A 229503-nucleotide genomic window follows, 5' to 3' on the forward strand; every position below is an offset into this window, starting at 1 on the left:
CAGGCGCCCGCCCCCTCTCAGTTACCGCCCCCGCACCCACCCCCGCAGGACGAGCCGCCCCCGCAGGAGGAGTGGCCGCCGCACGACGAGTGGCCGCCGCCGCAGGAGGAGTGGCCTCCGTGGTGGCCGCCCGAGGAGCCGGAGTCGTTGCCGGCCACCCACCAGCTCGTTCCGCCGTCGGACGAGGAGGACGAGGAGCGGTACGACGAGCGCGATCCCACCCTCCCGCGTCCCTTGCCGAGCGAGACCCTCCCCCGACCGCGCCGGGCACGGGCCCGCGCCCGCGCCGCGGCCGTCACGACGATCACCAGCGCCACCAACAGGACGATGCCGAACACCATGGCGTCATCCCCCTTTCGTTCCCCCGAAGCGGCCCCCCGTGGGCGCCTCGCCACCGCACCGTACGGCGCGGTGACCGGGGGATGCCCGGCCCGCCGTACGGTCAAAGCAGAATTGAGCAACTTCTGAGGGTTTCCCCGGGGCGGACGCGGCAGCGAGACCCCTCCCGACGACTCGCGCCGCATCGGCCTCGGTTAGAGGGAATTCCCCCCACCCTCAGAACACCGGCGCACTCCCCGCCCTATTTACCGCCCGGCAGCACGACGGACATCCGCCATATCACCGAATTAGGCGCCGTGAATTTCCACGCCGTTTCACGCAAATGGGCGTGCGGAATCCGGGCGGTGAAGACCCCGCTGCCGTCACCGCATTCGGACGCCGCGAGCGTCTTGCCGGCGGAGACGATGCCGAACCTGGCCGGTCCCGCGCACGTCCACATCACGGTGACGGACGACGCGCCGCCCGCCGACGCGGGAAGCGTGACGCCCCCGGCGCCGCGCCCGGACCCCGTGTACAGCACCTTCGTTCCGACGGGGAGCGCCGACTGGACCGGATCCGGCAGCCGGGCCGGACCGGTCGGCGTGGACGCCGGGGAGGGAGCGGCGGCGGTCCCCTTCGCGGTACCCCCGCCACCGGAACAGGCCGACACGAGCACGAGCGCCGAGAGACAGGCAACCCGCAGAAGAGACTTCATCAGATAGTCCCCGGCTCACGAGTGGGCGATGTAGGGCGAGAGCGCCGGAAGCCTGGCGGTCCCGTGGTTCGAGACGATCCACTTGCAGCCGCCGTTGTAGGAGCCGCGCTCCCAGTTGAACGAGTAGCCCTTCGAACCGAGGGCGAGCCAGCCGTCCTTCTGGTTCGACGGAACCTTCCAGGTGCCGCCGAGCGTCACCGTGGTGGTCTTTGCGTACGAGATCGAGCCGCTGATGGTCTCCTCGGCGGCGGCGACGAGGACCGACGCGCTCAGCTTGACCGCGTAGCTCACCGTGCCGGTCCAGGTGTGCCCCTTGGCCACCGAGACGGAGAGCGTGACACCGGACGCCCCGTAGACGGTCTTGCTCTTGTCTCCGACGAACGTGCTCTTCACCTTGGAGAAGGAGAAGCCCGGGTCCGGCAGACAGCCGTCCGTGTGCACAGGGCTGGAGTCGACATCGACGTCGTCCGGCGCCTGGGGAATAGGGTTCCCGTCCTGGTCGGCGTCGACCACCGGTACGTCGTCCGCGAAAGCGGTGCCCGCCCCTCCCGCACCCACGGTGAGAAAAGCGGTCAGTACGGCGGCCGTGCACGCACGGGATAACGCGGCATTCACAGTTGTTTCCCTCCCTGTTCACCCCCGGCGGGGGTGGCATGGCCATAACAATCACGGAATACCGGAGTGACCGTCAAGGAAGTCTGGGAAACTTGAGCCAGACCTGAGCTCCCGGGTCAAGGGAATACAAAAGCTTGATCCTTGAACTTATGGCGCCGATTTCCGGGCGGAACAGACCCCCGTCCGAGGCGGCCGCCGGACACCTCGGTTGAGGAAGCCCCCGGCCGGGGCGCAGGATGGCCCGCATGACCTCCAGCGCACGTCCGTACCTCAACCGCCGGCTCGCCGAGTTCGGGACGACGATCTTCGCCGAGATGTCGGCGCTCGCCGTGTCCACCGGCTCGATCAACCTCGGGCAGGGCTTCCCCGACACCGACGGCCCCGAGGAGATCAGGGAGGCGGCGGTACGGGCGCTGCGGGACGGGCGCGGGAACCAGTACCCGCCGGGCCCGGGCGTCCCCGAGCTGCGGAACGCCATCACCGCGCACCAGCAGCGCCGCTACGGCCTCGCGTACGACCCCGACACCGAGGTGCTGGTCACGGCCGGCGCCACGGAGGCCATCGCCGCGACCCTGCTGGCGCTCCTCGAACCGGGCGACGAGGTCGTGGCCCTGGAGCCGTACTACGACTCGTACGCCGCGAGCATCGCGATGGCCGGCGGACGGCGCGTGCCCGTCACGCTGCGCCCCGACGCGGGCCGCTTCACCCTCGACCTCGACGAGCTGCGCGCCGCCGTCACCGACCGCACCCGCCTGCTGCTGATCAACACCCCGCACAACCCCACCGGCACCGTCCTCACCCGCGCCGAACTCGCCGCGATCGCCGAACTGGCCGTCGAGCGGGACCTGTTGGTCGTCACCGACGAGGTCTACGAGCACCTGGTCTTCGACGACGCCGAGCACATCCCGCTGGCCACCTTCCCCGGGATGCGCGAGCGCACGGTGACCATCGGCTCGGCCGGCAAGACGTTCTCCTTCACCGGCTGGAAGGTCGGCTGGGTGACCGCCGCGCCCGAGCTGGTGAGCGCGGTCCGCTCGGCGAAGCAGTACCTCACCTTCGTCTCGGCGGGCCCCTTCCAGTACGCCGTCGCCGAGGCCCTCGCGTTCCCCGAGTCGTACTACGCCGGCTTCCGCCGCGCCATGGCCACCCGCCGCGACCTCCTCACCACCGGCCTCACCGAAGCCGGCTTCGACGTCTACCGCCCCGCCGGCACCTACTTCGTCACCGCCGACATCCGCCCCCTCGGCGAAAAGGACGGCTTCGCCTTCTGCCGCACCCTCCCCGAACGCGCGGGCGTCGTCGCCATCCCCAACGCCGTCTTCTACGACGACCGCGAAGCCGGCGCCCCCTTCGTCCGCTTCGCGTTCTGCAAGAAGGAAGAGGTACTCACCGAGGCCACCAGCCGCCTTCGACGTCTGGCGCCCTGACCTCACGCCTTGCCGGCGCCCGCCGGCCCGCCATCGCTCACGGTGGTGTGCCGGAATCGCAGCCGCCCACTGCCACGCCGTCCCCTCACTCAGGGGACGGCTGCGGCAGTCGACGTCCACCGCGTGTCCCGTGATCCGTCATATTCGGTTTCTCGCTGCGGTGTCAGACCCTGCTGCCAGACTGAGCAGGTGAGCCTGAACGAGAAGGAGACGCGCCTCCAGCTGATCGACCCGCTTCTTGCGGCCGCAGGGTGGGCGGACGAGCTGGTCGACGAGGAGTACATGTACCGCCCGGGCAAGCTGCGGCTGCTCGGTGATCAGACTGTTCGCGATAGTCCGCAGTTCGTCGACTACGTTCTGCGCACCGAGCCGCGCGGCTGCATCCTCGCTGTCGTCGAGGCCAAGGACGAATCTCACGCCGAAGGCGCCGGCCTTCAGCAGGCCTTGGCCTACGCCGTCGATCTGGCGGCGCCCTTCGCCTACTCGACGAACGGGCACGGCATCGTGGAGCAGGACTTGCGCACGGGACAGGTGCGACAGCTCCGCGCTTTCCCGACCCCTGACGAACTCCGCCTACGCTTCGAGTCCGGCGCGACCTGGCGCACCACGACGGTCACGGGGCGCGGCGGCGACCAGGTGCCGAATCCGCTCCTGCAGCCGGCCTTCGCACTTCCCGGCGCACCGGCCATGCGCTACTACCAAGAGCATGCGGTCTCGGCCGCGATCGAGCAGGTTCTCATGGGCCGCCGCCACGCGCTGCTCTCGCTGGCCACCGGCACCGGCAAGACATTCATCGCCTTCAACTTCGCCTACAAGCTGCTGGCCTCCGGATACGCCCGGCGCATCCTGTTCATCGCCGACCGGGTCAGTCTGCGGGATCAGGCGTACAACGAGTTCGGCGGGCTGGGGGAGCGCCGCGGAGTGGTATCCGGCCCCGACGTCCCGTTGGCCCGTGACGTCCACTTCGCCATCTACCAGACGCTCTACGCGGACGCCCCCGGCGGTGGGAAGGTCTTTGAGCGCTACCCCAAGGACTATTTCGACGTCGTCATCGTCGACGAGTGCCACCGCAGCGGCTACGGGGACTGGGGGGCGATCTTGGAGTACTTCTCGGACGCCTTCCATCTGGGCATGACCGCTACGCCGAAGCAGGACGACTCCATCGACACCTATGCCTTCTTCGCCGGCGAGAACCTGGATGAGGGCGGAATCCCACGTCCCGTCTTCGAGTACTCCCTCGGTCGCGGCATCGACGACGGCTACCTCGCGACCTACAAGGTGCTCAGGGTCAAGACCACCGTCGACGAAAGTCTGGTAATCCAGGACGAGGTCGAGCGCGGTGCCGAGCTCATCGTCCCCGAGGGCACCACGCCCCGGGACACCTATGAGATGCGCGAGTTCGAGCGGGCCATTGTGGTCCCCGACCGCACCCGTCTGCTGTGCCGGCACCTGGCCGGCGTGCTGCGGACGAACGGTGCCCTCGACAAGACCATCATCTTCTGCGTCACCATGGAACACGCGGAGCTGGTGCGCCGCGAGATGCAGGACCTGCTCGGATCAGAGACCGGAAGGAATCTCTACGCCGCCCGGATCGTCAGCGAGGAACGCGATGCCGGAGCCATCCTGGAGCAGTTCCAGCTGGCCTCCAGCAGGGAACCGATTGTCGTCACCACCGTTGACCTGCTCTCGACCGGCGTCAACGCGCCCTCGGTACGCAACATCGTCTTCATGCGGCCGATCAGCTCGGTCACGTTGTTCAAGCAGATCATCGGGCGCGGAAGCCGAGTCGACCCGATCACCGGCAAGACGTACTTCCGGATCATCGACTACACCAACGCCACCCGCCTCTTCGACGCCTGGGATCTGCCCACGGCGCCCCCCGTCGCCGGCCCGGTGGAAGGTGACCAGGTCGTGGCCGGGGTCGTCACGGACGACGAGACAGGTGAACTGATCGCCGATGCCTCGATCTCCGTTCGCCTCACCGGGCGCCTGCTCGCCGAGGCCCGGACCGACGACAACGGTGCGTTCCGTATCGAGGATTTGCCGGGAACAGTCGTCGACGTCTTCGTGACCAGCAGGGGCTACACACGCCGGCACCTGCGCGTCGACGCGACAGAGGCGGAAGCCGGCGAGCTGGAAGTCGCCCTCCGCAAGCCGTCCCAGGTCGATCACCGGCTCAGGATCTCCGGCGTCGACGTGGCGATCGCCGAAGAGGTCGAGCTGGACCTCGGCAACGGCAACGTCATTCACAGCAACGAGTACCTCGAACGAGCCAAAGCCTCAATCCTCGAGCGGGTCGGCTCGCTCGGGGAGCTTCGGGACACCTGGGTCGACAAGAACAAGCGTGCCGAACTCGGCGAATACCTCGGCATGCGGCAGGTCACCTCCGAGCTGCTGTCACTGGTGCTGGGACGCGCCGATGTCGACGGCTTCGACCTTCTGGCCCGCGTCGGATTCGACTTCGAACCGGTGAATCTGTCCGCCCGCGCAACCGCGGCCGAGCCGGTGCTGGCTGCCGAGTTCCCCGAGCTTCCCGACGGTTTTCTCTCGGCCGTGCTGGACAAATTCCGTTTGGGGGGCGTGGCGGAAATCTCCAGTAGCGAGCTCTTCCAACTGCCTCCGTTCGTGACCCGCTGGGGTGGCGTACTCGGGGTGACGTCACTCCTCGGCGGACCAGAGAAGGTTGCCTCCTTCCTCGGGGCCATCCCCCGCGCCCTCTTCAAGCCCGAAAGCAACGCATGAGCACCTCCGAACTCCAGGCCAAGATCAAGGCAGCATCCGACAAGATGCGAGCCGACGACAACACCAAAAACGCCCTGAAGTACCTGGAGCAGCTCACCTGGCTACTCTTCCTGAAGGTCTTCGACTCGATTGAAGAGAATCACGAGATGGTCGCCAAGATCGACGGCACCGTCTACAAGCCGCTCATCAAGGACGAGTACCGCTGGGGCACCTGGGCCAGAAACTCGAAGCTCACCGGCGACCGGCTCATCGACTTCGTCACCAACGATCTGCTGCCCTACCTCCGTAAATTGTCCGGCAGCGCCCGGGCCGAGCGCTTCGCCGCGATCTTCGCCGAAGTCCGAACGGTCATGAAGTCGGGCTACTCGCTCAGGGAAGTCATCTCCATCGTCGATTCGATCGACTTCCACGCTCTGGAAAACCATCACTCCATGAGCGTCATCTACGAATGGCTCCTGGCGCAGACGGCCGACGCCGGCTGGTCCGGTGAGTTCTACACACCGCGGCCGGTCGTCGAGACCATGGTGCGCTGCATCGACCCGAAGCTCGGCGAGAAGATCTACGACCCCTGCTGCGGCTCGGCAGGCTTCCTGGTCGCGAGCGCCGAGCATATTGAGCCGTCGACCAAGACCACGGAGCAGCGTGAACAGTTCAACTCGGGGACGATCTACGGTCAGGAATCCGGCGAGATCGCCGCACTCGTCGGCACCATGAACCTGATCCTGCACCGCGTCGAGGATCCACAGATCATCCGGCGGAACACTCTGGAACAGGACATCCGCAATGTCAACCCGAGTGACCAATTCCATGTCATTCTAACGAATCCGCCGTTCGGTGGCACCGAGAACCCCCAGGTGCAACAGAACTTCCCGAGCAAGTCCGCCGCCACCGAGTTGCTCTTCCTGCAGCATTGCATGGCCAAACTGCGCGATGGCGGACGGGCCGCGATCGTCCTCCCCGACGGCATTCTCTACCGCACCGAGACCGCGTTTTCAACCGTGCGCCGCCGTCTGGTCAACGAGTTCAATGTGACGGCCATTGTGCGCCTGCCCACAGGCGTCTTCCCCACCGCCGCAGACATTCGCACCAATCTCATCTTTTTCAGCAAGAACGAGCGCACCGAGACCATTCGGTACTACCAGGTTCCGTCTCCACCGGGAAAGCGCTCCTACAGCAAGACCAATCCACTGACTCGAGACATTCTCAAGGGCGTCGAGCAATGGCTGATCAAGGGCGAGCCGGACGAATACTCCTGGGAGGTCGCTTACGACACGCTCGTCGAGAGCGGCTTCGACCTGGACGTCCCCTGGCCAAACGCGGCGCAGGTCACGGGTGCGGAGACGGCAGGCGAGCAGCTGGAAGAGCTGCAGGCGCGGCTCGGCATCCTGAGCGAGCTGACCGAAGCACTCGTCAAGACACACGCCGAGCTGCACAACTATCCGCTCAAGGAGGCCATCCCGATCGGGAACTTCGTCGTCGAGGCCGGCGCACGAGCAGGCGGTAGGACACCCGACCGCTTCGTGGGTGTGAGCAATACCGGCGGCCTGGCACCTTTCAAGGGCAAGACCGCCAGCGACACCAGTCGCTACCGCGAGCTCCGGCCTGGCGATTTCGTCTACAACCCCATGCGTGCCAACGTCGGCTCGATCGCGCTCTGCCGCCGGGAGGAGGAGGCCGGCTGGGTCAGCCCTGACTATGCGGTCTTCCGGCTCACGGAGGACGCACCGTTCGATGCCGAATACCTGCTCATGTATCTCAAGAGCGAGCAAGGACGGGCGGAAATCGAGCGGAAGAGCCGCGGAGCGGTGCGTCGCCGTCTCTACATCGACGGTCTTCAGCAGATCGCGGTGCCGCTGCCGGGTGACCACGAGGCATGGTCCGCACTCATCGGGTCCTTCGCCTCGATCCGCCGGCACCTGCGCGAGTTGCCCGTGACGTCCGTCGGGGCGTTGGCTGCTTTCGAGGCGGCCGTGTTCAGCCCCCGTGAGCAGCCGGGGAGGCAGCCGGGCGAGACCGGTCCTTCCGCGGGCTGAAGCCGGCGCGGCCGCACGGCTGAGGCCCCGCCCTCAATGCCTCTGGGGGGAACGGTAGGACGGTGGCGCCTGGCCTCCTGGATGGTGCCGTCCGGAGGCCCGGCAGACCACGCCACGCTCCGGACGGCACCCACCGCGCCCGGTTCACCAGCGGCGGTTCGCCAGGACCGGTACGGCCGACCGGGCCCGGGTCACCTCCCCCAGGTCGAGGTCCACGACCGTAAAGGTGGGGGCGGGGCCGAGCCGGGTCAGTACCTCGCCCAGTGGGGAGACGGCCAGGCTGCCGCCGATGCCGGTGGGGGCCGGGGACGGCTCGGCCTCCGGCGGGGCGGCCTGGCCTACGGCCACGACGAAGCCCGTGGAGTCCAGCGCGCGGGCGCGCGCCAGCAGTTCCCACTGCTCCCGCTTGCCGGGCCCGGCGCCCCAGGAGGCGGGGACGACGGTCACCTGGGCGCCCCGCGCGGCCAGCTCGGTGAACAGGCCGGGGAAGCGGATGTCGTAGCAGGTCGCCACGCCGATCCGGACCCCGGCCACCTCCACGGTCAGCGGCCGGTCGCCGGGGGCGACCGTGTCGGACTCGCGGTGCCCGAAGGCGTCGTAGAGGTGGATCTTGTCGTAGTGGGCCAGGCGGCCGTCCTCGGCGGCCACCAGCACCGTGTTGTACACCCGGCCGCCGGGGGCGGGCCGGAACATGCCGGCCACCACGGTCAGGCCCGCCCCGGCCGCGAGCGCGCGCACCCGGCTCGCCCAGGGCCCGTCCAGCGGCTCGGCGACCGGGGCGAGCGGCACGCCGAAGCGGCACATCGTGGCCTCCGGAAGCACCAGGAGCCGGGCCGAAACCTCCGCGGCGCGGCCCACCTCCTTCTCCACCAGCGCCAGATTGGCCTCCGGGTCCGCCGTGCCGCCGAGCTGGCCGAGCGCGACGCGCAGCCGGGCGGCGCTCACGGCAGGGTCCGCAGGACGGCGGACAGCCGCTCCAGACCGGCCGTCAGGTGCTCGTGCCGGGCCGCCGAGTAGGCGAGCCGCAGATGGTCGGCGTACCGGCCCTGCTGCAGCGGGTCGTAGAACGTGCCGACCGAGTAGACGACCCCGGCCTCCCGCGCCCGCTCGGCGAGCAGTTCGGCCGCCGGGACACCGCCCCTGACCCGGGCCCAGACGAAGAATCCGCCCGCCGGTTCGTCGAACTCCAGCTGATCACCGGCCTCGCGCAGGGTGCGCACGGTGAGTTGGGCCCGCTCCCGGTAGCCCTCCCGGGCCCGCGCGAGGAGGCCGTCGAACCAGTCGCCGCGGGCCAGCAGGGAGCGGGCGATGGCCTGCGAGAGGGTCGAGCTCTGGAAGTCCAGCCGCCGGCGCAGGTTGATGACGTGCGGGGCCAGCCACTCGGGGGCGATCAGCCAGCCGAGCCGCAGTCCGGGACCGAGCGTCTTGGCGAACGTGTGGGCGACGACGACCCGGTCGCTGTCGAGCGGGAAGTCGGGCTCGTGGCTCCCGTCGTGCGCGAAGTGCCGGTAGGGGTTGTCCGCGAGGACGAAGAAGCCGTACCGCTCGGCGAGTTCGACCAGCCGCAGCCGCCGCTCGTACGGCAGCAGCCCGCCGGCGGGGTTGTGGAAGTCCGGCACGGTGTAAAGGGCCTTGGGGCGCAGCCCGGCCCGCAGCCTCTCCTCCAGGACGTCGACGTCGATGCCATACGGGCCGACGGGCACCGGATGGATGTCGGCACCGGTGTTCTCGACGATGCGGATGGTGTCGGGGAAGACCGGGTCGTCGACCACGACGACGTCGCCGGGTTCGGCCACGGACTGCAGCGCGAGGGCGGTGCCGTGCAGGCCGCCGTTGGTAATGAGCACCCGCGCCGGGTCCACACCCTCGCGGGCGGCGATCAGCTCCCGCAGCGCGGGGTCGCCCGCGTTGGGGCCGTAGCCGAGCGCCGGGCCGCCGGTGTCGGACCCCGCCAGCAGGCTCTGGGTGACCTCCCGTATCTCGGCCAGCGGAAGGGCCTCGACGGCGGGGGCGCCGCTGACCAGGTTGACGAAGTCGGGGCCGGGACGGCGGGAGGGGACGGCGTAGGGCGAGGAGACGGAGAGCGCGGCGACGCGGGAGGAGATCAGGGTCTGGGGGGCGGGGGCGGTCGAAGCCGTGGTCATGCGGACGTCCTTGTCGTGAGAGCGGGTGTCGTCGGGGTCACCGGAACACGGCCGGCGTGCGTGAGGGGCAGCCGTGGGGCGGGGGCCAGTCCGAGGCCGGGCCCTGCGAGCGGCGGGGCGCGGTGGCGGACCCGGTCCACGGCGTACGGGGGCTCGGTGATGTCCGGGGCGAACCATTCGTCCTGGCGGCCCGATTCGACCGCGACCAGGTCGTCGGACCAGGCCGCGAGGAGCCGTCCGGCGGCCCACAGCGGGCCCACCTCGGCGACCTGCACGCCGAGCTGGCACCGCAGCCCGCGCGCACGGGCGTGCGCCAGCAGCCGCAGGGACGGCAGCAGGCCGCCGCACTTGGAGACGCGTACGTTGACGTACGTCGCGGCCGCGTGCTCCCGGGCGGCGTCGAGGTCGGCCGGGGTGACGGCGGACTCGTCCAGCATCACGGGGCAGCCGGTGTCGCGCTGGACGGCGCCCAGGGTGGCCCAGTCGCGGGGGCGGGTGGGCTCCTCCAGCCAGGCCGTCCGGTCCGCCAGGAGGGCGGCGGCGCGCAGGGCGTCCGCCGGGCTCCAGCAGCCGTTCGCGTCCACCGACACGGTGGTACGGCGCGGGTCCACGAACGCCCGTACCTCATCGACGAGTTCGCGGGTCGGCCACGGGTCGGGCAACGCCTTCACCTTGACGTGGGTCAGGTGGGCAAGGGCCTCGGACGGGAGGGCGCCGAGCAGCTCGCCCGGGGTTCGGCTGGAGTCGAGGACCAGCGCAGAGGTGCGCACGCGCGGTGCGTCGCGCAGTACGCCGGGGGTGGCGGCGACGGCCAGCGCCTCGGCCATGTCCCGGCCGTGGGCCCGGCACAGCGCGTCGAGCAGGGCCGTCTCCAGGGCTGCCGCGGCCGCCGGCGCGGGCGCTTCCGAACCGCCGAGGAGGGCGGGCAGGCCGAGGGAGGCCAGGGCCCGTACGCCGTCCGCGAAGGAGCCGTCGAACACCTCGGCCCAGTCGGGGAGCCGGGCGGTCAGCAGCGCGTGCGTCACGCTCTCGAGGGTCTCGCCGGTGACGTACGCCCGGGGCGCTCCCTCGCCCCAGCCGGTGACGCCTCCGACCGTGCAGCGGACCAGCACCGACTGCGACCAGCGGCGGGCGTGGGCGGCGTGGGCGAAGGAGCGAGCCATGGGGACACGGGTGGTGTACACGTCCAGGGCGACGCGCGCGGTCATGAGCCGGCTCCGGGCGCCGTGGCCGTCGCCGCCAGCCACTCCCAGTAGGCGTGACGGGCCGCCGAGAACTCCACGTAGTGCCCGGAGCCCGGCAGGGCGAACTCCGTGGCGTGCGGGGTAAGACCCGACAGGACCTGCCAGGAGATGTCGAGGTCGATGATCGCGTCGTGTTCAGGGCGCACGAAGTGCACGGAGGCAGCCGGCCGTTCCCCCCAGGTGCCGCCCCGCATGTAGACGTCCTCCAGCCGGACCATCACCGACCGGGTGGAGGCGGTCACCTGGCGGATCATGAGGATGTCGTTGGCCATGAAGTCCAGGTAGGTCCGCACGTCCGTGTAGTCCGGATCGGCCAGCGACAGGGGCACGGTGACCAGGCCGCCGCCATCGCGCAGCGTCGCGAGCCCCGCCCCGGCGCCGTGCCGGGCCCGCTGCTGGCCGAGTGCCGGGGCGCAGAACACCAGCCGGGCGTCGAGCGGCACCTGTCCCCGGGTGACCAGGGCGGCCAGGACGCTGCCGCCGAAACTCTGGCCGACGACGGTCAGCGGAACGCCGGGGGTGAGCCGGCGGGCCGCCGCGAGGGTCTGGGCGAGGTCGTCGAGTATCCGCTCGGCGGAGGGCAGATGGCCGCGCGGGCCGCCGCTGGTACCGCTGCCGCGCCGGTCGGCGGCGTGCACGGCGACACCCCGGGCGGCCAGTTCGGGGCCGGTCTCGAAGAGCCAGCCGGCGTGGCTCTGGATGCCGTGGACGTAGAACACCGCAGCGCGGGCGGGCTGTTCGGGCGCCCAGCTGTGCAGGCTCAGGACGGTGCCGTCGGACGCGGTGAGCCGCGCGGTCGTACGGCTCGGGGCGGCGGCTGTCGTCATCGGACGGCACCTCCCCCGGCGAGCAGGGCCGGTTCGGTGCTCGCCCGCAGCAGGTCCCTCTCCCGCAGGGTGTCCAGCAGTCTCGTGTCCCGCTGCAGCCAGTGGTGCTTCACCTGGTTCGACGACGTGCCCTGCGCGCGCAGCCGCTCCTCGGTCCGGGCGAAGGCGCCCCACTCGGCGGCGGTGGCCTCGATCCGGCCGAGCCGCCGGGAGGCCCGCTTCTCGTCGTACTCGATGTTGATCCGGCGCAGGGCGGTGTCGACGTCCCGCGCGAACGCGTCCAGAGCGGGTCCGTCGAGCGCGTCCGCGCCCTCCACCACGACGTGGTAGCGCGGCGGGGCACCCCACACCGGCACACAGGTGAACAGCGGTCGGCCGCCCAGGTGCTGGGGGAGCGAATCGACCACAGCCTGGTGCACCTGCGCCTCGGTGAGCTTCTCCCCGGTGAAGGAGGCACGGAACCCGGCCCGGCCGGTGAACTCCAGGCGGGGGGTGGCACCGTAGTGGCCGACGACCCGGTAGACGTCACCGACGTCGTACCGCAGCAGCCCGTTGGCCTGGCTCATCACCAAGCGGTACTCACGGCCGCTGTCCAGCTCGTCGTAGGCGAGGGTCGGGGTGTCCGGGGCGAGCGAGGCGCCGCCGGCCGACTCGGCCGGGACGAACTCGTACAGCCCCTGGTCGACGGCGAGCGGGCCGGCGGAGGGGTGGCCGTCGACGGGCAGGGTGACGATGCCCTCGGTGCCGGTCGTACTGAAGGGCAGCCGGGCCACCCCGGGCAGGACCTCCTCCAGCCAGTCCCGGTAGAGGGCGGCGGAGGCGGAGTTCCAGGAGACGGCGAGCGACAGGTTCGGCCACAGCCCGGTGAGGGTCATGCCGCCGTCGCCCGCCTCCAGTACGGCCGCGAGCCGGCCCGCGGTCTCCCGGTCCGGGGAGAGCGCGGGGTGCAGCCTGCCGTTCAGGGTGCCGTCGCGGACGTCCGCCACGAGCCGTTCGCCCGAGGCGGCCAGCGTCTGCGCCAGGCTGATGAGCTTGGACGGGTTGAGGGCGACCACGGCGCGTACGTCACCGCCCGCGAGCAGGCGCAGCTTGCGGTACAGCGCGGCGTCCCAGTCCTCGGCCCGGTCGCCGAGGAACCACGGCTCGTCGTACCAGGGCGGCAGCCAGTCATGGGAGCTGACGGCGGCGGGGCGGCTGGAGATGCTGTAGGCGGGGCGGTCGTCGCCCGGGACGGAACGCCCCGGCACGCGCTCCCAGGAAAGGTCGAGGATCTGCGGGATGTGGGCGGCGGACGCGCCGAGGCCGGCCCGCGCGTCGGCCTCGGCGAGCGCCTCGAAGTACAGCCCCCACTGCGCGTAGAGCGCCGGGCCCCGGTAGCGGTCGCGCCAGTGCCGGGTGGTGGGGATGTACTTGGGGGTGCCGCTGGAGCCGGATGTCTTCAGGTACGCGTAGGGGTGGCTGCGGGTGAGGACCCCCAGGCGGCCCTCGCGGGCGCGGCGGACGTACGGCTCCACGTCCTCGTACCGCTGGATCGGCACCGCGCGCCGCCAGTCCTCTGCGGTGCGGACGCGGGACAGGGAGTGCGCGCGGCCGAACTCCGTATCGGCGCACTGGCCGAGAATGTCCTCGAATACCGCACGGACCGCACCCGCCGGATTCTCATAGATTTTCCGCTGCTTTTGCAGAGAAAATCGGGTGCGTATACCGAACGCGTGGCAGGCGCAGGGAGAGGGGGCCGCCGCCTGGGGCGACGGGATGTCGACGGGGTGGGCCGCGGGTGTGACAAGGGGTGCCATGTCTGTCCTCCGACGGGGACTCGGGTGCGGGCTCAGAGTCGAACTCTCGGAATGACGCGCAGGTCAACCGCCCTGTGCCGCGACGGTGCGGCACATCGGGGCCGGGGGCGCACGGATGTGCGCCAGGGCCGGGCGGGATCAGCGGGAAACGCGACAGGGGGAACCGGGACAGCGGATGGAACAATCCGCTGATTCAATCCCCGGCCGACCGCTGTACTGTCGCATGGAAATGATTATTCGCAGGACCGGAACGCCCTGTCAAGAAATTCCGGAATGAAATCGACGGCCATTGTTGCGTGCCGATGAAATGCCTTCGGATTCCGGTTCCGTGTGCCTTGAAACGAGACGGCGGTCACCCAGGACACCGGCCAGGGCGAGTGCCGTGACGGCCGCTCCGGTGGTCAGCAGGAGGCGGGGGCCGGTGTGCATCAGGGTGCCGGCGAGGGCTGTGCCCGCCGAGGAGACGGCCATCTTCAGGGCGCCCATGGAGACGTACACCTGGGCGCGGGCGGCGGGCGGGGCGTAGACGGAGCGCACCGCGAGCGTCGCCGTGAACAGCAGGGCGCTGACCGCCCCGGCGGCGGCGAAGGCCACCACGGCCAGGGCGTAGTCCGGCGCCAGGGCGCAGCAGCCCACGACGGCGGCGCTCACCGCGAGCAGCACGGTCACCGTCCGCTCCGGCTCGCCGCGCGGCGGTGCCATGCCGACCAGTACCGAGCCCGCGAGATAGCCGAAGCCGTACACGGCGGCGAGGGCGGCACCCGCGTCGGCGCTGCCGCTGAGCTGCCGGCCGAGGGTGGTCGCGATGACCGTGATGCCCCCGGAGACCAGCGCGGTGAGCGCCATCGCCACCATCACCCGGCGCAGCCGGCCGACGGTGGCGATGACCCGGAACGTCTGCGCCACCCGCAGCGGCCCGGCCTGGGGGCGGGCGGGCGGGCCGGTGCCGGGCAGGGTCAGCACGGTGAGCGCGGCCAGGGCCGCCGCCGCGCCCAGACAGAGCACTCCGGCGCGTGGCCCGAGCGCCGCGCCGAGGGCGCCGACGGCCGCCGGGCCGAGCGTGTTGCCGATGCCGTACGTCGCCGAGTCCCAGCCCTCGGCCCGCCGCTGGGCGGTGTCGGTCAGGCCGTCCAGGGCGGCGAGCCTGCTGCTCAGACCGCCGGTGACCAGCGGCCCGCACAGCCCGGCGACGACGACGAGCGCCGCGACCGCCGCGACGGGGAGCCGCCCGAGCAGCAGCGCGACCGCGAGCAGGGCGGCGCCGAACACCGCGAAGGACAGGGCCAGTACCCGGCGCCCGTCGCGGGCCCGGTCGAGCACTCCGGCCAGCCAGGGCCCGGCGACGTAGGGGACGGTGAGCAGCGCGGCCAGCAGGCCGCCGAGGGCGGCACCGCCGGGGCCGCCCGTCCGCGTCGTCAGCGTGAACAGCCCGACGGCCGCACCGCCGCTCGCGGTGCGGACCAGGGAGGCGGTCAGCAGATAGCGGACCAGGACGCCGAGGGGGCGGGCGGCGGCGGGCATGTCAGCGGCCGTCACGGGCCGGTGCCGCGTCGGCCGGCTGTCCGGCCACGGCCGTGAGCGGGAAGCCGAGCCGCTTCTCGATGTCCCGCCGTACGGCCGCGCACTCCGCGTCGGCCGCTCCGGCGTCCGCCCCCACCACTCTGATCATCCCGAAGACGTCGAAGTTCCCCTTCATCTCCCGCAGCCGCGCGCCGGGTTCGGCCCGGCTCCAGCCGGAGTGCAGCCGCGGCCGGAACTCCTCGAACCAGTCCGCCGGCAGCTCCTCGGGGACGACCGTGTCCCGGGCGGCGGCCAGGAAGGTGTGGCTGGCGGCGCGCCGCCACGGCAGCGGTCCCTCGGGCACGGGCGCGCCGAGGAACAGGTCGACCAGGATCTCGAAGATGTTGCGGCCGGTGGCCATGCGCACCGAGTCCGGCAACGACCCGCCGGATATCCGGGGGTTGGCCTCCACCAGCCGGAACCCCCGTTCCGTACGCATGACTTCGACATGGAAGACGCCCAGGTCGAGACCGAGCGCCCGGCACACCTCGACGGCGTACGCGCCGAGTTGGGCCTCCTCGCCGGCCGGCAGGGCGGGCGGGACCGTGCAGCCCAGCTCCAGGACCGGGTTGTCGCGGCCCGTCTTGCGGCCCACCGCTACCAGCGGGGTGAACCGCTCGCCGTCGGCGGCGACTTCGACCGAGTACAGCTCTCCGACCGCCAACTCCTCGACGATGTACCGCTCGTCGAGTTCACCGGCGAGACCCGGCTCCATGGACCGCAGCTCCTCGGCCGCGTCCTCGAAGTGGGCGCGTGTCCCGTCCGCGTCGCCGACGATGCTGGTGACGGCCTTGCCGACGCCGGACACCGGCTTGATCACCACCGGATACCCGAGGGCACCGGCCGCCTCCAGCGCCTCCGGCAGCGAGGACACCACCGCGAACCCCAGACTCGGCACGCCGGTGTCCCGCAGGATCTCCCGGCAGCGGCCCTTGTCGCGGGCGGCGGCGACCGCCGCGTACGGGGTGCCGCGCGCCCCGAGCCGTTCGGCGAGCCGGGCGGCGGGCAGGACGCACAGCGAGAGCGTCGACAGGACGGCGTCCACGTCACCGGGCCGCACCCCGTGCCCGTCCAGCAGTCTCAGCAGTTCCCCCACGTCCTGGAGATCGGCGGAGTGGATCGTCCGGTCGGCCAGCTCCTGCGCGCGGGCCCGCTCGGCGGGCGGGGTGATGAAGTCGTACAACGGCGAGCGCAGCAAGGACACTTCGTGCCCCAGCCGCTTGGCGTAGGCGATGGACTGCACGCCCAGCGCGGTGGTCTCGACGCATACGAGGTGAGCCATCTCAGCCTCCTCCTGCACGCCGGCACACGGGCGCGGCGTGGACATGTGGGCGGGTGGGGGGGTGGGCGGGTGGGCGCGTGAACGGGCGGACGCCGGGCGCGGGCGGACATCGTGCGCCATTCCCGGCCCGGGTCAGAACGCGCCGCGCGACAACCAGCGTTCAGGGCGCACCCGAATGAGCACCGAGCGCGCCGTGGCCCCAGGGCTCGCGGCCACGAAGGCGTCGCCGGCCTCCGGCCCCAGGTACCGGTGGGCCAGCGCCCGGCGTTCCGCCTCGGTGGCGGGCGCGCGGAACTCGACGACGGGCCCCTCGACGGTGACGTACGTCCGCGGTGGCTCGGTGTCCTGCACGCACAGGGACAACCGCCGCCGCCGTTCGATCAGTCGGGCCTTGCGGCTGTCGGCCGCGGTGATCAGGGTGAGGTCGCCGCCGGGCGCGTAGCCGAACCACATGGGCAGGGACAGCGGCGCCCGTCCGTCCTCGTCCGCGACGCTGACCACGGCCACCCGCGCCCCGGCGAGGAACGCCTCGCGCTCGGCCGGACCCATGGGGCGGAGCCGTACGTCACTGCTGGTCGTCCCGTGCTCGCTCATGGTGTCCAAGCCTGCGAGGAGGGGCCCCGCCGGGTCCAATAGAGGTTTTCTCGCGGCCGATCGGATCTGTTTATCGGCCCCTGGCCGCGCGCGTCCCGGTGGGCCGGCGCATGTGCCCGTACGGATGTGTGTACAGGCCATGAAGTCCGTCCGGTTCGCCGGACCTTCGCCCCGGCCCGCCTCCTACGATGACGGCATGGAGCTGCGGCGTCTGAGGTACTTCGTGGTGCTGGCCCGGCACCGGCACTTCGGCCGGGCCGCGGCGGAGCTGAACATCGCCCAGCCCGGACTGAGCCAGCAGATCAAGGTGCTGGAGCAGGAGCTGAAGGTGCCGCTGCTGGACCGTACCCCGCGGGGCGTCCTGCTCACGGCGGCCGGGCGGGAACTGCTGGCGGGCGCGGAGGCCCTGCTGTCGGCGTCCGGCGAACTCACCGACCGGGTCAGGGCGGTGGCCGACGGCACGCACGGCCGGCTGCGCCTCGCCTACTCGCGCTCGGGCGCCGACGACCACGTCACGGACCTGATCCGCCGCTTCCGCAAGGACCACGAGGGCGTCCGGGTGTCCGCGACCACCGGCATGTCGTCGTGGTGTCTGCGGCTGCTCCAGGACGGCGAGCTGGACGCGGCGTTCGTGCGCGGGACCGTCCGCCGGACCGGCATCACGGCGCACGTGGTCGCACACGAGGAGGCGGCGGTGATCCTGCCCGCCGGTCACCCGCTGGCCGCCCGGACCGGGCTCACCCGCCGCGATCTGCGCGGGCTGCCGGTCGTCCTGTGGCCACGGGACGCGGGTCCCGCGCTCCACGACGAGCTGGTGGCCGACGTATGGCCCGGTGACGCGCCCCGGCTGGTCGCCGAGGAGCCCGACTTCGAGCAGGTGGTCGCCGCGGTCCGCGCGGGCACCGGCATCTCGGTGATGGATCTCGGCAGGGCCCGCAAGCTGTGCCCGCCCGAGGTGACGATCCGCCGCTTCACCGACGCCCCGCCCCGCTTCGCGGTCTCCTTCGCCCACCGCGCCAGGGACACGAGTCCGGTGCTCGCGCGGTTCGCGGCGTACGTGACAGAGCCGGAGTGAGACCGGGCCGGGCGGGCCGGCGCGGTGCGGATACGGCGAAGGGGCCCGGGGCGGCAGAAAACCACCCCGGGCCCCTCGAAGCCCGCGTGCCGAAGCCCGCGTGCGGACCGGCGAGGACTAGTCCTCGTCCTCGCCCGGCTTCTCGCCGTCGATCTCGTCGACCTCCTGCTCCAGGCCGAGCTGCTCCACGATCCACTTGTCGAACTCGATCGCGGCGCGCACCCAGCTCACCGTGGAGGAGACGAAGTGGTTGAGGTCGACACCGGTGCCGACCAGCATCTGGGCCTCGCCGATGAGACGGACGGTGCCGTCCTCGTGGGTGTGGGTGTACACCTTCGGCCACAGGGTGCGGCGGTTCCACTCGTCGACGGTCTCGAGCAGCTGCGGCTTCTCGTCGATCTTGTGGGGACGGTCGTAGAAGGTCCGTACCGAGAAGACCGCCTGCTCGTCCTCACCGCGGAACATGAAGTACGTGCGGAACTGCTCCCACGGAGCCGCGAGGTCGCCCTCCTCGTCCACGACGTACTTCAGCTCCATCTGCTCAAGGAGCTGCTTCACAAGGTCCTGATCCGGGACGACGGGGCCCACAGGTCCCTCGGGCTGCGGTTCGGGCTGGCCCCCGAAATTCGGAATCGAGGACGGGTCGATGCTCACCGTGTTTTTCCCTTCGTACGGATACCGCCATCCTCCCCCAGAGGGGGAGGTCCGTGGCAAGCCCCGCCGCGCCCTGTAAGCCCTCGGCGGACACGGAGTCACCGTACAGACGGCACCCGTACGCCATGATTCCGTCATGCGCACATCAAGAGCGTGGCGCGGGGTCCTGTGGGCCCTGTGGACCGCCTGTCTGCTGTTCGTCCTCTGGGCCGCCTGGACGGCGTGGGACCTCTTCCGCACCGCCGAGTCGTGGTGAGCGGCCGGAACCCGGCCGCGATCGCCCTGGTGCCCGCGACGCGCACCGCACGGTCCTGGCCTGGCGGTACACCGCGTACGACGCCCGGTTCCGGGTGTCGCGCGCGGAGCTGCGGAACTGGCTGAAGGCCACGTGCCCCGATGCCCCGGAGCCGTCCACGCAGCCGGCCAAGTGCGGCGCGGGCCGCAGCCGGTACGACGGTGGCCCGCCCCCTGCCGTGAGGGGGCGGGCCACCGGGGCCGTACAGGTCCGTACGGGGTCGTACGGCTCCGTCAGAGCGTCTTCGCCGTCTCCGGCCCCACGATCAGCTCGTCGCCGAAGCGGTCCACGCGGACCGTGTCGCCGTCCTTGATCTCGCCGGAGAGGATCTCCTTGGCGAGGCGGTCGCCGATGGCGGTCTGGACGAGGCGGCGCAGCGGGCGGGCGCCGTACGCCGGGTCGTTGCCCTCCTCCGCGAGCCAGGCCAGGGCGTCGGGGGTGACGTCCAGGGTGAGGCGCCGCTCGGCGAGCCGCTTGGCGAGCCGGTCGATCTGGAGGCGGGCGATCCGGGCGAGCTCCTGCTCGTCCAGCGCGGAGAACACCACCAGGTCGTCGAGCCGGTTCAGGAACTCCGGCTTGAAGGAGGCCCGGACCACGTCGAGGACGCGCTGCCGCTTGTCCGCGTCGTCCAGCGCCGGGTCGACCAGGTACTGGCTGCCCAGGTTGGAGGTCAGCACCAGGATGGTGTTGCGGAAGTCGACCGTGCGGCCCTGGCCGTCGGTGAGGCGGCCGTCGTCCAGCACCTGGAGCAGGATGTCGAAGACCTCGGGGTGCGCCTTCTCCACCTCGTCCAGCAGCACCACGGTGTACGGGCGGCGCCGGACGGCCTCGGTGAGCTGGCCGCCCTCCTCGTACCCCACGTACCCGGGAGGCGCGCCGACCAGGCGGGCCACGCTGTGCTTCTCGCTGTACTCCGACATGTCGATGCGGACCATGGCCCGCTCGTCGTCGAAGAGGAAGTCCGCGAGCGCCTTGGCGAGTTCGGTCTTGCCGACACCCGTCGGGCCGAGGAACAGGAAGGAGCCGGTGGGACGGTCCGGGTCCGCGATGCCCGCACGCGAGCGGCGTACGGCGTCGGACACGGCCTGCACCGCCTCGCGCTGGCCGATGAGCCGCTTGCCCAGCTCGTCCTCCATGCGCAGCAGCTTCTGCGTCTCGCCCTCCATGAGGCGGCCCGCCGGGATGCCGGTCCAGGCGGCGACGACGTCCGCGATGTCGTCGGAGCCGACCTCCTCCTTGACCATGGTGTCCTTCGCGGCCTCCTCCTCGGCCTCCGAGGCGGCCTCCAGCTCCTTCTCCAGCTGCGGGATCTGGCCGTAGAGCAGCTTGGCGGCGGTGTCGAAGTCGCCGTCGCGCTGGGCGCGTTCGGCCTGGCCGCGCAGGTCGTCCAGGCGCTCCTTCAGCTCACCGACCCGGTTGAGGGACTGCTTCTCCTTCTCCCAGCGGGCGTTGAGGTGGCGCAGCTCCTCCTCCTTGTCGGCGAGGTCGCGGCGCAGCCGCTCCAGACGCTCGCGGGAGGCGGGGTCGGTCTCCTTGCCGATCGCCAGCTCCTCCATCTTCAACCGGTCGACGGAACGCTGGAGTTCGTCGATCTCGACGGGCGAGGAGTCGATCTCCATGCGCAGCCGGGACGCGGCCTCGTCGACGAGGTCGATCGCCTTGTCGGGCAGGAAGCGGGAGGTGATGTACCGGTCGGAGAGGGTCGCGGCGGCCACCAGCGCGCTGTCCGCGATCTGCACCTTGTGGTGCGCCTCGTAACGGCCCTTGAGGCCGCGCAGGATCGCGATGGTGTCCTCGACGGTGGGCTCCGCGACCAGCACCTGCTGGAAGCGGCGCTCCAGGGCGGGGTCCTTCTCGATCCGCTCGCGGTACTCGTCCAGCGTGGTCGCGCCGACCATGCGCAGCTCGCCGCGGGCCAGCATCGGCTTGAGCATGTTGCCCGCGTCCATGGCGGAGTCGCCGCCCGCGCCCGCGCCGACGACCGTGTGCAGCTCGTCGATGAAGGTGATGATCTGACCGTCGGAGTCCTTGATCTCCGAGAGCACGGCCTTGAGCCGCTCCTCGAACTCGCCGCGGTACTTGGCGCCGGCGACCATCGCGCCGAGGTCGAGCGAGACCAGGCGCTTGTTCTTCAGGGACTCGGGGACGTCGCCCTTGACGATGCGCTGGGCGAGGCCCTCCACCACGGCGGTCTTGCCGACGCCCGGCTCGCCGATGAGGACGGGGTTGTTCTTCGTACGACGGCTCAGCACCTGCACAACCCGGCGGATCTCGTGGTCCCGGCCGATGACCGGGTCCAGGCGACCCTCGCGGGCGGCGGCGGTGAAGTCGGTGCCGAACTTCTCCAGGGCCTTGTACTGGCCCTCGGGGTCGGCAGTGGTCACGCGGCGTCCTCCCCTGGCCTTCTGGAAGGCCTCTTGCAGCTTCTTCGCGGTGGCGCCCTGCTTCTGGAGCACCTCCGCGGCGGCGCCGCCCTTGGCGGCGATGGCGATCAGCAGATGTTCGGTGGACAGGAACTCGTCACCGAGCTCCTTCGCGCGCTCGTCCGCGTCCGCGAGGACCGCGAGGAGGTCCCGGCTGGGCTGCGGCGGGGCGACGGTGGAGCCGGTCACGCTGGGCAGGGCGGCGACGACGCGCTCGGCACCCGTGCGGACGGCGGCCTGGTCGGCTTCGACGGCCGCGAGCAGGTCGGTGATGTTCGCGCTGTCCTGCCGCCGGCCTTGCCCCGCGAGCAGCGCGAGGAGCAGATGAGCGGGCGTCAGATCCGGATTCCCCTCGGTCACGGCCCGCTGGCTGGCCGCGTTGATCGCGTCCCGGCTCCTGTTGGTCAGCTCGGCGTCCACGTTCGTGTTCTCCTCCTCGGCACGTCCACCACTGATGACTTCATCAGTGTACACAAACTTGAGCGTGGTGCACTCAATTAAGCGGAGGTTGTTTGAGGTTGGCTAGGTTTCGGCCATGAGCCCCGTGAACGCGGACGAGCCGTACCTCGCCTTCTGGCGCGAGCGGCACCTGTGCACCCTGACGACCCTCCGCCCCGACGGCAGCCCCCACGTGGTCCCGGTGGGCGTCACCTACGACCCCACCACCCGCCTGGCCCGCGTCATCACCGACGCCGCCACCGCCAAGGCCGCCCACATCCGCGCCGCCGGCACTCCCGGCGCCCGCGTCGCCGTCTGCCAGGTCGACGGCCGCCGCTGGGCCACCCTGGAAGGCCGCGCCCACGTGGTGACGGACCCGGCCCGCGTAGCCGACGCCGTCCACCGCTACGCCGAACGCTACGGCCGCGTCCCCCGCGAAAACCCGACACGAGTGGTCCTGGAAATCGAGGTGGACCGAACCCTGGGCCACGCCTGACAGCCCCCTCCGGGGGTTCGCGGGCCGAGACAGGTGCCGGAGTTCCACACGGCCCACGGCCGACGCGGCCCCGGCGGGCAAGACGGCCGACGGCACCGGGAGCGACGGGCGGCGGAGGCCACCCGGCCCGGGAGCGGCGGGCGGCAGAACCCGGCCCGTACCCAGGCAGCAGATCCCGCGCCCCGACACCCCGTCGAAACCCGGGAATGAACAGTTTCGGCCAGTTGAGGGTCGGGTCCCATACGGCGGGATATGTGGAGAAACTGCAGCGGCGTCACCGTGTTCAGGTCACGGTGACGCCGCTGCGGGGGGAAGCGCCTGAGCGATCTTTTACGACGGGGGAATCGCGTCAGGCACTGCGGGGGGTGGCCGAGATGGTTCTCAGGTCGGCGACCTCCGGGGAGGTCAGCCGGTGGTCGCGCTGGTCCAGGTTGACGAAGATCATGCCGTAGCGGACGGCACACCGCACCGGCTGCGGCGCCCCGCGCGGTTTGCGCAGGCACCGGTAGGCGCGGACGTCCTCGTCCTCGTCGCGGGTGACGACGACCGGTTCGCCGAACACCGTCACCATCAACGAGTCACCGCTGTGGGGGAGGGCGGTGACCAGGTCGATGAAGTGCCAGCCGGACCGGTAGGCCGTGGCCATCTCGCGCCGGAAGGAACGGTCGTCGGGCGGAGTCGTCATGTCAGGACCAGGCGCTGTCGCTCAGCTGACGCATCCGGCCGGCGTCGCCCGTACTCGCCGCGTCCGGCGCGGCAACGGTTGCGGCACTGTCCGCCCGTCCGTCACTCTTCCCCGCGGAGAGGCCACTCAGAGTCCCGAAGGCCACAACGGCGGAGAAGACGGCGACAAACACCGAGCGAAGCATTCTCTTACGCATAGTCGGCTTCGTCCTCACTTGAAGGTCCCCTCACTCCCCCGTCGGATAAGACGATGGCTCATTCAGGCACGTCATCGCCACACAATCAGTGCATCATGTTCCTGCATGTTCAGGACCCTGGGGGGTGGAGATTTGACACTAAATCCGGCAGATGCGACACATCCCCATGCGCTCACTGAACTGTGCGAGGAGGGAAGGCGGCTGTACGCCACCGCGCTCCGCACCGGCCGCATCGCGCGCGCGGACGCCGAGAAGGCGCCCTGCCTCATGGAATTCGCCCTGCTCCACCCGGACCTGGACGACCCCGGCCTGCTCCGCCCGGTCGCCCCGTCCGTGGCCCTGGCCCAGCGGCTCAACCCCATCGAGCGGGAGATCTCCGAGCGCAGACGCACCTCGATAGAGCTGGCGGACGCGTTCGAGCCCTTCATGGCGCTCACCGCGCAGGACGCGGCCCCCACCCACTCCATCACCGTCCTGGAGGGCCTGGACCGCATCAACGCGGCCCTCGACCTGGCCACCGAGCAGTGCCGGACCGAGATGCTGACCGTCCAGCCGAGCGCCCGGCACCCCGAACGCCGGCTCATCGAGGCCCTGGAGCGCGACCGCACCCTGATCGAACGTGGTGTGCGCATCCGCACCCTGTATCAGCACACGGCCCGCTACAGCCCCGAACGCCTCGCGTACGTCGACCGATTCGCAGCCGGGAAGGTCGAGTACCGCACGATCGACGAACTGGTGGAGCGGCTCGTCATCTGCGACGAGACGGTCGCCTTCATCCCGATACGCGACGACCGCCAGGTCGCCCTCGAGGTCCGCCACCCCGGCCTGGTCCTCTACCTCATCAAGGTCTTCGAGTTCATGTGGAACCGCGCGGTCCCGCTGACCGCCGGCACGCCCTACGAGACCGCCCCCGACGGCATCACCGAGATCCAGCACTCCATCGCCAAGCTGCTGGTGGAGGGCCATGTCGACGAGGCCATCGCGCGCCGCCTCGGCATGAACGTCCGCACCTGCCGCGCCCACATCGCCAAGCTCGCCCAGGCGCTCGGCAGCGGCAGCCGGGCCCAACTCGGCTTCCTGATCGCCCAGTCGGGCATCCTGAAGCAGGAGGGCCAGGGGGACTGACCCGCCCCGCACCCCCCGTACGGCCGCCGAACGCCCGCGCCCCCGCCTCACACCTCGCGGTCCAGCCCCGCGGCCGCGGCGGTGCGCGGAGGCCCCTCCAGGCCCGCCTGGGCGATCCGCACCCCCAGCTGCGTACGGCTCGTCGCGCCCAGCGTCTCCGAGAGGCGGGCGATGTGCGCGCGGCAGGTGCGCACGCTGATGCCGAGCCGCTCGGCGATCACCGCGTCCTGATGGCCCTCGGCGAGCAGCGCGGCGATCGAGCGCTCGCGGTGGGAGATGCCCTCGATGCCGGTGTCGGGCAGCGGCGCGGTCAGCGGGATCGCGAGCCGCCACAGCCGCTCGAAGACGGTCACCAGATACGCCACGAGCGCCGGGTGCCGCAGCTCCAGCGCCATCGTGCGGTCGGTGTTGGCCGGAATGAAGGCCACCGTGCGGTCGAAGAGGATGAGCCGGTCGATCACCTCGTCCAGGCTGCGCGCCTCGACCGCGTCGCCCATCAGCTCCAGGTAGGTCATGAGCCCCTGCCCGTGCCGGGCGACGTGCGTGTAGAGGTCCCGCATCCTGACGCCCCGGCCGCGCAGCTCCAGCGCCCGGTGCAGCCCCTCGGTCAGCTCGGCCTCGCGCCGGATGCCGCCCGGCTGCACGGTGAGCACCTCCGTGGTGCACGCCTCGGTCGCCGCGTCCATCGCGGCCTGGATGCGGGAGAGTCCGTCCAGGACCCGTATCGCGGTGCCCTCGGCGGGCGCGGTGCCTGCGGCCGGTTCACCGGCGAGCCCGGCGTACCGGTCGAAGGCGGTGACCGCCGAGCCCACCCGGCGCCGGCTCTCGGTGACGTCGTCGTACAGCTCGCGCAGCAGCCGGGACATGACCTCCTGCGGGGAGGTGGGGACCAGCCAGTCCATGTCGTCGGGGTCGGGGTGCAGCAGGGCCAGGTCCAGCAGACAGGGGACCGGTCCGGCCTCCGCGCGCGGCACCCGGCCCCGGCGCAGGGCGAGGGAGTACACGCGGTCCGCCGGCGCGCACAGCCGGTCGGCGCCGTGGGGATGCTCCTCCGTCGCGTGCCCGGCCATCGACCATTCCACCCCCGGTTGCTGCCACTTCCGCAGCGCAACTATGCGCGGCCCCGTGCGGGTCCGCAACACGGCTCTCCGCGTGCCCCGGGCGGCGGAGTACGGGTATGACCCGGAATCGCCCGGGCCCTGGGACACCGGGCCCGCGAAGCCGGCGGGGGCGTCAACCGGCTTGCGCGGCACGGGAGTCGAGGAGCCCGGACGGCCAGCCTCAGTGGAGGCCGGCGGCGGCGCAGGCGGCCTTGTAGGCGGCGGTGCAGATCTCGTCGACCGAGTAGATGCCGTCGGCGACGACGGTGCCCTTGATCTTGCTCTTGGTCAGCGCGCTCACCTGCACGAGCTGCGCCGGGATGTCCTTGTTGGTGGGGCTGTCCACGTGGTCCTGGGTCAGGGCGTCGAACTGGATGTCCTTGCCCTGGACCTTGGAGACGGCCATCTGCGCGGCGGCCTCGGCCTCGTCCGGGTAGGACTTGTAGACGCTCATGTACTGCTCGCCGGTCAGCACGCGCTGCACGGCGTCGAGTTCGGCGTCCTGGCCGGTGATGGGGGGCATCTTGGTGACGCCGGCGGCCTTGAGCGCCTTGATGACACCGCCCGCCATGCCGTCGTTGGCGGCGTAGACGGCGGCGATGTTGGCCTTGCCGACCTTGTTGATGACCTCGGTCATGTGGGCCTGGGCGACCTCCGGGTTCCACTCCTTGGTGTCGGAGGTGTCCGCGATCGTCACCTTGCCGTTCAGCTCGGAGAGCGCGCCCTCCTTGAACTGCTTGGCGTTGGGGTCGGTGAGTGAGCCGTTCACCATGACGATCTTGTCGGAGAGGCTGGCGGTCGGGCCCAGCGCCTCAAGGAGCGTACGGCCCTGCACCTCGCCGACCTGCTCGTTGTCGAAGGAGATGTACGCGTCGATCGGGCCCTCGGCCAGGCGGTCGTAGGCGATGACCGGGATGCCCGCCGCCTTGGCCTTCTTCACCTGCGGGGCGATGGCGTGCGCGTCCACCGCGTCGAGCAGGATGATGTTGACCTTGTCGTCGATCATCCGCTGCATCTGGTCGGCCTGCTTGGCGGCGTTCGCGTCGGCGTTCTGGTACTCGACCTTGCCCTTCCGCTTGGTCAGTTCGGCCACCTTCTTCTGGATGATGGGGTAGTCGAACTTGTCGTAGCGGGTGTTCGCCTTCTCCGGCAGCAGCAGTCCGACGGTGACGTTGTCACCCATCGTCGGGCTGGCGCTCGCGCCGTCCCCCGCCGCGTTCAGCACGCCGCAGCCGGCGAGCGAGAGGGACATCGTGGATACGGCCACGGATATGGCGATACGACGCATGCGAGGGCTCACTTCAGGTGCGTTCAAGAGGAGGGGGCCACGGAGGTGATGCTTCCGCCCCGGGTGTCTGAAAAGACAACTTGGATGCGCTACCCGCCGTCAAGCAATACAACTTAACGAGATGGCAACATCACTCTGCGTCGATCACGTGAAGAGATCGCGAACCCGGATGCCACTCCCTGTAAACCCTGGTCACCGGCTCTTCACCGAATCGGGACCCACGGCCGCACACTCTCCATCAGTTCCGCACGCCTGAACGAACGAAATCGGCCAGATGCAGTGCTATGCCGCTTAACAGCCTCAACTTACCGCCCTCTGTGGTCAGTTGACGCACCGGGTACGCCGAAGGGGCCGGGGGGACGAATCCCACCCGGCCCCTTCGGGCACGGCTGCCGGCCGGCCTCGGTCGGCGGGCCTCAGTCGGTGGACTGCTGGCGCTTGGGCCGCCAGACCACCAACGCGCTGCTCTGCTGCACCTCCTGGTACGGCACCAGGTCGCGCCGGTAGGAGGCGTGGACGGCGGCCTCGCGCTGGCGCATCGCGGCCGCCGCGCCGTCCAGGGCCGACTCCAGCTCCGCGACGCGGGACTGGAGCGCGGCGACCTGGTTCTCCAGTTCGATGATGCGCTTGATGCCGGCCAGGTTGATGCCCTCGTCCTGCGACAACTGCTGCACCTGGCGGAGCAGTTCGATGTCACGGGCCGAGTAGCGCCGGCCGCGGCCCGCCGTGCGGTCCGGGGAGACCAGGCCGAGGCGGTCGTACTGGCGCAGGGTCTGCGGGTGGAGACCGGAGAGCTGCGCCGCCACCGAGATGACGTAGACCGGGGTGTCCTCGGTCAGTTCATAGGGGTTGCGGCGACGCCCGGGTGTGTCCATGGGGGCTCAGTCTCCCTTCGCGGCCTCGAACAGCTCCGCCCGCGGGTCCTCGTCCGCGGTCGCCTCGCGATACGCCTCCAGCGCGTCACGAGCCTTCCCCGAGAGATCCTTGGGGACACTCACCTCGACGGTGATCAGCAGATCGCCGTGGGTGCCGTCCTTGCGCGCCGCGCCCTTGCCCCGCGCCCGCATGGTGCGGCCGTTGGGCGTGCCCGGCGGCAGCTTCAGCGTGACGGCGGGACCGCCCAGCGTCGGCACCCGCACCTCGCCGCCGAGCGCCGCCTCCGCGAACGTCACCGGGACGGTGACCGTGAGGTTGTCGCCCTTGCGGCCGAAGACCTTGTGGTCGCCCACGTGCACGGTGACGTACAGGTCGCCGGCCGGACCGCCGCGCTCGCCGGGAGCGCCCTTGCCGCGCAGCCGGATGCGCTGCCCGTCGGTGACGCCGGCCGGGATGCGGACCTGCATGGTGCGCGAGGAACGGGCGCGCCCGCTGCCGTGGCACTCCAGGCAGGGGTGCTCCGCGATCAGGCCGCGGCCCTTGCAGTCGGGGCACGGGTCGGTGAGCGAGAAGCCGCCGCCGGAGCCCCGCGCGACCTGTCCGGTGCCGACGCAGGTCGGGCACACGCGCGGTGTGCCGTTCTTGTCGCCGGTGCCGGAGCACGCCTTGCAGGGCGCCTGCGAGGTCATCCGCAGCGGGACCGTCGCCCCCTCGATGGCCTCGGTGAAGCTGAGGGTCACCTCGGTGTCGACGTCCTGGCCCCGGCGCGGCTGCGTACGGGTCGTACCCGTCGAGCCGCCCCGGTTGAACAGGCCGCCGAAGACATCGCCGATGCCGCCGCCGAAGCCGCCCTGGCCCGCGCCGCCGCCCTGGGCGCCGCCCCCGAAGAGGTCGCCGAGGTCGAAGTTGAACTGGCCGCCGGCCCCACCCGGACCCGGGCGGAAGCCGCCGCCCCCGAACAGGGCGCGGGCCTCGTCGTACTCCTTGCGCTTCTTGGGGTCGCCGAGGACGTCGTTCGCCTCGGAGATCTCCTTGAAGCGCTCCTCGGCCTTGGCGTTGCCCTTGTTGGCGTCCGGGTGGAACTCGCGGGCGAGCTTCCGGTACGCCTTCTTGATCTCCGCCTCGGTGGCGTCCTTGGGGACGCCGAGGACCTTGTAGAAGTCCTTCTCGATGAAGTCCTTGGTGCTCATCCCCGACGTCCCTCCTTCCTGTCCTTCGTGATTACGTCAGCCCTCCTCCGGGCCACCGTTCTCCTTGTCGTCCGCCGCGCTCTCCTCGGCGTCCTCCGCCTTGACGGTCTGCGCGCCGGGCTGCGGTTCGGCCACGGCCACCCGCGCGGGGCGGATGGTGCGCTCGCCGATGCGATACCCGGGCTGGAGGATCGCCACGCAGGTCGTCTCGGTGACGTCCGGCGCGTAGGAGTGCATCAGGGCCTCGTGCACGGTCGGGTCGAAGGGCTCGCCCTCCTTGCCGAACTGCATCAGGCCCATCTTGGCCGCCACGGTCTCCAGCGACTCGGCCACCGACTTGAAGCCGCCGACCAGTTCGCCGTGTTCCCGCGCGCGGCCGATGTCGTCCAGCACGGGCAGGAGCTCGGTCAGGAGGCTCGCGACCGCGATCTCCTTGACCGCGACCCGGTCGCGCTCGACACGGCGGCGGTAGTTCTGGAACTCGGCCTGGAGGCGCTGGAGATCGGCCGTGCGCTCACCGAGCGCCGTGCGCGTCTGGTCCAGCTGGGCCACGAGGGCCGCGTCCGCACTAGCGTCCCCGGCCGGGGCCGCCCCCTCGGAGGAGGCGGCCTTCGGCTCGGCGTCGTCGGGGGTGGCGCCGGAGGGGACGTCGGGCTTCTCCTCGAAGCCCGGGGTCTCCTCCGTCACGCGGCACCGTCCTTGCGCTCGTCGTCGACGATCTCGGCGTCCACGACGTCGTCGTCGGCCTTGGCGTCACCGGCACCGGCGGAGGCACCGCCGGCGGCCTGGGCGCCCTGGGCGTCGGCGTACATGGCCTGGCCGAGCTTCTGCGAGACGGCGGCGACCTTCTCGGTGGCCGTACGGATCTCGGCGCTGTCCTCGCCCTTGAGCTTCTCCTTCAGCTCGGCGATGGCACCCTCGACCTCGGTCTTGATCTCGCCCGGGACCTTGTCCTCGTTGTCCTTGAGGAACTTCTCGGTCTGGTAGACGAGCTGCTCGCCCTGGTTGCGGGTCTCGGCGGCCTCGCGGCGGCGGTGGTCCTCCTCCGCGTACTGCTCGGCCTCCTGGCGCATGCGGTCGACCTCGTCGCGCGGCAGCGAGGAGCCGCCGGTGACGGTCATCTTCTGCTCCTTGCCCGTGCCCAGGTCCTTCGCGGTCACGTGCATGATGCCGTTGGCGTCGATGTCGAAGGCGACCTCGATCTGCGGGACGCCGCGGGGCGCCGGGGGCAGACCGGTCAGCTCGAACATGCCGAGCTTCTTGTTGTACGCCGCGATCTCGCGCTCGCCCTGGTAGACCTGGATCTGCACGGACGGCTGGTTGTCCTCGGCCGTCGTGAAGATCTCGGACCGCTTGGTCGGGATCGTGGTGTTGCGCTCGATGAGCTTGGTCATGATGCCGCCCTTGGTCTCGATACCGAGGGACAGCGGGGTGACGTCGAGGAGCAGGACGTCCTTGACCTCGCCCTTGAGGACACCGGCCTGGAGCGCGGCGCCGATGGCGACGACCTCGTCCGGGTTCACGCCCTTGTTGGCGTCCTTGCCGCCGGTCAGCTCCTTGACGAGCTCGGCGACGGCGGGCATACGGGTGGAGCCACCGACGAGGACGACGTGGTCGATCTCGTTGATGGAGACGCCGGCGTCCTTCATGACGTTGAAGAACGGGGTCTTGCAGCGCTCCAGGAGGTCCGCGGTCAGCTGCTGGAACTGGGCGCGGGTGAGCTTCTCGTCCAGGTGCAGCGGGCCCTCGGCGGACGCCGTGATGTAGGGCAGGTTGATCGAGGTCTCGGAGGACGAGGACAGCTCGATCTTGGCCTTCTCGGCGGCCTCGCGGAGGCGCTGGAGGGCCATCTTGTCCTTGGCGAGGTCCACGCCGTGACCGGACTTGAACTGCTGGACCAGGTAGTCGACGACGCGCTGGTCCCAGTCGTCACCACCGAGGTGGTTGTCACCGTTGGTGGCCTTCACCTCGACGACGCCGTCGCCGATCTCCAGGAGGGACACGTCGAAGGTGCCGCCACCGAGGTCGAAGACGAGGATGGTCTGGTCGTCCTTGTCGAGGCCGTACGCCAGGGCGGCGGCGGTCGGCTCGTTGACGATGCGCAGGACGTTCAGACCCGCGATCTCGCCGGCCTCCTTCGTCGCCTGACGCTCGGAGTCGTTGAAGTACGCGGGGACGGTGATGACCGCGTCGGTGACCTTCTCGCCCAGGTAGGCCTCGGCGTCCCGCTTCAGCTTCTGCAGGATGAAGGCGGAGATCTGCTGGGGGTTGAAGTCCTTCCCGTCCAGCTGGATCTTCCAGTCGGTGCCCATGTGGCGCTTCACCGAGCGGATGGTCCGGTCCACGTTCGTGACCGCCTGGCGCTTGGCGACCTCGCCGACGAGCACCTCACCGTTCTTCGCGAAGGCGACGACGGACGGCGTGGTCCGGGCACCCTCGGCGTTGGTGATGACGGTGGGCTCGCCGCCCTCCAGAACGCTGACGACGGAGTTAGTCGTGCCCAGGTCGATGCCGACCGCACGTGCCATGGTTGATTCCTCCAGCTGACTTGAGTGGAACGGACTCAAGCATGTCACTCCGACTCCCCCGAGTCAACAGACATGAGCGACCCAGACTCAACTCTTATCCCGCCCCTACACGCAACACCCTCCGGGCCAGGGCAAGTCGGGCCGATCTTCCCAGCTGAGGGGGCACTGCGGGGGCCTGTTGGCGAGCGTGTTCCCCGGGGGATGCGGACACGGGGGCGAACACGGGCTGCGGGCCGGCGGGAGCGACGCCGGGGTACGGGGGCTCGGCGGGGGCCGCGTTGGGCGGGGCGCGGGGGCTGGCGCCTTATGCGGGACCGCTGCGACTCCGCGAGGTCGAGGGCAGCTCCTCCACAGCGCCGGGCCTCGTGACTCAGGGACTGCGGCGATGCCGTCGGACTCCTGCCGAGGGCGTACCCCTATGCAGGGTGGGGTGCCTCCGATCGGGCCGAGTTCGGGTCGGGCTATGGCTGAAGGGGTGGGGCGTGAGCCGGCGAAGGGTCGCGGGGCGAACCCGGAGCCGGAACGCACCCCGGCCGAAGGCCCCGTGGGAGAGAGCCCTGGGGCGGAGCTCGTCGGGTGGCCCCGTGCGCCGGGCAGCGGTCCGGTGCGGGTCCTGTCTCCGGGTCGCGCGTGCCCCCGGGGCGTCACTCGGCTGTACCAGTGGCCGGGGAACGGTGGCGGTGGTGCCGCGTGCAGGGTGTGAGCGACCCGGGGGACAGGGGCCCGCTGGGGGAAACGCCCCCTTGGCGGCGCCGCCCCGTCGAGAGCCCCGTACCGCACCCCCGTACCGCACCCCCGCCCCCCGGAGCCCAAGTGGGAGAATTCCACCCCCTCCCCCCGAACCCCCCGGGCCGGGAAAGGCTAGCCTCAGCGATCCACGTCACCCCGCGCGCGGCTGCGTGGCGGCGGAAGATGGGGGTAGTCTCAGACGGACTGCATAAGTTACCGCTTAGTAATTTCGAGGCCGCCTCAGGAGCCCCTCATGCAACTCGCCGCGATCATCGTGTCGCTGGTCCTGACCGTGATCGGCGTCGCGCTGCTGGCCCGCGCCATCGGTCAGTTCGTCCGGTACTTCAAGCTGGGCCAGCCCGTGCCCGCCGGTACCCGGACCGACAACCCGTACCAGCGCAGCGTGACCCTGGTGCGGGAGTTCCTCGGCCACACCCGGATGAACCGGTGGGGCATCGTCGGTATCGCCCACTGGTTCGTGGCCGTCGGCTTCCTGACGCTGCCGCCCACGCTCGCCCAGGCCTTCGGCCAGCTCTTCAAGGCCGACTGGACGCTGCCGCTGATCGGCGACTTCCTGCCGTTCGAGCTGTACATCGAGTTCATCGGCGTGATGACGACCCTGGGCATCCTGGTGCTCATGGCCATCCGGCTGCTGAGCCTGCCGAGCCGCCCCGGCCGCAAGTCCCGCTTCGCGGGCTCCAAGTCCGGCCAGGCGTACTTCGTCGAGTACGTCATCCTCACCATCGGCCTCGCGATCTACACCCTGCGCGGCCTCGAAGGCGCCCTGCACCACGTCGACCACTACGAGGCGGCGTACTTCGCGTCGTACCCCCTGGTCCTCGCCTTCAAGACGCTGAGCGTGACCACCCTGCAGAACCTGGTCTACCTGGTCGCCACGATCAAGATCGGGACCTCGTTCGTCTGGATGATCGTCGTCTCGCTCAACACCAACATGGGCGTCGCCTGGCACCGCTTCCTCGCGTTCCCGAACATCTGGTTCAAGCGCGAGGCCGCCGGCGGCACCGCCCTCGGCGCGCTCCAGCCGATGACCTCCGGCGGCGAGCCGATCGACTTCACCGACCCCGGTGACGACGACGTCTTCGGCGTCTCCCAGGTCGAGCAGTTCTCCTGGAAGGGCCTGCTGGACTTCTCCACCTGCACCGAGTGCGGCCGCTGCCAGTCGCAGTGCCCCGCGTGGAACACCGGCAAGCCGCTCTCCCCCAAGCTGCTCATCATGTCGCTGCGCGACCACGCGCACGCCAAGGCGCCGTACCTGCTCGCGGGCGGCGGCAAGACCATGGAGGGCGACGAGAAGGCGAGCGAGGAGCAGCTCAAGGACGTTCCCGCCGCCGCCCTCGCCGAGGCCGAGCGCCCGCTCATCGGCACCGCCGAGGAGAACGGCGTCATCGACCCCGACGTCCTGTGGTCCTGCACCACCTGCGGCGCCTGCGTCGAGCAGTGCCCCGTCGACATCGAGCACGTCGACCACATCGTCGACATGCGCCGCTACCAGGTGATGATCGAGTCCGCGTTCCCGTCCGAGGCGGGCACGATGCTCAAGAACCTGGAGAAGAAGGGCAACCCCTGGGGCCTGGCGAAGAAGCAGCGCCTGGAGTGGACCAAGGAGGTGGACTTCGAGGTCCCGGTCGTCGGCAAGGACATCGAGGACCTGTCCGAGGTCGAGTACCTGTACTGGGTCGGCTGCGCCGGCGCCCTGGAGGACCGCGCCAAGAAGACCACCAAGGCCTTCGCGGAGCTGCTCCACATCGCGGGCGTCAAGTTCGCCATCATGGGCGGCGACGAGAAGTGCACCGGTGACTCCGCCCGGCGTCTCGGCAACGAGCCGCTGTTCCAGGAGCTGGGCATGGAGAACGTCATGTCCCTCAACGCCGCCTTCGGCGAGGAGATGGACGACGACGGCAAGGTGCTCCCCGAGTCGGCGAAGCCCAAGTCCGCCAAGAAGATCGTCGCCACCTGCCCGCACTGCCTCAACACGCTCGGCAACGAGTACCCGCAGCTCGGCGGCGACTACGAGGTCATCCACCACACCCAGCTGCTCCAGCACCTGGTGGACGAGGGCAAGCTGATCCCGGTCACCCCGGTCGAGGGCATCATCACGTACCACGACCCCTGCTACCTGGGCCGGCACAACAAGATCTACACGCCCCCGCGCGAGATCATCGGCAAGGTTCCGGGCCTCAGGAACGAGGAGATGCACCGTCACAAGGAGCGCGGCTTCTGCTGCGGCGCCGGCGGTGCGCGGATGTGGATGGAGGAGCGGATCGGCAAGCGCATCAACAACGAGCGCGTCGACGAGGCCCTCTCCCTCAACCCGGACATCGTCTCCACCGCCTGCCCGTTCTGCCTGGTCATGCTGACCGACTCCGTCAACGGCAAGAAGAACGAGGGCAAGGCCAAGGAGTCCATCAAGGTCGTGGACGTCGCCCAGCTGCTGCTGGAGTCCGTCAAGACCCCGGTGGACCCGGCCGAGGACGACGAGCCCGCCAACGAGCCGGAGCCCGAGCCGGTGAAGTAGCCCCGGCACGACGACACGGCGCCCCCGGCCCGCAGATGGCCGGGGGCGCCGTCGTCGTACCGGCGGTGAGGAGGACTACGCCTCCTTCGGCGCCGCCTGCTGCACCACCTCGAAGGACCACAGGGTCGAGCCGGACGCGGCGGGCCGGTGCTGCCCACCGCCCTCACCACCCTGGCCGCCGCCCTCGCCACCCTGGCCGCCACCGGCGGCGCCGCCCCCGCCGGCCCCCTGGTGGGCCGCCTTCATCGGACCCTCCATCCACGCCTGGAAGGCCGCGTCGTCGCGCCAGCGGGTGTAGACGAGGTACTGGTCGGTCCCCTCGACCGGCCGCAGCAGCTCGAACCACTCGAACCCGTCCGAGCTCTCCACCGTGTGGGCCCGCGAGGCGAACCGCTTCTCCAGCACCTCCCGCTGCTCGGCGGGAACGGTCAGCACATTGATCTTGACTACGCTCATGCCCCCATCCTGCCCCGGCCGCCCCGGCCATGCGCCCCCGACACCTGCGGCCACCGCGCCCGCGCCGACGGGCGGTCCGACGGGCGGTCCGTTCACCTTCATCGCGGCTTCACCGCGGCGGCCGGCGCTCACACCGAACTCACGTACAACCTTTACCTTTCACGGCGGGTCTCTTGATCACCGGCGGGCCGCCCAGCGGGCCGTCCGGCTGAACCTCGTCCGGCCGGGCGCGCAGCAGTGCGGGTCCGGTCCACTCCCGCTCGGAGCCCCGCCTTGCGCAAGCGCGTCCTCCTCCTGGCCGCCACCCTGACCACCGGCCTGCTCACCGCCCTGCCCGCCACCACGGCCGCCGCCGCGCCGTCCCGGCTGTCCGGCGACTTCAACGGTGACGGGTACCTCGACGTCGCGCTGTCCGCCTCCGGCCACAACGTGGGCAACGCCCAGGTGGCCGGTGCCGTCGTCGTGCTCTACGGCTCCTCCTCGGGTCTCTCCGCCGCCAAGCGCACCCTGATCACCCAGAACTCCGCCGGCGTCCCCGGCACCGCCGAGACGGGCGACCTCTTCGGCGCGAGCCTGGCCGCGGGCGACCTGGACGGCGACGGGTACTCCGACCTCGTCGTGGGCGCCGGGGGCGAGAGCATCGGCGACCGGGACGGGGTGGGCAGCGCGACCATCCTGTGGGGCGGCAAGTCCGGCCTGTCCGGCGGTGCCTCGGTGCCGCAGCCGGCGGATCTGACCGAGTGGGGCGGCTTCGGCCGGGGTATCGCGATCGCCGACTTCGACGGGGACGGCAGACTCGACCTGACCCTCACCGGCCAGACCCACACCCGCCTGTACCGGGGCCCGTTCACCCGCTCGGGAACCCCGGCGGCCCACACCCGCGTCGGCGAACTGGGCACCACCGACGCGACCTTCGCGGGCGACCTCGATCACGACGGCGCGGCCGAGCGCTTCTACCCCTTCCTCGTCGACGGCGACGAGGGCGGCGACGTCGTCTACTTCACCTGGAACGGCACCAGGCAGGCCATGAAGCGCCTGCCGAAGGCGGACGGCACGACCGGCTCGGTGGCCGACATCGACGGCGACGGCTACGGCGACGTGGTCCTCGGCGACGCCTCCGACCCCACCTCGGCCAAGAAGTCCGGCCACAAGGGCGGCCAGATCACCGTCTGGTACGGCGGCCCGAACGGCCCCGACCCGGCGCAGACCCCGACCGTGATCCACCAGGACACCGCCGGCGTGCCCGGCACGGGCGAGACCGACGACCTGTTCGGCTCCTCGGTCGGCACGGGCGACATCAACGGCGACGGCTACGCGGACGTCGCCGTGGGCGCGCCCGGCGAGGACCTGGGCGCGTTCCGGGACGCCGGGTCGGTGACCGTGCTGTTCGGCTCCGCCTCGGGCCTGACCACCAAGGGCGCCAAGTCCTGGACCCAGGACACCAAGGGCGTGCCCGGCGGCTCGGAGACCGGGGACGGCTTCGGCCAGTCGGTCCGTCTCGTCGACATCGACAAGGACCACAAGGCCGACCTGGTGACCGGCGCGGGCCGGGAGAACGGCTACGGCGCCGTCACGGTCCTGCGCGGCGGCGCCGCCGGTCTGACCGCCACCTCCGCCAAGTTCATCGGCGCCCGTGACGTCTCCGTGGCGGGCAACGGGAACTTCGCCTGGGCGATCGCCCAGTGAGCCGCACCCCGCTCCGCTCTCCCCAAGGACACCCCATGCGCGGACGCGCCCTCACCCTCGCGCTCACCGGGCTTCTCGCCCCGCTCGCGCCGACCGCGCCCGCCCACGCGGCCCCGGCGGCCGCCGCCCCGTACGACTTCAACGGCGACGGCCGCGCGGACCTCGCGGTCGGCGCCCCCGACGCCACCGTGAACGGCCGCTCCAAGGCCGGCGCCGTCTCGGTCGTCTACGGCGGCTCCGCCGGGCTGAAGACGGCCACCCGCACCCTGATCACCCAGAACACCGCGGGCATACCCGGCACCACCGAGGCCGGCGACGCCTTCGGCAGCGCGGTGGCGAGCGCCGACCTGGACCAGGACGGCTACGCCGATCTGCTGGTCGGCGCGCCCGGCGAGGACGTGAACGGCGACACCAACGACGGCATGGCCGTCGTCGTGTGGGGCGGCAAGAGCGGACTCTCCGGGGGCCGCGAGGTCCTCAAGCACTGGCCCAGGGACGTGGACCGCTACGGGCAGGCGCTGGCCGTGGCCGACCTCGACCATGACGGCGACCTCGACGTGGCGATCGGCTCCACCGGCTCCGTCTCCCTGACCTTCGTCAACGGCCCGGTCACCCGGTCCGGCGCCTGGCAGAGCCTCGGCGACTCCGGCTCGACGCTCGGCAGCGGCTACTCCCTGGCCTACGGCGCCACCTCCCTGACCTCGGTGAACGCCACCGCCGCCCGGCCCACCGGCCTGGTGACGCACGGCAGGCAGCCGGGAACGGGCCGCGCGATCACCGACCTGGTCCCCGACACGGCCGTCGGCAACTACTCGGACTGGCTCCAGCACCTGCCCGCCGGCACCGTCTCGGCGACCGGCGACATCGACCGGGACGGGTACGCCGACGTCGTCGTCGGCAGCCCCGCCGAGCCGTCCGCCGACCCGGCCGGGGCCAAGGGCGGCAAGGTCACCGTCGTCTACGGCGGCCCGGACGGCAAGAGCACCACGCGCCTGCCGCTGGTGCTCGGCCAGGACACCCCGGGCGTGCCGGGCGCGGCCGAGACGGGCGACGAGTTCGGCGCCGGCGTCTCCCTGGGCGACGTCGACGGGGACGGGTTCCCGGACCTGGCCGTCGGCGCCCCCGGCGAGGACGCGGGGGCCGGCGCGGTCACCGTGCTGTACGGCAGCGCCTCGGGGCTGACCACCAGGAAGGCGGCGTCGTTCGGCCAGAACACCGCCGGTGTGCCGGGCACGTCGGAGAAGGGCGACCGTTTCGGCGCCCGTGTCGTACTCGCCGACCACTCCGGCGACCACCGTGCCGAGCTGACGGTCGCGGCGCCCGGTGAGAACGCGGGCGACGGCGCGGTCTGGTCGCTGCGCGGCTCGGCGTCCGGCACGGTCACCTCGGGCGCGCTCTCCTTCGGGCCCGCGGTCACCGGCGTCGCCACCGCGGGCGCCCCGCACCTCGGCGCGGCTCTCGGCGGCTGAGCCACGGCTGACCCACGGCTGACCCCGGCGGGCGGGCCCTTAAGGGGTTCCCAGGCGGGCGGGCCCTTAAGGGGTTCCCAGGCGGGCGGCCCCTTAAGGGGTTCCCGCTGGGCCCTTAAGGGGTCCCTGACGGTCCCTTAGGGGATGTCACAGGATGGCCGCAATGCCGGGCCCAGCCCCCTGGGCCCGGTCCGCGACCGCCCCGGACCAGGTACGTTCGACGGGTGGCTGGATTCAGGATCGGACGCGGGGACCACGACAATCGCTCCCCGCAGGGACAGCAGGCGCCGCAGGGCCCGTCGTACGGCGGCGGACCCGCCCCGCGCCACGGACAGCAGGGACCGGGCTACCCGCAGGGCGGCCCGGCGTACCCGCAGCAGCAGGCGTACCCCCGCCCGGGACAGCCGGGCCCCGGCGGCCCCTCGTACGGCTACCCGGGACCGCCCGCCGACGGCCCGGAGTACTTCGGCGACGGCGGCCACCACCCGGGGCACCACCCCGGCCACCCCGGCCGACCCGCGCCGCACGACCCGTACGCGGCCGACAACCCGGGCCACACGCAGGCGTTCTCGGTCGACGACGCCGCCGGTTACACCCAGGGCGACACCTACCACGCCGGTGCCGCCGAGCCCGCCGGGCCGATCGGGCCGCCGCTGCACTGGAAGGAGCTGCTGAAGGGGATCGTCCTGTCCCCGAACCAGACCTTCCTGCGCATGCGCGACTACACGATGTGGGGCCCCGCCCTCATCGTCACCTTCCTCTACGGCCTGCTCGCGGTCTTCGGCTTCGACACCGCCCGCGCGGACGCCATCGGCGCGACGCTGACCAACGCCATCCCGATCGTGCTCGTCACCGCCGTCGCGATGGTGCTCAGCATCTTCGTCCTGAGCGTGGTCACCCACACGCTCGCCCGTCAGCTCGGCGGCAACGGCAACTGGCAGCCGACCGTCGGCCTGTCGATGCTGATCATGTCGCTCACGGACGCGCCCCGGCTGGTCTTCGCGATGTTCGCGGGCGGCGACGCGGGCTTCGTCCAGGCGATCGGCTGGGCGACCTGGCTCGGCGCGGGCGCCCTGCTGACGCTGATGGTGTCCCGCTCGCACGACCTGCCCTGGCCGAAGGCGCTGGGCGCGTCCGCGATCCAGCTCATCGCGCTGCTGTCGATCGTGAAGCTCGGCACGTTCTAGTTCGACACGCGGACACGCGCTCGAAAACACCCGTACGGCATACACCCGTACGGCATATGTAGATCATATATGTCCGCTTATCTCCCGATACGTTGAGAACGCCGCACCGGCCGAGGAGCCGGTGCGTGCCTCTTCTTCGAGACGAATCAGGGAGTGAGTGTGAAAGCTCGCTTTGGCGTGAGCCGCGCAAAGGCGCTCACGATCGCCGCACTGTCCGCCCTCGCCGCCACGGCCCTCCAGGTACCGGCCACGGCCGCCGGCGGTACCGGGGGCGGAAGCAGCGCGGACCACTGGGGTGTCATCACCCGCAACACCATCGGCTCGCCGGTGGCCGCACTGCGGGAGGGCCCCTACGGGTCGTTCGGCGTCACCGGCGCCGCCGCCCGTCCGCCCTTCGGCACCGGCAGCCTCGGCATCGAGGTGGCGGACAACTCCACCTCGCTGACCCCGCCCAGCGAGAAGGTGGACTTCGGCAACGAGGTCGACTTCTACGGCAAGCCGGTGCTCGGCCTCACCCAGGTCGGCTTCCGCGTCTTCCAGACCGGCGAGAACGTGTCGTACGGCGGCCCGCGGAACCTGCCGAACATCAAGTTCGAGATCAACCCGAACGTCGCCGCCCACCCCGGTGACACCTACTCCACGCTGGTGTGGGTGCCGGGCCCGGTCACCACGACCGACCGCTGGAGCGGCTACCTCGACGCCACCACCACCGGCACCTGGTACCTGACCGGCGGCGAGACCGCCTGCACGCAGGCCGCGCCCTGCACGTTCGCGCAGGTCAAGGCCTCGCTGAACGACGGCGGCGCCGCACCGCTCATCTACACGGCGGCCGTCGGCAAGGGCCGCGACTACCTGTGGACCGGCGCGGTGGACGGTCTGCGCATCAACAACAACGTCTACGACTTCGAGGCGAACGGCGTGAAGGTGCGCCGCGCCTGACCGAGCCGTACGCGGGCGACGCGGTCCTCGGACGGCCGACGGTATCCGGCCGGGATCAGAGGGCGTCCTTGGACGGCGTCACCGGCTCACCCTGCCTGCGCACGGGGGGCAGCACGCTCCACGGGAAGTTGATCCACGCGTCCGTGCGCTTCCACACGTACTCGCACTTCACCAGCGAGTGCGACTTCTCGTACACGACGGCGGTGCGCACCTCGGCGACCGTCTCCAGGCAGAAGTCCCGCACCAGCTTGAGCGTCTTGCCGGTGTCGGCGACGTCGTCGGTGATCAGGACCTTCTTGTCGGAGAAGTCGATGACGTTGGGGACGGGCGCCAGCATGACCGGCATCTCCAGCGTGGTGCCGACGCCGGTGTAGAACTCCACGTTGACCAGATGGATGTTCTTGCACTCCAGGGCGTAGGCGAGACCGCCGGCCACGAAGACGCCGCCACGGGCGATGCTCAGCACGATGTCCGGCTCGTAGCCGTCGTCCGCGATGGTCTGCGCCAGCTCGCGGACGGCCTCGCCGAAGCGCTCGTAGGTCAGGTTCTCCCGTATGTCGCTCATCGCGTCCCTCAGACCTGGGTCCGGTGGAAGTTCAGGTAGGAGCGCGAGGCGGTCGGGCCGCGCTGGCCCTGGTACCGGGAGCCGTAGCGCTCGCTGCCGTAGGGGTGCTCGGCGGGGGAGCTGAGCCGGAACATGCAAAGCTGGCCGATCTTCATACCGGGCCAGAGCTTGATCGGCAGGGTGGCGAGGTTGGACAGCTCCAGGGTCACGTGTCCGCTGAAGCCGGGGTCGATGAACCCGGCGGTGGAGTGCGTGACCAGGCCGAGCCGGCCGAGCGAGCTCTTGCCCTCCAGGCGGGAGGCGAGGTCGTCGGGCAGCGTGATGACCTCGTACGTGCTGGCCAGCACGAACTCACCGGGGTGCAGGATGAAGGGCTCGTCGCCCTCGGGCTCCACCAGCCGGGTGAGGTCGGCCTGCTCGACGGAGGGGTCGATGTGGGGGTACCGGTGGTTCTCGAACACCCGGAAGTAGCGGTCCAGCCGCACGTCGATGCTGGACGGCTGCACCATGGATTCGTCGTAGGGATCGATCCGCACCCGCCCGGCGTCGATCTCGGCCCGGATGTCCTTGTCTGAGAGAAGCACGTCCCGAGGATACGCAAGGGGCGCGGAGGGCGGACAATCGCGGCGAGCGGCGTGTACGGGCGGCTACGCGACGCGGTCACCCTCCGGGGGCCGGGGGATGACCGCGCGAGTACCTCTGTGTCTTCCGTCTACCGCTTCTCGAGCGTGACCGGTACGACGCTGCGGAGCCGGGCGCACCGCGGGCACCGCACGAGCCGGCCGGGGCCGAGCCGCTCTGCCTGCTGCATCGGGAACGAAGTGGTGCTGAAGACGTGGCCGTCCACGCAGCGGACGACGGTGCGTTCCATCAAGTCCCTCAAGTCCCTTCCCCAGGAGCCTCGTCGGGCCATGAACCCCGACGACAAAAGCCACATTACGGGATACCCGGAAAGCCCCTCCAGACGGCGCTCCGCCCCACCGTACGCCCGACGCACACCCGACACGAAGAGGGCTCTCCACCTGGGGTGGGGCATGGGGTACAGTGAGCGAGCGTTCGGACATCGACAGCGATTTAGTCTCTATGTCCGTATTACGCGGGTGTAGTTTAATGGTAGAACATCAGCTTCCCAAGCTGAGAGCGCGAGTTCGATTCTCGTCACCCGCTCCACTGTGAACCCCCAGGTCGTCGGCCTGGGGGTTGTTTGTTGGCCCACAGGACGTCGCCGCGGTGGCCCGCGTGAGGGGCCGCTGCGGGTGGCTCTGGCGGTTTCGGCGGGGGCGTTGCTGGAGCTGGGGTTTTCCGGGGGGCTGGTGGAGCGGGACGGGGCGCTTGTCCTCGCCGGGGCGTCGGCGCCGGCGGATCCGGCGGCCGCGGCCGTGGCCGAGCACGTGCGGAGTCACCCCGGGGGGACGCCTCGGGAGTGGCTGCTGGCCGTGCGCGAGCAGGCGCTCGGCATGGCGTACGAGGGGCTGATGGGGAAGGGGCTGGTGCGGGAGCGGAGGCGGCGGGTCTTCGGCGTCTTCGGATCCGTGACGTACCCGGTCACGGGGGTGGCGGAACTCGCGGCGCTGCGCGAGCGGTTGGCGGCCGTCCGGGTCCAAGGGCACGGCTCGGACGAGCGTGCGGCGGCGCTGGTCACCCTGCTGGACCACGCGGGACTCCAGGCCGGCCTGCCGCAGGCCTCCGAGGCGGAGGCAACCGGGACGGAGGCACCCGGGGACCGTCCCGTCGCGACCACCGAGGGGCAGCGCATGGCCGCCGCGCTCGGGGACGAGATCCGCACCACGGTCGCCGCGCTCACCGTGGCCATCGGCGCGGCCGCGCTGTAGGCGACGCCAGGACAGCCGCGCCTCGCCGCGAGAACCCGCCGGGCAGTGGCCGGGCCGGCCTTCGGGGGCCGGACGGGCGGGGGTTCAGCGCATAGGGTGGACCCCGTATGCCCGTCGTCCCGAGAGGTCTGTGATGACCGAGCTCCCCCCGGACCCCGCCGTCACGCAGTTCGGCCCGCAGGGGCTGCGGCGGATCAGTGTGCCCGCGTCGTACGGGAGCGTGCCGGGGTCGGCGCGGGCCCATCTCGCGCAGGTGGGTGTGCCGTTGCACGTCGGGCCGTATTTCGTCGCGGCGGACGACACCGACGGGCCCACGCTGGGGATGTACACCGGTCACCGCGGCGTGGCGCTGCAGGGGGACTGGGCGGAGTGGGTGCGGATCGGTACGGACCGGCTGGCGCAGCTGTGTGTGCGGGGCGACGGGTCCGTGGTGGCGGTGTTTCTCGGGCGCGGTGAGCCGGCGCTGTTCGCCGGTTCGGACGTCGCCGCGTTCACCCACTGCGCCGCCGCCCTGGACCGCGCGCTGCCGGTGATCGCCGCCGCGGACGGACTCCAGTCGGCCGCCGAGGCGTTCGCCGCGCTGGTGCGGGAGATCCGGCGCATCGACCCGGAGGCCGTCGCCGGCCGGGAGAACTGGTGGTCCCGGGTGCTGGACGACATCCGCCACACGCTCAACTTCCCCTTCTCGTCGGCCTTCGAGTACGTCGACGGGGACGGGGCGAAGCAGATCGTCACCGCCCAGGCCGGGCCCGGACTGCCGCATCCCGAGGAACAGTTGTGGCGACAGCTCTCCGCCGCCGGTGTGGAGCCGGGGCAGGTGCGGCGCGTGTACTGCGAACTCCAGCCGTGCATGATGCCGGGCCACTACTGCGCCGCCTGGCTCCAAGCCGTGCTGCCGGAGGCCGAGTTCACGCACAGCTTCGACTACGGCGAGACCGCGGAGTCCCGGGAGGAAGGGCTCAAGGAACTCATCGCCTACGCCGCGCGGCAGAGTTCATGACCGCCGGTCCCGCCCCGCACTGGTCCCGGCCCGCGTCCGGGCGCGAGCCCGCCGCGGCCGCCCTGCTCTCCTGGCTCGGCGACCCCCTGGCCCCGGGGCTCGCCGTGGTCACCGGTGGCGCGGGGAGCGGCAAGTCGCGGCTTCTGGCCTGGCTGATCGGCCACGGCACCCGGCCCGGCACCGCCGGCGAACGCCGCGTCCACGGCTTCGTACCGCCGGCCGGGCAGAGCGCCACCACGGCCGCCTGGATGCTCGGGCAGCAGCTGTCGGTCGCCGCCCGTTCGCCGGGCGAGCTGCTGGCAGCGCTGGCCGCCGACCGGCGCCGTACCGTCATCGCGTTACCCGGACTGCACGCGGCCGAACACCCCGGCTCCCTTGTCGAACTCGCGCTGGATCTCGCGGAGTTGGATCACGTCCGGGTACTGGTCGAGGTCCGCTCCGGTACGGAGTGGGAGCGGGCCCTCACCGCCGGGCCCTGCGCGCGCATGGACCTGGACGAGCCCCGGTGGACCGACGAGGCGCGGCGCGCGGCCTGGGACGCGGACCACCCTGACGCGGGCGCCGGACAAGACCCCGACCCCGAGGAGCCGTTCGACCTGGACGACCCCGCCTCGGTCTGCGCCGCCGACCCCTGGAGCGTGACCACCGCGTACGAACGCTCCGGGGAGAATCATGGCGGACTGCGCCCCGCCTGGCTGCGGGCCGGCGCCTCCCTGACCCGCGACCAGCCGCCCGCCGAACGTGCCCTGGTACTGCTCGCCGCCCTCGGCGACGACGCCGATCCCCGGCTGCCCGCCGCTCTCAACTCCCTTGCCGAGGAAGCCTCCTGGACCGTCGTCTGGCATCGGGTGCGGGGCGACGTCAGCCCGCCGTGGCCCGGTCCGGCCCGCGCGCTGGCGGCCGGGACCGGTCCCCTGGCCGGGCAGCTCGTCGTCGCCGACCATCAGGGCACCGTGCGTGTCCTGGACGCGGAGAGCGCTCGTTCCACCGGCCGTCTCCCGCACTCCGCGGCCGGCGCCCGCGCCATCGCCGTACACGACGACGGCACCGTCACCGTCCTGGACGAGCACGGCCTGCCGCACACCCAGCACGCCGCCGAGTCCGCGAAGCCCAAGGGGCTCGCCGCCCTCCTCGACGACGGGCCCTCCACGCGGGAGCAACTCCTCGACGCGGTACGGGAGTACACGCGAAGCCTGCCGGAGACCGTCACCGCGCTGACCGGCGCCGGGGACCGGGTCGTCCTCGGTGACGCGGCCGGTACGGCGCACGTGGTGGCGGCCGGCGCCGAGCCGCGCACCGCCGCGCTGCACCGGGGGCGCGTCACCGCGGTCGCCGGGACCATGCTGCCCGTCTCGGCGGAGGGTGACACCGTCCTGCTGCTGTACACGGGCGGCGCCGACGGCACCGTACGGGCCTGGGCCCCGCACGCCGGGCCGATGCCGGAGCCGGTGGCCCAACGCGACTGCGCCGTCAGCGCGTTGGCCGTGGCGACCGGTGCCTCCGGGCCCGTCCTCGCGATCGCCTGGGCCGATGGGCTCGTCGAACAACAGGCGCTGGAGGACGAGCGGTTGCGCGTCTTCCACCCCGGCGGGCAGGCCCACGCCCTCGCCTTCACGGCGGACGGGGACCTCGTGGTGGGGACGGACGAGGCGCTCGTACGGCTGCGGGGGCGGTGACAGCCGCAACCGTTCCGCAGTCGGCGCGCCCTCGCCCCAACTCCCCTTCCTTGTCCGATAGATGGGACTCTTGTCACAGAACCGCGACGTCACCCGGTTTCCACTTGTGTACCTGCCAATCCGCGCCGTTAGCTGGGTAGTCGGAGACGCAAGTGCCGACGGGAGACGGAGCGCGCGGCCATGGGACTTGTTCTGCCGAGCATCATCGACGAGGCGCTCGACCTCATCGGGGTCAACTGGCCCAACGTCGACGAGGACGACTACTTCGAAATGGCGACGTCCATGCGGGACTTCGCCGACAAGTTCGAGGACCAGGGCGGCGCCGCGCACAAGGCGGTGACCCGCATCCTCGACTCCTCCGAGGGCTGGGCCGTGGATTCCATGCGGAAGCACTGGTCCCATGTGAAGGCCGGCCATCTGGACAAACTCCCCGAGGTGGCACGGCTGTTCGCGGACGCCTGTGACGGCGTCGGGCAGATCATCCGCGGCATGAAGGTCAAGGCGGGTGTCGAACTCGGCGTACTCGCCGGCACCATCGTCGCCGAACTCGCCGCCGCACCCGTGACGTTGGGCATCTCCGCCGCGGTCGCCGCCGGTGAGATCACCCTGATGCGCACCATCGTGAAGCGGCTCGTGGACGAGGCGGTCGATCAGCTGGTCGACATGCTCATCTCCAAGGTCACCGAGCCCGTCACCGCCAAACTCCGTGAACTCGTCTCCGACATGGTGCTCGACCTCGCCGAGGGCGCCTTCAAACCGGGTGCCGAGCCGGGCGGCGGCGGCCCGAAACCGGGCGGCGGCATGAAGCTGGCCTCCGCGGGCGACAGCGGCGACGAGGGCGGCGGCTCCGGCGGCGCGGGCAAGAAGACGGTCATCGACCACGCCGAGTTCGAGGACGGTGCCGGGAAGGTCTCCAGCCACGGCAGCGACCTGGGCAGCGAGTCCGGGATCCATCTCGGCAGGTCGAAGAGCACCTTCGGCAAGACCAAGGGCAAGGACGTCTTCACCCACGCCTTCGACGGCATCCTCGAAGAGGCCATCGACGGCATGGAGAAGGCCGCCAAGAAGGTCACCGACCATGTCACCCACACCTTCCCGGACCGGGTGAAGGGCGCCTCCCGGCACCAGAAGCGCAAGGACCACGACATCGGCGACGAGGCCGACAAGGTCGAGGTCAAGAAGGCCAAGCAGGACCACGGCACGCCCATGTACCTGCTCAGCGACGACGGTTCGATACGGCAGCTGCACCACGACGGGACCACCAGCCCCGTCCACCCCAAGGACACCTCCGGTGTGCACGACGTACTCGGCGACAAGGCCTGGTACCCGTGGAACAACGCGGGCGAGAAGCAGCGCAAGGACAAGCCGGGCAACGGCTCGACGGTCGACTCCAAGAAGGTCGCGCCCGGCTCCACCGAGCTGGCCCGCGCCACCCAGCTCGGCCGCTACGCCAACCGCTCCGAACGCCCCGGCTCCTACATCCCCGGCGGCAACTACGCCTCGGCCCTGTACGACGGCGACGGCAAGCGCTTCATCCTGGTCGGCGCCAGCGGCAAGGCGCACTCCGAACGCTCCATCGGGCATCCGCTGATCAAGAGAGGTCACGAGGGCAACGTCTCCCAGCTCTACACGGAGAGAGAGCCCTGCCAGAAGAATCCCAAGTGCGACAAGTACCTCGCGCGGGAGTTCCCCAGCCACCTTGAGGTCACCCACAGCGCGAAGTACGACCAGTCGGAGAAGGCGTCGGACGGCACGGACCTGAGCAAGTACAAGAAGGACCGGGAGCACCGCGCCTACGTCCAGTGGCTGAGCGACCAGTGGAAACAGCACGGTGTCGACGGCGGGCGCACTGATACGGTGATGGGCCTCTCGCCCTCGGACAACAAGTTCGTTCCGTAGGCGGGGAGTCGGCCAAGAGACCCACGGCGTCCGTGGCGCCGCCGAGTTCGGAGTTCCGGAAGTGCTTTTCGACGTCACCCACAGCGAGCTCGTCGGCATCTTCGGCGAGGACCGGATCGCGACCGTACCCGCCACCGCCTTCGCGCCCGCCGTCGCGGACACCGAGGGCGCCCGGTTCCTGGAGAGCGTCGGTGTCCCCACGGGGACGCTCGTGCTCCGTCAGCCCGAGGAGGCCGGCGGCCGGCTGCCGCTCGTCCGGGACGCCGTCCCCATCGAGGACTTCGAGGACGCACCGGAGGGCGCGGGCGGCTGGCCCGTCATCGGCTGGCTGCTCAACGCGCACCTCGCCCTGGACCCCGGGTCCGGCCGGGTGTACGCCTTCGACGCCGACGAGCAGACCGCGCAGGACCTCCACACGGACGTCTCCTCCCTCGCCGAGGTCACCCTCCGACTCCAGCGCCTGCTGGACGAGTTCACCTTCGACGGCGACGACGAGGAAGCCGGCTTCGAGCGCCTGGAGGGCGACGTCGACCGCATCCGCGAGGACACGAGCGCCGTCGACCCGCTCCCCTTCCGGGACGACGAGACCGTCTGGTCGGTGGTGGCCGACGAGATCGCGATGGGCCAGCGCTTCACGGCCGAGAGCCCGGGAGGACGGTCGCTCTACGGGTGAGCCGGCGCACCCTCGGACCGTCCCGGCTCAGACCTTTTCCGCACGCACGCGTGGATACCCGGCGGTGAGCAGCCCGATGTCTTCCACGTCGGAGGTCAGGATCGTCACCTGACCGGGATGCCGCAGAGCGGTCGCGCACACCATGGCGTCGATGGCGTACTCGTGGCCGTGCAGCCCCGCCGCGCGCAGCAGAGCGGCCGCGGACTGCGCGACGGCCTGGGTCACCGGGTCGACACTCAGGCGGGACAGCGTCCACTTCACTGCGGATGCGTTGATCTTCGGGTGGATCACCTCGACCAGCACCGCTGCCGAGGTGATCACCGGCAGGTCCGCGTCGCGAGCCGCCGTCAGCCACTCGTGGATCTCCCGATCACGCTGTACGGCTTTCGCCAAGCCCTCGCTGTCCAGGATCAGGGCACCGCTCACGCGGCCGCCCCGGCATTCGAGGCATCGCCGGTCAGCCGGGCTCGCTTGGCCGCCACGGCCTCGGTGTCGGCCGGGCCGTGCACCTCGTCGAAGTCCGCGATCAGCTCGTTCAGGCTGTCCCGCTCGATCTGCCGCTGGGCGGCCTTCTCCAGGTACGCCGAGACGCCCCGTTTGCCGACCCGCTCACGGATCGCCTGCAGCGTACCGGCGGTCAGTGTGACGGAGATGCCGCTGGCGGGGCCGTCACCGGGCGGGAAGTCGACATCGTCATCAGCCATGCCCCGAGTATGGCATTGAAAATGGCATAGCGACGGGGACGTCAGTTCTCCGCGTCCCGGTACCAGTGGGTGCCGCCCACCAGGTACTCGTAGACCGGGCGGCCCCGGCTGCCGCTGGTGCGGAACGGGGTGCCGTGGTCGCTGATGCGCAGGGTGCCCTGGCGGCCGCCGCTGTTCCACTGGAGGTCCACGTACCAGCGCACGTCGTGCGTGGCGGCGCGGGCGGTGAGGTACAGGACCTCGGGGTCGGACCGGCTGACCTTGTAGGGGAAGCCGCGCTGGCCGGCCTTCGGGGCGAGGACGGGGTGGACGGCGTCGAGGTCCGTGCCGAACGACCTCGTCTCCACACCGCCGCCGCAGCCTGACGAGCCGAGATAGGCGTTCCAGGCGGGCGGGGTGCCCGCGTCGACCACGACCACGTGCATGGACTCGATGACGACCGTGTCGTCACCGATGCCCTGGACGGTCAGCGCCACCCGCTGCTCGTCGGCGGCGACGGCACCGTGCGCCCGCACCCAGCCCGGCACGTCCTGCCCCATCACCGGGGGCGCGACCTGGCCGGGCGGCCGGTTGATCAGGTACTTCGCCTCGCACTGCGGGTCGTCCCAGGCGTAGGCGCGGGTGCTCACGGTGAGGGGGACGGCGGTCTGGCCCTCGGGCTGGGCGTGGTCCGGGGCCGTGGTGGGGGTCGGCGGCTTCGCGGCGGACGGGGTGGAGGTGGGGGACGGGGAGCCGCTCGGTCGCGGGGAGGGCGATGCCGGGGGGTGGGGCGTGGGGGTACGTGGTGCGGGGGCGGTCGGGCGGGCGTTCGCCGTCGGGGGCGTTTCCCCGTCGTCCGGGTCGAGTACGAGCGCGGTGGAGACGGCGAGGACTGCGGCTACGGCGGCCGCGATCGGGAGCCATCGTTTGCGCGGGCGGCTGGGGGAGGCGGGTGCCTCCGGCGAGCTGGGTGCGGGTGTGGATACGGGTGTGGGTGCCGGTGCAGGTGCGGGTTCCGGCTCGGATTGGTCCGTCTGGGGCGTCGGGTCTGCGCCGGGCGTGGCCGTTCCCGCGCTGTCCACCGGGTTCACCGGGGCCACCTGGTCCACCTGGTCCACCGGGCCCGCCGACTCCGCCGAAGGCCTCCGCCCCCGTTCCCGGGCCGCGTCCGCCAGGACCCAGCGCCGGTGCAGCTCGACCAGTTCCGCCGGCGTCGCCCCGCACAGGCGGGCGAAGCGCGAGAGGACGGCGTAGTCGGCCGGGACCCCCTCCCCCTTGCAGTACCGGTGCAGCGTCGAGGTGCTCAAGTGCGCGCGTTTCGCCAGGGCTTCGTAACTCAGCCCGGACCGCTGCTTCAACTCGCGCAACAGCGCGGCGAAATCGGCGATCTCGTCAGCGGCCCCCACCGGTCCCCCATTCCGTACGGCATCCCAGGGAGGTCACGTTTCCCCAGGTCAGAGCCGGTGCGAGCATCCCAGCGTCCCGAAACTCCCGATGGAATGGCGGGCGGGACGGCGGGTGGCACAGGCTGAGGTCATCCAAGCACGGAGTCCCGCCGGACACGGTGACGGCTCCCGCTCGGCACCGCTTCACGGGCCGCGCCGCAGGCGTGTTCGGCCCGCACACCATCTGTACGGAGAGAGCAGCAACTCATGCGTATCGCCACTCGTTTCACCGCCCGTGTCGCCTCCTCCGCGGTCGTCGCCGCCGCGCTCGCCCTCGTCGGCGTCCAGGCCGCCGGGGCGACCGCCTCCGCCGCCGCCAAGGCGTCCCCGGTCACCTGCACCACGGCGAACACCGCGCTGACCGTCACCGAGGTGTCCCGCCCCATCAACCACCTGCTGCTCAAGGCCACCAACACCGGCACCACCACCTGCTACGCCCACTACGCGCCCTTCCTGCGCGCCGGCGCCGACGCGCAGGCTCCGCTGGCCTGGGTCGAGGAGAGCAAGCCGCAGGCCGTGGTGACGCTCAAGCCCGGCCAGTCCGCGTACGCCGGCATCCTGACGTACTCCCCCGACGGCGAGGGCGGCGGCACCGCCAAGACCCTGGGCGTCCACTTCACCGACAAGAAGGCCGCCGCGACCGGCAAGGAGAAGACCCTGAACCTCCCGAAGACCGGCGTCTTCTTCAACAGCGCCGCCGCCGTGACCTACTGGCAGGCCAACGCGGCGGACGCCCTCACCTGGTAGCCGCCGCCGGCCGCACCGCGGGTTCCGGCCCCCGGTGCGGCCGTCACCGTTTGACGCGGCCGCGGGTGGCAAGCAACGCGAGGGCGAGCAGGGCGGGTTCGGCTATACGGGACAGCATCTCGGCGTAGGTTCCGGCGGTGGTCAGGTCCTGGCTCGACGAGCGGAACACCACCGAGTCGACGACCACGCGCAGGGACGTGTCGAGCCGCTGAGCTGTCAGGCGTTCGCTCAACGGGCCGTCAGGGGCGACGAGTTCGGTCGTACCGTTCGTCAGCGTGATGCTCCGGCCCGTCAGCCTGCCGGTACTCACGGTCTCCGCGGCCTTCACCGGCACGCCCCACAGCATCATGACGAGCACGGTCGCGGCCATCGCACCCGGCAGCCAGGCCAGCACACGGGAGGCGCGCAGGCCGTAGCCGGACAGCGCCCAGTAGACGGTGAGCAACACGCTTTCCGCGCGCGGGCGTTGGGAGTCGTGGCGGCGCATCTCCATCTCGCCGTAGTAGAAGTCGCCCGCGTCGGGCTCGTTCTTGCCGTCCTCGAACGCCTTGCGGAGCTGCCGGTACACGGCGGCCAGCCCCGCCGGGCCCACGATCTCCGTGCCGTCCGGCGCCGCTGTCCAGGCGCCCCAGTCACCGGCGGCCCGCCAGTGGTGTTCCTCGGCGAGGGTGCGGCGCGGGGTCCATCGCACGGGCAGGAGTCCGCGCCGCCGCACACCTGCGGGCGGCAGGGCGAGTATGTACGCGCCTTCCAGGCGCAGTTGGTCGAGATGCACCGCGCTGGACAGCAGGCACGGGGTCATGTCGACGTCCTTGAGCACCAGATGGGCCACGTCCACGCCCTGGAGGGAGGCCATGCGCACACCGGCGCCCTCACCCCGCATGCCGCCCTCCCCGAGGGCCTCTTCCCCGCCCCCGGCCCTGGAACGGCCGGTGAACGGGGCGGCCCGGACGGCGATGATCAGCGGGTGGGCGAGTACCGCGTCCGTGAGGTGCACGGTGGCGTACCGCAGGCGCAGGGTCGCCTTCGCCGCCCACTCCGTCCCTACGCACCACAGCTTTCTCGTCGCCGCCTCGATGACGACCGGGGCGGCGAAATACACCGACGACAGGTCCAGGGCCTCTTCGCACACCAGAGGACCCAGCCGAGAGGCGCTCTCGAACCTCGTCCCGTCGAACCAGGCGCAGCCGGTGAAATGGGCGCCTCGCAGGTCGACATTCCCCGCGAACCGAACGCCGTTGAAGGCGGCATGGTCCTGGAACCGGGCGAACTGGAACCTGACGTGCCCGGACATGCGCGCGCCGTCGAAGTCGGCATAGCCGGTGAAGCGTGCCTCACCGAACCAGGCCCCTCCGTCGAAGAACGCGTCGCGGAACCGGACTTCACCGAAACTCGCCCGCTCGAACCAGGCGTTTCGCTGGAACTCCGTCGCCACGAACCGGGCGCTCCCAAGAAACGTCGCCTGCTCGAACCCGGCCTCTCCCTCGAAACGTACACGGCTGAAATCGGCGTCGCCGACGAACGACGCCTCCTCGAACAGGGCGTTACCCAAGGTGACTTGGCGGGTTTCCAGGGCACGGACCGCGCCGAGGAGGTCCTCGGTGAGGGAGGTCCCCCGGTGATCCAGATCGCTTCCGGGGCCCAGCCGTTCGAGGTAGGCGGCGAGAGCTGATGCGTCACATGAGAAGAGGACGGCCGGACACGGGCGGGAGTTGCGCACCCCGGCCCGGGCTTGCGCGGCTAACCCCTCGCTTCCCCAGAGTCTGCGGCATCCCCCGGCCGGGGCTGTCCCGTCAGGCTGCGCGTCGTCGGCGCGCGTTCTCTGCCCTTGGAGAAGCTGTGTCCTCTCTCGTTCTGATCGCCGCCGGTGTGTTCCCCCTGGTGAGCGTCACCTGTCTCACCGTCGTCGGGATCGTCGCGCTGCGACGGGCCAGGACGGCCGATGTGCCCGGCGTGCTGCGCGAACTCGCAGGGCTGGCGGCCGCGATGCTGCGTAGTCGGCGGTAGCACGGCAAAGGCCGGGCCCGGGCTCGCCCGTGACGGGGCGGACCCGGGCCCGGCCGCTTGCGCTACTTGGTGAACGTGAAGTACTTCCACGCCCCGTGCGTCGTCGAGTTGACGTTGTCGCCGGACGTGCCGTTGACGTAGGACGAGCGGGTGCGGGCGAGGATGCCGGATTCGCCGGGGGCTTCGAGGCGGACGGCGGACTTGCCGTTGGCCGCGAGGGCGAAGTACTCGGAGTCGGACTGGTACCAGGTGCCCTGGTAGTAGACCTCCAGCTCGAAATGCTGGCTGCGGCCCTGGTAGTAGTTCATGGTCGTGGTGACGACCGGGTCGGTGCTCTTGTGGAAGTAGTAGTAGGTGTGGGAGCCGATGCGGCCGGTCTTGTAGTGGTGCGAGACGGCGGTGGAGAGCTTGGCCTTGGCGTACGCGACGGACTTGACGGTCTTGCCGGCGTAGCGGGCGTCGCCGCCGAAGACCGCGGTGACCGTGGTGTCGCGGGTCATGTCGACCGTCGCGGAGAGGTTGCCCTTGGAGTCGACCTTGGCCGTCTTGAGGAGCTTCTTGGGCTTGTCGGAGCCGAAGGGGTCGGCGTAGAGGGAGACGGCACGGTTCGTGTACGTCGTGCCGAGGTGGGCGGTGAAGGTGACGTCCTTGCCGTACGAGTACAGCTTGCCGTCGTTGTTCAGGCTCAGTGCGGGCGCCTTGCGGGAGACGGTGACCGCGTCGGAGCCGGAGGCCGGGGCGTGGGCGGGGTCGCCCGCGTAGGCGACCTTGTAGGTGACCTTTCCGCCCGCGGGCGGGGTGTCGGTGAAGGAGAAGGTGCCGTTCGCCTTGGTCTTCACGGCGGGCAGCGCCTTGCCGTTCGGCGACTCGGCGTCCGTACGGGTCACCGTCAGCGCGGTGCCCGCGGCCGGCAGCGTCTTCGAGGTCAGCCTGCCGGTGACGGTGAGCTTCTTCGCGCGGTCCGCCTTCGCCGGGGCCGACACCGTCAGGGCGGGCAGCTCCCTGACCGGGTCCGTCAGGGCGCGCAGGGTGAGGATGCCGTAGTCGTTCTGGGAGACGGCGAAGAGCCGGCCGGAGTCCGGCGCCCACGCGAGCGCGCCGTCCACGAGGGTGTCGGCGCCGCTGCTGTCGCCGGTGTTGGGGAAGTCGTACTCCCGTACCGGCGCCGGGTCGCCGGGGTGGTGGATGTGGACGTCGGGGCCGTACCAGGAGAAGCTGCCCGCGGCGACCGTGCCGTCGGGAGCGACCCGTACCGCGTTCGGGTACGCGTCGTCCGGGTAGCCCGTCTCCCGGGTGAGGTCGGTGGTGGAGTAGGCGCCGATGGAGTAGCCGTTGCCGGAGCCCCAGGAGGTGAGGACCTGGCGGCCGTCCGGCGTCAGGTCCAGCTGCTTCACGCCCGAGTCCATCTGCCCCTTGGCCCGGAGCGTGGCGCCGTCGGCGGTGACGTCGTACACGGCGAGGTCGCTGCCGTTGCCCGCGACCAGGACGCCCGGGGCGGACGGGTCGGCGGCGAGGTACGTGCCGTAGCCGCCGGTGAAGCCGGCGTCGCCCTGCTCGTCGAGGTGGACGACGGGTTCGGCGCCGGAGACGTCCAGCGACCCGATGCCGGCGTTCTCGCCGAACCAGATGCGGCCGTCCACGATCTCCAGGTCGCTCGGGGCGGTGCCGAGCGGCCAGCTCGCGGTCTGGGCGTACGTGCCGGTGTCCACCGCGATGATCCGGTCGCTGTTCTTCACCGCCGCGTACACCTGGCCGGAGTCGGCGGACAGCGCGAGGCCGGTCACACCGGACAGGCCGGTCAGCGTCGAGACCACGGTGCCGGAGTAGTCGGTGACGACGAGCTTTCCGCCGGCCGGGTCGGAGAGGTACACACGGTGGTGCACGCCGTCGACGACCATGTCGCCGACCGACGCCACCTGAAGGACCTTGGCGGAATCCGCCGCCGCGGTACCGGCCGCGCCCGCCATCAGGGCCGCGGAACCGAGAACGACCGCGAGCGACGTCGCGATCGAGATGCTGCGCCTGCGCACAGTTGTGAACCCCCACGGGAATGTCCGGTGCTCCCCGGACGAAGACGAAACACCGCCCGTCCCCCCTCGCACCGGGTGACGGGTGCGTGGACGGCGATGTGGGGTGCAGCGTATGGCATGGCTGTGACAAGGGGGAACGAATATCGGCGGCCCCCGGGGGAGGGCGTCGTTATAGTGGGCGCGCGTACGCGTCGGCACGAGGCCGGCGCCGGCCCGAGGAGGTGAGTCCCATCAACGCGGTAATGGTCGGGATTCCCTGCTGGAGGGCTCGTCGTGGACGACACGTTGCAGGCTGCCGCTCGTACGGCTGCTGATTCTTCTTCTCTTTCCTTTCGCTCCGCCTCTTCTCTCGCTTCCGTCGCCTCCCGGCTGCGTGCCGCCGGGTGTGTGTTCGCCGAGGAGGAGGCGGGGATGATCCTCGACGCGGCGGCTCGGGCCTCGGGGCCGGATGGGTCCGGTGGGGCTGGTGGGGCCTCCGGTGTGCTCGTCGAGGGCATGGTCGAGCGGCGCCGCGCCGGGGAACCGCTGGAACACGTCGTCGGCTGGGCCGCGTTCGGCGGGCTGCGGATCGCGGTGGGGCCGGGGGTGTTCGTGCCCCGGCGGCGTACCGAGTTCCTGCTGGAGCAGGCGCTGCGAGTGGGACGGGACGCGGCCGTGGTCGTGGACCTGTGCTGCGGGGCGGGGCCGCTGGCCACCGCGCTGGCCGTACGGCTGCCGCGTGCCGAGCTGCACGCCGCCGACATCGACCCCGCGCAGACGGCGTACGCGCGCCGCAATCTGGCGCTGTTCGCGGACCGTGCGTCCGTCCACGAGGGCGACCTCTACGACGCGCTGCCGGACGCGCTGCGCGGGCGCGTCGACCTGCTCGTCGCCAACGCGCCGTACGTCCCCCGCGACGCCCTCGCCACCCTGCCGGGCGAGGCCCGGGACCACGAGCCGGTCCGCAGCCTGGACGGCGGGGCCGACGGGCTCGCCGTCCAGCGGCGGGTCGCCGCCGGGGCCCCGGACTGGCTGGCGCCCGGCGGTCACCTGCTCGTGGAGACCAGCGAACGGCAGGCCCCGCTCACCCGCGAGGTGTTCGCCGCCGTGGGGCTGGACGCGCGGGTGGTGGAGTGCGAGGAGCGGGAGGCGTGTGTCGTGGTGGCCCGGCGGGCGGGGCGGGCGGGGTGGTCCGCTGGATGACGGCCCCGGGGAGTGGCGCGTGGGGGTGGGCCGGTGGCCGGAGCGGGCCGGGTCGTCCGCCGGGTACGGGTCGGGGAGCGGCGCGTGGGGGTGGGGACCGGCAGCCGACTCGGGCCCCGTCGCCCGCTGGGTGCGGGCCCAGGGAACGGCTCGGGCCGAGTCGCCCGCTGAGTGAGGGCCGGGGAACGGCGCGTGGGGGGGGTGGGCCGGTGGCCGGAGCGGGCCAGGTCGTCCGCCGGGTGACGGCCCCGGGGAGCGGCGCGTGGGGGTGGGCCGGTGGCCGGAGCGGGCCCGGTCGCCCGCCGGGTGCGGGCCCGGAGAGCGGCTCGGGCCGAGTCGCCCGCTGAGTGCGGGCCCAGAGAGGGGATCGGGCCGGGTCGTCCGCCGGCTGACGGCCCGGGGAGCGGCGCGTGGGGGTGGGCCGGTGGCTCGTGTGGAGGGGGGCCGGTGGGGCGGGATCGCGGGCCGTCCGCAGGGGGGCGGGCTGCCGGGGAGCGGGAGGGGTTGTCCACAGAGTGGGCGGGCTGTTGATGGGTGGGGGTGGCTGCTGTACTAATGGGCGCCATGAATCACGAGCCGTTGGTGCGACGCCTGGTCATCGACCTGTGCCGACGCCCGGCCGCGTGTTGTCGCTGAACCCGCCCCGCCGGCGCGGACGTTCCTGATTCCCGCGCGGTCGGCGCCGTGTTCTCTCCCCCGTCCTTGAACGGGTCCTGCCTTCCTCGTGCTTGAGGGGGCCGTGCCCGTGACGGTCGCGTCCGTTCAGCCCCTTTGATCTCCAGCGCCGGTGTCCGGTGCCGTGTGGAGGTTTCCTGTGTCCACGACACCTTCCCTGTCCGAAGCCGTACCCGCCGCGGCACCCGTCGGCGGGCGGGCGCGTTCCGTGTGGCCTCGGGTGCGGCGGCTCGCGCTGCCGGTCGGGTCGCTGCTGCTCTTCCTCGTCCTGTGGCAGGCGGTGGCGGCGGCCGGGACCTGGAGCGAGACGCTGGTGCCGCCGCCGGCGAAGGTGTGGAAGGCGTTCGTCGACGTGTCGACCACGCACGACGGCACGCGCGGCTACAACGGCACCACGCTGATCGAGCACCTGGGCATCAGCCTGCGGCGCATCGCTCTCGGCGCCGGGCTCGGCATCGTCGCCGGGGTCGTCCTCGGGCTGCTGATGGGGACGGTCGGCCCGCTGCGCGCGCTGTTCGAGCCCTGGATCACCTTCCTGCGCACGCTGCCGCCGCTGGCGTACTTCTCGCTGCTCATCATCTGGCTGGGCATCGACGAGGAGCCGAAGATCACGCTGCTCGCGGTGGCCGCGTTCCCGCCGGTGGCGGTGTCCACCACGGCGGCCGTCGCGGCCGTACCGCGCGCGCTCGTGGAGGCGGCCCGCGCGCTCGGGGCCTCGCGGTGGGACGTGGTGAAGGACGTGATCGTGCCGTCCGCGCTGCCGGAGACCTTCACCGGCGTCCGGCTGGCCGTCGGGGTGGCCTACTCCTCGCTGGTCGCAGCCGAGCTGGTCAACGGGCTGCCCGGCATCGGCGGCATGGTCAAGGACGCCGCCAACTACAACAACACCCCCGTCGTGCTCGTCGGCATCATCACCATCGGGGTGTCCGGGCTGGTCATCGACACCCTGCTGCTGCGCCTCGAACGCGCCGTCGTGCCCTGGCGCGGGCGGGACTGAGGTCCCTTGGACGGGACTGACATCCCCTTCCCTCCTCCTTCGATCCGCTGCTGTCCCCTCGTCAGAAACGGTCGCCCCATGTCCTCTTCCCTCGCCCGCCCCTCCCGCCGGCTGCTCCTCGCCGGTGCGCTCGGCACCGCCGCCCTCGCCGTCACCGGGTGCTCCTCGGCCAGTGACGCGTCCTCGGGCAGGAACAAGCGGCTGCGCATCGGCTACTTCGCCTTCCCCAGCGGCGATCTGCTGGTCAAGCACAGAAAGCTGCTGGAGAAGGCGCTGCCCGGCTACTCGGTCAGCTGGGTCAAGTTCGACTCGGGCGCGAGCGTCAACCAGGCGTTCCTCGGCAAGTCCCTGGACATCGCGGCGCTCGGCTCCAGCCCTTTCGCGCGCGGGATAGCGGGGAGTTCACCGATCCCGTACAAGGTCGCGTTCGTGCTCGACGTGGCCGGGGAGAACGAGGCGCTGGTCGCGCGCAGGAAGCTCGGCATCAAGGACGTGGCCGGGCTGAAGGGGCACACCGTGGCGACGCCGTTCGCCTCCACCTCGCACTACAGCGTGCTCGCGGCGCTGGACAAGGCCGGGCTCAAGGCGTCCGACGTGAAGCTGGTCGACCTCCAGCCGCAGGCGATCCTGGCCGCCTGGCAGCGCGGGGACATCGACGCCGCGTACGTCTGGCTGCCGACGCTGGACGAGCTGCGCAAGACCGGCACCCAGCTCACCAGCAGCAAGGAGATCGGCGCCGGGGGCAAGCCGACGCTCGACCTCGCCGTGGTGTCGGACGACCTGATCGCCCGGGACCCGAAGGTGGTCGACGCCTGGCGCAGGGCCGAGGCCGAGGCCCTGCGCCTGCTCAAGTCGGACCCGGACGGCGCGGTCAGGGATGTCGCCGCCGAGCTGGGCATCAGCACCGCCGACGCCAAGGCGCAGCTCTCGCAGGGCGTGTTCCTCACCCCGGAGCAGGTCGCGTCCGACGACTGGCTCGGCACCGAGGGCCACCCCGGCAAGCTGCTCGACTACGTCCTCGACACGGGCCGCTTCCTGGCCGGCCAGAAGCAGATCGACGCGGCCCCCACCGAGCGGGCCGTCCGCTCCGCCTTCTATCTGAAGGGACTGCCCGATGGCCTCAAGTGAGCTGTCCGAGAAGGCCGGGGAGTCCGGGGAGTCCGGCAACGGCGTGCGGACGGAGGACGTACCGACGGAGGTCGCGGAAGCCGTACGGCTCGACCACGTCAGCCATCGCTACGGCCAGGGGCGCGACGCCTTCACCGCCGTCGGGCCCGTCGATCTCACCGTGCCCGCCGGGGAGTTCCTGGTCCTGGTCGGCGCCTCCGGCTGCGGCAAGAGCACGCTGCTGCGGCTGATCGCCGGGTTCGAGCGGCCCACCGACGGCTCGGTACGGGTCGCGGGCGCCGAGCCCCGGCCCGGGCACGCGGCGGGCGTGGTCTTCCAGACGCCCCGGCTGTTCCCGTGGCGCACGGTCGGCGGGAACGTCGATCTGGCCCTGCGTTACGCGGGCGTCCAGCGCGCGGCGTGGCCCGAGCGGCGCGCGGAGCTGCTGGAGCGGGTCGGGCTCGACGGCACCGAGCGGCGGCGGGTGTGGGAGATCTCCGGCGGCCAGCGCCAGCGCGTGGCCATCGCCCGCGCGCTCGCGGCCGAGCACCCGCTGTTCCTCCTGGACGAGCCGTTCGCCGCGCTGGACGCGCTGACCCGGGAGCGGCTCCAGGAGGACGTGCGCGAGGTGACCGCCCGCACCGGGCGGACCACCGTGTTCGTGACCCACTCCGCCGACGAGGCGGTGTTCCTCGGCTCCCGCATCGTCGTGCTGTCCAAGAGCCCCGGGACCGTCGCCCTGGACCTCACGGTGCCGCTGCCGCGCGCGGGGGTGGACGCCGACGCGCTGCGCGAGTCACGGGAGTTCGCCGAGCTGCGCGCGCGGGTCTCGCACGCCGTGAAGTCCGCCGCCGCCTGACCCCGCCTCCCCCGACCGGAACCGGAAACCCCTCTGGAATCCCAGGAAGGAAGCCCCCGTTGAGCATCACCAGCGACCGTTCCCCCGCCACCGCCGTCCAGCTCCCGCTGACCAAGCTCGGACCGAGCTTCGGCGCCGAGATCGACGGCATCGACCTGGCCCGTCTCACCGACGAGGAGGTGACCGCCGTCCGCGCGGCCCTCGTCGAGCACAAGGTGCTCTTCGTCAGCGGCCAGAACCTCGACGACGCCCAGCAGATCGAGTTCGGCCGGCGCCTCGGCGAGGTCACCGCCGGGCACCCGGTGCACGACTCCGGTGACGTGGCGCCGGAGGTGTACGCCCTGGACAGCCAGGACAACGGCTTCTCCGACGTCTGGCACACCGACGTCACCTTCGTACGGCGCCCGCCCGCGATCTCCATCCTGCGCGCGGTCGTCCTGCCGCCGCACGGCGGCGACACCACCTGGGCGGACAGCCAGCTCGCCTACGAGTCGCTGTCGCCGGGCCTGCGCGCCCACCTCGACACGCTCACCGCCGTGCACGACGGCAACCGCGCCTTCGGCTACTACCTGGCCCAGCGGCGGCAGGGCCAGGGCAACCTCTGGGACGGCGAGGTCGTCACCGAACTCGTGCCCGTGGAGCACCCGGTGGTGCGGGTGCACCCCGAGAGCGGGCGCAAGGGCCTGTTCGTGAACCCGGGCTTCACCTCGCACATCGCGGGGGTCTCCGAGTACGAGAGCCGGGGTCTGCTCGACATCCTCTACGCCCACCTGACCAAGCCCGAGCACATCGTGCGGCACCGCTGGCGGCCGGGCGATGTGGCCCTGTGGGACAACCGCAGCACGGCGCACTACGCCAACCGCGATTACGGCGACCAGCACCGGGTGATGCACCGGATCACGCTGGCCGGGGATGTCCCGTTCGGTGTTTCACGTGAAACCTTGTCCGTTTCACGTGAAACATCCCCGCTCGGCTGACAGTCGCTTCGAAGGGCACGATGGGGTCGGCGGAACCGCTGCGGTTCCGCCGACGTCGTCCGTAGAGCCGTAGGCCCACCGGGCCTTCGCGCCACCGAGCCCGCCGAAGGGAAGCGCCGTCCATGCCGACGCTCACCGTGCTGACGCCCGTCCACGACGGCGGGCACGCCTATCTGCGCGAGCTGCACGACTGTCTGACCGGGCAGCGGCTGCCGGAGGGCTGGCGGCTGGAGTGGGTGCTCCAGGAGGACGGCCGAACCGGCAACCCCCTGGCCTCCGTGCCGGACGCGCCCTGGATCTCCCAGGGCACCGGTCGCCAGGGGGGCGCCGCCCGCGCCCGCACCCTGGGCCTGGCCCGCGCCACCGGCACCCTGCTGCGCTGCGTCGACGCCGACGACCTGCTTCCCGACGCCGACGCCCTCGCCCGGGACATCGAGGTCCTGACCGCCCACCCGGCGTACGGCTGGACCGTCGCCCCCTGTCTGGACCTGCTGCCCGACGGCAGTCTGGTGCCGGGGCCGTACGACCCCGCGCCCGGACCGCTGCCGGCCCGTGCGCTCCTCGACGGTGCCAACCGGGGCGAGATGCCGGTGGTGGGCACCACGCTGACCGTCCGTACCGCGCTGGTCCGACTCCTCGGCGGCTGGCCCGCGCTGCCCGCCTTCGAGGACGGCGCCCTGGTGCTGAGCTGCGAGGCCGTCAGCCCCGGCTGGATGCAGTCCGCCCCCGGCACCCTCTACCGCAAGCACCCCGACCAGCACACCGCCACCGCCGGCTTCCGGGACGAGGAGGAGGCCCGGCTGCGCGTGGAGATCGCCGTCGAACGGGCGGAGGCGCTGCACGCCTCCGGGTGGCGGTGGACGGAGTGAGCCGCGTCCTTACGGAGTGGTGACGTGCGGACGTCACGACGGGAACCGGGCGGCGCGCGGACCTAGCGTGGCCGTATGCGTGTACTGGTCACCGGCGGTGCCGGGTTCATCGGGTCCCATGTCGTGGAGGCGCTGCGGGCGCGCGGGCATGAACCGGTCGTGTACGACGTGCGGGACGACCCCGGCGCCGACGTCCGTGACGCGGACGCGGTGTCCCGGGCGCTGACCGGCGTGGACGCCGTCTGCCACCAGGCGGCCCGGGTCGGCCTGGGCGACGGGGTGTCCGACGCGGCCGAGTACGTCTCCCGCAACGACCTCGGCACCGCCGTCCTGCTCGCCGCGATGGCCCGCGCCGGGGTGGGCCGGCTGGTGCTCGCCGGGTCGATGGTGGTGTACGGCGAGGGCCGGTACGCCTGCCCGGTCCACGGTGACGTACGGCCGGGCCCGCGCGCGGAGGCCGATCTTGCGGCGGGCCGCTTCGAGCCTCCATGCCCGCGCTGCGGTGAGGCGCTGCTGCCCGGACTCGTCGGTGAGGACGCCCCGGCCGATCCGCGCAATGTGTACGCCGCGACCAAGCTGGCCCAGGAGCACCTGGCCGCCGCGTGGGCCCGCTCCACGGGCGGTACGGCCTTCTCGCTGCGCTACCACAACGTCTACGGCCCCCGGATGCCCCGTGACACCCCGTACGCCGGGGTCGCCGCGTTCTTCCGCTCGGCGCTGGAGCGCGGTCAGGCGCCGCGTGTCTTCGAGGACGGGGGCCAGCGGCGCGACTTCGTGCACGTGCGGGACGTGGCCGCCGCCAACGTGACCGCGCTGGAGGCGCCGGAGCGGCCGGGCACGCTGAGCGCGTACAACACCGGCAGCGGGGAGCCGCGTACGGTCGGCGAGCTGGCGCGGGCGCTGGCCGCCGCGTACGGCGGGCCCGAGCCGGTGGTCACCGGCGAGTACCGGCTCGGGGACGTACGGCATGTCACCGCCGACTCCTCACGGCTGCGGGCCGAGCTGGGCTGGAAGCCGGAGGTCGGCTTCGCGGAGGGGATGGCGGAGTTCGCGCACGCGCGCTGACGCCTCCGCGGAGTTCGCGCCCGCGCGCTGCCCCCGTAACGCCCGCTGACCCCGTGGCGCTCGCCGGCCTCAGTGCGCCGGGGCCGGCAGTGTCACCTCGAAGCGGCAGCCGCCGGGGATGTTCCGGACGCTCGCCCGGCCCTGGTGGGCCTCCACGATGCCCCGGACGATGGCGAGCCCGAGTCCCGCGCCCGCCGGAGGCGTCCGCGCGTCCGTGCCGCGCCAGCCGGTGTCGAAGACGCGCGGCAGGTCCGCCTCGGGGATGCCGCCGCAGCCGTCGGTCACCGTCAGCACCACACCCTCGGGCGCCCGCCGGGCGGCGACGGCCACCGTGCCGTCGGCGGGGGTGCGGCGGATGGCGTTGACGAGCAGGTTGGCCAGGACGCGGCTCATCTCCTTGCCGTCCACCTCGACCGGCACCGGCTGCACCCCGTCGCCCACCAGCCGCACCCCGTGCTCGCGGGCGAGCGGGCCGACGCCGTCGAGGGCGTCGCCGACCAGGTCGTACAGCGAGACCCGGGCCGGGTTGAGGGGGAGCGTCCCGGCGTGGATGCGGGACAGCTCGAAGAGGTCGCCGACCATGTCGTTGAGGCGTTCCACCTCGGTGCGGATCTGGCGGAGGTAGCGGGCGGGGTCGGCGGCGACGCCGTCCTCCAGGGCCTCCGACATGGCGCGCAGTCCGGCGAGCGGGGTGCGCAGGTCGTGCGAGATCCAGGCGACCAGCTCGCGCCGGGACGCCTCCAGGGCGCGTTCGCGTTCGCGGGAGGCGGCGAGCCGGGCGCTGGTGGCGGCCAGTTCGCGGCTCAGCTCGTCGAGTTCGGCGGTGGCCGGGGCGGCGGGCGCGGCGAAGGCGCCGTCGTCCCCGAAGTTGCGCGCCGCGTCGGTCAGTTCCCGGCTGCGCGCGACCACCCGGCGGCCGAGCAGCAGCGCGGTGAGCAGGGAGACGACGGCGGCCATCGCGACGACGGTGGTGACCACCCTGAGGTCGTGCGGGGACAGGAACATCGCCCAGGCCACCGCCATGGTGCCCGCCAGCATCGCGAACACCCCGACGCCCGCCACCACGGCGAGGGAGGCGGTCAGCGAGCGGCGCCGGACCAGCCGCAGCACACCCGCCCCCGCCACGCCGGTGGCCGCGGCGGCGAGGAAGGCGTAGAGGGCGATGAGGAGCATGTCGCGCATGTCAGCCCTCCTCGCGGACGGCGGGCCCGCCGGACCCGTCGGCCCCGGCACTGCCCGCCGGTCCGCCGCCCGCCGGTCCGCCCGAACCGCCCTCCGGCTCGGAGGACTCGTTCTCCGGCCCGGAGGACCCGGCCGGCTCGAACCGGTACCCCACCCCCCACACCGTCCGGATGAGCCGCGGATTCGCCGGATCGTCCTCCACCTTGCCCCGCAGCCGCCGTACATGGACGGTGACGGTCGACAGGTCGCCGAAGTCCCAGCCCCACACCTCGCGCATCAGCTCCTCGCGGCCGAAGGCGCGCCCGGGGTGGCGCAGGAAGAAGGCGAGGAGGTCGAATTCGCGCAGGGTGAGCGCGAGTTCCGTGCCGTTCTTGGTGGCGCGGCGGGCGGCCGGATCGACGGCGAGCCCGGCCGAGGCGAGCGCGGCGGGTGCGGGCACGGCGGCGGGCGCGGGCCGGGTGCGGCGCAGGACCGACTCCACCCGGAGCACCAGTTCGCGGGGGCTGAACGGCTTGGTGACGTAGTCGTCCGCGCCGACCTCCAGGCCGAGGACGCGGTCGTCCTCGTCGCCGCGCGCGGTGAGCATGATGACCGGCACCGGACCGCGCTCGCGCAGCCGGGCGCACACCTCCAGGCCGTCCATGCCGGGCAGCATCAGGTCGAGGACCACGAGGTCGGGCCAGTGGGCGTCGGCGCGGGCGAGGGCGGCGGGGCCGTCGTCGGCGCGGTCCACCAGGTGTCCGGCGCGGACCAGATAGCCGGTGACGATCTCCGCGACGGTCGGATCGTCGTCGACGACCAGGATCCGGCCGGTGGCCTCGGACGGCCGGGCGGAGGCGGGTCCGGGGCGGGGGGCGGGGTGCGGCTGCTGCATGTTCTCCAGCCTCGCACCGCGCCGCCGGGCGGGGCGTGGTGCGGCCCCGACGTCCGCGTTTCGTAAGGAGGCGAAGTCCGCTTCGCCCCGGTTCGGGTTCGTAGGGTGAAGGCCGTGACCAACTCCCCCTCCCGTCCCGGTGTGGACGTCGTGCTGCCCTGCCTCGACGAGGCCGGGGCGCTGCCCTGGGTGCTGGAGCGCGTCCCGGCCGGCTGGCGCGCGCTCGTCGTGGACAACGGCTCCACCGACGGCTCCGCCGAGATCGCCCGCTCCCTCGGCGCGACGGTCGTCCGCGAGGAGCGGCGCGGTTTCGGCGCCGCCTGCCACGCGGGGCTGCTCGCGGCCACCGCCGACGTGGTCTGCTTCTGCGACTGCGACGCCTCCCTGGATCCCGCTCTGCTGGTGCCCTTCGTCGAGGAGGTCCGGGCCGGAAAAACCGACCTGGTGCTCGGCAGGCGGCGCCCGCAGGGGCGGGGCGCGTGGCCCGCGCACGCCCGCGCCGGGAACCTCGCGCTCTCGCTGCTGCTGCGCCGCCGCACCGGGCTCGCCCTGCGCGACCTCGGCCCGGTGCGCGCGGCCCGCCGCGAGGCGCTGCTCGGGCTCGGCCTCACCGACCGGCGCAGCGGCTACCCGCTGCAGATGGTGGTGCGCGCGGCCGACGCGGGCTGGCGGGTCACCGAGCACGACGTGCCGTATCTGCCGCGCACCGGCGCCTCCAAGGTGACGGGCACCTGGCGCGGCACCTGGCAGGCGGTACGGGACATGAGCCGCGTGCTGCGGGAGACCCCGGCGGCGGAAACGACGGCGGCGGGGAGGCAGCGGTGACCACCCTGCTCGTCATCGCCAAGGAGCCCCGCCCCGGCCGGGTCAAGACGCGGCTCACCCCGCCGTTCTCGCCCGCGCAGGCCGCCGCGCTCGCCGAGGCCGCGCTCGCGGACACGCTGCGCGCGGTGGCGGCCGCGCCCGCCGTACGGCGGCTGCTGGTGCTGGACGGCAGGCCCGGGCCGTGGCTGCCGGACGGGTTCGAGGTGGTGCCGCAGTGCGCGGGCGGCCTCGACGAGCGGCTCGCGGACGCCTTCGCCCGCTGTACGGGACCGGCGCTGCTGATCGGCATGGACACCCCGCAGGTCACCCCGGCGCTGCTGACGGCGGACTTCGCGGGCTGCGACGCGCTGTTCGGGCCGGCCGAGGACGGCGGCTTCTGGGCCCTCGGGCTCGCCCGCCCCGACCCCGCGCTGCTGCGGGGCGTGCCCATGTCGGTGCCCGAGACCGGGGCCGCGCAGCGCGAGCGGCTGGCCGACGCCGGGCTGCGGGTACGGGACCTGCCCCGGCTGCGGGACGTGGACACCGTCGCCGACGCCCGCGCGGTCGCCGCCCTCGTCCCGCACGGCGCCTTCGCGGCACGGCTCGCGGACTGTACGGAAGCGGGTGCGTCATGAGTGCCACGACGGCCCCGCCCGCCTGGTCCGCCTCCGACCCGTACACCACCGCGCTGCGCACCGGCCGGGGCCCGCTGTTCCTGCGCCGCGACGACGGCTGGCTGCTGCCGCTGGAGGTCGAGCGCTGGTGCGCGGACGCCGACGCGGTCGACCGGGCCGTACTGGACCGCTGCGAGGGCCCGGTGCTCGACATCGGCTGCGGCCCCGGCCGGCTGGTCGCGGAGCTGGCGGCGCGAGGGGAGCGCGTACTCGGCGTCGACGTGAGCGCGGCCGCCGTCGCCCGCACCCACCGGCTCGGCGGCGAGGCACTGCGCCGCTCGGTGTTCGACCCGCTGCCCGGCGAGGGCGGCTGGGGCACGGTCCTGCTGATGGACGGCAACGTGGGCATCGGCGGTGACGTGCCCGCCCTGCTGCACCGGGCCCGTGAACTACTGCGTCCCGGCGGTCTGCTGATCGCGGAGACCGGCCCGCCCGAGGTCGACGAGCGCGCCCTCGTACAGGTGGTGGACCTGGCCCACGGCCGGGGTCCGGCGGGCGAGCCGTTCCCGTGGGCGCGGATCGGCGCCCCGGCGCTGCTGCGGCTCGCGCGGGACGCCGGGTGGCGGGCGCGGGCTCAGTGGGCGGCGGGCGAACGGTGCTTCGTGGCCCTGCGCAGCCGCAGGACGCACACCAGCGCCGAGCCGCCGAAGAGGGCGGCGGTGATCAGCAGCCAGCGGGTGAGGAAACCGTCCGGGTCGAGTCCGGTGGCCGAGCGGTAGCGGTCGGCGGACAGCCCGAGGATCAGCGGGGCCCACACCAGCAGCAGCAAGCCGGACAGCAGGGCGGGGACGCGTACGTACAGCATGAACGAACGCCGCCTCGCCGCGCCGAGCCCCGCCACCAGCGCCCGGTCCAGTGCCGAGTACAGCGGCACCAGCACCAGGTCGTGCAGCAGGGCCGCGCCGACGATCCACAGGACGACGCCGAGCCGGTCACCGGCGAGCAGCCGGACGCCCGCGTAGGCGGCGAGCGCGAACGAGCAGAGAAGCAGCAGCAGTTGCAGCGGGCTGCCGAGAGGAAAACGGAACCGGGACATCAACCGGGGCATCACAGGTCTCCGAAGGTCAGCCGGGCCACCCACTTGGTGTTGTGCACGCCGGGCAGCGCGGGCACGATGATCCGCGCCGGATAGCCGTGGTCGAGGGACAGCGGCTCGCCGTTGACGGACAGGGCGAGCAGGGAGCGCGGGTCGGACACCTGGTTGGCGCGCAGCGCCGCACGGCGGAAGGCGCCGTGCCGCTGAAGGGACTCCACGAGCACGTCCACCGCCCCCGTGTCGTACCCGGCGAGCGCCGCGAGGTCCCGCAGCCGGACCCCGCGCCACCACTGGTCGGCGGTGGACCAGCCCTCCACGCAGGCGATGGGCAGCGAGGAGCTGTGCTGCGGCAGCCGGAGCAGTTCGGCGCGGCTGAGCCGTACGGTCCCGGCCGGGCCGGTGACGACGAGGCGCCAGGCGTCCGCGCTCGTCTCGGCCTCGGTGATCCCGGCGTAGGCGGCCGTCTTGTTGATCTGGAAGCCGTTGGGGCCGCCGCCCGGATCGGCCCCGCCGTGCGGCGCGAGCAGCGCGGTACGGCGCAGGGGCCCGCCCAGGCTCTGTCCGACGGTGGTCAGGAACAGCAGCAGCGAGCCCGCGCCGACCAGCCGCAGCGCGCCCCGGCGCGAGACGGTGGGTTCGGCGGGGCGCGCGGAGGCGAGACCCGCCTCGTCAGGCGCAGACCCCTCACCGCCGGCCGGACCCCAAGCCGCCCCCTCCGCACCGGCACCCGTCGACCGCCCCCGCATCGACCGCACCGCCCGCACCGCCGCCGGTACCTTCAGCGCCGCGTGGACGACGAAGGCCGACATGAACACCCAGGCGCCGTAGAAGTGCAGCGGATAGAAGGAGCCCGGAAAGACGTACTCCAGCTGGATGTTGAGCACGCCGGTGGTGAACTCGAAGAGCCCGCCGCCGACCAGGAGCAGCAGCGAGATCCGCTCCAGGGCGTGCGCGAGGGAGCGGGCCGGGGGCAGCGCGAACAGCTTCGGCACGACCGACCACAGCTTGGCGAGCAGCACCGGGACCAGCGTGACGCCGAGCGTGACGTGGACGCCCTGGGTGAGCCGGTAGAGCCAGGACGGCCCGGCGGGCCAGTCGAACAGGTAGAAGCCGAGCAGCCCCTTGTCCGGTGTCGTGTCGTTCACCGGCGACAGGTCCGGGTTGTAGGCCGCGTACGACACCAGGCCCGTCACGAACAGGACGGTGATGCCGCCGAGCAGCACCAGGCCGAGCACGGCGGTGAAGCGGGTGCCGCGCAGCGGGCTGCGCCAGAAGGCGGGGGAGGAGGGGAGCCGGGGGCGGTCGCTCATGATCCGACCGTAGGCCGGGGAACCCACCGGAACGGGTGCGCGACCCATGACGAAACGCTGACGTCGGGCCCGTACGGCGGCCCCGGCGCGCGCGGGCGGCCTAGCGTGCCGGTGTGATCGACCGCTCCCCGCACCCCGACTCCGCGCGCCCCTCGTCCCCCGTGGCCCGCCGCGATCTCCTCGCCGCCGGTGCCGCCGTCCTCCTCGTGACGGCCGCCGTGCTGATCGGCCGCCACCTCCAGGACACCCGGCACACCCTGTTCGTGCACTGGCCGCCGCTGCTCGCCGAGTGGGACCCGCACGTGGGCCCCGGCACCCCGGCCGCGCTGCTGCTCGCGGCGGGCGCGGTGGCGTACGGCCCCGCGCTCGCGGCCCGGCTGTCCTGGCGCGCGCTGCCGTGGGCGGCGTGGGCGGTGTCGGCCGCGTGGATCTTCGCGCTCGCGCTGGTCGACGGCTGGCACACCGGGATCGCGTCGCGGCTCACCGCCCGCAACGAGTACCTGCGGGTGATCGGCCGCTTCCACGACATCCCGGCGGCCCTGCGCGACTTCGACCAGCACATCGTCAGCGGGGTGCCCGGCAACTGGCCCGCCCATGTCGCCGGGCATCCTCCGGCGGCGACGGTCACGTTCGTGCTCCTGGACCGGATCGGGCTCGGCGGCGGGGGCTGGGCGGGGACCTGGTGCGTGGTGCTCGGCGCCTCCGCGAGCGCGGCCGTGCTGGTGGCGCTGCGGGCCCTGGTGGACGAGCCGGCGGCGCGCCGGGCGGCGCCGTTCCTGGTGTTCGCGCCGGCCGCGGTCTGGCTGGGCGCCTCGGCGGACGCCTATTTCGCGGCGGCCGCCGCCTGGGGCCTGGCCTGCCTCGCCCTCGCGGTCACCCGGCGCTCACCGTGGTGGGCGGCCGCCTCAGGGCTGCTGCTGGGCCTGACCGTCTATCTGTCCTACGGCCTGACGCTGATCGCGTTCGTCGCGCTGGCGGTGCTGTGGCTCGGCCGCGCGGGGGTACGGGCCCGGCCGCTGCTGCTCGTCGCGCTGGTGGCCGGACTGGCCGTGATTCCGCTGGTGTTCACGCTGCTCGGCTTCAACTGGTGGACGGCGTACCACCTGTTGGTGATCCGCTACTACCAGGGCGTCGGCGGCACGCGCCCGTACGGCTACTGGATCTGGGCCAACCTCGCCTGTACGGCGGTCATCACCGGGCCCGCCACGGCGGCGGGGCTCGGCCGGGCGGGCTCGGCCCTGGTGCGCCGTAGCGACCCGGCGGCCGTCCGGCTCGCGCTCCTGGCCGCCGCCGCCCTGCTGGCGGTGCTCGTCGCGGACGTCTCCGGGATGAGCAAGGCGGAGACCGAGCGCATCTGGCTGCCGTTCGCGATGTGGCTGCTCCCGGTGTGCGCGTACCTGCCCGGGCCCCGGGTGTGGCTCGGGGCCCAGGCGGTCACGGCGCTGCTGGTCAACCATCTGCTGCTGACCGGCTGGTGAGTCAGCGGCCGAGGCGGCCCTTCAGCATGCCGAGGGCGGCGTTGACCTCTTCGACGCGGAAGAGGCGGGCGAAGACGGCGAAGAGGACGAGGAGGACCACGCCTCCGGCGGTCAGGGCGATGGCCGAGGAGAGGACGGCGTTCGCGGTGATGCCGGAGAGCCAGCGCACCAGCAGACCGGCCGCCGCCGTGGCGGGCACGCAGGCGGCGATCAGGCGGAGGTAGGTGCGGGTGACGCGGCGGCCGTCGAGTTCGCCGCCGAGCCGCTTGCGCAGCCGGGTCCAGGCGACGCGGACGCCGGTCGCGTAGGCGAGACCGTAGGACAGGGCCATGCCCGCCACCGCCCAGCGGGCCGGGAGCAGCAGGTAGGAGGCGACGGACCCGGCGGCGTTGACGGCCGCGACGATCACCGTGTTGTAGAAGGGCGTGCGGGTGTCCTCGAAGGCGTAGAAGCCGCGGAGCACGACGTACTGCACGGAGTAGGGGACGAGTCCGAGCGCGAACGCCATCAGCACGAAGCCGATGTTGCGGGCGCCCTCCTCACCGGCACCGGCGTACAGCAGCTGGATCAGCGGGACGCCGAGGGCCAGGAAGGCGAAGGCGCACGGCACGATGAAGACGGCCGAGGAGCGCAGGCCCTGGGAGAGGTCGTCGCGGACGCCCGCGAAGTCCTCCTCGTGGGCGGCGCGGGAGATGCGCGGCAGGATCGCCGTCATGATCGAGACGGTGATGATGGCCTGCGGCATCTGCCAGAGCAGCAGCGCGTAGTTGTAGGCGGTGATGCCGGTACCGGGGTGGCCCGTCTTCTCGGCCGCCGCGCCGGCGGCCGTGGCGAGCCGGGTGACGACGACCATGCCGGCCTGGTTGACCAGCACGAACAGGAACGTCCACTTGGCGAGCCCGAGCGCCTTGCCGAGGCCCTGGCCGCGCCAGTCGAAGCGCAGCCGGATGCGGAAGCCGGAGTCACGCAGGTACGGCATCATCGCCAGCGACTGCACGGCGAGACCCAGCAGGGTGCCGATGCCCAGCAGCCGTACGCCCTCGGGGCTGATCGAGGCGGCCGAGATGCCGGAGTGCCCGGCCGAGCCGAAGACCCAGACGAACGAGCCGAACGCCACGATGATCAGGATGTTGTTGAGGACCGGCGTCCACATCATGGCGCCGAACCGGCCGCGCGCGTTGAGGATCTGGCCCATCACCACGTGCAGGCCCATGAAGAACATGGTGGGCAGGCACCAGCGCGCGAAGGTGACCGCCACCTCCAGCTGGTCCGGGTGGGACGCCATGGACGGCGACATCAGCCGGATCAGCCAGGGCGCGGCGACCACGCAGACGGCGGTGACGGTGCCGAGGAGCGTGATGACCAGGGTCATCAGCCGGTTGGCGTAGGCCACGCCGCCGTCGTCGTCCTCCTTCATGGACCGCACGAGCTGCGGGATGAAGACGGAGTTGAGCGCGCCGCCGCCGACCAGGACGTAGATCATCGTCGGCAGGGTGTTGGCGACCTGGTAGGAGTCGTTGAGGGTGCCGACGCCGAGGGCCGCGCCCATCACGAGGGTGCGCAGGAAGCCGGTGAGCCGGGAGACCAGGGTGCCGGCCGCCATGACGGCGCTGGACTTGAGGAGCCCGGCCGCCTTGCCGCCGGACTTCCTGGCCGGGGCGGCCGCCGCCGGGGGCGCCTCGGCGGCCGGGGGCGCGGTGTCCACCAGGCGGATCTGGAGGGTGGCCGGGTCCGGCCCGCCTCCCGGCACCCCGCGTCCCGCCGCGCCGACTTCGCTCTCGCTCCTGGAACCCACGCTGATCCTCTCCCGGCGGCACGCCGAGCCACACGACGACGACCACGCTGCCGACGGCTCCGCGCCACGTCCGGCCAGGTCTGATGAACGCCGGAACCAGGGGCACGAAGGCGCGGTTGACGGCGGAGGGAAGAGTACCGGTCGTACGGCGCGGGGCCTCGCCCACCGGCGGGTGGACGAGGCCCCGGGTGCGCGTACGGCGGCTGCCGGACGCCGGAATGGACCGTTACGCGACGATGCCGGAGCCCGCGGCCTTGCGACGGCGGACGACGAAGACGGCGCCCGCGCCCAGGGCGACGGCGGCGCCACCGCTCAGCGCGATGGCCGGCAGGACCGAGCTGGCGCCGGTCTCGGCGAGGCGGCCCTGCGGGCTGATCTGGGTGTTGCCGGACGGCTTGGCCGGGAGCGGCTTGCGGCCGCCCTGCGGCTTGGCGTCACCCGGCTTGCCGGGGGCCGTGCCCGCCTTGAGGATGTCGAACTCGTAGTAGCTGTCGTCGCTGGAGTAGACGCAGTCGCCCTTGTCGTCGGCGTACATGCCGATGCTGATGGCGAAGCCGAAACCTTCCGGGGCCTTGGCGTCGACGGCCAGGCGCAGGTCGATGGAGAAGGACTCCTTGGCCTGGACGTCGGTGTAACCGAGGTAGCCCGCGCCCTCGTCGTTCTCGTCCAGGGAGATGTCGGTCCACGTGCCGGTGGCCGGGTCCTTGTACTCGAGGGTGAGGTGGTTGGCGTCGGAGAAGTCGTCCTCGCTGACGCTCGCGGCGAACACACCGAGGTCGACGCGCTTGTAGGTGTGGGCGCCGGTGTTGCGGACGTTCAGCTTGAAGTTGTGGTAGCCGCTGCCCGCCACGACCTTCGACGGCAGGCCGGAGAGGGTGGTGTGCAGGTCGTCGTCGAACTTCGGCTCGGCCGAGCCGTCGCACTCGGTCGGGAACGTGGACTCCGAGGCGGACGGCGAGGCCGACACGCTCGCCGACGGCGCGGCGGACCCGGAGGCCGGGGCGGAGGCGGAGGCGGTGGGCGCGGCGCTCGTGGACTGCGACGCGTCCGCGGCCGGGGTGGTGTCCTCGGCGGCGGGGGTCGTGTCCTCGGCGGCCGGGGTGGTGTCCTCGGCGGCCGGAGTCGTGTCCTCGGCGGCGGGCGTGGTGTCCTCGGCCGCCGGCGCCGACTCGGAGGCGGAGACCGCCTGCGTGCCGTCGGAGGCGTACGCGAGCGGGGCGGCCAGCAGGACGACGGGGGCTATGGCAGCCGTGGCTGCGGCCAGAGCCAGGGAACGGCGAAGCTTCATGCGAACCTCGGATGCGTAAGTGATCGGTGTGTTCGCAGAATTGACCGGCCAACCGGGTAAACAGTTGCCCAAAAACTTACGGTATTTTTAAGTGATCTGAGTCACAGGGAACTCCCGGGTTCACGTCCGCCCCTTGCGCGGCCCCGGTACCGCCGGGCGCGCGGACAAAGGCGCCGGCGACTCGATCTCGGCCAGCAAGGTGCGCAGCGCGGACCGGACTTGAGGCATGTCGGGGGCGGCGTCGAGCGGGGCCGGGTACGGGTCGAGACCGGCGAGCGCGCGGCGCGCCCGGTGCCAGGCCCGGGCGGTACGGCCCTGGTGGTGGTCGGCGTAGGCGCGGGCGTAGCGGGCCAGCGCGGTGGCCCAGGCGTCCTCGCGGACCCCGGGCTGGGTGAGGGCGCGGCGGGCGTTGCGCCGGGCGGACGCCGGGGTCAGCGGGGCCTGGAGCACGGCCAGGGCGGCGAGGCTGACGGCCGGGGCGGGGCCGCCGGGGGCGTACGGCGGGACGGTGTCGGCCGCCTGGCGGAAGCAGTCGGCGGCGGCGCGCGTGTCACCGCGCTCCCAGGCCAGCACCCCCTCGACATGGCTGACGCGCCCGATCAGCGCGTCGTCACCGGCCAGCACGGCGGCGGGCCAGACCTGGCCGAGCAGTTCGCGGGCGGTGGCCGCGTCCCCGGGGGCGCTCAGCCAGGCGGCCAGCCAGCGGGCGCGGGCCGCGAGGTGGTCGTCGGCGCGGTGGCGGGGCAGCAGCCGGGCCAGATGACGGCGGCCCTCCTCGGCGTGGTCGTGCACCGCCCACCAGAACCACAGGTCCACCACCCCGGCCAGCGCCGCCGCCACCTGCCCGGCGGGCGGGTCCGGCAGCGCGAGCGCGTGGTCGACCAGCGCGGACAGATCGGCCTCGTTGTCCCGCACCAGCCGCGCCGCCTGCCGCTGCTCGCCCGCGCTCCACAGGTTCCCGGCGATCTCCGCGAGCCGCCGGTGGTGCAGCACGTGCCGGGTGACGGCGACCCTGAACTCCCCGGCCGCGCGCAGCCGTTCGGCGCCGAAGTCACGGGCGGCCCGGGTCATCAGATAGCGCGGCGGGCGTACGCCACCGGGCTCGCCCAGGGTCCGCAGCACCCCGGCCGCGGTCAGCCGGGCCAGGCACGCGGCGACCTGGTGCGGGGCGACGCCGGCGCCGGAGCACAGATACGCGGCGGACGGTTCGGTGAACGCCCCGGCGAAGACCGCCGCCCGGCTCCACACCGCCCGCTCGGCCCGGTCGCACAGCAGATAGGCCGCCCCGACCGCCGAGCGCAGCGAACGGTGCCTGCGCAGCGCGGACGAGGGCGCGGACAGCCAGCACTGGTCCCGCTCCAGGCGCTCCGCCAGCTCCCGTACGTCCATGCCCTGCCCGAGCTGCTCGGCGGCCAGCTCCACGGCCAGCGGCAGGCCCTCCACCAGCCGGCAGATCCGGGCCACGACGCCGTACTCCTCCACCGCCCGGGGCCACGCCCGCGCGCGGAACAACTCCACGGCGTCCGCCTCCTGGAGCGGGGCGAGCCGTACGACCCGTTCGTCCCCGAGTCCGAGGGCCTGGCGGGAGGTCACCAGGACGCGTACGGAGGGGAGTTCCATCAGCAGCCGCTGGACCAGGCCCGCGCATTCGGTGCGCACCGCGTCGGCGTCGTCGAGCAGGAGCAGCGCGGGGCGGCCGTGCGCACCGGGGCCGGCCTCCAGCGCGGCCGGAGACCCGCCGCCCAGCGCCTCGGCCACCCGCTCGGCCAGCGCGCCCGGTGCCGTACGGCTGCCGCCGGGGCAGCGGACCCTGACCACCGGGCCCCAGGCCCCGCAGGCCGCCACCGCCGAGGCCAGGGCGCTCTTGCCCGCGCCGACGGGCCCGGTCACCGTCACCAGCCGTCCCCGGGCCAGGCCCTCCCGCAGCGCGGCCGTCTCCGCCGCGCGGCCGATGAGCACCCCCGGTTCCGGACGGCCCGTCGTGGCCGCCCGGCCGGTGCCCGAGGCGTAAGCCCTCACGTCGTCAGTACTCCAAAACATCGCCCGGCACGACAACCCGGTCATACGCACGGGGAAATCGTTCCTGCGGAACCGCTACGGGAACTCCAACGCCCGCCGGAACTCCGGGTGGCGCACCCGCGCCGGGGATCACACGGCACGGCGAACGCCCGTACGCGCGTACGGGCCAGAACCCCCGGCCGGCCGCGAGCACCTCAGCGCCGTATCCGCACCCCGGCCCGCCCCCGGACCCGTAGCCGCACCGACAGCCGGCCGCCCCGGAGCCGTACCGTCACCCGCACACGGAGCCGGGCCCGGGCCATCGCCCGGGCCCGGCCGCCGCCGCGCATCAGGTCTCCTCGCGCGGTCCGGCTACTCCTCGCCCTCGTCCACCCGGGTCGGGCGGCTGCGGCCCGGCTCGGGGAGTTCGCCCAGCTCGTGGCGCAGGTAGAGCACGTCGCCGACGAACAGGTCGTAGAGGAAGATGCCCACCAGGCCGCCGATCAGCGGGCCGACGATCGGCACCCACCAGTAGCCGCTGAACTGGCCCGCCACCGAGCCGGGGAAGGCCAGGCTGTCCCAGCCCGCCGCCCAGGTGAACAGGCGCGGCCCGAAGTCACGGGCGGGGTTGATCGCGTACCCGGCGTTCGCGCCGAACGACATGCCGATCGCGGCGACCGCGAAGCCCACGATCAGCGGGGCGAGGTTCGCCTTCACGGCCTGGTTGCGCAGGTCGAGGATGGCGACGACGAACATGACCAGGAAGGCCGCGCCGACGATCTGGTCGATGAGCGGGCCCCAGATGCCGCCGTGGAAGTAGGGCGCCGGGAAGGTGGCGAAGATGGAGAAGGAGGCCAGCGTGTGCCCGTTGGTCTTGGGGCCCGAGACCGCGGCGTCGAAGGTGTCGATCGCGTTGTGGTAGACGAGATAGACCAGCGCCGCACCCGCGAAGGCGCCCACGACCTGGGCGAACCAGTAGGGCAGCACCTTGATCCAGGGGAAGCCCCGGCGCACGGCCACCGCGAGGGTGACGGCCGGGTTGAGGTGGGCGCCGCTGACGCCGCCGGCGACGTAGACACCGAAGGTCACCGCGAGGGCCCAGCCCCAGGCGACCAGCAGCCAGTCGCCGGCCGCCAGGAAGATGGTCGTGGTGGTGGCGGCCCGGCCGGAGCCGGGAAGCGCGGCGACCGCCATGGCGACCACACCGCAGCCGAACGCGATGAGGACGAAGGTCCCGAGGAACTCCGCCATCATCTCGCCCGCCAGACCGCCCCGGTGCCTGAGCCGGGACGGCTTGATGAGCGGGGGGATTTCGACAGCCATTGAGGCCCCCTCTGAGAGAGCGAATGCGGCAAACAGCCTCATACTGGCCGACAACCACGCACTCCGCAGAGCGGGTTACTGCCTTCGGGTTACTCCGCGGCCGACGGCTCGGCCGGCGACTCGGTCGGGGCCTCGGCCGGGGGCTCGGCCGGCGTGAGTGACGCGATGCGCTCCAGCTGCGCGGCCGTGACCGCGCGCACCATGAGGAAGCCGGTGACCGCCGCGCCCGCCATCGCCGCCTCGCTGAAGAGCACAGGCCCGATCTCGGTGTAGGCGCGCTCGATCATCTCGTCGGCGCCGTCGCGGAAGAACAGTCCGGTGCCGGAGAGCAGTCCGACCAGCCACAGCACCCACCACACCGTGACCACGGCGGGCAGCTTCCGCCCCGGCACCGACTTGCGGTACGCGTCGGCGATCAGGCCGCGCGGAATCCACAGGTTGGCGACGGGCAGCACCCAGCCCAGGTAGACCCAGAGCCCGGTGTACTTCGGCGACTCGCGCGACAGGGCGACCGAGTTGTCCCGCACCCGCCACAGCCAGGCGATGAAGAAAACCGCGCAGACCAACGTCGCGGCACCGAGGAGCGAGGTGACGACGTGGTACGAGTCCTCCAGCCCGTTCAGCGGCCGGTGCGCGCCCTCCCCCCGGTCCGGCGGGCCGGAGGCGGGTTCGCCCGCCGTCCACAGCCGTATCTCCCACACCGCGCGCAGTACATGGCCGAGCCCCGCGAGCAGCAGGGCCCAGCCGGTCAGCCGGGCCGCCTTCTCGACGGGGCGCAGTCCGTGCACCTGGCGTGCGGGGGCGGCCGGAATCGTCTTCTGTTCGTTCACCACGCGATTCTGACCGGCTGGACACCCCCGCACCAGGGGCTTTACGACGGGATCAGGCCGGGCGGCGTTCCGGCGTGCGGTGCTGCGGGTGGTACGTCGCCAGCGCCCAGATCACGAAGAAGTCGATACCGATCATGATCAGCGACCAGATCGGGGAGTACGGCAGGAACAGGAACTGGGCGATCATGCTCAGCGAGGCCAGCAGGATGCCGACCACCCGCGCCCACTCCAGGCCCTTGAGGATGCCCACACCGGTGATGACCGCGATGACGCCGATCACCAGCAGGATCCAGCCCCAGCCGGTGAGGTTGATCTTGTAGACGTAGGCGTCTATCCGGGCGTACACGTCGTCCGCCGCGATCGCGGAGATGCCCTGGAGGATCGCGAGGATGCCGTTCATCAGCATCAGCACGCCCCCGAAGATCGCACCGCCCTCGGCGAGACCTCCATGGGCCGGAGGTGCCGGTTGCGTCTGCTGCTGCTGGGTCATGGCCGTACCTCCGCCGTCGTCGCCCCGAGTGGGTCGTTGCTACGACGATCACGCGGGCCCGGCCCGGGGACCACGGGGGCTACGCCGTACGGGTGAACGACGCGGGGCGTGAGCCGCCCCGGGAAGGGGGCTCACGCCCTGTTCAGCGCGTACGTCCGGACCTCACGCCATCCAGAAGAACACCGCCGTCATCCGCTTCTCCTCCAGCGTCCGTCCGACGTAACCGGTCGCGCTGTGCACGAGGTTGGCGTGGTAGAGGAGGAGGCGGTTGTAGCGGTGGGGGACGTCCACGTCCTCCTCGAAGGCGTCCGGGGCGACGAAACGGGTGCCGAGGGCGTCGACGAGGTTGTTGTGCGGGGCCTGGACGACGTTGCCGCCGAGCCGGCCGCCGGGCAGGGACTGGCGGTAGAAGCTGGTGCCGCAGGACTTCGGCACGTGCGGGTTGAGGTAGAGCACCGCCGCGTACCGGCACAGCGCGCGCGAGTCGGCGTGCGGGCGGGGTTCGCTCTCGCCCTCGCCGACCACCTGGACGCAGTTGTGGTTGAGGGTGCCGCCGCCGGGCGCCCGCTGCACCCACAGCTCCTTCGCGCCGGTCGCCTTCTTCACCAGCCGCTCGATACGGGCGAGTTCATCCGGTTCGAGGCCGGGCATCGCGCGCAGTCCGGGCCAGGTCTCGGAGGTGTACGGATACCCCCTGGCCCAGTCGTCCTTGGCCAGACACCGTTCCCGTACCGCGTCCGGGTCGGGCAGCGCGTCGTCGATGACCCAGTAGTCGCGTCCCCGGGTGGGCTTGCGGTAGGGCAGCACGGGCAGGGCCGCCGGGCGTCCGGCGGGGGGCTGTGGGGGCATGGGGCGAATCTAGGGTCGGGTTCCTTCCCGCTTCTCCCGGCGAACGGTCAACTTCTGTCGAGTAGAGTCAACCTTTCGTCAATTCGGCAGGAGGAAAAGCCGAGTTGGGGCCGGGTGGAAATTGTTACCCGAACCGTCGAGACGAACAGCATTCCCATCCGTACTGCTGTGCGTCCCAACCGCCTGTCGGCGGAACCACGACCGGGCAGGAGGCACGGTGCGCATTTCGCGGAACGCGACGGGAACGATCTTCGTGGGCGGTGCGATGACGCTCACACTCGCGGCGCTCGCCTACCCCGGCATGCTCGGCCTGAACACCGTCACGGCGTCCCAGACCCGGATCGTCGCCAACACCCAGTGGGGCCCCCTCACCGAACAGGACCGCGACTTCGTGGTCCGGGTGCGCGCGGCCGGCCTGTGGGAGTACCCGCTCGGCCAGATCGGGCTGCAGAAGGGCACCACGGCGGGCGTCAAGGAAGCCAGCAAGCACCTGATCGACGGCCACGCCGCGCTCGACGCCTCCTGCCGCAAGATCGCGCCCATGCTGAACATCACGCTGCCCAACGTGGCGAGCCCCCAGCAGGAGGGCTTCGTGACCCAGCTGAAGGGCGAGAGCGGCAAGCAGTTCGACACCGACTTCGCCAACATCCTGCGGATGACGCACGGTTCGATCTTCAACACCATCGCGAAGATCCGGTCCACCACCAAGAACTCGCTGGTGCGGGCGCTGGCCAACCAGGCCAACGACACGGTGCTCGACCACATCACGGTGATGGAGAAGACGGGCCTGGTCGACTTCGACCAGACCATCTTCCAGCAGACCACCCCGCCCAAGCTGCCCACGGACGACCTCACGCCGCCCGCGCCGCCGCCGGGCCAGCCGGAGGTGGTCCTGACCCCGCCGCCGAACCCCACCTCCTCCACGCTGAACGTCGACGGCATCAACGGCCCCAACGACACGCGCAGCGACACCTCTTCGACCGTCCCCGGCGCGACCGCCCAGCCCTCGCCCACACCGACGATCGGCTAGGCCAGCCACACGGTGGTGTCCGGCGGAAGGCTGCCGGACACCGCCAACGGCTCGCTGGAGAGCAGGAGTTCACCCGACGGCAGCGCTACGGGCGCGCCGTTGAGGTTGGTCACACAGCGCCAGCCCGGGCTACGCCTGAAGTCCAGTACGCCCGGGGCCTGTCCGGGCGCCCAGGCCAGCCCCTCGCCCTCCAGCAGCTTGCGGCGCAGCTTCAGCGCGGCGCGGTACAGCTCCAGGGTCGAACCCTCCACACCGGACTGCGCCTCGACGGCGTACGCCGCGAAGGACGGGGGCTGCGGCAGCCAGCCCGCGCCGGGTCCGAAGCCGTACGAGGGTCCGGTCGTCGTCCAGGGCAGCGGCACCCGGCAGCCGTCCCGGCCCTTGCGGGTGTGGCCCGACTGCTGCCACACCGGGTCCTGGAGCACCTCGGCGGGCAGGTCGGCGACCTCGGGAAGGCCCAGCTCCTCGCCCTGGTAGAGGTACGCCGAGCCGGGCAGCGCCAGCATCAGCAGGGTCGCGGCGCGGGCCCGGCGCAGCGCGGCGACCGGGTCGAGCGGGGGTTCGGTGCCGCCGGAGAGCAGCCAGGCGTCGAGGTCGGTGCCGGGCGGGAGCGACAGGCGTGAGGCGTGGCGGACCACGTCGTGGTTGGAGAGCACCCAGGTGGCCGAGGCGCCCGCCGAGCGGGCCGTGGCGAGCGAGCGGGTGATGACAGCGCGCAGCTCCTCCGCGCCCCAACCGGTCTCCAGATACTCGAAGTTGAACGCCTGGCCGAGTTCGTCCGGGCGGGCGTACAGCGCACGGCGCCCGTCCGGCACCCAGGCCTCCGCGACGGCGGTGCGGGGCGGGTCGTAGGAGTCGAGAACGCGGCGCCAGTCGCGGAAGATGTCGTGCACCTCGTCTCGGTCCCAGTAGGGGTGGGTGCCGGGTGCCAGCAGGGGCAGGGAGTCCTCGCCGGTGGCGCCGATCCCGCCCACGTCCCGGAGCGGCTCGGCGAGGTCCTTGGCCAGGCCGTGGGCCACGTCGACCCGGAAGCCGTCCACACCCCGGTCGGACCAGAAGCGCAGCGTGGTGAGGAAGTCGGCGCGTACCTCCGGGTGGCGCCAGTCGAGGTCGGGCTGTTCACGGGCGAAGAGGTGCAGATACCACTCGCCGTCCGGCACGCGCTCCCAGGCGCTGCCGCCGAAGACCGACTGCCAGTCGGTGGGCGGGAGTTCACCGCGTACGCCCCGGCCGGTCCGGAAGACGTAACGGGCGCGGGCCGGGGAACCGGGGCCCGCCGCCAGCGCCTCCCGGAACCAAGTGTGCTGGTGCGAGGTGTGGTTGGGGACGATGTCCACGATCACCTTGAGGCCGAGGCGGTGGGCCTCCGCGACCAGCGCGTCGAAGTCCTCCAGCGTGCCCAGGCGCGGGTCCACGTCCCGGTGGTCGGCGATGTCGTAGCCGCCGTCGGCCAGTTCGGAGGGGTAGAACGGGCTGAGCCACACCGCGTCCACGCCGAGCGCGGCCAGGTGGTCCAGGTGCGCGGTGACGCCCCGCAGGTCACCGAGCCCGTCGCCGTCGGCGTCCGCGAAGCTGCGGGGGTAGACCTGGTGGATGACGGCCTGGCGCCACCAGTCGGGGTTCCGGGGGGAGAGGTCGGCGGACGGGTGGGGCATGCGGGCTCCGTTCGGGGGCGGGGGTGAGGGGGGCGGGGGGCCTGTTGGGGCAGGGGGCCGGTGGGGTGGGCGGGTGCCGGCGGATCGGCGGATCGGGCTGAGGCGGGGGTGTCATCGGGGGCGGAATCGGGTGAATACCGGGGACCGGCCAGGCTCCGACAGGAATCTGTCCACATCGCCCCGAAACGGAAACCGGGCGGGACCGGAAATCCGAACACCCGGCGCGTTAGCGCAGGTTGACAGCTTTCGCAAGGACGATCACGATGTCTGCACACTGTGGCGCACGGGACCGACGAGTCCGTGGAGGCCGCGGTCCTCTCCTGTGATCTCTCCGCGCCTCGCGCGAGCCTTCCCCGAACCGATGGGATACCCATGTCCATAGCCCGACGTGTCACCGCGCGCCGCCTGCTGGGGACGGGCGCCGCCTCGCTCGCCCTGTGCGCCGCCTCCGTAGCCGCCGCCTCCGGGGCCTGGGCCCACGGCGCGCCCGGCGGCGACGGCTGGAAGTCCGGCGGCCACTTCACCCCGGGCACCGGCGCCGGCACCGAGACCGGCGCCGACGCCTGCGAGTTCTCGCTGGACGGCACCCGCTTCTTCGCCTCCGTCAAGGTGGACGACCAGAACCTGAAGCCCACCGAGGACGGCAAGGTCCACATCAAGGTCCGCGCCGCCGGTTCCGCCGCGACCTGCACCGCCTCGCTGGCCTCCTACCTCGCCCACGGCTCCACCTGGGCCACCTCCGGGCAGCAGGCGCTGGTCGGCTTCGACACCGTGAGCGTCAAGCGGGGCGAGACCGACTCGCTCGACATCGCGGTGCCGGACGCGGGCTGCTTCGCGCAGATCGACCTGTACCGGGGCGCGGTCAAGTTCGACGGCGACCTCGACGCGAACGACGGCCTGGTCCACGGCGACCTGCCCAAGGGCCCGGACCACGCCGTCATCAAGGACAAGCTGATCGCGGCCTGGAACGGCGGCACCAAGGAGTGCTCGATCGAGGCGCAGCCGACCCCGGCCGCCCCGACGACGCCCGCCGACACCGACGCCTCCCCCTCGGCCACCGCCCCGGAGTCGGACTCCGCCTCCGGCTCGGCGTCCGAGCCGGCCCCGGCCTCGGCGTCCGCCTCCGCGTCGGCCGCCCCGAGCACCAAGGCGGACTCCGGCGCGCCGGCCTCGCCCTCGGCGAGCGTCAAGGACACCGCCGCGGCCGCGTCCCCCTCCGCGAACGGCGGCTCCGGCGACCTCGCCGAGACCGGCGGCGGCAACGGCTCGGGCCTGATCGCGGGTGCCGCGGCGGCACTGGTCGCCGCGGGCGCCGCGGCCGTGGTCATCTCCCGCCGCAAGCGGGCGGCCCAGCACTGAGTCCCGCCGGCGGCGGCTGCGCACCGCGCGGCAGCACGGCCCAGCGGTACTGACCTCACGGGGGCGCCCCAACGCCCCCCACCGCGAGGCGAACACGCCGGACACCCTCCCGGACAACGGGGTCAGGCCCAACGCCCGGTCCCGGCGCCCGCCTCACCCCTCCGCCCCCAGCGGCACACCCGCTGGGGGCGGAGCCACGCTCCCCTGCGGGCGGAGGGGGTACGGCCGCTCCAGCGGGACCGAACGACTACGGGCGCCCCAGCGAAAGCCCGACGACCACGCCCGGCACGGGCCCGACACCCACGACTGCTTTCCCTGGGCCCAGCAACCATGCCCACCGCACCAGCCACCGGACAACTACGCCCGCTCCAGCGAGAGTCGGGCTGCTACGGCGACTCCTCGTGAGCCCGACGAGCACACCCACCCCGGCGCGGGCCCGGTCGCTACGGCCGCCGCGCCGCCGGCCGTCCGGCTACAACTGCCCCTCCGCCACGGCCACTCCGCCCCGGCCGTACGGCTACCCCCGCTCCACCGTGGACAGGTACAGATCCACGTACCGCTTGACGTCCACGTCCAACCCCACGTCCACCAAGGGACGTTCCCGCTCACCGTCGTGCAGTTCGGACTCTCCTGGGCGGCCGCGCAGGTCGACGACCGTCTGGCCGCGGGACGGGCCGGGGGCGAGGGCGATCTCCACCGGGACGCGGCGGGTGGTGAGGCCCTCGGGGTCGGCGACCGCCAGGACCGCGCCCGCGTCGCCGAGGCCGCCCGCCGCCGCGTCCCGGGGTGCGGTTCCCCGGGCCGGGGGCCGGTGGGCGAGGAGGTCGCCGGCCAGCCGGGTGCCCGGTTCGGCGCTCGCGCGCAGCCTGCGTACGTCCGCGCCGGGGACGACGACCCGGGTGAACACGTCGAGCCCGTACATCGTGATCGGCACCCCGGCGGTGAGCAGTACGGCAGCCGCCTCCGGGTCGTGCCAGACGTTGAACTCGGCCACGGCGGTGGCGTTTCCGGGGCCGACCGCGCCGCCCATGAACACGATCCGCTCGATGTTCCGGGTCACCTCGGGGTGGGTGCGCAGCAGCAGGGCGATGTTCGTCAGGGGCGCGGTCGGGATCAGGGTCACCGGGCGCGGCGAGGCGAGGATCTCGCGCCGCAGCAGCGTGACGGCGTCCATGGGGACGGGCGCGCGGGCCGGTGCGGGCAGCCCGAGGTCGCCCATGCCGTCGGTGCCGTGCCAGTGCGCGACCCGGGCGGGCTCGAGGAGCGGGCGTTCGGCCCCGCGCGCCACGGGGACGTCGGCCGCGCCCGCCCGTTCCAACACGGTCAGCGTGTTGCGGACCACGCCGTCCACGCCGGTGTTCCCGGCCACGCACGTCACCGCCCGCAGATCGAGCCCCGGATGCCGGACGGCGAACAGCAGCGCCAGCGCGTCGTCCACCCCGGTGTCGCAGTCGATGATCACGGGAACGGCGGGCCGCTCGGCCACGTCGGGCTCCTCTCGGTCGCGGGTACCGAACCTACCCGCGCCGGCCGCACCGGCACCCCGCGCTCACCCGGACGGACCGGAGCGCTGGTGGGAGGGGGCGCGGGGTGATGCCGTGAGGGGGAACCAGCCCTTCCGGTACGAGCAGGAGGCACCCGATGACCGCCACCGCACGCGCCCGTGGCGCCCTCCTGGACCGGAAGCGTCTGATACGGGCGCTGATACGCGCCCTGAGCACCTTCGGCGCCCGCGCGATACGTGCCTCCCGGCCGGGCCGGGCGGAGGCCACACAGGTCCTCCGCACACGCCGTACCGGCACGACACATGCCGACGCCACACGTGGCCGTACCGCACGTACCGACGCCACACATGACCGCACCACATGTGCTCACGCCACACATGGCCGCACCACATGTGCCGAGGCCACACGCAACCGCACCACACATGCCAACGCCACATGTACCGAGGCCACACACAGCCGCACCACACATGCCAACGCCACACGTGCCAACGCCACACATGCCCACGCCACACATGCCCTCCGCACCGCCCTCCTCACCACCACCCTCCTCACCCTCACCAGCTGCGCCACCCTCGGCCTCGAACACCCCCCGACCGCCCACCAGCCGCTGCCGACCATCGAGAAGCCGCCCGCCTCCTCCAAGGCCGCGCCCGGCACCGACAAGGCGGTGCTCACCGAAGCGCAGGCGCAGTCCGCGCTCCTCACCGAGACCGATCTCGGCGCCCCCTGGACCGCGACGCACGGCGCGGCCACCTGGCGGGACGGGCTGCTGAAGGCCACCACCGACGCGGGCCAGTGCCAGCCGCTCCTCGACGACCTCTACGCCGACACGCTCCTCGGCGCCCCCGCCCGCGCGGCCGTCGGCCTGGACGACCCCGACACCGGGGCCCAGCTGCGCTACCAGATCGCCGACCGCCGCCCCGCCGACGTGGACGCCGCGCTGACCCGGCTGGGCACGATGCCCGTCGACTGTGCCCGTTTCACCGCCAAGACGCAGACCGGGCTCGTCGAGGACGTACGGGTGAACGCCGCCTCGCTGCCCGAGGTCGGGGACAAGCGCCAGGGCCTGCGCGTCACCGTCGCCACCACGACCGAGGACGACCAGGACGTGCTGCTCACGCTGGACGTCGCCGCCGTACGGGTCGGCCAGGACGCGTTCGCGCTGACCAACGGCGGCCTGGGCGACGTACCGAACGACGCGACCCAGGCCGCCGTCCAGATCGGCGCCCTGCGCCTGGCGGACGTACGCAAGCAGGCACGCGTCCAGGTGTGACCGCGCTCGGAGCCGGGCCGGACGCGGAAGCGCTCAGAGCTGGGCCGGCCCCAGCGTCGTACTCCCCGGTGCCGTGCGGTGACCGAGCCCCGTCCGGTACGCGTCCAGCGCCGCTTCCGTACGGCCGCTCCGGCGCAGCAGGTCGCCGAGCAGCCGGCACAAGTCGGCCAAGTCTCCCGCCGCCCCGGCCCGCTCCAGGAGGCTGAGCGCGCGGACGTAGTGCTCCTCGGCGGCCTCGGTGTCGTGGGCGTCCTCCGCGATGATGCCGAGCAGCCGGTGCGCGGCGGCGGCGTGGACCGCGCCGCGCTCGGAGGAGAAGTCGCCGAGCACCCCGGCCAGCAGCTCGGCGGCGTCGCCCGAACTGCCGCGCCGGTGCAGCACGTCGGCCAGTTCGACGGCGACCTGGCTGCGGTAGAGGGCGGCGCGGGTCTCCCCGAGCATCAGCAGTGCCTGCCGCAACTCCTCTTCCGCACCCGCGAGTTGTCCGGCCTGGGCGCGTACGTAGCCGCGCATCCAGTGGCAGTGGGCGAGTTCGGTGCGCAGGCCGAGGCGGTCGTACAGCCCGGCGGCCGTCGCGAGGGAGGCGTCCGCCTCGGCGTGCCGTCCCTGGGCGAGCAGGGTGCGGGCGACCGAGCGGTGGGTGCGGGCGACCAGCGCGGGGTCGCTCACACGCGGGGCGAGCGCGAGCGCGGACTCGGCGGCGCGGGCGGCGCGGTGGTGGGCGCCCATGTCCATGTACGGCCCGATGGCGGTGGCGTGCAGCAGCACCAGGGCGTCGGGGTCCTGCGGTTCGGCGCGGGCCAGTTCGGCGAGGCCGGTCTCCAGGAGGTGTACGGCGTAGCGGAGTTCGCCGGAGAGATAGTGCGCCACGGCGCGGCCGCGCAGGACGGGGGCGCGGAGAGGGGCGGGTTCGTCCGCGAGCAGGTCCCCGGCGCGCTCGAAGTGCTCCAGGGCGTCGGCCAGTTCGCCCGTCTCCAGGGCGCTCTCGCCGAGGCCGAGCAGGGCGGCGGCGCGTTCGGCGGTGAGGCCGTGTTCGCCGGCCTCGGCGAGGAGGGTGGCGTAGCGGGCCCCGGCCTCCTCGGCGGCACCGTCGTCCAGGGCGCGGCGGGCATCCGTCAGGCGTCGCCTCAACTCCTCCGCGACGGCGGCCGGATTCTTCCGTTCGCGCATCGGGCGTCCTCCCCAACTCCCTTGGGCCCCCTTGTCGTTGGGGGCGCGCAGCCCTAGGTTAATCGGCGGCTCACGTGTATCCGACTCGTCACCCGCCGTAGCGAGGTCACCCGTGCCCGGACGTACATCGGCCGCCCCTGGACGTACCGGCGCACGCCCCCGCCCCCGGCTGCGCCGGACCGCGGACGACGCCTCCCTCACCCGGGGTGTCGTGGCGGCCGTGGTGGCGGTCGCGGCGCTGGTCGTGGCGGCGAACGCGGGTCCCGCGCACACCCCGGACACCCCCTCCGCACCCCCGGCCCGCTCCGCCCAGCGGTGACCCGGCACGGTTCACGCCGCGACCCGACGCCGTACGCGCGATGACCCAACGCCCGTACGCGCAAGGGGTTTTCAAGCGCCGAAAGAGGAACTCCGAGTAAAACTGTGGCCAAGACCAACCGCGCCTTTCCCAACAAACAGGCCCAATACACCGGTTGTACGGGAGTGGAATATCTCACCGGCGACGGTTGACAGCGAACCGCGCGGCTAGGGTGAGCGCTCCCGGACCGGTGCCGCCCAGCGCGCACCGCTTGACCGGCGATGGGCGATTCTTTCGGTGGCCCCGGGGTCCGGGCCAGGGGTGGGAGGTCACGGGATGACGGCGAACAGCCTGCGTGCGGAGGAGTTCGCGACAGGACCCGCGGACCCGGCGAGTACGGATGCCAGCGGCGGGGTCCGGCGCAAACGCGGGCGCCGCATACTGAAGTGGTCCGCGGCCACCCTCGCACTGCTGGTCATCGGCACCGCGGGCGCGGGCTACGTCTACTACGAGCACCTCAACGGCAACATCAAGAAGGCCCGGCTCAACCTCGGCGACGCCCCCGTGCCGAAGGCCACCCCGAACGCCGAGGGCCAGACCCCGCTGAACATCCTGCTGATCGGCTCCGACAGCCGGAACACGGCCAAGGACCTCAAGCTCGGCGGCTCCAAGGGCGACGTGGGCCGCCCGCCGCTGGCGGACGTGCAGATGCTGCTCCACGTGTCGGCCGACCGCAGCGACATGTCGGTGATCAGCCTGCCCCGCGACACCATGATCCCGATCCCCAAGTGCACCGATCCTGAGACCGACAAGGTGTACCCGGCGCTCTCCCTCTCCATGGCGAACGAGTCGCTCGGCCGGGGCGGCCCCGGCTGCACCGTCGCCACCTGGCAGCAGCTCACCGGCCTGCACATCGACCACTTCATGATGGTCGACTTCTCCGGCGTGGTCGCCATGGCGGACGCCATCGGCGGCGTCCCGGTCTGCGTCAAGGACAACGTCTGGTCGCACACCGCCGAGGGCCACGGCTCCGGCCTGAAGCTGGCGAAGGGCACCCACCCGGTCAAGGGCAAGCAGGCCCTGCAGTGGCTGCGCACCCGCTACGGCTTCGAGGACGGCACCGACATCGGCCGCACCCACGCCCAGCACATGTACATGAACTCGATGGTCCGCCAGCTGCGCGCCAACGCCCGGCTCGGCAACCCCGCCGAGATGCGCAAGCTCGCGGAGGCCGCGACCGACGCGCTCACCGTGGACGACGGGCTGGGCACGGTCAAGAAGCTGTACGACCTGTCGATGGAGCTCCAGAAGGTGCCCACCAAGGGCATCACCATGACCACGCTGCCGACCGTGCAGTGGGCGCAGGACCACAACCGGCTCGTGCCCGCCCCCGGCGACGCCGAACAGCTCATCTCCATGGTCCGCGACGACGACGCGCTGACCGGTCTCGCCGGCAAGAAGCCCCAGCCCGACCCGACCTCCACCGACCCCGCCGCCCCGGCCGCCGCCATCGCCGTACGGGTCCGCAACGGCACCGGCACCGCCCTGGAGGCCCCGGCGCCCCAGCGCGCCACGGCCATCACCCAGCTGCTCCAGGGCAAGGGGTTCACCGGCGCCGCGACCGACGCCACCCCCGCCTCCGAGCCCGACACCGAGGTCCTCTACCCGGGCCCCGACCAGGAGGGCGACGCCCAGGCGGTGGCCGACGCCCTGCGGATCCCGCTGAAGCGGGCCCGGCAGTCGTCCGAGGTCCAGGGTGTGACGCTCGTCGTCGGCGAGGACTGGCGCACCGGGGACACCTTCCCCAAGACCAAGCCGAAGAAGGTCCCGGAGAGCGCCGCCGTGCTGAACGGCGAGAAGGCCGACGCGTGCATGGCGATCCAGCCGGGCTTCACCTGGTGACGTCGTCTGGCTGACGCTCCGCCAGTTTGCGCATCTCCCGCTGTACGTGACCCAGGGCGCCGTCCCTTCGCCCGGGCACTCTCCCCCTCAACTCGGCCAGCGCGGGCCCCAGTTCACGGGCCCGTGCCGGGTCGTCGATCCGGCCCCACTGGTGGTGGGCGCGGTCGGCGGCGGACTCGACGGCGGGGGCGTCCGGCGCCTGGCCGGCGGCGAGCCGCACCCCGGCCACGTCCAGCCAGGCCCGGCAGCTGCGCGCCGGGTCGCCCGCGAACATCGCGAGGTCGGCCCGTACCTCCGCCCAGTGCAGCGCGTCCTCGGAGGCCGGGCCGCGCGCGTGGGCCGCGGCCTGCTGGTGACGGGCGGCCAGCGCGTCCGCCTCCGCGTGCCGGCCCGCCCGCACGGCCGCGGTCAGCTCGGCGTGCGGGTCCCCTCCGGGTCCGGCCGGCACGGGACACGCACCCCTTGCGGCACCTGCCCGCACAGCCGGCCCGGAGTACGCACCCCCCTCGGACCCCTCGGGACGGGACGGCACGGTCGGCCCGTCGGCGGTCAGGCCGACGGGCAGGTCGCCCGCCGGGCGGGGCGGGGCGGTGAGCACCAGGTTCGTGGGCAGCTCGTCCGCGATCCGGTCGAGCGCCGCCCGGTGCAGCTCCGCGAGCGGCGGCCGGTGCCCGCTGCGCAGCAGGGTGGCGACGGCCTTCATGTACGTGGGCTGCGCGATTCCTCTCCGGGCGCCCGCCGGCGCGATCCGGCCGTACACCTCGGTCGTACGCCCCGAGTCCAGCGGCCGGCCGAGCAACCGGTCCCAGGTCTCGGCGTCCGCGTGCAGATCGGCGACGATCGTGGTGGCCCCGGCCGGGCGCAGCCGCAGCTCCTCCCCGATCCAGTGCCAGGGCAGCGCGGTGTAGCGGACGGTGGGCGCCGTGGTGCGGGCCAGCGCGAGATGGGGCAGGTGCTGGCGGCGGTCGAGGTGCAGCTGCCCGGTGACGTACACGGTCAGTGGTCCGGGCGCGGCCGCGGCGGCGCGCAGCCTCGTCAGTACGGCCTGCGGGTCCAGCGGGTCGGCCAGCTCCACCACGTTCGCGGTCTCGGTACCGGACAGCACGTTCGGCGCGACGGCCGCCAGTATCGGCAGCACCCCGGCCGCGTCCACCCTCCGCCCCCGCCCCAGCGGCGCGGCCGCGATCAGCAGCACGGTACCGGCCATCACGCCTCCCCAGTTCGGAACACCCTGCCAGCCAGCACGGTAACCGGTGGGGCAGAGGGGCACGCCGGGGACGCCTAAGGTCGTCCCTCCGGGGGTGGGGGTTCCCGTACGGGGTGGAGGGGGAGGCGGGGGTTCCCCTGCGGGGTGGAGGGGGACGTGGGGTGCTCCCCTGCGGGGCGGAGGAGGACTCGGGGGGTTCCCCTACGGGGCGGAGCGGGACGCGGGGGTTCCCCTACGGGACGGAGGAGGACGCGGAGTGCTCCCCTACGGGACGGAGAGAGACGCAGGGGGTTCCCCTACGGGACGGAGAGGGACGCGGGGATTCCCGTACGGGGCGGAGGAGAACGCAGGATGCTCCCCTACGGGACGGAGAGAGACGGGTGTTTCCCCTACGGGACGGAGGAGGACGCGGGATGCTCCCCTACGGGGCGGAGGGAGACGCGGGGTGCTCCCCTAAGGGGCGGGCAGCGTCCCCGGTGCGGCGGGGCCGCCCTTCCGCGACCCCGGCGGGAGACGTACGCGGAACCGCGACCGCCCCCGACGCGGGACGCCCGGAGGGCACGACGGCACGGATGCGCGTCCCCCGCCCGGACTACCGGGACGCCTCCCGCAGCCGCCGTACCGCGAACACGGTGGTGTCGTCGCCGAGCCGCCCCCGGGTATGCCGCAGCACCCCGTCCCGCACGGTCCGCACCAACTGATCCGGCGCGGCCCGCCCCGGCTCACTGGCGACGGCCCGCTCCAGCTCACGCACGAGGGCGTAGAACTCACCACGCCGGTCACGCGCCTCGGTGACACCGTCGGTGACGACGAGAAGGGTCTCGTCGTAGCGGAGGCGGCTGCGGGAGGAGGGCGACGGTCCGGGGTCGCCAGCCCGTTCCCCACCCAGCCTCCCAGCCGACCCGCCGCCCGGATCTCCAACCGGACCACCCGCCGCACCGCCTACCGGACCACCTCCCGCACCTCCGGCCGAGCCGCCGGCGACATCGGGGCCCGGGGCGCAGGGTGGGGCATCGGCCGGGCCACCTACCGCGCCCCCAGCCGCACCGCCAGGCAGATCACCCACCGAACCACCGCCGGCATCGGAACCCGGGACGCGAGGCGGGGCGCCAGCCAGGCCACCAGGCAGGTCGGCTCCCATGCCATCGGCCGAGCCACCGGCCAGGTCACCCGCCGAGCCACCCGCCAGGTCCCCCACCGCCCCACCCGCCAGGTCCAAGTTGCCGAATCCGATCGGGAGGCGTTCCGTGCCCGGGAGGGGGCGGACTCCGTGGGGGCCGACGGCCAGGGGGGCCTCGTGGCCGAAGTTGATCACTTCGACCGTGTCGCCGTCGGGGTCCGGGAAGCCGAGGAGGACGGCCGTGGCGAACCGCTCGCCGTCGTAGCGGCCGAGCGCGGCGGTGTGGCCGCGGTGGCGGTACATACGGGTCTCCAGCCGGTCGGCGACGGTCGCGAGGTCGGGCTCGTGGTACGCCGCCTCGCGGAACGTGCCGAGCAGCGCCGCCGCCGTCTCCACCGCGCCGAGCCCCTTGCCCTGCACGTCGCCGACAAGGACGCGGGTGCCGTGCGGACCCGGCTGAATGTCGTAGAAGTCGCCGCCCACCCGCGCGTCGGTGTCGGCGGCGAGGTACACCCCCGCGTGCTCGAGCCCGGCCCACCCCGGCGGCAGCGGCCGCAGCACCGTACGGCGCGTCGTCTCCGCGATGTCCCGCATGTGCCCCTCGCGCCGCTCCCGGCGGGCCCGCGCCTCGGCGGCGACGACGGCCAGCGCGCCGCCGAGCGCGACCAGCACGAAGTCGGCGTTCCCGGCCCGGTACTGGTCCGGGTACACCGTGTCGACGGCGACGTACGTGACCAGCGACAGCAGGGCGAACACCACGGTCGTCCCCACCCCGCACAGCGCGGCGGCGATGCTGGGCACCAGGACGATCCAGGAGACCACCCGGAACCGTTCCCCGGTCAGCAGATCCACCGCCGCGATGGCCATGAGCAGCAGCAACGGCACCAGCCACGACACGTCGCACCCGCCGGGCCGGAGCCACTCCCGCTGCCGCTTCCGGCGGTCGATCCGGTCCACGAGGCCCTCTCCGTCACGAACCCGTCTGCGTCAGGGCGGCCGGGCACTCCGTGGCCGTCGGCCCGTGTACCTGAGCCCGTGTACTTCAGCCCGTGCCCTTCAGCGAAACACGCACGCACGCCACGCGCATCCGGGCACCGGGCCGCCCGACTTGCCGGGCCGCCGCCCCCGGTGTGATCTGGAGGATGGGGCGACACCAGGTGACGTCACGCGATGTCAGGCGCGATGTCAGACGAGAGGAGCGCTCTCATGGCTCACGCGGCACCCGCATCCGGCGCGCGGACCGGCGGCACCCGTACCTCCGGCAAGGGCGGCCGGTTCCGCACCGGTCCGACGCCCGACGTGTTCGACGCCCGCGCCCACCGGATGCTCAGAGTCGTCGTACCCGTCCTGCTCGCGCTGATCTACGGCTACTGGGCGGCCGCCAACCGCCGCTCCGGCGGCCCCATCACCGGCTGGAACCTGCTCTTCGGGTTCCTCACGGCGCTCGTCTTCGCGGTGGTGCTCATCGCGCTGCTGAGCGTGGCACCCCGGCTGCCCCGCGAGCTGCACGCGGCCGCCTGGACGGTGTTCATCGGCTGCTCGTTCGGCTTCCTCTACGCCCAGACCGGCGACTCGATCTACCGCTCGGTGGGGAACTCGATCGCGGTCGCGGTGGTGACGTTCATCGTGTTCTTCTACCGCTTCTACACCCGCGAGGACGCCGCCGGACACCGCGTCCACTGACCCCGCGCCGCTGAACCCCGGGCGAGGGCGGCCCGTACGGATTCCCCCGTACGGGCCGCCCCCGCTCGCGCCCCGCCCCCGCCACCCCTTGCCTGGAAGGGTGTCCCCTCGTTTCCGGAGCGTCGTGTCGGCCGCGCTGATCGCGCTGGCCTGCCTCCTCGTGCCGTTCGGCGCGACGGGGGCCTGGGCGGCGTACACGCTCACCGACACGGGCCGCTACGTCACCACCATGGCCCCGCTCGCCGCCGACCCGTACGTGCGCGAGGCCATCGCGGACGCGGTCGGGGACGGCATCCTGCGCGAGGCGGACGAGCGCATGGACATGAGCCCGGTACGCGGCTCGGTACGGCCCTTCGTCCGCGACGCGGTCCGCTCCTTCACCCGCACCCGCGCCTTCCGGCTGGCCTGGGACACCGGCAACCGGATCACCCACGACGCGGTGCTGCGCGCGCTGCGCGACGAGGACCCGGCCGTGGGGGCGCCCGGCGCCGCCGTCACCGTCGATCTCGCCCCCGTCACCGCCCGGGTCAAGCAGCAGCTCACCCTCGACCACGTCCCGCTCGCCGCCCGCATCCCGGTCCAGCACACCGTCGTCCCCGTGCTCCCGGCGGGCGACCTGACCAGGTTCCGCAAGGGGTACCACATGCTGGAAGTCGCCGGTTTCTGGCTGCCGGTGGCGGCGGCCGTGCTCGCCACGGCCGGGATCGCCCTCGCCGTCCACCGCCGCCGCGCCATCGTCGCGACCTCCCTCGGCACCGCCCTCGGCGGCGCCGTCCTCGCCCTCGCCCTCACCGTCGGCCGCGCCCTCACCCTGGCCGACCTCCCGCCCGACGTCCCCCACCCGGTCGCCGCCGCCGTCTACGACACCCTCACCGCCACCCTCCGCACGGTCTCCTGGCTCCTGCTGACCCTCGGCGTGACGGTGGCCCTGACCACCTGGCTGACCCGCCGCCGGGCGCGCCCGGAGGAACCCCGCAAGCCCGAGGAGAAGCGCAAGAACCGGCCACCCAGCTCCCCGGACCAGGTCCAGGAGGACGGCCGCGCGCAAGTCTGAACAGGCCCCGTACACGCGCTGTAGCGTGGCCGCATGCGGTACTTGACGGAGTCGTTCCTTCTCGGGGCCCTGCGACGGGGCCGGGGGGTCGAGCAGTTCCTCGGGCCGTGCGGCCCGGTGGAGCGGCCCGGCGTGCGCCATGTCGAGGTGCGTCCGAAGAAGGCGTCCTACGACGTCGTCCTCCACACCGTCGAGGACGCCGGGCACGAGGGCTTCATGGAACTGGTCGAGTTTCCCCCGCTCGACCCCGACGACGAGGCCAACGAGTTCGGCCGCCTCCTGGGCACGACCGAGGACCCCTCGGCCGCCCTGGCCCTCGCCGAACAGCACACCGGGGCCGAACGGGACCGCTGGGTCAACGCGAGCCTGGCCGACGCCGAGTACGGCGACTTCGTATGCGCCGGACGCCCGTGGGACGCGCGCCCGGACGGGCGGCCGTGGCCGGCCGCGCCGGACGCGTAGGGGTGGTGCGGGGCCGACCGGTCCCCGGGGCTTGTCCGTGCCCGGGTCCAGCGTGCGCCCCATGAGGCACTGGATGAACGGACCCCTCGGCTGGATACACGGCCGCCCGGTGGGCGAGGAGGAGACCAACGTCGTCTTCTTCCGCGGCATCTCCCTGGACACGCTCACCCGCGGCCTGCTGGACCAGCACCACCGGCCCCGCGCGTACGCCAAGGGCGACGACTGGTGCGTCCTGACGCACGACATGCCCGCCTGGGACTGCGCCGACACCGACGACCACGACGGCGCCCACTACACCGCCCTCTGCCCGCCCGGCGCCGAACTCGCGGTCTTCATCACCGAACCGTGCGGCGTGAAGGCCCACGGCCCGACCTTCGAGTACTACCGCGACACCCGCCTCCACACCGCCCTCAGCTTCGAGTCCCCCGCCGACGGAGTGGGCCACGCCCCGGACTTCCTCCTCCCAGCCCTCACCGAAGCCGGCCTGACCGGCCCCCTCTCGGAGGCCGACCGGCACGACCACGAGGAACGGACAGTGGAGGCGATCACCCGTTTCCTGGGGCTTCCCGAGCTGGAAGTGCCGTAGCGGGCCCCGCATCCGCGAGCTCCGCCAACACCCCCAGTGCCCGGGCGAGTTCCCCCTCCGGCACCGAGCCCAGACCGAGCCGTACCGCGTCCGGGGTGAGCGTCGGGGACGCGGCGAAGGCGGTGCCCGGGGTGATCGCGACGCCCCGGGCGCGGGCCGCTGCCGTGAAGGTGTCCGCGCGCCAGGGGGTGGGGAGGGGCCACCAGGTGAAGTACGAGGTCGGGGCGGTGAGGAGGGGGAAGCCGGACAGGGCTTTGGTGGTGAGGAGTTGGCGGTGGCGGGCGTCGGCGCGTTTGGCTGCCGTAAGGCGGTCCACCGTGCCGTCGGTGATCCATCGGACCGCCGCCTCCAGGGCGAGCGAACTCGCGCTCCAGCCGCCGGACCGTACCGCCCGTGCCAACTCCGCGGCCCGCGCGGGCGGTACGGCGGAGAACCCCACGGTGAGGCCCGGGGCGACCCGCTTGGACAGGCTGTCGACGACGTGGCCGAGGGCGGGGAGGAGGGCCGAGAACGGTGGCTCGTCGTCCTCGTGGAGGAAGGACCACACGCGGTCCTCCACTACCGGTATCTCCAAGTCCCTTAGCGTCTCCGCCAGTTCAGACCTCCGCTCCGCGTCCAGCGTTCGCGACGTCGGGTTGTGCAGCGTCGGCTGGAGGTAGAGCGCCGACAGGGGAGCCGAGCGGTGGGCGGCCGCGAGGGGTGCGGGGAGGGGGCCGCGTTCGTCCGTGGCCAGGGGGACGAGCGTGGCACCCAGGCGCGCGGCCACCTCTCTCACCAGCGGATATGTCAGCGGCTCGACGCCGATCCGGCCGCCGGGGCGGACCAGGGAGGCGAGGGTCGCGGCGAGGGCCTGGCGGGCGTTGCCGGTGAAGACGATTCCGTCGGGGTCCGGGGAGCCCGACAGTGCGGCGAAGACCTCCCGCGCCGCTTCCGTCCCCGCGGCGGGCGCGGGCAGCCGCAGCGCCTCGGACAGGGCCTCGGGGCGCAGGAGTTCGGTGAGGACGGGGGCCAGCAGCTCCGACTGGCCTTCCACGAAGGGGTAGTTCAGCTCCAGGTTCACCGTCGCGGGAGCGCACGACGTCTCCGTCAGCGCGTGCCCCGGCTGTGCGTCCGGCGCCGTGGCGCGGACGAAGGTGCCCCGGCCGACCTCGCCCACCACCAGTCCCCGGCGGGCGAGTTCGCCGTACACCCGCTCCGCCGTGGACGCGGCGATGCCGTGCCGCCGGGCGAACGCCCGTTGCGGGGGCAGCCGTTGGCCGGTCCGCAGGCGGCCGCGCGCGATGTCGGCGGCGATCCGGTCGGCGATGCGCCGGTAGTCGTCCGCGCTTCCCCTCGTACCGTCCACAACTCACCCTCTCCGGCCAGGCGTTCACATTGCACCGAGGGCAAAGATTTCATTGCACCGAGCCGGACGCGACTCCTAGGGTCGGCCCCATGCCCCCCTTCCTCGCATACGACGACAAAGGCCCGGAAAACGGCCGCCTCCCCCTGCTCCTCGTCCACGGCCACCCCTTCGACCGCACGATGTGGGCCCCGCAGCTCGCGGAGTTCTCCGCCGGGCGCCGGGTGATCGCCCCCGACCTGCGCGGCTACGGCGCCTCCCCGGTGACCCCCGGCACGGTCACCCTCTCCCGCCACGCCCGTGACATCGAGAGCCTGCTCGACCATCTCGGCGTGAGCACCTTCGTGCTCGCCGGGCTCTCGATGGGCGGCCAGATCGCGATGGAGTGCGCGGGGCGGTTCGGTGCCCGCGTGCAGGGGCTCGTCCTCGCGGACACCTTCCCCGAGCCGGAGACCCCGGACGGCGTACGGGCCCGGCACGCCATGGCCGCCCGGCTGCTCGCGGAGGGGATGCCCGGGTACGCCGACGAGGTGCTGGAGCGGATGGTCGCGCCGTACGCCGAGCCGGAGGTCAAGGCGCACGTGCGCCGCATGATGACCGGCACCGACCCCGAGGGCGCCGCCGCCTCCCTGCGCGGCCGCGCCGCCCGCCCCGACTACCGGCCCCTGCTCGCCGGCCTCACCACGCCCACCCTGGTGATCACCGGCGCCGACGACACGTACACACCGGTCGCGGACGCGGAGGCGACGCACGCCACCCTGGCGGACGCCCGGCTGCACGTCGTCCCCGGCGCGGCCCATCTGCCGAACCTGGAGCGGCCGGAGGAGTTCAACCGGGTGCTCGGCGCGTTCCTGGCGGAAGTGGGCGCGCAGGCAGCGGAAGCGGACGCGTAGCCGGAGGACCGGGGCCTCATCGGGCGAAGCGACCATAATGGGCGCATGTCCCGAGAGTTCCCGATCGGCCTCACCCCTCCCGACTGGCTGGTACGGAACCTCCGCGCACAGCCCGCACCGGTCAACTGGGCCGCCGTCGCCCGGGCCTCCGTCGCGCTGGCGCTGCCCCTGGCTATCGGGTTCGCGCTCGGCTACCCCGCGTACGGCGCGCTCGCCTCCATGGGCGCGCTCAACGGCGTCATCGGCGACACCGCCGACGCCTACCGGATGCGCGTCATCACCATCGCCGTACCCCAGCTCACCGGCGCCGTCGGCGTCATCCTCGGCACGCTCGCCTTCGGGCAGGGCTGGGTGGCGGTCGGCGTCGTCACCGGTGTCGCGCTGGTCTCCGGAATGATCTCGACCATCGGCACGGTGGCCTCCGTGTCGGGGCTGCTGCTCCTGCTCAACTGCGTCGTCGGCGCGGGCCTGCCGCTGCCCCGCCCCTGGTGGCTGGCGCCGGTGCTGATGACCGGCGGCGGACTGCTGGTCCTGGCGCTCGCCCTGCTCGCCTGGCCGCTGCGCGCCGGAGTGCCCGAACGCGGCGCCGTCGCCCTCGCCTACCGCAAGGTCGCCGACCTGCTGGCCGCCTGCGGCGGACCCCCCGAGCGGTACGTCGCCGCCCGCTTCGACGTCACCCGCGCGCTGAACCAGGCGTACGACGTCCTCGTCGGCCACCGCGCCCTGCACCACGCACGCAGCCCGGAACTCACCCGGCTCATCGCCCAGTTGAACGCCGTCACCCCGGTCATCGAGGCGGCGCCCGCCGTCGACCTCACCGGCAAACGGCTGCCGCCGGAGATCCCGGAGACGCTGCGCCGCCTGGCCGGCGACGTGGCGGCGGGCCGCACCGGCGCGCTGACACTGCCCGCCCTGCCGCCGCCGACCACGGAGACCGCCCGCGCCGTCGACCACGCGCTGCGGCACACCGCCGAGGTGGTCGCCGCCCCGCACGTGGACCCGCTCGGGGTGGACGACCACGCCGTACCGCTGCGCGCCCGCACCGCGCGGGCCACGCGCAACGTCGTCCTGTCCGCCAACTCCTGGCGCTACGGCCTGCGTCTGGCCCTGTGCATCGGCATCGCGCAGGCGCTGGTGTCCCTGGTGCCCGTACCGCGCTCGTACTGGGTCGCCCTGACCATCACCTTCGTCCTCAAGCCCGACTTCGGCTCGGTGTTCTCCCGCGCGCTGCTGCGGGCGCTCGGCACGGTGGTGGGGCTGGTGCTCGCGGCGGCGGTGCTGGCCGAGGTGCCGCTCGGCTGGTGGGACGTCCCGGTGATGATGGTGCTGGCCCCGCTGGTCCCGGCCCTCACCCCGCGCGGCTACGGCTACCAAACCGCCGCCATCACCCCCGTGATCCTGCTCCTCTCCGACATCCTCAACCACCAGGGCGTCCATCTGCTCCTGCCCCGGCTCCTGGACTCCCTGATGGGCTGCGGAATCGCGCTCGTCGCCGGGTATCTGCTGTGGCCGGAGAGCTGGCACAGCCGGGTGGGCGACCGGCTGGCGGACGCGGTGGCCGACACGGCGGCGTACGTCGAGGCGGCGTTCGGCGCGGGTACGGCGCCCGCCGCCCGCACCCGGATGCGGCGCCGGCTGTACCGCGACATGTCCACCATCCGGACCGAGTTCCAGCGCGCCCTGACCGAACCGCCGCCCACGGGACGCCGTGCGGCGGCCTGGTGGCCGCTGGTGGTGGCGGTGGAACGCATCGTCGACGCGACGACGGCGGCCCGGGTCCGCGTCCGCCACGGCGCGGCTCCGCCCGCCCCCGCCGAGGTCCAGCACGTGGCCCGCCAACTCCGTGAACTGGCCGAATCCGTACGGCGGACCGACACCCTCACCGCCGTCCGCACCGACCTCACCGGCCCCTCCGACAGCGTCCTGGAGCCGCTGCGCCAAGAGGTCGCCGCCGCCCGCGCGATCGCGACACCCCACTGACGACACCCCGGGTGCGGCCGGAACCCATGCCTCGGGGCCGCTAACCTTACGTGTCCGTCCTGGCCAGCGATCGGCATCAACTCACGCGAAGGGTTGCGCATATGGGCATTCTCACTCTCCTGAGGAACGCGTTCGGCCGCCGCAAGGAGCGCCCCACCGACCCGGAGAATGCGCCCACCGTCCCGGAACCCCGCGAACACGAGCTGGTCTCGGCGGCGTTCGACGACGTAACAGTCCCGAGGCAGGTGCCTCCGGCGGCTGAACGGGAGTCGACGGGGGCGCCGGTTGCGGCTGCGGCTGAGCCGGGCGAGGTTGAGGCCACGGAGACGTCGGCTACGGCCGGGCCGGGTGAGGTTGAGACCGCCAAGGCGACGGTTTCCGCTGAGCGGGACGAGGTTGAGACCGCTGAGACGACGGCTGCCGCTGATACGACGGTGACGGCTGAGCCGGAGGCCGCCGAGGCGTCGGTGGTTGCGGAGGAGTCGAACGACCGCGAGGCCACGGAGACGACGGCCGCAGCTGAGCCGGGCGGGGCGGAGGCTGCCGAGGCGTCGGCTACGGCCGAGCTGGGCAAGCCGGAGGCCGCCGAGGCGTCGGTGGCTGCGGCGGAGCCGAGCGCCCCCGAGGCCACGGATACGACGGCCGCGCCTGAGCAGGACGAGACGGAGACCGCCGAAGCGGCGATTACGGCCGAGCCGAGCGAGACCGAGGCCGCCGAGACGTCGATCGCTGCGGCGGAGTCGAACGCCCCCGAGGCCACGGATACGACGGCCGCGCCTGAGCAGGACGAGACGGAGACCGCCGAAGCGGCGATTACGGCCGAGCCGAGCGAGATCGAGGCCGCCGAGGCGTCGGTGGCTGCGGCGGAGCCGAACGCCCCCGAGGCCACGGAGACGACGCCGGCGCCTGAGCGGGACGAGGCGGCGGTGGTCGCGGCGGAGTCGAGCGAGGCCGAGGTCGCTGAGCAGCGGGCCGAGACCGAGGGAACGGCTCCGGCCGAGGAGAGCGAGCCGGAGACCACCGAGGCTGCCGCCGAGGTCGCGGAGGCGGCCGCTCCGGCCGAGCCCGAGGTGCCCGAGCAGCGGACGGAGCCGGAGGCCGCCGAGGTCGCTGAGCCGCAGACGGAGACCGAGGCGGCGACACCGGAGACCACCGAGCAGCAGGCCGAGCCCGAGATCTCCGAGGCCACGGCCCAGGTTCCCGCGCAGCGCACGGAGATCGAGGCGAGCGAACTCGACATCACGGCGGTGTCCGAGACCGCCGAGCCGCCGGCCGACACGGAAGCCCAGCCGGCCGAACCGACGCCCGAGCCCACGAACCCGGTGACGCCGGCGGCGGAAACCACCCGGGCCCCCGAGCCGGAGACGCAGCCGAGGCCCACCCCGGAGGCGCAGTCGGAGCCGGCCCCTGCCGAGGCGACAACTACCCCCGAAGCCACCACCGCTGAGCCGAAGCCCGCCCAGGACACGCAGCCGGAGCAAGCTCCCGAGGCGCAGCCCGAGCCCACCCCGAAGCCGCAGCCCGCCCCCGCCGAAGCGACCGCTGCCCCCGAAGCCCCCACCACTGAGCCCGCCCAGGACGCGCAGCCCGAGCAAGCTCCCGAGGCGCAGCCGGAACCGGCCCCGGAGCCGCAGGCCGCCCCCGCCGAGGCCACCACGGCATCCGAAGCCCCCACCGCTGAGCCGGAGCAAGCTCCCGAGGCGCAGTCGGAGCCCACCCCGGAGACGCAGCCCGCCCCCGCCGCTGAGCCCGAGCCCGCCCAGGACACGCAGCCCGAGCCCGCCGAAGAGCCGCACCCCACCCCGGCCGAGGCCACCACGACCCCCGAAGCCCCTACCCCCGCCGAGGCCACCCCGGCACCCGAGGCCAACACCGAACCCGCGGCCACCCCCGCCCCGGAAGCCACCCCCTCCGCACCCGAGGCCGCCGACGGCGAGAACGCCCCCCAGGGGCCACCCGCACCCGACGACGAAAGCCGCACGGGTGGTGCGGGTGGGAACGAGACCGCCGCCGAGGGCGAAGCCGAGGCGGAACCGGCCCCGCACCCCACCTCCGCCGACGACACCCCCGCCGCCACCGCCCTCGCAAAAGCCGACCTCGCCAACACCCCCGCGAAGACGTACCTCGTCCTGGACCGCTCCGCGAGCATGCGCCCGTACTACAAGGACGGCTCGGCCCAGGCCCTGGCCGACCAGACCCTCGCCCTCGCAGCGGAGCTGGACAAGACAGGCCCCACCGTCCACGTCGTCTTCTTCTCCACGGAAGTGGACGGCACCACGGACCTCACCCCCGACACCACCGACACCGTCGACGACATGCACGCCACCCTCGGCCGCATGGGCCGTACCAGCTACCACGCCGCCGTGGAAGCCGTACTCGCCCACTACGACCAGCACCACACCCCCGCCGACAAGGCCCTGGTGATCTTCCAGACGGACGGCGCCCCGGACGCGAAGACCCCCGCCACCCAGGCCCTGACGAACGCCGCGAAGACCCACCCGAACGTCTTCTTCTCCTTCGTCGCCTTCGGTGAGCACGACAACAAGGCCTTCGACTACCTCCGCAAGCTGAAGACCCCGAACACGTCCTTCTTCCACGCGGGCCCCACCCCCCGCGAGCTGACGGACGCCGAGCTGTACGAGGGCGTACTCGCAGGCTGGCGCCCGTAGGAAACCCGTAGGAAACCCGTAGGGAACCCCGTAGGGGACCCCCACAGCCCGGAGACCCCCGTATGCCGCCCGCGTCCACCCCGTAAAACGGGAGGCGGGCGGCATACACACGTCGGCTACGATTTCAAGGTTCGTACCCGTAGCGACCTGGGAGCAGCCCCCGATGGCTCGACACCTCATCACCAGCGCCCTTCCGTACATCAACGGGATCAAGCACCTGGGCAACATGGTGGGGTCCATGCTCCCGGCGGACGTGTACTCCCGGTACCTCCGCCAGCGCGACCACGAGGTCCTGTACATCTGCGCGACCGACGAGCACGGCACGCCGGCCGAGCTGGCCGCGAAGGAGCTGGGCCTGCCGGTGGACGCGTTCTGCGCGCAGGCGCACGACGCGCAGAAGGCGGTCTACGACGGCTTCGCGCTGGCCTTCGACTACTTCGGCCGCAGCTCCTCCGCCGAGAACCGGGACATCACCCAGCACTTCGCGCGGAAGCTGAACGAGAACGGGTTCATCGAGGAGCGGGCGATCCGCCAGGTGTACTCGCCGGCCGACGGCCGCTTCCTGCCGGACCGCTACGTGGAGGGCACCTGCCCGCACTGCGGCTACGACAAGGCCCGCGGCGACCAGTGCGAGAACTGCACCCGCGTGCTGGACCCGACGGACCTGATCAACCCGCGCTCGGCGATCTCCGGCTCCACGGAGCTGGAGGTCCGCGAGACCAAGCACCTGTTCCTCCTTCAGTCCAAGCTCCAGCACGAGGTCGAGGAGTGGGTGGCCCGGCACGAGCAGGACTGGCCGCAGCTGGCGTCCTCCATCGCCCGCAAGTGGCTGACCGAGGGCCTGCACGACCGCGCGATCACCCGTGACCTGGACTGGGGCGTGCCGGTCCCGGCGGACACGTGGCCGGAGCTGGCGGCCGAGGGCAAGGTCTTCTACGTCTGGTTCGACGCCCCGATCGAGTACATCGGCGCGACGAAGGAGTGGGCGGACCAGGACCCGGAGAACCGGGACTGGAAGTCGTGGTGGTACGAGGCCGACGACACCGTCCGCTACACGCAGTTCATGGCGAAGGACAACGTCCCGTTCCACACGGTGATGTTCCCGGCGACCGAGCTGGGCGTGCGCGAGCCGTGGAAGAAGGTCGACTACGTCAAGGCGTTCAACTGGCTGACGTACTACGGCGGCAAGTTCTCCACCTCGCAGAAGCGGGGCGTCTTCACCGACCAGGCCCTGGACATCCTGCCCGCGGACTACTGGCGCTACTTCCTGATCGCCAACGCCCCCGAGTCGGACGACTCGTCCTTCACGTGGGAGCACTTCACCGCGACGGTGAACAAGGACCTGGCGGACACGCTGGGCAACTTCGTCAACCGCGTGCTGTCCTTCTCCCGCAAGCGCTTCGGCGACGAGGTCCCGGCGGGCGGCGAGCCCGGCGAGGCGGAGGCGCGCCTGGGCGAGGAGATCGCCGGGCTGCTCGCGGAGTACGAGACCCAGATGGAGGCGCTCCAGTTCCGCAAGGCGGCCGCCGCCCTGCGCGCCCTGTGGTCGGCCGGCAACTCCTACCTGGAGGAGAAGGCCCCCTGGCTGGAGATCAAGACCGACAAGGACGGCGCGGCCCTCACCCTGCGCACCGCGATGAACCTGATCCACCTCTACGCGGTGGTCTCGGAACCCTTCATCCCGGCGACCTCGGCGGCAATGCGCGCGGCCTTCGCCCTCCCGGACGACACGGCGACCTGGATCACCCAGGAAGAGGCCAAGTCCCTCACCACGGTCCCGGCGGGCACCCCCTTCACCGTCCCCCCGGTCCTCTTCGCCAAGCTGACGGACGAGGACCTGGAGACGTACAAGGAGCGCTTCGGCGGCACGGAGGCGTAACACCACTCGGGCGCACACGGGTCCGCAGAGGTCACACGACCCCTGCGGACCCGTGCCCGTTTCCCCTCCACCCTCCCCGCGCCGCTGTCCGGCAGCCTGCGTCCGTGGAAGAACTCATAGGCACCCAGAAGCCGACGCACAGAATCCCTGACCCGGCCCAGGCGATCGCCACACTGGAAGGCGTTGTCCCCGGGCTGGTGGCCCTCCGGCGGGAGGAGCCGGCCGTTTTCGGCTGGGAGGCGGCCGAGGTAGCCGTCGGTACGCGGCTGCCGTCCGACTTCAAGGCGCTCGCCGAGTGGTACCCGGCGTTCGAGCTGGACGACTTCCTGGGTGTCTTCGTTCCCCGGCCCGGAGAGTGGCTCGACCTCGCTCCCACGGTCACCCGTGCGGAAGAGCTGATCACCACGGCCCCCGAGGACGCGCCCAGGGGATGAAATCCCGGACCCGAGCCGAGCCCCGGAGGGTGAGGGCGGGCTCGGTCTGGGAAGGTTCAGGCTGTCCGAGCAGCGCAGGAACCGTCCCCTTGGTCAGGCTGTGAATCTTCCCGAGCCGCACCGTCGTCTCCTCGCCGATGTCGTCACCGCGGGGGCCCCGTACGGGCTCGTGCTGGCCGGAGGGTATGCCCTGCAGGCGTACGGGGTCGTGCGGCGGGGGCACGGGAATCTGGACTTCGCGACGGAGAGCGGGACGGGGATGGAAGAGATCGCCCGGGGGCTCGCGGGGGCGCTGGAGGTGCGGGGGCGCGGTGCGCGGGTGCGGGATGTCGGTTCGTTCACCGCGCAGCTCACCGTCACCGATCCGCCGAGCGGGGACGACGTGGAGCTGGCGCTGCACAAGGAGGCGCTGTGGGAGCCGCCCGAGCTGACGGAGTACGGGCCCGCGCTGTCGCTGGAGGACGCCGTCGGGACCAAGATCCGGGCGCTGTACGACCGGGGCGCCGCCGTCGATCTCGTGGACGCCCGGGCCGCCGCCGAGCGGTTCTCGTTGCCGGAGCTGGAGGAGCTGGGGCGGCGGCACGCGTACGACGCGTTCGACCTGCCCACGCTGCAGGCGCGGCTGACGGGGACCGACTTCTATCCGGACGGTGACTTCACACGGTACGGGCTCGGCCGGCAGGACGTGTCCGGCCTGCGGGCCTGGGCCCAGCACTGGTCCGACGACATCGGTGAACGGCTCCTGGAGGACGGCGCCGATCCGGATCAGGAGAGCGAGTAGCAAACGGAAACGGCCCGGCTCCCTGAGGAGCCGGGCCGTCCCGCACGCACCGCCGACTACTTCGGCTGCGGCTTCCTGATGTTCAGGTGCAGCTCGCGCAGCCGGGACTCGTCCAGCTCGGTCGGCGCGCCCATCATGAGGTCCTGGGCGTTGCCGTTGAGCGGGAAGGCGATCGTCTCGCGGATGTTGGGCTCGTCCGCGAGGAGCATGACGATGCGGTCGACGCCGGGGGCGATGCCGCCGTGCGGCGGGGCGCCGAAGCGGAACGCGCGAAGCATGCCGGCGAACTTGTCCTCGACGGTGTCACGGTCGTAGCCCGCGATCTCGAAGGCCTTGAGCATGATCTCCGGCTCGTGGTTCCGGATCGCGCCGGAGGACAGCTCGACGCCGTTGCAGACGATGTCGTACTGCCAGCCCAGGATGGACAGCGGGTCCTGGTTCTCCAGGGCCTCCAGACCGCCCTGCGGCATCGAGAACGGGTTGTGGGAGAAGTCGATCTTCCCCGTCTCCTCGTCCTTCTCGTACATCGGGAAGTCGACGATCCAGCAGAAGCGGAAGACGCCGTCCTCGAACTGGCCCGCGCGCTTGGCCGCCTCGACCCGCACCGCGCCCATGATCTTGGAGACCTCGTCGAACTCGCCCGCGCCGAAGAACACCGCGTGGCCGGGGGCCAGCGACAGACGCTTGGTCAGCTCGGCGACGTTCTCCTCGGTGAGGAACTTCGCGATGGGACCGGTCAGCGAACCGTCCTCGCCGACGCGGACCCAGGCCAGGCCCTGCGCGCCCTGCGAGACGGCGAACTCGCCGAGCCCGTCGAAGAACTTGCGGCTCTGGCCCGCGACGTCCGGCACCGCGAGGGCGCGCACGTGCTTGCCCGCGAACGCCTTGAACGCCGAGCCCTCGAAGACGTCGGTGATGTCGACGAGCTCCAGCTTGGCGCGCAGGTCCGGCTTGTCGGAGCCGTACTTGAGCATCGCCTCGCGGAACGGGATGCGCGGGAACGGCGAGGTGACGTGACGCCCGCCGCCGAACTCCTCGAACAGCTCGGTCATGAGCTTCTCGATCGGCTGGAAGATGTCCTCCTGCTCGACGAAGCTCATCTCGACGTCGAGCTGGTAGAACTCGCCCGGCGAGCGGTCGGCGCGCGCGTCCTCGTCGCGGAAGCAGGGCGCGATCTGGAAGTACCGGTCGAAGCCGGAGATCATCAGCAGCTGCTTGAACTGCTGCGGCGCCTGCGGCAGGGCGTAGAAGCGGCCCGCGTGGACGCGCGAGGGCACGACGTAGTCGCGGGCGCCCTCGGGGGAGGTGGCGGACAGGATCGGCGTCGCCATCTCGTTGAAGCCCATCGCGGACATCTTCTGGCGCATGGCGGAGATGACCGCCGTACGCAGCATGATGTTGCGGTGCATCCGCTCCCGGCGCAGGTCCAGGAAGCGGTACTCCAGGCGCCGCTCCTCGTTCACGCCGTCCTCGGCGTTGATCGTGAAGGGCAGCGGGGCGGCAGCGCCCAGCAGCTCGACCTCCGCGACCTCGACCTCGATCTCGCCGGTGGGCAGCTCGGGGTTCACGTTCTCGGTTCCACGTGAAACAACGCGGCCGTCGATGCGGACCGTGGACTCCTTGGAGATGGAGTCCAGGGCCTCGTACGCGGGGGTACCGGGGCGGGCGACCAGCTGCGTGATGCCGTAGTGGTCACGCAGATCGATGAAGAGGATGCCGCCCAGGTCGCGACGATTGTGCAGCCAGCCACTGAGCCGGACGTCGGTGCCGACGTCAGAGGCGCGGAGCTGGCCGCAGGTGTGGGACCTGTACCGATGCATCGTCGTTCATCGTCCTTCGCTCTTCGGGGTACCGAGATTGCTCTCTCTCGGCTGTGTACGGGCACGGGGCCCGGACCCGTCAAGGGTACCGGGCAGGCCAAGATCGGCTCCCCACCATTACCGTTCGCCGATCCACGGTGGCAGCCCAGGGTCACCTCTTCTTAAAGTGGGGCAATGCGCACAGGCGAGCCGCTTCCGTCCACGGGGGACATCCTCGCCGCCCTCGCGACCGGGCTGTGGCACTGGGACACGGCGACGGAACTGGTCACCGTGGACGCGGAGGCGGCACGGCTGCTCGGGCTCCCCGCGCGCCCCACCACCCTCACCGAGGCCCAGGCCCGCGCCCGGCTGCACCCCGCCGACTGGAACGAGATCACCGGGGTGGTGCCCCTCGCGGTGGCCGAGGGCACGCTGGCCGAGGTGCGCATCCGGATCATCGACGGGCAGGGGCACGTCCTGCGGGTCGTACGCAGCCGCTCCAAGCCGTCGTACGACCGCGAGCGGCGCGCGTACGAGCTGATCGGCACGCTCCAGGAGGTCACCGAGCCCGCGCCGGGCACGTCCTCGGCGCGCAGCGCGGTCACCGGGGACTGGCGGCGCTCGCGCGAGGCGTTCCTGCTGGACGCGGGGCGGGCGCTGGCGGAGGCGCGCTCCACGGAGGAGGTGCTGCGGGTCGCGGCCGGCCTGTCGATGCCGGGGTTCTCACCGGACGGCCTCGCGGTGTTCGGGGTGGAGGGCGAGCGGCTGACGATCATCGGCCACCACGGCTACGCGCCCGGCGACGACGGCCCCTTCACCCATATGCCGCTGAGCACGAACTATCCCGCCGCCGAGGTCGTCCGCACCGGCCGCGCCGTCTATCTCTCCTCGCCCGGCGACTACCGCGACCGCTACCCGGCCGCCTGGCCGCTGGCCGAGCGCTTCGGGCGCCGCTCGTGGGCGTTCCTGCCGCTGACGGCGGGCGGCCACACGATGGGCGCCTGGATGGCGGCGTTCAGCCATCCGGTGGCGTTCACCCCGGACGAGCGGGCCGTGCTGACGACGGTGGCCCGCATGCTCGCGCAGGCGCTGTCCCGGGCGAGCGCCGCCGAGACCCAGCGGGAGCTGACCGAGGGCCTGCAGCGCTCCATGCTGCCCTCGCTGATCGCCGGGATACCCGGCATGAACGTGGCCGCCCGCTACATACCGACCGGCGGCGGCCTCCAGGTCGGCGGCGACTGGTACGACATGATCCCGCTGCCCGGCGGCGCCACCGGGAGCGGCACCGGCGCCGGCCGGTTCGCGCTGGTCATCGGGGACGTGCAGGGGCACGACGTACGGGCGGCGGGGCTGATGGGCCAGCTGCGCATCGCCCTGCGCGCGTACGCCGCCGAGGGGCACCGCCCGGACGCCGTGCTCTCGCGCGCCTCCCGCTTCCTGCACGGCATCACGCACGACGAGGACCTGGCCCAGCTGCGCTTCGCGACCTGTCTGTACGCGGAGGCCGACCCGGCGACGGGCCGGCTGGAGGTCGCCCGCGCCGGGCATCCGGACCCGGTGATCCGGATGGCGGACGGCACGGTGATGACCCGGCCGACGGCGGGCGGGCCGCCGCTGGGCGTCGATCCGGACGCCGACTATCCGACGACCCGGTTCAGCCTGGAGCCGGGCGAGACGATGATGCTGTGCACCGACGGGCTGATCGAGACCGGCGGCCACGACATGGAGAGCGGCTGGCGGCGCGTGCGGGCCATCCTGGAGGAGCACGGCGTCCCGGACACCGACCGCGAGCGCGGTCTCGAGGAGCTGGCGGACGCACTGGTGCAGGGCGTGCACGGGCCGTCCTCCCACCACACGACGGGCCCGCTGACCGACCGCCGCGAGGACGACATCGCGGTCCTGCTGCTGTACCGGGGCGGGGAGCCGGAGCGCGAGGAGGCGGCCCGCACCCGGGTGCGCAGCACGCTGCTCTCGGTCGCGCAGGACGAGCCCGAGCGGATCGCGGAGGCCCGGCAGTATCTGCGCGAGCTGCTGCACGACTGGGCCTCGCCGGACCAGGTGGACTCGGCGGTCCTGCTGCTCTCCGAGCTGGTCACCAACGTCCTGGTGCACACCGACGCCGACGCGCTGCTGCTCGCCGAGGTCTTCGGGCCGAGCGGGGCGCGGCGGCTGCGGGTGCAGGTCACCGACACCGGCGACGATCTGCCGCACAAGCGCCGCCCGGGCGAGCTGGCCTCCTCGGGCCGCGGCCTGATGCTGATCGAGCTGCTGGCCGACGCCTGGGGGGTCGAGCCGCAGGGCAAGGGCAAGAGCATCTGGTTCGAGCTGTACGAGAAGGACGGGGAGGGCGGGGCGGACGGGGCGGACGGGGAGGGCGGGGACGAGGTGGCCGTGGAGTGGGGCCTGACGGACACGCCCTAGGACGGGTCGCCGTACCGGGTCCGCAGCTCGCCCACGACGCCGAAGAACGCCGCCGTGAGGGGTACGGCCAGGAGCATGCCGAGGATGCCGGCGACCGAGGCTCCGGCGGTGATCGTCAGCATCACCACGGCCGGGTGCATCTGGACGGTACGGCTCTGGATGGCCGGCTGGAGGACGTGCCCCTCCAGGACCTGCACGGCGAGGACGACGCCGAGTGCCCACAGGGCGATGACGAAGCCCCGGTCCGCGAGCGCGACCAGGACGGCGACGGCGCCGGAGAGGAAGGCGCCGAGGTAGGGGATGTACGCGCTGACGAAGACGAGCGCGCCGAGCCCCACCGCGCCGGGCACGCGCAGGATCAGCAGGCCGATGGTGATGCAGACGGCGTCGATGAGCGCGATGAGCGTCGTGCCGCGCATGAACCCCTCGACCGCCTCGAAGGCCCGGCGGGCCATGGCCTCCAGCAGGTCGGCGGTGTCGCCGGGGGCGAGGGAGCGCAGGGCTTTGAGGGCGCGGTCGGAGTCGCGCAGGAAGAAGAAGACGAGGAGCAGCGCGAGGACGGCGATGGCGATGGACTCGCCGACGATGCTGACCCCGCTGATGACGTTGGACACCGCCGTCCCGCCGAACTTCTCCAGGAGCTTGCGGGAGTTGGCGGCGAGGTCGTCCAGTCCGGTCCCGGCGGCCCCGAAGTGCCGGGCGACCGCCTTGGCGGCGTCCCGCAGCGAGGCGAGGATCTGGTCGCCGGTGTCCACGAGGGCGGCGACGACGATGTAGACGGCGCCCCCGACCACGGCGACGACCGCCACACAGGTGAGAGCCGCTGCGAGGCCGGCATTCAGCTTGGCCCGGATCATCCAGCGGTACAGGGGCCCGAGCAGCGCGGTGCCCAGCAGGGCGAGCAGGACGGGTACGACCGCCGTCCGCAGCTCACCGCACAGCCGGATCCCCACCCAGCCGACCCCGGCGACGAGCAGCAGCACGGCACACCAGGCCGCGAAGCGGCGGACGGGGTCGGGCAGCAGGTGCACTCCCCCAGCGGATCACGACGCCCGGCACCGGGCCCGCCGTACGCTGCCGCACGGGTGAGGAGGACCGCGCGAAGGCGTGGGCGCCTTCGCGCGGCCGTGACGACGCTCAGCCGTGGTTCAGCCGTGGTTCAGCCAGAACACGCCACCGGACGCGGTCAGCAGAACCAGCGCGAACACGCCTCCCACGCCCGGAGAGCGCCGCTTCACGGCACTCCACGCCCCCATCGCGACCGCCGGGAGCCAGCCGCAGAAATAGAGGGTCCAGCCGATCCGGTCACCGGAGGCGGACCGGAAGACGTAGAAGGAGAGGAAGGCGAGGCAGACGAAGACCGCGGGGGAGCCCCACAGGTTGTCCGCGATCACCTGGTCCCGCGGCTTCTTCGGCGGCTCGGCCGTGCCGGACGTGACCGGCGGTTCTGGCTGGGACATCGTGCGCACTCCTTGTCGTCCACTCTCCTCCCGGCTCTCCGCGGGGCCGGCCCCGCGGCGGCCGGCGTCAGGAGATGATCTGGTGGGCCAGCCAGTTGACCAGCTCGGTGATGACGTAGTCCGGGGACCCCTTGATGGCCCACTTGACCGGGTTGAAGTTGGACAGCCCGTTGACCCACTTCGAGAAGGCCGCGCTGCCCTTCTTGGCCGACTTGACCGCGGACTTGAACAGGGCGGGGCTCTTCTTCAGCAGCGTCTTGAGGGCGCTGAGCTTGCCCAGCGCGACCCGCTCGCCCTCGGCCCGGGCCTCGGCCTCGCTGCCGAGCTCGACGTCCGGGTAGTACTCGACGCTGTTGCCGTCCCCGTCGTCCAGGACGACCGGGGCCGGGACCTCCGCCACCGCGGCGACCGGGGCCACGCGCGAGGTGGCGGCCGAGGCGAGGGGCGTACCGAGGCCCATCACGACGGCTACCGCAGCGGTCGAGGCAACAATGCGTAATCTCTTGTCCATGAACGCCTCCACGGGGCCCGTGGCCCCGTCACGTGTCTACAGTGGGAGGCCCCGCAGCCACAGTCGGCGGTCTCGTTCCGGTACCAGCGGGACGAGGCCGCTTCGCCGTGCGGCGCGGAGCCATCGACGAGTCTGGCGCCTCGACGCGCCGCCGGCATCCTCCAACTGACCCCCGTCACACAGCCCCTGACCGAAAGGGCATGCCCGGCACCGGCGTACGCACACCCGCGTGCCGACCGTGTGGCGAGAAGTGATCACCCCCGGGCCCCGCCGCACGCCCAGGCCCTAGTCTTCGCTTGACCGCTTAACAGCCGCAGACAGCGACAACTGGGGGAACAGTGACGCGTGTTGCGATCGTGATGGACGACCTGTTACCGCGTACCCGATTGCAGACACAGTTGCGGCGCGCGGGCGGCTTCGACGTGACGGTGGTTCCGCGCGTCCGGCCGGCCCCGCCGCTTCTCGCGCACATCGAGGCCGACGTCCTCGTCGTCGACCTCCGGCCCGCCCACGGCCCGGCACCCGTGTCCGAGCCCCCCGTCCCCACGCTTCTCCCCGCCCTTCCCGTCTGCGCGTACGTCCAGCGGAACGCGGACGTACGGCTCCTCGGGCGCGGTGTCTCGCGGTTCCTGTACTGCGACACGCCGCCCGCCGAGCTCGTGACGACGCTGCGGGACCTCGCGGGGAGACGGGAGAGTCCGGCCCGGCTCCCCCTGTCGCCACGGGAACGGGAGGTGCTGGAGCTGGTGGGGCGGGGGCTGACGAACACGGAGATAGCCCAGGCGCTCCATCTGAGCCCCACGACGGTGAAGAGCCACATCAGCACCATCCTCCGCAAGCTGGGGGTGTCCAACCGCATCCAGGCGGCCACCCTGTTCGCGGTGCGGGCGGCCGCGTGACACGCCGCCGCCCGGCAGACTCCGTTGTCTGCCGGGCGGCGGGGTCTCACGAGCGGGAGGGGCGGCTCAGGCCTCCGGGCCCGCCTCCGTCATGCCGTGGACCGCGGGGACCGTGCCGAGGCGGCCCTTCTGGAAGTCCTCGAAGGCCTGCATGAGCTGTTCCTTGGTGTTCATGACGAACGGGCCGTAGTGGGCCATGGGCTCGCGGATGGGCTGTCCGCCGAGGAGGACGACCTCCAGGTCGGGGGTGTGGGCGTCCTGCTTCTCGTCGGCGCGGACGGTCAGCGAGGAGCCGGTGCCGAAGACGGCGGTCTGGCCGGTGTGGACCGGACGGCGCTCGGCGCCGACCGAGCCGCGGCCGGCGAGCACGTACGCCAGACCGTTGAAGTCCTCGCGCCAGGGCAGCGTGATCTCGGCACCCGGCGCCAGGGTCGCGTGCACCATGACGATCGGGGTGTGCGTGATCCCGGGGCCCTCGTGGCCGTCCAGCTCACCGGCGATGACCCGCAGCAGCGCGCCCCCGTCCGGGGAGGTGAGCAGCTGCACGCTCCCCGCGCGGATGTCCTGGTAGCGCGGGGCCATCATCTTGTCCTTGGCCGGCAGGTTCACCCACAGCTGGAGCCCGTGGAAGAGACCGCCCGAGACGACCAGGTGCTCCGGCGGAGCCTCGATGTGCAGCAGACCGGAGCCCGCCGTCATCCACTGGGTGTCGCCGTTGGTGATGGTGCCGCCACCGCCGTTGGAGTCCTGGTGGTCGAAGACGCCGTCGATGATGTACGTCACGGTCTCGAAGCCGCGGTGCGGGTGCCAGGGGGTGCCCTTGGGCTCGCCCGGCGCGTACTCCACCTCACCCATCTGGTCCATCATGATGAACGGGTCGAGGTGGCGGTAGTTGATGCCGGCGAACGCCCGGCGCACCGGGAAGCCCTCGCCTTCGAAACCGCTCGGAGCGGTCGTGACGGCCAGCACGGGACGCGCCACGGCGTCGGCGGGAGCGGTCACACGGGGCAGCGTCAACGGGTTCTCGACGGTCACTGCGGGCATGGTCGGTACCTCCTTGTGGGACCATTTTAGTTGAGCGTTGAACTTTCTGCCACTCACAACAGAGAGGGCCCGGAGGAAATTCCCTCCGGGCCCCACGTGGGCTGAGTCACCCGTCAGCCGCCATACATACGGCGCATCGCGAACTCGACCATCTGCTCGACGGCCTTCGCGTCGAACACCATCCGGTGCTCACCCTCCATGTCGACCACGAAGCCGTAGCCGGTCGGGAGGAGGTCGATCACCTCGGCGCCGGTGATCACGAAGTACTTGGACTCCTTGCCCGCGTACCGCCGCAGCTCCTTGAGCGAGGTGAACATCGGGATCACCGGCTGCTGGGTGTTGTGCAGGGCGAGGAAGCCCGGGGTGTCGCCGCGCGGGCAGTACACCTTGGACGTGGCGAACACCTGCTGGAAGTCCTCGGCGGACATCGAGCCCGTGGTGAACGCGCGCACCGCGTCCGCGAGGGAGGGCGGGGACGGCTCGGGGTAGAGCGGCGGCTGCTGGCCGTACCCGCCGACACCGCCGGGCATCTGCTGCTGCGGTGGGACGTACTGCTGCTGAGCGCCCACGTTCTGGTCGTAGCCGTACATGCGCGCCACCCTACCGAGCCGACTCGCCCGTATGGCCTACGGAGCCGGAACCTCACGCGTCAGACGCGAAGTCCAGGGGCACCAGTGGAGCCCCGGCAGGAAGGCGCCGCCCGCCTCGTCGAGGTGGTCCTCGACGTAGGGGAGGGTGGCGTCGCAGACCTCGATGGCATAGTCGAAGAAGCTGACCGTCTCGGGGTTGTAGTGGAAATTCCACTTCGGGTTGTACGAGGCAGGGCGCTTGACGATGCGCCCGTAGAGGTGGGGGCGCTCGGTCGTCTCGCCGCTGAGCAACTGCCGCGCGTGCGCGATCGCGTCCGGGTTGTCGATCCGGACGACCGCCGTCTGCCGGCCCGCGTCCGTGAACTCGAAGTACGCCGGGTCCGCCGCCTGCGAGGGATGAGCCAGTCCGACGGTCAGCATCGCCGCCGCCGCGAGGCCGCCGAACCTGGTCAGAAAACGTCGCACGTACGCCTCCGGGCACAGAGAGAGAAGAGATCGCCACGGAACGTATCCGCAAGATCACTTGGAGCGCTCGCTCCGGGGCGGCGGATTCACCCGGCCGGACGGGCGCACGGTGGGGCACGGCGAAGAGCACAGGGGGGCGGGGTTGCTTCTTATTACCGACGGGTAGCATCATCGGAGCTACTAGTTGGTACGTGAACCAGATGCGAGGAGTCAGTGCCTCGCCGAGACCTGACGGAGTCACCATGGGGCACTACAAGTCCAATCTCCGCGACATCGAGTTCAACCTCTTCGAAGTCCTCGGCCGCGACAAGCTCTACGGCACCGGCCCCTTCGAGGAGATGGACACCGACACCGCCAAGTCCGTCCTGGCGGAGCTGACCCGGCTCGCGGAGAACGAGCTGGCGGAGTCCTTCGCCGACGCCGACCGCAACCCCCCGGTCTTCGACCCCGAGACGAACACCGCGCCGGTCCCCGCGACGTTCAAGAAGAGCTACAAGGCCTTCATGGACTCCGAGTACTGGCGGCTCGGCCTGCCCGAGGAGATCGGCGGCACCAACACCCCGCCGTCCCTGATCTGGGCGTACGCGGAGCTGGTGCTCGGCGCCAACCCGGCCATCTGGATGTACTCCTCCGGCCCGGCGTTCGCGCGCATCCTCTTCGAGGAGGGCACCGAGGAGCAGAAGAAGTGGGCCTCGATCGCGGTCGAGAAGACCTGGGGCTCCACCATGGTGCTCACCGAGCCGGACGCCGGTTCGGACGTGGGCGCGGGCCGCACCAAGGCCGTGCAGCAGGAGGACGGCTCCTGGCACATCGAGGGCGTCAAGCGCTTCATCACGTCCGGTGAGCACGACATGGAGGAGAACATCCTCCACTACGTCCTCGCGCGTCCCGAGGGCGCCGGTCCCGGCACCAAGGGCCTCTCCCTCTTCCTCGTCCCGAAGTTCCTCTTCGACGGCGAGTCCGGCGAGCTGGGCGAGCGCAACGGCGTCTACGCGACCAACGTCGAGCACAAGATGGGCCTCAAGGCCTCCAACACCTGCGAGATGACCTTCGGCGACCGCCACCCCGCCAAGGGCTGGCTGATCGGCGACAAGCACGACGGCATCCGCCAGATGTTCCGCATCATCGAGTTCGCCCGCATGATGGTCGGCACGAAGGCGATCTCCACGCTGTCGACGGGCTACCTCAACGCCCTGGAGTACGCCAAGGAGCGCGTCCAGGGTCCGGACCTGGCGAACTTCATGGACAAGACCGCGCCCAAGGTCACCATCACGCACCACCCCGACGTGCGCCGCTCGCTGATCACGCAGAAGGCGTACGCGGAGGGCATGCGCGCCCTCGTCCTCTACACGGCCTCGATCCAGGACGCGATCGCGGTCAAGGAGGCCGGCGGCGAGGACGCCTCCGCCGAGCACGCGCTGAACGACCTGCTCCTGCCGATCGTCAAGGGCTACGGCTCCGAGAAGGGCTACGAGCAGCTCGCCCAGTCGCTCCAGACCTTCGGCGGCTCCGGGTTCCTCCAGGAGTACCCGATCGAGCAGTACATCCGCGACGCCAAGATCGACACCCTCTACGAGGGCACCACGGCGATCCAGGGCCAGGACTTCTTCTTCCGGAAGATCGTCCGCAACCAGGGCGCCGCGCTGAACTCCGTCGCCGAGGACATCAAGAAGTTCCTGGCGCTCGGCACCGGCGGCGAGGAGCTGGCGGGCGCCCGCGAGCACCTGGCCAAGGCGGCCGTGGAGCTGGAGGCCATCGTCGGTCTGATGCTGACCGACCTCGCGGCCACCGAGCAGGACGTCAAGAACATCTACAAGGTGGGCCTCAACACCACCCGCCTGCTGCTCGCCTCCGGTGACGTGATCGTCGGCTACCTGCTGCTCAAGGGCGCCGCCATCGCCGCCGAGAAGCTGGAGACCGCGTCCGCGAAAGACAAGCCCTTCTACACCGGCAAGATCGCGGCGGCGAAGTTCTTCGCGGCCAACGTCCTGCCCGGCGTGACCCTGGCCCGCAAGGTCGCCGGCACCGTCGACCTGGACCTGATGGAGCTGGACGAGGCCGCCTTCTAGGGTCTCGCACTCCGGCACCGCCAACTGCCGCGGGCCCGCTCCCCTCTGGCCGGGAGCGGGCCCGCGCACGTCGTTAAGGTAAACGCCATGAGCGCACCGTCCCGCTTCGACCGCGGCCACACCGACGACCTGATGACCTTCCTCGCGGCGAGCCCCACGCCGTACCACGCCGTGGCGAACGCCGCCGCGCGACTGGAGAAGGCGGGCTTCCGGCAGGTCGCCGAGACCGACGCCTGGGACACCCCGGCGGGCACCGGCACCGGCGGCCGGTACGTGCTGCGCGGCGGTGCGATCATCGCCTGGTACGTCCCCGAGGGCGCCGAGCCGCACACGCCGTTCCGGATCATCGGCGCGCACACCGATTCGCCGAACCTGCGGATCAAGCCGCGGCCGGACAGCGGCGCGCACGGCTGGCGGCAGGCCGCGGTGGAGGTCTACGGCGGCCCGCTGATGAACTCCTGGCTCGACCGCGACCTCGGCATCGCCGGGCGCCTCACCCTGCGCGACGGCTCCACGGTCCTGGTCGACGTGGACCGGCCGCTGCTGCGCGTGCCGCAGCTCGCCATCCACCTGGACCGCACGGTGAGCACCGACGGCCTCAAGCTCGACAAGCAGCGCCATCTCCAGCCCGTGTGGGGGCTCGGGGAGGACGTGCGCGAGGGCGACCTGATCGCCTTCCTGGAGGAGGAGGCCGGGCTCGACGCCGGCTCGGTGGCCGGCTGGGACCTGATGACGTACCCCGTCGAGCCGCCCGCCTACCTCGGCCGCGACCGCGAGCTGCTCGCCGGGCCGCGCATGGACAACCTGCTGTCCGTGCACGCCGGTACGGCCGCCCTGATCGCCGCCGCGACCTCCGGCGCCCCGCTCCCGCACATCCCGGTGCTCGCCGCCTTCGACCACGAGGAGACCGGCTCGCAGTCCGACACCGGCGCCGACGGCCCGCTGCTCGGCACCGTCCTGGAGCGTTCCGTGTTCGCCCGGGGCGGCACCTTCGAGGACCGCGCCCGTGCCTTCGCCGGGACCGTGTGCCTGTCCTCCGACACCGGCCACGCGGTCCACCCCAACTACGCGGAGCGGCACGACCCGACGCACCACCCGCGCGTCAACGGCGGCCCCCTCCTCAAGGTGAACGTCAACAACCGCTACGCCACGGACGGTTCGGGCCAGGCGGTGTTCGCCGCCGCGTGCGAGCGCGCCGGAGTGCCGTACCAGACCTTCGTCTCGCACAACTCGATGCCCTGCGGCACCACCATCGGACCGATCACCGCGGCCCGGCACGGCATCACCACGGTCGACATCGGGGTGGCCATCCTGTCCATGCACAGCGTGCGCGAACTGTGCGGCGCCGACGACCCGTTCCTCCTCGCCAACGCCCTCGCGGCCTTCCTGGAGGGGTAGTCGGGGTAATGCCGGGTACCCGAGCGGGACCGGAGATTCCGGAACCGTGAAGGGGAGGCGAGTCCTCATGGGCCTCGGAGGCTGCATCATCCTGATCGCCGTCGGCGCGATCCTCACGTTCGCCACCGACTGGCACATGAGCGGGGTCAACCTCGACCTGGTCGGCGTCATCTTCATGGCCGTCGGCCTGATCGGTCTGGCCACGTTCAGCGGGATCGCCCGCCGCCGGCGCGTGGTGATGCCCCCGGCGACCCCGGTCGTCGAGGAGGAACCGCACCACCACCACGCGCACCGCGACGGGTACAGCGACGGCTACGGCGTCTGAGCGGGACGGGACTTGAGGAGTCCCGGCCCCGACTCGGCGCGTGCTAGCGCTCGTCCATCCCGGCGAGCACCAACGGCAGCCGGTCCGCGCCCGCTTCGGTGAGGCGGACCGGAACACCCCAGTCCTGCTGGTGCACATGGCAGGCCGGGTACTCGTTGGCCGGGTCGTCGTCGCAGGACGCGGCCATCGCCGAGACGTGCAGCACGCCCTCGGTGACGGCCGGGTTCAGCTCCAGCTCGCGGCTCAGGTCCGTGTCCGCGCCCTCGCCCTTGAGCAGCAGCTCGGGCGGGGTGGAGGAGACCAGGAGCCGGGTCGAGGGGCCGTAGCGCAGGTCCAGCTTCTGGCCCGCCGGGGCCTGGAAGATCACATCCAGGAGGAGCCGGCCCGGGGCCACCTCGGTCGCGGCGCGCCGGGTGCGGTGGGCGACCGCCTCCACCCGGACCGCCTCCTCGGGCAGCCGCAGCCGGGTCAGCCGGTGCCGGGCGGACTCCACGACCACGATGTCCTCGCCGACCAGCACGGCGTCGCTCGGCTCGCGCAGATCGGTCGCCAGCGTGGTCACCTCGCCGGTCGCGGGGTCGTAGCGGCGCAGGGCGTGGTTGTAGGTGTCGGCGACGGCGACCGAGCCGTCCGGCAGCACGGTGACGCCCAACGGGTGCTGGAACAGGGCCTGTTCGGCGTCGCCGTCCCGGTGTCCGAAGTCGAAGAGGCCGGTGCCGACGGCCGTGTGGACATGGCCTTCGAGGTCCACCCAGCGCAGCGCGGAGGTCTCGGCGTCCGCGAGCCACAGCCGGTCCCCGGTCGCGGCGAGCCCGGAGGGCTGGGCGAACCAGGCCTCGGTGCCGGGGCCGTCGACCAGGCCCTCGTTGGTGGTGCCGGCCGCGACCTCGACGGTGCCCGCCTGCGGGTCGTACGTCCACAGCTGGTGGACGCCCGCCATCGCGATCCACACCTTGCCGCCGAAGACGGCGACGTCCCACGGGGAGGACAGCGCGGTCTCGCGGGCCGGGCCGGAGGTGGGGTTGCCCTGCATCCACTGCTTGCCGGTGCCCGCCAGGGTGGTCACCTCGCCGGTGGCGAGGTCCAGGCGGCGCAGGGCGTGGTTCACGGTGTCGGCGACGACCACCGCGCCGTCGTCGAGGAGCGCGAGGCCCTGCGGCTCGTTGAAGGCCGCCTGGTCTGCGGGGCCGTCCGCCAGGCCCCGGTCGCCGGAGCCGACGCGGCGCACGACGGACTCGCCGTCCGGCTCCAGCTCGACCAGCTGGTGCCGGGTGGTGTCGCTGACCAGGAAGTTCCCGGACGGCAGCAGCAGCGCCTTGCCGGGGAAGCGCAGCACGGTCGGCTCGGGCTCGGGCGCCACGTACGGGCCGTCGCCCCGGCGCAGGGTGCCCTTGGCCTCGTGCTCGGCCTCCAGCTCCTCCACCAGCTTCTCGATCGCGTGCGCGTGCCCCTCGCCGGCGTGCTGCGCGACGACGTACCCCTCGGGGTCGATCACCACGAGCGTCGGCCAGGCGCGCACCGCGTACTGCTTCCAGGTGGCCAGCTCCGGGTCGTCCAGGACCGGGTGCTCCACGCCGTACCGCTCCACCGCGTCCACCACGGCCTGGTGCTCGGCCTCGTGCACGAACTTCGGCGAGTGCACACCGATGATCACCACGGTGTCCCGGTGCCGCTCCTCCAGCTCGCGCAGCTCGTCCAGGACGTGCAGGCAGTTGATGCAGCAGAAGGTCCAGAAGTCCAGGACGACGATGCGTCCACGCAGGTCGGCGAGGGTGTACTGCTGGTCGCCCGTGTTCAGCCAGCCACCCTTGCCGATCAGCTCGGGGGCGCGGACGCGGGTACGACGAGGTGCGGAGTCGGTCATGTGTCAAGGGTGCCACTCGCGTGCGAACACCCCGTAACCGCCGTACGACGTCACACTGGGCGCGCGGCCGGTGACGAGGGCGCGTACCCGGTCACGGGGGGGGCGGGGCCGGTCACCAGCGGGCGAGCAGGGTCTCCTCGCCGTCCCGGTAGCGGTACATCCAGGTGGTGCCCGGCGGGACCTTCCCGCTGAGGTAGCCGACGACCGGCTCCCGCTGCACGGCGCTGTCCAGGCCGCCGAGCAGCCGCAGGGCCTCGCGCACGGGGAAGAAGGCGGCCCGCTCGATGTCGCTGTCCTCCGGCGCGACCTCCCCCTCCCACCGGTCGAGCTCGAAGGCGACGGCCAGCGCGGAGGGGTGGCTCTCGGAGTCGATGTGCAGCAGGAACGCGGTGCGTACCGGGTCGCCCACCAGCAGCCCGGTCTCCTCGCGCAGCTCGCGCCTGAGCGCCTCGTGCATCAGCTCGCCGTCCTCGACGCCGCCGCCGGGCAGCGACCAGTGCCGCTCGCCGTGGGCGCCCAGGCTCTCCCGGACGAGCAGGACCTCCTCGCCCCGGCGGACGATGCCGATGACGAGCTGCACCCGGGGCGTCGGTGCCGTCGACTCCGCTGTCATACAGCCGACCGTACGGGACCGGGTCAGGTCAGCGCATGGCCCGTCGTCGCGTCCACATGGTCCGGGATCTCCTCGTGCCGGTCGCCGACGGTGAGGGTGCCGGTGGGTTCGAGGAGCAGGATCTCGGTGGGGACGGGGGCGTACGGCTTGTGCTCGATGCCGCGCGGGACGGTGAAGACGGAGCCCTTCGGCAGCTTCACCGTGCGCTCGCCGGCGGGCTCGCGCAGGCCGATGTGCAGCTCGCCGGAGAGCACGAGGAAGAACTCGTCGGTGTCGTCGTGCGCGTGCCAGAGGTGTTCGCCCTCGACCTTGGCGACCCGGACGTCGTAGTCGTTGACGGACGTGACGATGCGCGGGCTCCATCGGTCGGAGAAGGAGGCGAGGACCGTCTCCAGGGACAGGGGTTCACTGGTTGCCATGGCTCCATGCTGCGGGCGCGCGCCCAGGCCGCACGAGTGCTAGAAATCGCACATGGCGCAAGAATCCTGTCAGCCGGTGCGTCCTCATCGGGTCGCCGTGCTCGTGGACGAGGGCACCAACCCCTTCGAGGTGGGCGTCGCCACCGAGCTGTTCGGGCTGCCCCGCCCCGAGCTGGGGCTTCCGGGGCCGCTCTACGAGGTCACGCTGTGCGCGCCCGCCCCCGAGGTGCGGATGAACCACGGCTTCTTCACGATGGCCGGGGTGCCGGGCCTGGAGGCGACGCTGGAGGCGGACACCCTGATCGTGCCGGGCCGCCCCGACAACGTGGTCCCGCGCCGCCCCGCCGTCCTCGACGCCCTCCGCGACGCGCACGCGCGCGGCACCCGCCTGGTCAGCTTCTGCACCGGCACCTTCGCGCTGGCCGAGGCCGGCCTGCTGGACGGCCGCCGCGCCTCCACCCACTGGCGCTGGGCCGACGCCTTCCGCGACCTGCATCCGAAGGTCCTGCTGGAGCCGGACGTGCTCTACGTGGACGACGGCGACGTGCTCACCGCCTCCGGCAGCGCCGCCGCGCTCGACCTCGGCCTGCACATCTGGCGCACCGACCACGGCGCCGAGATCGCCAACGCCGTCTCCCGCCGGCTGGTCTTCGCCGCCCACCGCGACGGCGGCCAGCGGCAGTTCGTGGAGCGCCCGCTGCCCGAGATCCCCGACGGCTCGCTCGGCCCGCTGCTGGCCTGGGCGCAGGAACGCCTCGCCGACCCGCTGACGGTGGCGGACCTGGCCGCCCGCGCCGCCCTCTCCCCGGCCACCCTGCACCGCCGCTTCCGTACCCGGCTGGGGACGACCCCGCTGGCGTGGCTCACCGGCGAACGGGTGGCGCTGGCCTGCCGCCTCATCGAGCGCGGCGAGCTGCGCCTCGACGTGGTGGCGGCGCGCAGCGGGCTCGGTACGGCGGCCAATCTGCGGGCCCGGCTGCGGCGGGAGACGGGGCTGAGCCCGTCGGAGTACCGCAGGCGCTTCGGTCCGCCGGGCGGTTCCCGGTGAGGACGGGCGGTTCCCCGGTGAGGACGGGCGGGGCGGTGAGGAACGGTCCCCGCCGGGGAACCGGTCCCTCATGAGATTCCTCGTACGCGACCGCATTTTCGGCATCGGTGACGACTACTGGATCGAGGACGACCAGGGCCGCAAGGTCTACCTCGTCGACGGCAAGGCCCTCCGGCTGCGCGACACCTTCGAGCTGAAGGACGCCGAGGGCCGGGTGCTGATCGACATCCACAAGAAGATGTTCGCCCTGCGCGACACCATGGTGATCGAACGGGACGGCGAGGGCCTGGCCACCGTCAAGCGCAAGCACCTCTCGCTGCTGCGCAACCACTACCGCGTCCGCCTGGCCGACAGCACCGAACTCGACGTCAGCGGCAAGATCCTCGACCGCGAGTTCGCGATCGAGTACGACGGCGAACTCCTCGCCGTGATCTCCCGCCGGCTGCTGACGGTACGGGAGACCTACGGCGTGGACGTCGTACGGGACGACGCGGACCCGGCGCTGCTGATCGCGGTGGCGGTGTGTGTGATCCACCTGGCGGAGAAGGAGCGGGAGGAGGGGTAGCCGGCGCCTTCGGGCGGGCGGGCTTCAGCGGCGCGGGGGCTCCAGGCCGAGCACCCGGTCCTTGAGGGCGGGGAACTGCTCGCGGGTCCCGGCCACCTGCGCGGGGTCGAACTCGACGGTCAGGACCTCCTCGCCCGAGCCCGCCTCCGCGAGCACCTCGCCCCACGGATCGACCACGATCGAGTGACCCGCCTGCGGAACCCCGGCGTGCGTCCCGGCCGTTCCACAGGCGAGCACGAACGCCTGGTTCTCGACCGCCCGCGCCCGGGCGAGCAGCGTCCAGTGCGCGCGCCGCCGCTCGGGCCAGCCGGCCGGGAGCACCAGGGTCTCGGCACCGGCGGCGGTCAGGGCGCGGAAGAGCTCGGGGAAGCGGAGGTCGTAGCAGGTGCCGAGGCCGAGGGTGGTCTCCGGCAGCCGGACCGTGACCAGCTCGCTGCCCGCGCCCATCAGCACGGCCTCGCCCTGGTCGAAGCCGAAGCGGTGGATCTTGCGGTAGGCGGCGGCCAGGTCGCCGGAGGGGGAGAAGACGAGCGAGGTGTTGTAGAGGGTGCCGTCGGGGTCGCGTTCCGGGATCGACCCGGCGTGCAGCCACACGCCCGCTTCGGCGGCGGCCTTGGCCATCGCCTCGTGGGTGGGGCCCTCCAGCGGCTCGGACCCGGTCCCGAAGTCCTCGTAGGCGAAGGCGCCGGTGGTCCACAGTTCGGGCAGGACCACGAGGTCGGCTCCGGCCTGCTCGCGCACCAGTGCGACCGCGCGTTGCCGCCGGTCGGCCACCGATTCACGCTCGTCCACGGCGATCTGGATCAGCGAGGCGCGCACACTACCACCGTCCTGGCATTCGAGTCGTTCCCACGGGCCTACGATCGTCACACGAAAGCACTGCCGGGGGGTATCGGAGCAGCGTAACTTGGGGGTCTGGCCTGCTCGGGTGAAGCCGAGAGCCCGGGGAGTTCCAGACCCGCCGAGTGCAGCCGCCGACCGCCGGCAAGCCGTTCGATCCTGCCCGTGTACCGACCGCCGAGGGGTTCCCGTTCCGTGAGTCTGCATCCCACCCTCCAGCCCTACGCCGATGCCTGGACCCACTCCGTCGACGCGATATCCGAGCTGGTCAACCCGCTTGTCGAGGGGGAGTGGAACCGGCGCACGCCCTGCCCCGGCTGGTCGGTGCGGGACGTGGTCTCGCACGTCATCGGCCTGGACTGCGAGATGCTCGGCGACCCCCGGCCGATCCACGCGCTGCCCCGCGACCTCTTCCACGTCACCAACGAGCAGCAGCGGTACATGGAGATGCAGGTCGACGTCCGCCGCCATCACACGGCGCCGGAGATGACCTCCGAGCTGGAGTACACGATCATCCGGCGCAACCGCCAGCTGCGCAACGAGTCCCGCGAGCCGGGAACGCTGGTGCGCGGGCCGTTCGGCAAGGAGATCACCCTCGAAGAGGCCATGCGGCGGCGGGCGTTCGACGTCTGGGTGCACGAGCAGGACCTGCGCACCGCCCTCGGCCGGCCCGGCAACCTCGACTCCCCGGGCGCGCTCGTCACCCGCGACGCGCTGCTCCTCGCGCTCCCCAAGGTCGTCGCCAAGGACGCGGACGCGCCCCGTAGTTCGGCCGTCGTCTTCGACGTCCACGGCCCCGTCGAGTTCCTCCGCACCATCCGCGTCGACATCCAGGGCCGGGGCACCCTGGAAACCTCCCCCGCCCTCGGCCCCGCCGCCTCCTTCACCCTCGACTGGGAGACGTACTTCAAACTCGCCTGCGGCCGGGTGACCCCGGAATCGGCCGCGGACCGGGTGAAGACGGAGGGAGACCCGGCACTGGTGTCGGCGATCCTGCGCAACTTCTCGGTGACGCCGTAGCCTCCGGCGGTTCGGCGGGGCGTTGACGCGGTGCGGTGCTGGACAACTGGGCGGTCACCGGCGGGGGTTGAAGTACGCCAGTGGCCGGCCTACGGGGCCGACAACCGCTCCCGCCGGGGCCGATTCGCCTGCGCGGCGGCCGCTGGCGAAGTCGAGGTACGTCAGTGGCCGGACCGCAGGACCGACAACGGCTCCCGCCGGAGCTGATTCGCGTGCGCGGCGGTCACCGGCGGGGGCCGAGGTACGTCAGTGGCCGGCCTACGGGGCCGACAACCGCTCCCGCCGGGGCCGATTCGCCTGCCCGGCGGCCACCGGCGAGGGCTGAGGTACGTCAGGTGGCCGGGCCGGCAGGCGCTCCCGCCGCCCCGCCCGATCACACACCTGTACTCGCGGCCGGCTCCGCCCCAGCGCGGCACCCCGTTCAAGCCCGCGCAGCCGCCCCCTCAAGCCGCAGGCACATGCACCGTTTCCACCCGGCTCGCCACCAGCCGCTCACGCTCGCGGCGGGCCGCGCGGCGCCGTAGGCGGAGGATCTGGGTGATGCCGATGGCCTGGAGGACGAAGACGGCGGAGAAGGCGATGGCGTAGTCGTCGCCGGTGGCGTCGAGGAGGACGCCGATGGCGAACAGGGTCGTCATGGAGGCGATGAAGCCGCCCATGTTGGTGATGCCGGAGGCGGTGCCCTGGCGCTCGGGCGGGTTGGCGGGGCGGGCGAAGTCGAAGCCCAGCATCGAGGCGGGACCGCAGGCGCCGAGGACGACACAGAGGACGACGAGCAGCGCCATGGGCGCGTGGTCGCCGGGCCAGACCAGCGTGAGCGCCCAGAGCAGGGCGGTCGCCGCGACCGTGCCGAGGGCCAGCGGCAGCCGGGCCGCGTGGTGCCGGGCGACGATCTGGCCGTAGACGAGACCGACGACCATGTTGGACAGCACGACCAGCGTGAGGAGTTCACCGGCCACCGCCCGGCTGAGCCCCTGCGCCTCGACCAGGAACGGCAGGCCCCACAGCAGCAGGAACACCATCGCCGGGAACTGGGTGGTGAAGTGCACCCACATGCCGAGCCGGGTGCCCGGCTCCCGCCAGGACTCGGCGATCTGACGGCGGACGTACGCGGCACCGTGGTGCGAGGCCGGCTCCGGCTCGTGCCCCTCGGGGTGGTCCTTGAGGAACAGCAGGGTCAGCACCAGTACGACCCCACCCGCGAGCGCGCTGCCCGCGAACGCCGGGGTCCAGCCGAGCCCGTGCAGCAGCCGGGCAAGGACCAGGGTGGAGACGAGGTTGCCCGCCATGCCGGCAAGGGCCGCGAGCTGGGCGATCATCGGACCGCGCCGCGCCGGGAACCACCGCGTGCCGAGCCGCAGCACGCTGATGAACGTCATCGCGTCGCCGCAGCCGAGCAGCGCGCGGGAGGCGAGCGCCGTGCCGTAGGAGGGGGAGAAGGCGAAGCCGAGCTGCCCCGCGGTGAAGAGGACGGCGCCGATGCACAGCACCTTCTTGGTGCCGAGCCGGTCGACCAGGAGGCCGACGGGTATCTGCATCCCCGCGTACACCAGCAGCTGGAGGATCGAGAACGTCGACAGCTCGGAGGCGCCGACGTGGAAACGGTCGGCCGCGTCCAGGCCCGCGACACCGAGCGAGGTGCGGAAGATGACGGCGACGAAGTAGACCGCGACGCCCGTGCACCACACGGCGACCGCGCGCCGGCCGCCCGGCGGGTCACCCGGCAGGACCCGGCCCACCGCGTCCGTCCGCGTACTCATCGCACCTCCCCGCGTGCCAGGTGGGAGAACCACCCCACGTGCCGGTGCACGACCTCGACCGCCGCCTCGGCGTCGCCGGAACGCAGCGCGTCCAGGATCTCCGCGTGCTCGGCGAGCGTCTTGGCGATGCGGTCCGGGTGGGAGTGCATGACGGCCACGCCCATCCTCAACTGCCGGTCGCGCAGCTGGTCGTAGAGGCGGGAGAGGATCTCGTTGCCCCCGCTGCGGACGATCTCGGCGTGGAAGCGGCGGTCGGTGACGGCGGCGCCGGCGAAGTCACCGGCGGCGGCCTGCTCCCGCTGCCGCTCCAGCAGCCCGGTCAGCCGCTCCACCAGGGCGGGCGGCGCGGGTACGGCCTTGCGGGCGGCGTGTTCCTCGACGAGCAGCCGGGTCTCCACCACGTCCGCGATCTCCTGCGCGGAGACCGGCAGAACCAGGGCGCCCTTCTTCGGGTACAGCCGCAGCAGCCCCTCGGCCTCCAGGCGCAGCAGCGCCTCACGGACGGGCGTGCGCGAAACGCCCACGGCGTCGGCCAGTTCGCCCTCGGTGAGGAGGGTGCCGCCCTCGTAACTGCGGTCGAGGACGCCTTGCTTGACGTGGGCGTAGACGCGTTCGGCGGCGGGTGGCCGCCTGGTGGCCGTTTGCATGGCCACAGGATAGATACAACAGGGGCGCGCCGGGCAGTGCCGTCCATCATGCGGACCCGGAGGCGGCGTTCCGGAAAGTCCGCGAAAAAACCTCCCGCAACCCCGCAACCATCCTCGCCCCACGGGTGTCACACACGTGCGGCCCATCTCTTGCGCCACCTCAACGAGGCCGCTTTTTATAGGGCATTCAAGACAATCGAGGTTTTCGCTTTGATTACCGGCATCAAGGGCTCCCGCCTCCGCAAGGCCGCCGCCGTCGCCGTGACGACCGGTGCCCTGCTCACCACCGGTGCCCTCACCGCTGCCCCCGCGCAGGCCGTCACCGCGCCCTCGATCGTGGCCAAGGGCGGCTTCGTGATGAACAACGGCACGGGCGCGTCGCTGTTCACGAAGGCCGCGGACACCCGGCGTTCCACCGGTTCCACCACCAAGATCATGACTGCGAAGGTCGTGCTGGCGCAGTCGAACCTCAACCTGGACGCCAAGGTCACCATCCCGAAGGGCGCCAGCGACTACATCGTCGCCAACAACGCCTCCTCGGCCGGCCTGATCGTCGGCGACAAGGTCACCGTCCGTCAGCTGCTGTACGGGCTGATGCTGCCGTCGGGCTGCGACGCGGCGTACGTCCTCGCGGACAAGTACGGCTCGGGCAGCACCCACGCCGCCCGCGTCAGCTCCTTCCTCGGCAAGATGAACTCCGCCGCGAAGAGCCTGGGCCTGAAGAACACCCACTTCGATTCCTTCGACGGCATCGGCAAGGGCTCCAACTACTCGACGCCGCGCGACCTGACGAAGATCGCCAGCAGCGCGATGAAGAACTCCACGTTCCGCACGATCGTCAAGACCAAGTCGTACACGGCCAAGACGATCACCAAGGGCGGCAGCACGCGCACGATGAAGGCGTGGACGAACACCAACACGCTGCTCAGCAACTACAGCGGCACCATCGGCGTCAAGACCGGCTCCGGCCCCGAGGCCAAGTACTGCCTGGTTTTCGCCGCCACCCGCAACGGCAAGACGGTCATCGGCACGGTCCTCGCCTCGACCTCCGTCGCCCAGCGCGAGACGGACGCCAAGAAGCTCCTGAACTACGGCTTCGCCAAGTAACCACCCACAGACCGGGGGGAGGGGCCCGCCGCAGCCGACTCGGCCGCGACGGGCCCCTGGCATGTGCGGCCACTTCCCTCTAGCACGCCCCGACTTGCCGAAACCCGGGAATCACGCCGCCTTCCCTCGCAATCGTGAACATCCCGTCCCCCGACTGGCATATGCGATTTCCTCCGCCCTACGTTCCGGCTCGGAGGTGACGCACATGAACGAACCCAGCAACCGCCCCGACGCGTCCGCACCCCACGAGGCCATCGACATCAGCGACTTCGTGTACGCGGCGACGGGAGCCCGCGTACGAAGGCTGACGATGCCGGACGGAAGTCACTGGTTTCCGGCGGTGGATGTGTGCCGGCAACTGGGCTACACAACCACGCGCAAAGCTCTGCTCGACCATGTCCCCGAGTCTCATCGAGAGATTATCGAGAGAGTGACTGGAGGTCACTCTCTCAGCGTTCCCGCAGGTAGAGAGTGGCGCCGAGACATGAATCTGATCGACCTCCAAGGGTTGATCCTCTTGGTGAACGCCTGCACCAAACCCGCCTGCGCCCCCTTCAAGGAGTGGGTCGCGGAAGTGATCGAGACCGTACAGCGGGAGGGTTCGTACTCTCTCGAAGAGGCCGAGGTACAGCCGGCCGCCCCCGGCTCCCCCGTCGCCTACGCGATGCCGGACCAGGTCGCGGAAGCCATCGTCCGTCTGGAGGCGCACAACCTCCAGCTGGACGCGGAGTTGGCGGGCGCACAGCGTGAATCCCTGGCGCTGCAAAGGGAGATGCTCGCGACGCAGCACGCCACGCTGACGGCGCAGCAGGCCATCGCGGACGCGATGGGCCGGATCGCGGACCGGCTCGACGGCCTGACCCTCACCCGCGTCACCGCCCCCGCCGTCCCCACCACCACCGCCTCCGTCCTGGCCGACTGGCGCGAACGGCTGTCCGTGACGGAAGACGTCTGGACCGTCGCCGTCGTCATCGCCCCGGTCCTCGTGGAAAAGGGAGAACTCCGCGAGCCCCTCGAATCCCTCGCATCCCGCACGGGGTTGACGGTCCGTCGAGTCAACGAATGCCTGCGCCTGCTCCACAAGCACGCCTGCATCCGCTCTCGTGGAGGAGCGGAGAACGGGGCGCCGGTGTACGTGCTCAATACGGTCTGAGCGTGCCGCTCATAGTGGGCGGTTGAGAGAATGCCGAGAGCGTAACTGGAGGTTACGCTCTCGGCATTTCCGCAGGTCAAAAGGGCACACTATGCCCAGGTCATCAGCCGCTTCGGCTGTTCCAGGATCGCTGCCACGTCTGCCAGGAACTTGGAGCCGAGTTCGCCGTCGACCAGGCGGTGGTCGAAGGAGAGGGCCAGTGTGGTGACCTGGCGGGGCTTGATCTTGCCCTTGTGGACCCAGGGCTGGAGTTTGATCGCGCCGACGGCGAGGATCGCGGATTCGCCCGGGTTGAGGATGGGCGTGCCGGTGTCGACGCCGAAGACGCCGACGTTGGTGATGGTGATGGTGCCGCCCTGCATGGCCGCGGGGGACGTCTTGCCCTCGCGGGCCGTCGTCACCAGGTCGCCCAGCGCCGCGGAGAGCTGCGGAAGCGTCTTGGTGTGGGCGTCCTTGATGTTCGGCACGATCAGACCGCGCGGAGTGGCCGCGGCGATGCCCAGGTTGACGTAGTGCTTGAGCACGATCTCCTGGGCGGCCTCGTCCCAGGACGCGTTGATGTCGGGGTTGCGGCGGATCGCCACCAGGATCGCCTTGGCGATCAGCAGCAGCGGGTTGACGCGCAGCCCGGCGAACTCCTTGTCCTGCTTGAGTTCCTCGACCAGCTTCATCGTCCGCGTCACGTCCACCGTCACGAACTCCGTGACGTGCGGCGCCGTGAACGCCGAGCCGATCATCGCCTGCGCGGTCGCCTTGCGGACACCCTTGACCGGGATACGGGTCTCGCGCGACGTGTCGTACGCCGCCACAGGCGTCACGGGCGCCACCGGCGCGGCGGGAGCCACCGGCGCCTCGGTCGCCGGCTCCGCCGGTGCCACCGCCGCGTGCACGTCCTCGCGCGTGATGATCCCGTCCGGGCCGGACGGCGTCACCGTGGCGAGGTCCACGCCCAGGTCCTTGGCCAGCTTGCGCACCGGCGGCTTGGCCAGCGGGCGCTCCTGCACGGGAGCGGGAGCAGGCGGGGGCGCCGCCGCACCGTGGCCGTTCAGCTCGGCCTGCACCGCCTGCGCGGCCGCCGGCACCGTCACCTCGGGCCCCTTGCGCGGGCGCCGCTTGGTGGAGGACGCCGCCACGCCGTACCCGACGAGGACCGGCTGACGCTTCTGCGGCTCGGCCTCCTCGGCGACCGGAGCGACAGCCTCCGGCGCCGCGGCCACCGGCGGCGCCTCACCGCCCGACACGTCCACCGCGATGATCGACGTGCCCACGTCCACCGTCGTCCCCTCGGGGAAGCGCAGCTCGCGCACCACCCCGTCGTAGGGGATGGGGAGTTCGACGGCCGCCTTGGCGGTCTCGACCTCGCACACCACCTGGCCGTCGGTGACCTTGTCGCCCACCTGCACGTACCACTTGAGAATCTCCGCCTCGGTGAGCCCCTCGCCCACGTCCGGCATCTTGAACTCGCGCACGGAAGCTTCCGTCATCGTCGTCACGAAACCTTCCTCAGTACGCCAGGGCGCGGTCGACGGCGTCGAGCACCCGGTCCAGGCTCGGCAGGTACTCCTCCTCCAGGCGGGCCGGCGGGTACGGGGCGTGGTAGCCGCCGACCCGGAGCACCGGGGCCTCCAGGTGGTAGAAGCAGCGCTCGGTGATGCGCGCGGCGATCTCCGCGCCGGAGCCGAAGAACACCGGCGCCTCGTGGACGACCACCAGACGGCGGGTCTTCTCCACCGAGGTCTGGATCGCGTCGAAGTCCAGCGGGGAGACCGAGCGCAGGTCCAGGACCTCCAGGGACTTGCCCTCCTCGGCGGCGGCGTCGGCCACCTCCTGGCAGAGCTTGACCATGGGGCCGTAGGCGGCCAGCGTCAGGTCGGTGCCCTCGCGGACCACGCGGGCCTTGTGCAGCGGGGCCGGGATCGCCTCGAAGTCGACCTCGCCCTTGTCCCAGTAGCGCCGCTTGGGCTCGAAGTAGATCACCGGGTCGTCGCTCTGGATGGCCTGCTGCATCATCCAGTAGGCGTCCGAGGAGTTGGACGGGCTGACGATCTTCAGGCCGGCCACGTGCGCGAACAGCGCCTCGGGGGACTCGGAGTGGTGCTCGACCGCGCCGATGCCGCCGCCGTAGGGGATGCGGATGACGACGGGCATCTTGACCTTGCCCAGCGAGCGCGCGTGCATCTTCGCCAGCTGGGTGACGATCTGGTCGTACGCGGGGAAGACGAAGCCGTCGAACTGGATCTCCACCACCGGGCGGTAGCCGCGCAGGGCCAGGCCGATCGCGGTGCCGACGATGCCGGACTCGGCCAGCGGGGTGTCGATGACGCGGCTCTCGCCGAAGTCCTTCTGGAGACCGTCGGTCACCCGGAACACACCGCCGAGCTTGCCGACGTCCTCACCCATCACCAGGACCTTGGGGTCCGTGTCCAGGGCGCGCCGCAGCGACTCGTTGATCGCCTTGGCCAGAGCCATCTTCTCGGCCATGTCAGTTGCCCCCTTCCACGTCCGCGAACGACGCCTGGTAGGCGGCGAACTGGGCGCGCTCCTCGTCGACGAGCGCGTGCCCGTCCGCGTACACGTTCTCGAAAATGGCGAACCGGTCCGGGTCGGGCATGGCGCGGACCGCTTCGCGCACTCGTTTGCCCAACGTCTCGGACTCGGCCTCCAGTTCCTCGAAGAATCCCTCGTCCGTGTGGTTTCCGGCCTCCAGGAACCGGCGCAGGCGCAGGATCGGGTCCTTCGCCTCCCACGCCTGGCGCTCCTCGTCGCCCCGGTAGCGGGTGGGGTCGTCGGAGGTGGTGTGGGCGCCCATCCGGTAGGTGAACGCCTCGACCAGGGTCGGGCCCTCGCCCTGGCGGGCGCGCTCCAGCGCCCAGCGGGTCACGGCGAGGCAGGCCAGCACGTCGTTGCCGTCGACGCGGACGCCGGGGAAGCCGTAGCCCTGCGCGCGCTGGTAGAGCGGCACACGGGTCTGCTTCTCGGTGGGCTCGGAGATCGCCCACTGGTTGTTCTGGCAGAAGAACACGACCGGGGCGTTGTAGACCGCGGAGAAGGTGAACGATTCCGCCACGTCGCCCTGGCTGGAGGCGCCGTCGCCGAAGTAGGCGATCACGGCCGAGTCCGCGCCGTCCTTGGCCACGCCCATCGCGTAGCCGGTGGCGTGCAGCGTCTGGGAGCCGATGACGATCGTGTACAGGTGGAAGTTGTTGCCGTTGGGGTCCCAGCCGCCGTTGTTCACCCCGCGGAACATGCCGAGCAGGTTGGCCGGGTCGACCCCGCGGCACCAGGCGACGCCGTGCTCGCGGTAGGTCGGGAAGACGTAGTCGTCCTCGCGGGTGGCGCGGCCCGAGCCGATCTGGGCGGCCTCCTGGCCGAGCAGCGAGGCCCACAGGCCCAGCTCGCCCTGGCGCTGCAGGGCGGTGGCCTCGGCGTCGAAGCGGCGGGTGAGCACCATGTCGTGGTAGAGACCGCGCAGCTCCTCGGGGGTGATGCCGTCGACGTACGCGTCGAACTCGGCGTTCGCCACGCGCTCGCCCTCGGGCGTCAGCAGCTGCACCAGCTCGGGCTCGGTGCTCTGCTTCGCGGCGGTGCGGGTGGTGCGCCTGGTGCCGGTGGTGCCGGTGCTGCCGCCGGTCTTCCCGGTCTTGCCTGCGGCGCCGCGTCGCGGCTTGCGCGCGGCACTGCTGTCCACGGTCACGTGTGCTCCTCCGTCGTTCCGGCTCCCGGGGTTGCCGGTGAGCCTGAGGTCCCCCTTGCTCGGTCGGAGCCGGGGGAGCGGCCACCTGTTCACGACCACCGGGCACGGGGTGGGTGCCACTCGGCCGGGAACAGGCGTGACAGGTGCCCCGGCGAGCGCCCTGCGACATTTACGTTACCCAGTGCTCCACATTTCTGTGAAACCCCGCCTGACCTGCGATTTTGCTTGGATTTCCAAGTAAATCGGCAGAGTCCGGAAGTTCCCTGGTCACAGCCTTGCAGGAGGCCGGAGCAACGGCACGTTATCCCGCTCACCCAGGTCACGGGAAGACTCCGCGCAGGAGTGCGCACGGGCGTGGCGCGGGGCGTGGCACCGGGTGTCACAGGGGTTCGGCACCGGGTGTCACGCGGGTGCGGCGCCGGTGCGGAGCGGGTTTGCCGGGCGCTTTTCCGGAATTCCCCGGGAGCCGCGCGAAAAGCGCCCCGGAGTTCACGGCGCGACATCGTGTGACCGAATGCGATCGGCAGCGACTGCCTGTGACAAGGCCCAGCTCACGGCCGCTTTTCGTGCCCTAGCATCTGCCGCGTGCAGCGCCTTTGTGTACCACCCCTCGTGCCCCACGCGCCCCCACTTGGCGCCTTGTTACGTCTCTACGAAGCCGGTACGGCCCTCGACTGCGAACCGGTCGACCAGGGACTGCTCAACCGGGGATACCGGGTGCGCACCACCCGGGGCCACTACTTCCTCAAGCACCATTTCGACCCGGACACCGCCGACCCCGCCGCCATCGAGCGCCGGCACCGGGCCACCCAGCGCCTGGCCGCGGTCGGGGTGCCGGTCGCCCAGCCGCTGACCCACCGCGGGGGCCGTACGGTCGCCGTGGTCGGCGGGCACGCCTACGCGCTGCACCCCTGGATCGACGGCGGCCACCGGCACGGCGGCCAGCTCACGCGCGCCCAGAGCGCGCGCCTGGGCGCACTGCTCGGCGCCGTGCACGCCTGTCTGGAGCGGGTGATGCCGCCCAAGGGGCGCACCCGCCCGGCCACGAGCCCGCACCCGGTGGAGAGCGCCGACCCGGCCGACACCTACGCGCTCATCGACGACCTGCTCGGCCGCGTCAGCCGCCACCGCCCCGCCGACGCCTTTGACGAACTGGCCCGCCGACGCCTGCTGGAACGCCGTGACCTGCTGGAGCAGCACGCGGGACGGCGTCCGCCGCGCGGCGGTCCGGTGGGCTGGGTGCACGGCGACTTCCACCCGTTCAACCTGCTCTACGTCGACGACGCCCCGGCCGCCATCGTCGACTGGGACCGGCTCGGCGTGCAGCCGCGCGCGGAGGAGGCGGTCCGCGCCGCCGCGATCTTCTTCCTGCGGCCCGCGGGCACGCTGGACCTGCCGAAGGTCAGGGCGTACGCCCGCACGTACCGGCGCGCGGCCCGCGCCACGCCCTCGGAGCTGGCGGCGGCCGTGCACCGGGTGTGGTGGGAGCGCCTGAACGACTTCTGGATGCTGCGCTGGCACTACGAGCGCGGCGACACCCGCGCCGACTGCCAGTTCCCGGCCGCCTCGGCCCTCGTGGTGTGGTGGACCCGCGAGTACGAGGCGGTCTGCGACGCCTTCACGAGCTGAGCGGCCCGCACGAGCCGAGCGGGCTTCAGCAGGCGAGCGCCGGGCCCCGGTGGCCCGGCCCCGTCACGACGCCGTCGGAGGGGCCGGGGTCGGTGGCCTTCAAGTCGTCTCGCCGCCCGCGCCGCCGTCGGTCGTGGTGCCCTGCGCGGCGCCGCCGCTGCCGGCGCTCGCGCCCTGGTCGGTGCTGCCGGTCGCCCCGCTGCCCTGGCTGGCACCGGCGTTGCCGGCGCTCGTGCCCTGGTCGGTGGTGCCGGTCGTACCGCCGCCCTGGCTCGCCCCGCCGTTGCCGGTGGTCGTGCCCCCGTCGTCCCCGCCGGTGGTGCCCTGGTCCGAGCCGCCGTCGGTGGTGTCCGAGGGGTCGTCCGTCGGGTCCGCGGTGGTGGGCGCGGTCTGGGAGTAGGACGGGGACCGGTAGCCGCCGCTGTAGCCGCCCGAGCCGCCGCCCTGCGTGCCCGTGTTCTGCTCGGGCGCGTCGGTGGTGTCGTCGTCGGGGGTCTCGGTGGCCTTGTCGTCCTTGTGGTGGGTCTTGGAGTGGCTCGGCGACGGCTTGGCGGGCTTGCCCTCGTCCCCGCCGCCCGAGTTGTTGAGCGCGAGCGCGACTCCGGCCACCACCGCGATCACCGCGAGCGCGGCGAGGAGCCACAGCTTGCCGCGGCCGCTGCCGTGGTTGCCGTTGCCCTCGAAGCCGCCGTCGTCGCCGCGGCCGTAACCGCCGGGCAGTATCGGCTGCGGGATCTGCGTGGTGCCGCCGCCGTAACCGCCGGCCTGGGGCATCACGGTGGTGCCCGCGAAGCCGCCGGGCGGGGTGTGCCGGGCCTCGGGCGCGTCCACCGGGCCGGTGTTCCAGGTGCCGGAGTGGCTGCCCTGGTCGTACAGCATCTGCAGGCCGTACTGGATCAGGCCGCGCATCTCCTCGGCCGTCTGGAACCGGTCGTCCGGCTCCTTGGCGAGCGAGCGCATGACCAGGCCGTCCAGCTCCGGCGGGGCCCCGTCGGCGACCTGCGAGGGCGGCACCGGCATGTCCTGGACGTGCTGGTAGACCACCGAGAGCGGGGTCTCGCCGGTGAACGGGGGCCGCAGCGCGAGGAGTTCGTAGAGCAGGCAGCCGGTCGCGTACAGGTCGGAGCGGTGGTCGACGGCCTTGCCGAGCGCCTGCTCCGGGGAGAGGTACTGGGGGGTGCCCATCACCATGCCGGTCTGGGTCATCGTGGACTGCGCGCCGTGCAGGGCGCGGGCGATGCCGAAGTCCATCACCTTGACCGCGCCGTTGTCGGTGATGATGACGTTGGCCGGCTTGATGTCACGGTGCACGATGCCGTGCTGGTGCGAGTAGGCGAGCGCGTCGAGCACCCCGGAGACGATGATCAGGGCCTGCTCGGGGCCCGGCGCCTCGGCGTCGATCAGCAGGTCGCGAATGGTGCGGCCCTCGACCAGCTCCATCACGATGTACGGCACGGCGTGGCCGTTCACCTCGTCCTCGCCGGAGTCGTACACGGCGACGATCGAGTGGTGGTTGAGGCCGGCGACCGACTGAGCCTCGCGCGTGAAGCGGGCCTTGGACACCGGGTCCTCGGCAAGATCGGAACGGAGCAGCTTGACCGCGACGGTGCGGCCCAGACGGATGTCCTCGGCCGCGAACACCTCGGCCATGCCGCCCCGGCCGAGCCGGTGCGTCAGCCGGTAGCGGCCGTCGCCGACGAGTCCGCCGTTGCCCCACGCCTCCGGCGCGTCCGCCATGCCGCCCGCGGCCACCTCGGGGTCGTCGGACGGGCCTTGGGCGCCGTGCGTCTGTGCCATCGGTCCTCGCCGTCGTTTCTGCCCGCATGTCGCGCGGTGTTGTTACGGTCTCCGTCGGCCACGCTACAGCCTTCACGGTGGCCGTCGGTCCCGATCCGGGGCCGGGGCCGACCCGAGACGGACCGGCCATGAAACCTGTACCCCGCGCCCTCGTGCAAATTCCGTGCGGCCTCCGTACACCTGCTGTAACGCTTCCGCGACGCTTCCTTCGCGTACGGTCACGGAACGGGCACCGCGCTTGACGTGGCACCGCCCTCGGGCAGACTTGGCCGGGAATGACACATTCGATCAAGGCAGGTCCGCACACGGCCCGTTCGCTCCGCGGCGGCCCGGGCCGGCCAGTGGGGGACGCGGAGAGATGAGCGAGGACGGCGCACAGGGCCGGTACGCGGGGCGGGCGCTCGCCGGCGGCCGCTACCAGCTGCGCGACCTGCTCGGCGAGGGCGGCATGGCCTCCGTGCACCTGGCGTACGACGCGGTGCTCGACCGTCAGGTCGCGGTCAAGACCCTGCACACCGAGCTCGGCCGCGAGCAGGCCTTCCGCGAGCGGTTCCGCCGCGAGGCCCAGGCCGTGGCCAAGCTCACGCACACCAATATCGTCTCCGTCTTCGACACCGGCGAGGACGAAGCGGACGGTATGCCGTACATCGTCATGGAGTACGTCGAGGGCCGCCCCCTCGGCTCCGTCCTGGCGGACGACGTACGGCAGTTGGGCGCGATGCCCGCCGACCGGGCGCTCAGGATCGCCGCCGACGTGCTCGCGGCGCTGGAGATCAGCCACGAGAAGGGGCTGGTCCACCGGGACATCAAGCCCGGCAACGTGATGGTGACGCCGCGCGGCGTGGTCAAGGTGATGGACTTCGGCATCGCGCGGGCGATGCAGTCCGGGGTCACCTCGATGACGCAGACGGGCATGGTCGTCGGCACCCCCCAGTACCTCTCCCCCGAACAGGCCCTCGGCCGGGGCGTGGACGCCCGCTCCGACCTCTACTCGGTCGGCATCATGCTGTTCCAGCTGGTCACCGGGCGCCTGCCGTTCGACGCGGACTCCCCGCTGGCGATCGCGTACGCGCATGTGCAGGAGGAGCCGGTCGCGCCCTCCTCCATCAACCGCGCGCTGCCCCCTGCGGTGGACGCGCTGATCGCCCGCGCGCTGCGGAAGAACCCCGCCGAGCGCTTCCCGACCGCCGAGGCCATGCGGGAGGAGTGCCTGCGCGTGGCGGCCTCGCTCCAGCAGGCGGCGCCGAGCATCGTGCCGGGCTCCGGTCCCCTGCAGAGCGGCGCGGGCGTCGCCTCGACGGTGTTCCCGCCGGTGGACCAGACCCGCCAGGCGCCACCGCCCGGCCCCGTCCAGCAGCCGTACCAGCCCCTCGCCCCGCAGCACCCGTACGGCGCCCCTTCCTACGGCTATCCGCAGCAGGGCGGCTACCCCACCACCCCGGTCGGCTACGGGCAGCCCGGGTACGCGACGAGTCCCTCGGCTCCCGCCTCCTCCGGCAGGGGGAACCGGACCGTGGTCATCGCCTCGGCCGTCGTGGCCCTCGTCGCGGTCGCGGGTCTCCTCTTCGCCCTCTCCCAGCGCGACGACGACAAGAAGAACGAGGCGAAGGGCGGCTCCTCCGCCTCCGCACCGCCCTCCCACGCGGCCGGCTACCGGGGGCCCGACACCAGCAAGACGATCGACAAGACCGAGTGCACCGAGCCGTCCGAGTCGTACAACGACCCGGACAAGGTGCAGCTCCCGGACTTCCGCTACAAGTACGTGAAGTCCGTCAAGGAGTGCCTGCACGCCGCAGGGTGGCGGGTGAAGGAGGTCCTGGTCGACGAGAACACCTACGGCCAGGGCGCGGTGACGGCGCAGTTCCCCAAGCCCGGCACCGACGTCGACCCGAAGGACGTCGAGGTCCAGCTCAACGTGTCCACGGGCAACCCGTGACCGTGCGCTGAGCCCGTGACCATGCGCTGAGCCTGTGACCGTGCGCTGAGAAGGGCCCGGCGGGGATGTCCGCCGGGCCCTTCTCACGGGTCGTTCCAGGTCTCGGCGGGCCCTTACAGGTACGGGCCGCCCGAGCGGCCGCCCATGTGCTCGTCGTCGCCCTCCGGGGCCATGCCCGGGGGCAGGGCGCGGCGCATCTGCTCCAGCTGGGCGCGCGCGGCCATCTGCTGGGCGAACAGCGTGGTCTGGATGCCGTGGAAGAGGCCCTCCAGCCAGCCCACCAGCTGCGCCTGCGCGATCCGCAGCTCGGCGTCGCTCGGGACGACCTCGTCCGTGAAGGGCAGCGAGAGCCGCTCCAGCTCCTCGACCAGCTCCGGCGCGAGGCCGTCCTCCAGCTCCTTGACCGAGCTGGCGTGGATCTCCTTGAGCCGCACCCGGCTGGCCTCGTCGAGAGGAGCCGCGCGCACCTCCTCCAGGAGCTGCTTGATCATGCTGCCGATCCGCATGACCTTCGCGGGCTGCTCGACCTGCTCCGTCACGGGAATCTCGCGGGAGCCCTCGTCCCCGCCGCCTCCGAGCGCCGTGCCGTCCTGGCCCACGACGAGGATCTGGGGATTCTCCGGCGACCGTTCGTTCCTCGGCATCTCCATGCCGTCATTGTCTCGCACGGCCCCACCCCATCACCGCCGCGCCCCCTCCCGCTGCCGATCTCCCCGTCCGGCCCGGCGTTCGAGTCCGTGCGGGAGCGGCCGTAGACCTGTCGGCCCATTCCGAAATGCCCTCGCGTGCGCCGGATGTGAGGCTGGATTCCGTCGGTTTTCCGCCGGTCACGGCATCGGACACGCCGCCGGACTCGGCAACTGGTTCCGGGAGGTCACCGACGTGACTCCAAGGCTGCGACTTCTGCTCCGCCTCGTGCGGCTGCTGCTCGTCCTCACGGCGGCGGCCGCGCCCGCGGGCGGTACGGCGACGGCGTACGGCGCCACCTCCGCCCCGCCGGGCTCGCCCACGCCGCCCGGCGCCTCCGCGTCGCCGTCCGCCCCGGGTGCCGTCACCGTCTCCCCCGCCGCGCGGACCCGCGCGTCCGGTTCCGCCTCGCCCACCGCCAGCCGGCCCGGTCCGTCGCGGGCCGGGAGCCTGGCCGGTGAGGGGCGGCTGCGGCCAGGACGGCCGGACGGCCCCGCGGCCGAGGAGGAGGGCACGGCGAGCGCCCCGGCGGCCGCCACGACCCGGGTCGCCTATCCGGAGGAACCGGAGACCGCCGACGCCCCGGCCGTCCCGGTCACCTCCACCCCGGCGAGCGCCCCGGCCTCCGCGCCCGCGGCCGTGAACCAGGGTCAGAGCCCGGCCGCCCCGGCAAACATCCTGCCGCTGGGCAGCGGCCTGATGCTGGTCGGTCTCGGCCTGGCGCTGGCGTTCGTGGGGCTGCGGGTGCGGCGGGACTGAGCGGGCCCCGCGTCTACTCGGGCGCGACCAGCAGCACCTTGCCGATGTGACCGCTGCCCTCCACCACCCGGTGCGCCTCGGCCGCCTCGGGCATCGGCAGCTCGCGGTCCACGACCGGGCGTACGACTCCGGAGGCGAGCAGCGGCCACACGTGCTCGCGTACGGCGGCCACGATCGCGGCCTTCTCGCTCAGCGGCCGGGCGCGCAGCGAGGTCGCGCTGATCGCGCCGCGCTTCATGAGCAGCGCGCCGATGTTCAGCTCGGCCTTGACGCCCCCCTGCATCCCGATGATGACGAGGCGTCCGTTGACCGCCAGCGCCCGGACGTTGCGGTCGAGGTACTTCGCGCCCATGTTGTCGAGGATCACGTCGGCGCCCGCGCCGTCGGTGGCCCGCTCGATCTCGGCGACGAAGTCCTGCTCGCGGTAGTTGATCAGGATGTCGGCGCCCAGCTCGGCGCAGAAGTCCAGCTTCTCCTTGGACCCGGCCGTCACCGCGACCCGGGCACCGATCGCCTTGGCCAGCTGGATCGCCATGGTGCCGATGCCGCTGGAGCCGCCGTGCACGAGCAGCAGCTCGCCCGGACGCAGGTGGGAGATCATGAAGACGTTGGACCAGACGGTGCACACCACCTCGGGGAGCGCGGCCGCCCGGTCGAGGCCGATCCCGGCGGGAACGGGCAGCAGCTGCCCGGCCGGGACGACGACCTTCTGGGCGTAGCCGCCGCCCGAGAGCAGCGCGCACACCTCGTCGCCGACGGACCAGCCGGAGACGCCGGGGCCGAGGGCGGCGATCCGGCCGGAGCACTCCAGGCCGGGGTAGGGGGACGCGCCGGGCGGCGGGTCGTAGAAGCCCTGCCGCTGCATGATGTCGGCGCGGTTGACGGCGGTGGCCACCACGTCGACCAGCACCTCGCCCTCGCCGGGCACGGGGTCGGGCACCTCCTCCCACACCAGCTTCTCGGGCCCGCCGGGTTCGGGAATGGTGATCGCATACATGCCCACGACGCTACTCCGCGGGTCCGGCGGCCCGGAGCCGGACCCGCTCAGTCGCCGGGCAGCGGGCGCGGGTGCGGGGCGACCTGGGTCGTGGGGGTGGCGCGGGCGATGGTGATCAGACGGTCGGTCAGCTGGAGGGTGCCGACGGCCGGGTCGTCGTAGCCGAGCACCCGGTGTCCGCGCAGGACGCTCACCACCAGGTCGTCGGCCTCGCGCGGGGTCTTGCCCGCCTCGGCGCGGACCACGGGGCGCTCCACGATGTCCATGCCGCTGCCCTGCTGGATCAGATCCTCCATCACCATGCCGGCGGCGGGGCTGAGCACCGAGAGCCCGAGCAGCCGGCCGGCGGCGGCGGAGCTGGTGATCACGGCGTCGGCGCCGGACTGCTTGAGCAGCGGGGCGTTCTCCTCCTCGCGCACGGCGGCCACGATCTTGGCGCCCCGGTTGAGCTGCCGGGCCGTCAGGGTGACCAGGACGGAGGTGTCGTCGCGCTGCGGGGCGATGATGATCTGCCGTGCCTTGTGCACCTCGGCGCGGCGCAGGACGTCGCTGCGGGTGGCGTCGCCGACCACGCCCGCGTAGCCCTCGGCGGTGGCCGCGTCGATCGCCTTGGAGCTGGGGTCGACCACGACGACCTGCTCGCTCTTCAGCCCGGTCGCGCACACGGTCTGGATCGCCGAACGGCCCTTCGTACCGAAGCCGATGACGACGGTGTGGTCGCGCAAGGTGGACCTCCAGCGGTTCAGGCGCCATTCCTCACGGGTGCGTTCGGTGAGGACTTCCAGCGTGGTGCCGACCAGGATGATGAGGAACAGCACGCGCAGGGGCGTGATGACGAGGATGTTGGTGAGCCGGGCGCTGTCGCTGACCGGCGTGATGTCGCCGTAGCCGGTGGTGGAGAGGGTGACCGTCGCGTAGTAGAACGCGTCGAGCAGATCCACCGGGCCGTCGGAGTTGTCGTGGTAGCCCGCGCGGTCGGCGTAGACGACGAAGGCGGTCGCGACCAGCACCAGCAGCGCCATGACCAGCCGTTTGGCCACCTGGCGGATCGGACGCTCCACCTCTTTCCTGGGGAGCTTGATCCGATGCGTCACCAGATGGTCGCCGGTCTGGCGGGCTATGGCGTCATGGCCCGGAAGTTTCACGTGAAACACACCCCGATTCCGCCCGCCGCCCACGGCAGGTCGAGCAGCTCCGCTCCCGCGCTCTGCGGGGAGCCGCCCGGCGGTACGACGGCCAGCGCGTCGGCGGCGGCGATCCCGCGCAGCATGGCCGGACCGTCGTAGCGCAGCGCTGCGGCATGGTCGCCGCGCAGCGTCACGGGAACCAGCCGGGTGTCGTGCGGGTGCCCCCGCACCGGCTCGCGCAGCGGCAGTACGTACGGCTCGGGGGCCGGGCGGGCCGCCAGGGCGCGCAGCAGCGGCTCGGCGAGCGTGACCAAGCCGGATACCGCCGCGAGGGGGTTGCCGGGCAGCCCGACGAGATGCCGGCCGTCCTTGATCCGGGCCAGCAGCATGGGGTGGCCGGGGCGTACGGCGACCCCGTCCACGAGGAGTTCGGCGCCGAGGGCCGCGAGGGTGGGGTGCACCTGGTCGACCGGGCCGGCCGCGGTGCCGCCGGTGGTGACGATCAGGTCGGCGCGCGAGGAGGTGATCGCCCTGCGCAGCGCCTTGGCGTCGTCGCCCAGCCGGCGTACGGCGGTCACCTCGGCGCCGAGCGCGCGCAGCCAGGGCGCGAGCATCGGGCCGAGCGCGTCGCGGATCAGCCCGTCGTGCGGCAGTCCCTCGGTGAGCAGTTCGTCGCCGAGGACGAGGATCTCGGCGCGCGGGCGCGGGACGACGGCGAGGGTGTCGTACCCGGCCGCCGCCGCGAGACCGAGCACGGGCGGGGTGACCAGGGTGCCGGCCGGCAGCAACTGGTCACCGCTGCGGCACTCCTGACCGCGCGGCCGGATGTCCTGACCATGGCTCATTTCCCGGGTGGCGTGCAGCCGGCCCTGGGCGTCCGTGCGGCCGTGCTCGCTGCGCAGGACGGCGGTGACCCCGGCCGGGATGCGGGCGCCGGTCGCGATGGGCGCGGCCTCGCCGTCGGTGAGCGGCTCCTGCGGGGCGTGTCCGGCGAGCACCCCGGACTCCCGTACCTGCCAGGGGCCGGGTCCGGCGACCGCCCAGCCGTCCATGGCGGAGGTGTCGAAGGAGGGCAGGTCGCTGCGCGCGTCCAGCGGAGCCGCCAGGACCGTGCCGAGGGCGTCGGCGAGGGACACGGAGACCGGCTCGCGGCGCGTGGTGGCGCGGCCGGCCCGGGCGGCGGTCTCGCGGGCGCGGGACCAGGGGGTGGCGGTGGCGTGTCCGCCGTGGTGCCGGTGCCCGGCCTCGGGAGCGGAGGGGGTGGCCGGGGCGGACCGGGTGGCCCGGATGGCCTGGGTGGAGGCGTGCGCGGGGGCGGACGGGTGCGCGGCCGTCGTCGGCACGGGCCGTACGAGGGCCAGCGCCTCCTCCACGTCCAGGTCGTCGAGTTCGTCCCCGGCGGACGCCCCGGCACGGGTTCGCGGGGCGGTCATCCGGCGTCCGGAGCGGTGTCGCTGTGCTCGGCCTCCCAGCGCAGGGCGAGGGAGGCGACCTTCCCGGCGGCCTCGGCGATGGCCTCGGCGTCGCCCTTGCCCTGGGCGGCGGCGTAGCCGACGAGGAAGGTGGTGAGCGGGGCGGCGGGGCGGGCCACGCCGTGCGCCACGTCGCGGGCCACGTCGAGCAGGACGCGGGTGTCCACGTCGAGGTCGATGCCGAGCTCGTTCTTGACTGCGGTGATCCATTCGTTCAGCACGTGCCCATGCTCCCTGATGCGCGCCCTGGCGCGGGAGATGTCGTCCCAGGTGTCGCAGTCGAAGGAGGCGAGCGCGTCCGGGACGCGGGTCAGCCGCAGCGCGGCGGTCAGGCGGCGCAGCGGGAGCCCGGTGAGGCCGTCGTGTTCGGCGGCGAGGGCGTCGAGCGCGCCGCGCAGGGCGGCGGTGCGGTAGGCGGCCACGAGCGGCTGGTCGCGGCCGTCGGCGTCGGTGAGCAGCGCGGCGTCGGCGCCGCTCTCCCGCAGCGCGGCCAGCAGCCGCAGCACGGTCGCCTCGTCGAGGAACGGCAGGTCGGCGGAGAGGACCACCGCGAACTCGGCGTCCGTGCGCCGCAGTCCGGCGTCCAGGGCGGCGACCGGTCCGCCGCCGGGCGGCTCCTCGCGCGCCCAGCGCACCGGCCGCGCGGTGGGGCGCGGGTCGGCCACGACGACGGTCCCGGCCGCCCCGGCGCAGGCCGCGAGGACCCGGTCGAGCAGCGGACGGCCGCCGACCCGTACGCCCGGCTTGTCGGCACCGCCGAGCCGCCGCGCGGCACCCCCGGCCAGCACGACGGCGTCGTACGGCGTGTCGGTCCCGGGGGCCGCCGGGGCCGGGGACGGGGCGGGACTCGGGTCGGCGGGGGCGTTGTCGGTCACCCTCCGAGTATGTCCCGTCCGGCTCGGAGGGTGCGCGGGCCCGCCGGGTTCACAGGGTGCGCAGGAGCACCGCCGGCTGTTCGACGCAGTCCGCCACGTACCGCAGGAAGCCGCCCGCCGTGCCGCCGTCGCACACCCGGTGGTCGAAGGTGAGCGAGAGCTGGACGACCTGGCGCACGGCCAGCTCGCCCTCGTGCACCCACGGCTTGGGGACGATCCGGCCGACGCCGAGCATGGCCGCCTCCGGGTGGTTGACGATCGGGGTGGAGCCGTCGACCCCGAAGACGCCGTAGTTGTTCAGCGTGAAGGTGCCGCCGGTGAGGTCGGCCGGGGTGAGCCTCCCCTCCCGGGCCAGCTCGGTGAGCCGGGCGAACTCGCCGGTCAGCCCCTCGGCGTCGCGCGCGTGGGCGTCCCGGACGACCGGCACGACCAGTCCGCGCGGGGTCTGCGCGGCGAACCCGAGGTGCACCTGGTCGAGCTGGACGATCTCGCGCGCCTCGGTGTCCACGTACGAGTTCAGCTCGGGGTGGCGGGCGAGCGCGGCCGTGCAGATGCGGGCGAGCAGCGCCAGCAGGGAGATCTTCGGTCCCCCGGCCGCGTTCATGGCGGCCCGCGCGCGCATCAGCTCGGTGGCGTCGGCGTCCACCCAGCAGGTCGCGTCGGGGATCTCCCGGCGGCTGCGCGCGAGCTTGTCGGCGACGGCACCGCGTACGCCCTTGAGCGGGATGCGGTGCCCTGCGGGGCTCTCGGCCGGGGTGGGCGGGGCAGTGGGGGTGGGGGTGGCGGTGGGTGCGGTGTCGGTGCGTGCGGTGGTGGTGTCCTGAGCCGCCGTCGGGCGGTCCGGTGCCGCCGCCCTGGCCCGCAGCACGTCCTCCACGTCCGCGCGCAGGATCAGCCCGTCCGGGCCCGAACCGTGCAGGGTGCGCAGGTCCACGCCGTTGTCGCGGGCGATGCGGCGGACGAGGGGGGAGATGACGGCGACGGGGCCGTCAAGGTGAGTGGGGGGCGCGGGGGGCGCGTCCGCGTCCGCGTGGGCCGGGGTGCGGGACGTGGTCCGGTCCGGGGCGGGAGGCGCGGACATGTGCGATGCGGTGGGGACGGCGGCCGGGCGGGACGCGTCGGTGCGGGACGCGCCCGGGCGGGACACATCCGTGTGGGACGCGCCCGTGCGGGGCCGGCTCTCCGGCGCGCCGTCCGCGGCGGGCACGTTCCCCGCGCCCGCGCCGATACCCGCGCCGAGCCCCGTCCGCACCCTGCGGCGGCGCCCCGAGGACGCCCGGGTGCCGTAGCCGACCAGGACGTTGCCCGACTCCTCGCCGGCGGCCTCGGCGGGCTCGCCGCCCGGCTCGTCCGAGCCCACGGCGACGGTGATCAGGGGCGCGCCGACGGGCAGTTCGGTGCCCTCCTCGCCGAAGCGCGCGGTGACCACGCCGCCGTAGGGGCAGGGCACCTCGACCATCGCCTTGGCCGTCTCGACCTCGACCACCGGCTGGTCCACGGCGACCACGTCGCCCACGTCCACCAGCCAGCGCACGATCTCCGCCTCGGTCAGTCCCTCGCCGAGGTCGGGCAGCTTGAACTCCAGTACCTGTGCCATCAGCCCTCGGCCTCCCACTGCAGCCGGGCCACGGCGTCCAGCACGCGGTCGACGCCGGGCAGATGGTGCCGCTCCAGCATCGGCGGCGGGTAGGGGAGGTCGAACCCGGCGACGCGCAGCACCGGTGCCTCCAGATGGTGGAAGCAGCGCTCGGTGATCCGCGCGGCGATCTCTCCGCCCGGTCCACCGAACCCGGTCGACTCGTGCACGACGACCGCGCGTCCGGTGCGCCGTACGGAGGCGCACACCGTCTCGTCGTCGAAGGGCACCAGCGAGCGCAGGTCCACGACCTCCAGGTCCCAGCCCTCGGCCTCGGCGGCCTCCGCGGCCTCCATGCAGACCGGGAGGGAGGGGCCGTAGGTGACGAGGGTGGCGCTGCGGCCGGTGCGGCGGACCACCGCGCGGCCGATGGGCGCGACCTCGTCGGGCTGCTCGGGGTTCCAGGCGTCCTTCGACCAGTACAGCCGCTTGGGCTCCAGGAAGACCACGGGGTCGTCGGAGGCGATGGCCTCGCGCAGCACCCCGTAGGCGTCGGCGACGGTGGCCGGGGTGAGGACGTGCAGGCCGGGGGTGGCCATGTAGTACGCCTCGGAGGAGTCGCTGTGGTGCTCGACGCCGCCGATGCCGCCGCCGTAGGGCACGCGCACGGTGATCGGCAGGGGCATCCGGCCCCGGGTGCGGTTGCGCATCTTCGAGACATGGCTGATCAGCTGCTCGAACGCCGGGTAGGCGAACGCGTCGAACTGCATCTCCACCACCGGCCTGAGGCCGTACATGGCCATGCCGACGGCGGTGCCGAGGATGCCGGCCTCGGCGAGCGGGGTGTCGGTGCAGCGCTCCTCGCCGAACTCCTTGGCGAGCCCGTCGGTGACCCGGAAGACACCGCCGAGGGTGCCCACGTCCTCGCCCATGACGTGCACGTTCGGATCGGCGGCCATCGCGTCGCGCATCGCGCGCGTGAGGGCCTGCGCCATGGTGGCGGGCTTGACGGCCACAGTGGTCATCGACGGCCGCCTTCCGGGCCGTCCTGCTCGGCTTCCAGCTCGGCGCGCAGCATCTCGCGCTGCTCGCGCAGTTGCGCGGTGGGTTCGGCGTACACGTGGTCGAAGAGTTCCATGGGGTCGAGCGGGGCGTCCTGGTTCATGCGTTCCCGCAGGTCGGCGGCCATCGCCTCGGCGTCCTGGCGTACGGCGTCGATGGCGGCCTCGTCGAGCAGACCGCGCGCGGTGAGCTCGCCCTCAAGCAGCCGGACGGGGTCGTGGGCGCGCCATGCCTCCACCTCGGCCTCGCCCCGGTAGCGGGTGGCATCGTCGGCGTTGGTGTGCGCGTCGACGCGATAGGTCACCGCCTCGACCAGGGTGGGTCCACCGCCCGCACGCGCGTGCCGGACGGCGTCGCTGAGCACCTCGTGCACGGCGGCCGCGTCGTTGCCGTCCACCAGGCGGCCCGGCATCCCGTACCCGACGGCCTTGTGGGCCAGGGAGGGGGCGGCGGTCTGCTTGGCGAGCGGGACGGAGATGGCGAAGCCGTTGTTCTGCACCAGGAAGACGACCGGGGCCTGCCAGACGGCGGCGAAGTTCAGCGCCTCGTGGAAGTCGCCCTCGCTGGTGCCGCCGTCGCCGACCATGGCGAGCGCGACCACGTCGTCCCCCTTGAGCCGGGCGGCGTGCGCGAGACCGACCGCGTGCGGCAACTGGGTGGCGAGCGGGGTGCTGAGCGGGGCCACGCGGTGGGCGTGCGGGTCGTAGCCGCTGTGCCAGTCGCCGCGCAGCAGGGTCAGCGTCTCCACCGGGTCCACGCCCCGGGCGACGACGGCGAGGGTGTCGCGGTAGCTGGGGAAGAGCCAGTCGCGGTCCTCCAGGGCCAGCGCGGCGGCGACCTCGCACGCCTCCTGGCCGGTGCTGGAGGGGTAGACGGCCAGGCGGCCCTGCTTGGTCAGCGCGGTGGCCTGCGTGTTGTAGCGGCGGCCGCGCACCAGCTGGGCGTAGAGCCGGAGCAGCAGGTCCGGGTCGGCCTTGGCGGCGGCCCCGGTGCCGAGGACGCGATAGGGCTCGGCGTCGGGCAGCAGCGGCGCGGGGTCCATGCGGGGCTGCCAGGCGGGCGGCGGCGATGGCCGGTAAGCGCCCCGCTGCTCCATGACCGTCATGACGGCACCTCCTCGTGGGAGTGGCTACGGGAGGCGGGTCGGCTGTGACCCGTCTCACCTACCGATTGTTCGGTCGCCGATGCATTTTGGCTACTGGCCCCTCCAGGCTGTGGACAAACGGTTCTCCACAGCCTGCAATGAACGCAGGACGTCCACGGCGATGAAGCGGGGGGACATGACACCTGAACAAATGGCCCAGGCGCCGGAGGCGGGAACGGCCTTGCCCCCGCCGCGTCCGCTGGACGCCATAGATCAGGACATCCTGCGGATCCTCCAGGCGGACGGCCGCGCCTCGATACGTTCCGTCGCCGACCGCGTCCACGTCTCCCGCGCCAACGCCTACGCGCGGATCAACCGCCTGGTCGAGGACGGGGTGATCCGGGGCTTCGGCGCCCGCGTGGACCACGAGCGCGCCGGGCACGGCACGTCGGCGTACATCACGCTGAACATCGTCCAGAACACCTGGCGCACGGTCCGCGAGGAGCTGCGCCGGCTGCCCGGCGCCTCGCACATCGCCCTGGTCGGCGGCGACTTCGACGTCCTCCTCCTGGTGCACACCCCCGACAACCGGGCCCTGCGCGAGCTGGTCCTCACCCGGCTCCAGGCCATCCCGGAGGTACTGAGCACGCGGACGCTGCTGGTCTTCGAGGAGGAGGACGTGGGGCCGGAGGCGTGAGGGAGGGAGCCCCTCGGCCGGGCACCCCGGCCGGGCACCTCAGTCTCCCCGCAGCCCCGCGAACACCAGCCGTACCACCGCGTCGGCCACCTCGCGCCCGTTCGCCCCGCGGGCCTCGGGCCGGTACCACTCCACGATGGAGTTGATCATGCCGAAGACGAGCCGGGTCGCGAGGCGCACCTCGACGTCCGCGCGCACGTCCCCCTCCTCGGCGGCCGCGCGCAGCAGGTCCGCGACCCGGTGGTCGAACTCGCGGCGCCGCTCCAGCGCCCACCGCTCGGCCTCGGTGTTTCCGCGCACCCGCAGCAGCAGCGTCACATAGGGCAGCTCGGATATGAGCACCTCGACCATGCGCCGTACGACGTACTCCAGCCGGCCGACGGCGCGCCCCTCGCGCGCGTGTTCCTCGTCGAGGATGGCGAAGAGGCCGTCCAGCGCCCGCGAGACCGCCCGGCGCAGCAGCTCCTCCTTGCCGCTGACGTGGTGGTAGATCGAGGACTTGGAGATGCCGGCGGCCCGGGAGAGGTGCTCCATGGACGTGCCGTCGTAGCCGCGCTCGTTGAAGACGCGCACGGCCACCGAGAGCAGGGTCTCGGGGGTGTACGTGTCGCGCTTGGCGGTGGTCATGAGGTGCCCTCCCGCTTGTCGGTGGCGTAGGAGTGCCGGTAGAGGGCGAGGGACGGCGCGTACCGCCCGGAGGGGTCGCACGCGTGCAGCTGGTCGAGCAGGTCGTAGGCCCAGCCCCGGCCGAGCGCGCGGCTCCACTCGAAGGGGCCGCGCGGGTAGTTGACGCCGAGCTTCATGGCGGTGTCGATGTCCTCCTCGGTGGCGACGCCCTTGGCGACGGCGTCGTGCGCGAGGTCGACGATCCGGGCCACCGTACGGGCGACGATCATGCCGGGCACGTCCCCGATGACGCTGACGTCCTTGCCGAGCGCCTGGAAGAGGCCGACGGCCTCGGCGAGGGTGCGCGGCGAGGTGTCCTGGGAGGCGGAGAGCGCGATACGGGTGGCCGCGCGGTAGTCGAGCGCGAGGTCGAAGTGGACGACGTCGCGGAACTCCACGGAGGTCTGGCCGTCGGCGAGGATCAGCTGTCCGCCGCTCGGCAGGACGAGCAGGGAGCCGTTCTCCTCCTCCTGCTCGTGGACCGGGATGCCCGCCTCGCGGATCAGCGCGAGCAGGGGAGCCGCCGGGCCGAGGTCGCCCTCGACGGTGACATGGGCGGGCGGCTGCTCCTTCTCGGCGGTGTGCGGCTCGGAGCGCTCGGCGCCCTCCGCGTAGTCGTACCAGCCGTGGCCGCTCTTGCGGCCGAGCCTGCCGGACTCGACCAGCCTGCGCTGGGCGAGCGAGGGCGTGAAGCGCACGTCCTGGAAGAACGCCTGCCACACCGAATGGGTGACGGACTCGTTGACGTCCTGCCCGATGAGGTCGGTCAGCTCGAAGGCGCCCATCCGGAAGCCGCCGCTCTCGCGCAGCACCGCGTCGATGGTCGCCGGGTCGGCGCCCTGGGACTCGTAGACCGCGAACGCCTCGGCGTAGAAGGGGCGGGCGATCCGGTTGACGATGAAACCGGGGGTGTCCGCGCAGGCCACCGGGGTCTTTCCCCAGGCGCGGGCGGTCTCGTACGCGCGCGTGGCCGACGTGACGTCCGTGGCGAAGCCGGAGACGACCTCGACCAGGGGCAGCAGCGGCGCGGGGTTGAAGAAGTGCAGGCCCACCAGGCGGCCGGGGTTGCGCAGCGCGCCGCCGATGGCGGTCACCGACAGGGAGGAGGTGTTGGTGGCGAGCAGACAGTCGTCGCCGACGATCTCCTCCAGCTCGGCGAAGAGCCGCTGTTTGACGTCGAGCCGCTCCACGACGGCCTCCACCACCAGCGCGCTGCCGGCCAGGTCCTCGACGGGCCCGGCGGCGGTCAGACGGGCGCTCGCCGCGTCCCGGTCTGCGGCGGTGAGCCGGTCCTTGGCCACCAGCCGGTCCAGCCGGGCGCGGATCGCCCCGGCGGCCTCCTGGGCACGCCCGGGAACGGCGTCGTAGAGCCGCACGGGGCGGCCGGCGACCAGCGCGACCTGGGCGATGCCCTGGCCCATGGTGCCGGTGCCGACCACGGCCACGGGGCTGCTGAGGTCCAGTGCTGTCATGTGCGCGATCCTCCCGCACGGGGTTGTCCACAGATGCGCCGGACCCCCTTGTCCCGACCGATCGTTCGGTTACTCTAGCTCTGACCACCCGTGGCCCACCACCGCCTTCGCCGGGCGCGCACCGGGCCCGCATCCCAGCAGCAGCCGCTTTCTCCGTTTCCGCCCAGGTCGGAGCTCGACGACGAGTTCCCGAGACGAGGAGTTGGTCCCGCATGGCCGCCCCACTGACCGCACACGAGCTGATCGCGAAGCACCGGCCCACACTCGACCAGGCCCTGGAAGCGATCCGCACGCGCGCGTACTGGTCCCCGCACCCCGAGCACCCCAAGGCCTACGGCGAGCACGGCAGCCTGGACGCCGCCGCGGGCAAGGCCGCCTTCGACGCCGTCCTCGGCACCCGTCTCGACCTGGACCAGCCGGGCACGGACGACTGGGTGGGCGGCGAGCTCTCGCCGTACGGCATCGAACTGGGCGTGACCTACCCGCACGCGGACCTCGACGTGCTGCTGCCCGCCATGAAGGCCGGCCAGGCCGCCTGGCGGGACGCGGGTCCCGAGGCGCGCGCGGCGGTCTGCCTGGAGATCGTGAAGCGGATCAGCGACCGCACCCACGAGTTCGCGCACGCCGTCATGCACACCAGCGGACAGGCGTTCATGATGGCCTTCCAGGCGGGCGGCCCGCACGCGCAGGACCGCGGCCTGGAGGCGGTGGCGTACGCGTACGCGGAGCAGACCCGCACCCCCCAGGCGGCCGAGTGGTCCAAGCCGCAGGGCAAGCGCGACCCGCTGAACCTGACCAAGACGTTCACGGCCGTCCCGCGCGGCATCGGCCTGGTCATCGGCTGCAACACCTTCCCGACGTGGAACGGCTACCCGGGCCTGTTCGCCTCCCTGGCGACCGGCAACGCGGTCCTGGTCAAGCCGCACCCGCGCGCGGTGCTGCCGCTCGCGCTCACCGTCCAGGTGGCCCGCGAGGTGCTGGCCGAGGCCGGGTTCGACCCCAACCTGGTCGCGCTGGCCGCCGAGCGCCCCGGCGAGGGCATCGCCAAGACCCTCGCGACGCGCCCCGAGATCCGCATCGTGGACTACACCGGCTCGACGGCCTTCGGCGACTGGCTGGAGACCCACGCCCGCCAGGCGCAGGTCTACACGGAGAAGGCCGGCGTCAACACGGTGCTCGTCGAGTCCACCGACGACTACCAGGGGATGCTCTCCAACCTGGCCTTCTCGCTGTCCCTGTACAGCGGCCAGATGTGCACCACCCCGCAGAACCTGCTGATCCCGCGCGAGGGCATCAGCACCGACCAGGGCCACAAGTCCTACGACGAGGTGACCGCCGACCTCGCCCGCGCGGTCGACGGCCTGCTCGGCGACGACGCGCGCGCGAACGCCCTGCTCGGCGCGATCGTCAACCCGGACGTGAAGGCCCGCCTGGAGGCGGCCGCCGAGCTGGGCGAGGTCGCCCTCGCCTCCCGCGAGATCGCCAACCCGGACTTCCCGGACGCGGTCGTGCGCACCCCGGTGATCGTCAAGCTGGACGCCGCCAAGCCGGACGACGAGGCCGCGTACACGAGCGAGTGCTTCGGCCCGGTCTCCTTCGCCGTCGCCGTCGACTCGGCCGCCGACGCGGTGGAGCTGCTGCGGCGCACGGTCCGCGAGCACGGCGCGATGACGGTCGGCGCGTACTCCACCGACCCGGAGGTGACACGGGCGGTCGAGGAGGCCTGCCTGGAGGAGGCCGCGCAGCTGTCCCTCAACCTCACCGGCGGGGTGTACGTGAACCAGACCGCCGCCTTCTCCGACTTCCACGGCTCGGGCGGCAACCCGGCGGCGAACGCGGCCCTGACCGACGGCGCCTACGTGGCGAACCGCTTCCGGGTGGTGGAGGTGCGCCGGCAGGCGTGAGCGTCGCCGGACCGGCGGGCGTGCACACTCCCGTCCCGAGCCTCCCGGCTCCGGCCTGGAGGCTCAGGCCTCCATGGGCGCGGCGCCCCCGAAGGCGCTCCAGTGGTACAGCGTCATGGCCACGCTGGTGGCTAGGTTGTAGCTGGAGACCTGGGGGCGCATCGGGAGCGCCAGCAGGTGGTCGGCACGCGCGCGCAGCGCCGCCGACAGCCCGCTGCGCTCCGAGCCGAAGGCCAGCACGGCGTCGTCGGGCAGCACCGTCCCCCGGATGTCCTCACCCTCGGGATCGAGGGCGAACAGCGGCCCGGCGGGCAGCTCGTCCACACCGAGCCGCTCGACGGCGGTCGCGAAGTGCAGCCCCGCCCCGCCGCGCACCACGGTGGGGTGCCAGGGGTCCAGCGTGCCCGTGGTGACCACGCCCGTCGCCCCGAACCCGGCGGCCAGCCGGATCACGGCACCGGCGTTGCCGAGGTTGCGCGGCTCGTCCAGGACCACCACGGGGGCGGTCCTGGGCGTGCGGGCCAGCGCCCGCAGATTGGCCTCGCGAGAGGGCCGTACGGCGAGCGCGGCCACGCCCGTCGGGTGCGGGCGCGGCACCAGCCCGGCGTACGCCGTGGCGGACACCTCCACGAGGAGCGCGTCCAGCGTGTCCGCGAGGTCGCCGGCCAGCTCGTCGGCGAGGGCGAGGGTCGCCTTCCGGTCGGTGGTGACGGCGACCGGCACCTCGGCGCCGAAGCGCAGCGCGTGCTTGAGCGCGTGGAAGCCGTCGAGCAGCACGGCGTCCCCGGCGCGCTCGCGCCAGCGGATCAGGGGGTCGGTCATGCCGTGAACCCTACGCGGCTCGCCGGGTCCTCCTCCGGGGCGCGGGGTCCGGGCACCGTGGGACGTCCGCCGCGCCCGAACAGCCGGGCACGCACGCGTGCCACGCCCCCGCCGACCAGCAGCAGGAAGGCCGTGGGCAGGAAGACCGCGTCGGCCGTGATCATCGCCAGCGAGAAGAACGGCAGTCCGAGGACGACGGCGATGGCGGCGTGCTCCGACATCATGAGCACCAGGAGCACGTTCTTCACCCTGCGGTTGAACAGGGTGAAGGGGAAGGCGACCTGCATCATGACGGTGCCGTAGGCGACGAGCATCATGAGCGTGCCGCTCGCGGACATCAGACCGGCGAGTGACGGCCAGGGCGAGAAGTAGTCCAGGTGGAGCGGGTAGTAGACGGCGGTGCCGTCCTGCCAGCGCGAGCCCTGGATCTTGTACCAGCCGGCCGTGGCGTAGATCAGGCACGCCTCCGCCATGATGACGAGCAGCGCGCCGTTGTGCAGCACGTTCGCGATCACGTCGAGCAGCATCCGGGGCTGCGGCGACCTGGCCCAGCGGCCCGCCGCCCACCACAGACCGAGGCCCGCCCATGTGGTCCACAGCAGCGTCGGCACCGGCCACGCGGACCCGTACCCGCTGGTCAGCGCCACGACGACGAGTGCCGCGCCGGACACCGCCCACAGCACCGGGCCCACCCGGTCGGCGGGAACGCGGCCGTCACGCGCGCGTGCCGCCTCCGCGCGGGCGGCCCGCCGGGCGTCGAGCGACCAGACCTGTCCGCAGCGCGTGAACACCAGGTAGAGGGACATCAGGTGCAGCACGTTGTCGCCGCCGTCGCCCACGAAGACGCTGCGGTTCTGCAGGGACAGCACGCCCACCATGAACAGCACCGAGGCGGTACGGGTGCGCCAGCCGAGCAGCAGCGCGGCACTGGCCAGCACCGCGCACACGTAAAGGACCTCGAACCAGGCACCGCTGCCGGACCACATCAGCGCCGTGAAGGCGTGGTTCTCCCCGATCAGCCGATGGGCGAGTTCCCAGCTCCAGGGGCTGTCGGGACCGTACAGCTCCCGGCGGTACGGGAACTCGCGCAGCAGGAAGAGCAGCCAGGTCGCCGCGAACCCGATCCGGATGACGGCGGTCTGGTACGGGCCCAGGGCCGAGCCGGTGACCTGGGCGACGCCGCGCGAGAGCAGCAGGGAGAGCCGGTTCACCGCACACCTCCGGTGATGTCGCCGGCCGGCACGGTCCACCAGGGCAGCTCCCGGTAGACGGGCCGGGTGGAGATCCGCTCGGCGCTCCATGGGGGCGGCGGCACGTTGACGGTCTCCGAGCGGACCTGGACGCGCTGGACGACACCCTCGTTCCTGACGTCCGCCTCCCGGCCCAGGCGCATCACCACGATGCGGCGCACGTACGCCTCGGAGAGCGCGCCGCGTGTGCCCACGGGGCGGCTGTCCGCGTTGTGCGTGGCGACGAGGAAGTCCCAGGCCCGGCGCAGCTCGTTCTGCTGGGTGTGGCTCGGCACCGGGTTGTGGTCGATGGCGTCGCCGTCCTCGGCCGACAGGTCGATCCAGCCGGTGGTGCGCACCCCGCCGTCCTCGGTCCGCAGCTCGGCGCGCGCCTGTACGGCGATGTTCTGCTGCAACGGGTTCGGCGCGAACAGCTTCCAGTTCTGCTCGAACTCCGGGTACACCCACGCCTCGACGGCCTTCCCGTGCTGCTTGCTCACGGTGTTCGCGGGCGCGAGGCTCAGGAACACCATGCCGAGGTGCACACAGACGACGACCGCCACGATGCCGAGCGCCACGGCGGCGGCGACGCGGTAGGCGGGGGAGAGGGCGGCCACGCCGGAGGGCGCGTCGGTGGGGGGTGCGTGGTGGCGGCCCTCGGGGCGGGGGTGGGGGGAGTCGGGGTGAGGGGTCTCGGAGTGAGAGGTCTCGGAGTGGGAGGTCTCGGAGTGGGAGATCTGGGAGTGGGAGGTCCCGGGCTGAGACGTCTTGGAGCGGGCGGCATCGCCACGCGCGCCGCCGGAAACAGCGTCCCCGCCGCTCGCGGCCCGGGACTCGGCACCCTCGGATCGGGCGGTCACGGAACCGGCGGCCTCGCCGGCCCCGGTCTCATCGTCCCTGCTCGGACGGCCGTCCACCTGACCGTCCGCCCGCTCGCCGGCCGGCCCGTCATCCGGCTCCGGGGCCCCCGCCCTACGCGCCCCGGGCGGGCCGGACGGCCCGTCCGGCCCGCGTGGGGCTCCCGAGTCCTCGTCGTACGCGTCCATTCCGCCCCGTCCCCCGCTTCCGCCGCTTCGTCGGAGCCCCCGGCACGGGCGCCCCATGGTCCACAGGCGTCCCGTCCCGGCGCCCGCACGGAACGGTACTCAGCCCCGCCCGCCGGGCGCAGCCCCGGGTACGGCCCGCGCACCCTGCCTCCGGCCCGCGACCGGCCGCGCCCACCCCGGCCGACGGGCGCCCCCGCGCCTTCCACCACCGCCCCCACCTCCCCTTCCCCAGGCCCCGGGCCCCCGCCCGGGACCCCGCCGGACCCGTTGTCCACAGACACCCGCGCAGGTTTTCCACAGCGGTTGACACCCGACGACGGCCCGGCCCACCATTGATGCACACGGACCGAACGATCGGTCGGGACCCGTCCCGGCGGAACCCGAGGTCACTTCCCAAGGCAGAGCCCGAGGTCAGGGGGACCGCATGGCCACAGCAGCCGAGCACCGCACGGCCGGCCCACCGTCGGACGGCGCACCCGGCACCGCCGACGGCACGGCGGACCGGCAGCGCGCCTTCGACACGGCCGTGGCGGCGGACGAGCGCATCGAGCCGCGCGACTGGATGCCGGAGGCCTACCGGGCCACGCTGGTCCGGCAGATCGCCCAGCACGCGCACTCCGAGATCATCGGCATGCAGCCGGAGGCCAACTGGATCACCCGCGCGCCCAGCCTGCGCCGCAAGGCGATCCTCATGGCCAAGGTGCAGGACGAGGCGGGCCACGGCCTCTATCTGTACAGCGCCGCCGAAACCCTCGGCACCAGCCGCGACGAACTGCTCGACAAGCTGCACACCGGCCGCCAGAAGTACTCCTCGATCTTCAACTACCCCACGCTGACCTGGGCCGACGTGGGCGCGATCGGCTGGCTGGTGGACGGCGCCGCGATCACCAACCAGGTCCCCCTGTGCCGCTGCTCCTACGGCCCGTACGCCCGCGCGATGATCCGCGTCTGCAAGGAGGAGTCCTTCCACCAGCGCCAGGGGTACGAGCTGCTCCTCGCCCTGAGCAAGGGCACCGACGGGCAGCACGCGATGGCCCAGGACGCCGTGGACCGCTGGTGGTGGCCCTCGCTGATGATGTTCGGCCCGCCCGACGCCGACTCACCGCACTCGGCGCAGTCCATGGCCTGGAAGATCAAGCGCCATTCGAACGACGAACTGCGCCAGCGCTTCGTGGACATCTGCGTCCCCCAGGCCGAGTCGCTCGGCCTCACCCTCCCCGACCCGGATCTGCGGTGGAACGAGGAGCGGGGGCACTACGACTTCGGCGCGATCGACTGGACCGAGTTCCAGCAGGTCCTCAAGGGCAACGGCCCGTGCAACGAACAGCGGATCACCCAGCGCAGGCGCGCCCACGACGAGGGCGCCTGGGTGCGGGAGGCGGCCGCCGCCTACGCGGCCAAGCACACCGGAACCCCCGGTGGGACAGGAGCGACGCAGGCATGACGAACACCGAATGGCCCCTGTGGGAGGTCTTCGTCCGCTCCCGCCGCGGCCTCTCCCACACCCACGCCGGCAGCCTGCACGCGCCGGACTCGGAGCTGGCCCTGCGCAACGCCCGCGATCTGTACACCCGGCGCGGCGAGGGCGTCTCGATCTGGGTCGTGCCGGCGACCGCGATCACCGCGTCCTCCCCGGACGAGAAGGACCCGTTCTTCGAGCCCTCCGCCGACAAGCCCTACCGCCACCCGACCTTCTACGAGATCCCCGAGGGGGTGCGGCACCTGTGACCGTCACCGTGCCCGTGACCGCCGCGCTCGCCCTCGGCGACGACGCCCTGGTGCTCTCCCACCGCCTCGGCGAGTGGGCGGGACACGCCCCCGTGCTGGAGGAGGAGGTCGCGCTCGCCAACATCGCCCTGGACCTCCTCGGCCAGGCCCGCGTCCTGCTCTCCATGGCGGGCGACGAGGACGAGCTGGCCTACCTCCGCGAGGAACGCGCCTTCCGCAACCTGCAGCTGGCGGAACAGCCCAACGGCGACTTCGCCCACACCATCGCCCGCCAGCTGTACTTCTCCACCTATCAGCATCTGCTCTACGCCGAACTCGCCACCGGGGATGGCCCGTTCGCCCCGCTGGCCGCCAAGGCGGTCAAGGAGACCGACTACCACCGCGACCACGCCGAGCTGTGGACCCTGCGCCTCGGTGACGGCACGGAGGTCAGCCGGGAGCGGATGCGCGAGGCCGTCGAGGCGCTGTGGCGGTTCACCGGGGAGATGTTCCAGCCGGTCGAGGGTCTGGACGTCGACTGGGCCGGACTCGACCGGCGCTGGCTGGAGTCGGTGACGGACGTGCTCACCCGCGCCGGCCTGTCCGTGCCCGAGGGGCCGCGCACCGGCGCCTGGTCGGCGGGCGCGGGGCGTCAGGGCCTGCACACCGAGTCCTTCGGCCGGATGCTCGCCGAGATGCAGCACCTGCACCGCAGCCACCCGGGGGCGACATGGTGACGGCCACCGCCCTGGAGGCGGAGCTGCTGGAGCTGGCGGGTTCGGTGCCCGACCCCGAGCTTCCGGTGCTGACGCTGCACGAGCTGGGCGTGGTGCGCGCGGTGCGCGTCGGCGGCTCCGGCGCGGTCGAGGTCGACCTGACCCCCACCTATACCGGCTGCCCGGCCGTCGAGGCGATGAGCGCCGACATCGAGCGGCTGCTGCGCGAGCACGGCGTCCACGAGGTCAGGGTCCGCACGGTCCTCAGCCCCGCCTGGTCGACCGACGACATCACCGCCGAGGGCCGCCGCAAGCTCGAAAGCTCCGGCATAGCTCCCCCGCGCCCGCACCGCGCCGCCGGCCCGGTCGCGCTCTCCCTGGGCCCCACGCGCACGCGGGGCCACCACGGCACGGACACGGCCGGCGCCGCCGATCCCGTGCGCTGCCCGCACTGCCACTCCACGGAGACGGAGCTGCTCAGCAGGTTCTCCTCCACCGCCTGCAAGGCGCTGCGCCGCTGTCTGTCCTGCCGTGAACCCTTCGACCACTTCAAGGAGTTGTGATGGCGCGCTTCCACCCGCTCCCGGTGGTCGGGGTCGAGCGGCTCACCGACGACTCGGTCTCCCTGACCTTCGCCGTGCCGCCCGAGCTGCGCGAGGAGTACCGGCACACGGCCGGTCAGCACCTCACGCTGCGCCGCCGCGCCGACGGCGTGGACGTCCGCCGCACCTACTCGATCTGCTCCCCGGCCCCCGACCCGGCGGGCGAGGGCCCGGGCACGCTGCGGGTGGGGGTGCGCCTGGTCGACGGCGGTGCGTTCTCGACGTACGCGCTGAAGGAGATCGGCGTCGGTGACGTGCTGGAGGTCATGACCCCGGCCGGCCGCTTCACGCTGGATCCGGCGCCGGGTCTGTTCGCGGCGGTGGTGGGCGGCAGCGGCATCACCCCGGTGCTGTCCATCGCCGCCACGCTGCTGGCCCGCGAGCCCTCGGCCCGCTTCTGTCTGATACGCAGCGACCGCACGGCGGCCTCGACGATGTTCCTGGAGGAGGTCGCGGACCTGAAGGACCGCTACCCGCAGCGGTTCCAGCTGGTCACCGTGCTCTCCCGGGAGGAGCAGCAGGCGGGTCTGCCCTCCGGCCGCCTCGACCGGACCCGGCTCACCCAGCTGCTCCCCGCGCTGCTTCCGGTGGACGCGGTGGCGGGCTGGTTCCTGTGCGGCCCGTACGGCCTGGTGGAGGGCGCCGAGCGGGCCCTGCGCGGGCTGGGCGTGGACCGCTCCCGTATCCACCAGGAGATCTTCCACGTGGACGAGGGACCGGCTCCGGCGGCGGTCGTGCCGGCGGCCGCGCACAGCACCGTCACCGCCCGCCTGGACGGCCGCGCCGGAACCTGGCCGGTCGCGGACGGGGAATCCCTGCTGGACACGGTCCTGCGCAACCGCTCGGACGCGCCGTACGCCTGCAAGGGCGGCGTCTGCGGCACCTGCCGGGCCCTGCTGGTGACCGGCGAGGTGCGCATGGACCGCAACTTCGCCCTGGAACCGGAGGAGACCGAGGCGGGCTATGTGCTGGCCTGCCAGTCCCACCCGCTGACGGAGAAGGTGGAACTGGACTTCGACCGATAGGGATTCCGCGCCGACGGGGATCGCGGCCGGCAGCGGCTCTCGCCCGCCGGAGACTTCAGACCGGCGGGGAGGGCGCCACGATGACGGCTAGGCGACGAACCCGTCCTTGCCGTCGTCGGTCACCACGGGACGCCCGGAGGCCTGCCAGACCTGCATACCGCCGTCGACGTTCACGGCGTCGATGCCCTGCTGGACCAGGTACATGGTGACCTGGGCCGAGCGGCCGCCGGAGCGGCAGACGACGTGGACGCGGCCGTCCTGCGGGGCCGCCTCGGTCAGCTCGCCGTAGCGGGCCACGAAGTCGCTCATCGGGATGTGCAGGGCGCCCTCGGCGTGGCCCGCACGCCACTCGTCGTCCTCGCGGACGTCCAGCAGGAAGTCGCCGTCCTTGAGGTCCGCGACCGCGACGGTGGGCACACCAGCTCCGAAATTCATGTCCCCGACGCTACCCGAAGCGTGCTCCGGCGCACTCCCGCGCCGGAGCGGGCGCTCATTCCTGGGTCAGCAGGGCCGCGAGGTCGTTCTCGCGCTGGTGGATGTCGCTCTTGAGGCGCTCGGCGATCTCCGCAAGGAGGCTGTCCGGGTCGTCCGGGGCCAGGCGCAGCATGCCGGCGATCGCGCCGTCCTCCAGTTCGCGGGCGACCAGGGTGAGCAGCTCCTTGCGCTGGCTGAGCCACTCCAGGCGGGCGTACAGCTCGTCGGCCGGGCTGGGCTGCCGCTCGGGCTGCACCGGGCCCGCCGCCCACTCCGCGGCCAGCTCCTGGAGCAGCTTCTCGTCGCCACGGGCGTAGGCGGCGTTGACGCGGGTGATGAACTCCTCGCGCCGCTTGCGCTCGTTCTCCTCCTGCGCGAGGTCCGGGTGGGCCTTGCGGGCCAGCTCGCGGTAGAGCTTGCGGGCCTCCTCGCTGGGGCGGACCCGCTCGGGCGGCCGGACGGCCTGGTCGGTGAGCATGGCCGCGGCCTCGGGGAACAGGCCGTTGCTGTCCATCCAGCCGTGCATCAGCTCCTCGACGCCCGGGATCTGCAGGAGGGCGGCGCGGGCCTCCTCGGCGCGGCGGATGTCCTCGGGGTCCTGCGTCTGGGCGGCGCGCGCCTCGGCGACGCGGGCGTCCAGCTCCTCGATGCGGGCGTAGAGAGGACCGAGCCGCTGCTCGTGCAGCCGGGCGAAGTTCTCGACCTCGACGCGGAAGGTCTCCACGGCGATCTCGTACTCGATCAACGCCTGTTCGGCGGCGCGCACGGCCTTTTCCAGCCGTTCCTCGGGCCGCGATGCCTTGGACTGCTCAGCTTCCGGGGTCGTCACCCGACCAGCCTAGGCCACGGCCGCTCCGGCACACCCCCGACGCCCGCACCCGGCCACCCGCACCGACCGACTCGCCCGGTCTCCCGCACGCACCCGACCACCCGTACCAGCCACCCGTACGAGCCACCCGGCCCGTCGCCCGCGCGCACCCGCCCTCAGCCCTCCGGGCAGGCCGCGGGCACCCACTCGGCCTCCAGGTCCTGGCAGGCGACGACCAGAGTGCCGGGGCGGCAGGCCAGTTCATGGGTGCAGCCGCCGGGGCGCGGCAGGATCTCGTCGAGGATCACGTCGCCGAGGGAGGCCGGGTCGCAGACGCCGAGGACGTCCGACTGGAACCGGGAGACGCCCTTGTAGCGGACGACCAGGTCCTCGTCGTGGCGGAAGCAGTTGTGCCGGAAGCGGATCTCCACATCGCCGTCGCCGGTGCGGCGCACCCGGGCGGGCAGGAGGTCGCTGACACAGCGTCGGTCCCCCGGGTCGTAGTGCGCCGGGTCGGTCGCGAACGCGCGGGCACCGGGCGGCAGGCCCGCCGCGATGCCCGGCAGCCTGGCCAGATAGGGCCGCGGGTCGGCGGACACCGGCTCCTCGCCCGCGCCTCCGCTCAGTTCGACGTACTTCACGTCATCACCCCGGCCCCCGGCTGCCCGGCATCGGCGATCACACTCCCGCTTCGGCCGCGATCCGCCCGGACCGCACCGCGGCCAGCAGCCGCGCGTGGTCGGCCTCGGTGAGGTCGGCGTAGGCGACGGAGAAGGCGGCGACGGCGTCGTCCAGCTCCTCGTTCTTGCCGCAGTACCCGGCGATCACCCGCGGGTCCGCGCTGTGGGAGTGGGCGCGGGCCAGCAGGGCGCCGGTCATGCGGCCGTAGTCGTCGAGCTGGTCGGCGGCGAGCGCGGCCGGGTCGACGCTGCCCTTGCGGTTGCGGAACTGCCGTACCTGGAAGGGGCGTCCGTCGACCGTCGTCCAGCCCAGCAGGTTGTCGCTGACGACCTGCATCCGCTTCTGGCCGAGCACCACGCGCCGTCCCTCGTGCTCCACCGCCGCCACCGGGAAACCGGCCTCCGGCAGGTGCGGGAGCAGCGCGGAGGGGCGGGCCTCCTTGACCTGGAGGACGAGCGGCTCGCCGCGGTGGTCGAGGAGCAGGACGACGTAGGAGCGGGTGCCCACGCTGCCCGTGCCGACCACGCGGAAGGCCACGTCGTGCACGGCGTGCCGGGCCAGCAGCGGGAGCCGGTCCTCCGAGAGCGTCGCCAGATAGGGCTCCAGGGAGCCGGCCACGGCGGCGGCCTCGGCGTCCGGGACGCGGCGCAGCACCGGGGGAGCGTCCACGAAGCGGCGGCCGCCCTCCGGTGTCTCCTCGGTCGACTTGGCGGCGAACCGGCCGCTGGTGTTGGCCCGCGCCTTCTCCGCGACCCGCTCCAGGGTGCCGAGCAGGTCGTGGGCGTCGGTGTGGGAGACCAGCTCCTCGTCCGCGATGGCGTTCCAGGCGTCCAGCGCGGGCAGCCTGGCCAGCAGCCGCAGGGTGCGCCGGTAGGCACCGACGGCGTCCCGGGCGGCGGCACGGCAGGTGTCCTCGTCGGCACCGGCCTCGCGCCCGGCCAGCACCAGCGAGGTGGCGAGCCGCTTCAGGTCCCACTCCCAGGGGCCGTGCACCGTCTCGTCGAAGTCGTTGAGGTCGATGACCAGGCCGCCCCTGGCGTCGCCGTAGAGGCCGAAGTTGGCCGCGTGCGCGTCGCCGCATATCTGGGCGCCGATCCCGGTCACGGGGGTGCGCGCCAGGTCGTACGCCATGAGCCCGGCCGAGCCGCGCAGGAAGGCGAACGGCGTGGCGGCCATCCGGCCCACCCGGATCGGGGTCAGCTCGGCGATCCGGCCGGCGTTGGACTCCGCCACGGCGTCGACGGCGTCCGGCCGCGCGGCGTCCACCTCCAGCGTCCGGTGGGCCTCGCGCGGCACCCGCTCCCGCAGCGCCTTGCCCCCGGCCTTGGCCGAACCGCTCGGCGGCCACTGGGCGAACCCGCGTATCCGGGGCAGCCGGGCCACGGTCTCCCCGCTCTCCGGCCCGGACATCACGTCCGCACCCGCTCCGGTCACCCCGACCGCCTCCCCCGCACACCGATCCGGCGCCCCGCACGAGCGCTTCGAACATCAACTCGTGCAGACCGTACATGCGGCGGCGGGATCACGTCAGACCCTGTGGACAACTCATCGGTTGTGGACACGGACCGGCCCCGACCGGAACGAACCCACCGCCCCGCCAACGGACTTCACGTCACGCCACCCCGTCACACCACCTCGTCACGCGCCCCTCCCGCCCCGGCCGAGCCACCCCGCGGCCGCACCCACCGCCGGAACATCACCACCGTCATCGCCCACTGCACCCCCGTACCGAGGCTCATCGACAGCCACACGCCCCGCACCCCCAGCCCGTCCACCGAACTCAGCCAGTGAGCCAGCGGGAGCTGCACACACGCGCCGGCCGCCGTCACCCCCAGCAGCGCACGGGCACGCCCGCCGCCCATGAACACCCCGCCCGGCCCGACGACCCCGGCGAGCGCCACCAGATACGGCAGCAGGAACCACAGCAGCACGGAACCGGCGTCGACAACCCCGTCCGCGCTCGTGAAGAACCCCATGACCACGCGCCCGCAGAGCGCGAGCACCAGGCCCGCACCCGCGCCCACCAGTACGGCGAGCAGCCCGCTCTGCACCCCGATCACCCGGTCGGCCGGCTGCCCCGCGCCCCGCGCCCGGGCCGTGAGGATGCCGCCCGCCTGGCGCAGGGCGTAGAACGCCATGGTGACGAAGAGGATCACCTTGGTGCCGATGCCGTAGGCGGCGAGCGGGTCCTCGCCGAACCGCGCGACCATGCCCAGCAGGGCCGCGCCGATGCCCATGCGCAGCACGAAGTCCCCGGACGCGGGCAGCCCGACGCCCAGAACGCGCCGCAGCGCCACGACCCAGCCGAGCCCCATGCCTGCGGCCACGCCCGCAGCCTCAGCCGCACCCGCACCGGACCCGGCCCCCACCTCAGCCCCCGGCCCCGCCCCCAGCACCCCACCCCGCCCGCGCCACAGCAGCACCAGGCTCACCCCGAGAGCGACCGCCCGCCCGAGCACCGTCCCCAGCGCGGCCCCCCGCACCCCCAGCGCGGGCAGCACCCCCACCCCGTAGATCAGCAACGGGTCCAGGAGCAGCACGCACCCGTTGGCGACGAGCGCGCTCCGCATCGGCGTCCTGGTGTCCCCGAGCCCCTTGAAGATCCCGTCCACGACGTTCTGCGCGAAGAAGACGGCGAGCCCCGGCAGCGAGATGCCGAGGAACTCGGCCACCAGGTGCCGCACTTCACCCGCGCCGCCGCCCACGAGCAGCCCCGCCACCTCGCCGCGGAAGACGAACCCGCCCCCGGCGACCACGCCCGTGACGACCAGCCACAGCACGGCGCCCGCCTTGATCACAAAGGGGATTTCGGCCGTCCTGCGGGCCCCGACCACGTCCGCGAGCACCATGGTGACGCCGGTGCCGGCCATGAGGATCACCCCGAGCAGCAGGTTCTCCAGCGTCCCGGCCGCGGCCACCGCGCCGACCGCCGCCCGGCCAAGCCGCGCCACCCAGAGGGTGTCCACGACCCCCACGACCACGCCGGACAGCAACTCGCAGTAGACCGGAAGCCCCAGCCCGAGCAGCGCCCGCCGGGCCTCCGCCGGCCCGAGCGCGTCCGCCCCGCCGGACCCCACCGCCGCCCCGCCGGGCCCCACCGCCGTACCGCCGCCGCGCACGGCGACCGGCCCCGATCCCCCGAAGCGCACCAGAACTCCCCCAACCCCGATGGAAATCGGCCCAGTTGGCCCCGGGCGTCCAGGAGACTACCTCGATTAGTGACACTCGAATAGAGGTAGCCCACACTGAGAGGCGCCCGAACCTCCCGCGAAGGACTCCCGTGCTGACTCTCTCGATCCTCGGCTTCCTGGCGGAACGCCCGCTGCACGCCTACGAGTTGCGCCGCCGCATCTCCGATCTGATCGGCCACAACCGCCCGGTCAGCGACGGCGCGCTCTACCCGGCCGTCAACCGCCTCCGCCAGGCCGGGCACGTCGAACGCCGGGCCGAGCCGGGAGAGAGCGCGCCCACCCGGCAGGTGCTGCGGATCACGCCCTCCGGCCGGGCCGAGCTGCTGCGCAGGCTGACCGAGCCGAAGGAGAGCGAGATCACGGACGGCGGCGCCTTCTTCACCCTGCTCGCCTTCCTCGGCCAGGTCCCCGACCCCGCCCGGCGGGCCGCCGTCCTGCGCCGCCGGCTCGACTTCCTGACCGCACCGGCCGGCTTCTTCACCCGCTCCGGACAGCCGGTACGGATCAAGGACGAGGAGGACCCCTACCGCCGGGGAATGCTGATCATGGCCCGCGCGGCCCAACGGGCGGAACGGGCATGGCTGGAGGAAACGCTCCGCGAACCGGAGGAGAAGCTCCCCTGAGGGCGAGCCGAAGAAAACGCCCGCCGAGCTGAGACGTTACTCACAGAAGCCCTGCCCGGTGGCACCCCCGCGAGGCGCCACCCGGAGCGGGTGGACGTGAGCCGCAGCACCTCGGGGCGACCCGATGCGGCGTCATCACCGGCCCCGGACACGACAATGGGCGGCACCGTTTTCACGATGCCGCCCATTGGATGGTGCGCGAGGGGGGAGTTGAACCCCCACGCCCTTTCGGGCACTGGAACCTGAATCCAGCGCGTCTGCCTATTCCGCCACCCGCGCATTGGGTGTGTCTTCCGTTTCCGGCCCTTTCGGGCTGGCCCCTTCCGACATCGAGAACATTAGCACGCCGTCCGGGGTGGATTCACATCCCTTTCCACGGCCCCCTCCACCACCCCCACCAGCGCACCTGTCCCTTGCCGGACGTCACAGGCGTCCCCCGCCGCCCCGGCCGTCCCGCCCGGCACGAGCCGCCCCGCCGGTCCCACCGGACGCCCGTCTCCCGCACACCCGCACCGAACTCACCCCTCACCCGGCCCGGCCTCCGCGCACGAAGACGCCCTGTCCGGGTATGAACCTCGTAGTTCAGGTATCAACCTCGTACCGGTCCGGCCGGTCTTATCCACAGGGGGACCAGGCTCCCCGCCGGGTGCGGGACACTGGAGCTGAGCCGCCTCTACGATCCTTGCCTCAAGGAGTTCGAAGGGGGCGGCTGGGGGAACCGGCTGATTGCCGGACGCGTAGATACGATCAGTAAGCGGTACGGGCCGAGCGGCGGTACCGAGCACGGCAAGCAGTACGGCAGCGACGGAGGAGGTGCCCCGTGGGAGTCCTGAAGAAGTTCGAGCAGCGTCTCGAAGGTCTGGTCAACGGCACCTTCGCCAAGGTGTTCAAGTCCGAGGTCCAGCCGGTGGAGATCGCCGGCGCGCTCCAGCGCGAGTGCGACAACAACGCCACGATCTGGAACCGCGACCGCACGGTCGTGCCCAACGACTTCATCGTGGAACTGAGCACGCCCGACTTCGAGCGGCTCAGCCCCTACTCCGGACAGCTCGGCGACGAGCTGGCCGGCATGGTGCGCGACTACGCCAAGCAGCAGCGCTACACCTTCATGGGCCCGATCAAGGTCAACCTGGAGAAGGCCGAAGACCTCGACACCGGTCTGTACCGGGTGCGCAGCCGCACCCTCGCCTCCTCCAGCAGCCAGCAGGCACCGGCGGCCCCGCAGCCCGGCGGCCAGCCCCCGGCCGGCCCCCAGGGCGGCTACGGCTATCCGCCCGCCGCCGCCCCGCCGATGCCGTCCGCGCCGCCCCCCGGCGCCCGGCCCGGGGGCTACGGTTACCCCCAGCCCGCCACCCAGCGGCCCGCGGCCGCGCCCATGGGCGGCGGCCAGACCCGCTACTGGATCGAGATCAACGGCACCCGCCACCAGATCTCCCGCGCCACGCTCGTGCTCGGCCGCAGCACCGAGGCCGACGTGCGGATCGACGACCCCGGCGTCTCCCGCCGGCACTGCGAGATCCGGACCGGAACGCCCTCGACGATCCAGGATCTCGGCTCCACCAACGGCATCGTGGTGGACGGGCAGCACACCACCCGCGCTACGCTCCGCGACGGCTCGCGGATCGTCGTGGGCAGCACCACCGTTATCTATAGGCAAGCCGAAGGGTGAAGCGGGGGCAATGTCAGAGCTGACCCTCACGGTCATGCGGCTGGGTTTCCTGGCCGTACTGTGGCTGTTCGTGATCGTGGCCGTGCAGGTCATCCGCAGCGATCTGTTCGGTACGCGCGTCACACAGCGCGGCGCGCGCCGGGAAGCGGCCCGTCCGCAGCAGGCCGCCCGGCAGCAGGCCGCGCCCCCGCAGCAGCGCGCCCAGCAGGGCCGCCGGGCCCAGCAGAGCGGCGGCCGCCAGCGGCGCAACGCCCCCAGCAAGCTCGTCGTCACCGAGGGCACCCTGACCGGCACCACCGTCGCCCTCCAGGGCCAGACGATCACGCTGGGCCGCGCCCACGACTCCACGATCGTGCTGGACGACGACTACGCCTCCAGCCGGCATGCCAGGATCTACCCGGACCGCGACGGCCAGTGGATCGTCGAGGACCTCGGCTCCACCAACGGCACATACCTGGACCGGTCCCGGCTGACGACGCCCACGCCGATTTCGCTGGGAGCGCCGATCCGCATCGGCAAGACCGTCATCGAGCTGCGGAAGTAGTACGACAATGAGCGAGCGGAGCGAGCACGCAACGGCGGACCTCACCCCGGTCCCCGGCGCGCTCCCGACCGGAGGGTGGGCAGTGTGGCTCGACACGACCGGCTGTACCCGGAGCCGACGGGCGAGGTGCGCATGAGTCTGTCACTGCGCTTCGCCGCCGGATCGCACAAGGGCATGATCCGGGAAGGCAACGAGGACTCCGGTTACGCCGGTCCGCGCCTGCTCGCCATCGCCGACGGCATGGGCGGCCAGGCGGCCGGCGAGGTCGCGTCCTCCGAGGTGATCTCCACCCTGGTCACCCTCGACGACGACGTGCCCGGCTCCGACCTGCTCACCTCCCTCGGCCAGGCCGTGCAGTACGCCAACGACCAGCTGCGCAGCATGGTCGAGGAGGACCCCCAGCTGGAGGGCATGGGGACCACCCTGACCGCCCTGCTGTGGACCGGCCAGCGCCTCGGCCTCGTGCACGTCGGCGACTCGCGCGCGTACCTGCTGCGCGACGGGATGCTCACCCAGATCACGCAGGACCACACCTGGGTGCAGCGCCTGGTCGACGAGGGCCGGATCACCGAGGAAGAGGCCACCACCCACCCGCAGCGCTCCCTGCTGATGCGCGCGCTGGGCAGCGGCGACCACGTGGAACCCGACCTCTCGGTCCGCGAGGTCCGCGCCGGTGACCGCTATCTGATCTGCTCCGACGGCCTGTCCGGCGTCGTCTCCCACCAGACCATGGAGGAGACGCTCGCCAGCTACCAGGGCCCGCAGGAGACCGTGCAGGAACTGATCCAGCTCGCGCTGCGCGGCGGCGGCCCCGACAACATCACCGTCATCGTCGCCGACGTCCTCGACCTGGACACCGGCGACACCCTCGCCGGGCAGCTGTCGGACACCCCCGTGGTGGTCGGCGCCGTCGCCGAGAACCAGCTCCACCAGCACGACAACGGCATCATGCAGACCCCGGCCGGGCGCGCCTCCCACCTCGGCCGCCAGGGCCGCGGCCAGGGCGGCGGGGGCGAGTACGGCGGCCCCGGCTCCGGCGCGGACTACGACGGCGACGGCTACACCGACGAGGACTTCGTCAAGCCCCGCAAGGGCCGCAGGTGGCTCAAGCGCACGTTCTACAGCGCCCTCGCCCTCGCGGTGATCGGCGGCGGTGTCTACGGCGGCTACCGCTGGACCCAGACGCAGTACTACGTCGGCATCAACGGCAAGCACGTCGCGCTCTACCGGGGCATCAGCCAGAACCTGGCCTGGGTCTCCCTCTCGAAGATCGAGAAGGACCACCCCGAGATCGAACTCAAGTACCTGCCGACGTACCAGCAGAAGCAGGTCAAGAACACGATCGCCGCGGGCGGCCTCGAGCAGGCCCGCACCAAGATCGACGCGCTCGCACTCCAGGCGTCCGCCTGCCGCAAGCAGGCCGAACGCGCGACCGCCGGGAGCGAGAGCGACAAGACGGGCCGGAGTGCGACGGCCGGTGGCACCACCACCGCCACCCGCACCTCCTTCACGGCCACGGCGTCCCCGACCCCGAATCCCTCGGGAACGGCCCAGCCGTCCACCACGTCGCCCTCGAAGTCCCCGACCGCAACCGCCACGCCCCGGCCCGGCCCGAGCCTCTCCAAGGATGAGCAGAAGGTCGTCGATCAGTGCGGCAAGCAGTAGGCAAGCCGTGAGAGGCCCCGTCACACGATGAGCAGTACTACCAACACGCCGACGCACCAGACGTCCACGATCGGATCCATCGGCGCGCCGAGCCGCCGCAACACCGAGCTGGCCCTGCTGGTCTTCGCCGTGGTCATCCCGGTGTTCGCCTACGCCAACGTGGGCCTGGCCCTCAACGACCAGGTCCCCACCGGCCTGCTCGGCTACGGCCTGGGCCTCGGCCTGCTGGCCGGCGTCGCCCACCTCGTCGTACGGAAGTTCGCCCCGTACGCCGACCCGCTGCTGCTGCCGCTGGCCACCCTGCTCAACGGGCTCGGCCTGGTGTGCATCTGGCGCCTGGACCAGTCGAAGCTGCTGCAGTCCATCAACCAGGCGGGCGGCAAGGCCACCAACCAGCTCGTCTACACCGCGCTGGGCATCGTCCTGTTCGCCGTCGTGCTGATCTTCCTCAAGGAACACCGCACGCTGCAGCGGTACACGTACATCTCCATGGTGGCCGCGCTGGTCCTGCTGCTGCTGCCCCTGGTCCCGGGCCTCGGCGCCGACCTGACCTACGGCGCCAAGATCTGGATCAAGATCGGCGCCTTCACCATCCAGCCCGGTGAGTTCGCCAAGATCGTGCTCGCGATCTTCTTCGCCGGCTATCTGATGGTCAAGCGCGACGCGCTCGCGCTCGCCAGCCGCCGCTTCATGGGCCTCTACCTGCCGCGCGGCCGCGACCTCGGCCCGATCCTGGTCGTCTGGTTCATCTCGATCCTGATCCTGGTCTTCGAGACCGACCTCGGTACCTCGCTGCTGTTCTTCGGCATGTTCGTGATCATGCTGTACGTGGCCACCGAGCGAACCAGCTGGATCGTCTTCGGTCTGCTGATGTCGGCGGTGGGCGCGGTCGGCGTGGCGAGCTTCGAGACGCACGTCCAGCAGCGTGTCCAGGCGTGGCTCGACCCGATGAAGGAGTACAAGCTCTCCCGGCAGGGCCTGGACGGTCACTCCGACCAGCTCCAGCAGGCCCTGTGGGCGTTCGGCTCCGGCGGCACCCTCGGCACCGGCTGGGGCCAGGGCCACTCCGAGCTGATCCGCTTCGCCGCCAACTCCGACTTCATCCTCGCCACCTTCGGCGAGGAACTGGGCCTCGCGGGCATCATGGCGATCCTGCTGATTTACGGCCTGATCGTCGAGCGCGGTGTGCGCACCGCCCTCGCCGCCCGCGACCCCTTCGGCAAGATGCTCGCGGTGGGCCTGTCCGGCGCCTTCGCGCTCCAGGTCTTCGTCGTCGCCGGCGGTGTGATGGGCCTCATCCCGCTGACCGGTATGACGATGCCGTTCCTCGCCTACGGCGGTTCGTCCGTCATCGCCAACTGGGCCCTCATCGCCATCCTCATCCGCATCAGCGACACGGCCCGCCGCCCCGCGCCCGCCCCCGCCGCCAGCCCCGACGCGGAGATGACCCAGATCGTCCGGCCCGGCGGGACCGGCCCCGTCGCCGAAGCGTGAGTGTCCCCGGCCACGGCGGTGCGGCGGCCCTCAAGGGCCCGCCGCACCGCCGTACGGGCGCCGCGAGCCCGGCGGGGCACACAGCGCGTGCCCCTAGACTGTGGGCGGCCGAGGACGAGCGCCAGCAACACCGAGAGACTGAAGCAACAGGCGCCCCTGTTAGCTTGTGGAAAGGCCGGACGTGAACAAGCCCCTGCGCCGAATCGCGATCTTCTGCGGACTCCTCGTCCTGGCACTGCTGATCCGTGACAACTGGCTCCAGTACGCCCAGGCCGACAAGCTGCGCACGGACCCCGCCAACCGCCGCGTCGCCATCGAGCGCTACGCCTCTCCGCGCGGCGACATCATCGTCGACGGCGGCCCCATAACGGGCTCCGTCGTCACCAAGGCCGGCGACTACAAGTACAAGCGCACGTACAAGGACGGGCCCATGTGGGCGCCCGTCACGGGCTACTCCTCGCAGGCCTTCGACAGCAGCCAGCTGGAGAAGCTCGACGACGGCATCCTCACCGGCAACGACGACCGGCTCTTCTTCCGCAACACCCTCGACATGATCACGGGCAAGCCCAAGCAGGGCGGCAACGTCGTCACCACCCTCAACGCGGCCGCGCAGAAGGCCGCGTACAACGGTCTGAAGGCTCAGGGCGGCAAGGGCGCCGTGGTCGCGCTCGAACCCTCCACGGGCAAGATCCTGGCGCTGGCCTCCTACCCGTCGTACGACCCGTCCTCCTTCTCGGGCGACCGCAACAGCGACTCGGCGGCCTGGCAGAAACTGCAGAAGCAGAACGACTCCTCGGACCCGATGCTCAACCGGGCGCTGCGCGAGACCTACCCGCCGGGCTCCACCTTCAAGGTGGTCACCGCGGCGGCGGCGCTGGAGAACGGGCTGTACCCCTCCGCCGACCAGAAGACGAACTCGCCGCTGCCCTGGGTCATGCCGGGCACCCAGACCGAGCTGAAGAACGAGGGCAACCTGCCCTGCGAGAACGCGACGATGCGCGAGGCGCTGCGGGTGTCCTGCAACAGCGTCTTCGGCAAGATCGGTGCCGACCTCGGCAAGGACAAGATGCTGGCGGAGGCCAAGAAGTTCGGCTTCGACTCCGAGCAGTTCACCCCGGTCCGCTCCAACGCCTCCGTCTTCTCGAAGGACATGAACGCCTCGCAGACGGCGCTGTCCTCCATCGGCCAGTACAACACCGCGGCCACCCCCCTGCAGATGGCCATGGTCGCCTCGGCGGTCGCCAACGACGGCAAGCTGATGAAGCCGTACATGGTCGACGAGCTGCAGTCCTCCAACCTCGACCCGATCGAGACGACCGAGCCGAAGGAGATGAGCCGCCCGCTGTCGCCGCAGAACGCGCAGATCCTGCAGTCGATGATGGAGACCGTCGTGAAGTCCGGCACGGGCACCAAGGCGCTGATCGACGGCGTCACCGTGGGCGGCAAGACGGGTACCGCACAGCACGGTGTGGAGAACAGCGAGAACCCGTACGCGTGGTTCATCTCCTTCGCCAAGCTCCCCGACAACAGCTCCCCGGTCGCGGTCGCGGTGGTCATCGAGGACGACAACGCCAACCGCGGCGACATCTCCGGCGGTGGTCTGGCCGCCCCTATCGCGAAGAGCGTCATGCAGGCGGTCGTCAACCCGAAGAAGTGAACCCGATCACGCCGCCTTCACAACGGTGCACGTTGCTATACCGGTCCGGTATCGGGTTACCGGCTCGGCCAGGTCACACAGAGCGGGACGGGTACGGTAGGGCCCGGACGGCAGCCTCCGGTCGCACACACGTGCAGACCGGGACCGACGGAGAGGGCTGGTAGGTAGCTATGGAAGAGCCGCGTCGCCTCGGCGGCCGGTACGAACTGGGCCATGTGCTTGGCCGTGGTGGCATGGCCGAGGTCTACCTCGCGCATGACACCCGCCTCGGCCGCACCGTGGCAGTGAAGACGCTCCGCGCGGATCTCGCGCGCGACCCGTCCTTCCAGGCACGGTTCCGCCGGGAAGCCCAGTCGGCCGCCTCGCTCAACCATCCCGCGATTGTCGCGGTCTACGACACGGGCGAGGACTACATCGACGGGGTCTCGATCCCGTACATCGTGATGGAGTACGTCGACGGCTCCACCCTCCGTGAGCTGCTGCACTCCGGCCGCAAACTGCTGCCGGAGCGCTCCATGGAGATGACCATCGGCATCCTCCAGGGCCTGGAGTACGCCCACCGCAGCGGCATCGTCCACCGTGACATCAAGCCGGCCAACGTCATGCTGACGCGCAACGGCCAGGTCAAGGTGATGGACTTCGGCATCGCCCGCGCCATGGGCGACTCCGGGATGACGATGACGCAGACCGCTGCCGTCATCGGCACCGCGCAGTACCTCTCGCCGGAGCAGGCCAAGGGCGAGCAGGTCGACGCCCGCTCGGACCTCTACTCCACCGGCTGCCTGCTCTACGAGCTGCTGACCGTCCGTCCCCCCTTCGTCGGCGACTCGCCCGTGGCCGTGGCCTACCAGCACGTCCGCGAGGAACCGCAGCCGCCCAGCGTGTTCGACCCCGAGATCACCCCCGAGATGGACGCGATCGTCCTCAAGGCACTGGTCAAGGACCCGAACTACCGCTACCAGTCCGCCGACGAGATGCGCCAGGACATCGAGGCCTGTCTCGACGGCCAGCCCGTCGGCGCCACCGCCGCCATGGGCGCGGTCGGCTACGGCGGCTATCCCGACTCCCAGGCCACCACGGCGATGCGCGCCGAACCGGCCGGGGCGACGACGATGATCCCGCCGATGTCGCCCGACGACGGCGGCTACGGCTACGACGACCGCCCCGACCGGCGGCGCCAGCAGAAGAGGGGCAACAACACCTCGACGATCCTGCTCGTGGTCGCCGGTGTGCTGGTGCTGGTCGGCGCCATCCTGATCGGCATGTACGCGTTCGGCGGCGGCTCCAAGGACAAGTCGCTCGACGCCCCGAATCTCGTCGGCGTCAAACTGGAGGACGCCAGGCAACAGGCCGACAACGTCGGTCTGAAACTCGGTACCGAACGCAAGCCCTGCGAGAACCAGCCCAAGGGCAACGTCTGTTCGCAGACCCCGAAGGCCGGCACCTCCGTCGAGAAGGGCGACACCCTCAAGCTGGTGGTCTCCACGGGCGCGCCCAAGGTCACCGTCCCGAGCGTGATCGGCCTCTCCTTCGACGACGCCCGGGACAAGCTGGAGGGCGACGACTACAAGTTCAGGGTCAAGAAGGAGACCCGGGTCAGCAGCGACACCCCCGACAAGGTGCTCAGCCAGGACCCGGTGGACGGCAACAGGGTCCAGAAGGGCTCCACGATCACGCTGACCGTGGCCAAGCCCGAGGAGAAGATCGAGGTGCCGGACGTCTCCGGCAAGAGCTGTGACGAGGCCAGGGCGGCTCTGCAGCAGAAGGGTCTCGCGCCGGCGGCGACCTGCACCCCCGACACCTCGGCGACGGACCCGGCCCAGAACGGCAAGGTCACGGGCACCAACCCGAAGGCGGGCGACTCGGTCAGCAAGAACACGCCGATCGCGATCAATGTCGCCCAGGTGCAGGACCAGCAGCAGTTCCAGCTGCCCGACGTCCGGAGCCAACCGCTCAAGAATGCCCGCGAACTGCTCCAGAGCAAGGGCCTCAACGTCGCGACCCCGAACAGCGGGGAGGACGACGCCACGGTGTTCAACATGGACCCGCAGCCGGGCACCATGGTGAAGCCGGGTGACACGATCACCCTGAACGCCGCGAAGCAGAACGGCGGCAACAACGGCGGCGGCTTCCCGAACATCTTCGGCGGCACGCACGGCTGACCCGCCCCGCCCGTTCCACTCCGGTCCCCCGGCACCCCACGGTGCCGGGGGACCGTGCTTTTCCGGGGTCGTACCCTCGCCCGCGTGTCGGTCGTTGACAGGGCATGATCGATCAGACCGCACTGCTGGAGTCCCGGGCGCTACGCAGCTCCGTGCTGGAGCGCACGGATGTACTGGACCGGGTGAAGACACTCGCCCTGCTGCCGGACGGGCTGCATGTGACGACGGCGATGGTGGCGGGGTACTTCGGGGTGAGTGTCGAGGCCGTCCGGCAGGTCAAGGCCCGGCATCGTGAGGAGCTGTCCCAGAACGGGATGGTGACGCTTCAAGGCCGTGACCTGCGGGAATTTAAGCGTGACATCTTGTCACGCTATCCCGGAAGTTATCCACAGCCCCGGTCCGGCCTCACGCTCTACTCCCGCCGGGCCGTCCTCAACATCGCCATGCTGCTCCGCGACAGCGAGGTCGCCCGGCGCGTGCGCACCTATCTCCTCGACATGGAGCACCTGGCCCGCACCGGCCCCATGACCGAGCCCACCGAACCCACCGGGCACACCGGCCCCGCCACCCCCGAGATCATCTCCCTCGCCGCCCTGGACGCCCGCATCGACCAACGGATCAACCACGCCCTCGGCCGAACCGTCGTCCCGATGTTCAACGCCCTCATCGAGACCGCGGGCGAACACCGCCGCGAACTGACCGCGCTGCACGGCGACGTACGGCGGGCCGAGCACCGGCTCAGGCAGCACTCCGCGCGGCTGCGGCGGCTGGAGGGGAGGCGCTGAGGGTCAGCGGAGTTCCTTCGGCGGCGTCCGCTTGCTGTCGACCTTCTGCACGCGCTCCAGCTCGCCCCAGACCACGTAGCGGTACCGGGAGGTGTACACCGGCGTGCAGGTCGTCAGGGTGATGTAGTGGCCCGGCTTCTTCTTGCCGGACTCCTCGGGGACCTGGTCGATGACGTCGACGTTGTACTTCGAGGTCTCGGGGAGGATCGAGTAGACCTTGTAGACGTACCAGTTGTCCTTGGTCTCGAAGACGACCGGGTCGCCCTCGCGCACCTTGTCGATGTTGTGGAACTTGGCGCCGTGGCCGTCGCGGTGGGCGGCCAGGGTGAAGTTGCCCTTCTTGCCCGTCGTCGGGAGCACGGCCTTGTCGGGGTCGGTGTAGTAGCCGGCCACACCCTCGTCGAGGACGTCGGTGGAGGTGCCCTTCTCCACCAGGACCGCGCCGTTGCGCATCGACGGGACGTGCAGGAAGCCGATGCCGTCCTTGGTGTCGAGCGCGCCGGGGCCGGTGTCGGCCGAACTGGCCCAGTGGTCGCGGACCTTGTCGGCCCGCCGGTCGGCGTGCCGGTCCGCGACGACGTTCGTCCACCACAGGGAGTACACGACGAACAGGCCGAGGACCACGCCCACCGTCATGAGGACTTCACCGAAGAAGCTCACCACCAGGGCGACCGGGCCGGGCCCCGGGCGGTGCGAGGCGCTGCCCGCGCCGGACGGGTCCGTGTGTTCTGCGGTGTCGTCGGCGGTCGCTGCCACTCGTCCTGTGCCCCTGTTCGACTCGGCTCGCCTACTCGATGAGCGCGTCCGGCTTGCCCTTGCTGCGCGGGCGTTCCTCGACCATCTTGCCCCAGACGATCAGCCGGTACTTGCTGGTGAACTCCGGAGTGCACGTGGTGAGGGTGATGTACCGGCCCGGCGCCGTGAAACCCGACCCCTTGGGGACCGCGTCCAGCACGCTGGTGTTGGACGGCGGCGTCACCGGAAGCATCGAAGTGACCTTGTACACGAAGTACTTGTCCTGTGTCTCGACGACGACCGGGTCACCGGCGACGAGCTTGTTGATGTACCGGAACGGCTCACCGTGCGTGTTGCGGTGCGCGGCCAGACCGAAGTTGCCCGACTTGGCGTCCGGCATCGCGGTCTTCAGCGGCGCCTCGCCGTAGTGCCCGACCATGCCCTTGTCGAGCACCCGCTTGTTGCTGACGCCCTCGGCGATCGGCACCACCACGTCCAGCTTGGGTATGTGCAGGATCGCGAAGCCCTGTCCGGGCTCGAAGACTCCGGGTGCACGCTTGCCGCTCGACCAGTCGTCCTGGAGCTGATGGGCCTCGCTGCCCGCCTGCGCGTGCGCGCGGACGTTCGTCCACCACAGCTGGTAGGTGACGAACAGCAGCATCAGCACGCCGGTGGTGATGAACACCTCGCCGACCGCCCGGCTCGCCACGACGGCCGCGCCGGGCTTGCGCGCCCGCGCCTGCCGCCGGGCCTCGACCCGGGACAGCGGCCGTCCGGAGTCCGCTTCCGCCGAACTCGCCGCGCCCGCCGTGTCCTTGGCCCCGCCATGCCGGCCGCCACCACGTCCGCCGCCGCGCTTGGCGGCCTTCCTGCGGGCCGCGCGGCCGCCCGGAGCGCCCGCGGTGCCCGAGCGGGCCGAAGCGCCCGCAGAGGCGCCTCCAGAGCCGTTCCCGGGGTCCGGGGGCGGCTCGGGGAGCCGCAGCGCCATCGTCTGCTCGCTGGAAGGCGGCTCCGGCACGCCGGCCGGCCCGCCCCCGTGCCCGTCCACGGCCGGCATCCGGGCCGTCGGCGGGTCGCCCGCGCCCGTGAACGCCGGGCCGTAGGACCCGTACGGCGCCTCGCCGTACACGTCCTCGCGTTCGGGGCGCAGCGCGGTCACGCCGTGGACCTGCCCACCACCGGGGCGAGCCCCGCCGACCTCGCCACGGCACCCTGGTCGCCGCACTCCGCCAGCCAGTTGGCCAGCATCCGGTGCCCGTGCTCGGTCAGCACCGACTCGGGATGGAACTGCACGCCCTCCACCGGGAGTTCACGGTGGCGCAGCCCCATGACGATCCCGTCCTCGGTACGGGCGGTGACCTCCAGCTCGGCCGGGACGGTGGCCGGCTCGGCGGCCAGCGAGTGGTAGCGGGTCGCGGTGAAGGGCGACGGCAGCCCGGCGAAGACGCCCTTGCCGCCGTGGATCACCGGGGAGGTCTTGCCGTGCAGCAGCTCGGGCGCGCGGTCGACCACACCGCCGTACGCCACCTGCATCGACTGCATCCCCAGACACACCCCGAACACCGGCACACCGGTCGCGGCGCAGTGCCGGACCATGTCCACGCACACCCCCGCCTCCTCCGGCGTGCCCGGCCCCGGCGAGAGCAGGACGCCGTCGAAGCGGTCCTGCGCGTGGGCCGTGGTCACCTCGTCGTTGCGCAGGACCTCGCACTCGGCACCCAGCTGGTACAGGTACTGGACGAGGTTGAAGACGAAGCTGTCGTAGTTGTCGACGACGAGAATGCGTGCGCTGCTCACTGGTGGTCCACCGTCACATCGTTGAAGGGCAGCAGTGGCTCGGCCCACGGGAACACGTACTGGAACAGGACGTAGACCACGGCCAGGGCGAGCAGGAGTGAGAGCAGGGCCTTCACCCACGTGTTGCCCGGCAGATGCCGCCAGATCCAGCCGTACATGCCGTCCCTTCCGTTCCTCACGGCACAGACTCACGCCGTACGGCACCAGACTAACGGCGCCGGGCGGCCTTCCGGCCGTTGTCCACAGGCCGGCTCGACACCCGGACTTACGTGCGCCGGCGCCGATCACCTCAACGTGTGACGGAATGGGTTTCGCGGCACCCTTCGCCGGTCTTTCACGCAGCGCCGCGCGCCGCCCCTACTTCACCGGCCGCGCGTAGTGCAGGTCCACGGTGCCCGTGTAGCCGGGCAGGGTCACGTCGCCGTCGTCGGCGACCTGCCAGCCGAGGCCGTAGACGTTGACGTACACCATGTACGTCTGGATCGCCTTGCTGTCGGCCAGCGCCTGCTTGAGCCGGTCCGGGTCGCCGACGGCCGTGATCTTGTACGGGGGCGAGTAGACGCGGCCCTGGAGGATCAGGGTGTTGCCGACGCAGCGCACCGCGCTGGTGGAGATCAGCCGCTGGTCCATGACCTTGATGCCCCGGGCGCCGCCGTGCCACAGGGCGTTGACCACGGCCTGGAGGTCCTGCTGGTGGATCACCAGGTAGTCGGGCTGCGGCTCGGGGTAGCCGGGGAGCTTGGCGGTGGCGTTCGGCGGTGCGTCGTTCAGGGTGACGGTGATCGCGTCGCCGGTCAGCGCGCGCGTGCCCGCGCCGCGCTCCAGACCGCCGAGTTTCTCGTCCTCGGTGCGGCTGCTGCCGTCGTCGCTCTCGGCCAGCGACTCCACGCGCTCGCGCAGATTCGCGTTGGACTCGTCGAGCCCCTTGTTCTTGCGGCTGCGCTCCTGGATCAGGTCGGACAGCTTCAGCAGCGAGGTGTCGGTGCGGATGTCCGTGCCCTTGGCGGTGTCGAAACTGGTGAAGAAGATCAGTCCGGCCAGGGCGAAGACGCCCGCCGTGAGGATCCGCACCGGCTTCAGGCGCGCACGGGACGGGCTCTGACCCGTTGATCCCGTACCGGGGGAGTCGGCAGAATTGCTCAACGTACCCTTATCTCCTTCGGCGCCGTAGAAGCACTACGCTAACGGACGCCCGGGGGAGCGCTCAGTCTGCCCTTACTGTCCCCTTGTACGCTGCCCCGAGCCCGACCCGTTACCTGCGCGGCCACGCAGCGCATCGACAGGAGAGACCCTCGTGCCGAAGTCACGTATCCGCAAGAAGGCCGACTACACGCCGCCGCCCGTGAGGCAGGCGCAGGCCGTCAAGCTCGGCAACAGCGCGTGGGTCGCGCCCGTCATGCTGGCCATGTTCCTCATCGGCCTGGCGTGGATCGTGGTCTTCTACGTGACCGACGGCTCGCTGCCGGTCGACAGCCTGGACAACTGGAACATCGTCGTGGGCTTCGGCTTCATCGCGGCCGGGTTCGGCGTCTCCACACAGTGGAAGTGACGGGACCGCACGGTGGGGCCGGGGCACCTCTGCCCACGGCCCTTCACTGAGTTATCCACAGCCTTGGGCAGAGTTTCCACATGTGCCTGGGGAAAAGAAACTACGATCTGTGGATAACTCCTCCCCCGTTGACGCCGGTGTGACTGCCCTACCGGCCGCAGAACTACCGCTGCCCCCTGTCTGACCTGCGGGAACTCATCCGAGCGACAGGGGGTACAGCTGTTCCCGCACACTGTGCACAAGATCGCGCACACGCTGTGGACAACGGTTCGGGTCAGGTCAGCTGAGCCGTTCTCACCAGGGTGAGAATCGCCACCACGGCGAGCACCAGTGCACAGGCGCCGTACTGGATCAGCGTCCGCCGGTCGCGCGGGGCGTGGATCATGGCGTAGCCGACGCCGAGGCCGGCGACCAGGCCGCCGATGTGCGCCTGCCAGGCGATGCCGGGGACCTGGAACGTGATGATCAGGTTGACCACCAGCAGCGCGATGACCGGCCGCATGTCGTAGTCGAGCCGCCGCACCAGGACGACCGTGGCGCCGAAGAGGCCGTAGATCGCGCCGGAGGCGCCCAAGGAGGGCTCGTTGGGCGCGACCATCAGATAGCTGAGCGCGCTGCCCGCGAGTCCGGAGACCAGATAGAGGGACAGATAGCGGGCCCGGCCCAGGGCCGCTTCGAGCGGGCCGCCGATCCACCACAGGCTCAGCATGTTGAACGCGATGTGCAGAAAGCCGCCGTGCAGGAACATCGCGGTCAGCAGCCGGTAGTACTGGCCGTCGGCCACACCCTGCACGCCGAGCTGCGGGACGAGGGCGCTGCCGATCAGCTCGAAGCGGTTGGTGAAGGCGGCCCCGACGATCTGCTGGACCGCGAAGAAGACGACGTTCAGCCCGATGAGCACCTTGGTGACGAGCCGGGGGTCGCCGGACTGCCGCCCTCCGGCCAGGGTGCGCGGCGCGGCGGCGGCAGCCGGGGCCGGGGCGGCGGGGCCCGGAACGTGCGCGGTACCGCGTACACAGTCGGGGCAGTGGAAGCCGACCGAGGCGTCGACCATGCACTCCGGGCAGATCGGCCGGTCGCAGCGGGTACAGCGCACACCGGTCTCACGGTCCGGGTGCCGGTAGCACGCGGGCATGCTCCGGGCGTCCCGGGCGCCGGCTGCGGCCTGGTCCATCAGATCCCCTTGTCCGTCGCGGGACATCGCCGGGCGATACCCCGCCCTGTCCATCCTTACGGACGAGCGGGGCGTTTGGTTCCCCTCGGGGTTTTTCGTCCCCGCCCGCCCGGTGCCCCGTTTCTTGTGGACTACCCGGTCGTCTCCATGTCCTTGCCCGTCTGGTCCGTTCCCTTCTCGCGCCCCGTCCGCTCCACCACGACGGTCTCGATCACCACGTCCTCGACCGGGCGGTGATCCCGCCCGGTGGGCACGGCGGCGATGGCGTCGACCACCTTGCGGCTCTCCGCATCGGCGACCTCGCCGAAGATCGTGTGCTTGCGGTTGAGCCACACGGTCGGGGAGACGGTGATGAAGAACTGCGAGCCGTTGGTGCCCGGCCCGGCGTTGGCCATGGCGAGCAGATAGGGCCGGCCGAAGGAGAGGTCGGGGTGGAACTCGTCGGGGAACTGGTAGCCGGGTCCGCCGATGCCGGTGCCGAGCGGGTCACCGCCCTGGATCATGAATCCGCCGATCACACGGTGGAAGACCGTTCCGTCGTAGAGCGGTTCGGTGCTTTCCGCGCCGGTCGCGGGGTTCTTCCAGGAGCGCTCGCCCTGGGCGAGTTCGACGAAGTTCCTGACGGTGGCCGGGGCGTGGTGCGGGAACAGCCGGATCCTGATGTCGCCGCGATCGGTCTTGAGAGTGGCGTAGAGCTGCTCGGCCACGGGGTGCCTTCCCTGTTGCTTCCGTCGTTCTTTCCGTCGTCATTCCCGGAAAGGCCTCGATCGTCGCACGCCCCGCGGGGGTGAACCCCGGACGACCACGAGTTCCGCGCCGTACTGCCACCGGTTCGCCGCGGAGAGCGGCGCGCGGCGGGGATTCGTGGGAGGGTCGGCGGTGGGGCCGTTGCCCGGATTTCCGTACTTGTGAAGCGATCGGCACCCGTATGCCCGCTCGCGCATGCCGTGCGGGCCCCGGACAGGCATGATCCGTAACAGGGTGGACAGTCGACATACCGTACCGCCACCGAGGAGGAGGTTCCCGTGACCCGCATCGAGAGCGTGCGCGCCGCGACCGGCTCGGCGAAGGACAGCGTGCTGCACGCCGCGGACGTGGTGGCGCCCTACGCCGACACGGCCAAGGAGCGTGCCGCGTACTACGCGCAGGAGGCACGCGTACGCCTCGCGCCCGTGATGTCCCAGGCCGCCGACCAGGCCCGCGTGCAGTACGACGCGCTGCTCGCCCCCCGTCTCGAGCAGGCCTTCGAGCAGGCCCGCGCCCATGTCCCGCCGAAGGTGGACCAGGCCGCGCAGGAGGCCGCGGAGCGCACCCGCAAGGCCGCCAAGCAGGCGGCGGAGTACTCGCGCCCGAGGATCGAGCAGGCCGTGGCCGCCGCCGGGCCGGTCTACGACGAGGCCGCGACGCGCGGTGCCGCCGCCCTGGTCGCGCTGCGCGGCAATGTCTCCGCCCAGCAGATCAAGAAGCTGGCCCGCCGCAACGAGCGCCGCGGCACGGCCCGCCGCGTCCTGAAGTACACGGCGCTGGCGAGCATCGTCGCCGGCACCGCGCTGGCCGTGTGGAAGTGGTGGGACAAGCAGGCCAACCCGGACTGGCTGGTCGAGCCCCCGGCCGCCACCGAGATGCCCGACGCCGCCCGCCTCCACTCGGTGGACGGCACGGGCTCCCCCCTGGACCCCGAGGTCCGCGCGAAGCAGAACGAGGAGGACTCGTCCAACGGCGACGAGAACAGGTGACGAGCGGCTGGGACGCCGTCAGCGGGCCCGCAGGGGCAGGCGCGTGGTGAACCGCCTGCCCCTCGGCCTGTGCGCGGGAGCTCCTACCAGGGAAGTTCCCCGTTCTCGTCCTGGAAGGTCCCCGTCGGGCCGTCCGCGCCGAGCGTCGCCAGCCGCACGACGACCCGGGCGCTGGCCTCCGGCTCCCTGCCGATGCCGAAGGCCGCGGTCATGTCGGTCGCGGTGGGGCCGGGTTCGACCGCGTTGACCTTGATGCCCGGGTGCGCCTTGGCGTACTGCACCGTCAGCATGGTGGCCGCGGCCTTGGAGGCGGAGTACAGCGCCAGCGGCAGGGTGGACTCCAGCCGGTCCGGATTGGTCACCGCCCAGAAGGACCCGGCGCTGCTCGACACGTTGACGACGACGGGGTTCGCGGACCTGCGCAGGAGGGGCAGCGCCGCCTCCGTCACCCGTACGATGCCCACCGCGTTGGTGTCGAAGGCCTTAAGGGCCGTGGGGCCGTCGATCGCGCCCGTGGTCAGAATGCCCGCGTTGTTCACCAGGACGTCGAGACGGCCCTCCTCCGCGTCGATCTTCCGCAGCGCGTCGCCCACGGACGCGTCGTCCGTCACGTCGAGCCGGACGAACCGCGCGCCCAGCGCGGCCGCGGCCTTCTCGCCCCGCTCGGCGTCGCGGGCGCCGATGTAGACGACGTGGCCCAGGGCCAGCAGCTGCCTGGCCGTCTCGTACCCGATGCCCTTGTTGGCTCCGGTGATCAGTGTGATGGTCATGAACGTCCTTTCGCAGATGGCCCCGGTGGGCCCTTGCCGGAGATCAGCCGGCCAGCTGACGGCGCAGTTCGCCGGCGTCGTGCAGCGCGGTCATGTGCGCGAACCGCCCGTCGCGGACCTGATAGACGGCGTACTCGGTGATCTCGAAGGAGGCGCCGGTGGGAGCCACACCCAGCCACTCCCTCACCGGCGTACCCGTGTTGACCAGACGCGCGGCCAGGCGGTCGCCGTCGAAGAGCAGTTCCTTCAGCTCCCAGTGGAGGTCCGGAACCGCGGCCACGTCGCGGCGCTGGACCGCGAGGAGGTCGTCCCGCGTGGCCGGCTCGCCGTTCAGGGTGGTGCGGTCGGCGATGAACGCGTCCATGCCGTCGAACTCGTGGGCGTTGAGCGCGTCGATGTAGCGCAGATAGAACGCGCGCAGCTCGCTGTCGGACATGAGGGGCCCTCTCCGCTCAGATCTGGTTCATGCCGCCGTCGACGTACAGGCTGGAACCGGTGATGAAGCTGCTCTGGCCGGAGGCGAGGAAGGCCACGGCCGCGGCGGTCTCCTCCGGGCGCGCGAGCCGGCCCAGCGGGACGCGTGCCGCCAGCTGCCGTTTGAACTCGTCCGGGGTGGCGGTGAGCCCGTCCAGCGCGGGGGTGTCGGTCGGTCCTGGCGTGATGGTGTTGACCCGGATACCGCGCCCCTTGAGTTCGTTGGCCCAGGTCCGGGCGAGCGAGCGGGTGGCGGCCTTGGTCGCCGCGTACACGCCCATCCCCTCGTCGCCGGTGTCCACGGTGGTGGAGCCGTTCAGGATGACCGAGGCACCGTCGTTGAGCAGGGGCAGCGCCTTCTGCACGGTGAACAGCGTGCCGCGCACGTTGATGCCGAAGAGGGTGTCGACGTGTTCCTCGGTGGCCTCCGCGAGCGGCACGAGCGCGCCGATGGAGGCGTTCGCGAACAGGACGTCCAGGCCCTGTCCCCGGGCGCGGACCGCGTCGTAGAGGCGGTCCAGGTCGTCGAGGTCCGCGATGTCGCCCGCCACCGCGGTGGCGGCCGGGCCGATCGCCTCGGCGGCCGCGTCGAGTTCCGCCTTGCGCCGCCCGGTGATGAACACGTGCGCGCCCTCGGCCGCCAGCCGTACGGCACTGGCCAGGCCGATTCCGGCGCTCGCCCCGGTGACGAGAGCGGTCTTTCCGTCCAGCAGGCCCATGATGACCAGCCTCCTCGAATTCCGCATTGATCGCTACAGAATTCAACCGTAGCACTTCTGTAGCGATCGATGCGGAAGCAGTAGGCTGGGGTGGTGGAGAAGAAACGGACCAGTCCCGCCGGCCGGCCGCGGGGATTCGACGCCGACGAAGCCCTGGAGCGCGCCATGCTGGTCTTCTGGAAACACGGCTACGAGGGGGCCGGTACGGCCTGCCTGGCCAAGGCCATGGGCATCTCCACCACCAGCATGTACGCCGCCTTCGGCAACAAGGAGCAGCTGTTCCGCAAGGCCCTGGAGCGCTACACCGAGGGCCCGAGCGCGTATCTGGCCCGCGCCGTGGAGGAGCCGACCGCCCTCGGTGTCGCCACCGCGGTCCTGGCCGGCGCGGTGCGCACCACCACCGGCCCGTCCCGCCCGCAGGGCTGCCTGGGCGTCCACGGCGCCCTGACCACCAGTCAGTCCGGGGAGGAGGTCCGCGACCTCCTCGTCTCCTGGCGCGACAACGGCTACTGCTGCCTCGAAAAGCGCTTCCGGCGAGCCGTCGAGGAGGGCGACCTGCCCGCGGACACCGACCCGGCCCTGCTGGCCCGCTACGTCACGACCTTCGCCTACGGCATCGCCGTCCAGGCCGCGAGCGGTGTCTGCCGCGAGGAACTCCAGCAACTGGCCGACGCCGCGCTGCGCACCTGGCCACCGCGCTGAGCGGTGCGGGGGCGCGGCGGCGCGGGGCGGGGGCACGGGGCGGGGGGCGCGGTGGCGGCGTTGTGAACGCGAAGAGCCCCTCCGGCCGGCGTTTCCGCAGGTCAGAGGGGCTCTCGGGGTGTGGAGCCTAGGGGAGTCGAACCCCTGACATCCGCCATGCAAAGACGGCGCTCTACCAACTGAGCTAAGGCCCCGTGCGACAGCGTCCGGCCGGAGAAGGGTTTCCCGGCGGGCGCCGCAGACCAGAGTACCGGGTCACCCCGGGTATCCGGCAAAAACTTTGGGGCTCCCCGCGTCTGACCACGCTCCGTAGGATGCTCGACATGGTTCGCGTGAGCGAACCTCGGTTCAATGGGGAAGCGATGGGGAGACGCAATGGACGCCGCACAGCAGGAAGCGACCGCGAGAGCGCGGGAGCTGCAGCGGAACTGGTACGGGGAGCCACTGGGGGCGCTCTTCCGTAAGCTCATCGAGGATCTCGGGCTCAACCAGGCCCGGCTGGCGGCGGTTCTGGGCCTGTCCGCTCCGATGCTGTCGCAGCTGATGAGCGGCCAGCGCGCGAAGATCGGCAATCCTGCGGTCGTCCAGCGGGTGCAGCTCCTGCAGGAGCTGGCCGCACAGGTCGCGGACGGCAGCGTCAGCGCCGCCGAGGCGACCGACCGGATGGACGAGATCAAGAAATCCCAGGGCGGCTCCGTGCTCAGCAACAACACCGCGCAGACGACGAACAGTTCGGGCGCTCCGACCGTCAAGCGCGTCGTCCGCGAGATCCAGTCGCTGCTGCGCTCCGTGGCCGCCGCGGGCGACATCATCGAGGCCGCCGAAAGCATCGCCCCGGCCCACCCCGAGCTGGCAGAGTTCCTCCGGGTCTACGGGGCCGGCCGTACCTCCGAGGCGGTCGCGCACTACCAGTCCCACCAGAACTGACCGCCGCGCGGCGCGCGTCCCGTGGGGGCGGGGCGCGAACCGCACCGGATCCAGGGGGAGGAGCCACACGCATGGGTGAGGTGTTCGGCGGACGGTACGAGCTGGCCGACCCGATCGGGCGCGGTGGCGTGGGCGCCGTATGGCGCGCCTGGGACCACCGGCGGCGGCGGTACGTGGCCGCGAAGGTGCTCCAGCAGCGCGACGCCCACGCCCTGCTCCGCTTCGTCCGCGAACAGGCCCTGCGCATCGACCACCCGCACGTCCTCGCCCCGGCGAGCTGGGCCGCCGACGACGACCAGGTGCTGTTCACCATGGACCTCGTCGCCGGGGGCTCCCTGGTGCACCTGGTCAACGACTACGGTCCGCTGCCGCCCCGCTTCGTCTGCGAGCTGCTCGACCAACTCCTGTCCGGCCTCGCCGCCGTCCACGCCGAGGGCGTGGTGCACCGGGACGTCAAACCCGCCAACATCCTGCTGGAGGCCACCGGTACCGGCCGGCCCCGGCTGCGGCTGTCCGACTTCGGCATCGCGATGCGCCTGGGCGAGCCCCGGCTGACGGAGACCGACCTCGTCGTGGGCACCCCCGGCTATCTGGCGCCCGAGCAGCTGCTGGGCGGCGACCCGGACTTCCCGGCCGACCTGTTCGCGGTGGGGCTGGTCGCCCTGTATCTGCTGGAGGGCGCCAAGCCGGACGCCAGGGCGATCGTGCGGTACTTCCTGGAGCACGGCACCCCGGCTGCGCCCGCCCGTGTCCCCGAGCCGTTGTGGCAGGTCGTCGCGGGCCTGATCCAGCCCGACCCGGCGGCACGGTTCCGCTCGGCGACGGCGGTGCGCAAGGCGCTCGCCTCGGCCGTCGAGCTCCTGCCCGACCCCGGCCCCGACGACGAACCGGTCGAGATCTTCGACCAACTCGGGCCGCTGCCGGACGGCTTCGGGCCCCAGGGTCCTGCGAAACGGGCCTCCGGTGTACGTACGGACACGCCGCCGGCTCCCGCGCCCGACCCCCGCACCGCCCACCCCGCCATGTCCGACACCGGAAGCTTCCACCTGCCTCCCCCCGCACCCCGGGAAGCATCCGGCACCTCCGCACCTCGGCGGACGCCGGGCACTCCCGCACCTCAGGCGGTGTCCGAGCCCCCCGCTCTCCCCGCCGAGGCCCCGACCGTCGCTCCCCCCGCCGAACCCCCCACCGCCCCCTACACCGCGCAAGGTCACCGCGCCCCCGCGCACCGTCCTCACCGCCGCCGCCCGGGCCCCCCGGCCAAGGTGGCCGTCCCCGTCGTGCTCCTGGCCCTGGCCTGCTACGCCGTCGGCTTCTGGGCGCTGGTACGGGTCTGAGCCCGCCGGGCCGCCAGGGTCCAGGCGCCGAGGCCGAGCAGCAGCGCGGTCCCGGTGCCGATGCCCCCGGCCGCGAGAGCCCGCATCGCGATGCCGTCGTCCCCGCTCCCGGCGTCGATCGCGTCGTGCCAGTCCTGGGAGTCCACGGTGAAGAGGCCGTCCGGCACCGGCTTGCCTGCATACCGGGGCCCGTCGTGCCGCCGGCCGTCGACACGCACGGTCAGCGTCACCTCGAAGGGGCCCGGCCCGAACGTGTCGGCCAGCCGCGAGCTGACGTGGACGACCAGGTAGTACCGGCCCGCGAAGCGCACGGTGTTCTCGTCGTCGGTCACCGCGTAGCGGTTGGCGTACTCCACCGGCGGCACGGGCGGCAGGACGGCGGTGCGCGGGGTGCCGGTGTAGCCGAGCGAGGCGTCCTCCACCCGGCCGCGCGCGGGATTGTGCAGGGCCAGGTCCAGGGCGCCCCCGGCGTAACCGCTGCCGCTCGAAGCGGCGCCGAGTTCGGCGGTCGCGTGGAGCTGCTGGCCCCAGCCGACGGGCACCGCGTAGAAGAGGGTCGCCCCGGGGACGGCACGGGTGCGCCAGATGCCGTCGCCCAGGGGCCGCGCGGTGGCGAACCCGGCACCGCCGGAGCGGTCGCGCACGGTGCCCAGGGGCGGCCGGGGTGTGGCGGAGTCCCAGGTGGCGGGCGGGGTGGTGGGGCCCGCCGTGGCCGGGCGGGGTTCCGTGACGGGCGCGATCTCCAGGTCCCAGCGGCCGCCCGCCCCCGCACCCCCGCTGTCCAGGCGCTCGACGAGCAGGTAGTACGTCCCCGCGCCCCCGCACAGCGTCCGGCCGGTGTCGCGCTGGGCGAGCGCGGTCACGGGCCGTGGGCTCAGCGCGGCTCCGATGGTCGCGGAGGCGTAGGAACAGGCGCTGCCGTCGGTGTCGCGGAGCGAGACGCGGATGCCGTCGGTGGAGGAGACCGTGGAGGCCGCCGGGGGTACGGCGGTGACCGGGACGTAGGCCGTGGCCGTCGCGGCGAGGTCGAGGCGGTAGTAGAGCTTGCCGTGGGCCGGGAGCGAGCTGCGGTAGGTGTGGCCCGCCTTCAGCGGCCGCGCGGCGGAGGTGCCGGCTGTGCCGGACACGGATTCGGCGCCGGTGGCGAAGGCGTACGGCTGGGGTCCGGCCGGTGCGGCCGGTGCGGCAGGGGCGGCCTTGGCGGGGGTGGCGGGGTTGGCCGCCAGGGCGCACAGGAGGCTCGCCACGAGGAGAGCGGCGGTGCGGTGCCGCCGGGCCGGGCGGCACCGCACGGTGGCGTACGTCCGCCGTCCTCGCGCGGTGAAGAACCTCCGCCGCTCCCGCACCCCACGTCCTCGCCCCCGCATGGACACCCCCGGCCCCTCCACCGTCGTCCGCACCACGCCTGGGCCCATCCTGCACCGGGGGCCCCTGCTCCATCCGCGCATTCCGCGCGGCCGTCCGAAACGTCCGGGCCGTCCCCAGGGGCGCGGGCCGGGCGTACACCAGCCTCCGGAGCCCGGCAACCGGAGCCGGCCGCGCCGAAGGGGAGCCGGCCGAGCCCGGACAACGCGGAACCCCGGTCGCTCGAAGCGGCCGGGGTTCGGTTCAGATCGTGGTGCCGGGGTCAGGAACCCGTGGGCACGGAGTCGGTGGCCTCCGTCCACAGGTCCTGCTCGGCGCGATCCGCCTGGATCTGGCGGTACACGAGGAGACCGCCGATGGCGGCCAGTGCGACCAGGAGCAGCTTCTTCACCGCGCGACCTCGTCTTTCGTTGGCGTTGGGGACCTCTGGCGCCCGACTATACACACCGGCCGATACCGATCGGTGACCTGCGTCGGGGCCTGCCGCCGGCCTCAACTTCCGCTTCCCTGCCCGCGATAGCCGAGCGGAAAGGGGCTCGTCCGGAGAGTGATCACGAGGGTGGTCGCCCCCGTGGCCATGGTCAGTTTTCTCCCACTTCATCCTCATCACCTGGTTTTACGGGGTTTTCCAGGCCCTTGCGGCCGTCCGGGTGGTGTTCATCTGAACATCGACGCGCCACGGCGCGAGGTCCACCACATCGGGGCGCTCATACACATCATGAGGAAAGTACGCAAATCGCCCAACCCGAAAGTGAGGGGACATGGCCCGCACCAAGGTCATGAAGCTGTGGACCGCGTTCGTCACCGCCTTCCTGGCGCTGTGCACGGCGCTCGGACTCGTCACCGCGACCGCCCCGACGGCCGCCGCCCGGACCGGAAGCCCGACCGAGAGCCCGAGCCGGAGCACCGAGCACCACACGGCGCCGGCGGCCACCACGGCGGCACAGCACAGGATCTGGCCCAACGCGAGGTCCCTGCCCCCCACGATGAAGCAGCGCATCCGGGCCGAGGCCCACGGAAAGTCCCCCCACAGCCGGAGCCGCTCCCGCACCGCCCACGACACCGCGACGAAGATCCCGCACCGGCTGTACGTCCCGGAACAGACGGAGAGCGGCGACCGCCACACCCAGCAGCTCGACTGCTGAGGAATCCCCGGCACACAGAACCGCTGACGTCTCGACACCCGGCGACTTGCGTACGCGACCGTCGATGCGAAACCCCTGGCCGACCCGGCCGGGGGTCAGCGCTGCATTTGCCGCGGCCCCGCGCCGCTACTCCTCCAGCAACACGGCCCGGGACGGACACCTCTCGGCCGCCTCCCGCACCGCCGGATCATCCCCGGTGTCCTCCTGGCCGGGCCGGACCACTCCGTACCCGTCCACGAAGTCGAACACCGCCGGCACCCGGAACGCGCAGTCGGACGAGCCATAGCAAGCGTCCCGGTCCACGGAGACCTTCATGTGTCCTCCCCTTCTCGGGCGGCGGGCCCTGGCCACGGGAACCGGCTCCCGTGCGGGCCGTCCCCGCACCCAGCACGACCCTGCCCCCTGGGCACCCGCCTGAACCGGACGCCCGGCGCACCGGACACCGTGCGCCACCGCCCGTCCGGTACCGGTCCCTCCCCTCGTGGGGACCGGTACCGAACCGAGCGGAGGTCCGGGAAGCCCCACGCCGCATCGGCATGCCCGGCGCGGGGTCGTACGGGAGCGGACAAGGACACCGTCCGGGTCCCGGGCCGGGCGACACGCGCCCGCCGGGCGCGTCCCGGCGAAGTTGACCGAGAACTTTCGACGCCCCCGGGGCACTGTCCCGGCGGCCGGCCCTTTGGCCTGTTCGAACGGTGTGTGACAGCTCCGCTACCACGTCGTGATCCTGCCATCCGGGGCGCCCGCAGAGGAGGTACCGGCCCCCGGGAGCCGGGCTTTCGCGCAGGTCAGCCGTATAGGGTGAGTTTTCCGGTCCGGACGTCCAGAAGCGGGGGAAGTAAGGGGTGGGGCCTTGGGTTCCGACTCAGGGGCACGCACAGCCTTCGCCGAGCGCCTCGCTCTGCTCTACCGGGAAGCAGGGAATCCGCCCCTCAAGAGTGTGTCCGAGGCCGTCGTACGGCTCCAGCGCGTGGACGAGCGCGGGCGGCCGATACGGGTCTCGGCACAGCGCATCAGCGACTGGCGCCGGGCCAGGAACGTGCCCGCCCAGTTCACCGCCCTCGCCGCCGTCCTGCAGATCCTGATCCCCGAGGCCCGGCGCGCGCGGCCCACCCCGGTCTCCGGCGGACTGTACGACCTGGCGCAGTGGCAGCGGCTGTGGGAGACGGCGCTGGCCGATCCGGTGGGCGAGAAGCCGCCGGCCCGGGCGGGGGAGGAGAACCGGAAACCGCCGTCCCAGGCGCCGCCCGTACCGGGCAGTGTCTGTCCGTACCGGGGGCTCGCGCCCTACCGGCGGGAGGACGCACAGTGGTTCTTCGGCCGCGAGCGCGGCACGGAGTCCCTGATCGGCCAGCTGCGCTCCACCGGACCGGCGGGTGGCCTGGTCATGCTGGTCGGCGCCTCGGGCGCCGGGAAGTCCTCCCTCCTCAACGCCGGCCTCGTACCGGCCGTACGGGACGGCGCCCTGGGCGAGGGCAGCGGCCCGGTCCTGCAACTGGTCCCCGGCGCCGATCCGCTCGGCGAACTGATCCGCCTCGTCCCCACTCTCGGCCCCCTGGCTGCCGAGGCACGCGCGGCCGAGCAGAAGGCGGCACGCAACCCGTCGGCGCCCGGCGCGGACACACCTCGGCTCACGCGGGCGGTCCGGGAGGCCGTGCGGGCCTGGGCGAGAGGGGCGACGGACAGCGGGCTCGCTGTTTCACGTGAAACGGAAGCCGGTTCCTCCTCTGTTTCACGTGAAACAGGGACCGGCACCTCCGTCGTTTCACGTGAAACAGAGGCACCGGTTTCACGTGAAACGGAGCCGCACGTTTCACGTGAAACGGAGCCGCGGGTTTCACGTGAAACGGCCGCCGCCATCCCTGCCCCCCGCACCGAACGGCATCCCCGCCCCGTCCTGGTCGTCGACCAGTTCGAGGAGACCTTCACCCTCTGTCCGGACGAGGCCGAGCGCCGCGTCTTCCTGCGCTTCCTGCACGCCGCCTGCACGCCCGACCCGTCCACCCCGGGCGCGACCGCCCCCGTCCTCGTCGTCCTCGGCATACGCGCCGACTTCTACGAGGAGTGCCTCGGCTACCCGGAACTGGCCGACGCCCTCCAGCACCGGCACATGGTGCTCGGTCCGCTCACCACCGCCGAGCTGCGCGAGGCGGTGACCGGCCCCGCCCGGGCGGTGGGGCTGGAGCTGGAGCCGGGACTCACCGAGCTGATCGTGCGCGAGGTGACCGCCGACGGCCCGCGCGGAGCCCACGACGCGGGCGTGCTGCCCCTGCTGTCACACGCCCTGCTCGCCACCTGGCAGCGCCGCAAGGGAGGCAGGCTGACCCTCGCCGGCTATCGCGCGGCCGGCGGCATCCAGGGCGCCGTCGCGGCCACCGCCGAGCGCGCCTGGTCCGGCCTGGACCCGGCCGCCCGCAGCGCGGCCCGGCTGCTTCTGCTGCGCCTGGTCCGGCTGGGCGAGGACACCCACGCCACCCGCAGACGCGGCACCCGGCGCCAGCTGGCCGAGGAGTCCACCGACCCCGGCAAGACCGAGGAGTCGCTGGAGGCACTGGTCCGCGCCCGGCTGGTCACCCTGGACGCGGACACCGTCGAGATCACCCACGAGGCGCTGCTGCACGCCTGGCCCCGGCTGCGTCACTGGATCGACGACAACCGCACCGAGCATCTGCGGCGCCAGCGGCTGGAGGAGGACGGCCGGGCCTGGGAGACCTCCAGCCGGGACAGCTCGCTGCTGTACCGGGGCTCGCGCCTGGAGCAGGCCCGCGACTGGGCCGAGTCGGCGGGGGAGACGTATCTGACGCGCGGCGCCAAGGAGTTCCTGGCCGCCTCGGTACGGCTGCGCCGGCGCACGGTGCTGATCAGCCGGGCCGCGGTCGCCGCACTGGTGGCCCTGGCCGTGGTGGCGGCGGGCTCGGCGGTGATCGCCTCGCGGCAGCGGGACGACGCGGTGTTCCAGCAGGTGCTGGCCGAGGCGGACCGGGTGCAGCACACCGACCCCTCGCTGGCCGCACGCCTGGACCTGGTGGCCCACCGGCTCCGCCCGGACGACGACGGCGCCTACAGCAGGCTGATCTCCATCGTGAACGCCCCGCTCGCCACCCCGCTGTCCGGCCACACCGGGGCCGTCTACCTCACCACCTTCAGCCCTGACGGCCACACCCTCGCCACCGCGAGCTACGACCGCACCGTCCGCCTGTGGGACGTCACCGACCGCAAGACCCCGGCCCCGCTCGGCAAGCCGCTGACCGGCCACACCGGCTGGGTGTCCAGCGCGGTGTTCAGCCCGGACGGCCGCACCCTCGCCAGCGCGGGCGACGACGGCACGGTCCGACTGTGGGACACGGCCGACCGGAGGCACCCGGCCTCGCTCGGCGCTCCCCTCACCGGCCACAAGGGCACCATCTACCTGGTCGCCTTCAGCCCCGACGGCCGCACCCTCGCCAGCGCGGGCGAGGACCGCACCGTACGGCTGTGGAACGTGGCCGACCCGCACCGGCCGAAGGCCCTCGGTGTGCTGCGCGGTTCCACCGCGGCCGTGCGCTCCGTGGCGTTCAGCCCCGACGGGCACACCCTGGCCTCGGGCGGCGACGACGACAGGGTCCGCCTGTGGAACGTGGCCGACCCCCGGCGGCCCCGGGCGATCCGCCGGGTGCTCACCGGGCACACGGACCTGGTGCACTCGGTCGCCTTCAGCCCCGACGGGCACACCCTGGCCAGCGGCAGCGCGGACGACACGATCCGGCTGTGGAACGTCAGGGACCCGGAGCGTCCCACCGCGCTGGGCGGCCCGCTGACCGGGCACACCGGGCCGATCTGGTCGGTGGCGTTCAGCCCGGACGGCCGGACGCTCGCGGCCGCCAGCGCGGACAGCACCGCCAGCCTGTGGAACGTCGGCGATCCGGCGGCGCCCTCACAGGTGGGCGAGCCGCTGGCGGGCGGCAGCGGGGAGATGTACGCCCTCGGGTTCAGCCCGGACGGCCGGACGCTCGCCACCGGCAGCGGCGACGGCAGGGTCCGGCTGTGGTCGGTGCCCGTCTCGGACATGATCGGCCGCGTGGGGGCGTTCCGGCCGGACGGCAAGGTGCTCGCCACGGCCGCGCGGGACGGCCGTATCCGGCTGTGGAAGGTGACGGCACCCGGACGGCCGGTTCCGCTGTCCGCCCCGTTCATGCCCGCCGACGGGGGCGAGCGCTCGCTGACGTACTCCCCCGACGGCCGCACCCTCGCCGTCCTCACCGGCACCGGCTCGGTCCGCCTGTGGAACGTCGCCGACCCGGCCCACCCGGTCCCCGCCGGGCGCCCGCTGCGGCTGCTGACCCGGTTCATGGGCTCGGACGCGCTCGCCTTCAGCCCCGACAGCCGCGTCCTGGCCACGGCCTACGACGAGCACCGGCTGCGGCTGTGGAACGTCGCCGACCCCGCCCGTCCGGCCCCGCTCGGCAAACCCCTCTCCGGCCACCGGGGGTACATCAACGGCCTGGAGTTCGCCCCGCACGGCCACACCCTGGCCAGCGGCAGCGCGGACGGCACGATCCGACTGTGGAACGTGACCCGTCCGGCCCACCCGACGCTCCTCGGCCATCCCCTGACCGGTCACGCGGGCCCGGTCAACGCCCTGGCGTACAGCCCGGACGGCCACACGCTCGCCTCGGGCGGCGACGACGACACCGTCAGGCTCTGGAACGTCACCGACCCGGCGGCCGCGGCACCGGTCGGCCGGACCCTCACCGGGCACACCGAGGCGGTCACGTCCCTCACCTTCAGCGCGGACGGCCACACGCTGGCCAGCGGGGGAGACGACAACACGGTCCGCCTGTGGGACGTCGCCGACCCGGCGTCGGCCGCGCCCATCGGCCAGTCCATGACCCCGTACGCCAAGACGGGCAACTTCCTGGCCTTCAGCCCCGGCCGCCACATCCTCGGGGTGTCCAGCGGCGCCGACACGGTCCGCCTGTGGCGCCTGGACGCCGCCGCGGCGATCCGGCACATCTGCGCCCTCACCGAGAACGTCCTCACCCCGGCGAAGTGGCACGAGTACCTTCCGCGCCTCTCCTACGACCCGCCGTGCCGCGACTGAGCCCCCAGGATCGGCCAACTCCCCCAAACTTAAAGCGCGTTGTTGGCCCCCCTGGCTCCCCCGGCTCCGCCGGCCTTGTTACCCTTGGCCATAGCCCGGCCGCTGACGCATCCCCCGTCGTCAGCGGCCGGGTCTTTTCCGCTCGGCGCCCAGGCCCGCGCCCCGCTTGCGGCCGACCCGCCCGAAGGCCGGCTGAAGAGTCACGCCCCGGCTTCCCTCCACCAATTCAGCGGCTCCCCGTCCGGCCCGAACACATTGCCGAAGCCCCATTCCACCCGCACGCCCGCGCCCGCCGCCCAGGTGTCCATCACGGCCTCGACCGAGGGGAATCCGGCAGCGGCCGGCACGGTCACCACGATGAACCGCCGGTCGGCAGGCGCCTCCACCAGCCCGCCCAGAGGGGCGAAGGCGCTGATCAGGGACTCCAGCGACCCGGCGTCGAAGGGAGGCTCGCCGAACGCCTGCACGCAGAGATTCGGGCCGCGCCGCTCGATCGCGAACTCACCGTCGGCGCCGACCTTCAGCACGTCCCCCGCCGCACAGCCCTCGACCAAGCCGGGACTGCCCGTCAGCTCGTAGCTCCCGGGCCCGACGACCCTCGCGGGAAGTGTCTCGAACACGGGCTTTCCGGAACCAGCGAAGCCGACGCGGAGTGCCACATGACAGTGCCGGGAGGGCGCGGGGCTCTCGATACTCATCCCGGCATCCTGCCGCAGGCACCCCGAAGCGGGAAACTCCCTCAGCCGGCCCTCCGGACGCTCAGCGGCTGCGCCGGCCCCGCACCCAGCTCACGCCGAGAGCCACCGCGGCCATCACGGACAGAATGACCGCGCCGAAGACCACCGTCGCTCCGGCCGAGAACGCGAAGATGGTCCACCACGCCGGCTCGCCCTCCACAGTCCCCCCTCACGAAACATGCGTACCCGGCAGGACGCCGCAGGACCGATACCGGTTCCACGAACGCCGAAGACCCCCGGCCCAAGTGGACCGGGGGTCTTCGTACTGGTGGGGCTAACAGGATTTGAACCTGTGGCCTCATCCTTATCAGGGATGCGCTCTAACCAACTGAGCTATAGCCCCGCCGCGCCTGCGGTGTGTGTCCCGCGCGCTGACTCCTGAAGATTAGCGCACGACCGGGGCAGTCCCAAAATCGGTTGTCGGGGGACGGTCACTCGTCCTCGGCGAGGGTCAGCTCGACGCCGCCCACGAAGCCCGCGGAGAGGTTGTAGATGAAGGCGGCGAGGGTGGCGAGCGCCGTCGCGAGGACGACGTCGATCACCGAGATGATCGTCGCGAACATCAGGACGTGCGGCAGCGAGAGGTACGACTGCAGGTCAAAACCATTCGCCTCGCTGGACCCGGTCGCCTCGGAGATCGTGCCGCCCACCGTGGAGAACACGCCCATCGCGTCCATGACCATCCACAGCACCGCCGAGGCGACGATCGTGCAGATGCCCAGCGCGATGGAGAGCAGGAAGCTGACCTTCATCACCGACCACGGGTCGGCCTTGGCCACCCGCAGCCGCGCCTTGCGGGTGCGCGGGGCCGTACGCGCCCCGGTGCGTGCGACACGCATCGCGTCCGCCGGCGGCTGCGCGGGGTAGGCCTGCGGCGGGTGGTAGGGCCCGGCGGGCTGCTCGGGGCCGCGCTCACCGGGGAGCGGGGAACCGCCGGCCTTGCCCTCCGCCGCCCCGGCCTTGGACTGACCGCCGCGACCACCCGTCACGTCCGTCACAGTGCCCCCCTGGGATGCGGCATCGTCCGCCTCGGCCGGCGGGACCGGCTTGAGGTTCGTCGTGGGCGGGTCGGCGGGAACGCCCCCCGAAGCCGCCTTCCCCTTCTTGCCCGCAGTGTTGCCTGCGTTCGCGGCGGAGCCACGGCCGCCGCCGTCCGTCTCCGTACCCGTTGAGGTACCGGCCGATCCGGCGCCCGTGGCTCCGCTCACGTCTCACTCCTCGCGCTACTCGGCCGAGGGCGCCTCACCCTCGTCCGTCACCTCGGCCTCGATCACGACCACGGTCTCGTCGACGACGACATCCTCGCCGTCGACCTCCTCGGCCTCCCGACCGGCCTCGGCGTTACGTGCGATGCCGACCACGGCATCGCGCTTGCCCAGGTTGATCAGTTGGACGCCCATGGTGTCACGGCCCGTCTCCCTGACTCCGCTGACTCGCGTGCGAATCACACCGCCGGACAGGGTGATGGCGAGGATCTCGTCAGTCTCCTCGACAATCAGCGCGCCGACGAGCGATCCACGGTCCTCGACGATCTTGGCAGCCTTGATGCCGAGACCGCCACGGCCCTGGACGCGGTATTCGTCGACGGCCGTGCGCTTGGCATATCCGCCGTCCGTCGCGGTGAACACGAACGTACCGGGTCGCACCACATTCATCGACAGCAGTTCGTCGCCCTCGCGGAAGCTCATGCCCTTCACACCCGAGGTGGCACGGCCCATCGGACGCAGCGTCTCGTCCGACGCGGTGAACCTGATGGACTGCGCCTTCCGGCTGACGAGGAGCAGGTCGTCGTCCGCCGAGACCAGCTCGGCGCCGATCAGCTCGTCGTCCGCGCCGTTCTCCTGCGCGCGCAGGTTGATCGCGATGACACCGCCGGAGCGCGGCGAGTCGTAATCCTTCAGCGGCGTCTTCTTGACGAGGCCCGCCTTGGTCGCCAGGACCAGGTACGGCGCCGCCTCGTAGTCGCGGATCGCGAGAATCTCGGCGATCGCCTCGTCCGGCTGGAAGGCCAGCAGGTTCGCCACGTGCTGACCACGCGCGTCCCGGCCGGCGTCGGGCAGCTCGTACGCCTTCGCGCGGTAGACCCGGCCCTTGTTGGTGAAGAACAGCAGCCAGTGGTGCGTGGTGGAGACGAAGAAGTGGTCGACGATGTCGTCTTCCTTCAGCTTCGCGCCCCGCACGCCCTTGCCGCCGCGCTTCTGCGCCCGGTAGTCGTCGGTCTTGGTCCGCTTGATGTAACCACCACGCGTGACCGTGACGACGATGTCCTCCTCGGCGATCAGGTCCTCGATGGACATGTCGCCCTCGTAGGGGATCAGCTTGCTGCGCCGGTCGTCGCCGAACTTGTCGACGATGGCGGCCAGCTCGTCGTGGATGATCTGGCGCTGCAGGGACTCGGAGGCGAGGATCGCGTTGTACTCGTTGATCTTCACCTGGAGCTCGTCGTGCTCCTGGACGATCTTCTGGCGCTCCAGGGCGGCCAGCCGGCGCAGCTGCATCTCCAGGATGGCGTTGGCCTGGATCTCGTCGATTTCCAGGAGCTCCATCAGGCCCGTACGGGCGATCTCAACGGTGTCGCTGGCCCGGATGAGCGCGATGACCTCGTCGATGGCGTCCAGGGCCTTCAGCAGACCGCGCAGGATGTGCGCGCGCTCCTCGGCCTTGCGCAGCCGGAAGCGCGTACGGCGGACGATGACCTCGATCTGGTGCGTCACCCAGTGGCGGATGAACGCGTCCAGGGACAGCGTGCGCGGCACGCCGTCGACCAGCGCCAGCATGTTGGCGCCGAAGTTCGTCTGCAGTTCCGTGTGCTTGTACAGGTTGTTCAGGACGACCTTGGCGACCGCGTCCCGCTTGAGGACGATCACCAGGCGCTGTCCGGTGCGCGAGGAGGTCTCGTCGCGCACGTCGGCGATGCCGCCGATCTTGCCGTCCTTCACCAGGTCGGCGATCTTCTGCGCGAGGTTGTCCGGGTTCACCTGGTACGGCAGCTCGGTGACGACCAGGCACTGACGGCCCTGGATCTCCTCGACCTCGACCACCGCGCGCATCGTGATGGAGCCGCGACCGGTGCGGTACGCCTCCTCGATGCCCTTGCGGCCCACGACCAGCGCACCGGTCGGGAAGTCCGGGCCCTTGATCCGCTCGATGAGGGCGTCGAGCAGCTCCTCCTGCGAGGCGTCCGGGTTCTCCAGGTGCCACTGGGCACCGGCCGCGACCTCGCGCAGGTTGTGCGGCGGGATGTTGGTCGCCATGCCGACCGCGATACCGGCCGAACCGTTGATCAGCAGGTTCGGGAAGCGCGCGGGCAGGACGGTCGGCTCCTTGGAGCGGCCGTCGTAGTTGTCCTTGAAGTCGACGGTGTCCTCGTCGATGTCGCGGACCATCTCCATGGACAGCGGCGCCAGCTTGCACTCGGTGTAGCGCATGGCGGCGGCCGGGTCGTTGCCCGGGGAGCCGAAGTTGCCGTTGGAGTCCACGAGCGGCATGCGCATCGCCCACGGCTGGGCGAGACGGACCAGGGCGTCGTAGATCGAGCTGTCGCCGTGCGGGTGGTAGTTACCCATGACGTCACCGACGACACGGGCGCACTTGTAGAAGCCGCGCTCGGGGCGGTAGCCGCCGTCGTACATGGCGTACAGCACACGGCGGTGGACCGGCTTGAGGCCGTCCCGGACGTCGGGCAGCGCCCGGGACACGATGACGGACATCGCGTAGTCCAGGTACGAGCGCTGCATCTCCGCGTCGAGCCCGACCGGCTCGATGCGCAGCGTCGCCGGAGTGGCCTCGGTCTCGGGCGTCACTGGCTCAGGGGTGAAGTTCGGGGTCTCGTCGGCCATTGCTGGTGAAGATCCTTCCTGGTGCGGTCAGCGGAGACCGACTCAGATGTCGAGGAAGCGGACGTCCTTGGCATTGCGCTGGATGAACTGACGGCGTGCCTCGACGTCCTCGCCCATCAGCACCGAGAACAGGTCGTCGGCCTGGGCGGCGTCGTCGAGGGTGACCTGGCCGAGGACGCGGTGCTCGGGGTCCATGGTGGTCACGCGCAGCTCCTCGGCGTTCATCTCGCCGAGACCCTTGAAGCGCTGGATGGAGTCCTCACGGATGCGCTTGCCCCGCTGGCGGCCCATCTCGATCAGCGCGTCGCGCTCACGGTCGGAGTACGCGTACTCGATGTCGTCCCGGCCCCACTTGATCTTGTACAGCGGGGGACGCGACAGGTACACGTAACCGGCCTCGACCAGCGGCCGCATGAAGCGGAACAGGAAGGTCAGCAGCAGGGTGTTGATGTGCTGGCCGTCGACGTCGGCGTCCGCCATCAGGATGATCTTGTGATAGCGGAGCTTCTCGATGTCGAAGTCCTCGTGCACACCGGTGCCGAAGGCGGAGATCAGCGCCTGGATCTCCTGGTTCTGCAGAATCTTGTCGATCCGCGCCTTCTCGACGTTGAGGATCTTGCCGCGAATCGGCAGGATCGCCTGGAACTCCGGGTTGCGGCCGGACTTGGCCGAACCGCCGGCGGAGTCGCCCTCGACGATGAAGATCTCGCACTTGGCCGGGTCGTTGGACTGGCAGTCCGACAGCTTGCCCGGCAGGGACGCCGACTCCAGCAGGCCCTTGCGCCGGGTGAGGTCGCGCGCCTTGCGGGCCGCGACACGCGCGGTGGCCGCCTGGATGCCCTTGCGGATGATCTCCGCGGCCTCGACCGGGTTGCGGTCCAGCCAGTCGTTCAGGTGCTCGTAGACCGCCTTCTGCACGAAGGTCTTGGCCTCCGTGTTGCCCAGCTTGGTCTTCGTCTGGCCCTCGAACTGCGGCTCGCTCAGCTTCACCGAGATGATCGCGGTCAGACCCTCGCGGATGTCGTCACCGGTGAGGTTGTCGTCCTTCTCGCGAAGGAGCTTCTTGTCGCGCGCGTACTTGTTGATCAGCGACGTCAGCGCGGCGCGGAAGCCCTCCTCGTGCGTACCGCCCTCATGCGTGTGGATGATGTTCGCGAAGGAGTACACACCCTCGCTGTAACCGCTGTTCCACTGCATGGCGACCTCGAGGGACAGGCTCTTGTCCTTGTCCTCGGCCTCGAGGTCGATGATCGTGGGGTGCACCACCTCTCCCTTGCGGGAGTTGAGGTACTTCACGTAGTCGACGATGCCGCCCTCGTAGTGGTACGTGACGGACTTGACCTCGTCCTTCTCGTCCGCACCCGCCTCGTCGGCACCGCTGGTCGCCTTGGCCACCGCGCGCTCGTCGGTGAGCCTGATCGTCAGGCCCTTGTTGAGGAACGCCATCTCCTGGAAACGCCGCGACAGCGTCTCGAAGGAGTACTCCGTGGTCTCGAAGATCTCCGGGTCCGCCCAGAAGGTGACCGACGTGCCGGTCTCCTCCACCGCCTCGTTGCGCTGCAGCGGGGCCGTGGGGACGCCCATCTTGTAGTCCTGCGTCCAGCGGTGGCCGTCCGTCTTGACCTCGACGGCGACCTTCGTGGACAGCGCGTTCACGACGGACACGCCCACACCGTGCAGACCGCCGGAGACGGCGTAGCCGCCGCCGCCGAACTTGCCGCCCGCGTGCAGCACGGTCAGCACGACCTCGACGGCCGGCTTGCCCTCGGAGGGCACGATGCCGACCGGGATGCCTCGGCCGTTGTCCACCACACGGACCCCGCCGTCCGGCAGGATCGTCACGTCGATGGTGTCCGCGTAACCGGCCAGCGCCTCGTCGACCGAGTTGTCGACGACCTCCTGCACCAGGTGGTGCAGACCGCGCTCACCGGTCGAGCCGATGTACATACCGGGGCGCTTGCGGACCGCGTCCAGCCCTTCGAGCACGGTGATGGCGCTGGCGTCGTAAGAGGTGGAGGCGGCGGGAGCCTCGCTGTTGACGCCGGCGTCGGTGGACGGGATGTTCTCGTTGGGGTTGCCGGAATCGGCCACGAAGCGCCCTTTCTGGCACAGCACGAGCCGGGCTCCCGGGGGAACCCCCTCTGGGGGAGGCTTGCCGGAGCGGCTGCGGCATGTTGCGTTTGGTAAGCCTGGATCAGCGTTGCTCAGCTTTTCCCGGACGGTCCCCACGAGTGGGGCGGGATTCGCCTTCCAGTCTACCGGTAGCGCCGACAGTGATGGGGGTTTGCGGGCACCTGAGTCCCCATGTGCCGCCCTGAACCGGCCTCGATGGCATCCCGATATACGGAAGGGGGCTCCGAGGGGCTCACAGCGGCGCTCAGAGCTTTCGGCCGTCATCCCTTGTCCAGAGGGGGGTACGCGCTCCATCGGCGCAGGTGCGCAGCGGTGTGAACACGCTCCGCACAGGACCGGGGACGTGAGGTACGTCACCCGTAGGTGTCGCCCGGACCCCGGCTTCCAGGGGCCCTGAGAGGGCCGTAACCGCGCGGGGGACCGCTCGGACCGTGCACTTTGATCATGCGCACCGTGCCGTGCCCGAGGTCCTCGTTGAGCCGCGCGACCAGAGCGGGGGCCAGCAGCCGCAGCTGTGTCGCCCACGCCGTCGAGTCGCACAGCACCGACAGCACCCGCTCGTCCTCGTCGTAGCGCTGCGGCACACAGTGCTTCGCGAGGTCGTCGCCCACGATCTGCGGCCAGCGGCCCATCACACCGCCCACCGCCGCCGGGGCCTCCCAGCCCCGCTCGTTGATCAGCCGGTTGATCGCCGCGCCCAGCGCCATGGGGTCGCGCCCGTCCGCGCGCGCGCCGGAGCGCAGACCACCGCGGCGCGCCTGCTTCTTCTGCCGCGCCGCGTCACCCCGCGCGCGTGCCTGCTCCTTCGCCGCGCGCAACGCCACGCGCGCGAGGTCGACGCCCGTCGGTTCGGGCGCCCGCTTCCCGCCGTCCCCGCCGGCACCGCCGTCCGGACCGGGCCGCTCCGTGCTCATCCGCGCTCCAGGCTCATACGCGCTCCACCGTCCCACCGGAGACCGCGTAGCGCGCGCCGGCCAGCACATGCGGCACGTCGTCGTCCACGGCCGCGGTCACCAGCACCTGCTCGCCCGGCGCGACCAGCTCCGCCAGCCGCTCGCGGCGGCGCGCGTCCAGCTCCGCGAAGACGTCGTCCAGGACCAGCACCGGCTCGTTGCCCTCCGAGCGCAGCAGGTCGTACGAGGCCAGGCGCAGCGCGAGGGCGTACGACCAGGACTCGCCGTGCGAGGCGTACCCCTTGGCGGGCAGCCGGCCGAGCTTGAGCACCAGGTCGTCGCGGTGCGGACCCACCAGGGTCACCCCACGCTCGATCTCCTGCTTGCGGGCCTCGCCGAGCGCGGCCATCAGCTGCTCGTACAGCTCCTCGCGCGTGTGCGCCTCGCCCGGGGCCGACGGCTTGTACTCCAGCGCGAGCGGGCCGCCGCCGGGGGCGAGCTGCTCGTACGCCTTGTCGGCGAGCGGCTGGAGCGCGGCGATCAGGTCCAGGCGCCGGGCGAGCAGCTCGGCGCCCGCGCGCGCGAGGTGCTGGTCCCACACGTCGAGCGTGGACAAGTCCATGGAGCGGCCGCCGTGCCTGCGCGCGAGCGCGGCCGTCTTCAGCAGGGTGTTGCGCTGCTTGAGCACCCGCTCGTAATCGGAGCGCACGCCCGCCATGCGCGGGGAGCGCGCGGTGATCAGCTCGTCCAGGAAGCGCCGCCGCTCACCGGGATCGCCCTTGATCAGCGCGAGGTCCTCGGGCGCGAACAGCACGGTCCGTACGATCCCGAGCACGTCCCTCGGTCTGACCTGCGAGGAACGGTTGATGCGGGCCCGGTTGGCGCGGCCCGGGTTCAGCTCCAGCTCGACCAGCTGCTGCCGGTCGCCCTGCCGCACCTGCGCCCGGACGAACGCCCGCTCGGCGCCCATGCGGACCAGCGGCGCGTCGGAGGAGACGCGGTGGCTGCCCAGGGTGGCCAGATAGCCGACCGCCTCGACCAGGTTCGTCTTGCCCTGGCCGTTGGGGCCGACGAAAGCGGTGACGCCCGGGTCGAGGGGAACCTCGGCCCGGGCGTACGAGCGGAAGTCGGCCAGCGAAAGATGCGTGACGTGCATGGTCGTTCGCCGACCTCCCTCAGCGTGCGGATCGCGGACGCGCGGACGCGTCCCGTGTCCTGTGGACTACTTCTTCTCTACGGCGTGGCCGCCGAACTGGTTGCGCAGCGCGGCGATCATCTTCATCTGCGGCGAGTCGTCCTGGCGGGACGCGAACCGCGCGAACAGCGACGCGGTGATCGCGGGCAGCGGCACCGCGTTGTCGATCGCGGCCTCCACCGTCCAGCGTCCCTCACCGGAGTCCTGGGCGTAACCGCGCAGGCCGTCCAGGTGCTCGTCGTCGTCCAGCGCGTTGACCGCGAGGTCCAGCAGCCAGGAGCGGATGACCGTGCCCTCCTGCCAGGAGCGGAAGATCTCGCGGACGTTCTCCACGGAGTCGACCTTCTCCAGCAGCTCCCAGCCCTCGGCGTACGCCTGCATCATGGCGTACTCGATGCCGTTGTGGACCATCTTCGCGAAGTGGCCCGCGCCGACCTTGCCGGCGTGCACGGAGCCGAGGTCGCCCTCGGGCTTGAGCGCGTCGAAGACCGGCTGCACCTTGGCCACGTTCTCGGCGTCGCCGCCGTACATCAGCGCGTAGCCGTTCGCCAGGCCGTGGACGCCGCCGGAGACGCCGCAGTCGACGAAACCTATGCCCTTGGCCGCCAGCTGCTCGGCGTGCTTCTCGTCGTCCGTCCAGCGCGAGTTGCCGCCGTCCACGACGACGTCGCCCGGCTCCAGCAGCTCGGCCAGCTGGTCGACCGTGCTCTGGGTGGCCTCGCCCGCCGGGACCATCACCCACACCACGCGCGGTGCGCTGAGCTTGCCCACCAGCTCTTCCAGGCTGTGGACATCCGCGATGTCGGCGTTGCGGTCGTATCCGATGACGGTGTGGCCGGCGCGGCGGATGCGCTCGCGCATGTTGCCGCCCATCTTGCCGAGACCGACGAGACCGAGCTCCATCAGTTGGTTCCTTAAGTCGCTGTGTGGCAGAGGGACACCGACGTGCCCGGCCCCCGAGCCTAGCCCCGCCTTGACCTGCACAGCTGTGGGCATACCCGCTCATACGTTCCCACCCGCCGGTGTCGCTGCGGGCAGTCGCCGATCCCGCAGTCGCTGCGGGCAGTCGTGCCGCTTGGGGCGGCACGGGTGAGCGCAGCGGCACCGGCCAGCGCCGCAAGCGCCCCACCCACGACGCCCCCTACCGAGCAACAGTGCCGGGCACCCACAGAAGGCACCCGGCACTGTCCACACCTGTGGAGAACGTCAGCCGCTCAACCGCACCGGCATGATCAGGTACTTGTACGCCCCGTCGGCCTCTGCATCCACCGCGGGCTTGCCACTCAGCAGCGCCGGCTTGGTCGACGTCGTGAACGACAGCTGAGCCACCGGCGAGTCGATCGCACTCAACCCGTCCAGCAGGAACGTCGGGTTGAAGGCGATCGAGATGTCGTCGCCCTCCAGCGCCGCCTCGACCCGCTCCACAGCCTGTGCGTCGTCGCTGGACCCCGCCTCGAGCGTCAGCACACCCTGCTCGAAGCTCAGCCGCACCGGCGTGTTCCGCTCGGCCACCAGCGCCACACGCTTGACGGCCTCGACGAACGGCGCCGTCTCGATCACCGCTACGGAGTTGAACTCGGTCGGGAAGAGCGTCCGGTACTTCGGCAGGTCGCCCTCAAGGAGCCGCGTGGTCGTACGACGACCCGCGCCCTCGAAGCCGATCAGCCCCTCACCCGCACCGGAGCCCGACAGCGCCAGCGTGACGCTGTCACCGGCACCGAGGGACTTGGCGGTGTCCAGGAGCGTCTTGGCGGGCACCAGGGCGACCGCGGACGCGTCCGGGTTCTCCGGCTTCCACAGGAACTCGCGGACGGCGAAGCGGTAGCGGTCGGTGGAGGCGAGGGTCACGGTGTCGCCCTCGATCTCGATGCGCACACCGGTGAGGACGGGCAGCGTGTCGTCACGCCCGGCGGCGATGGCCACCTGGGACGCGGCGGCCGCGAAGACCTCGCCGGGGACGGTGCCGGTGGCGGTCGGCATCTGCGGCAGCGACGGGTACTCCTCCACGGGCAGGGTGTGGAGGGTGAAGCGCGAGGAGCCGCAGACCACGGTGGCCCGCACACCGTCGGTGGAGATCTCCACGGGGCGGTTGGGCAGCGCGCGGCAGATGTCGGCCAGCAGGCGGCCGGAGACGAGGACCGTGCCCTCCTCCTCGACCTCGGCCTCGACGCCGACGCGGGCGGAGACCTCGTAGTCGAAGCTCGACAGGCTCAGCTGGCCTTCCTCGGCCTTGAGCAGCAGGCCGGCGAGGACAGGCGCCGGCGGACGGGCCGGGAGGCTGCGTGCCGCCCACGCCACTGCCTCCGCGAGTACGTCGCGTTCCACCCGGATCTTCACCGTAAGCCGCCTCCTGCTGTTGCTTCTGAGTCCTCCGACTCGGCGTCGCCGCCCATCACGAGGGGAGGGACACCGGGGACCAGTCTGACGTACGGCGCTGACATCAGGTGCCGGTCGGGGTCAAGTCGGACCGAGGGGCGGTCGGGCCGTCGAGGGCGAGTTGTGCACAGCCCCCGCTTCGAAACGGTTTCCAGGCTCTCTCTAGTTGGGAGTAGTAGTAGGGCCTGTGGATACCGTGGATAACCTCGTTTGCCCAGCTCAGAGCCACAATTTTATCCACCGACCCTGTGCATGGAGCCCGTGGATAACTCGGGGGTTCTGTGGAGAACAGAAAGTTCTGCACACACCGTCCCCAGGGAGGGCCGAGTTCTCCCCAGCTGCGTCCCCAGGTTTACCCACGTTTCCCACAGCCCAACCCGGCAGCTTCGTGTGACGGCTTTCACTCGATGCGGCGATCGGGGCCCCGCGGTTGCCGAACAGTGGACAGCCATGTGGAGAAGGGGCCGATCGCTGGGGAAAACGGCCCCCAGCCTGTGGGTTCTCGGTGGACAACCTTTTCCACACCCTGGGGGCCGAGGAGTTTTCCACAGCCTGTGGAGATCCTTTGTCCACGAATCCACAGGCCTCTGAGCTGCACGGACGTCCCAGCCCACGCTGCCCTGTGGACACAGCTTGGGACAACTTCCCAGTCCCCAGGGTGTGGAAGGAAAAAAGTCGCCGAATCTGTGGAGGAAGGCCGTAACCCGGGGGCCAATCGAACACCCGGAGACGGTGAGGTCACGGCGCGGGGTGGGGTCGGAGGGGCCGCGAGCGGGTCGGATGGGGGTCGGATGGGGGTCGGACGGCGTCGGCCAGGGGGCGGAAGCACGCTGGAAGGGGCTTCGGGGCGGTCCCCGGAGCGCGGCCCGGACGCTCATGCGTGCCGTTCCACAGGGCTGTGGGCGACGCGGCAGGGATCGGGCCCCGGGCCCTCGTAGGCGCTCCTGGTGCTCGCGCGCTGCGGCCCCCACCGTCGGCCGGCGCTGCGGCCTCCCTCGTCGGCCACAGGAGAGCGCCCCGCGGCCGGGCACAGGAAAGCGCCCCCGGGATCCCCCAGGGGCGCTCGCGCGTCCGGTGCGGCGACAGCCGCCGGGCGGCCGGCCTCAGCCGTTCTTGATGCGGTTCGTCAGCTCGGTCACCTGGTTGTAGATCGAGCGCCGCTCGGCCATCAGCGCGCGGATCTTGCGGTCGGCGTGCATGACGGTCGTGTGGTCGCGGCCGCCGAACTGCGCGCCGATCTTCGGCAGCGAGAGGTCGGTCAGCTCGCGGCACAGGTACATGGCGATCTGCCGGGCGGTGACCAGCGCGCGGCCGCGCGAGGTGCCGCACAGGTCGTCCACGGTCAGCCCGAAGTAGTCGGCGGTGGCCGCCATGATGTCCGTGGCCGTGATCTCGGGCGCGCTGTCCTCGCCGCCGGGGATCAGGTCCTTGAGGACGATCTCCGTGAGTCCGAGGTCGACCGGCTGCCGGTTGAGGGACGCGAACGCCGTCACCCGGATCAGCGCGCCCTCCAGCTCGCGGATGTTGCGCGAGATCCGGGAGGCGATGAACTCCAGCACCTCCGGCGGGGCGTTGAGCTGCTCCTGGACCGCCTTCTTGCGCAGGATCGCGATGCGGGTCTCCAGCTCGGGCGGCTGGACGTCGGTGATCAGGCCCCACTCGAAGCGGTTGCGCAGCCGGTCCTCCAGCGTGACCAGCTGCTTGGGCGGCCGGTCGGAGGACAGCACGATCTGCTTGTTGGCGTTGTGCAGCGTGTTGAAGGTGTGGAAGAACTCCTCCTGCGTCGACTCCTTGTCCGCGAGGAACTGGATGTCGTCGACGAGCAGGATGTCCATCTCGCGGTAGCGCTTGCGGAAGCTGTCGCCCTTGCCGTCGCGGATGGAGTTGATGAACTCGTTGGTGAACTCCTCCGAGCTGACGTAGCGCACGCGCGTGCCCGGGTAGAGGCTGCGCGCGTAGTGCCCGATCGCGTGCAGCAGGTGCGTCTTGCCGAGGCCCGACTCCCCGTAGATGAAAAGGGGGTTGTAGGCCTTGGCCGGCGCCTCGGCGACGGCCACCGCGGCCGCGTGCGCGAAGCGGTTGGAGGCGCCGATGACGAACGTGTCGAAGAGGTACTTCGGGTTGAGCCGCGCGGTCGGTTCGCCGGGTCCGCCGGCCGAGGGCGCCGAAGAGCTTCCGGACGAGCCGCTCCGGCCGGTCCCGGCGGCGGGCAGCGCGGGTCCGCCCCGGTGGGCGCCGCCGCCTGACGGGGATTCGGGCAGCTCGCGGCGGACCGGGTCGCGCTGGTCGTACTCGGTGCGCGACGTCTCGTAGTCGGGGCGCTGCTCGTAGCCGGGGCGCTCGCGGCCCGCGCGGTAGTCGGGCGACGTGCCGTAGGTGTCCCGGCCGGAGCCGCCGTAGGAGTCCTGCGAGGACGGCGAGGCGTACGGGTCGCGCTCGGGGAAGCCGAGGCGGGGCTGCTGCCAGCCGTAGTCGTCCTGCCCGGAGCGCGGCCAGGCGCCCGGCTGCGGGCGCTGGTACTCGGCCGGATAGGCGGGGCGGACGGTGGGCAGCTGGTCGGCGGACGGGCGCTCGGCGCGGGAGGCCGGACCGTCGTCGGGGAGCTGCTGGTCGTCGGCGCGGTGGCGGCCGTAGCCCTCGTACGGGGCGGAGGGCAGTTCCGGCTCCTCGTAGCGGGGCCGGTCGGCGCTCTCGTGCGGGGGCTGCGGCTTGGGCGCGGCGGGCGCGGGCCGGCTGCCGGCGGAGTCGTCCACGGTGATCGCGGTGCGGATGGGGCGGCCGCACTCACGGCTGAGGGTCTCGCTGACGACGGGGGCCAGGCGGTCCTCGAAGGCGCGCTTGGCGAATTCGTTCGGCACGGCGAGCAGGGCGGTGTCCGCGACCAGGGCGAGCGGCTGGCAGCGCCGGAGCCAGTGCTCGTCCTTGGCGTCCACGCGTTGTCCCGGACCCTCGCCGAGGAGCTGCTCCAGTACGCGTGGCCACACTGCGGCAAGATCGGCAGGTACGTCAGCCACAGGGCACGCTCTCTCGCAGATCCCACGAACGTGTGGTTGTGGGATGGGTCGGGATGAAAATCGGGTGGATGGGCCGGGCAATCCCGCTCGGGCGGGGATAAGGGAACGAATCGGAGTCCAGCCACGGTAGTCAGCGTGGCGGGTAGGGTTCAAGTTGTTGTCCCCAGCCTGTGGACAGTGTCCCTCGGTGGGCGTCGGTTTGACCGGATGGCGTAGCCGCGCGTACCGTAACCAGGTCGAGTTGTCGATGGCTGCTGCCGCCTGCCTCCGATGGGCACAGATCGCTACAGGTGATCGGGAAGCGGTGCACTCGGGCGTGACGCGAGCTACTCGTGGGCGCACGGTGACAGCCAGGACGGCACCCCGCCAACTACCGATTCTTTCTGGAGCCCCCGAGTGAGCAAGCGCACCTTCCAGCCGAACAACCGTCGTCGCGCGAAGACCCACGGCTTCCGCCTGCGGATGCGTACCCGTGCCGGCCGCGCGATTCTGGCGAACCGCCGCAGCAAGGGTCGCGCCGCCCTGTCCGCCTGATCCTGACCAGGTCGTGACGTCGTGCTGCCCACCGACCACCGGCTGAGGCGGCGCGAAGACTTCGCGACCGCGGTACGGCGAGGACGCCGGGCAGGCCGCCCGACCCTCGTCGTCCACTTTCGTAGCGGTGCCACGGACCCGCACGCGCCTGGGGAGAGCGCTCCCCCGACGCGTGCGGGTTTCGTCGTGAGCAAGGCTGTGGGTGGCGCGGTCGTGCGCAACAAAGTGAAGCGCAGACTTCGTCACCTGATGCGTGACCGAGTTGCCCTGTTTCCCCCCGGTAGCCTGGTAGTCGTACGAGCGTTGCCCGGATCGGGCGACGTGGAACACGCACAGCTGGCCCAAGACCTGGATGCCGCCATTCAGCGGCTGCTGGGAGGGGGCGCGCGATGAAGTACCCACTGCTGGCCCTGATCAAGCTGTACCAGTGGACGATCAGTCCACTGCTGGGGCCGGTATGCAAGTACTACCCGTCGTGCTCTCATTACGGCTACACGGCCATCGACCGGCATGGTGCGATCAAGGGAACGGCCCTGACCGCCTGGCGCATCCTCCGGTGCAATCCGTGGTCGCTGGGCGGTGTGGACCATGTCCCCCCGCGCAAGCGTCCGCGGTGGCACGAAATGCTGCGCGGCGCCTGGCGCGCGCGCAGGGGCGGAACCTCCGCCGCCGAACCGGCCACCGAGGCGAAGCTTGCCGAGCCTCCTTCGAGCCCGGCCGCAGAGAACTCGTCCCATGCCCAAGGAGCATGATTAGTGGACACGATTGCCAGCTTCTTCAGCTTCATCACGACACCCGTCTCCTGGGTCATCGTCCAGTTCCACACGGTGTACGGGACGATCTTCGGTCCTGACACGGGCTGGGCCTGGGGCCTGTCCATCGTGTCCCTGGTGATTCTCATCCGCATCTGCCTGATCCCGCTCTTCGTGAAGCAGATCAAGGCGACGCGCGCGATGCAGACGCTCCAGCCTGAGATGAAGAAGATCCAGGAGCGCTACAAGAACGACAAGCAGCGTCAGTCCGAAGAGATGATGAAGCTGTACAAGGAGTCGGGCACCAACCCGCTCTCCTCGTGCCTTCCCATCCTGGCGCAGTCTCCCTTCTTCTTCGCCCTGTACCACGTGCTCAACGGCATCGCGTCGGGCAAGACCATCGGTGTCATCAACACCTCGCTGCTGGAGAGCGCCCGTAAGGCGCACATCTTCGGTGCCCCCCTCGCGGCGAAGTTCAAGGACAGCGCCGACACCATCACGGCGATGCACGCCTCGGTCACCGATGTGCGTGTCGTCACCGCGATCATGATCATCCTGATGTCGGCGTCGCAGTTCTACACGCAGCGTCAGCTGATGACCAAGAACGTCGACACCACGGTCAAGACGCCGTTCATGCAGCAGCAGAAGATGCTGATGTACGTCTTCCCGGTCATGTTCGCCGTCTTCGGCATCAACTTCCCGGTCGGTGTCCTCGTCTACTGGCTGACCACCAACGTGTGGACCATGGGCCAGCAGATGTACGTCATCCGCAACAACCCGAACCCGGGCTCCAAGGCTCAGGCCGCGTACCTGGAGCGCCTGACCAAGCACGTCACGCACCACGGCAAGGTCCGCCGGCGCAGCGAGCGCACGATCGTCAAGGCGATCGTCGCCAAGGGCCGCGACCGCAACGAGGCCGAGCGGAAGTTCATCAACGCGCTGAGCAAGGCCGGACTGGCCGCGCAGGCCGACGGCTCCGTGGTCAAGAGCGAGGCCCAGGCCGTGGCCCAGACCGAGGGCGGTACGGCGGTCACCGCCGCGGCCACCCCCCGGCGCCAGCAGCCCAAGCGGCAGAGCAAGGCCCAGCGCCAGCAGACCGGCACCAAGCAGCAGGACGACGCCGACGTGACCACCTCGCTGGAGAAGTCTGACGAGCCCCAGGACGCCAAGCCCGCCGCTGCCAAGCAGCCCCAGAAGTCCGGTTCCGGCACCCGCAGCAAGGCCCAGTCCGGGCAGAGCAAGGGTGGTCCGCAGCGGCCCAAGTCCCCGTCCAAGAAGTAAGAAGGAGCCCATCCCGTGACGGAAGGCACCACCACCTCCGCCGCTGCCGAGGGTGCAGACACCCTGACCCGCCTTGAGCAGGAGGGTGAGATCGCCGCGGACTACCTGGAGGGTCTGCTCGACATCGCCGACCTCGACGGCGACATCGACATGGACGTCGAGGCCGACCGCGCCTCGGTTTCGATCATCAGTGACGCCGGGGGCCGCGACCTCCAGAAGCTGGTCGGCCGGGACGGCGAGGTGCTGGAGGCGCTGCAGGAGCTGACGCGCCTGGCCGTGCACCGGGAGACCGGTGACCGCAGCCGGCTGATGCTCGACATCGCGGGCTACCGGGCCAAGAAGCGCGCCGAGCTGGCCGAGCTGGGCGCGAAGGCGGCCGCCGAGGTCAAGAGCTCGGGCGAGCCCATGAAGCTCAAGCCGATGACCCCGTTCGAGCGCAAGGTCGTGCACGACGCGATCAAGGGTGCGGGACTGCGCAGCGAGTCCGAGGGCGAGGAGCCGCAGCGGTTCGTCGTCGTGCTGCCCGCCTGATCGGCACCTGTTTTATCGGCCCCGTCTGTTGCGTCTGAGGCGCAGACGGGGCCGAACTTTGTCAGCCTGTAGTTCTGGTGGCCGGTGCGGGATGCGCCGGCGCTGTACGGAAGGACGGTCCCCGTGACGGAGGCAGCGGAGCTTCCCCCCGCGCCCGAACAGGCGCGGGAAGTATTTGGCGATCGCTTCGATGACGCGGTGCGCTACGCGGAGCTGCTGGCCGAGGCAGGTGTGCAGCGCGGTCTGATCGGTCCCCGGGAAGTTCCCCGGCTCTGGGAGCGCCACCTGCTGAACTGCGCGGTGCTCTCCGAGGCCGTTCCCGAGGGGGTGACGGTCTGCGACGTCGGTTCGGGCGCGGGTCTGCCGGGCATCCCGCTGGCTCTGGTACGGGACGACCTCAACATCACCCTGCTGGAGCCGCTGCTGCGGCGCACCACGTTCCTCACCGAGGTCGTGGAGCTGCTGGGCCTGGACCATGTGACCGTCGTGCGCGGGCGGGCCGAGGAGATGCTGGGCAAGGTGCCGCCGGTCCATGTGGTGACGGCGCGTGCCGTGGCCCCGCTGGACCGCCTGGCCGCCTGGGGCATCCCGCTGCTGCGCCCGTACGGCGAGATGCTGGCGCTGAAGGGGGACACCGCCGAGGAGGAGCTGAAGGCGGCGTCCACCGCGCTCGCCAAGCTCGGCGCGGTCTCCACCTCGGTCCTCCAGGTGGGCGAGGGTGTGGTCGATCCGCTGTCCACCGTCGTGCGGGTGGAGGTCGGTGAGAGCCCGGGCGGCGTACGGTTCGCGGCCAAGCGGGCCAAGGCGGCACGAACGGGCCGGACGCGCAGGCGCCGCTGAGCCAGGACGTGGTGGATGGGGTGTGCCCCGGGTTCGGACCCGGAGCACACCCCATCTGTCGTGTTCGGCCCGCGTACTCCACACAAGCTGCCAAAGCCGGGCGGGCCGGAGTGTCGCGAGGACCCGGTCGCCGTGGCGGAGCATCGTGTTTCACGTGAAACGTCGATCACTGCTGCACGGCATCATCGGCCGGAGCCATGCTGCTGCCGAACCCCGCGACCGGAAGCCGCTCGGTTCACCCGGAGAGGTACCGCACGTATCCACAGAGGTGGATTTCTCCACAGAAGACCAGGGGTCACTGGTTCGCGGCACTGAAGGCATGGCAGGCTCTGTTCATTGCGAGCCTGAAGTCGAGGAGAGTGAATCCGTGCGGTCCGACGCCAATATCGCGGGACCGATGGCCGATCCGGTCCCCGGTCCCCGAACCGAGTCGATGGGAGCGGATGTTTCACGTGAAACATTGCCCCCGATGGACGACACTCCCATCGGTCGTGCTGCCCAGCTAGCCGCGGAGGCCATCAGCCGCGCCGGAGAGGGCCTGCCGAGGCCGGAGCAGACCCGCCTCATGGTGGTGGCCAATCAGAAGGGTGGCGTGGGCAAGACGACGACCACCGTCAACCTTGCCGCTTCCCTGGCACTGCACGGCGCCCGCGTCCTGGTGGTCGACCTCGACCCGCAGGGCAACGCGTCCACGGCACTGGGGATCGACCACCACGCGGAAGTGCCGTCCATCTACGACGTCTTGGTGGACAGCAGGCCGCTCTCCGAGGTCGTCCAGCCCGTTCCGGATGTCGAGGGTCTGTTCTGTGCCCCGGCCACCATTGATCTCGCCGGTGCGGAGATCGAGTTGGTGTCCCTGGTGGCGCGGGAGAGCCGGCTCCAGCGGGCGATCCAGGCGTATGAACAGCCGTTGGACTACGTCCTCATCGACTGCCCGCCGTCGCTGGGCCTGCTGACGGTCAATGCGCTCGTCGCCGGCCAGGAGGTCCTCATCCCCATCCAGTGCGAGTACTACGCGCTGGAAGGCCTGGGACAGCTGCTGCGCAACGTCGATCTGGTGCGGGGTCACCTCAACCCGACGCTGCACGTGTCGACCATCCTGCTGACGATGTACGACGGCCGGACGCGTCTCGCCTCCCAGGTCGCGGAAGAGGTCCGCACCCACTTCGGCGACGAGGTGCTGCGGACGAGCATTCCGCGCTCGGTCCGTATCTCCGAGGCCCCCAGCTATGGGCAGACGGTACTGACCTACGATCCAGGTTCGAGCGGGGCGCTCTCCTACCTTGAGGCGGCCCGGGAAATCGCGCTGAGGGGTGCGGGAATCGGCTACGACCCGACCCACGCTCATGTCGGCACCCAGAACGACCGGAACATGGTGGAGGGGTCACAGTGAACGAACGACGGAGGGGGCTGGGTCGCGGTCTCGCCGCGCTGATCCCCGCTGCCCCGACCGAGAAGAGCCTGGCGTCCAGCGCGCTGGGCAGCGCCGCACCCGGATCTCCCGCCGCGGCCCCGCTGCTGACGGCCGACCGGGGTACCGCCGAGGCGCCCACCGTGCCGGCGCCCGCCCAGGAACTCGACGACTCCCCGGCGAGCCCAGTGGCGGAGTTGCCCGCACCGCCGATGGGTGCCTACTTCGCGGAGATCCCGCTCGACTCCATCACCCCCAACCCGCGTCAGCCTCGCGAGATCTTCGACGAGGACGCGCTGCGCGAGCTGGTGACCTCCATTCAGGAGGTCGGCCTTCTCCAGCCCGTGGTCGTGCGGGAGCTGGGCGGCGACCGCTACGAGCTGATCATGGGCGAGCGCCGCTGGCGCGCCAGCCGCAAGGCGGGCCTTGAGGCGATTCCGGCGATCGTCCGGGCCACGGAGGACGAGAAGCTCCTCCTGGACGCCCTGCTGGAGAACCTGCACCGCGCGCAGCTCAACCCGATCGAAGAGGCGCACGCCTACGATCAGCTGCTCAAGGACTTCAACTGCACCCACGACCAGCTGGCCGACCGGATCGGGCGCTCCCGCCCCCAGATCTCCAACACGCTCCGTCTGCTGCGTCTCTCGCCGACCGTGCAGAAGCGGGTCGCGGCCGGAGTGCTCTCGGCCGGTCATGCCCGGGCGCTGCTGTCCGTCGAGGACTCCGAGGAGCAGGACCGGCTGGCGCACCGCATCGTGGCCGAGGGGCTGTCGGTACGCGCGGTGGAAGAGATCGTGACCCTGATGGGCTCGCGGCCGCAGAAGACCGCGCGCGCCAAGGGACCGCGCGCCGGCGCCCTGGTGTCCCCCGCGCTCAGTGATCTGGCCACCCGGTTGTCGGACCGCTTCGAGACCCGGGTGAAGGTGGACCTCGGGCAGAAGAAGGGGAAGATCACCGTCGAGTTCGCCTCGGTCGAGGACCTGGAGCGGATCCTCGGCACGCTCGCCCCGGGCGAGGGCCCCCTGCTTTCCGCGGGTCCCCAGGACGACGACGGCCAGGACGACTGACCCAGGGCGGCTCGGCCGACGGCACCGCGAGAGCGGATCGTGTCCGGTGTGTACCGGAACACGGTCCGCTCTTTGCTTTGAGCCGGTATCGAGGGAATCGCATCGTGGATACGATGCGAACGGGTAGGGCGCAGCGGTCGGTGATTCGCCGATGGGCTGCTCGGGAGACGGAGCGCTCTGACAGCCGCTCGCGATGCACGGCCTTAGGAAGCGAGGAACAGCCTTCATGGGGCGTCGGCTCGTACCGCTCACGCTGGACAACCTCAAGGATCTTCCCCAGCGCTGCCGCTCATGCGTCTTCTGGGAACTGGATCCCGTCAGCGGAGAGGCCGCGGTGAAGGCGGGCACGGCCGCCGGCGAGAAGGAGGCGTGGATCTCCGCCGTCCTGCTCGACTGGGGCTCGTGCGGCCGGACGGTCTACGTGGACGACGTGCCGGTGGGCTTCGTGCTCTACGCACCGCCCGCCTATGTGCCGCGCTCGGCGGCGTTCCCCACCAGTCCGGTATCGCCGGACGCCGTACAGCTCATCACCGCGTTCGTGCTGCCCGGTTATCAGGGGCAGGGGCTCGGCCGGACGCTGGTCCAGGCGGTCGCCAAGGATCTGCTGCGGCGCGGCTTCAAGGCGATCGAGGCCTTCGGCGACACCCGCTGGAAGGAGCCGGCCTGTCTGCTCCCCGTGGACCATCTCCTCGCGGTGGGCTTCAAGACGGTACGGCAGCACCCACAGCACCCTCGGCTGCGGCTGGAGCTGCGCTCGACGCTCTCCTGGAAGGAAGACGTGGAGATGGCCATCGACCGGCTGCTGGGGGCCGTACAGAAGGAGCCCGCGCTGCGGCCGTTGTAGCGTGCGAAGGAGTCTCGGAACGAACGAAGGGGCCGGCCCTCAGCAGGGCCGGCCCCTTCGTGTTTCACGTGAAACGTCACTCGGCGATGAACTCTTCGAGGTCGCGGACGAGCATGGCCTTCGGCTTGGCGCCGACGATCGTCTTGACGACGTCGCCACCCTGGTAGACGTTCAGCGTCGGGATGGACATGACGCCGTACTTGGCGGCCGTGTTCGGGTTCTCGTCGATGTTGAGCTTGACGACCTCGATCTTGTCGCCGTACTCGGCGGCGATGGCCTCGAGGGACGGAGCGATCTGGCGGCAGGGGCCGCACCATTCGGCCCAGAAGTCCACCAGGACGGGCTTGTCGCTCTTCAGCACGTCCTGCTCGAAGTTGTCATCGGTCACGCTCTTCAGGTTGCCGGCCACAGCGGGCTCCTTTTTCTGCTCGTACGGTGGGGGGGGGTGGGGAGGTCAGACGGCTGCGGTCTTCTCGGGCTCGGCCTCGTCGGTGTCCAGCAGCGCGGCCAGGTAGCGCTCGGCGTCGAGAGCGGAGGCGCAGCCGGTGCCGGCCGCGGTGATCGCCTGGCGGTAGGTGTGGTCGACCACGTCACCCGCGGCGAAGACGCCGGGCAGGTTGGTCCGGGTGGAGGGAGCGGCGACCTTCAGGTAGCCCTCCGCGTCCAGGTCCAGCTGGCCCTTGAACAGCTCGGTGCGCGGGTCGTGGCCGATGGCGATGAACAGACCCGTGACGGGCAGCTCCGAGATCTCGCCCGTCTTGAGGTTGCGGAGCTTGAGACCGGTGAGCTTCTGCTCGCCGAGGATCTCCACGACCTCGCTGTCCCAGGCGAACTTGATCTTCGGGTCGTTGAAGGCGCGCTCCTGCATCGCCTTGGAGGCGCGCAGGGTGTCACGACGGTGGACGATCGTCACGGACTTGGCGAAGCGCGAGAGGAAGGTGGCCTCCTCCATCGCGGTGTCGCCGCCGCCGATCACGGCGATGTCCTGGTCCCGGAAGAAGAAGCCGTCACAGGTCGCGCACCAGGAGACACCGCGCCCGGAGAGAGCGTCCTCGTTCGGCAGCGCGAGCTTGCGGTGCTGCGAGCCGGTGGCGACGATGACGGCCTTCGCGCGGTGGACCGTGCCCGAGGTGTCGGTGACAGTCTTGACTTCACCGGTCAGGTCGACCGACACGATGTCGTCCGGGATCAGCTCGGCGCCGAAGCGCTCGGCCTGGGCCCGCATGTTGTCCATCAGGTCGGGGCCCATGATGCCGCTCGGGAAGCCCGGGTAGTTCTCCACCTCGGTGGTGTTCATCAGCGCACCGCCGGCGGTGACGGCGCCTTCGAACACCAGAGGCTTCAGGGACGCGCGCGCGGTGTAGAGCGCCGCCGTGTAGCCTGCGGGCCCGGAGCCGATGATGATCACGTTACGGACGTCGCTCACGGCTTGTTTCCTCGTCTCTGGTCTGTGTCAGTCGACCGGTGAAAGTCCCTTTCGGGGCTCTCACCCCACCCAACCGATCCTAAGGGCCCCGCATTCCCCCGTTGTCTGGGCACACGGAGGCGGCTCGCAGGACGGCTTCGATGACGCTTGGCGGGGCTCAGTTGCGTGCGAGGGACTGCTTCAGCAGCACGGTGCCGGAGGAGGGGGCCCGGTGCACGGTGCAGGAGGCGTCCACGACATAGACCAGGACGCGCGAGCCGTCCGTGGTGTCGGGGAGCACGACCAGATAAGCCTTCTTGCCGGCGTAGGTGCCGGTCTTGGCGGCGAGGACGTCGTTGCGGGAGTCCACCGCCTGCCGGATGCAGTAGGGAACCGGGACGGCGGTCTGAATCAGTGTGTTCGCGCTCTGCGTCGGCCCGCCCGGGGACACCGTCGCACTCTCCTCGCGCGGCCGCTGTGTGCCCCGCTGAAGCCCCTTCTGCGCGGTGAGGAGACCTTTCACCTGGCTCTGCACGCTGGCGCCGGAGAACGTGGTGACGACCGGGGTGGGCTTGGTGTGGGCCGTGGTGTCGGGGGAGTCGCTGCCGAGCGACTGAAGAAGCAGCGACCCGGCTCCCACCACGGCGGCGGTGAGCACGGCGCCGAGCGCGACGGTCCTGCGACGGCTGCGGCCACGCTCCTTGCGCCCGGGGCCGGTCGCGGCGGACGATCGCCCGGCGGGACGGTCCGGCAGCGATGTTTCACGTGAAACCAGCTTCTCGGTTTCACGTGACTTCTCGGTTTCACGTGAAACATGCTGCGAGCCTTCCGCTTCGACGGCCAGGGCGGCGTCGATGCGGTCCGCCACGTCCTGTGGCATCGGAGACGGCTCCGGCATGCTGCCCAGCAGCGTCCGGATCTCCTCCAGGGACGCCTGGACATCGGCGCACGGCTCGCAGCCCGCCAAGTGCCGGCGGAGGTCCGCACTGCGGGTCGGTGGCAGGATGCCCTCGGCGAGGTCGGAGAGCTCGGTGACATCCGGATGCCCGGCCGTGTCTGTCGAGGACGTCATGCCCGTCCACCTCCGCCCTTCACGACGGCCGAATCGCCCGGTCCTGTGTTCCGTGAGCTGTCATCCGGAGAATCTGTCGCAGGTGGGACGGATGCCCCGTGCACCCGGTTCCGTCCTGGCGCGGGTTCTTTCCCCTCGCCCGGGGCGCCGGGACGCAGATGGGTGAGCAGTGGAAGAAGTCTGGCGCGGCCCCGGGCACAGCGGCTCTTCACCGTCCCCGTGGGCACGTCGAGGATGCGCGCGGCCTCGGCCACCGGATAACCCTGCATGTCCACCAGAACCAGGGCGGCGCGCTGGTCCTTGGGGAGTGTCCCGAGCGCCTGGACGAGCTGCCGGTGCAGGTCGTTCCGTTCGGCCGGGGCGGAGGCGGACTCGTGTGGCTCCAGCAGCTGCTCCAGCCGCTCCGTGTCGTCCACGGGTGTCGTCTTCCGCGAGGCGGTCTTGCGAGCGCGGTCCAGGCAGGCGTTCACCGTGATGCGGTGCAGCCAGGTCGTGACGGCCGACTGCCCTCGGAAGGTGTGCGCGGCCCGGTAGGCCGAGACCAGGGCGTCCTGGACCGCGTCGGCGGCCTCCTCGCGGTCCCCCAGCGTCCGCAGGGCCACGGCCCAGAGCCGGTCCCGATGCCTCCGGACGAGTTCGCCGAAGGCATCGGGGTCGCCGTCCACGTGCCGGGCGATCAGGTCCTGATCGCCCACTTCCTCGTATCCGGCGCCCTGCGCCATCTGCCCCCTCCGGCTCGGACGAGACGTCAGCCCGTGAATCCGACTTCGGTGATGGCCTGCTTGTAGCCCGCTTGGGAGTAGGAGGCCGCGTCGTAGCCGGACATCGGCATGGCAGTCAGCCACACGAGGACGTAACGCGTCTTCACCGGCTTGCCGGGCTTGACGGTGGCGGTCGTGCCCGAGGTGGTGACGTCGCCGATCCGCTTCATCGAATCCAGCGACGGCGGTGTCAGCGAGTCGGCCGTGTACAGCTCGACCGTGGTGTGGTCGCCTCCGTAGCGGAGCCCGATGGTGGCCGCGTCGAGTTTCTGGGCCGACCCGAGGTCGTACATGATGCCGACACCGGGCTTGAGGGCCACGATCGAGGGACCTTCGTTGAAGGACTTGGTCCGCCAGTACGTCGACGTGTTGCCGTCGTAGGTCTTGTCGACGTCTCCGGGGTGCTGGGCGTCGCCCTTGGCGATGAACTCCTGTGCGCCCTGGATCTTTATCGGCTTCGGGACCGCCTTGGCCGCGTTCTTGTCGCCGCTGTCCTGCGTCTGGGTGTTGTTGGTGTCCTTCTGCTTCTCGCCCTGGCCCACCAACGCCTCCGCCAGCTGCCAGCTGCCGAGACCGAGCGCGGCGATGAGAAGGGCGGAGACCGCCCACTTCAGTGCCTTGCCGGTACGGCTCTGCAGCGGCGCCGGCGGTTGCGGCGCGAGCGGCTGGGTGATGCCGGGACCGGCTGCGGGACGGCCGTAGGTGCCCTGCTGGTACGTGGTGCGCTGATACTCCGGCGGCGCCGTGAACGCGGGCTCCGGCGGGCGGATGCGGGGCATCTCGCCGATGGCCTTGACCAGTTCCTCCGGCGTGGTGCACGCGGACTCGTGCCGGGAAGCGGTGGCACCGTCGTTGACGAGCGCCCGCATCGCCAGCTCGGACAGCCCCCGGTGGACGCCCGCGCGCACCTGGTCGGGTGCGACGAGGCCCACGTCCTTGGGCAGTCCGGTGAGGCCATAGGCGTCGCTCTCGTACGGCCAGCGCTGCGTCAGCGCCGCGTACAGCAGTGCGCCGATCGCCTCGGTGTCCGTGCGCTGCGGGGTGTCGGAGGTGATGCCGCGCAGCGCGGCGTTCACGGCCAGCCCGCGGATGCGCCACTGCCCGGTGGAGGTGCGCAGCACGGCGTTGGGGTTCAGCCGCAGATGGGCCAGGCCGTCACGGTGTGCCGCCGCCATGGCGGACGCGATCTGACTGACCATCTGGTACGCGTCGTGCGGCTCCAGCGGCCCCGTGGCGAGCAGCGTCGTCAGCTCGGTGGCGTCGGGCAGCCACTCGTGCACGACATAGACGAGGTCGTTCTCCTCGACCGCGTCGAGGACCTGGACGAACCGCGGGTCGCCCAGGAGTGCCGCCGCCCGGGCGGCGGCCAGGACGGAACGCGCGCGAGGGTGCTGGGCCGGAAGGATGTGCACGCCGACGGCGCGACGAAGTTTCTCGTCGACCGCACGCCAGCTGCTGAATCCGTCCAGACGGGTGACGCACTCCTCAAGACGGTAGCGTCTGGCGAGCTTGTGACCGCTGTGCAGTTCCGGGGGTGCGGAATTCGTTCCGGTGGCCTCCGTTCCGCTGCTCCCCTGTACCTCGTCGCTGTCCGTGTCCAGCTCCGGGTTCTTGGCCACCCCGTCGGACGTGGACTGGCCCGCCTTGGCGGTCAGTGGCTGCTCGCCACTGTTGTCTGCCACGTCGACGGCAGCTGTGCTCCGTTCTGCCACCGTCGTCCCTGCCTCCCCATCCGTTGCACGCTGTCCGACGCCGAAACCAATTGTGCCCACAGTCCGCCGCTATGCACGACACGCGGCGGCGGACGATGGTTGTGCGCCTACCCCGCCTCAGCGTCCCAGACGCCCGCGGACCATTCCCACGAGCGAGTTGAGTTCTTCGATCCGCATCCTCCTCGCGGCGACGAAGAAGATCCCAAGCAATACCGCACCACCCACCACGAGCGCTACGAAGGAGCCGAACACACCCTGGCCCAGAGTGTGCCCGATGCCGTAGCAGGCCGCACCGCTGAGGAGGGCCGCAGGCACCGAGGCGATGCCCAGGCGCGCGTAGGTCCGCAGCACCCGGGAGCCGTCCAGATCGCCGCCCAGGCGCTTGCGCAACCGCCGCCAGGCGACACCGACACCGATGGCGTAGGCGAGACCGTACGCGGCCGCCATGCCCGCGACCGCCCAGCGGGACGGCAGCAGGACGAAACAGAGGGCCGAGGCGCCCGCGTTGACGACCGCGACGATGACGGTGTTGTAGAAGGGCGTGCGGGTGTCTTCGTACGCGTAGAAGGCGCGCAGGACGACGTACTGCACCGAGTACGGGATCAGGCCGAGGCCGAAGGCCATCAGCATGTAGCCCATGTTGGTGGCCGCGCCGGTGCCCGAGGAGCCGAAGATCAGCGTGCACATCGGGATGCCGAGCGACAGGAAGCCGAAGGCGATGGGCACGATGGCCACGGCCGTCGTCCGCAGGCCCTGCGAGATGTCGTCGCGGACCGCGCCGGCGTCGCCCTCGGCGGCCGAGCGCGAGATGCGCGGCAGCAGCGCGGCCATCAGGGACACCGTGATGATGGCCTGCGGCAGGCCCCAGATCAGCTGGGCGTTGGCGTAGGCGGCGAAACCGGTGCCCTTGGCGTCCGAGTCCTCGCCCGCGGCGGTGGAGAGCTGGGTCACGATCATCGCGCCGGCCTGGTTGGCGAGCACGAAGAGGACCGTCCACTTGGCGAGCATCGCGGCCTTGCCCAGGCCGTGGCCCTTCCAGTCGAAGCGCGGGCGGATACGGAAGCCCGTCTCCCGCAGGTAGGGGATCATCGCCAGTGCCTGCACGACGAGACCGAGCAGCACGCCGATGCCGAGCAGCCGCTGGCCCGCCGCCGGGATGTTGGCGACGGTCATGTGGGAGTTGGCCGAGGTGCCGTAGACCCAGATGAACGTGCCGAGCGTCACGATGATGACGATGTTGTTCAGCACCGGGGTCCACATCATCGCGCCGAACTTTCCGCGCGCGTTGAGGATCTGACCCATCACCACGTGAATGCCCATGAAGAAGATCGAGGGCAGGAAGTAGCGGGTGAAGGTGACCGCCACGTCGTCGGCCGCCGGGTTGGTCGCGACCGAGTCCGACAGCAGGCGGACCAGGAGCGGGGCGGCGAACATCGCGGCGCCCGTGAGCACGGCGAGGGCCACCATCACGAGGGTCAGCAGCCGGTTGGCGAACGCCTCGCCGCCGTCCTCGTCCTCCTTCATGGCCCGCACCAGCTGGGGCACGAAGACGGAGTTCAGGCCGCCGCCGACGGTGAGGATGTAGATCATCGTGGGCAGCTGGTAGGCGACCTGGAAGGAGTCGCCGAGGAAACCCAGGCCCAGCGCGGAGACGATCAGCGCGGAGCGGACGAAGCCGGTGAGGCGGGAGACCATCGTGCCGGCCGCCATGACGGCGCTGGAGCTGAGCAGGCCGCCCTTCTTGGGCGCGGCCGGGGCGGGGGCCGAGGCGGTCTCGGCGGGCCCCGAGGGGCCGGGCACCGGGGCGGCCGGCCGGCTGCGGTTCCCGGGCGCGGGAGGCTGTGTGCCGCCCGTTCCGGTCCGGCCGGGAGCCGGCGGCCCGGAGGCGGCCCGCGCGCCCGTGGCCGCGGCTGCGCCGCCGTGCTGCTGATCCTTCAGCAGATGCGCGAAGGCGTCCGGCTCGTGGTACTCCTCGCCCGAGTGCGAGACCAGGTCGTCCACGCCGACGAACTGGGTGGTGCGGGGGTTGTCGCCGTACGGCATGTGCTGGGTGGCGTCGCCGTCCGGCTCGGGGGCCGGGGTGTTGGCCCACACGCGGGGGTCGGGCGCGTACGGAGACTGGGAGGGCTGGGCGTACAGCGGCTGCTGCCGGTCGTAGGTGCCCGGCGGGGGCGGCGGGTGCGCGGCGCGGTCGTAGAGGGCCTCGGCGACCGGGTCCTGGGCGGACAGCTCGCGCTCCCGGTAGGGGTCCTGGTCGTAGGCGTCCTGGAGGTACATGTCCGCCGCGGGCTGCGGCGGCACCTGGCCCGGCTCGGGCGAGGTCTCGGGGTGGCCCGAGCCGGCGGCGCCCTGGCCGCGGTCACCGTCGTACGGCGCGTTCATGGTTACCCCACCTCATCGTCCCGGGCCACACCGGCCACGACATCGCTCAACGGTCCACTCTCTCACCCGTGCCGGACGGGTCGGCGCTTTCCGGTGCGGTGTCCGGTGAAGGGTCACTCGGCTGGTCCGGCGCGTCCTCTCCGGAAGGGGAGCCGGACTCCGCCGCGGGGCGGTCCTCGGGGGTGCCGGGCTGCTCGGGCGCGCCCTCGGTGCCCTCTTCGGCCGTGCCCTCCTGCTCGGCCTGGCGGGCCGCCGCGCGCTTGCGCTGGGTGTACATCCGGAACCCGGCGAGCACCAGCAGGAGCACACCGCCGCCGATGACCAGCATCACGGTGGGCGTGACCTCGGTGACCTTCACGTCGAAGGTGACGGGGTCGCCGTACTCCTGGCCGTCCTCGGTGTAGAGCTGCGCGATCACTCCGACGCGGCCGTTGGCGTTGGCCGAGGTGGTGAACTTGACGGACTGGCTGTGGCCGCCGGAGACGTCGACGCTCTGCTCGTAGTACGCCTTGCCGCCGATCTTCAGGCGGGTCGGCATGGTCGAGGTGAGCCGCAGGGACAGATGGCCGACGGGCTGTACGAGGTTGTTCTGCACGGTGACGGGGATGGTCGCGCTGCGCCCGGAGAGCTTGGTCTCCGACTTGTCGATCAGCTTGACCTGGTCCGCCAGGTCGTCGAGCCAGCCCTCCACACCGCTCCGGAAGCTGTTCCCGTCGGCGCGGTGGCCCCGCCACGACGTGGACATCCCGCGGTTTATGGCCCGCCCGAACGGAGTGACCACGCGGGACTGGTCCGTGAGGATCACCTGGAAGTTGTCCAGCTTGTCCTGCGTCCGCGCGATCTGCTCGAAGGCCGACTTCGGCAGCTCCTGCCTGCGCAGCGAGGAGGGGTAGGCGGACGTGGAGGGGATGCGCGTGGTGGCGTTCGGGTCGGGCTTGGCCTTGGCCGCCGCGCTCAGGTCCTGGGCCTCCGACCAGGTGCCGCTCTGCAGCGCCGTGAGCGCCGTGGCCATGGCCTGGGCCTGGCTCGCGGTGGGCGTGCGCTGGGGAGCGACCACGATGCTGCGCTGCTTGTCCGTCTGCGCGTTCACCTCAAGGCTCTGGGCCAGGAACTCCTGCACGGCGAGCGTGGAGGTGTCCGCCCTGGTCAGATCGCCCTCGAAGGCGGTGGACAGCCGGGCGTCGGCGACCACCGCGGTGGTGCCGCCGCCGACCGGGCGCGCGGCGGACGGCGTGTAGGACAGCCCCGAGCTCTCCCGGAGGCTGTCACTGCGGGCGATCACCCGGTCCGCGCCCGCCGAGGTGGCAACCTTCATGATCGACGGGTCCACGGCGCCCTCGACGGGCCACGCGAACTCGGTGCTCGGCGTGACATGGAGCACGGTCTTCACGGTCAGGGCCGCGACGTCGGTCGCGTCCTTGAGGTGGCTGAGCGAGCCGCTGACGCGGGTTCCGGTGTGGGCGAGCGACGCCAGGTCCGGGTCGCCGAAGGGCAGCGCGACGACCTCCTCGCCCGTGACGGCCTTCTGGAGGTCGGCCAGCCACTGGCGGGCGATCTCCTGGTGCTCGCGGGGGCCGGGCGTGCTGGTGTCGCCGGACGCGTCGATCCGGTAGCCCTTCGCCATGGCCTCCACGGAGGCCAGCAGGTCGGGGTCGATCACCCAGGTGATGTCCAGGTCCTTGCCCAGCTCCACCATCTGCGCGAGCCGGCCGCCCGGAGCGATCTCCTCGGCCAGCTCGTCGTTGCGGAAGACCGGCGTCTGCGACTCGCCCGCGCCGGTCCGCGCGGTCATGTGGACGGAGGAGATCAGCGGCCACAGGAACGTGGTCTTGGTGGTGGTGTCGGCGTCCGACGGCTGCCAGGGCAGGAAGGTCCGCTCGACACCGAGCACCTGGTCCCAGGGCCGTGCCGGGGTCTGGCCGGACACGGCGACCCCGAACGTGTAGACGCCGTCGCCCTTGAGGTCGAGCTTGTCGACCGGGACGGAGATGCTGAAGTGCTCGGCGATACCGGGGATGAGCTTGGGGAACTTCTCCGTGTACTTGCCGCCGACCTCGGTCCCGGTGCCGCCCTGCGTGGACCGCGGGTGCCGGGCGATCGCGTCGACCGCCGAGCGCGTGTTCAGTAGCGGGCCCACCCGCAGGCCGACGTGGGCGCCGGTCACGGTCTGCCTGCCGTTGTTCGTGACGGTGCCGGTCACGGTCACCGTGTCGCCGTCCGTCGGGGCGCTGGGACTGAGCGAGTCCAGCGAGACGGAGACCGAGTCCGACGGCGCGGCCTGCGCGGGCGACGCGGTGGAGAACTGGAGCAGTCCGGCCACCAACGGCGCGCCGGCGAGCAGCGCCCCGGTGCGCCGCAGCCACCGGCGGGCAGGTGAGGCACTGGTCCCCTGGAAGTCTGCCGCCTCGGCCACGCGCTAACCCGTCTCTCGTCGTCAGTGGGCGTCGGAATGTGCGTCCCCGCATGGTAACGATGACCGCTGAGGGGAAGTGCCGCGGACCGCTTCCCAAGATCGGGTACGGCGATGTCCTGTCCCCTATATCCACTATCGGGCCGAGCAGTGGCGTACGCCGCAGAACTGCTCCTTGTACGGGTATGCCGGACGGGGACGGTGCCGGGTCGAGGAGGAGCGGCCGGCCGGCCGGGCCACGTACCCTTTTCTGTTGTGCCGAACCCCAACGAAGACACTCCCGCTGCCCTGAGCCAGGTGCAGCAGCGCGCGGTGAGCGAGCTGCTGCGGGTGGCTCCCGTCGCCGACGACCTGGCCCGCCGTTTCCAGGAAGCCGGGTTCTCACTCGCCCTGGTGGGCGGCTCGGTCCGTGACGCGCTGCTCGGCCGGCTCGGGAACGACCTGGACTTCACCACCGACGCGCGCCCCGAGGACGTCCTGCGGATCGTCCGGCCGTGGGCCGATGCCGTATGGGAGGTCGGGATCGCGTTCGGCACGGTCGGCGCGCAGAAGGACGGCTACCAGATCGAGGTCACCACCTACCGGTCGGAGGCGTACGACCGCACCTCGCGCAAGCCCGAGGTGTCGTACGGCGACTCCATCGAGGAGGATCTGGTCCGCCGCGACTTCACGGTGAACGCGATGGCCGTCGCGCTGCCGGAGAAGGACTTCATCGACCCGTACGGCGGGCTGGACGACCTCGCGGCCCGCGTGCTGCGCACCCCCGGTACGCCCGAGGAGTCCTTCTCGGACGATCCGCTGCGCATGATGCGGGCGGCCAGGTTCGCCGCGCAGCTGGACTTCGAGGTGGACCCCGGTGTGGTCGCCGCGATGACGGAGATGGCCGGACGGCTTGAGATCGTCTCGGCCGAGCGGGTCCGGGACGAGCTGAACAAGCTGATCCTCTCCGCCCACCCCCGCAAGGGCCTGACCCTCCTGGTGGACACGGGCCTCGCCGGGCATGTCCTGCCCGAGCTTCCGGCGCTGCGCCTGGAGCGGGACGAGCACCACCGGCACAAGGACGTCTACGACCACACGCTGATCGTGCTGGAGCAGGCGATCGCGCTGGAGGAGAACGGCCCCGACCTCACGCTGCGGCTGGCCGCCCTGCTGCACGACATCGGCAAGCCGCGCACGCGCCGCTTCGAGAAGGACGGCCGGGTCTCCTTCCACCACCACGAGGTGGTCGGCGCGAAGATGACCAAGAAGCGCATGACGGCCCTGAAGTACTCGAACGAGCTGGTCAGGGATGTCTCGCAGCTCGTCGAGCTGCATCTGCGTTTCCACGGCTACGGCACCGGCGAGTGGACGGACTCGGCTGTGCGCCGCTATGTCCGTGACGCCGGCCCGCTGCTGGAACGCCTGCACAAGCTGACCCGCTCTGACTGCACCACGCGCAACAAGCGCAGGGCCTCCGCCCTGTCCCGGGCCTATGACGGCCTGGAGGAGCGCATCGCCCAGCTCCAGGAGCAGGAGGAGCTGGACGCGATCCGCCCGGACCTCGACGGCAACCAGATCATGGAGATTCTGGGCGTCGGCCCCGGCCCTGTCATCGGCCAGGCGTACAAGTTCCTGCTGGAGCTGCGGCTGGAGAACGGCCCGATGGAGCACGAGGCGGCGGTGGCGTCGCTCAAGGAGTGGTGGGCCGGGCAGAACTGAGGCCGGCCGAGCCTCCGTGTTTCACGTGAAACACGGACTTTCAGCGCAGGGGCGGTGTTTCACGTGAAACACCGCCCCTCGCGCCGTCCGGACGCCAGGGGGTGCGGTACATCGCCACGGCGACCGCGCCGTACAGACAGGCGACGAGGACCACGAGCGCCGGTGAGCGTCCGTCCGCCGGGAGGATCAGGGCCGCGGCCGCGGCGGCACCGACGAAGGCGATGTTGAAGAGAACGTCGTAGACCGAGAAGACCCGGCCCCGGAAGCCGTCCTCGATGGACTCCTGCACGATCGTGTCCGTGGCGATCTTGGCGCCCTGGGTGGTCAGGCCCAGCACGAAGGCCGCGATCATCAGAGGGACGGCGGCGAAGGGCAGGCCGAGGGCCGGCTCCAGCACCGCCGCGCCGCCCGCGCACACAGCGATCCAGCGCCCCGGTCCGATCCGCCCCGCCGCCCATGGAGTGACCACGGCCGCCGCGAAGAAACCCGCGCCTGACAAGGCCAGTGCCAGTCCGAGCAGGCCGAGACCGTCGCGCGGGGTCGTGGCGAGGCCGTACCGGCACAGCATGAGCAGCAGGACGAGCAGCGCGCCATAGCAGAAGCGCATCAGGGTCATCGACGTGAGCGCCCGGGCGGCGTCCCTGCGGTCGGGGGCGGAGAGGTACCGGACGGCGGCGAGCAGGTCGCGTGCGGTGTCCGCGAGCGCGGCGCGCAGGCGGGGGTGGGCCGGCGCCCGGTCGGGGCCGAGCCGGCCGGGCGCCAGGCTCAGGGCGGTGAGGCCCGCGCACAGGTAGAGGACCGCGCCCGTCAGCACGACGGTGGCGTCCGAGTCCGGGCCCGTCATGCGGATGAGGAAGGCGAGTCCGCCGCCCGCGGTCGCGGCGAGTGTCCCGGCGGTCGGGGACAGCGAGTTGGCCAGCACCAGGCGGTCGGCGTCCACGACACGGGGCAGTGCGGCGGACAGGCCCGCGAGGACGAACCGGTTGACGGCCGTGACGCACAGCGCGGAGGCGTAGAAGAGCCAGCCGGGTGCCCGGGTGACCATCAGGAGGGCGGTGGCCGCCGCCAGCAGGGCGCGCAGCGCGTTGCCGTACACGAACACCTGACGGCGCCGCCAGCGGTCCAGCAGCACTCCGGCGAAGGGGCCGACCAGGGAGTACGGGAGCAGCAGCACGGCCATCGCCGAGGCGATCGCCCCGGCCGAGGTCTGCCGCTCGGGGGAGAAGACGACGTAGGCGGCGAGGGCGACCTGGTAGACGCCGTCGGCGCCCTGGGAGAGCAGGCGGACACCGAGCAGGCGCCGGAAGTCCCGGACCCGCAGCAACCGGTGCAGGTCCTGGGCGACGGGCATGGGAGACAGCCTCACACATGCGGAAGGTCCCCGGGAGATGACCCCGGGGACCTTTCGCGCCCTGGCAGGAGCGTTCTCGTGCGAGCGGAGCTTTAGCGCTCGACGTCGCCGCGGATGAACTTCTCGACGTTCTCGCGGGCCTCGTCGTCGAAGTACTGAACCGGCGGGGACTTCATGAAGTACGAGGACGCGGAGAGGATCGGGCCGCCGATGCCGCGGTCCTTGGCGATCTTCG

200 protein-coding genes, 4 tRNA genes and 3 pseudogenes (1 of these 207 running past the window's edge) are annotated in these 229503 nt (G+C 72.0%); 91 read left to right on the forward strand and 116 right to left on the reverse strand.

Features of this window, described 5'->3' with window-relative positions; all coding sequences use genetic code 11:
- A pseudogene (locus AB0898_RS01110) lies at window positions 1–468 on the forward strand (hypothetical protein); the annotation flags it as partial.
- 112 nt (window positions 469–580) lie between these two features.
- On the opposite strand, the gene AB0898_RS01115 reads toward AB0898_RS01110, so the two are convergent.
- Both AB0898_RS01115 and AB0898_RS01120 read right to left on the reverse strand, forming a co-directional pair.
- Window positions 581–1033, reverse strand: a complete 453-nt coding sequence (locus AB0898_RS01115; protein WP_366800705.1) for a hypothetical protein — start codon at window positions 1031–1033, stop codon at window positions 581–583.
- A 15-nt stretch (window positions 1034–1048) separates the two neighbouring features.
- Complete coding sequence (locus AB0898_RS01120) at window positions 1049–1648, reverse strand: hypothetical protein (RefSeq protein ID WP_366800706.1); 600 nt, start codon at window positions 1646–1648, stop codon at window positions 1049–1051.
- A 236-nt stretch (window positions 1649–1884) separates the two neighbouring features.
- On the opposite strand from AB0898_RS01120, the gene AB0898_RS01125 reads away from it, so the two are divergent.
- The 3 genes from AB0898_RS01125 to AB0898_RS01135 all read left to right on the forward strand — a co-directional run bounded on the left by AB0898_RS01125 (window position 1885) and on the right by AB0898_RS01135 (window position 7850).
- On the forward strand, window positions 1885–3075 hold the full coding sequence (locus AB0898_RS01125; RefSeq protein WP_366800707.1) for a pyridoxal phosphate-dependent aminotransferase: 1191 nt from the start codon (window positions 1885–1887) through the stop codon (window positions 3073–3075).
- Window positions 3076–3264: 189 nt separating this feature from the next.
- Window positions 3265–5817 carry a DEAD/DEAH box helicase family protein gene (locus AB0898_RS01130; protein WP_366800708.1) on the forward strand — a complete coding sequence of 851 codons (2553 nt, stop codon included), beginning with the start codon at window positions 3265–3267 and terminating at the stop codon, window positions 5815–5817.
- Window positions 5814–7850, forward strand: coding sequence for an N-6 DNA methylase (locus AB0898_RS01135; RefSeq protein ID WP_366800709.1), 2037 nt, complete (start codon window positions 5814–5816; stop codon window positions 7848–7850). The genes AB0898_RS01130 and AB0898_RS01135 overlap by 4 nt, the downstream gene beginning before the upstream one ends.
- Before the next feature lie 144 nt (window positions 7851–7994).
- Here AB0898_RS01135 and AB0898_RS01140 read toward each other — a convergent pair whose 3' ends face one another.
- The 8 genes from AB0898_RS01140 to AB0898_RS01175 form a co-directional block, all read right to left on the reverse strand.
- Complete coding sequence (locus AB0898_RS01140; RefSeq protein ID WP_366801036.1) at window positions 7995–8780, reverse strand: carbon-nitrogen hydrolase family protein; 786 nt, start codon at window positions 8778–8780, stop codon at window positions 7995–7997.
- Window positions 8781–8791: 11 nt separating this feature from the next.
- Window positions 8792–9994 carry a PLP-dependent aminotransferase family protein gene (locus AB0898_RS01145; protein WP_366800710.1) on the reverse strand — a complete coding sequence of 401 codons (1203 nt, stop codon included), beginning with the start codon at window positions 9992–9994 and terminating at the stop codon, window positions 8792–8794.
- Window positions 9991–11202 (reverse strand): enolase C-terminal domain-like protein, encoded by a 1212-nt coding sequence (locus AB0898_RS01150; protein ID WP_366800711.1) that lies wholly within the window; start codon window positions 11200–11202, stop codon window positions 9991–9993. Before AB0898_RS01150 ends, AB0898_RS01145 begins: the two co-directional genes overlap by 4 nt.
- Window positions 11199–12065, reverse strand: coding sequence for an alpha/beta fold hydrolase (locus AB0898_RS01155; protein ID WP_366800712.1), 867 nt, complete (start codon window positions 12063–12065; stop codon window positions 11199–11201). Before AB0898_RS01155 ends, AB0898_RS01150 begins: the two co-directional genes overlap by 4 nt.
- The gene (locus tag AB0898_RS01160) at window positions 12062–13861 is read right to left on the reverse strand and encodes a GH3 auxin-responsive promoter family protein (RefSeq protein WP_407078271.1); all 1800 of its coding nucleotides are present in this window, start codon (window positions 13859–13861) and stop codon (window positions 12062–12064) included. The genes AB0898_RS01155 and AB0898_RS01160 overlap by 4 nt, the downstream gene beginning before the upstream one ends.
- A gap of 258 nt (window positions 13862–14119) precedes the next feature.
- Window positions 14120–15397, reverse strand: coding sequence for an MFS transporter (locus AB0898_RS01165; protein WP_366800713.1), 1278 nt, complete (start codon window positions 15395–15397; stop codon window positions 14120–14122).
- Window positions 15384–16703 (reverse strand): ATP-grasp domain-containing protein, encoded by a 1320-nt coding sequence (locus AB0898_RS01170; RefSeq protein ID WP_366800714.1) that lies wholly within the window; start codon window positions 16701–16703, stop codon window positions 15384–15386. Before AB0898_RS01170 ends, AB0898_RS01165 begins: the two co-directional genes overlap by 14 nt.
- Before the next feature lie 132 nt (window positions 16704–16835).
- Complete coding sequence (locus AB0898_RS01175; protein WP_366800715.1) at window positions 16836–17297, reverse strand: pyridoxamine 5'-phosphate oxidase family protein; 462 nt, start codon at window positions 17295–17297, stop codon at window positions 16836–16838.
- A 196-nt stretch (window positions 17298–17493) separates the two neighbouring features.
- On the opposite strand from AB0898_RS01175, the gene AB0898_RS01180 reads away from it, so the two are divergent.
- Entirely contained in the window at window positions 17494–18372 is an 879-nt protein-coding gene (locus AB0898_RS01180; RefSeq protein WP_366800716.1) for a LysR family transcriptional regulator, read from the forward strand.
- Between the two features lie 117 nt (window positions 18373–18489).
- Here the strand turns inward: AB0898_RS01180 and AB0898_RS01185 are convergent, their stop codons facing one another.
- Together AB0898_RS01185 and clpB are read right to left on the reverse strand one after the other, a co-directional pair.
- Window positions 18490–19026 (reverse strand): YbjN domain-containing protein, encoded by a 537-nt coding sequence (locus tag AB0898_RS01185; protein ID WP_366800717.1) that lies wholly within the window; start codon window positions 19024–19026, stop codon window positions 18490–18492.
- A 528-nt stretch (window positions 19027–19554) separates the two neighbouring features.
- Entirely contained in the window at window positions 19555–22164 is a 2610-nt protein-coding gene (gene clpB, locus AB0898_RS01190) for an ATP-dependent chaperone ClpB (protein WP_366801038.1), read from the reverse strand.
- A 115-nt stretch (window positions 22165–22279) separates the two neighbouring features.
- On the opposite strand from clpB, the gene AB0898_RS01195 reads away from it, so the two are divergent.
- The gene (locus AB0898_RS01195; protein ID WP_366800718.1) at window positions 22280–22678 is read left to right on the forward strand and encodes a PPOX class F420-dependent oxidoreductase; all 399 of its coding nucleotides are present in this window, start codon (window positions 22280–22282) and stop codon (window positions 22676–22678) included.
- Window positions 22679–23027: 349 nt separating this feature from the next.
- On the opposite strand, the gene AB0898_RS01200 is transcribed toward AB0898_RS01195, so the two are convergent.
- Window positions 23028–23363 carry a hypothetical protein gene (locus tag AB0898_RS01200; RefSeq protein ID WP_199581444.1) on the reverse strand — a complete coding sequence of 112 codons (336 nt, stop codon included), beginning with the start codon at window positions 23361–23363 and terminating at the stop codon, window positions 23028–23030.
- A gap of 301 nt (window positions 23364–23664) precedes the next feature.
- On the opposite strand from AB0898_RS01200, the gene AB0898_RS01205 reads away from it, so the two are divergent.
- On the forward strand, window positions 23665–24684 hold the full coding sequence (locus tag AB0898_RS01205; protein ID WP_366800719.1) for a helix-turn-helix transcriptional regulator: 1020 nt from the start codon (window positions 23665–23667) through the stop codon (window positions 24682–24684).
- A gap of 47 nt (window positions 24685–24731) precedes the next feature.
- Here the strand turns inward: AB0898_RS01205 and AB0898_RS01210 are convergent, their stop codons facing one another.
- The 6 genes from AB0898_RS01210 to dnaK all read right to left on the reverse strand — a co-directional run bounded on the left by AB0898_RS01210 (window position 24732) and on the right by dnaK (window position 31666).
- Entirely contained in the window at window positions 24732–25754 is a 1023-nt protein-coding gene (locus tag AB0898_RS01210; RefSeq protein ID WP_366800720.1) for a LuxR C-terminal-related transcriptional regulator, read from the reverse strand.
- Between the two features lie 211 nt (window positions 25755–25965).
- Window positions 25966–27072 carry a substrate-binding domain-containing protein gene (locus AB0898_RS01215; RefSeq protein WP_366800721.1) on the reverse strand — a complete coding sequence of 369 codons (1107 nt, stop codon included), beginning with the start codon at window positions 27070–27072 and terminating at the stop codon, window positions 25966–25968.
- 416 nt (window positions 27073–27488) lie between these two features.
- A complete protein-coding gene (locus AB0898_RS01220) occupies window positions 27489–27947 on the reverse strand; it encodes a heat shock protein transcriptional repressor HspR (protein ID WP_366800722.1) in 459 nt (152 codons plus the stop codon).
- Between the two features lie 6 nt (window positions 27948–27953).
- Complete coding sequence (gene dnaJ / locus AB0898_RS01225) at window positions 27954–29138, reverse strand: molecular chaperone DnaJ (RefSeq protein ID WP_366800723.1); 1185 nt, start codon at window positions 29136–29138, stop codon at window positions 27954–27956.
- 36 nt (window positions 29139–29174) lie between these two features.
- A complete protein-coding gene (grpE, locus tag AB0898_RS01230; protein WP_366800724.1) occupies window positions 29175–29825 on the reverse strand; it encodes a nucleotide exchange factor GrpE in 651 nt (216 codons plus the stop codon).
- On the reverse strand, window positions 29822–31666 hold the full coding sequence (gene dnaK / locus AB0898_RS01235) for a molecular chaperone DnaK (protein ID WP_366800725.1): 1845 nt from the start codon (window positions 31664–31666) through the stop codon (window positions 29822–29824). Before dnaK ends, grpE begins: the two co-directional genes overlap by 4 nt.
- Before the next feature lie 982 nt (window positions 31667–32648).
- Between dnaK and AB0898_RS01240 the strand changes: the two genes are divergently transcribed.
- Window positions 32649–34931 (forward strand): (Fe-S)-binding protein, encoded by a 2283-nt coding sequence (locus tag AB0898_RS01240; protein WP_366800726.1) that lies wholly within the window; start codon window positions 32649–32651, stop codon window positions 34929–34931.
- A gap of 75 nt (window positions 34932–35006) precedes the next feature.
- Here AB0898_RS01240 and AB0898_RS01245 read toward each other — a convergent pair whose 3' ends face one another.
- On the reverse strand, window positions 35007–35387 hold the full coding sequence (locus tag AB0898_RS01245; protein WP_366800727.1) for an antibiotic biosynthesis monooxygenase: 381 nt from the start codon (window positions 35385–35387) through the stop codon (window positions 35007–35009).
- A 273-nt stretch (window positions 35388–35660) separates the two neighbouring features.
- Between AB0898_RS01245 and AB0898_RS01250 the strand changes: the two genes are divergently transcribed.
- The 4 genes from AB0898_RS01250 to AB0898_RS01265 all read left to right on the forward strand — a co-directional run bounded on the left by AB0898_RS01250 (window position 35661) and on the right by AB0898_RS01265 (window position 40668).
- Complete coding sequence (locus AB0898_RS01250; RefSeq protein WP_366800728.1) at window positions 35661–37073, forward strand: FG-GAP-like repeat-containing protein; 1413 nt, start codon at window positions 35661–35663, stop codon at window positions 37071–37073.
- A gap of 35 nt (window positions 37074–37108) precedes the next feature.
- A complete protein-coding gene (locus AB0898_RS01255; protein ID WP_366800729.1) occupies window positions 37109–38542 on the forward strand; it encodes a hypothetical protein in 1434 nt (477 codons plus the stop codon).
- A 224-nt stretch (window positions 38543–38766) separates the two neighbouring features.
- The gene (locus AB0898_RS01260; protein WP_366800730.1) at window positions 38767–39729 is read left to right on the forward strand and encodes a Yip1 family protein; all 963 of its coding nucleotides are present in this window, start codon (window positions 38767–38769) and stop codon (window positions 39727–39729) included.
- Between the two features lie 177 nt (window positions 39730–39906).
- Window positions 39907–40668, forward strand: coding sequence for a hypothetical protein (locus tag AB0898_RS01265; RefSeq protein ID WP_366800731.1), 762 nt, complete (start codon window positions 39907–39909; stop codon window positions 40666–40668).
- 55 nt (window positions 40669–40723) lie between these two features.
- Here the strand turns inward: AB0898_RS01265 and AB0898_RS01270 are convergent, their stop codons facing one another.
- From AB0898_RS01270 to AB0898_RS01280, 3 genes are all read right to left on the reverse strand, one after another.
- Window positions 40724–41233, reverse strand: coding sequence for a phosphoribosyltransferase (locus AB0898_RS01270; protein WP_366800732.1), 510 nt, complete (start codon window positions 41231–41233; stop codon window positions 40724–40726).
- Window positions 41234–41241: 8 nt separating this feature from the next.
- Complete coding sequence (dcd, locus tag AB0898_RS01275; protein ID WP_201820314.1) at window positions 41242–41817, reverse strand: dCTP deaminase; 576 nt, start codon at window positions 41815–41817, stop codon at window positions 41242–41244.
- A 128-nt stretch (window positions 41818–41945) separates the two neighbouring features.
- A complete protein-coding gene (locus AB0898_RS01280) occupies window positions 41946–42116 on the reverse strand; it encodes a hypothetical protein (RefSeq protein ID WP_199581872.1) in 171 nt (56 codons plus the stop codon).
- Window positions 42117–42329: 213 nt separating this feature from the next.
- On the opposite strand from AB0898_RS01280, the gene AB0898_RS01285 reads away from it, so the two are divergent.
- The 6 genes from AB0898_RS01285 (at window position 42330) to AB0898_RS01310 (ending at window position 48313) form a co-directional block, all read left to right on the forward strand.
- Window positions 42330–42403 (forward strand) — tRNA-Gly (locus AB0898_RS01285).
- Window positions 42404–42405: 2 nt separating this feature from the next.
- Window positions 42406–43065, forward strand: coding sequence for a GPP34 family phosphoprotein (locus AB0898_RS01290; RefSeq protein ID WP_366800733.1), 660 nt, complete (start codon window positions 42406–42408; stop codon window positions 43063–43065).
- 133 nt (window positions 43066–43198) lie between these two features.
- Window positions 43199–44065 carry a nucleic acid/nucleotide deaminase domain-containing protein gene (locus AB0898_RS01295; RefSeq protein WP_366800734.1) on the forward strand — a complete coding sequence of 289 codons (867 nt, stop codon included), beginning with the start codon at window positions 43199–43201 and terminating at the stop codon, window positions 44063–44065.
- On the forward strand, window positions 44062–45741 hold the full coding sequence (locus tag AB0898_RS01300; protein WP_366800735.1) for a hypothetical protein: 1680 nt from the start codon (window positions 44062–44064) through the stop codon (window positions 45739–45741). The genes AB0898_RS01295 and AB0898_RS01300 overlap by 4 nt, the downstream gene beginning before the upstream one ends.
- 180 nt (window positions 45742–45921) lie before the next feature.
- Window positions 45922–47640 carry a nucleic acid/nucleotide deaminase domain-containing protein gene (locus AB0898_RS01305; protein WP_366800736.1) on the forward strand — a complete coding sequence of 573 codons (1719 nt, stop codon included), beginning with the start codon at window positions 45922–45924 and terminating at the stop codon, window positions 47638–47640.
- Window positions 47641–47701: 61 nt separating this feature from the next.
- Window positions 47702–48313, forward strand: coding sequence for an SUKH-4 family immunity protein (locus AB0898_RS01310; RefSeq protein ID WP_366800737.1), 612 nt, complete (start codon window positions 47702–47704; stop codon window positions 48311–48313).
- Window positions 48314–48340: 27 nt separating this feature from the next.
- Here the strand turns inward: AB0898_RS01310 and AB0898_RS01315 are convergent, their stop codons facing one another.
- The 3 genes from AB0898_RS01315 to AB0898_RS01325 are packed head-to-tail and all read right to left on the reverse strand — an operon-like array spanning window position 48341 to window position 50402.
- Entirely contained in the window at window positions 48341–48739 is a 399-nt protein-coding gene (locus AB0898_RS01315; RefSeq protein ID WP_366800738.1) for a PIN domain-containing protein, read from the reverse strand.
- Entirely contained in the window at window positions 48736–49017 is a 282-nt protein-coding gene (locus AB0898_RS01320; RefSeq protein WP_366800739.1) for a hypothetical protein, read from the reverse strand. Before AB0898_RS01320 ends, AB0898_RS01315 begins: the two co-directional genes overlap by 4 nt.
- 41 nt (window positions 49018–49058) lie before the next feature.
- The gene (locus tag AB0898_RS01325) at window positions 49059–50402 is read right to left on the reverse strand and encodes a helix-turn-helix domain-containing protein (protein WP_366800740.1); all 1344 of its coding nucleotides are present in this window, start codon (window positions 50400–50402) and stop codon (window positions 49059–49061) included.
- 246 nt (window positions 50403–50648) lie between these two features.
- Between AB0898_RS01325 and AB0898_RS01330 the strand changes: the two genes are divergently transcribed.
- Window positions 50649–51188, forward strand: a complete 540-nt coding sequence (locus AB0898_RS01330; protein ID WP_366800741.1) for a DUF4232 domain-containing protein — start codon at window positions 50649–50651, stop codon at window positions 51186–51188.
- Between the two features lie 43 nt (window positions 51189–51231).
- Here the strand turns inward: AB0898_RS01330 and AB0898_RS31825 are convergent, their stop codons facing one another.
- A complete protein-coding gene (locus AB0898_RS31825) occupies window positions 51232–52908 on the reverse strand; it encodes a pentapeptide repeat-containing protein (protein ID WP_407078272.1) in 1677 nt (558 codons plus the stop codon).
- Window positions 52909–53027: 119 nt separating this feature from the next.
- Between AB0898_RS31825 and AB0898_RS01345 the strand changes: the two genes are divergently transcribed.
- Window positions 53028–53195 (forward strand): hypothetical protein, encoded by a 168-nt coding sequence (locus AB0898_RS01345; RefSeq protein ID WP_366800742.1) that lies wholly within the window; start codon window positions 53028–53030, stop codon window positions 53193–53195.
- A gap of 62 nt (window positions 53196–53257) precedes the next feature.
- Here AB0898_RS01345 and AB0898_RS01350 read toward each other — a convergent pair whose 3' ends face one another.
- Window positions 53258–55225 (reverse strand): Ig-like domain repeat protein, encoded by a 1968-nt coding sequence (locus AB0898_RS01350; protein WP_366800743.1) that lies wholly within the window; start codon window positions 55223–55225, stop codon window positions 53258–53260.
- A gap of 369 nt (window positions 55226–55594) precedes the next feature.
- Between AB0898_RS01350 and AB0898_RS01355 the strand changes: the two genes are divergently transcribed.
- The 7 genes from AB0898_RS01355 to AB0898_RS01385 all read left to right on the forward strand — a co-directional run bounded on the left by AB0898_RS01355 (window position 55595) and on the right by AB0898_RS01385 (window position 62956).
- Window positions 55595–56407, forward strand: a complete 813-nt coding sequence (locus AB0898_RS01355) for a putative protein N(5)-glutamine methyltransferase (RefSeq protein ID WP_366801039.1) — start codon at window positions 55595–55597, stop codon at window positions 56405–56407.
- An 832-nt stretch (window positions 56408–57239) separates the two neighbouring features.
- Entirely contained in the window at window positions 57240–58079 is an 840-nt protein-coding gene (locus AB0898_RS01360; RefSeq protein ID WP_407078279.1) for an ABC transporter permease, read from the forward strand.
- Between the two features lie 78 nt (window positions 58080–58157).
- Window positions 58158–59207, forward strand: a complete 1050-nt coding sequence (locus tag AB0898_RS01365) for an ABC transporter substrate-binding protein (protein WP_366800744.1) — start codon at window positions 58158–58160, stop codon at window positions 59205–59207.
- Complete coding sequence (locus AB0898_RS01370; RefSeq protein ID WP_366800745.1) at window positions 59194–60045, forward strand: ABC transporter ATP-binding protein; 852 nt, start codon at window positions 59194–59196, stop codon at window positions 60043–60045. The genes AB0898_RS01365 and AB0898_RS01370 overlap by 14 nt, the downstream gene beginning before the upstream one ends.
- Window positions 60046–60104: 59 nt before the next feature.
- Window positions 60105–61022 carry a TauD/TfdA family dioxygenase gene (locus AB0898_RS01375; RefSeq protein ID WP_366800746.1) on the forward strand — a complete coding sequence of 306 codons (918 nt, stop codon included), beginning with the start codon at window positions 60105–60107 and terminating at the stop codon, window positions 61020–61022.
- Window positions 61023–61144: 122 nt separating this feature from the next.
- The gene (locus tag AB0898_RS01380) at window positions 61145–61891 is read left to right on the forward strand and encodes a GltA (protein ID WP_366800747.1); all 747 of its coding nucleotides are present in this window, start codon (window positions 61145–61147) and stop codon (window positions 61889–61891) included.
- A 75-nt stretch (window positions 61892–61966) separates the two neighbouring features.
- Window positions 61967–62956 (forward strand): NAD-dependent epimerase/dehydratase family protein, encoded by a 990-nt coding sequence (locus AB0898_RS01385; protein ID WP_366800748.1) that lies wholly within the window; start codon window positions 61967–61969, stop codon window positions 62954–62956.
- Between the two features lie 69 nt (window positions 62957–63025).
- On the opposite strand, the gene AB0898_RS01390 is transcribed toward AB0898_RS01385, so the two are convergent.
- Together AB0898_RS01390 and AB0898_RS01395 are read right to left on the reverse strand one after the other, a co-directional pair.
- Entirely contained in the window at window positions 63026–64138 is a 1113-nt protein-coding gene (locus AB0898_RS01390) for a HAMP domain-containing sensor histidine kinase (RefSeq protein WP_366800749.1), read from the reverse strand.
- 1 nt (window position 64139) lies between these two features.
- Window positions 64140–65012 (reverse strand): response regulator transcription factor, encoded by an 873-nt coding sequence (locus AB0898_RS01395; protein WP_366800750.1) that lies wholly within the window; start codon window positions 65010–65012, stop codon window positions 64140–64142.
- A 105-nt stretch (window positions 65013–65117) separates the two neighbouring features.
- On the opposite strand from AB0898_RS01395, the gene AB0898_RS01400 reads away from it, so the two are divergent.
- From AB0898_RS01400 to AB0898_RS01410, 3 genes and pseudogenes are all read left to right on the forward strand, one after another.
- Window positions 65118–65837 (forward strand): glycosyltransferase family 2 protein, encoded by a 720-nt coding sequence (locus tag AB0898_RS01400; protein WP_366800751.1) that lies wholly within the window; start codon window positions 65118–65120, stop codon window positions 65835–65837.
- Window positions 65834–66451 carry a DUF2064 domain-containing protein gene (locus AB0898_RS01405; RefSeq protein WP_366800752.1) on the forward strand — a complete coding sequence of 206 codons (618 nt, stop codon included), beginning with the start codon at window positions 65834–65836 and terminating at the stop codon, window positions 66449–66451. The genes AB0898_RS01400 and AB0898_RS01405 overlap by 4 nt, the downstream gene beginning before the upstream one ends.
- Window positions 66448–66996, forward strand: a pseudogene (locus AB0898_RS01410) (class I SAM-dependent DNA methyltransferase); the annotation flags it as partial. The gene AB0898_RS01405 and the pseudogene AB0898_RS01410, both read left to right, overlap by 4 nt.
- A gap of 68 nt (window positions 66997–67064) precedes the next feature.
- On the opposite strand, the gene AB0898_RS31830 reads toward AB0898_RS01410, so the two are convergent.
- Together AB0898_RS31830 and AB0898_RS01415 are read right to left on the reverse strand one after the other, a co-directional pair.
- Window positions 67065–67538 carry a hypothetical protein gene (locus tag AB0898_RS31830; RefSeq protein WP_407078273.1) on the reverse strand — a complete coding sequence of 158 codons (474 nt, stop codon included), beginning with the start codon at window positions 67536–67538 and terminating at the stop codon, window positions 67065–67067.
- Window positions 67538–68836 carry a molybdopterin-dependent oxidoreductase gene (locus tag AB0898_RS01415; protein ID WP_366800754.1) on the reverse strand — a complete coding sequence of 433 codons (1299 nt, stop codon included), beginning with the start codon at window positions 68834–68836 and terminating at the stop codon, window positions 67538–67540. Before AB0898_RS01415 ends, AB0898_RS31830 begins: the two co-directional genes overlap by 1 nt.
- Window positions 68837–68949: 113 nt before the next feature.
- Here AB0898_RS01415 and AB0898_RS01420 point away from each other — a divergent pair, with 113 nt between their 5' ends.
- Window positions 68950–70314: a hypothetical protein gene (locus tag AB0898_RS01420; protein WP_366800755.1), complete on the forward strand. Its 1365-nt coding sequence runs from the start codon at window positions 68950–68952 to the stop codon at window positions 70312–70314.
- 1 nt (window position 70315) lies between these two features.
- Here the strand turns inward: AB0898_RS01420 and murJ (AB0898_RS01425) are convergent, their stop codons facing one another.
- The 7 genes from murJ (AB0898_RS01425) to AB0898_RS01455 all read right to left on the reverse strand — a co-directional run bounded on the left by murJ (AB0898_RS01425) (window position 70316) and on the right by AB0898_RS01455 (window position 78887).
- Complete coding sequence (murJ, locus tag AB0898_RS01425) at window positions 70316–72109, reverse strand: murein biosynthesis integral membrane protein MurJ (RefSeq protein WP_407078274.1); 1794 nt, start codon at window positions 72107–72109, stop codon at window positions 70316–70318.
- A 226-nt stretch (window positions 72110–72335) separates the two neighbouring features.
- The gene (locus AB0898_RS01430) at window positions 72336–73397 is read right to left on the reverse strand and encodes an LPXTG cell wall anchor domain-containing protein (protein ID WP_366800756.1); all 1062 of its coding nucleotides are present in this window, start codon (window positions 73395–73397) and stop codon (window positions 72336–72338) included.
- Window positions 73398–73517: 120 nt separating this feature from the next.
- Window positions 73518–75416 carry a hypothetical protein gene (locus AB0898_RS01435; protein WP_366800757.1) on the reverse strand — a complete coding sequence of 633 codons (1899 nt, stop codon included), beginning with the start codon at window positions 75414–75416 and terminating at the stop codon, window positions 73518–73520.
- Window positions 75417–75767: 351 nt separating this feature from the next.
- Window positions 75768–76718: an MIP/aquaporin family protein gene (locus tag AB0898_RS01440; RefSeq protein ID WP_366800758.1), complete on the reverse strand. Its 951-nt coding sequence runs from the start codon at window positions 76716–76718 to the stop codon at window positions 75768–75770.
- A gap of 89 nt (window positions 76719–76807) precedes the next feature.
- Window positions 76808–77548 (reverse strand): DUF4328 domain-containing protein, encoded by a 741-nt coding sequence (locus AB0898_RS01445; protein ID WP_366800759.1) that lies wholly within the window; start codon window positions 77546–77548, stop codon window positions 76808–76810.
- 52 nt (window positions 77549–77600) lie between these two features.
- On the reverse strand, window positions 77601–78038 hold the full coding sequence (locus AB0898_RS01450) for a hypothetical protein (RefSeq protein WP_366800760.1): 438 nt from the start codon (window positions 78036–78038) through the stop codon (window positions 77601–77603).
- Between the two features lie 162 nt (window positions 78039–78200).
- The gene (locus AB0898_RS01455; RefSeq protein ID WP_366800761.1) at window positions 78201–78887 is read right to left on the reverse strand and encodes a DUF6445 family protein; all 687 of its coding nucleotides are present in this window, start codon (window positions 78885–78887) and stop codon (window positions 78201–78203) included.
- A 265-nt stretch (window positions 78888–79152) separates the two neighbouring features.
- On the opposite strand from AB0898_RS01455, the gene AB0898_RS01460 reads away from it, so the two are divergent.
- A complete protein-coding gene (locus AB0898_RS01460; RefSeq protein ID WP_407078280.1) occupies window positions 79153–79917 on the forward strand; it encodes a DUF4142 domain-containing protein in 765 nt (254 codons plus the stop codon).
- On the opposite strand, the gene AB0898_RS01465 is transcribed toward AB0898_RS01460, so the two are convergent.
- Window positions 79914–81572 (reverse strand): glycoside hydrolase family 13 protein, encoded by a 1659-nt coding sequence (locus AB0898_RS01465; RefSeq protein ID WP_366800762.1) that lies wholly within the window; start codon window positions 81570–81572, stop codon window positions 79914–79916. The two genes, AB0898_RS01460 and AB0898_RS01465, sit on opposite strands and share 4 nt — an antisense overlap.
- Before the next feature lie 372 nt (window positions 81573–81944).
- Between AB0898_RS01465 and AB0898_RS01470 the strand changes: the two genes are divergently transcribed.
- Entirely contained in the window at window positions 81945–82931 is a 987-nt protein-coding gene (locus AB0898_RS01470) for an LAETG motif-containing sortase-dependent surface protein (protein WP_366800763.1), read from the forward strand.
- A gap of 517 nt (window positions 82932–83448) precedes the next feature.
- Here the strand turns inward: AB0898_RS01470 and AB0898_RS01475 are convergent.
- Window positions 83449–84417, reverse strand: coding sequence for a nucleoside hydrolase (locus AB0898_RS01475; RefSeq protein WP_366800764.1), 969 nt, complete (start codon window positions 84415–84417; stop codon window positions 83449–83451).
- A 155-nt stretch (window positions 84418–84572) separates the two neighbouring features.
- On the opposite strand from AB0898_RS01475, the gene AB0898_RS01480 reads away from it, so the two are divergent.
- Window positions 84573–85709 carry a hypothetical protein gene (locus tag AB0898_RS01480; protein ID WP_366800765.1) on the forward strand — a complete coding sequence of 379 codons (1137 nt, stop codon included), beginning with the start codon at window positions 84573–84575 and terminating at the stop codon, window positions 85707–85709.
- Between the two features lie 33 nt (window positions 85710–85742).
- Here AB0898_RS01480 and AB0898_RS01485 read toward each other — a convergent pair whose 3' ends face one another.
- Window positions 85743–86879 (reverse strand): tetratricopeptide repeat protein, encoded by a 1137-nt coding sequence (locus AB0898_RS01485; RefSeq protein ID WP_366800766.1) that lies wholly within the window; start codon window positions 86877–86879, stop codon window positions 85743–85745.
- Between the two features lie 112 nt (window positions 86880–86991).
- On the opposite strand from AB0898_RS01485, the gene AB0898_RS01490 reads away from it, so the two are divergent.
- Together AB0898_RS01490 and AB0898_RS01495 are read left to right on the forward strand one after the other, a co-directional pair.
- Entirely contained in the window at window positions 86992–87198 is a 207-nt protein-coding gene (locus AB0898_RS01490; RefSeq protein WP_366800767.1) for a hypothetical protein, read from the forward strand.
- A 315-nt stretch (window positions 87199–87513) separates the two neighbouring features.
- Entirely contained in the window at window positions 87514–89079 is a 1566-nt protein-coding gene (locus AB0898_RS01495; RefSeq protein WP_366800768.1) for an LCP family protein, read from the forward strand.
- Here AB0898_RS01495 and AB0898_RS01500 read toward each other — a convergent pair.
- The 3 genes and pseudogenes from AB0898_RS01500 to AB0898_RS31840 all read right to left on the reverse strand — a co-directional run.
- Window positions 89069–90286, reverse strand: coding sequence for a hypothetical protein (locus tag AB0898_RS01500; protein WP_366800769.1), 1218 nt, complete (start codon window positions 90284–90286; stop codon window positions 89069–89071). The two genes, AB0898_RS01495 and AB0898_RS01500, sit on opposite strands and share 11 nt — an antisense overlap.
- A 592-nt stretch (window positions 90287–90878) precedes the next feature.
- Window positions 90879–91427, reverse strand: a complete 549-nt coding sequence (locus AB0898_RS31835) for a SpoIIE family protein phosphatase (protein ID WP_407078281.1) — start codon at window positions 91425–91427, stop codon at window positions 90879–90881.
- 63 nt (window positions 91428–91490) lie between these two features.
- Window positions 91491–92363 (reverse strand): annotated as a pseudogene (locus tag AB0898_RS31840) (PP2C family protein-serine/threonine phosphatase); the annotation flags it as partial.
- A 249-nt stretch (window positions 92364–92612) separates the two neighbouring features.
- Between AB0898_RS31840 and AB0898_RS01510 the strand changes: the two are divergent.
- The 4 genes from AB0898_RS01510 to AB0898_RS01525 all read left to right on the forward strand — a co-directional run bounded on the left by AB0898_RS01510 (window position 92613) and on the right by AB0898_RS01525 (window position 95191).
- Complete coding sequence (locus tag AB0898_RS01510) at window positions 92613–93089, forward strand: hypothetical protein (protein WP_366800771.1); 477 nt, start codon at window positions 92613–92615, stop codon at window positions 93087–93089.
- Window positions 93090–93189: 100 nt separating this feature from the next.
- The gene (locus AB0898_RS01515; protein ID WP_366800772.1) at window positions 93190–94143 is read left to right on the forward strand and encodes a hypothetical protein; all 954 of its coding nucleotides are present in this window, start codon (window positions 93190–93192) and stop codon (window positions 94141–94143) included.
- Window positions 94144–94176: 33 nt separating this feature from the next.
- Window positions 94177–94605, forward strand: coding sequence for a hypothetical protein (locus tag AB0898_RS01520; RefSeq protein ID WP_366800773.1), 429 nt, complete (start codon window positions 94177–94179; stop codon window positions 94603–94605).
- A 61-nt stretch (window positions 94606–94666) separates the two neighbouring features.
- Window positions 94667–95191, forward strand: a complete 525-nt coding sequence (locus AB0898_RS01525) for a hypothetical protein (protein ID WP_366800774.1) — start codon at window positions 94667–94669, stop codon at window positions 95189–95191.
- On the opposite strand, the gene AB0898_RS01530 is transcribed toward AB0898_RS01525, so the two are convergent.
- Window positions 95151–96536: a PLP-dependent aminotransferase family protein gene (locus AB0898_RS01530; RefSeq protein WP_366800775.1), complete on the reverse strand. Its 1386-nt coding sequence runs from the start codon at window positions 96534–96536 to the stop codon at window positions 95151–95153. The genes AB0898_RS01525 and AB0898_RS01530 overlap by 41 nt on opposite strands.
- A gap of 89 nt (window positions 96537–96625) precedes the next feature.
- Here AB0898_RS01530 and AB0898_RS01535 point away from each other — a divergent pair, with 89 nt between their 5' ends.
- From AB0898_RS01535 to AB0898_RS01560, 6 genes are all read left to right on the forward strand, one after another.
- Complete coding sequence (locus AB0898_RS01535; protein WP_366800776.1) at window positions 96626–97426, forward strand: alpha/beta fold hydrolase; 801 nt, start codon at window positions 96626–96628, stop codon at window positions 97424–97426.
- A gap of 45 nt (window positions 97427–97471) precedes the next feature.
- Entirely contained in the window at window positions 97472–99406 is a 1935-nt protein-coding gene (locus tag AB0898_RS01540; protein ID WP_366800777.1) for an FUSC family protein, read from the forward strand.
- Window positions 99407–99840: 434 nt separating this feature from the next.
- A complete protein-coding gene (locus AB0898_RS01545; RefSeq protein ID WP_366800778.1) occupies window positions 99841–102075 on the forward strand; it encodes a VWA domain-containing protein in 2235 nt (744 codons plus the stop codon).
- A 163-nt stretch (window positions 102076–102238) separates the two neighbouring features.
- Complete coding sequence (gene metG, locus AB0898_RS01550; protein ID WP_366800779.1) at window positions 102239–103954, forward strand: methionine--tRNA ligase; 1716 nt, start codon at window positions 102239–102241, stop codon at window positions 103952–103954.
- A 104-nt stretch (window positions 103955–104058) separates the two neighbouring features.
- Window positions 104059–104388: a hypothetical protein gene (locus AB0898_RS01555; protein ID WP_366800780.1), complete on the forward strand. Its 330-nt coding sequence runs from the start codon at window positions 104059–104061 to the stop codon at window positions 104386–104388.
- 100 nt (window positions 104389–104488) lie between these two features.
- Complete coding sequence (locus AB0898_RS01560) at window positions 104489–105169, forward strand: nucleotidyl transferase AbiEii/AbiGii toxin family protein (protein ID WP_366800781.1); 681 nt, start codon at window positions 104489–104491, stop codon at window positions 105167–105169.
- 56 nt (window positions 105170–105225) lie between these two features.
- Here the strand turns inward: AB0898_RS01560 and aspS are convergent, their stop codons facing one another.
- Window positions 105226–106989 (reverse strand): aspartate--tRNA ligase, encoded by a 1764-nt coding sequence (aspS, locus tag AB0898_RS01565; RefSeq protein WP_366800782.1) that lies wholly within the window; start codon window positions 106987–106989, stop codon window positions 105226–105228.
- 174 nt (window positions 106990–107163) lie between these two features.
- On the opposite strand from aspS, the gene AB0898_RS01570 reads away from it, so the two are divergent.
- Window positions 107164–109389: a SpoIIE family protein phosphatase gene (locus AB0898_RS01570; RefSeq protein WP_366800783.1), complete on the forward strand. Its 2226-nt coding sequence runs from the start codon at window positions 107164–107166 to the stop codon at window positions 109387–109389.
- Here AB0898_RS01570 and AB0898_RS01575 read toward each other — a convergent pair.
- The 3 genes from AB0898_RS01575 to AB0898_RS01585 all read right to left on the reverse strand — a co-directional run bounded on the left by AB0898_RS01575 (window position 109386) and on the right by AB0898_RS01585 (window position 111360).
- Window positions 109386–110420, reverse strand: a complete 1035-nt coding sequence (locus AB0898_RS01575; protein ID WP_366800784.1) for an AI-2E family transporter — start codon at window positions 110418–110420, stop codon at window positions 109386–109388. The two genes, AB0898_RS01570 and AB0898_RS01575, sit on opposite strands and share 4 nt — an antisense overlap.
- Before the next feature lie 117 nt (window positions 110421–110537).
- Window positions 110538–110849 (reverse strand): hypothetical protein, encoded by a 312-nt coding sequence (locus AB0898_RS01580; protein WP_366800785.1) that lies wholly within the window; start codon window positions 110847–110849, stop codon window positions 110538–110540.
- 67 nt (window positions 110850–110916) lie between these two features.
- Window positions 110917–111360, reverse strand: a complete 444-nt coding sequence (locus tag AB0898_RS01585) for a hypothetical protein (RefSeq protein ID WP_366800786.1) — start codon at window positions 111358–111360, stop codon at window positions 110917–110919.
- A gap of 386 nt (window positions 111361–111746) precedes the next feature.
- Here AB0898_RS01585 and AB0898_RS01590 point away from each other — a divergent pair, with 386 nt between their 5' ends.
- Window positions 111747–112259, forward strand: coding sequence for a response regulator transcription factor (locus tag AB0898_RS01590; protein WP_366800787.1), 513 nt, complete (start codon window positions 111747–111749; stop codon window positions 112257–112259).
- A 66-nt stretch (window positions 112260–112325) separates the two neighbouring features.
- Here AB0898_RS01590 and AB0898_RS01595 read toward each other — a convergent pair whose 3' ends face one another.
- From AB0898_RS01595 to AB0898_RS01605, 3 genes are all read right to left on the reverse strand, one after another.
- Window positions 112326–113303 carry a pirin family protein gene (locus AB0898_RS01595; protein WP_366800788.1) on the reverse strand — a complete coding sequence of 326 codons (978 nt, stop codon included), beginning with the start codon at window positions 113301–113303 and terminating at the stop codon, window positions 112326–112328.
- Between the two features lie 113 nt (window positions 113304–113416).
- Window positions 113417–113893, reverse strand: coding sequence for an SseB family protein (locus tag AB0898_RS01600; RefSeq protein ID WP_018547734.1), 477 nt, complete (start codon window positions 113891–113893; stop codon window positions 113417–113419).
- 36 nt (window positions 113894–113929) lie between these two features.
- Window positions 113930–114358 (reverse strand): calmodulin-binding protein, encoded by a 429-nt coding sequence (locus tag AB0898_RS01605; RefSeq protein ID WP_366800789.1) that lies wholly within the window; start codon window positions 114356–114358, stop codon window positions 113930–113932.
- Between the two features lie 242 nt (window positions 114359–114600).
- Between AB0898_RS01605 and AB0898_RS01610 the strand changes: the two genes are divergently transcribed.
- From AB0898_RS01610 to AB0898_RS01620, 3 genes are all read left to right on the forward strand, one after another.
- Complete coding sequence (locus AB0898_RS01610) at window positions 114601–116427, forward strand: acyl-CoA dehydrogenase (RefSeq protein WP_366800790.1); 1827 nt, start codon at window positions 114601–114603, stop codon at window positions 116425–116427.
- A gap of 87 nt (window positions 116428–116514) precedes the next feature.
- The gene (locus AB0898_RS01615) at window positions 116515–117825 is read left to right on the forward strand and encodes a M18 family aminopeptidase (protein WP_366800791.1); all 1311 of its coding nucleotides are present in this window, start codon (window positions 116515–116517) and stop codon (window positions 117823–117825) included.
- A 67-nt stretch (window positions 117826–117892) separates the two neighbouring features.
- The gene (locus AB0898_RS01620; protein ID WP_366800792.1) at window positions 117893–118150 is read left to right on the forward strand and encodes a DUF6458 family protein; all 258 of its coding nucleotides are present in this window, start codon (window positions 117893–117895) and stop codon (window positions 118148–118150) included.
- 43 nt (window positions 118151–118193) lie between these two features.
- Here AB0898_RS01620 and AB0898_RS01625 read toward each other — a convergent pair whose 3' ends face one another.
- From AB0898_RS01625 to AB0898_RS01635, 3 genes are all read right to left on the reverse strand, one after another.
- Window positions 118194–120014 carry a thioredoxin-like domain-containing protein gene (locus AB0898_RS01625; protein ID WP_366800793.1) on the reverse strand — a complete coding sequence of 607 codons (1821 nt, stop codon included), beginning with the start codon at window positions 120012–120014 and terminating at the stop codon, window positions 118194–118196.
- Window positions 120015–120126: 112 nt separating this feature from the next.
- Window positions 120127–120627, reverse strand: a complete 501-nt coding sequence (locus tag AB0898_RS01630; protein ID WP_366800794.1) for an NUDIX hydrolase — start codon at window positions 120625–120627, stop codon at window positions 120127–120129.
- A gap of 23 nt (window positions 120628–120650) precedes the next feature.
- The gene (locus AB0898_RS01635) at window positions 120651–121046 is read right to left on the reverse strand and encodes a cupin domain-containing protein (RefSeq protein WP_366800795.1); all 396 of its coding nucleotides are present in this window, start codon (window positions 121044–121046) and stop codon (window positions 120651–120653) included.
- 52 nt (window positions 121047–121098) lie between these two features.
- Here AB0898_RS01635 and AB0898_RS01640 point away from each other — a divergent pair, with 52 nt between their 5' ends.
- Both AB0898_RS01640 and AB0898_RS01645 read left to right on the forward strand, forming a co-directional pair.
- Window positions 121099–122094 (forward strand): helix-turn-helix domain-containing protein, encoded by a 996-nt coding sequence (locus tag AB0898_RS01640; protein ID WP_366800796.1) that lies wholly within the window; start codon window positions 121099–121101, stop codon window positions 122092–122094.
- A gap of 70 nt (window positions 122095–122164) precedes the next feature.
- On the forward strand, window positions 122165–122659 hold the full coding sequence (locus tag AB0898_RS01645; RefSeq protein ID WP_366800797.1) for an LURP-one-related family protein: 495 nt from the start codon (window positions 122165–122167) through the stop codon (window positions 122657–122659).
- A gap of 24 nt (window positions 122660–122683) precedes the next feature.
- Here AB0898_RS01645 and AB0898_RS01650 read toward each other — a convergent pair whose 3' ends face one another.
- Window positions 122684–123478 carry a carbon-nitrogen family hydrolase gene (locus tag AB0898_RS01650; RefSeq protein ID WP_366800798.1) on the reverse strand — a complete coding sequence of 265 codons (795 nt, stop codon included), beginning with the start codon at window positions 123476–123478 and terminating at the stop codon, window positions 122684–122686.
- 216 nt (window positions 123479–123694) lie between these two features.
- On the opposite strand from AB0898_RS01650, the gene AB0898_RS01655 reads away from it, so the two are divergent.
- A complete protein-coding gene (locus AB0898_RS01655; protein ID WP_366800799.1) occupies window positions 123695–124519 on the forward strand; it encodes a maleylpyruvate isomerase family mycothiol-dependent enzyme in 825 nt (274 codons plus the stop codon).
- A 443-nt stretch (window positions 124520–124962) separates the two neighbouring features.
- On the opposite strand, the gene AB0898_RS01660 is transcribed toward AB0898_RS01655, so the two are convergent.
- Together AB0898_RS01660 and AB0898_RS01665 are read right to left on the reverse strand one after the other, a co-directional pair.
- The gene (locus tag AB0898_RS01660) at window positions 124963–126279 is read right to left on the reverse strand and encodes an MFS transporter (RefSeq protein WP_366800800.1); all 1317 of its coding nucleotides are present in this window, start codon (window positions 126277–126279) and stop codon (window positions 124963–124965) included.
- Window positions 126276–126926, reverse strand: coding sequence for a GntR family transcriptional regulator (locus AB0898_RS01665; protein ID WP_366800801.1), 651 nt, complete (start codon window positions 126924–126926; stop codon window positions 126276–126278). Before AB0898_RS01665 ends, AB0898_RS01660 begins: the two co-directional genes overlap by 4 nt.
- Before the next feature lie 210 nt (window positions 126927–127136).
- Here AB0898_RS01665 and AB0898_RS01670 point away from each other — a divergent pair, with 210 nt between their 5' ends.
- Together AB0898_RS01670 and AB0898_RS01675 are read left to right on the forward strand one after the other, a co-directional pair.
- Window positions 127137–128033, forward strand: a complete 897-nt coding sequence (locus AB0898_RS01670) for a D-alanyl-D-alanine carboxypeptidase (protein ID WP_366800802.1) — start codon at window positions 127137–127139, stop codon at window positions 128031–128033.
- Window positions 128034–128238: 205 nt separating this feature from the next.
- A complete protein-coding gene (locus AB0898_RS01675; protein ID WP_366800803.1) occupies window positions 128239–129186 on the forward strand; it encodes a Bro-N domain-containing protein in 948 nt (315 codons plus the stop codon).
- An 89-nt stretch (window positions 129187–129275) separates the two neighbouring features.
- Here the strand turns inward: AB0898_RS01675 and AB0898_RS01680 are convergent, their stop codons facing one another.
- The 3 genes from AB0898_RS01680 to pdhA (AB0898_RS01690) are packed head-to-tail and all read right to left on the reverse strand — an operon-like array spanning window position 129276 to window position 132880.
- On the reverse strand, window positions 129276–130679 hold the full coding sequence (locus AB0898_RS01680; RefSeq protein WP_366800804.1) for a dihydrolipoamide acetyltransferase family protein: 1404 nt from the start codon (window positions 130677–130679) through the stop codon (window positions 129276–129278).
- A gap of 10 nt (window positions 130680–130689) precedes the next feature.
- Window positions 130690–131667, reverse strand: a complete 978-nt coding sequence (locus tag AB0898_RS01685) for an alpha-ketoacid dehydrogenase subunit beta (RefSeq protein ID WP_366800805.1) — start codon at window positions 131665–131667, stop codon at window positions 130690–130692.
- A gap of 1 nt (window position 131668) precedes the next feature.
- Window positions 131669–132880 carry a pyruvate dehydrogenase (acetyl-transferring) E1 component subunit alpha gene (gene pdhA, locus AB0898_RS01690; protein ID WP_366800806.1) on the reverse strand — a complete coding sequence of 404 codons (1212 nt, stop codon included), beginning with the start codon at window positions 132878–132880 and terminating at the stop codon, window positions 131669–131671.
- Window positions 132881–133492: 612 nt separating this feature from the next.
- Between pdhA (AB0898_RS01690) and AB0898_RS01695 the strand changes: the two genes are divergently transcribed.
- Window positions 133493–134509: a phosphotransferase gene (locus AB0898_RS01695; RefSeq protein WP_366800807.1), complete on the forward strand. Its 1017-nt coding sequence runs from the start codon at window positions 133493–133495 to the stop codon at window positions 134507–134509.
- A gap of 99 nt (window positions 134510–134608) precedes the next feature.
- Here the strand turns inward: AB0898_RS01695 and AB0898_RS01700 are convergent, their stop codons facing one another.
- Complete coding sequence (locus AB0898_RS01700; RefSeq protein ID WP_366800808.1) at window positions 134609–136306, reverse strand: protein kinase domain-containing protein; 1698 nt, start codon at window positions 136304–136306, stop codon at window positions 134609–134611.
- A 358-nt stretch (window positions 136307–136664) separates the two neighbouring features.
- Between AB0898_RS01700 and AB0898_RS01705 the strand changes: the two genes are divergently transcribed.
- Window positions 136665–138242 (forward strand): protein kinase domain-containing protein, encoded by a 1578-nt coding sequence (locus AB0898_RS01705; RefSeq protein ID WP_366800809.1) that lies wholly within the window; start codon window positions 136665–136667, stop codon window positions 138240–138242.
- Window positions 138243–138355: 113 nt separating this feature from the next.
- Here the strand turns inward: AB0898_RS01705 and AB0898_RS01710 are convergent, their stop codons facing one another.
- The gene (locus tag AB0898_RS01710) at window positions 138356–138892 is read right to left on the reverse strand and encodes a bacterial proteasome activator family protein (protein ID WP_366800810.1); all 537 of its coding nucleotides are present in this window, start codon (window positions 138890–138892) and stop codon (window positions 138356–138358) included.
- A gap of 232 nt (window positions 138893–139124) precedes the next feature.
- Here AB0898_RS01710 and AB0898_RS01715 point away from each other — a divergent pair, with 232 nt between their 5' ends.
- A complete protein-coding gene (locus AB0898_RS01715; RefSeq protein WP_366800811.1) occupies window positions 139125–139688 on the forward strand; it encodes a hypothetical protein in 564 nt (187 codons plus the stop codon).
- A 13-nt stretch (window positions 139689–139701) separates the two neighbouring features.
- On the opposite strand, the gene AB0898_RS01720 is transcribed toward AB0898_RS01715, so the two are convergent.
- From AB0898_RS01720 to pdhA (AB0898_RS01750), 7 genes are read right to left on the reverse strand one after another with little or no spacing between them, the layout of a single operon-like run.
- Window positions 139702–140685: an NAD(P)H-quinone oxidoreductase gene (locus AB0898_RS01720; RefSeq protein ID WP_366800812.1), complete on the reverse strand. Its 984-nt coding sequence runs from the start codon at window positions 140683–140685 to the stop codon at window positions 139702–139704.
- Window positions 140686–140732: 47 nt separating this feature from the next.
- The gene (locus AB0898_RS01725; RefSeq protein ID WP_366800813.1) at window positions 140733–141830 is read right to left on the reverse strand and encodes a potassium channel family protein; all 1098 of its coding nucleotides are present in this window, start codon (window positions 141828–141830) and stop codon (window positions 140733–140735) included.
- Window positions 141827–143245 (reverse strand): molybdopterin molybdotransferase MoeA, encoded by a 1419-nt coding sequence (locus AB0898_RS01730; protein ID WP_366800814.1) that lies wholly within the window; start codon window positions 143243–143245, stop codon window positions 141827–141829. The genes AB0898_RS01725 and AB0898_RS01730 overlap by 4 nt, the downstream gene beginning before the upstream one ends.
- Window positions 143242–144159 (reverse strand): NTP transferase domain-containing protein, encoded by a 918-nt coding sequence (locus AB0898_RS01735; protein WP_366800815.1) that lies wholly within the window; start codon window positions 144157–144159, stop codon window positions 143242–143244. Before AB0898_RS01735 ends, AB0898_RS01730 begins: the two co-directional genes overlap by 4 nt.
- Before the next feature lie 49 nt (window positions 144160–144208).
- Window positions 144209–145756, reverse strand: coding sequence for a dihydrolipoamide acetyltransferase family protein (locus AB0898_RS01740; RefSeq protein ID WP_366800816.1), 1548 nt, complete (start codon window positions 145754–145756; stop codon window positions 144209–144211).
- Window positions 145756–146760, reverse strand: coding sequence for an alpha-ketoacid dehydrogenase subunit beta (locus tag AB0898_RS01745; protein ID WP_366800817.1), 1005 nt, complete (start codon window positions 146758–146760; stop codon window positions 145756–145758). Before AB0898_RS01745 ends, AB0898_RS01740 begins: the two co-directional genes overlap by 1 nt.
- On the reverse strand, window positions 146757–147902 hold the full coding sequence (gene pdhA / locus AB0898_RS01750; RefSeq protein ID WP_366800818.1) for a pyruvate dehydrogenase (acetyl-transferring) E1 component subunit alpha: 1146 nt from the start codon (window positions 147900–147902) through the stop codon (window positions 146757–146759). The genes AB0898_RS01745 and pdhA (AB0898_RS01750) overlap by 4 nt, the downstream gene beginning before the upstream one ends.
- Before the next feature lie 175 nt (window positions 147903–148077).
- Between pdhA (AB0898_RS01750) and AB0898_RS01755 the strand changes: the two genes are divergently transcribed.
- Window positions 148078–148578 (forward strand): Lrp/AsnC family transcriptional regulator, encoded by a 501-nt coding sequence (locus AB0898_RS01755; RefSeq protein WP_407078275.1) that lies wholly within the window; start codon window positions 148078–148080, stop codon window positions 148576–148578.
- Window positions 148579–148617: 39 nt separating this feature from the next.
- Here the strand turns inward: AB0898_RS01755 and AB0898_RS01760 are convergent, their stop codons facing one another.
- Window positions 148618–149205, reverse strand: a complete 588-nt coding sequence (locus AB0898_RS01760; protein ID WP_366800819.1) for a TetR/AcrR family transcriptional regulator — start codon at window positions 149203–149205, stop codon at window positions 148618–148620.
- Window positions 149202–150716 carry a 3-hydroxyacyl-CoA dehydrogenase gene (locus AB0898_RS01765; protein ID WP_366800820.1) on the reverse strand — a complete coding sequence of 505 codons (1515 nt, stop codon included), beginning with the start codon at window positions 150714–150716 and terminating at the stop codon, window positions 149202–149204. The genes AB0898_RS01760 and AB0898_RS01765 overlap by 4 nt, the downstream gene beginning before the upstream one ends.
- Window positions 150717–150928: 212 nt before the next feature.
- Here AB0898_RS01765 and paaN point away from each other — a divergent pair, with 212 nt between their 5' ends.
- Entirely contained in the window at window positions 150929–152620 is a 1692-nt protein-coding gene (gene paaN, locus AB0898_RS01770; RefSeq protein ID WP_366800821.1) for a phenylacetic acid degradation protein PaaN, read from the forward strand.
- A 63-nt stretch (window positions 152621–152683) separates the two neighbouring features.
- On the opposite strand, the gene AB0898_RS01775 is transcribed toward paaN, so the two are convergent.
- The 3 genes from AB0898_RS01775 to AB0898_RS01785 are packed head-to-tail and all read right to left on the reverse strand — an operon-like array spanning window position 152684 to window position 155717.
- Entirely contained in the window at window positions 152684–153442 is a 759-nt protein-coding gene (locus AB0898_RS01775) for a TrmH family RNA methyltransferase (RefSeq protein WP_366800822.1), read from the reverse strand.
- Window positions 153439–154653 carry an HTTM domain-containing protein gene (locus tag AB0898_RS01780; protein WP_366800823.1) on the reverse strand — a complete coding sequence of 405 codons (1215 nt, stop codon included), beginning with the start codon at window positions 154651–154653 and terminating at the stop codon, window positions 153439–153441. The genes AB0898_RS01775 and AB0898_RS01780 overlap by 4 nt, the downstream gene beginning before the upstream one ends.
- Window positions 154650–155717, reverse strand: a complete 1068-nt coding sequence (locus AB0898_RS01785) for a DUF5819 family protein (protein WP_366800824.1) — start codon at window positions 155715–155717, stop codon at window positions 154650–154652. The genes AB0898_RS01780 and AB0898_RS01785 overlap by 4 nt, the downstream gene beginning before the upstream one ends.
- A gap of 424 nt (window positions 155718–156141) precedes the next feature.
- On the opposite strand from AB0898_RS01785, the gene paaA reads away from it, so the two are divergent.
- The 5 genes from paaA to paaE are packed head-to-tail and all read left to right on the forward strand — an operon-like array spanning window position 156142 to window position 159767.
- Window positions 156142–157161, forward strand: coding sequence for a 1,2-phenylacetyl-CoA epoxidase subunit PaaA (gene paaA / locus AB0898_RS01790; protein WP_366800825.1), 1020 nt, complete (start codon window positions 156142–156144; stop codon window positions 157159–157161).
- Window positions 157158–157445 (forward strand): 1,2-phenylacetyl-CoA epoxidase subunit PaaB, encoded by a 288-nt coding sequence (gene paaB, locus AB0898_RS01795; protein WP_366800826.1) that lies wholly within the window; start codon window positions 157158–157160, stop codon window positions 157443–157445. The genes paaA and paaB overlap by 4 nt, the downstream gene beginning before the upstream one ends.
- Window positions 157442–158161, forward strand: coding sequence for a 1,2-phenylacetyl-CoA epoxidase subunit PaaC (paaC, locus tag AB0898_RS01800; RefSeq protein WP_366800827.1), 720 nt, complete (start codon window positions 157442–157444; stop codon window positions 158159–158161). The genes paaB and paaC overlap by 4 nt, the downstream gene beginning before the upstream one ends.
- Complete coding sequence (gene paaD / locus AB0898_RS01805) at window positions 158155–158703, forward strand: 1,2-phenylacetyl-CoA epoxidase subunit PaaD (protein WP_366800828.1); 549 nt, start codon at window positions 158155–158157, stop codon at window positions 158701–158703. The genes paaC and paaD overlap by 7 nt, the downstream gene beginning before the upstream one ends.
- On the forward strand, window positions 158703–159767 hold the full coding sequence (gene paaE, locus AB0898_RS01810) for a 1,2-phenylacetyl-CoA epoxidase subunit PaaE (RefSeq protein WP_366800829.1): 1065 nt from the start codon (window positions 158703–158705) through the stop codon (window positions 159765–159767). Before paaD ends, paaE begins: the two co-directional genes overlap by 1 nt.
- 87 nt (window positions 159768–159854) lie before the next feature.
- Here the strand turns inward: paaE and AB0898_RS01815 are convergent, their stop codons facing one another.
- The 5 genes from AB0898_RS01815 to AB0898_RS01835 form a co-directional block, all read right to left on the reverse strand.
- Entirely contained in the window at window positions 159855–160184 is a 330-nt protein-coding gene (locus AB0898_RS01815) for a rhodanese-like domain-containing protein (protein ID WP_366801044.1), read from the reverse strand.
- A 73-nt stretch (window positions 160185–160257) separates the two neighbouring features.
- Window positions 160258–161070, reverse strand: coding sequence for a hypothetical protein (locus tag AB0898_RS01820; protein ID WP_366800830.1), 813 nt, complete (start codon window positions 161068–161070; stop codon window positions 160258–160260).
- Window positions 161071–161225: 155 nt separating this feature from the next.
- Window positions 161226–161690, reverse strand: a complete 465-nt coding sequence (locus tag AB0898_RS01825) for a hypothetical protein (RefSeq protein ID WP_018547691.1) — start codon at window positions 161688–161690, stop codon at window positions 161226–161228.
- Between the two features lie 37 nt (window positions 161691–161727).
- Entirely contained in the window at window positions 161728–163140 is a 1413-nt protein-coding gene (locus AB0898_RS01830; protein WP_366801045.1) for a DUF2252 domain-containing protein, read from the reverse strand.
- Window positions 163141–163355: 215 nt separating this feature from the next.
- Complete coding sequence (locus AB0898_RS01835) at window positions 163356–164879, reverse strand: MATE family efflux transporter (RefSeq protein WP_366800831.1); 1524 nt, start codon at window positions 164877–164879, stop codon at window positions 163356–163358.
- 131 nt (window positions 164880–165010) lie between these two features.
- On the opposite strand from AB0898_RS01835, the gene AB0898_RS01840 reads away from it, so the two are divergent.
- Complete coding sequence (locus AB0898_RS01840) at window positions 165011–165544, forward strand: PadR family transcriptional regulator (RefSeq protein ID WP_366800832.1); 534 nt, start codon at window positions 165011–165013, stop codon at window positions 165542–165544.
- 192 nt (window positions 165545–165736) lie between these two features.
- Here AB0898_RS01840 and AB0898_RS01845 read toward each other — a convergent pair.
- Window positions 165737–165823 (reverse strand) — tRNA-Leu (locus AB0898_RS01845).
- 541 nt (window positions 165824–166364) lie between these two features.
- Here AB0898_RS01845 and AB0898_RS01850 point away from each other — a divergent pair.
- The 7 genes from AB0898_RS01850 to AB0898_RS01880 all read left to right on the forward strand — a co-directional run bounded on the left by AB0898_RS01850 (window position 166365) and on the right by AB0898_RS01880 (window position 175520).
- Window positions 166365–167213 carry a DUF3662 and FHA domain-containing protein gene (locus AB0898_RS01850; protein WP_366800833.1) on the forward strand — a complete coding sequence of 283 codons (849 nt, stop codon included), beginning with the start codon at window positions 166365–166367 and terminating at the stop codon, window positions 167211–167213.
- A gap of 10 nt (window positions 167214–167223) precedes the next feature.
- Complete coding sequence (locus tag AB0898_RS01855; RefSeq protein WP_366800834.1) at window positions 167224–167757, forward strand: FHA domain-containing protein; 534 nt, start codon at window positions 167224–167226, stop codon at window positions 167755–167757.
- Between the two features lie 84 nt (window positions 167758–167841).
- A complete protein-coding gene (locus AB0898_RS01860; protein WP_366800835.1) occupies window positions 167842–169422 on the forward strand; it encodes a Stp1/IreP family PP2C-type Ser/Thr phosphatase in 1581 nt (526 codons plus the stop codon).
- A gap of 27 nt (window positions 169423–169449) precedes the next feature.
- Window positions 169450–170916 (forward strand): FtsW/RodA/SpoVE family cell cycle protein, encoded by a 1467-nt coding sequence (locus AB0898_RS01865; RefSeq protein ID WP_366800836.1) that lies wholly within the window; start codon window positions 169450–169452, stop codon window positions 170914–170916.
- A gap of 181 nt (window positions 170917–171097) precedes the next feature.
- On the forward strand, window positions 171098–172573 hold the full coding sequence (locus tag AB0898_RS01870; RefSeq protein ID WP_366800837.1) for a penicillin-binding transpeptidase domain-containing protein: 1476 nt from the start codon (window positions 171098–171100) through the stop codon (window positions 172571–172573).
- Window positions 172574–172743: 170 nt separating this feature from the next.
- A complete protein-coding gene (pknB, locus tag AB0898_RS01875; RefSeq protein WP_366800838.1) occupies window positions 172744–174735 on the forward strand; it encodes a Stk1 family PASTA domain-containing Ser/Thr kinase in 1992 nt (663 codons plus the stop codon).
- Window positions 174736–174839: 104 nt separating this feature from the next.
- Window positions 174840–175520, forward strand: a complete 681-nt coding sequence (locus AB0898_RS01880; protein ID WP_366800839.1) for a restriction endonuclease — start codon at window positions 174840–174842, stop codon at window positions 175518–175520.
- Between the two features lie 3 nt (window positions 175521–175523).
- On the opposite strand, the gene AB0898_RS01885 is transcribed toward AB0898_RS01880, so the two are convergent.
- The 5 genes from AB0898_RS01885 to AB0898_RS01905 all read right to left on the reverse strand — a co-directional run bounded on the left by AB0898_RS01885 (window position 175524) and on the right by AB0898_RS01905 (window position 179195).
- Window positions 175524–176276: a class E sortase gene (locus AB0898_RS01885; protein WP_366800840.1), complete on the reverse strand. Its 753-nt coding sequence runs from the start codon at window positions 176274–176276 to the stop codon at window positions 175524–175526.
- A gap of 31 nt (window positions 176277–176307) precedes the next feature.
- Window positions 176308–177414, reverse strand: coding sequence for a class E sortase (locus tag AB0898_RS01890; RefSeq protein ID WP_366800841.1), 1107 nt, complete (start codon window positions 177412–177414; stop codon window positions 176308–176310).
- Window positions 177411–178052 carry an aminodeoxychorismate/anthranilate synthase component II gene (locus AB0898_RS01895; RefSeq protein ID WP_366800842.1) on the reverse strand — a complete coding sequence of 214 codons (642 nt, stop codon included), beginning with the start codon at window positions 178050–178052 and terminating at the stop codon, window positions 177411–177413. The genes AB0898_RS01890 and AB0898_RS01895 overlap by 4 nt, the downstream gene beginning before the upstream one ends.
- The gene (locus AB0898_RS01900; RefSeq protein ID WP_199581873.1) at window positions 178049–178231 is read right to left on the reverse strand and encodes a hypothetical protein; all 183 of its coding nucleotides are present in this window, start codon (window positions 178229–178231) and stop codon (window positions 178049–178051) included. Before AB0898_RS01900 ends, AB0898_RS01895 begins: the two co-directional genes overlap by 4 nt.
- Before the next feature lie 178 nt (window positions 178232–178409).
- Window positions 178410–179195 carry a DUF881 domain-containing protein gene (locus tag AB0898_RS01905; RefSeq protein ID WP_366800843.1) on the reverse strand — a complete coding sequence of 262 codons (786 nt, stop codon included), beginning with the start codon at window positions 179193–179195 and terminating at the stop codon, window positions 178410–178412.
- Between the two features lie 151 nt (window positions 179196–179346).
- On the opposite strand from AB0898_RS01905, the gene crgA reads away from it, so the two are divergent.
- Window positions 179347–179601: a cell division protein CrgA gene (crgA, locus tag AB0898_RS01910; RefSeq protein ID WP_366800844.1), complete on the forward strand. Its 255-nt coding sequence runs from the start codon at window positions 179347–179349 to the stop codon at window positions 179599–179601.
- A 274-nt stretch (window positions 179602–179875) separates the two neighbouring features.
- On the opposite strand, the gene AB0898_RS01915 is transcribed toward crgA, so the two are convergent.
- Complete coding sequence (locus AB0898_RS01915) at window positions 179876–180775, reverse strand: rhomboid family intramembrane serine protease (protein ID WP_366800845.1); 900 nt, start codon at window positions 180773–180775, stop codon at window positions 179876–179878.
- Between the two features lie 131 nt (window positions 180776–180906).
- On the reverse strand, window positions 180907–181482 hold the full coding sequence (locus tag AB0898_RS01920; RefSeq protein ID WP_366800846.1) for a peptidylprolyl isomerase: 576 nt from the start codon (window positions 181480–181482) through the stop codon (window positions 180907–180909).
- Window positions 181483–181800: 318 nt separating this feature from the next.
- Between AB0898_RS01920 and AB0898_RS01925 the strand changes: the two genes are divergently transcribed.
- Complete coding sequence (locus AB0898_RS01925; protein ID WP_366800847.1) at window positions 181801–182511, forward strand: DUF5324 family protein; 711 nt, start codon at window positions 181801–181803, stop codon at window positions 182509–182511.
- A gap of 83 nt (window positions 182512–182594) precedes the next feature.
- Here the strand turns inward: AB0898_RS01925 and AB0898_RS01930 are convergent, their stop codons facing one another.
- Genes AB0898_RS01930 through AB0898_RS01940 form a run of 3 tightly spaced genes read right to left on the reverse strand, consistent with a single transcriptional unit; the run spans window position 182595 to window position 184474 of the window.
- Window positions 182595–183281 (reverse strand): SDR family NAD(P)-dependent oxidoreductase, encoded by a 687-nt coding sequence (locus AB0898_RS01930; RefSeq protein ID WP_366800848.1) that lies wholly within the window; start codon window positions 183279–183281, stop codon window positions 182595–182597.
- 43 nt (window positions 183282–183324) lie between these two features.
- Window positions 183325–183717 carry an ester cyclase gene (locus tag AB0898_RS01935; RefSeq protein ID WP_366800849.1) on the reverse strand — a complete coding sequence of 131 codons (393 nt, stop codon included), beginning with the start codon at window positions 183715–183717 and terminating at the stop codon, window positions 183325–183327.
- 16 nt (window positions 183718–183733) lie between these two features.
- Window positions 183734–184474, reverse strand: coding sequence for an SDR family oxidoreductase (locus AB0898_RS01940; RefSeq protein WP_366800850.1), 741 nt, complete (start codon window positions 184472–184474; stop codon window positions 183734–183736).
- A 93-nt stretch (window positions 184475–184567) separates the two neighbouring features.
- Between AB0898_RS01940 and AB0898_RS01945 the strand changes: the two genes are divergently transcribed.
- Window positions 184568–185176 carry a TetR/AcrR family transcriptional regulator gene (locus AB0898_RS01945; RefSeq protein WP_366800851.1) on the forward strand — a complete coding sequence of 203 codons (609 nt, stop codon included), beginning with the start codon at window positions 184568–184570 and terminating at the stop codon, window positions 185174–185176.
- A gap of 121 nt (window positions 185177–185297) precedes the next feature.
- Here AB0898_RS01945 and AB0898_RS01950 read toward each other — a convergent pair.
- Window positions 185298–185370: transfer RNA gene (locus AB0898_RS01950), tRNA-Ala, on the reverse strand.
- A gap of 181 nt (window positions 185371–185551) precedes the next feature.
- Here AB0898_RS01950 and AB0898_RS01955 point away from each other — a divergent pair.
- Together AB0898_RS01955 and AB0898_RS01960 are read left to right on the forward strand one after the other, a co-directional pair.
- A complete protein-coding gene (locus tag AB0898_RS01955) occupies window positions 185552–186103 on the forward strand; it encodes a helix-turn-helix transcriptional regulator (protein ID WP_366800852.1) in 552 nt (183 codons plus the stop codon).
- Between the two features lie 71 nt (window positions 186104–186174).
- A complete protein-coding gene (locus AB0898_RS01960) occupies window positions 186175–187440 on the forward strand; it encodes a serine/threonine-protein kinase (RefSeq protein WP_366800853.1) in 1266 nt (421 codons plus the stop codon).
- Here AB0898_RS01960 and AB0898_RS01965 read toward each other — a convergent pair.
- Both AB0898_RS01965 and AB0898_RS01970 read right to left on the reverse strand, forming a co-directional pair.
- The gene (locus AB0898_RS01965) at window positions 187404–188786 is read right to left on the reverse strand and encodes a hypothetical protein (protein WP_366800854.1); all 1383 of its coding nucleotides are present in this window, start codon (window positions 188784–188786) and stop codon (window positions 187404–187406) included. The two genes, AB0898_RS01960 and AB0898_RS01965, sit on opposite strands and share 37 nt — an antisense overlap.
- 281 nt (window positions 188787–189067) lie before the next feature.
- Complete coding sequence (locus tag AB0898_RS01970) at window positions 189068–189196, reverse strand: DLW-39 family protein (RefSeq protein WP_003999697.1); 129 nt, start codon at window positions 189194–189196, stop codon at window positions 189068–189070.
- A 370-nt stretch (window positions 189197–189566) separates the two neighbouring features.
- Here AB0898_RS01970 and AB0898_RS01975 point away from each other — a divergent pair, with 370 nt between their 5' ends.
- A complete protein-coding gene (locus tag AB0898_RS01975; RefSeq protein ID WP_366800855.1) occupies window positions 189567–189950 on the forward strand; it encodes a DUF6344 domain-containing protein in 384 nt (127 codons plus the stop codon).
- 126 nt (window positions 189951–190076) lie between these two features.
- Here the strand turns inward: AB0898_RS01975 and AB0898_RS01980 are convergent, their stop codons facing one another.
- Window positions 190077–190265: a ferredoxin gene (locus AB0898_RS01980; protein ID WP_366800856.1), complete on the reverse strand. Its 189-nt coding sequence runs from the start codon at window positions 190263–190265 to the stop codon at window positions 190077–190079.
- A gap of 538 nt (window positions 190266–190803) precedes the next feature.
- On the opposite strand from AB0898_RS01980, the gene AB0898_RS01985 reads away from it, so the two are divergent.
- Window positions 190804–195030, forward strand: a complete 4227-nt coding sequence (locus tag AB0898_RS01985; protein ID WP_366800857.1) for a hypothetical protein — start codon at window positions 190804–190806, stop codon at window positions 195028–195030.
- Between the two features lie 200 nt (window positions 195031–195230).
- Here AB0898_RS01985 and AB0898_RS01990 read toward each other — a convergent pair whose 3' ends face one another.
- The 11 genes from AB0898_RS01990 to dnaA all read right to left on the reverse strand — a co-directional run bounded on the left by AB0898_RS01990 (window position 195231) and on the right by dnaA (window position 209217).
- Window positions 195231–195728, reverse strand: a complete 498-nt coding sequence (locus tag AB0898_RS01990; protein WP_366800858.1) for a DUF4265 domain-containing protein — start codon at window positions 195726–195728, stop codon at window positions 195231–195233.
- Between the two features lie 61 nt (window positions 195729–195789).
- Window positions 195790–195927: a hypothetical protein gene (locus AB0898_RS01995; protein WP_366800859.1), complete on the reverse strand. Its 138-nt coding sequence runs from the start codon at window positions 195925–195927 to the stop codon at window positions 195790–195792.
- 106 nt (window positions 195928–196033) lie between these two features.
- A tRNA-Ile gene (locus AB0898_RS02000) sits at window positions 196034–196110 on the reverse strand.
- Window positions 196111–196198: 88 nt separating this feature from the next.
- Window positions 196199–196975 carry a DUF3566 domain-containing protein gene (locus AB0898_RS02005; protein ID WP_366800860.1) on the reverse strand — a complete coding sequence of 259 codons (777 nt, stop codon included), beginning with the start codon at window positions 196973–196975 and terminating at the stop codon, window positions 196199–196201.
- A 15-nt stretch (window positions 196976–196990) separates the two neighbouring features.
- A complete protein-coding gene (gyrA, locus tag AB0898_RS02010) occupies window positions 196991–199606 on the reverse strand; it encodes a DNA gyrase subunit A (RefSeq protein ID WP_366800861.1) in 2616 nt (871 codons plus the stop codon).
- A gap of 42 nt (window positions 199607–199648) precedes the next feature.
- A complete protein-coding gene (gene gyrB, locus AB0898_RS02015) occupies window positions 199649–201721 on the reverse strand; it encodes a DNA topoisomerase (ATP-hydrolyzing) subunit B (protein WP_366800862.1) in 2073 nt (690 codons plus the stop codon).
- A gap of 371 nt (window positions 201722–202092) precedes the next feature.
- On the reverse strand, window positions 202093–202653 hold the full coding sequence (locus AB0898_RS02020; protein WP_366800863.1) for a DciA family protein: 561 nt from the start codon (window positions 202651–202653) through the stop codon (window positions 202093–202095).
- Window positions 202654–202666: 13 nt separating this feature from the next.
- On the reverse strand, window positions 202667–203788 hold the full coding sequence (gene recF, locus AB0898_RS02025) for a DNA replication/repair protein RecF (RefSeq protein WP_366800864.1): 1122 nt from the start codon (window positions 203786–203788) through the stop codon (window positions 202667–202669).
- A 66-nt stretch (window positions 203789–203854) separates the two neighbouring features.
- Entirely contained in the window at window positions 203855–204730 is an 876-nt protein-coding gene (gene gnd / locus AB0898_RS02030) for a phosphogluconate dehydrogenase (NAD(+)-dependent, decarboxylating) (protein ID WP_366800865.1), read from the reverse strand.
- A gap of 303 nt (window positions 204731–205033) precedes the next feature.
- Entirely contained in the window at window positions 205034–206164 is a 1131-nt protein-coding gene (gene dnaN, locus AB0898_RS02035; RefSeq protein ID WP_366800866.1) for a DNA polymerase III subunit beta, read from the reverse strand.
- A gap of 1142 nt (window positions 206165–207306) precedes the next feature.
- On the reverse strand, window positions 207307–209217 hold the full coding sequence (gene dnaA / locus AB0898_RS02040) for a chromosomal replication initiator protein DnaA (protein WP_366800867.1): 1911 nt from the start codon (window positions 209215–209217) through the stop codon (window positions 207307–207309).
- Window positions 209218–209613: 396 nt separating this feature from the next.
- Between dnaA and rpmH the strand changes: the two genes are divergently transcribed.
- The 9 genes from rpmH to AB0898_RS02085 all read left to right on the forward strand — a co-directional run bounded on the left by rpmH (window position 209614) and on the right by AB0898_RS02085 (window position 216477).
- The gene (gene rpmH / locus AB0898_RS02045) at window positions 209614–209751 is read left to right on the forward strand and encodes a 50S ribosomal protein L34 (protein ID WP_018547628.1); all 138 of its coding nucleotides are present in this window, start codon (window positions 209614–209616) and stop codon (window positions 209749–209751) included.
- A 21-nt stretch (window positions 209752–209772) separates the two neighbouring features.
- The gene (rnpA, locus tag AB0898_RS02050) at window positions 209773–210144 is read left to right on the forward strand and encodes a ribonuclease P protein component (RefSeq protein WP_366800868.1); all 372 of its coding nucleotides are present in this window, start codon (window positions 209773–209775) and stop codon (window positions 210142–210144) included.
- Window positions 210141–210503, forward strand: coding sequence for a membrane protein insertion efficiency factor YidD (gene yidD / locus AB0898_RS02055; RefSeq protein WP_366800870.1), 363 nt, complete (start codon window positions 210141–210143; stop codon window positions 210501–210503). The genes rnpA and yidD overlap by 4 nt, the downstream gene beginning before the upstream one ends.
- 3 nt (window positions 210504–210506) lie before the next feature.
- The gene (gene yidC / locus AB0898_RS02060; protein WP_366800871.1) at window positions 210507–211784 is read left to right on the forward strand and encodes a membrane protein insertase YidC; all 1278 of its coding nucleotides are present in this window, start codon (window positions 210507–210509) and stop codon (window positions 211782–211784) included.
- Between the two features lie 15 nt (window positions 211785–211799).
- Window positions 211800–212315 carry a R3H domain-containing nucleic acid-binding protein gene (locus tag AB0898_RS02065; protein WP_199581602.1) on the forward strand — a complete coding sequence of 172 codons (516 nt, stop codon included), beginning with the start codon at window positions 211800–211802 and terminating at the stop codon, window positions 212313–212315.
- Window positions 212316–212438: 123 nt separating this feature from the next.
- Complete coding sequence (gene rsmG / locus AB0898_RS02070) at window positions 212439–213155, forward strand: 16S rRNA (guanine(527)-N(7))-methyltransferase RsmG (RefSeq protein WP_199581603.1); 717 nt, start codon at window positions 212439–212441, stop codon at window positions 213153–213155.
- A gap of 319 nt (window positions 213156–213474) precedes the next feature.
- A complete protein-coding gene (locus AB0898_RS02075) occupies window positions 213475–214548 on the forward strand; it encodes an AAA family ATPase (protein ID WP_366801046.1) in 1074 nt (357 codons plus the stop codon).
- The gene (locus tag AB0898_RS02080) at window positions 214545–215633 is read left to right on the forward strand and encodes a ParB/RepB/Spo0J family partition protein (RefSeq protein WP_366800872.1); all 1089 of its coding nucleotides are present in this window, start codon (window positions 214545–214547) and stop codon (window positions 215631–215633) included. Before AB0898_RS02075 ends, AB0898_RS02080 begins: the two co-directional genes overlap by 4 nt.
- A gap of 226 nt (window positions 215634–215859) precedes the next feature.
- On the forward strand, window positions 215860–216477 hold the full coding sequence (locus AB0898_RS02085) for a GNAT family N-acetyltransferase (protein WP_199581605.1): 618 nt from the start codon (window positions 215860–215862) through the stop codon (window positions 216475–216477).
- A 76-nt stretch (window positions 216478–216553) separates the two neighbouring features.
- On the opposite strand, the gene trxA is transcribed toward AB0898_RS02085, so the two are convergent.
- The 7 genes from trxA to AB0898_RS02120 form a co-directional block, all read right to left on the reverse strand.
- Window positions 216554–216886, reverse strand: coding sequence for a thioredoxin (gene trxA / locus AB0898_RS02090; RefSeq protein ID WP_366800873.1), 333 nt, complete (start codon window positions 216884–216886; stop codon window positions 216554–216556).
- Window positions 216887–216931: 45 nt separating this feature from the next.
- The gene (trxB, locus tag AB0898_RS02095) at window positions 216932–217903 is read right to left on the reverse strand and encodes a thioredoxin-disulfide reductase (protein WP_366800874.1); all 972 of its coding nucleotides are present in this window, start codon (window positions 217901–217903) and stop codon (window positions 216932–216934) included.
- Between the two features lie 157 nt (window positions 217904–218060).
- On the reverse strand, window positions 218061–218954 hold the full coding sequence (locus AB0898_RS02100) for an anti-sigma factor (protein WP_366800875.1): 894 nt from the start codon (window positions 218952–218954) through the stop codon (window positions 218061–218063).
- The gene (sigM, locus tag AB0898_RS02105) at window positions 218951–219676 is read right to left on the reverse strand and encodes an RNA polymerase sigma factor SigM (protein ID WP_366800876.1); all 726 of its coding nucleotides are present in this window, start codon (window positions 219674–219676) and stop codon (window positions 218951–218953) included. Before sigM ends, AB0898_RS02100 begins: the two co-directional genes overlap by 4 nt.
- Before the next feature lie 26 nt (window positions 219677–219702).
- Entirely contained in the window at window positions 219703–221427 is a 1725-nt protein-coding gene (locus tag AB0898_RS02110) for a protein kinase family protein (protein ID WP_366800877.1), read from the reverse strand.
- 117 nt (window positions 221428–221544) lie between these two features.
- The gene (gene murJ, locus AB0898_RS02115; RefSeq protein WP_366800878.1) at window positions 221545–223809 is read right to left on the reverse strand and encodes a murein biosynthesis integral membrane protein MurJ; all 2265 of its coding nucleotides are present in this window, start codon (window positions 223807–223809) and stop codon (window positions 221545–221547) included.
- A 46-nt stretch (window positions 223810–223855) separates the two neighbouring features.
- Complete coding sequence (locus tag AB0898_RS02120) at window positions 223856–226222, reverse strand: DUF6049 family protein (RefSeq protein ID WP_366800879.1); 2367 nt, start codon at window positions 226220–226222, stop codon at window positions 223856–223858.
- 252 nt (window positions 226223–226474) lie between these two features.
- Between AB0898_RS02120 and AB0898_RS02125 the strand changes: the two genes are divergently transcribed.
- On the forward strand, window positions 226475–227917 hold the full coding sequence (locus AB0898_RS02125) for a CCA tRNA nucleotidyltransferase (RefSeq protein ID WP_366800880.1): 1443 nt from the start codon (window positions 226475–226477) through the stop codon (window positions 227915–227917).
- Window positions 227918–227957: 40 nt separating this feature from the next.
- Here the strand turns inward: AB0898_RS02125 and AB0898_RS02130 are convergent, their stop codons facing one another.
- Complete coding sequence (locus tag AB0898_RS02130; protein ID WP_366800881.1) at window positions 227958–229268, reverse strand: MFS transporter; 1311 nt, start codon at window positions 229266–229268, stop codon at window positions 227958–227960.
- A gap of 92 nt (window positions 229269–229360) precedes the next feature.
- Window positions 229361–229503 carry the end of an inositol-3-phosphate synthase gene (locus AB0898_RS02135; RefSeq protein WP_356100796.1) on the reverse strand. 940 nt of this gene lie beyond the right edge of the window, so the window shows 143 of its 1083 coding nt (coding positions 941–1083); the start codon falls outside the window, past its right edge — the gene reads right to left on this strand; its stop codon occupies window positions 229361–229363.

Origin of the sequence: Streptomyces sp. NPDC005435 (genome assembly GCF_040703155.1) — a bacterium.
In the GTDB taxonomy this organism is placed as follows: Bacteria; Actinomycetota; Actinomycetes; order Streptomycetales; family Streptomycetaceae; genus Streptomyces.

Excerpts from the sequence above, each read along its gene's own strand:
- AB0898_RS01880 (WP_366800839.1), top strand. The coding sequence starts at position 174,840 with ATGATCGATCAGACCGCACTGCTGGAGTCCCGGGCGCTACGCAGCTCC.
- AB0898_RS01580 (WP_366800785.1), bottom strand. The coding sequence starts at position 110,849 with ATGTCCCAGCCAGAACCGCCGGTCACGTCCGGCACGGCCGAGCCGCCG.
- AB0898_RS01600 (WP_018547734.1), bottom strand. The coding sequence starts at position 113,893 with ATGTACGGCTACGACCAGAACGTGGGCGCTCAGCAGCAGTACGTCCCA.
- AB0898_RS31830 (WP_407078273.1), bottom strand. The coding sequence starts at position 67,538 with ATGCCCCGGTTGATGTCCCGGTTCCGTTTTCCTCTCGGCAGCCCGCTG.
- AB0898_RS01955 (WP_366800852.1), top strand. The coding sequence starts at position 185,552 with ATGGACGCCGCACAGCAGGAAGCGACCGCGAGAGCGCGGGAGCTGCAG.
- AB0898_RS01625 (WP_366800793.1), bottom strand. The coding sequence starts at position 120,014 with ATGACCGACTCCGCACCTCGTCGTACCCGCGTCCGCGCCCCCGAGCTG.
- gnd (WP_366800865.1), bottom strand. The coding sequence starts at position 204,730 with ATGGAGCTCGGTCTCGTCGGTCTCGGCAAGATGGGCGGCAACATGCGC.
- recF (WP_366800864.1), bottom strand. The coding sequence starts at position 203,788 with ATGCACGTCACGCATCTTTCGCTGGCCGACTTCCGCTCGTACGCCCGG.
- AB0898_RS02020 (WP_366800863.1), bottom strand. The coding sequence starts at position 202,653 with ATGAGCACGGAGCGGCCCGGTCCGGACGGCGGTGCCGGCGGGGACGGC.
- AB0898_RS01745 (WP_366800817.1), bottom strand. The coding sequence starts at position 146,760 with ATGACCACTGTGGCCGTCAAGCCCGCCACCATGGCGCAGGCCCTCACG.
- AB0898_RS01180 (WP_366800716.1), top strand. The coding sequence starts at position 17,494 with ATGGAGCTGCGGCGTCTGAGGTACTTCGTGGTGCTGGCCCGGCACCGG.
- AB0898_RS01205 (WP_366800719.1), top strand. The coding sequence starts at position 23,665 with ATGTTCAGGACCCTGGGGGGTGGAGATTTGACACTAAATCCGGCAGAT.
- AB0898_RS01125 (WP_366800707.1), top strand. The coding sequence starts at position 1,885 with ATGGCCCGCATGACCTCCAGCGCACGTCCGTACCTCAACCGCCGGCTC.
- pknB (WP_366800838.1), top strand. The coding sequence starts at position 172,744 with ATGGAAGAGCCGCGTCGCCTCGGCGGCCGGTACGAACTGGGCCATGTG.
- AB0898_RS01330 (WP_366800741.1), top strand. The coding sequence starts at position 50,649 with ATGCGTATCGCCACTCGTTTCACCGCCCGTGTCGCCTCCTCCGCGGTC.
- AB0898_RS01220 (WP_366800722.1), bottom strand. The coding sequence starts at position 27,947 with ATGGACACACCCGGGCGTCGCCGCAACCCCTATGAACTGACCGAGGAC.
- AB0898_RS01385 (WP_366800748.1), top strand. The coding sequence starts at position 61,967 with ATGCGTGTACTGGTCACCGGCGGTGCCGGGTTCATCGGGTCCCATGTC.
- dnaJ (WP_366800723.1), bottom strand. The coding sequence starts at position 29,138 with ATGAGCACCAAGGACTTCATCGAGAAGGACTTCTACAAGGTCCTCGGC.
- AB0898_RS01465 (WP_366800762.1), bottom strand. The coding sequence starts at position 81,572 with ATGCCCCACCCGTCCGCCGACCTCTCCCCCCGGAACCCCGACTGGTGG.
- AB0898_RS01990 (WP_366800858.1), bottom strand. The coding sequence starts at position 195,728 with ATGAGTATCGAGAGCCCCGCGCCCTCCCGGCACTGTCATGTGGCACTC.
- paaA (WP_366800825.1), top strand. The coding sequence starts at position 156,142 with ATGGCCACAGCAGCCGAGCACCGCACGGCCGGCCCACCGTCGGACGGC.
- AB0898_RS01615 (WP_366800791.1), top strand. The coding sequence starts at position 116,515 with ATGAGCGCACCGTCCCGCTTCGACCGCGGCCACACCGACGACCTGATG.
- AB0898_RS01865 (WP_366800836.1), top strand. The coding sequence starts at position 169,450 with ATGAGCAGTACTACCAACACGCCGACGCACCAGACGTCCACGATCGGA.
- paaB (WP_366800826.1), top strand. The coding sequence starts at position 157,158 with ATGACGAACACCGAATGGCCCCTGTGGGAGGTCTTCGTCCGCTCCCGC.
- AB0898_RS01570 (WP_366800783.1), top strand. The coding sequence starts at position 107,164 with ATGCGCACAGGCGAGCCGCTTCCGTCCACGGGGGACATCCTCGCCGCC.
- AB0898_RS01145 (WP_366800710.1), bottom strand. The coding sequence starts at position 9,994 with ATGACCACGGCTTCGACCGCCCCCGCCCCCCAGACCCTGATCTCCTCC.
- AB0898_RS01150 (WP_366800711.1), bottom strand. The coding sequence starts at position 11,202 with ATGACCGCGCGCGTCGCCCTGGACGTGTACACCACCCGTGTCCCCATG.
- AB0898_RS01510 (WP_366800771.1), top strand. The coding sequence starts at position 92,613 with ATGGCTCACGCGGCACCCGCATCCGGCGCGCGGACCGGCGGCACCCGT.
- AB0898_RS01170 (WP_366800714.1), bottom strand. The coding sequence starts at position 16,703 with ATGGCTCACCTCGTATGCGTCGAGACCACCGCGCTGGGCGTGCAGTCC.
- AB0898_RS01525 (WP_366800774.1), top strand. The coding sequence starts at position 94,667 with ATGAGGCACTGGATGAACGGACCCCTCGGCTGGATACACGGCCGCCCG.
- AB0898_RS01320 (WP_366800739.1), bottom strand. The coding sequence starts at position 49,017 with ATGGCTGATGACGATGTCGACTTCCCGCCCGGTGACGGCCCCGCCAGC.
- AB0898_RS01160 (WP_407078271.1), bottom strand. The coding sequence starts at position 13,861 with ATGGCACCCCTTGTCACACCCGCGGCCCACCCCGTCGACATCCCGTCG.
- AB0898_RS01115 (WP_366800705.1), bottom strand. The coding sequence starts at position 1,033 with ATGAAGTCTCTTCTGCGGGTTGCCTGTCTCTCGGCGCTCGTGCTCGTG.
- AB0898_RS01370 (WP_366800745.1), top strand. The coding sequence starts at position 59,194 with ATGGCCTCAAGTGAGCTGTCCGAGAAGGCCGGGGAGTCCGGGGAGTCC.
- AB0898_RS01595 (WP_366800788.1), bottom strand. The coding sequence starts at position 113,303 with ATGCCCGCAGTGACCGTCGAGAACCCGTTGACGCTGCCCCGTGTGACC.
- AB0898_RS01480 (WP_366800765.1), top strand. The coding sequence starts at position 84,573 with ATGACCGCCACCGCACGCGCCCGTGGCGCCCTCCTGGACCGGAAGCGT.
- AB0898_RS01685 (WP_366800805.1), bottom strand. The coding sequence starts at position 131,667 with ATGGCCGAGAAGATGGCTCTGGCCAAGGCGATCAACGAGTCGCTGCGG.
- AB0898_RS01460 (WP_407078280.1), top strand. The coding sequence starts at position 79,153 with ATGACGCTCACACTCGCGGCGCTCGCCTACCCCGGCATGCTCGGCCTG.
- AB0898_RS01785 (WP_366800824.1), bottom strand. The coding sequence starts at position 155,717 with ATGGACGCGTACGACGAGGACTCGGGAGCCCCACGCGGGCCGGACGGG.
- AB0898_RS01855 (WP_366800834.1), top strand. The coding sequence starts at position 167,224 with ATGTCAGAGCTGACCCTCACGGTCATGCGGCTGGGTTTCCTGGCCGTA.
- metG (WP_366800779.1), top strand. The coding sequence starts at position 102,239 with ATGGCTCGACACCTCATCACCAGCGCCCTTCCGTACATCAACGGGATC.
- AB0898_RS02100 (WP_366800875.1), bottom strand. The coding sequence starts at position 218,954 with ATGACGTCCTCGACAGACACGGCCGGGCATCCGGATGTCACCGAGCTC.
- AB0898_RS01975 (WP_366800855.1), top strand. The coding sequence starts at position 189,567 with ATGGCCCGCACCAAGGTCATGAAGCTGTGGACCGCGTTCGTCACCGCC.
- AB0898_RS01710 (WP_366800810.1), bottom strand. The coding sequence starts at position 138,892 with ATGGAGATGCCGAGGAACGAACGGTCGCCGGAGAATCCCCAGATCCTC.
- AB0898_RS01415 (WP_366800754.1), bottom strand. The coding sequence starts at position 68,836 with ATGAGCGACCGCCCCCGGCTCCCCTCCTCCCCCGCCTTCTGGCGCAGC.
- paaD (WP_366800828.1), top strand. The coding sequence starts at position 158,155 with ATGGTGACGGCCACCGCCCTGGAGGCGGAGCTGCTGGAGCTGGCGGGT.
- AB0898_RS01450 (WP_366800760.1), bottom strand. The coding sequence starts at position 78,038 with ATGACCCAGCAGCAGCAGACGCAACCGGCACCTCCGGCCCATGGAGGT.
- AB0898_RS01155 (WP_366800712.1), bottom strand. The coding sequence starts at position 12,065 with ATGACGACAGCCGCCGCCCCGAGCCGTACGACCGCGCGGCTCACCGCG.
- AB0898_RS01200 (WP_199581444.1), bottom strand. The coding sequence starts at position 23,363 with ATGACGACTCCGCCCGACGACCGTTCCTTCCGGCGCGAGATGGCCACG.
- sigM (WP_366800876.1), bottom strand. The coding sequence starts at position 219,676 with ATGGCGCAGGGCGCCGGATACGAGGAAGTGGGCGATCAGGACCTGATC.
- AB0898_RS02130 (WP_366800881.1), bottom strand. The coding sequence starts at position 229,268 with ATGCCCGTCGCCCAGGACCTGCACCGGTTGCTGCGGGTCCGGGACTTC.
- AB0898_RS01255 (WP_366800729.1), top strand. The coding sequence starts at position 37,109 with ATGCGCGGACGCGCCCTCACCCTCGCGCTCACCGGGCTTCTCGCCCCG.
- AB0898_RS01135 (WP_366800709.1), top strand. The coding sequence starts at position 5,814 with ATGAGCACCTCCGAACTCCAGGCCAAGATCAAGGCAGCATCCGACAAG.
- paaE (WP_366800829.1), top strand. The coding sequence starts at position 158,703 with ATGGCGCGCTTCCACCCGCTCCCGGTGGTCGGGGTCGAGCGGCTCACC.
- AB0898_RS01495 (WP_366800768.1), top strand. The coding sequence starts at position 87,514 with ATGACGGCGAACAGCCTGCGTGCGGAGGAGTTCGCGACAGGACCCGCG.
- AB0898_RS01760 (WP_366800819.1), bottom strand. The coding sequence starts at position 149,205 with ATGACCACCGCCAAGCGCGACACGTACACCCCCGAGACCCTGCTCTCG.
- AB0898_RS01535 (WP_366800776.1), top strand. The coding sequence starts at position 96,626 with ATGCCCCCCTTCCTCGCATACGACGACAAAGGCCCGGAAAACGGCCGC.
- AB0898_RS01270 (WP_366800732.1), bottom strand. The coding sequence starts at position 41,233 with ATGAGCGACATACGGGAGAACCTGACCTACGAGCGCTTCGGCGAGGCC.
- AB0898_RS01960 (WP_366800853.1), top strand. The coding sequence starts at position 186,175 with ATGGGTGAGGTGTTCGGCGGACGGTACGAGCTGGCCGACCCGATCGGG.
- AB0898_RS01720 (WP_366800812.1), bottom strand. The coding sequence starts at position 140,685 with ATGTATGCGATCACCATTCCCGAACCCGGCGGGCCCGAGAAGCTGGTG.
- AB0898_RS01700 (WP_366800808.1), bottom strand. The coding sequence starts at position 136,306 with ATGGCACAGACGCACGGCGCCCAAGGCCCGTCCGACGACCCCGAGGTG.
- AB0898_RS01660 (WP_366800800.1), bottom strand. The coding sequence starts at position 126,279 with ATGAGTACGCGGACGGACGCGGTGGGCCGGGTCCTGCCGGGTGACCCG.
- AB0898_RS01240 (WP_366800726.1), top strand. The coding sequence starts at position 32,649 with ATGCAACTCGCCGCGATCATCGTGTCGCTGGTCCTGACCGTGATCGGC.
- AB0898_RS01485 (WP_366800766.1), bottom strand. The coding sequence starts at position 86,879 with ATGCGCGAACGGAAGAATCCGGCCGCCGTCGCGGAGGAGTTGAGGCGA.
- AB0898_RS01940 (WP_366800850.1), bottom strand. The coding sequence starts at position 184,474 with ATGGGCCTGCTGGACGGAAAGACCGCTCTCGTCACCGGGGCGAGCGCC.
- AB0898_RS01210 (WP_366800720.1), bottom strand. The coding sequence starts at position 25,754 with ATGGCCGGGCACGCGACGGAGGAGCATCCCCACGGCGCCGACCGGCTG.
- AB0898_RS01775 (WP_366800822.1), bottom strand. The coding sequence starts at position 153,442 with ATGACCGACCCCCTGATCCGCTGGCGCGAGCGCGCCGGGGACGCCGTG.
- AB0898_RS01300 (WP_366800735.1), top strand. The coding sequence starts at position 44,062 with ATGACCGCCGGTCCCGCCCCGCACTGGTCCCGGCCCGCGTCCGGGCGC.
- AB0898_RS01245 (WP_366800727.1), bottom strand. The coding sequence starts at position 35,387 with ATGAGCGTAGTCAAGATCAATGTGCTGACCGTTCCCGCCGAGCAGCGG.
- AB0898_RS01175 (WP_366800715.1), bottom strand. The coding sequence starts at position 17,297 with ATGAGCGAGCACGGGACGACCAGCAGTGACGTACGGCTCCGCCCCATG.
- pdhA (WP_366800818.1), bottom strand. The coding sequence starts at position 147,902 with ATGACGGTCATGGAGCAGCGGGGCGCTTACCGGCCATCGCCGCCGCCC.
- yidD (WP_366800870.1), top strand. The coding sequence starts at position 210,141 with ATGAAGTACCCACTGCTGGCCCTGATCAAGCTGTACCAGTGGACGATC.
- AB0898_RS01295 (WP_366800734.1), top strand. The coding sequence starts at position 43,199 with ATGACCGAGCTCCCCCCGGACCCCGCCGTCACGCAGTTCGGCCCGCAG.
- AB0898_RS01540 (WP_366800777.1), top strand. The coding sequence starts at position 97,472 with ATGTCCCGAGAGTTCCCGATCGGCCTCACCCCTCCCGACTGGCTGGTA.
- AB0898_RS01915 (WP_366800845.1), bottom strand. The coding sequence starts at position 180,775 with ATGGACCAGGCCGCAGCCGGCGCCCGGGACGCCCGGAGCATGCCCGCG.
- AB0898_RS01390 (WP_366800749.1), bottom strand. The coding sequence starts at position 64,138 with ATGCGCGACATGCTCCTCATCGCCCTCTACGCCTTCCTCGCCGCCGCG.
- AB0898_RS01980 (WP_366800856.1), bottom strand. The coding sequence starts at position 190,265 with ATGAAGGTCTCCGTGGACCGGGACGCTTGCTATGGCTCGTCCGACTGC.
- AB0898_RS01930 (WP_366800848.1), bottom strand. The coding sequence starts at position 183,281 with ATGACCATCACACTGATCACCGGAGCCAACAAGGGCATCGGGTACGAG.
- AB0898_RS01635 (WP_366800795.1), bottom strand. The coding sequence starts at position 121,046 with ATGGCAACCAGTGAACCCCTGTCCCTGGAGACGGTCCTCGCCTCCTTC.
- AB0898_RS01645 (WP_366800797.1), top strand. The coding sequence starts at position 122,165 with ATGAGATTCCTCGTACGCGACCGCATTTTCGGCATCGGTGACGACTAC.
- dnaK (WP_366800725.1), bottom strand. The coding sequence starts at position 31,666 with ATGGCACGTGCGGTCGGCATCGACCTGGGCACGACTAACTCCGTCGTC.
- AB0898_RS01630 (WP_366800794.1), bottom strand. The coding sequence starts at position 120,627 with ATGACAGCGGAGTCGACGGCACCGACGCCCCGGGTGCAGCTCGTCATC.
- aspS (WP_366800782.1), bottom strand. The coding sequence starts at position 106,989 with ATGCATCGGTACAGGTCCCACACCTGCGGCCAGCTCCGCGCCTCTGAC.
- AB0898_RS01705 (WP_366800809.1), top strand. The coding sequence starts at position 136,665 with ATGAGCGAGGACGGCGCACAGGGCCGGTACGCGGGGCGGGCGCTCGCC.
- AB0898_RS02085 (WP_199581605.1), top strand. The coding sequence starts at position 215,860 with ATGGGGCGTCGGCTCGTACCGCTCACGCTGGACAACCTCAAGGATCTT.
- AB0898_RS01500 (WP_366800769.1), bottom strand. The coding sequence starts at position 90,286 with ATGGCCGGTACCGTGCTGCTGATCGCGGCCGCGCCGCTGGGGCGGGGG.
- AB0898_RS01675 (WP_366800803.1), top strand. The coding sequence starts at position 128,239 with ATGAACGAACCCAGCAACCGCCCCGACGCGTCCGCACCCCACGAGGCC.
- AB0898_RS01755 (WP_407078275.1), top strand. The coding sequence starts at position 148,078 with ATGACACCTGAACAAATGGCCCAGGCGCCGGAGGCGGGAACGGCCTTG.
- AB0898_RS01365 (WP_366800744.1), top strand. The coding sequence starts at position 58,158 with ATGTCCTCTTCCCTCGCCCGCCCCTCCCGCCGGCTGCTCCTCGCCGGT.
- AB0898_RS01640 (WP_366800796.1), top strand. The coding sequence starts at position 121,099 with ATGGCGCAAGAATCCTGTCAGCCGGTGCGTCCTCATCGGGTCGCCGTG.
- AB0898_RS01455 (WP_366800761.1), bottom strand. The coding sequence starts at position 78,887 with ATGCCCCCACAGCCCCCCGCCGGACGCCCGGCGGCCCTGCCCGTGCTG.
- AB0898_RS01430 (WP_366800756.1), bottom strand. The coding sequence starts at position 73,397 with ATGAAGCTTCGCCGTTCCCTGGCTCTGGCCGCAGCCACGGCTGCCATA.
- AB0898_RS31835 (WP_407078281.1), bottom strand. The coding sequence starts at position 91,427 with ATGGGAGCCGACCTGCCTGGTGGCCTGGCTGGCGCCCCGCCTCGCGTC.
- AB0898_RS01935 (WP_366800849.1), bottom strand. The coding sequence starts at position 183,717 with ATGTCCGACAGCGAGCTGCGCGCGTTCTATCTGCGCTACATCGACGCG.
- AB0898_RS01520 (WP_366800773.1), top strand. The coding sequence starts at position 94,177 with ATGCGGTACTTGACGGAGTCGTTCCTTCTCGGGGCCCTGCGACGGGGC.
- AB0898_RS01765 (WP_366800820.1), bottom strand. The coding sequence starts at position 150,716 with ATGACAGCACTGGACCTCAGCAGCCCCGTGGCCGTGGTCGGCACCGGC.
- AB0898_RS01305 (WP_366800736.1), top strand. The coding sequence starts at position 45,922 with ATGGGACTTGTTCTGCCGAGCATCATCGACGAGGCGCTCGACCTCATC.
- AB0898_RS01830 (WP_366801045.1), bottom strand. The coding sequence starts at position 163,140 with ATGTCCGGGCCGGAGAGCGGGGAGACCGTGGCCCGGCTGCCCCGGATA.
- AB0898_RS01730 (WP_366800814.1), bottom strand. The coding sequence starts at position 143,245 with ATGACCGCCCCGCGAACCCGTGCCGGGGCGTCCGCCGGGGACGAACTC.
- AB0898_RS01470 (WP_366800763.1), top strand. The coding sequence starts at position 81,945 with ATGTCCATAGCCCGACGTGTCACCGCGCGCCGCCTGCTGGGGACGGGC.
- AB0898_RS01740 (WP_366800816.1), bottom strand. The coding sequence starts at position 145,756 with ATGGCACAGGTACTGGAGTTCAAGCTGCCCGACCTCGGCGAGGGACTG.
- paaN (WP_366800821.1), top strand. The coding sequence starts at position 150,929 with ATGGCCGCCCCACTGACCGCACACGAGCTGATCGCGAAGCACCGGCCC.
- AB0898_RS01215 (WP_366800721.1), bottom strand. The coding sequence starts at position 27,072 with ATGCGTCGTATCGCCATATCCGTGGCCGTATCCACGATGTCCCTCTCG.
- gyrA (WP_366800861.1), bottom strand. The coding sequence starts at position 199,606 with ATGGCCGACGAGACCCCGAACTTCACCCCTGAGCCAGTGACGCCCGAG.
- AB0898_RS01620 (WP_366800792.1), top strand. The coding sequence starts at position 117,893 with ATGGGCCTCGGAGGCTGCATCATCCTGATCGCCGTCGGCGCGATCCTC.
- AB0898_RS01195 (WP_366800718.1), top strand. The coding sequence starts at position 22,280 with ATGAGCCCCGTGAACGCGGACGAGCCGTACCTCGCCTTCTGGCGCGAG.
- AB0898_RS01610 (WP_366800790.1), top strand. The coding sequence starts at position 114,601 with ATGGGGCACTACAAGTCCAATCTCCGCGACATCGAGTTCAACCTCTTC.
- AB0898_RS01440 (WP_366800758.1), bottom strand. The coding sequence starts at position 76,718 with ATGGCTGTCGAAATCCCCCCGCTCATCAAGCCGTCCCGGCTCAGGCAC.
- AB0898_RS01395 (WP_366800750.1), bottom strand. The coding sequence starts at position 65,012 with ATGCAGCAGCCGCACCCCGCCCCCCGCCCCGGACCCGCCTCCGCCCGG.
- AB0898_RS01380 (WP_366800747.1), top strand. The coding sequence starts at position 61,145 with ATGCCGACGCTCACCGTGCTGACGCCCGTCCACGACGGCGGGCACGCC.
- AB0898_RS01665 (WP_366800801.1), bottom strand. The coding sequence starts at position 126,926 with ATGCAAACGGCCACCAGGCGGCCACCCGCCGCCGAACGCGTCTACGCC.
- AB0898_RS01585 (WP_366800786.1), bottom strand. The coding sequence starts at position 111,360 with ATGGACAAGAGATTACGCATTGTTGCCTCGACCGCTGCGGTAGCCGTC.
- murJ (WP_366800878.1), bottom strand. The coding sequence starts at position 223,809 with ATGAACGCGCCGTACGACGGTGACCGCGGCCAGGGCGCCGCCGGCTCG.
- AB0898_RS02075 (WP_366801046.1), top strand. The coding sequence starts at position 213,475 with ATGGCAGGCTCTGTTCATTGCGAGCCTGAAGTCGAGGAGAGTGAATCC.